The 228306-nt window shown below is 65.3% G+C and carries 212 protein-coding genes, 1 tRNA gene, 1 other RNA gene and 3 pseudogenes (2 of these 217 running past the window's edge); 116 read left to right on the top strand and 101 right to left on the bottom strand.

Annotated features, from left to right (window positions below; translation table 11 throughout):
• The 4 genes from ABGN05_RS18160 to ABGN05_RS18145 form a co-directional block, all read left to right on the top strand.
• A protein-coding gene (locus tag ABGN05_RS18160; RefSeq protein ID WP_367955452.1) for a Zn-ribbon domain-containing OB-fold protein crosses the window boundary here: on the top strand, positions 1-67 show its final stretch. It extends 323 nt beyond the left edge of the window; only the last 67 of its 390 coding nucleotides appear in the window; its start codon lies off the left edge, out of view; its stop codon occupies positions 65-67.
• A gap of 105 nt (positions 68-172) precedes the next feature.
• The gene (locus ABGN05_RS18155; protein WP_367955451.1) at positions 173-1909 is read left to right on the top strand and encodes a thiamine pyrophosphate-requiring protein; all 1737 of its coding nucleotides are present in this window, start codon (positions 173-175) and stop codon (positions 1907-1909) included.
• A gap of 94 nt (positions 1910-2003) precedes the next feature.
• Positions 2004-2351 carry an aldehyde dehydrogenase family protein gene (locus ABGN05_RS18150; protein ID WP_367955450.1) on the top strand — a complete coding sequence of 116 codons (348 nt, stop codon included), beginning with the start codon at positions 2004-2006 and terminating at the stop codon, positions 2349-2351.
• A 209-nt stretch (positions 2352-2560) separates the two neighbouring features.
• Positions 2561-2770: an aldehyde dehydrogenase family protein gene (locus tag ABGN05_RS18145; RefSeq protein WP_367955881.1), complete on the top strand. Its 210-nt coding sequence runs from the start codon at positions 2561-2563 to the stop codon at positions 2768-2770.
• Positions 2771-3187: 417 nt separating this feature from the next.
• On the opposite strand, the gene ABGN05_RS18140 is transcribed toward ABGN05_RS18145, so the two are convergent.
• From ABGN05_RS18140 to ABGN05_RS18125, 4 genes are all read right to left on the bottom strand, one after another.
• Positions 3188-3264 (bottom strand) — tRNA-Arg (locus ABGN05_RS18140).
• Positions 3265-3772: 508 nt separating this feature from the next.
• A complete protein-coding gene (locus ABGN05_RS18135; protein WP_367955449.1) occupies positions 3773-5278 on the bottom strand; it encodes a sensor histidine kinase in 1506 nt (501 codons plus the stop codon).
• Positions 5279-5334: 56 nt separating this feature from the next.
• Positions 5335-6765: a dihydrolipoyl dehydrogenase family protein gene (locus tag ABGN05_RS18130; RefSeq protein WP_367955448.1), complete on the bottom strand. Its 1431-nt coding sequence runs from the start codon at positions 6763-6765 to the stop codon at positions 5335-5337.
• 45 nt (positions 6766-6810) lie between these two features.
• Complete coding sequence (locus ABGN05_RS18125) at positions 6811-7563, bottom strand: TVP38/TMEM64 family protein (protein ID WP_367955447.1); 753 nt, start codon at positions 7561-7563, stop codon at positions 6811-6813.
• A gap of 407 nt (positions 7564-7970) precedes the next feature.
• Here ABGN05_RS18125 and rpmH point away from each other — a divergent pair, with 407 nt between their 5' ends.
• The 5 genes and pseudogenes from rpmH to yihA all read left to right on the top strand — a co-directional run bounded on the left by rpmH (position 7971) and on the right by yihA (position 11777).
• A complete protein-coding gene (gene rpmH / locus ABGN05_RS18120) occupies positions 7971-8105 on the top strand; it encodes a 50S ribosomal protein L34 (protein ID WP_072602205.1) in 135 nt (44 codons plus the stop codon).
• Between the two features lie 17 nt (positions 8106-8122).
• Positions 8123-8485: a ribonuclease P protein component gene (gene rnpA / locus ABGN05_RS18115; RefSeq protein ID WP_367955446.1), complete on the top strand. Its 363-nt coding sequence runs from the start codon at positions 8123-8125 to the stop codon at positions 8483-8485.
• Positions 8475-10283, top strand: a complete 1809-nt coding sequence (yidC, locus tag ABGN05_RS18110) for a membrane protein insertase YidC (protein ID WP_367955445.1) — start codon at positions 8475-8477, stop codon at positions 10281-10283. Before rnpA ends, yidC begins: the two co-directional genes overlap by 11 nt.
• Positions 10284-10489: 206 nt before the next feature.
• Positions 10490-11127: pseudogene (locus ABGN05_RS18105) on the top strand (CatB-related O-acetyltransferase).
• Entirely contained in the window at positions 11124-11777 is a 654-nt protein-coding gene (gene yihA, locus ABGN05_RS18100; protein WP_367955444.1) for a ribosome biogenesis GTP-binding protein YihA/YsxC, read from the top strand. The pseudogene ABGN05_RS18105 and the gene yihA overlap by 4 nt, the downstream one beginning before the upstream one ends.
• 18 nt (positions 11778-11795) lie before the next feature.
• Here yihA and msrB read toward each other — a convergent pair whose 3' ends face one another.
• From msrB to ABGN05_RS18080, 4 genes are all read right to left on the bottom strand, one after another.
• Entirely contained in the window at positions 11796-12308 is a 513-nt protein-coding gene (gene msrB / locus ABGN05_RS18095) for a peptide-methionine (R)-S-oxide reductase MsrB (protein ID WP_367955443.1), read from the bottom strand.
• Between the two features lie 232 nt (positions 12309-12540).
• Positions 12541-13098 (bottom strand): fasciclin domain-containing protein, encoded by a 558-nt coding sequence (locus ABGN05_RS18090; RefSeq protein WP_367955442.1) that lies wholly within the window; start codon positions 13096-13098, stop codon positions 12541-12543.
• A gap of 125 nt (positions 13099-13223) precedes the next feature.
• The gene (locus ABGN05_RS18085; RefSeq protein WP_367955441.1) at positions 13224-13952 is read right to left on the bottom strand and encodes an anti-sigma factor; all 729 of its coding nucleotides are present in this window, start codon (positions 13950-13952) and stop codon (positions 13224-13226) included.
• Positions 13949-14488, bottom strand: coding sequence for a sigma-70 family RNA polymerase sigma factor (locus tag ABGN05_RS18080; RefSeq protein ID WP_367955440.1), 540 nt, complete (start codon positions 14486-14488; stop codon positions 13949-13951). Before ABGN05_RS18080 ends, ABGN05_RS18085 begins: the two co-directional genes overlap by 4 nt.
• Positions 14489-14589: 101 nt before the next feature.
• Here ABGN05_RS18080 and ABGN05_RS18075 point away from each other — a divergent pair, with 101 nt between their 5' ends.
• The 6 genes from ABGN05_RS18075 (at position 14590) to ABGN05_RS18050 (ending at position 20723) form a co-directional block, all read left to right on the top strand.
• Positions 14590-15333, top strand: coding sequence for a ZIP family metal transporter (locus ABGN05_RS18075; protein ID WP_367955439.1), 744 nt, complete (start codon positions 14590-14592; stop codon positions 15331-15333).
• Positions 15334-15390: 57 nt separating this feature from the next.
• On the top strand, positions 15391-16908 hold the full coding sequence (locus ABGN05_RS18070) for an amidase (RefSeq protein WP_367955438.1): 1518 nt from the start codon (positions 15391-15393) through the stop codon (positions 16906-16908).
• Between the two features lie 314 nt (positions 16909-17222).
• An RNA gene (gene ffs, locus ABGN05_RS18065) (signal recognition particle sRNA small type) lies at positions 17223-17320 on the top strand.
• Between the two features lie 121 nt (positions 17321-17441).
• On the top strand, positions 17442-19274 hold the full coding sequence (locus ABGN05_RS18060) for a DNA polymerase III subunit gamma/tau (RefSeq protein WP_367955437.1): 1833 nt from the start codon (positions 17442-17444) through the stop codon (positions 19272-19274).
• A gap of 15 nt (positions 19275-19289) precedes the next feature.
• The gene (locus ABGN05_RS18055) at positions 19290-19613 is read left to right on the top strand and encodes a YbaB/EbfC family nucleoid-associated protein (RefSeq protein WP_367955436.1); all 324 of its coding nucleotides are present in this window, start codon (positions 19290-19292) and stop codon (positions 19611-19613) included.
• Positions 19614-19721: 108 nt separating this feature from the next.
• Positions 19722-20723: an LLM class flavin-dependent oxidoreductase gene (locus ABGN05_RS18050; RefSeq protein ID WP_367955435.1), complete on the top strand. Its 1002-nt coding sequence runs from the start codon at positions 19722-19724 to the stop codon at positions 20721-20723.
• A gap of 22 nt (positions 20724-20745) precedes the next feature.
• Here the strand turns inward: ABGN05_RS18050 and ABGN05_RS18045 are convergent, their stop codons facing one another.
• The gene (locus ABGN05_RS18045; protein WP_367955434.1) at positions 20746-21231 is read right to left on the bottom strand and encodes a Kazal-type serine protease inhibitor family protein; all 486 of its coding nucleotides are present in this window, start codon (positions 21229-21231) and stop codon (positions 20746-20748) included.
• Positions 21232-21410: 179 nt separating this feature from the next.
• On the opposite strand from ABGN05_RS18045, the gene ABGN05_RS18040 reads away from it, so the two are divergent.
• The 4 genes from ABGN05_RS18040 to fahA all read left to right on the top strand — a co-directional run bounded on the left by ABGN05_RS18040 (position 21411) and on the right by fahA (position 25038).
• Entirely contained in the window at positions 21411-22523 is a 1113-nt protein-coding gene (locus ABGN05_RS18040; protein ID WP_367955433.1) for an AI-2E family transporter, read from the top strand.
• A 92-nt stretch (positions 22524-22615) separates the two neighbouring features.
• A complete protein-coding gene (locus ABGN05_RS18035) occupies positions 22616-23455 on the top strand; it encodes an arylamine N-acetyltransferase family protein (protein WP_367955432.1) in 840 nt (279 codons plus the stop codon).
• Entirely contained in the window at positions 23412-23735 is a 324-nt protein-coding gene (locus ABGN05_RS18030; RefSeq protein ID WP_367955431.1) for a hypothetical protein, read from the top strand. Before ABGN05_RS18035 ends, ABGN05_RS18030 begins: the two co-directional genes overlap by 44 nt.
• Positions 23707-25038, top strand: coding sequence for a fumarylacetoacetase (fahA, locus tag ABGN05_RS18025; protein WP_367955430.1), 1332 nt, complete (start codon positions 23707-23709; stop codon positions 25036-25038). The genes ABGN05_RS18030 and fahA overlap by 29 nt, the downstream gene beginning before the upstream one ends.
• Before the next feature lie 159 nt (positions 25039-25197).
• On the opposite strand, the gene ABGN05_RS18020 is transcribed toward fahA, so the two are convergent.
• Positions 25198-27594 carry a thiamine pyrophosphate-binding protein gene (locus ABGN05_RS18020; RefSeq protein WP_367955429.1) on the bottom strand — a complete coding sequence of 799 codons (2397 nt, stop codon included), beginning with the start codon at positions 27592-27594 and terminating at the stop codon, positions 25198-25200.
• 127 nt (positions 27595-27721) lie between these two features.
• On the opposite strand from ABGN05_RS18020, the gene ABGN05_RS18015 reads away from it, so the two are divergent.
• Positions 27722-28192, top strand: a complete 471-nt coding sequence (locus ABGN05_RS18015) for an Lrp/AsnC family transcriptional regulator (protein ID WP_367955428.1) — start codon at positions 27722-27724, stop codon at positions 28190-28192.
• 94 nt (positions 28193-28286) lie between these two features.
• Here ABGN05_RS18015 and ABGN05_RS18010 read toward each other — a convergent pair whose 3' ends face one another.
• The 15 genes from ABGN05_RS18010 to ABGN05_RS17940 all read right to left on the bottom strand — a co-directional run bounded on the left by ABGN05_RS18010 (position 28287) and on the right by ABGN05_RS17940 (position 46307).
• The gene (locus ABGN05_RS18010) at positions 28287-29792 is read right to left on the bottom strand and encodes a sugar ABC transporter ATP-binding protein (protein ID WP_367955427.1); all 1506 of its coding nucleotides are present in this window, start codon (positions 29790-29792) and stop codon (positions 28287-28289) included.
• Positions 29789-30790: an SMP-30/gluconolactonase/LRE family protein gene (locus ABGN05_RS18005; RefSeq protein ID WP_367955426.1), complete on the bottom strand. Its 1002-nt coding sequence runs from the start codon at positions 30788-30790 to the stop codon at positions 29789-29791. Before ABGN05_RS18005 ends, ABGN05_RS18010 begins: the two co-directional genes overlap by 4 nt.
• A 38-nt stretch (positions 30791-30828) precedes the next feature.
• A complete protein-coding gene (locus ABGN05_RS18000; protein ID WP_367955425.1) occupies positions 30829-32961 on the bottom strand; it encodes an ABC transporter permease in 2133 nt (710 codons plus the stop codon).
• Between the two features lie 101 nt (positions 32962-33062).
• Complete coding sequence (locus ABGN05_RS17995) at positions 33063-34031, bottom strand: sugar ABC transporter substrate-binding protein (protein ID WP_367955424.1); 969 nt, start codon at positions 34029-34031, stop codon at positions 33063-33065.
• A gap of 48 nt (positions 34032-34079) precedes the next feature.
• Positions 34080-35111, bottom strand: a complete 1032-nt coding sequence (locus tag ABGN05_RS17990; RefSeq protein WP_367955423.1) for an ABC transporter permease — start codon at positions 35109-35111, stop codon at positions 34080-34082.
• Positions 35108-35803: an ABC transporter ATP-binding protein gene (locus tag ABGN05_RS17985; protein WP_367955422.1), complete on the bottom strand. Its 696-nt coding sequence runs from the start codon at positions 35801-35803 to the stop codon at positions 35108-35110. The genes ABGN05_RS17990 and ABGN05_RS17985 overlap by 4 nt, the downstream gene beginning before the upstream one ends.
• Positions 35803-36555: an ABC transporter ATP-binding protein gene (locus ABGN05_RS17980; RefSeq protein ID WP_367955421.1), complete on the bottom strand. Its 753-nt coding sequence runs from the start codon at positions 36553-36555 to the stop codon at positions 35803-35805. The genes ABGN05_RS17985 and ABGN05_RS17980 overlap by 1 nt, the downstream gene beginning before the upstream one ends.
• Positions 36552-37847, bottom strand: a complete 1296-nt coding sequence (locus ABGN05_RS17975; RefSeq protein WP_367955420.1) for a branched-chain amino acid ABC transporter permease — start codon at positions 37845-37847, stop codon at positions 36552-36554. The genes ABGN05_RS17980 and ABGN05_RS17975 overlap by 4 nt, the downstream gene beginning before the upstream one ends.
• Complete coding sequence (locus ABGN05_RS17970) at positions 37844-38794, bottom strand: branched-chain amino acid ABC transporter permease (protein ID WP_367955419.1); 951 nt, start codon at positions 38792-38794, stop codon at positions 37844-37846. Before ABGN05_RS17970 ends, ABGN05_RS17975 begins: the two co-directional genes overlap by 4 nt.
• Before the next feature lie 100 nt (positions 38795-38894).
• A complete protein-coding gene (locus tag ABGN05_RS17965; RefSeq protein WP_367955418.1) occupies positions 38895-40142 on the bottom strand; it encodes a branched-chain amino acid ABC transporter substrate-binding protein in 1248 nt (415 codons plus the stop codon).
• A gap of 168 nt (positions 40143-40310) precedes the next feature.
• Positions 40311-41216 carry an SDR family NAD(P)-dependent oxidoreductase gene (locus ABGN05_RS17960; protein WP_367955417.1) on the bottom strand — a complete coding sequence of 302 codons (906 nt, stop codon included), beginning with the start codon at positions 41214-41216 and terminating at the stop codon, positions 40311-40313.
• A gap of 105 nt (positions 41217-41321) precedes the next feature.
• Positions 41322-42011 (bottom strand): TetR/AcrR family transcriptional regulator, encoded by a 690-nt coding sequence (locus ABGN05_RS17955; RefSeq protein WP_367955416.1) that lies wholly within the window; start codon positions 42009-42011, stop codon positions 41322-41324.
• Between the two features lie 56 nt (positions 42012-42067).
• Positions 42068-43648, bottom strand: a complete 1581-nt coding sequence (locus ABGN05_RS17950) for an AMP-binding protein (protein WP_367955415.1) — start codon at positions 43646-43648, stop codon at positions 42068-42070.
• A 5-nt stretch (positions 43649-43653) separates the two neighbouring features.
• Complete coding sequence (locus ABGN05_RS17945; protein ID WP_367955880.1) at positions 43654-45255, bottom strand: carboxylesterase/lipase family protein; 1602 nt, start codon at positions 45253-45255, stop codon at positions 43654-43656.
• A 263-nt stretch (positions 45256-45518) separates the two neighbouring features.
• The gene (locus ABGN05_RS17940) at positions 45519-46307 is read right to left on the bottom strand and encodes a GntR family transcriptional regulator (protein ID WP_367955414.1); all 789 of its coding nucleotides are present in this window, start codon (positions 46305-46307) and stop codon (positions 45519-45521) included.
• Positions 46308-46532: 225 nt separating this feature from the next.
• On the opposite strand from ABGN05_RS17940, the gene ABGN05_RS17935 reads away from it, so the two are divergent.
• The 9 genes and pseudogenes from ABGN05_RS17935 to ABGN05_RS17895 all read left to right on the top strand — a co-directional run bounded on the left by ABGN05_RS17935 (position 46533) and on the right by ABGN05_RS17895 (position 56620).
• Complete coding sequence (locus ABGN05_RS17935; RefSeq protein WP_367955413.1) at positions 46533-48050, top strand: ABC transporter substrate-binding protein; 1518 nt, start codon at positions 46533-46535, stop codon at positions 48048-48050.
• Positions 48051-48062: 12 nt separating this feature from the next.
• A complete protein-coding gene (locus ABGN05_RS17930) occupies positions 48063-49007 on the top strand; it encodes an ABC transporter permease (protein ID WP_367955412.1) in 945 nt (314 codons plus the stop codon).
• Positions 49004-50935, top strand: a complete 1932-nt coding sequence (locus ABGN05_RS17925; RefSeq protein ID WP_367955411.1) for a dipeptide/oligopeptide/nickel ABC transporter permease/ATP-binding protein — start codon at positions 49004-49006, stop codon at positions 50933-50935. The genes ABGN05_RS17930 and ABGN05_RS17925 overlap by 4 nt, the downstream gene beginning before the upstream one ends.
• The gene (locus tag ABGN05_RS17920) at positions 50932-51957 is read left to right on the top strand and encodes an ABC transporter ATP-binding protein (protein ID WP_367955410.1); all 1026 of its coding nucleotides are present in this window, start codon (positions 50932-50934) and stop codon (positions 51955-51957) included. The genes ABGN05_RS17925 and ABGN05_RS17920 overlap by 4 nt, the downstream gene beginning before the upstream one ends.
• Entirely contained in the window at positions 51954-52907 is a 954-nt protein-coding gene (locus ABGN05_RS17915) for an alpha/beta hydrolase family protein (protein WP_367955409.1), read from the top strand. The genes ABGN05_RS17920 and ABGN05_RS17915 overlap by 4 nt, the downstream gene beginning before the upstream one ends.
• A 34-nt stretch (positions 52908-52941) precedes the next feature.
• The gene (locus tag ABGN05_RS17910; protein WP_367955408.1) at positions 52942-54144 is read left to right on the top strand and encodes a CaiB/BaiF CoA transferase family protein; all 1203 of its coding nucleotides are present in this window, start codon (positions 52942-52944) and stop codon (positions 54142-54144) included.
• Between the two features lie 132 nt (positions 54145-54276).
• Positions 54277-55335, top strand: coding sequence for a proline racemase family protein (locus ABGN05_RS17905; RefSeq protein ID WP_367955407.1), 1059 nt, complete (start codon positions 54277-54279; stop codon positions 55333-55335).
• Between the two features lie 596 nt (positions 55336-55931).
• Positions 55932-56036 (top strand): annotated as a pseudogene (locus tag ABGN05_RS17900) (BA14K family protein); the annotation flags it as partial.
• An 83-nt stretch (positions 56037-56119) separates the two neighbouring features.
• Positions 56120-56620, top strand: a complete 501-nt coding sequence (locus ABGN05_RS17895) for a YciE/YciF ferroxidase family protein (RefSeq protein WP_367955406.1) — start codon at positions 56120-56122, stop codon at positions 56618-56620.
• A gap of 109 nt (positions 56621-56729) precedes the next feature.
• On the opposite strand, the gene ABGN05_RS17890 is transcribed toward ABGN05_RS17895, so the two are convergent.
• Positions 56730-56969, bottom strand: a complete 240-nt coding sequence (locus ABGN05_RS17890; RefSeq protein ID WP_367955405.1) for a DUF982 domain-containing protein — start codon at positions 56967-56969, stop codon at positions 56730-56732.
• 443 nt (positions 56970-57412) lie between these two features.
• Here ABGN05_RS17890 and ABGN05_RS17885 point away from each other — a divergent pair, with 443 nt between their 5' ends.
• Positions 57413-57931, top strand: coding sequence for a superoxide dismutase family protein (locus tag ABGN05_RS17885; protein WP_367955404.1), 519 nt, complete (start codon positions 57413-57415; stop codon positions 57929-57931).
• A 173-nt stretch (positions 57932-58104) separates the two neighbouring features.
• Positions 58105-59655 carry a phospholipase D-like domain-containing protein gene (locus tag ABGN05_RS17880; protein WP_367955403.1) on the top strand — a complete coding sequence of 517 codons (1551 nt, stop codon included), beginning with the start codon at positions 58105-58107 and terminating at the stop codon, positions 59653-59655.
• Here ABGN05_RS17880 and ABGN05_RS17875 read toward each other — a convergent pair.
• The 5 genes from ABGN05_RS17875 to ABGN05_RS17855 form a co-directional block, all read right to left on the bottom strand.
• A complete protein-coding gene (locus ABGN05_RS17875) occupies positions 59644-60666 on the bottom strand; it encodes a lysylphosphatidylglycerol synthase domain-containing protein (RefSeq protein ID WP_367955402.1) in 1023 nt (340 codons plus the stop codon). The two genes, ABGN05_RS17880 and ABGN05_RS17875, sit on opposite strands and share 12 nt — an antisense overlap.
• Before the next feature lie 102 nt (positions 60667-60768).
• The gene (locus tag ABGN05_RS17870; RefSeq protein WP_367955401.1) at positions 60769-61539 is read right to left on the bottom strand and encodes an endonuclease/exonuclease/phosphatase family protein; all 771 of its coding nucleotides are present in this window, start codon (positions 61537-61539) and stop codon (positions 60769-60771) included.
• Between the two features lie 19 nt (positions 61540-61558).
• Positions 61559-61888 carry a hypothetical protein gene (locus ABGN05_RS17865; RefSeq protein ID WP_367955400.1) on the bottom strand — a complete coding sequence of 110 codons (330 nt, stop codon included), beginning with the start codon at positions 61886-61888 and terminating at the stop codon, positions 61559-61561.
• 311 nt (positions 61889-62199) lie between these two features.
• A complete protein-coding gene (locus tag ABGN05_RS17860) occupies positions 62200-63624 on the bottom strand; it encodes a PAS domain-containing HWE histidine kinase family protein (RefSeq protein WP_367955399.1) in 1425 nt (474 codons plus the stop codon).
• Positions 63621-63800: a hypothetical protein gene (locus ABGN05_RS17855; protein ID WP_367955398.1), complete on the bottom strand. Its 180-nt coding sequence runs from the start codon at positions 63798-63800 to the stop codon at positions 63621-63623. Before ABGN05_RS17855 ends, ABGN05_RS17860 begins: the two co-directional genes overlap by 4 nt.
• Positions 63801-64016: 216 nt before the next feature.
• On the opposite strand from ABGN05_RS17855, the gene ABGN05_RS17850 reads away from it, so the two are divergent.
• From ABGN05_RS17850 to ABGN05_RS17835, 4 genes are all read left to right on the top strand, one after another.
• A complete protein-coding gene (locus ABGN05_RS17850; protein WP_367955397.1) occupies positions 64017-64529 on the top strand; it encodes a hypothetical protein in 513 nt (170 codons plus the stop codon).
• A gap of 9 nt (positions 64530-64538) precedes the next feature.
• Entirely contained in the window at positions 64539-64988 is a 450-nt protein-coding gene (locus tag ABGN05_RS17845; protein WP_367955396.1) for a DUF421 domain-containing protein, read from the top strand.
• Positions 64989-65137: 149 nt separating this feature from the next.
• Positions 65138-65506, top strand: a complete 369-nt coding sequence (locus ABGN05_RS17840) for a hypothetical protein (RefSeq protein WP_367955395.1) — start codon at positions 65138-65140, stop codon at positions 65504-65506.
• Between the two features lie 34 nt (positions 65507-65540).
• A complete protein-coding gene (locus ABGN05_RS17835; protein WP_367955394.1) occupies positions 65541-65891 on the top strand; it encodes a hypothetical protein in 351 nt (116 codons plus the stop codon).
• Positions 65892-65924: 33 nt separating this feature from the next.
• Here the strand turns inward: ABGN05_RS17835 and ABGN05_RS17830 are convergent, their stop codons facing one another.
• On the bottom strand, positions 65925-66596 hold the full coding sequence (locus tag ABGN05_RS17830) for a phosphatase PAP2 family protein (protein ID WP_367955879.1): 672 nt from the start codon (positions 66594-66596) through the stop codon (positions 65925-65927).
• Positions 66597-66757: 161 nt separating this feature from the next.
• On the opposite strand from ABGN05_RS17830, the gene ABGN05_RS17825 reads away from it, so the two are divergent.
• The 18 genes from ABGN05_RS17825 (at position 66758) to ABGN05_RS17740 (ending at position 85118) form a co-directional block, all read left to right on the top strand.
• Positions 66758-68014 carry a PRC-barrel domain-containing protein gene (locus ABGN05_RS17825; RefSeq protein ID WP_367955393.1) on the top strand — a complete coding sequence of 419 codons (1257 nt, stop codon included), beginning with the start codon at positions 66758-66760 and terminating at the stop codon, positions 68012-68014.
• 231 nt (positions 68015-68245) lie between these two features.
• The gene (locus ABGN05_RS17820) at positions 68246-69097 is read left to right on the top strand and encodes an AI-2E family transporter (RefSeq protein ID WP_367955392.1); all 852 of its coding nucleotides are present in this window, start codon (positions 68246-68248) and stop codon (positions 69095-69097) included.
• A gap of 197 nt (positions 69098-69294) precedes the next feature.
• Positions 69295-69738, top strand: a complete 444-nt coding sequence (locus tag ABGN05_RS17815) for a DMT family transporter (protein WP_367955391.1) — start codon at positions 69295-69297, stop codon at positions 69736-69738.
• Between the two features lie 73 nt (positions 69739-69811).
• Positions 69812-70849 (top strand): BMP family protein, encoded by a 1038-nt coding sequence (locus ABGN05_RS17810; RefSeq protein ID WP_367955390.1) that lies wholly within the window; start codon positions 69812-69814, stop codon positions 70847-70849.
• Between the two features lie 86 nt (positions 70850-70935).
• Complete coding sequence (locus ABGN05_RS17805) at positions 70936-71082, top strand: hypothetical protein (RefSeq protein WP_367955389.1); 147 nt, start codon at positions 70936-70938, stop codon at positions 71080-71082.
• 18 nt (positions 71083-71100) lie between these two features.
• Positions 71101-72642: an ABC transporter ATP-binding protein gene (locus tag ABGN05_RS17800; RefSeq protein WP_367955388.1), complete on the top strand. Its 1542-nt coding sequence runs from the start codon at positions 71101-71103 to the stop codon at positions 72640-72642.
• Positions 72632-73681, top strand: a complete 1050-nt coding sequence (locus tag ABGN05_RS17795) for an ABC transporter permease (RefSeq protein WP_367955387.1) — start codon at positions 72632-72634, stop codon at positions 73679-73681. Before ABGN05_RS17800 ends, ABGN05_RS17795 begins: the two co-directional genes overlap by 11 nt.
• Positions 73682-73684: 3 nt before the next feature.
• A complete protein-coding gene (locus ABGN05_RS17790) occupies positions 73685-74626 on the top strand; it encodes an ABC transporter permease (protein WP_367955386.1) in 942 nt (313 codons plus the stop codon).
• Between the two features lie 125 nt (positions 74627-74751).
• Positions 74752-75801: a dihydroorotase gene (gene pyrC, locus ABGN05_RS17785; RefSeq protein WP_367955385.1), complete on the top strand. Its 1050-nt coding sequence runs from the start codon at positions 74752-74754 to the stop codon at positions 75799-75801.
• 51 nt (positions 75802-75852) lie between these two features.
• The gene (locus tag ABGN05_RS17780) at positions 75853-76548 is read left to right on the top strand and encodes an orotate phosphoribosyltransferase (RefSeq protein WP_367955384.1); all 696 of its coding nucleotides are present in this window, start codon (positions 75853-75855) and stop codon (positions 76546-76548) included.
• A gap of 206 nt (positions 76549-76754) precedes the next feature.
• A complete protein-coding gene (locus ABGN05_RS17775; protein ID WP_367955383.1) occupies positions 76755-77789 on the top strand; it encodes an ABC transporter substrate-binding protein in 1035 nt (344 codons plus the stop codon).
• 4 nt (positions 77790-77793) lie between these two features.
• The gene (locus ABGN05_RS17770; protein WP_367955382.1) at positions 77794-78609 is read left to right on the top strand and encodes an ABC transporter ATP-binding protein; all 816 of its coding nucleotides are present in this window, start codon (positions 77794-77796) and stop codon (positions 78607-78609) included.
• Positions 78609-79424 carry an ABC transporter permease gene (locus tag ABGN05_RS17765; RefSeq protein ID WP_367955381.1) on the top strand — a complete coding sequence of 272 codons (816 nt, stop codon included), beginning with the start codon at positions 78609-78611 and terminating at the stop codon, positions 79422-79424. The genes ABGN05_RS17770 and ABGN05_RS17765 overlap by 1 nt, the downstream gene beginning before the upstream one ends.
• A 40-nt stretch (positions 79425-79464) precedes the next feature.
• On the top strand, positions 79465-80826 hold the full coding sequence (locus tag ABGN05_RS17760; RefSeq protein WP_367955380.1) for an FAD-dependent oxidoreductase: 1362 nt from the start codon (positions 79465-79467) through the stop codon (positions 80824-80826).
• Complete coding sequence (locus ABGN05_RS17755) at positions 80823-81983, top strand: CaiB/BaiF CoA transferase family protein (protein ID WP_367955379.1); 1161 nt, start codon at positions 80823-80825, stop codon at positions 81981-81983. Before ABGN05_RS17760 ends, ABGN05_RS17755 begins: the two co-directional genes overlap by 4 nt.
• Complete coding sequence (locus tag ABGN05_RS17750; RefSeq protein ID WP_367955378.1) at positions 81980-82753, top strand: enoyl-CoA hydratase-related protein; 774 nt, start codon at positions 81980-81982, stop codon at positions 82751-82753. Before ABGN05_RS17755 ends, ABGN05_RS17750 begins: the two co-directional genes overlap by 4 nt.
• Before the next feature lie 38 nt (positions 82754-82791).
• Positions 82792-83715, top strand: coding sequence for a LysR family transcriptional regulator (locus ABGN05_RS17745; protein WP_367955377.1), 924 nt, complete (start codon positions 82792-82794; stop codon positions 83713-83715).
• The gene (locus ABGN05_RS17740; RefSeq protein WP_367955376.1) at positions 83712-85118 is read left to right on the top strand and encodes an amidohydrolase family protein; all 1407 of its coding nucleotides are present in this window, start codon (positions 83712-83714) and stop codon (positions 85116-85118) included. The genes ABGN05_RS17745 and ABGN05_RS17740 overlap by 4 nt, the downstream gene beginning before the upstream one ends.
• A 35-nt stretch (positions 85119-85153) precedes the next feature.
• On the opposite strand, the gene fdxA is transcribed toward ABGN05_RS17740, so the two are convergent.
• From fdxA to ABGN05_RS17725, 3 genes are all read right to left on the bottom strand, one after another.
• Complete coding sequence (fdxA, locus tag ABGN05_RS17735; protein WP_367955375.1) at positions 85154-85498, bottom strand: ferredoxin; 345 nt, start codon at positions 85496-85498, stop codon at positions 85154-85156.
• 317 nt (positions 85499-85815) lie between these two features.
• On the bottom strand, positions 85816-86799 hold the full coding sequence (locus tag ABGN05_RS17730) for an alpha/beta fold hydrolase (RefSeq protein ID WP_367955374.1): 984 nt from the start codon (positions 86797-86799) through the stop codon (positions 85816-85818).
• Positions 86800-86923: 124 nt separating this feature from the next.
• Positions 86924-87958 carry a TRAP transporter substrate-binding protein gene (locus tag ABGN05_RS17725; RefSeq protein ID WP_367955373.1) on the bottom strand — a complete coding sequence of 345 codons (1035 nt, stop codon included), beginning with the start codon at positions 87956-87958 and terminating at the stop codon, positions 86924-86926.
• Between the two features lie 317 nt (positions 87959-88275).
• Here ABGN05_RS17725 and ABGN05_RS17720 point away from each other — a divergent pair, with 317 nt between their 5' ends.
• From ABGN05_RS17720 to ABGN05_RS17705, 4 genes are all read left to right on the top strand, one after another.
• On the top strand, positions 88276-89013 hold the full coding sequence (locus ABGN05_RS17720; RefSeq protein WP_367955372.1) for an SDR family NAD(P)-dependent oxidoreductase: 738 nt from the start codon (positions 88276-88278) through the stop codon (positions 89011-89013).
• 148 nt (positions 89014-89161) lie between these two features.
• Positions 89162-90379, top strand: a complete 1218-nt coding sequence (locus tag ABGN05_RS17715; protein ID WP_367955371.1) for a cytochrome P450 — start codon at positions 89162-89164, stop codon at positions 90377-90379.
• A 64-nt stretch (positions 90380-90443) separates the two neighbouring features.
• The gene (locus ABGN05_RS17710; RefSeq protein WP_367955370.1) at positions 90444-91247 is read left to right on the top strand and encodes an SDR family NAD(P)-dependent oxidoreductase; all 804 of its coding nucleotides are present in this window, start codon (positions 90444-90446) and stop codon (positions 91245-91247) included.
• A 103-nt stretch (positions 91248-91350) separates the two neighbouring features.
• Positions 91351-91722: an EthD domain-containing protein gene (locus ABGN05_RS17705; RefSeq protein ID WP_367955369.1), complete on the top strand. Its 372-nt coding sequence runs from the start codon at positions 91351-91353 to the stop codon at positions 91720-91722.
• A gap of 128 nt (positions 91723-91850) precedes the next feature.
• Here ABGN05_RS17705 and ABGN05_RS17700 read toward each other — a convergent pair whose 3' ends face one another.
• Both ABGN05_RS17700 and ABGN05_RS17695 read right to left on the bottom strand, forming a co-directional pair.
• On the bottom strand, positions 91851-92858 hold the full coding sequence (locus ABGN05_RS17700) for a quinone oxidoreductase family protein (RefSeq protein WP_367955368.1): 1008 nt from the start codon (positions 92856-92858) through the stop codon (positions 91851-91853).
• A gap of 56 nt (positions 92859-92914) precedes the next feature.
• A complete protein-coding gene (locus ABGN05_RS17695) occupies positions 92915-93766 on the bottom strand; it encodes an SDR family NAD(P)-dependent oxidoreductase (protein ID WP_367955367.1) in 852 nt (283 codons plus the stop codon).
• 252 nt (positions 93767-94018) lie between these two features.
• Between ABGN05_RS17695 and ABGN05_RS17690 the strand changes: the two genes are divergently transcribed.
• The gene (locus ABGN05_RS17690) at positions 94019-94870 is read left to right on the top strand and encodes an alpha/beta fold hydrolase (RefSeq protein WP_367955366.1); all 852 of its coding nucleotides are present in this window, start codon (positions 94019-94021) and stop codon (positions 94868-94870) included.
• 58 nt (positions 94871-94928) lie between these two features.
• Here ABGN05_RS17690 and ABGN05_RS17685 read toward each other — a convergent pair whose 3' ends face one another.
• Positions 94929-96110, bottom strand: a complete 1182-nt coding sequence (locus ABGN05_RS17685) for a mandelate racemase/muconate lactonizing enzyme family protein (protein WP_367955365.1) — start codon at positions 96108-96110, stop codon at positions 94929-94931.
• A 126-nt stretch (positions 96111-96236) separates the two neighbouring features.
• Between ABGN05_RS17685 and ABGN05_RS17680 the strand changes: the two genes are divergently transcribed.
• Complete coding sequence (locus ABGN05_RS17680) at positions 96237-97067, top strand: SDR family oxidoreductase (protein ID WP_367955364.1); 831 nt, start codon at positions 96237-96239, stop codon at positions 97065-97067.
• On the opposite strand, the gene ABGN05_RS17675 is transcribed toward ABGN05_RS17680, so the two are convergent.
• From ABGN05_RS17675 to ABGN05_RS17650, 6 genes are all read right to left on the bottom strand, one after another.
• Positions 97052-98113 carry an alpha/beta fold hydrolase gene (locus ABGN05_RS17675; RefSeq protein ID WP_367955363.1) on the bottom strand — a complete coding sequence of 354 codons (1062 nt, stop codon included), beginning with the start codon at positions 98111-98113 and terminating at the stop codon, positions 97052-97054. The genes ABGN05_RS17680 and ABGN05_RS17675 overlap by 16 nt on opposite strands.
• Before the next feature lie 7 nt (positions 98114-98120).
• The gene (locus ABGN05_RS17670) at positions 98121-99236 is read right to left on the bottom strand and encodes a Gfo/Idh/MocA family protein (RefSeq protein ID WP_367955362.1); all 1116 of its coding nucleotides are present in this window, start codon (positions 99234-99236) and stop codon (positions 98121-98123) included.
• 69 nt (positions 99237-99305) lie between these two features.
• A complete protein-coding gene (locus ABGN05_RS17665) occupies positions 99306-99689 on the bottom strand; it encodes a nuclear transport factor 2 family protein (RefSeq protein ID WP_367955361.1) in 384 nt (127 codons plus the stop codon).
• A 79-nt stretch (positions 99690-99768) separates the two neighbouring features.
• Complete coding sequence (locus ABGN05_RS17660; protein ID WP_367955360.1) at positions 99769-100281, bottom strand: nuclear transport factor 2 family protein; 513 nt, start codon at positions 100279-100281, stop codon at positions 99769-99771.
• A 360-nt stretch (positions 100282-100641) separates the two neighbouring features.
• A complete protein-coding gene (locus tag ABGN05_RS17655) occupies positions 100642-101268 on the bottom strand; it encodes a VOC family protein (protein WP_367955359.1) in 627 nt (208 codons plus the stop codon).
• 200 nt (positions 101269-101468) lie between these two features.
• The gene (locus ABGN05_RS17650) at positions 101469-102086 is read right to left on the bottom strand and encodes a MarR family winged helix-turn-helix transcriptional regulator (RefSeq protein ID WP_367955358.1); all 618 of its coding nucleotides are present in this window, start codon (positions 102084-102086) and stop codon (positions 101469-101471) included.
• 289 nt (positions 102087-102375) lie between these two features.
• Here ABGN05_RS17650 and ABGN05_RS17645 point away from each other — a divergent pair, with 289 nt between their 5' ends.
• The 9 genes from ABGN05_RS17645 (at position 102376) to ABGN05_RS17605 (ending at position 111910) form a co-directional block, all read left to right on the top strand.
• Complete coding sequence (locus ABGN05_RS17645; RefSeq protein WP_367955357.1) at positions 102376-103548, top strand: alpha/beta hydrolase; 1173 nt, start codon at positions 102376-102378, stop codon at positions 103546-103548.
• 25 nt (positions 103549-103573) lie between these two features.
• A complete protein-coding gene (locus ABGN05_RS17640; protein ID WP_367955356.1) occupies positions 103574-105382 on the top strand; it encodes an FAD-dependent monooxygenase in 1809 nt (602 codons plus the stop codon).
• A gap of 74 nt (positions 105383-105456) precedes the next feature.
• The gene (locus ABGN05_RS17635; protein WP_367955355.1) at positions 105457-106977 is read left to right on the top strand and encodes an AMP-binding protein; all 1521 of its coding nucleotides are present in this window, start codon (positions 105457-105459) and stop codon (positions 106975-106977) included.
• 69 nt (positions 106978-107046) lie between these two features.
• Entirely contained in the window at positions 107047-107790 is a 744-nt protein-coding gene (locus ABGN05_RS17630) for an SDR family NAD(P)-dependent oxidoreductase (protein ID WP_367955354.1), read from the top strand.
• Between the two features lie 120 nt (positions 107791-107910).
• Positions 107911-108315: an EthD domain-containing protein gene (locus ABGN05_RS17625; protein ID WP_367955353.1), complete on the top strand. Its 405-nt coding sequence runs from the start codon at positions 107911-107913 to the stop codon at positions 108313-108315.
• A 5-nt stretch (positions 108316-108320) separates the two neighbouring features.
• Complete coding sequence (locus ABGN05_RS17620; protein ID WP_367955352.1) at positions 108321-109109, top strand: SDR family NAD(P)-dependent oxidoreductase; 789 nt, start codon at positions 108321-108323, stop codon at positions 109107-109109.
• Between the two features lie 37 nt (positions 109110-109146).
• Positions 109147-109899, top strand: coding sequence for an SDR family NAD(P)-dependent oxidoreductase (locus ABGN05_RS17615; protein ID WP_367955351.1), 753 nt, complete (start codon positions 109147-109149; stop codon positions 109897-109899).
• Between the two features lie 25 nt (positions 109900-109924).
• Positions 109925-110896: a zinc-binding dehydrogenase gene (locus ABGN05_RS17610; RefSeq protein WP_373695956.1), complete on the top strand. Its 972-nt coding sequence runs from the start codon at positions 109925-109927 to the stop codon at positions 110894-110896.
• A 9-nt stretch (positions 110897-110905) separates the two neighbouring features.
• Complete coding sequence (locus ABGN05_RS17605; RefSeq protein WP_367955878.1) at positions 110906-111910, top strand: zinc-dependent alcohol dehydrogenase family protein; 1005 nt, start codon at positions 110906-110908, stop codon at positions 111908-111910.
• 25 nt (positions 111911-111935) lie between these two features.
• Here ABGN05_RS17605 and ABGN05_RS17600 read toward each other — a convergent pair whose 3' ends face one another.
• From ABGN05_RS17600 to wrbA, 4 genes are all read right to left on the bottom strand, one after another.
• The gene (locus ABGN05_RS17600; protein ID WP_367955349.1) at positions 111936-112853 is read right to left on the bottom strand and encodes a hydroxymethylglutaryl-CoA lyase; all 918 of its coding nucleotides are present in this window, start codon (positions 112851-112853) and stop codon (positions 111936-111938) included.
• A complete protein-coding gene (locus tag ABGN05_RS17595; RefSeq protein ID WP_367955348.1) occupies positions 112853-114076 on the bottom strand; it encodes a CaiB/BaiF CoA transferase family protein in 1224 nt (407 codons plus the stop codon). The genes ABGN05_RS17600 and ABGN05_RS17595 overlap by 1 nt, the downstream gene beginning before the upstream one ends.
• Before the next feature lie 225 nt (positions 114077-114301).
• Positions 114302-115558 (bottom strand): MFS transporter, encoded by a 1257-nt coding sequence (locus ABGN05_RS17590; RefSeq protein ID WP_367955347.1) that lies wholly within the window; start codon positions 115556-115558, stop codon positions 114302-114304.
• Positions 115559-115668: 110 nt separating this feature from the next.
• On the bottom strand, positions 115669-116286 hold the full coding sequence (wrbA, locus tag ABGN05_RS17585; RefSeq protein WP_367955346.1) for an NAD(P)H:quinone oxidoreductase: 618 nt from the start codon (positions 116284-116286) through the stop codon (positions 115669-115671).
• A gap of 209 nt (positions 116287-116495) precedes the next feature.
• Here wrbA and ABGN05_RS17580 point away from each other — a divergent pair, with 209 nt between their 5' ends.
• The 10 genes from ABGN05_RS17580 (at position 116496) to ABGN05_RS17535 (ending at position 125911) form a co-directional block, all read left to right on the top strand.
• Positions 116496-117038, top strand: a complete 543-nt coding sequence (locus ABGN05_RS17580; protein ID WP_367955345.1) for a nuclear transport factor 2 family protein — start codon at positions 116496-116498, stop codon at positions 117036-117038.
• Between the two features lie 81 nt (positions 117039-117119).
• Entirely contained in the window at positions 117120-117902 is a 783-nt protein-coding gene (locus tag ABGN05_RS17575) for an SDR family NAD(P)-dependent oxidoreductase (protein ID WP_367955344.1), read from the top strand.
• Between the two features lie 121 nt (positions 117903-118023).
• Positions 118024-119061, top strand: coding sequence for a TRAP transporter substrate-binding protein (locus ABGN05_RS17570; protein ID WP_367955343.1), 1038 nt, complete (start codon positions 118024-118026; stop codon positions 119059-119061).
• 86 nt (positions 119062-119147) lie between these two features.
• Entirely contained in the window at positions 119148-120362 is a 1215-nt protein-coding gene (locus ABGN05_RS17565) for a cytochrome P450 (protein WP_367955342.1), read from the top strand.
• A 281-nt stretch (positions 120363-120643) separates the two neighbouring features.
• Positions 120644-121204, top strand: coding sequence for a TRAP transporter small permease (locus tag ABGN05_RS17560; protein WP_367955341.1), 561 nt, complete (start codon positions 120644-120646; stop codon positions 121202-121204).
• A 3-nt stretch (positions 121205-121207) separates the two neighbouring features.
• Positions 121208-122503: a TRAP transporter large permease gene (locus tag ABGN05_RS17555; protein WP_367955340.1), complete on the top strand. Its 1296-nt coding sequence runs from the start codon at positions 121208-121210 to the stop codon at positions 122501-122503.
• 169 nt (positions 122504-122672) lie between these two features.
• Positions 122673-123896: an NAD(P)/FAD-dependent oxidoreductase gene (locus tag ABGN05_RS17550; RefSeq protein ID WP_367955339.1), complete on the top strand. Its 1224-nt coding sequence runs from the start codon at positions 122673-122675 to the stop codon at positions 123894-123896.
• 27 nt (positions 123897-123923) lie between these two features.
• Entirely contained in the window at positions 123924-124385 is a 462-nt protein-coding gene (locus ABGN05_RS17545; protein WP_367955338.1) for a nuclear transport factor 2 family protein, read from the top strand.
• A gap of 27 nt (positions 124386-124412) precedes the next feature.
• Positions 124413-125165 carry an NIPSNAP family protein gene (locus tag ABGN05_RS17540; RefSeq protein WP_367955337.1) on the top strand — a complete coding sequence of 251 codons (753 nt, stop codon included), beginning with the start codon at positions 124413-124415 and terminating at the stop codon, positions 125163-125165.
• Entirely contained in the window at positions 125162-125911 is a 750-nt protein-coding gene (locus ABGN05_RS17535; protein WP_367955336.1) for an NIPSNAP family protein, read from the top strand. The genes ABGN05_RS17540 and ABGN05_RS17535 overlap by 4 nt, the downstream gene beginning before the upstream one ends.
• A 26-nt stretch (positions 125912-125937) precedes the next feature.
• Here the strand turns inward: ABGN05_RS17535 and ABGN05_RS17530 are convergent, their stop codons facing one another.
• Positions 125938-126390, bottom strand: coding sequence for a nuclear transport factor 2 family protein (locus ABGN05_RS17530; protein ID WP_367955335.1), 453 nt, complete (start codon positions 126388-126390; stop codon positions 125938-125940).
• 10 nt (positions 126391-126400) lie between these two features.
• Positions 126401-127228, bottom strand: coding sequence for an SDR family NAD(P)-dependent oxidoreductase (locus tag ABGN05_RS17525; protein ID WP_367955334.1), 828 nt, complete (start codon positions 127226-127228; stop codon positions 126401-126403).
• 245 nt (positions 127229-127473) lie between these two features.
• Between ABGN05_RS17525 and ABGN05_RS17520 the strand changes: the two genes are divergently transcribed.
• Complete coding sequence (locus ABGN05_RS17520) at positions 127474-127938, top strand: DUF3237 domain-containing protein (RefSeq protein WP_367955333.1); 465 nt, start codon at positions 127474-127476, stop codon at positions 127936-127938.
• Between the two features lie 36 nt (positions 127939-127974).
• Here ABGN05_RS17520 and ABGN05_RS17515 read toward each other — a convergent pair whose 3' ends face one another.
• The 9 genes from ABGN05_RS17515 to ABGN05_RS17475 all read right to left on the bottom strand — a co-directional run bounded on the left by ABGN05_RS17515 (position 127975) and on the right by ABGN05_RS17475 (position 136244).
• Positions 127975-129114: an iron-containing alcohol dehydrogenase gene (locus ABGN05_RS17515; protein WP_367955332.1), complete on the bottom strand. Its 1140-nt coding sequence runs from the start codon at positions 129112-129114 to the stop codon at positions 127975-127977.
• Positions 129115-129189: 75 nt separating this feature from the next.
• A complete protein-coding gene (locus tag ABGN05_RS17510; protein WP_367955331.1) occupies positions 129190-130458 on the bottom strand; it encodes a cytochrome P450 in 1269 nt (422 codons plus the stop codon).
• 110 nt (positions 130459-130568) lie between these two features.
• Positions 130569-131057, bottom strand: a complete 489-nt coding sequence (locus tag ABGN05_RS17505; RefSeq protein WP_367955330.1) for a DUF1330 domain-containing protein — start codon at positions 131055-131057, stop codon at positions 130569-130571.
• Positions 131057-132346, bottom strand: coding sequence for a cytochrome P450 (locus tag ABGN05_RS17500; protein ID WP_367955329.1), 1290 nt, complete (start codon positions 132344-132346; stop codon positions 131057-131059). The genes ABGN05_RS17505 and ABGN05_RS17500 overlap by 1 nt, the downstream gene beginning before the upstream one ends.
• Before the next feature lie 41 nt (positions 132347-132387).
• Entirely contained in the window at positions 132388-133158 is a 771-nt protein-coding gene (locus ABGN05_RS17495) for an SDR family NAD(P)-dependent oxidoreductase (RefSeq protein WP_367955328.1), read from the bottom strand.
• A 28-nt stretch (positions 133159-133186) separates the two neighbouring features.
• Entirely contained in the window at positions 133187-133957 is a 771-nt protein-coding gene (locus tag ABGN05_RS17490) for an SDR family NAD(P)-dependent oxidoreductase (RefSeq protein WP_367955327.1), read from the bottom strand.
• A 127-nt stretch (positions 133958-134084) separates the two neighbouring features.
• Positions 134085-134270, bottom strand: coding sequence for a DUF1289 domain-containing protein (locus ABGN05_RS17485; protein WP_367955326.1), 186 nt, complete (start codon positions 134268-134270; stop codon positions 134085-134087).
• A gap of 16 nt (positions 134271-134286) precedes the next feature.
• A complete protein-coding gene (locus tag ABGN05_RS17480) occupies positions 134287-134991 on the bottom strand; it encodes an EthD domain-containing protein (RefSeq protein WP_367955325.1) in 705 nt (234 codons plus the stop codon).
• A 41-nt stretch (positions 134992-135032) separates the two neighbouring features.
• The gene (locus ABGN05_RS17475; RefSeq protein WP_367955324.1) at positions 135033-136244 is read right to left on the bottom strand and encodes a cytochrome P450; all 1212 of its coding nucleotides are present in this window, start codon (positions 136242-136244) and stop codon (positions 135033-135035) included.
• 180 nt (positions 136245-136424) lie between these two features.
• On the opposite strand from ABGN05_RS17475, the gene ABGN05_RS17470 reads away from it, so the two are divergent.
• Positions 136425-137462 carry a TRAP transporter substrate-binding protein gene (locus tag ABGN05_RS17470; RefSeq protein ID WP_367955323.1) on the top strand — a complete coding sequence of 346 codons (1038 nt, stop codon included), beginning with the start codon at positions 136425-136427 and terminating at the stop codon, positions 137460-137462.
• Between the two features lie 163 nt (positions 137463-137625).
• Here the strand turns inward: ABGN05_RS17470 and ABGN05_RS17465 are convergent, their stop codons facing one another.
• Together ABGN05_RS17465 and ABGN05_RS17460 are read right to left on the bottom strand one after the other, a co-directional pair.
• Entirely contained in the window at positions 137626-138525 is a 900-nt protein-coding gene (locus tag ABGN05_RS17465) for a DMT family transporter (RefSeq protein WP_367955322.1), read from the bottom strand.
• A gap of 115 nt (positions 138526-138640) precedes the next feature.
• Positions 138641-139468, bottom strand: coding sequence for an SDR family NAD(P)-dependent oxidoreductase (locus ABGN05_RS17460; RefSeq protein ID WP_367955321.1), 828 nt, complete (start codon positions 139466-139468; stop codon positions 138641-138643).
• 192 nt (positions 139469-139660) lie between these two features.
• On the opposite strand from ABGN05_RS17460, the gene ABGN05_RS17455 reads away from it, so the two are divergent.
• Positions 139661-140128, top strand: coding sequence for a nuclear transport factor 2 family protein (locus ABGN05_RS17455; protein ID WP_367955320.1), 468 nt, complete (start codon positions 139661-139663; stop codon positions 140126-140128).
• 15 nt (positions 140129-140143) lie between these two features.
• Here the strand turns inward: ABGN05_RS17455 and ABGN05_RS17450 are convergent, their stop codons facing one another.
• A complete protein-coding gene (locus ABGN05_RS17450) occupies positions 140144-141829 on the bottom strand; it encodes an FAD-dependent oxidoreductase (protein WP_367955319.1) in 1686 nt (561 codons plus the stop codon).
• Positions 141830-142017: 188 nt separating this feature from the next.
• Here ABGN05_RS17450 and ABGN05_RS17445 point away from each other — a divergent pair, with 188 nt between their 5' ends.
• The gene (locus ABGN05_RS17445; protein ID WP_367955318.1) at positions 142018-143253 is read left to right on the top strand and encodes a cytochrome P450; all 1236 of its coding nucleotides are present in this window, start codon (positions 142018-142020) and stop codon (positions 143251-143253) included.
• A 19-nt stretch (positions 143254-143272) separates the two neighbouring features.
• Here ABGN05_RS17445 and ABGN05_RS17440 read toward each other — a convergent pair whose 3' ends face one another.
• The gene (locus tag ABGN05_RS17440) at positions 143273-143977 is read right to left on the bottom strand and encodes an NIPSNAP family protein (RefSeq protein ID WP_367955317.1); all 705 of its coding nucleotides are present in this window, start codon (positions 143975-143977) and stop codon (positions 143273-143275) included.
• 214 nt (positions 143978-144191) lie between these two features.
• On the opposite strand from ABGN05_RS17440, the gene ABGN05_RS17435 reads away from it, so the two are divergent.
• From ABGN05_RS17435 to ABGN05_RS17415, 5 genes are all read left to right on the top strand, one after another.
• Positions 144192-145442 carry an MFS transporter gene (locus ABGN05_RS17435; protein ID WP_367955877.1) on the top strand — a complete coding sequence of 417 codons (1251 nt, stop codon included), beginning with the start codon at positions 144192-144194 and terminating at the stop codon, positions 145440-145442.
• Between the two features lie 78 nt (positions 145443-145520).
• Positions 145521-146111, top strand: a complete 591-nt coding sequence (locus ABGN05_RS17430; protein WP_367955316.1) for an NADPH-dependent FMN reductase — start codon at positions 145521-145523, stop codon at positions 146109-146111.
• A 19-nt stretch (positions 146112-146130) separates the two neighbouring features.
• The gene (locus ABGN05_RS17425) at positions 146131-146658 is read left to right on the top strand and encodes a carboxymuconolactone decarboxylase family protein (protein ID WP_367955315.1); all 528 of its coding nucleotides are present in this window, start codon (positions 146131-146133) and stop codon (positions 146656-146658) included.
• A gap of 33 nt (positions 146659-146691) precedes the next feature.
• Positions 146692-147534 carry a fumarylacetoacetate hydrolase family protein gene (locus ABGN05_RS17420; protein WP_367955314.1) on the top strand — a complete coding sequence of 281 codons (843 nt, stop codon included), beginning with the start codon at positions 146692-146694 and terminating at the stop codon, positions 147532-147534.
• A gap of 38 nt (positions 147535-147572) precedes the next feature.
• Positions 147573-148430, top strand: a complete 858-nt coding sequence (locus tag ABGN05_RS17415; RefSeq protein WP_367955313.1) for a sugar phosphate isomerase/epimerase family protein — start codon at positions 147573-147575, stop codon at positions 148428-148430.
• A 76-nt stretch (positions 148431-148506) separates the two neighbouring features.
• Here ABGN05_RS17415 and ABGN05_RS17410 read toward each other — a convergent pair whose 3' ends face one another.
• The 6 genes from ABGN05_RS17410 to ABGN05_RS17385 all read right to left on the bottom strand — a co-directional run bounded on the left by ABGN05_RS17410 (position 148507) and on the right by ABGN05_RS17385 (position 154106).
• Complete coding sequence (locus ABGN05_RS17410; protein ID WP_367955312.1) at positions 148507-148917, bottom strand: hypothetical protein; 411 nt, start codon at positions 148915-148917, stop codon at positions 148507-148509.
• Positions 148918-149443: 526 nt separating this feature from the next.
• Positions 149444-150583: an ABC transporter substrate-binding protein gene (locus ABGN05_RS17405; RefSeq protein ID WP_367955311.1), complete on the bottom strand. Its 1140-nt coding sequence runs from the start codon at positions 150581-150583 to the stop codon at positions 149444-149446.
• 277 nt (positions 150584-150860) lie between these two features.
• Positions 150861-151580, bottom strand: coding sequence for an ABC transporter ATP-binding protein (locus ABGN05_RS17400; RefSeq protein ID WP_367955310.1), 720 nt, complete (start codon positions 151578-151580; stop codon positions 150861-150863).
• Between the two features lie 2 nt (positions 151581-151582).
• Positions 151583-152338: an ABC transporter ATP-binding protein gene (locus ABGN05_RS17395; protein WP_367955309.1), complete on the bottom strand. Its 756-nt coding sequence runs from the start codon at positions 152336-152338 to the stop codon at positions 151583-151585.
• Positions 152335-153216 carry a branched-chain amino acid ABC transporter permease gene (locus ABGN05_RS17390; RefSeq protein ID WP_367955308.1) on the bottom strand — a complete coding sequence of 294 codons (882 nt, stop codon included), beginning with the start codon at positions 153214-153216 and terminating at the stop codon, positions 152335-152337. Before ABGN05_RS17390 ends, ABGN05_RS17395 begins: the two co-directional genes overlap by 4 nt.
• Positions 153213-154106 carry a branched-chain amino acid ABC transporter permease gene (locus tag ABGN05_RS17385; RefSeq protein ID WP_367955307.1) on the bottom strand — a complete coding sequence of 298 codons (894 nt, stop codon included), beginning with the start codon at positions 154104-154106 and terminating at the stop codon, positions 153213-153215. The genes ABGN05_RS17390 and ABGN05_RS17385 overlap by 4 nt, the downstream gene beginning before the upstream one ends.
• A 569-nt stretch (positions 154107-154675) precedes the next feature.
• Here ABGN05_RS17385 and ABGN05_RS17380 point away from each other — a divergent pair.
• The 8 genes from ABGN05_RS17380 (at position 154676) to ABGN05_RS17345 (ending at position 161856) form a co-directional block, all read left to right on the top strand.
• Positions 154676-155491 carry a response regulator transcription factor gene (locus ABGN05_RS17380; protein ID WP_367955306.1) on the top strand — a complete coding sequence of 272 codons (816 nt, stop codon included), beginning with the start codon at positions 154676-154678 and terminating at the stop codon, positions 155489-155491.
• A 209-nt stretch (positions 155492-155700) separates the two neighbouring features.
• On the top strand, positions 155701-156915 hold the full coding sequence (locus tag ABGN05_RS17375; protein WP_367955305.1) for a cytochrome P450: 1215 nt from the start codon (positions 155701-155703) through the stop codon (positions 156913-156915).
• Between the two features lie 105 nt (positions 156916-157020).
• Positions 157021-158232 (top strand): cytochrome P450, encoded by a 1212-nt coding sequence (locus tag ABGN05_RS17370; protein ID WP_367955304.1) that lies wholly within the window; start codon positions 157021-157023, stop codon positions 158230-158232.
• Positions 158233-158255: 23 nt separating this feature from the next.
• Positions 158256-159467 carry a cytochrome P450 gene (locus ABGN05_RS17365; protein WP_367955303.1) on the top strand — a complete coding sequence of 404 codons (1212 nt, stop codon included), beginning with the start codon at positions 158256-158258 and terminating at the stop codon, positions 159465-159467.
• Positions 159468-159487: 20 nt separating this feature from the next.
• A complete protein-coding gene (locus tag ABGN05_RS17360; protein ID WP_367955302.1) occupies positions 159488-159811 on the top strand; it encodes a 2Fe-2S iron-sulfur cluster-binding protein in 324 nt (107 codons plus the stop codon).
• 191 nt (positions 159812-160002) lie between these two features.
• Complete coding sequence (locus ABGN05_RS17355; RefSeq protein ID WP_367955301.1) at positions 160003-160614, top strand: VOC family protein; 612 nt, start codon at positions 160003-160005, stop codon at positions 160612-160614.
• Between the two features lie 31 nt (positions 160615-160645).
• The gene (locus tag ABGN05_RS17350; protein ID WP_367955300.1) at positions 160646-161074 is read left to right on the top strand and encodes a nuclear transport factor 2 family protein; all 429 of its coding nucleotides are present in this window, start codon (positions 160646-160648) and stop codon (positions 161072-161074) included.
• A gap of 50 nt (positions 161075-161124) precedes the next feature.
• Positions 161125-161856, top strand: a complete 732-nt coding sequence (locus tag ABGN05_RS17345) for an NIPSNAP family protein (protein WP_367955299.1) — start codon at positions 161125-161127, stop codon at positions 161854-161856.
• A 7-nt stretch (positions 161857-161863) separates the two neighbouring features.
• On the opposite strand, the gene ABGN05_RS17340 is transcribed toward ABGN05_RS17345, so the two are convergent.
• The 5 genes from ABGN05_RS17340 to ABGN05_RS17320 form a co-directional block, all read right to left on the bottom strand.
• The gene (locus tag ABGN05_RS17340) at positions 161864-163072 is read right to left on the bottom strand and encodes a cytochrome P450 (RefSeq protein ID WP_367955298.1); all 1209 of its coding nucleotides are present in this window, start codon (positions 163070-163072) and stop codon (positions 161864-161866) included.
• 108 nt (positions 163073-163180) lie between these two features.
• Positions 163181-164449 (bottom strand): cytochrome P450, encoded by a 1269-nt coding sequence (locus ABGN05_RS17335; RefSeq protein ID WP_367955297.1) that lies wholly within the window; start codon positions 164447-164449, stop codon positions 163181-163183.
• 66 nt (positions 164450-164515) lie between these two features.
• Positions 164516-165052, bottom strand: a complete 537-nt coding sequence (locus ABGN05_RS17330; protein ID WP_367955296.1) for a VOC family protein — start codon at positions 165050-165052, stop codon at positions 164516-164518.
• Positions 165049-165477, bottom strand: a complete 429-nt coding sequence (locus tag ABGN05_RS17325; protein WP_367955295.1) for a nuclear transport factor 2 family protein — start codon at positions 165475-165477, stop codon at positions 165049-165051. The genes ABGN05_RS17330 and ABGN05_RS17325 overlap by 4 nt, the downstream gene beginning before the upstream one ends.
• A 42-nt stretch (positions 165478-165519) precedes the next feature.
• Positions 165520-166311, bottom strand: coding sequence for a sugar phosphate isomerase/epimerase family protein (locus tag ABGN05_RS17320; RefSeq protein WP_367955294.1), 792 nt, complete (start codon positions 166309-166311; stop codon positions 165520-165522).
• 223 nt (positions 166312-166534) lie between these two features.
• On the opposite strand from ABGN05_RS17320, the gene ABGN05_RS17315 reads away from it, so the two are divergent.
• The 4 genes from ABGN05_RS17315 to ABGN05_RS17300 all read left to right on the top strand — a co-directional run bounded on the left by ABGN05_RS17315 (position 166535) and on the right by ABGN05_RS17300 (position 172814).
• A complete protein-coding gene (locus ABGN05_RS17315; RefSeq protein ID WP_367955876.1) occupies positions 166535-167467 on the top strand; it encodes a LysR substrate-binding domain-containing protein in 933 nt (310 codons plus the stop codon).
• Positions 167468-167594: 127 nt separating this feature from the next.
• Positions 167595-169274, top strand: a complete 1680-nt coding sequence (locus ABGN05_RS17310; RefSeq protein ID WP_367955293.1) for a sulfatase-like hydrolase/transferase — start codon at positions 167595-167597, stop codon at positions 169272-169274.
• Positions 169275-169332: 58 nt separating this feature from the next.
• A complete protein-coding gene (locus ABGN05_RS17305; protein ID WP_367955292.1) occupies positions 169333-170397 on the top strand; it encodes a TAXI family TRAP transporter solute-binding subunit in 1065 nt (354 codons plus the stop codon).
• A gap of 68 nt (positions 170398-170465) precedes the next feature.
• A complete protein-coding gene (locus ABGN05_RS17300) occupies positions 170466-172814 on the top strand; it encodes a TRAP transporter permease (RefSeq protein WP_367955291.1) in 2349 nt (782 codons plus the stop codon).
• A 31-nt stretch (positions 172815-172845) separates the two neighbouring features.
• Here the strand turns inward: ABGN05_RS17300 and ABGN05_RS17295 are convergent, their stop codons facing one another.
• From ABGN05_RS17295 to ABGN05_RS17280, 4 genes are read right to left on the bottom strand one after another with little or no spacing between them, the layout of a single operon-like run.
• The gene (locus ABGN05_RS17295) at positions 172846-173859 is read right to left on the bottom strand and encodes an amidohydrolase family protein (protein ID WP_367955290.1); all 1014 of its coding nucleotides are present in this window, start codon (positions 173857-173859) and stop codon (positions 172846-172848) included.
• 30 nt (positions 173860-173889) lie between these two features.
• On the bottom strand, positions 173890-174663 hold the full coding sequence (locus tag ABGN05_RS17290) for an IclR family transcriptional regulator (protein WP_367955289.1): 774 nt from the start codon (positions 174661-174663) through the stop codon (positions 173890-173892).
• Positions 174660-176579 (bottom strand): TRAP transporter permease, encoded by a 1920-nt coding sequence (locus ABGN05_RS17285; RefSeq protein WP_367955288.1) that lies wholly within the window; start codon positions 176577-176579, stop codon positions 174660-174662. Before ABGN05_RS17285 ends, ABGN05_RS17290 begins: the two co-directional genes overlap by 4 nt.
• Before the next feature lie 27 nt (positions 176580-176606).
• Positions 176607-177566: a TAXI family TRAP transporter solute-binding subunit gene (locus tag ABGN05_RS17280; RefSeq protein WP_367955287.1), complete on the bottom strand. Its 960-nt coding sequence runs from the start codon at positions 177564-177566 to the stop codon at positions 176607-176609.
• 159 nt (positions 177567-177725) lie between these two features.
• On the opposite strand from ABGN05_RS17280, the gene ABGN05_RS17275 reads away from it, so the two are divergent.
• From ABGN05_RS17275 to ABGN05_RS17250, 6 genes are all read left to right on the top strand, one after another.
• Positions 177726-179423, top strand: coding sequence for a thiamine pyrophosphate-requiring protein (locus tag ABGN05_RS17275; RefSeq protein WP_367955286.1), 1698 nt, complete (start codon positions 177726-177728; stop codon positions 179421-179423).
• Positions 179423-181021, top strand: a complete 1599-nt coding sequence (locus ABGN05_RS17270) for an FAD-dependent monooxygenase (protein WP_367955285.1) — start codon at positions 179423-179425, stop codon at positions 181019-181021. The genes ABGN05_RS17275 and ABGN05_RS17270 overlap by 1 nt, the downstream gene beginning before the upstream one ends.
• A 69-nt stretch (positions 181022-181090) precedes the next feature.
• Positions 181091-182116, top strand: coding sequence for a Gfo/Idh/MocA family protein (locus ABGN05_RS17265; protein WP_367955284.1), 1026 nt, complete (start codon positions 181091-181093; stop codon positions 182114-182116).
• Positions 182117-182337: 221 nt separating this feature from the next.
• Positions 182338-183741, top strand: coding sequence for an MmgE/PrpD family protein (locus tag ABGN05_RS17260; RefSeq protein WP_367955283.1), 1404 nt, complete (start codon positions 182338-182340; stop codon positions 183739-183741).
• Between the two features lie 22 nt (positions 183742-183763).
• Positions 183764-184936, top strand: coding sequence for an acyl-CoA dehydrogenase family protein (locus tag ABGN05_RS17255; protein ID WP_367955282.1), 1173 nt, complete (start codon positions 183764-183766; stop codon positions 184934-184936).
• 10 nt (positions 184937-184946) lie between these two features.
• Positions 184947-186065, top strand: a complete 1119-nt coding sequence (locus tag ABGN05_RS17250) for a CaiB/BaiF CoA transferase family protein (RefSeq protein ID WP_367955281.1) — start codon at positions 184947-184949, stop codon at positions 186063-186065.
• A 127-nt stretch (positions 186066-186192) separates the two neighbouring features.
• Here ABGN05_RS17250 and ppsA read toward each other — a convergent pair whose 3' ends face one another.
• From ppsA to ABGN05_RS17195, 11 genes are all read right to left on the bottom strand, one after another.
• On the bottom strand, positions 186193-188592 hold the full coding sequence (gene ppsA / locus ABGN05_RS17245) for a phosphoenolpyruvate synthase (protein WP_367955280.1): 2400 nt from the start codon (positions 188590-188592) through the stop codon (positions 186193-186195).
• Positions 188593-189110: 518 nt separating this feature from the next.
• Positions 189111-189995, bottom strand: coding sequence for a GNAT family N-acetyltransferase (locus ABGN05_RS17240; protein ID WP_367955279.1), 885 nt, complete (start codon positions 189993-189995; stop codon positions 189111-189113).
• A gap of 300 nt (positions 189996-190295) precedes the next feature.
• Positions 190296-191384 carry an ABC transporter ATP-binding protein gene (locus tag ABGN05_RS17235; RefSeq protein ID WP_367955278.1) on the bottom strand — a complete coding sequence of 363 codons (1089 nt, stop codon included), beginning with the start codon at positions 191382-191384 and terminating at the stop codon, positions 190296-190298.
• Between the two features lie 14 nt (positions 191385-191398).
• Positions 191399-192187, bottom strand: coding sequence for an ABC transporter permease (locus ABGN05_RS17230; protein ID WP_367955277.1), 789 nt, complete (start codon positions 192185-192187; stop codon positions 191399-191401).
• A 10-nt stretch (positions 192188-192197) separates the two neighbouring features.
• Positions 192198-193073, bottom strand: a complete 876-nt coding sequence (locus tag ABGN05_RS17225) for an ABC transporter permease (RefSeq protein ID WP_367955276.1) — start codon at positions 193071-193073, stop codon at positions 192198-192200.
• A 129-nt stretch (positions 193074-193202) separates the two neighbouring features.
• The gene (locus ABGN05_RS17220; protein ID WP_367955275.1) at positions 193203-193415 is read right to left on the bottom strand and encodes a hypothetical protein; all 213 of its coding nucleotides are present in this window, start codon (positions 193413-193415) and stop codon (positions 193203-193205) included.
• Positions 193416-193576: 161 nt separating this feature from the next.
• Positions 193577-193789: a hypothetical protein gene (locus ABGN05_RS17215; RefSeq protein ID WP_367955274.1), complete on the bottom strand. Its 213-nt coding sequence runs from the start codon at positions 193787-193789 to the stop codon at positions 193577-193579.
• 250 nt (positions 193790-194039) lie between these two features.
• On the bottom strand, positions 194040-195422 hold the full coding sequence (locus ABGN05_RS17210; protein WP_367955273.1) for an FAD/NAD(P)-dependent oxidoreductase: 1383 nt from the start codon (positions 195420-195422) through the stop codon (positions 194040-194042).
• Positions 195419-195730 carry a (2Fe-2S)-binding protein gene (locus ABGN05_RS17205; RefSeq protein WP_367955272.1) on the bottom strand — a complete coding sequence of 104 codons (312 nt, stop codon included), beginning with the start codon at positions 195728-195730 and terminating at the stop codon, positions 195419-195421. The genes ABGN05_RS17210 and ABGN05_RS17205 overlap by 4 nt, the downstream gene beginning before the upstream one ends.
• Complete coding sequence (locus ABGN05_RS17200) at positions 195730-197715, bottom strand: hydantoinase B/oxoprolinase family protein (protein ID WP_367955271.1); 1986 nt, start codon at positions 197713-197715, stop codon at positions 195730-195732. Before ABGN05_RS17200 ends, ABGN05_RS17205 begins: the two co-directional genes overlap by 1 nt.
• Before the next feature lie 5 nt (positions 197716-197720).
• Entirely contained in the window at positions 197721-199784 is a 2064-nt protein-coding gene (locus ABGN05_RS17195) for a hydantoinase/oxoprolinase family protein (RefSeq protein ID WP_367955270.1), read from the bottom strand.
• A gap of 217 nt (positions 199785-200001) precedes the next feature.
• Here ABGN05_RS17195 and ABGN05_RS17190 point away from each other — a divergent pair, with 217 nt between their 5' ends.
• Positions 200002-201129, top strand: a complete 1128-nt coding sequence (locus ABGN05_RS17190) for an NAD(P)/FAD-dependent oxidoreductase (RefSeq protein WP_367955269.1) — start codon at positions 200002-200004, stop codon at positions 201127-201129.
• Positions 201130-201349: 220 nt separating this feature from the next.
• Here the strand turns inward: ABGN05_RS17190 and ABGN05_RS17185 are convergent, their stop codons facing one another.
• The 3 genes from ABGN05_RS17185 to ABGN05_RS17175 form a co-directional block, all read right to left on the bottom strand.
• Positions 201350-202723, bottom strand: a complete 1374-nt coding sequence (locus ABGN05_RS17185) for an aspartate aminotransferase family protein (RefSeq protein ID WP_367955268.1) — start codon at positions 202721-202723, stop codon at positions 201350-201352.
• A 15-nt stretch (positions 202724-202738) separates the two neighbouring features.
• Positions 202739-203575, bottom strand: coding sequence for a GNAT family N-acetyltransferase (locus ABGN05_RS17180; protein ID WP_367955267.1), 837 nt, complete (start codon positions 203573-203575; stop codon positions 202739-202741).
• 176 nt (positions 203576-203751) lie between these two features.
• Positions 203752-204789 (bottom strand): tartrate dehydrogenase, encoded by a 1038-nt coding sequence (locus ABGN05_RS17175; protein WP_367955266.1) that lies wholly within the window; start codon positions 204787-204789, stop codon positions 203752-203754.
• A gap of 522 nt (positions 204790-205311) precedes the next feature.
• Between ABGN05_RS17175 and argE the strand changes: the two genes are divergently transcribed.
• Positions 205312-206448, top strand: coding sequence for an acetylornithine deacetylase (argE, locus tag ABGN05_RS17170; RefSeq protein ID WP_367955265.1), 1137 nt, complete (start codon positions 205312-205314; stop codon positions 206446-206448).
• Positions 206449-206470: 22 nt separating this feature from the next.
• On the opposite strand, the gene ABGN05_RS17165 is transcribed toward argE, so the two are convergent.
• Positions 206471-206962, bottom strand: coding sequence for an Lrp/AsnC family transcriptional regulator (locus tag ABGN05_RS17165; RefSeq protein ID WP_367955875.1), 492 nt, complete (start codon positions 206960-206962; stop codon positions 206471-206473).
• Between the two features lie 893 nt (positions 206963-207855).
• On the opposite strand from ABGN05_RS17165, the gene ABGN05_RS17160 reads away from it, so the two are divergent.
• From ABGN05_RS17160 to ABGN05_RS17150, 3 genes are all read left to right on the top strand, one after another.
• Positions 207856-208209 (top strand): cupin domain-containing protein, encoded by a 354-nt coding sequence (locus ABGN05_RS17160; RefSeq protein ID WP_367955264.1) that lies wholly within the window; start codon positions 207856-207858, stop codon positions 208207-208209.
• A 171-nt stretch (positions 208210-208380) separates the two neighbouring features.
• Positions 208381-209517 (top strand): alanine racemase, encoded by a 1137-nt coding sequence (locus ABGN05_RS17155; protein ID WP_367955263.1) that lies wholly within the window; start codon positions 208381-208383, stop codon positions 209515-209517.
• Positions 209518-209528: 11 nt separating this feature from the next.
• Entirely contained in the window at positions 209529-210449 is a 921-nt protein-coding gene (locus ABGN05_RS17150; RefSeq protein WP_367955262.1) for an ornithine cyclodeaminase family protein, read from the top strand.
• 213 nt (positions 210450-210662) lie between these two features.
• On the opposite strand, the gene ABGN05_RS17145 is transcribed toward ABGN05_RS17150, so the two are convergent.
• Positions 210663-211691 (bottom strand): ABC transporter substrate-binding protein, encoded by a 1029-nt coding sequence (locus ABGN05_RS17145; protein ID WP_367955261.1) that lies wholly within the window; start codon positions 211689-211691, stop codon positions 210663-210665.
• Between the two features lie 315 nt (positions 211692-212006).
• Here ABGN05_RS17145 and ABGN05_RS17140 point away from each other — a divergent pair, with 315 nt between their 5' ends.
• On the top strand, positions 212007-213398 hold the full coding sequence (locus tag ABGN05_RS17140) for an MmgE/PrpD family protein (protein ID WP_367955260.1): 1392 nt from the start codon (positions 212007-212009) through the stop codon (positions 213396-213398).
• A gap of 21 nt (positions 213399-213419) precedes the next feature.
• Here ABGN05_RS17140 and ABGN05_RS17135 read toward each other — a convergent pair whose 3' ends face one another.
• Positions 213420-214739 carry an NAD(P)/FAD-dependent oxidoreductase gene (locus ABGN05_RS17135; protein WP_367955259.1) on the bottom strand — a complete coding sequence of 440 codons (1320 nt, stop codon included), beginning with the start codon at positions 214737-214739 and terminating at the stop codon, positions 213420-213422.
• A gap of 343 nt (positions 214740-215082) precedes the next feature.
• On the opposite strand from ABGN05_RS17135, the gene ABGN05_RS17130 reads away from it, so the two are divergent.
• The 3 genes from ABGN05_RS17130 (at position 215083) to ABGN05_RS17120 (ending at position 218328) form a co-directional block, all read left to right on the top strand.
• Positions 215083-215751 (top strand): haloacid dehalogenase type II, encoded by a 669-nt coding sequence (locus ABGN05_RS17130; RefSeq protein WP_367955258.1) that lies wholly within the window; start codon positions 215083-215085, stop codon positions 215749-215751.
• 54 nt (positions 215752-215805) lie between these two features.
• Positions 215806-217263, top strand: coding sequence for an aldehyde dehydrogenase family protein (locus ABGN05_RS17125; RefSeq protein WP_373695955.1), 1458 nt, complete (start codon positions 215806-215808; stop codon positions 217261-217263).
• Positions 217264-217416: 153 nt separating this feature from the next.
• Positions 217417-218328, top strand: coding sequence for a LysR family transcriptional regulator (locus ABGN05_RS17120; protein WP_367955256.1), 912 nt, complete (start codon positions 217417-217419; stop codon positions 218326-218328).
• 23 nt (positions 218329-218351) lie between these two features.
• Here the strand turns inward: ABGN05_RS17120 and ABGN05_RS17115 are convergent, their stop codons facing one another.
• The 6 genes and pseudogenes from ABGN05_RS17115 to ABGN05_RS17090 form a co-directional block, all read right to left on the bottom strand.
• Positions 218352-220316 carry a hydantoinase B/oxoprolinase family protein gene (locus ABGN05_RS17115; RefSeq protein WP_367955255.1) on the bottom strand — a complete coding sequence of 655 codons (1965 nt, stop codon included), beginning with the start codon at positions 220314-220316 and terminating at the stop codon, positions 218352-218354.
• Entirely contained in the window at positions 220313-222361 is a 2049-nt protein-coding gene (locus tag ABGN05_RS17110; RefSeq protein WP_367955254.1) for a hydantoinase/oxoprolinase family protein, read from the bottom strand. The genes ABGN05_RS17115 and ABGN05_RS17110 overlap by 4 nt, the downstream gene beginning before the upstream one ends.
• Before the next feature lie 102 nt (positions 222362-222463).
• Entirely contained in the window at positions 222464-222934 is a 471-nt protein-coding gene (locus ABGN05_RS17105; protein WP_367955253.1) for a GNAT family N-acetyltransferase, read from the bottom strand.
• Positions 222935-223410: 476 nt separating this feature from the next.
• Positions 223411-223899: an Lrp/AsnC family transcriptional regulator gene (locus tag ABGN05_RS17100; protein ID WP_367955252.1), complete on the bottom strand. Its 489-nt coding sequence runs from the start codon at positions 223897-223899 to the stop codon at positions 223411-223413.
• Between the two features lie 17 nt (positions 223900-223916).
• A pseudogene (locus tag ABGN05_RS17095) lies at positions 223917-224896 on the bottom strand (cyclodeaminase).
• Between the two features lie 728 nt (positions 224897-225624).
• The gene (locus ABGN05_RS17090) at positions 225625-226134 is read right to left on the bottom strand and encodes a hypothetical protein (protein WP_367955251.1); all 510 of its coding nucleotides are present in this window, start codon (positions 226132-226134) and stop codon (positions 225625-225627) included.
• A gap of 62 nt (positions 226135-226196) precedes the next feature.
• On the opposite strand from ABGN05_RS17090, the gene ABGN05_RS17085 reads away from it, so the two are divergent.
• On the top strand, positions 226197-226610 hold the full coding sequence (locus ABGN05_RS17085; RefSeq protein ID WP_367955250.1) for a hypothetical protein: 414 nt from the start codon (positions 226197-226199) through the stop codon (positions 226608-226610).
• Between the two features lie 728 nt (positions 226611-227338).
• Positions 227339-228306: the 5' portion of a TAXI family TRAP transporter solute-binding subunit gene (locus ABGN05_RS17080; RefSeq protein WP_367955249.1), read on the top strand. 52 nt of this gene lie beyond the right edge of the window; only the first 968 of its 1020 coding nucleotides appear in the window; the start codon lies at positions 227339-227341; its stop codon lies off the right edge, out of view.

Raw genomic sequence — 228306 nt, 5'->3', positions numbered from 1 at the left:
GGCAGTCCATGCCGTCTACGTGCCGTCGCAGTCTGGCCAGAAGCTGGTGATGTTCACACCCTCCTGATTTCGCCACCCGAGTCAGCTCGGCCGCCGGCCGCCCCGGAGCCCGTATTGACCGATGCCAGTGAAACGTTTCATACTTCCATGACCTAAGAAGGAACCTTGAGACATGGCTACACCGAGCACCGCCCTGCAAGGCTCCGCGAGTGGAGTGGCCGCCGAGGCGCCTGCCCCTGCGTCGGTGGGCGAGGCCTGGATGCGCCTTCTGAAGAGACGTGGCGTGGACTTCCTCTTCGCCAATTCCGGCACCGACTTCCCGTCGATCGTCGAGGGCATCGCGCGCTCCGAGCAGCTGGGCATGGCGATCCCGCGCCCCGTGGTATGCCCGCATGAAAACGCCGCCATCTCAATGGCGCACGGGCATGCCATGGTCTCAGGGAGGGCCCAGGCGGCGATGGTCCACGTCAATGTCGGCACCGCCAACGCCCTGAACGGACTGATCAATGCCGACCGTGAATACGTGCCCCTTCTGCTGGCCGCAGGGCGAACGCCGATCCTCGAGGAGGGTGAGAACGGCTCGCGATCGCTGAACATCCACTGGGCGCAGGAGATGTTCGACCAAGCTGGTATGGTGCGCGAAAGCGTTCGCTGGGATTACGAGCTTCGCGACCCGCGCCAGTTGACGCTGGCAACCGACCGTGCCCTCGCGATAGCCCATTCGGACCCGGCTGGCCCCGTCTATTTGACCTTGCCGCGCGAAATCCTCGCCATGGAGCCGGCAGGCACCGTGGACGACGAGCCGTTGATGCTGCCGGCCCGGATCGCCGGACCCGAGCAGGAGGATGTCAGGAAGGCGGCGGAACTCTTCGCCCGCGCCAGGTCGCCGCTCATCATAACATCGCGTGCCGGCGTAGACCGGCAGGTGCCGGAGCTTCTCTCGCGTTTTGCCGCGCGCGCGGGCGCTGCCGTGGTGGAGTACCGGCGGCGTCACCTCAGCCTTTCGAGCGAGGACGCCTTTCACGGCGGCCATGAGTCTGCGCCTTGGATTGGGGATTCCGACCTCGTGCTGGTGATCGAGTGCGATGTTCCCTGGATTCCGGGCAATGGCGACACGCCGCCGGGCGCCAAGATCATTCAGGTCGGAACCGATCCACTGCAGGCGCGATATCCGATGCGCGGTTTCCGCTCCAATCTGACCATCCGCGCTTCGGCGCGCCACTTCCTGCAAGCCATGCTGGACGAGATGGATGGGGCGCAGGCCCGCTTCGAAGCGCGGGCGGCAACGGCCAGGTCGAAATGCGCGGCCATTCGCGAGAAAGGACTGGCGGCGGTTGCCCGGGTACCCCAGCAGATGACGATGGCTTGGGCTTCCGCCTGTCTGGACAGGGCTCGGGCGCCGGATTCCATTTTCGTCAACGAGTATCCCTTGGTGCTTTCTGCGGTGAGGACGACGGAACCAGGCAGCTTCTTCGGCAGTTCGCCCGCAGGCGGACTTGGCTGGGGACTGCCCGCAGCGCTCGGCGCCAAGCTGGCTGCGCCGCAACGCGAAGTCATCGCCACTGTTGGCGACGGAAGCTACCTCTTCGCGAATCCGATCGTGTGCCAGCAGATCGCCGCTGCCGAGAAGATTCCGATCCTGATCGTGATCTTCAACAACGCTGCATGGGGCGCCGTCGTACGTGCCACGCGCGCCATGTATCCCGATGGCCATGCCGTGCGCGCCAACCGGATGCCTCTGACGAGTCTGGAACCAACGCCGGATTTCGCCATGATCGCGCGGGCCTGCGGCTGCTGGGGCGAGGTGGTGTCGGACCCGGCCGCCCTGCCCGCTGCCGTCGACCGAGCCTTTGCGGAAATACGAAGCAATGGAAAATGTGCGGTGCTCGACATTCGCTGCGAGTCCTAAGCGCGGCTTCGCATTCCGGCGTGCGCGGAGCCAACTGGGAGCTCCAGTCCGGGGTAAGTGCTTGCCGTCGACCTGAGCCCCGCGCCGCGTCCCCGTGGACGTCGACCTTTCGAAGGAACGTGCGCCGATCGGCGGCCGGTGGCTGGACGACAACGATTGGCTGCAGGTCGACAATTCCGCCACCAGCGAAATCCTCGGCGTGGTGCCAAGCCTTGGACGGGCGGAACCGGCAGCGGTGTTCGACGCCGCGCCAACGGCATTTCCGCCCTGGCGTCGAGTGCCTGCGGCGGAGCGGGCGGCCCTGTTGCGATGGTTCGCGCTGATCGTGGAGGCGACAGCGGATCTCGCCAGGCTGCTTACGCTCGAGCATTGTAAGCCGCGCGTCGACGCGCGCAACGAGGTCGCTTGTGGCGCCACATTCATGAGATGGCTCGCCGGGTAGGTCCGCCGGATCGACGGCTCGGTCCTACCGGCACCGCCGGCCCGGCGCATCCTTACCCTCTGCGAGCCAGTCCCTGCCGGAATAGAAGGTTGCCGCTGCGCTCGCGGCAGGCTGCATCGTCTTCGTCAAGCCGTCGGAACTGGCTCCCTATTCGGCACGGGTGCAGGCGCCCTCGCTGAGAGAGCCGGGCTACCGGCGAGCGTCGCCACATCGCGACAGGGCTGCCTCAGGAGATCGGCGCAGAACTCTGCGCCAATCCCACCCTTTGCAAGCTCTCGTTCACGGGGACTACGCGGGTAGGCTCCCTGTTGATGGCGCAGTGCGCGCCGACAGTGAAGCGGCTCTCTCTCGAACTGGGAGCAATGCGCCATTCATCGTTTTGGACGATGCGGATCTCGTCGCCGCCGCCTGCGGACTGACGCGATCCAAGTTCTGCAAAGTTGCATCGCCGCCAACGGCGTGCAGGTGCACCCATCGGTCCATGATGGGTTCGTGGAGCGCCTCGCCGCCAAGGTACTCCTGCACGACCTGACGCTTGAACGAGATGCTGTGTGTGCGATGTCGAACCATGGACTTCCATCCTTCGAAAGCCCGGCCAACCGGTCAATGCCATTCCATCAATCTGTCCACCGAAGGGCACACTCCATGCGTGGTGCGCAAATGATCGAACATTGCCGGTTCTCTGCGACAAGCTGCCCCCCCCAGAGACGGACGCCTTCCTTCGGAACTACCTCAGACCTGGCTATCGCATCGTGCGGACGCGGATCAGGGCAAGCCTAACAAGCAGACATCCCAACTACCACCCGCAAAAAAACGAAGAAATTCCGTAGGTTGAATGGCGCGCCCGAAAGGATTCGAACCTCTGACCCCCAGATTCGTAGTCTGGTGCTCTATCCAGCTGAGCTACGGGCGCGCAGGCCGCCTAAAGACGGCACTTTCGCGGCCGGCACGTGCCGGCCCGAACGGAACTGGTACCTAATGAAGCCGGCGGCCAAAAGCAAGCCGCGCGAACCAGAAAACTTCCGGTCGTCGGAATGAAGGATCGACCGACGCCAGAACACGACTGGCACCAAAGCCCGTGGACCGAAGACCAGCCGGTCGACCGGCTTCAGGCCTTTGCACCGGCGTAAAGCCCGTCGGCTGGTACCGTGCCCTGTAGAACAAAGGCAAGCTCGATGGACCGCCCTCGCCCGGCTGACCGGCGCTAGAGCGATAGAGCGATAGAGCGATAGACAAATGCCAGGTCAGGGATCGACGCGAGCCGGCGAACGCCAGGCCTTGTGGACCGACGCCTGGCCGATCGACCGGCGTGGCCAGATGGCCGACGGGCTGGCCGCGGATATCGTTCCGCATGGCAGCGCCGGTGCCGCGGCGTGCGGCCATGGGCGCGCGGAGCGTTGGGGGCGCCGGTGGGTTCGGGATCAGCCGGCGGAGGCAGGCCGGCGCAGTGCGGTGCGCGCCTGTTCGATCTGCACTGGCTGGTCCGGGATGGTGATCGCGAACGCGGTATGCCCTCCGATGCTCTCAAGCAGCTCGATCGTGCCGCCATGCGCCCGCACGAGCTCGTTCGCGATGGCGAGCCCCAGCCCGGTTCCGCCGCTGCGCGCCGCGCCCCGAAACGCCGCGAAGAGATTTTCCCTCGCCTTCGCGGGCAGCCCGGGTCCGGTATCCTCCACGAGGATGCGGCTGACGCTGCCGGCACGCCGCCCCGATACCGTCAGCCGGCGGACCACCGTTTCGTCCTCCTCGCCCGCCATCGCCTGTACCGCGTTCCGGCACAGGTTGATCAGCACCCGGAAGAGCTGCTCGGCATCGGCGTCCACCTCCATCTCCGCGTCGACCGCGTTGACGAATTCGATGCCGCTGTCGGGCGGAATGCCGAGCATACCGTGCACTTCGTCGACGAGCATGGCGAGCCGGACGATCCGCCGCGCCGGCGGCGGCTCGTGCGCGCGGCCGTAGGCCAGCACGTTCTCTGTGTAGCCGACGGCGCGGTCGATGGCGCGCACCAGCTTCGGCGCGAACATCTGGACGGCGGGATCCTTCACCGTCCGCAGCCGGTCCGACATCAGCTGTGCCGAAGCGAGGATGTTGCGCATGTCGTGATTGATCTTGGAGACGGCGAGGCCGAGATCGGCAAGATGCTTCTGTTCGCCGAGCGTGTGCTGTAACTGCCGCTGCATGTCGGCGAGGCCCTGCTCGGCGACGCCCAGTTCGTCGCGGCGGCCCGACGGCCGCAATATCCCCGACGGATCGTCGGGCGCCTCGGCGAAGGCCACCATGGACCGGCGCAGGTCCCGGATCGGCCGGATCAGCATGGCGTGGATGGCGAAGAAGACGAGGCCCGCGGTAATCAGCGAGATCAGCAGTGACAGGATCGCCACGTTGCGCGCATAGGTCAGCATGGCGCTGCGCAGCCGCGTATCGGCTATGATGAGTTCGAACTCCATGTCGCTGTCGCCAACGGCGCCGAACACCCGCAAGATGCGGTTTCCGCCGGAGACCAGCGTATCCAGCGCGCCCGCGACGGCCTCCAGCGGGCCCGTCTGGCCGGGTGCGATATGCTCGTCCACTTCCGGGGGCATGTCGGACACCACCAGGAGCCGCGAGATGCCGCCGTCGCGCACCGCGATCGCCTTGGCGCCCAGCGCCATCAGGACGTCGTTGCGCACGTCCGGCGAAAGGTCGTCGTTCTCGCTCTCGACGAGAACGATACTGGCGGCGGCCGCCGTCGCCAGCCTTTCCTCCAGCCAGCGGAGGCGGAAATTGGCGATCGAGGGGATGAAGATCAGGATCTCGGCGATCAGCACGAAGACGATGGTGAGGGCGAGAAGCTTGGTGGAGAGCTTGCGCGGCCATGCGACGGCGCCGAAATCCGCCGTCGCGGGGCTCCGCCGGCCCGTCTCTTCACCTGGTTCGCCGATCATCCGAAACTGTCTCCGCGCCGCGACACCGATCCGTGGGGGAGCGCTGCGCCCCGGTCTCATCCGAAGAAGCGCAGGAACCTGACCACTCGCCGCACCGACGGTTTGCGGGTCGCGTCGGAAAAATAGGCGATTGCGGCGCGTTTGCCAATTTCGCTCGTGGTGGGATAGGGCGACACGTAGCCGGCGACATCCCGCATGGTGAGCTTCTTCGCGATCGCCAGCGCCCACATGTTGATCATCTCGCCGGCGTTCGCTCCGACAATGGTCGCTCCCAAAAGCCTGCCGCGCCGGTCGGTCACGAGCTTTATGAACCCGGTGGTTTCACGTTCGGCCTGTGCGCGGTCGTTTTCGGCGTAGGGCCAGCGCAGCACCCGGATCCTGCCCTTGTACTGCTTCATGGCGTCGGCTTCGTTCAAGCCGACATGGGCAAGCTCGGGATCGGTGAAGGTGATCCACGGGATGATCGCAGGGTCTTCCCGCGCGGGCAGGCGGAACAGAAGGGCACGGATCACCAGTCCCGCATGATAGTTGGCGACGTGCGTGAACTGCAGCCCCCCCGCGACGTCGCCAATGGCATAGACGCGGCGATTGGTGGTGCGCAGCTTGTCCGAGACCTTGATCCCCTTCCGGTCGAAGGCGATCCCCGCCTTGCCGAGATCAAGCGTCTCGACGTTGGCGGCGCGCCCCGCCGCCACGAGGAGATGCGTGCCGTCGATGGTTTCCGAACCACTTTGCGTCTCCACATGGACCCGCACGATCGTCTTGCCGCGCCGCTCGACGCGGACGACCTTCGTCTTTTCGCGGATGGTGATGCCCTCGTCGCGCAGCCTTGCGAGAACGATGGCGGCGAGTTCGGGATCGTCCTTGCCGAGCGCGGAAGAGGCTTCCACCACGGTGACCTCGCAGCCGAGACGGCGATGCGCCTGGGCGAGTTCGATGCCGATCGGACCGCCGCCAATGATGACGAGATGGCCGGCGCGGCGCGTGCGTTCGAAGATCGTCTCGTTGGTGAGGTAGTCGACTTCGTCCAGGCCCGGGATCGGCGGGACTAGAGGCGACGAGCCGGTCGCCACGACGAAGCGCCGAGCGCGTATCTCGGCGTCTCCCGCAATCACGGTCCGCCGATCCTTGAACCGCGCTTCCTCCCTGATGACGCGAACCCCGAGCGCGGTGAACCGTTCGACCGAATCGTTCGGTGCTATCGCGGAAATGACCGAGTGGATGTGCGCGTTTACTTTCCGGAAATCGATATCGGGCTCGACGCTGGCGATCCCGAACGGGTCAGCGTTCCGCATCTGGTGCGCCCGCCTGCCCGCCGCGATCATCGCCTTGGACGGGACGCAGCCATAGTTCAGGCAGTCCCCGCCCATCTTGCCTTTCTCGATCAGGACGACCGGCACGCCGAAAGCGGCGGCTGCGGCGGCGACCGACAGGCCGCCCGAGCCGGCGCCGATCACGCAGATATCTGGTTTGAGAATTGTCGCCATCGGTCGGCCCGTCCTTATCGCGTTTTCCGCCGCGCCCGGAACAGGTCAGTCGGCCTTGCGGTTCCTGAACTTCTTTACGACGGTGGGGATCGCCGCAACAAGGGCGAGCGCCACGAAGGCGATGGTGATCTCCGGGGTAATCAGATCGCGCAGCGAGATGTCCCGGCCGGACTGTTCGGCGGCCATGAGCACGCTTTCGAGGCCCTGGCCGAGATAGGCATAGGCGAAGGTGCCCGGCAGAATGCCGACGAACGTCGCCAGGATGTAGATACGCAGCGGCACGTGGAAGAACGCCGGGGCGATGTTGATCACCCAGAACGGAAAGATCGGCGCGAGCCGCAGTACCAGGAGATATCCGAAGGCGTCTTCCTCGAATCCAGCTGCCAGGCGCGTTGCCCTCTCCCCCAGTCGTTCGCGCAAGAGGCTCCCGAAGGCGCTGCGCGCGGCGAGGAAAAGCACGGTCGCTCCAAGCGTTGCCGCCACCGCCACGACCGCCCCGCCGAGGAGCCATCCGAAGAGCAGGCCGGCAAAGACCGTCAGGATCGAAGCGGCGGGAAACGCGAGAGCCACCGCCAGCGCATAGACAAGGAGAAATCCGATCAGCGACGACAGGGGATTGTCGGCCACGAACGCATGAAGCTGCTCGCGCCGTTCGGAGAGATAGTCGAGCGACAGGACCTCATGCAGACCCATCGCGTAGGCGACCGCAAGGCCAGCGACGACCACGGCGATCGGCGCGAAACGTAACAGGCGGCTGCGGTCGCTTCTCGTCGAGATCTTGTCGGAGGCTGCGGACAAGGCTTCGCTTTCTGTTTGCGCGAACGTGACTACTGTCTTCCGCGCGACCGGGTATCGCAAGGTCCGATGCGTCGGCCCTCTCATACCCATCATGCCCACTTGGGCCACGCGAAGAGAGCCTGCAAGGGTTTCACCGGAGGTCTCACCGTCTGTTGAGGGACATGCGGGGGCCATTCACGCCCGGGTGAACCGGCGCTGTGCCCGCGAGTTGCGCCTTCCGCCCCGCACACGCAGGCAAGATGACTTTGCGGGACCGGCGAATTGACTCCGCCCGGGTCGATCCGTATAAGCCGCCGCACGTTCGGGTCCACGGTCCGGCGCGACGTTTGTCGTGACCGCCCCCGCCCGACAGCTCCTGCTCTCGAGAGACAGAACCAAGAAGGGCCGCACTCCGCGGTATCAAAGAAATGAAGCGCACGTACCAACCTTCCAAGCTCGTTCGCAAGCGCCGCCACGGCTTCCGTGCGCGCATGGCAACCAAGGGCGGCCGCGACGTCATCGCCGCACGCCGCAACCGCGGCCGCAAGCGTCTTTCGGCCTGACCGGAAAGCCGCACTCCTTGCCGGAGGCGCGCGACGCGCAACGCTCCCCGCAGCGTCTCAAGAAGCGGGCCGACTTCCTGGCGACGCGACGCGGCGAGAAGCGGCGCGGGCGCTTGTTCCTGCTTGAGGTGCTCGACCGGCAGGACGGCGGCGAACCGCGGTTCGGACTGACCGTCACGAAGAAGACCGGCAACGCCGTCGTCCGCAACAGAATCCGGCGGCGTCTGAAAGAAGCAGTGCGCGTTCACGCCGCTGGTGACATGGCGGCAGGCAACGACTATGTGATTGTCGGGCGCCGCGAGATACTCGCCGCGCCGTTCGATGCCTTGAAGGCCGAGCTTTCCCGACGAATTCGCGGAACCACTCCCGATGGAAAATAATCGCAATTTCTTCATCACGATCGCGCTGTCGATCCTGATTCTGACGGTGTGGCAGGTGTTCTACATGAACCCGCGCATCGAGCGGCAGCGGGAGGTCGCGCGAATCGAGCAGGAACGGACCGCGCAGCAGGACCAGAGCGTCGCGAGCCCGGGCGGGACTACGCCCGCCATCCCGACGGCACCGGGAACCGGTGTGCCCGGCGCCTCGGCCGTGACACAGGCGACGGACCGCGCCGGCGCGCTCGCCTCCAGCGGCAGGGTGAAGATCGAGACTCCGAGCCTGTCGGGGTCCATCAATCTCACCGGCGCCCGCATCGACGACCTTTTGCTCAAGGACTATCACGTCACCGTCGACAAGAACTCAGCCAACATCGATCTCCTCAATCCGGCTTCGCTTCCGCACGGCTATTATGCCGAGGTGGGGTTCACCGGTGGCACGCAGGCGGGAAACTTTCCGGGGCCGGACACGGTCTGGAGCGTCGAAGGCCAGCCGGTGCTGACGCCGGATACGCCGGTGCAACTGACCTATACGAACGACACCGGTCTGACCTTCACGCGCACGATCTCCATCGACGACGACTACATGTTCACCATCTCCGATGCGGTGAGCAATGCAGGGAGCGAACCGGTGGCGTTGAACAGCTACGGCCGCGTCACCCGCTTCTTCAAGCCGCAGACGGCGAGCGTCTACGTCCTCCATGAGGGCCTGATCGGAGTGACGGGCGAGGACGGGCTGAAGGAGGTCGACTATTCCGACGTCGAAGAAGACAAGCTGATCATCCCTTCGAAATCCTCCGACGGCTGGCTGGGCATCACCGACAAGTATTGGGCGGTGGCTCTGGTGCCTCGCGGGGAGAGTTTTCAGCCGCGATACGCCTATTTCGACGACGGCCGCCCGCGCTACCAGTCCGACTTCCTCTCCGATCCCGTCACGATCGCGCCCGGGCAAACGCAGACGGTCGAGACGCTCCTCTTCGCCGGCGCCAAGGAAGTGGCGCAGATCACCAACTACGAGGAGAACCTGCAGATCCGCCAGTTCGATCTCCTGATCGACTGGGGCTGGTTCTATTTCATCACCAAGCCGATGTTCTGGCTCATCGACCATCTCTACAAGCTGCTCGGCAACTTCGGCCTCGCCATCCTGGCCACGACCGTCATCGTCAAGGCCATCTTCTTCCCGCTCGCCAACAAGTCCTACAAGTCGATGGCGAACATGAAGAAGATGCAGCCCGCCATGCTGGAGATTCGCGAGAAATACGGCGACGACCGCATGAAGCAGCAGCAGGCGATGATGGAGCTCTACAAGAAGGAAAAGATCAATCCGATCGCCGGCTGCTGGCCGATCCTGATCCAGATTCCCGTCTTCTTCGCGCTCTACAAGGTTCTCTACATCACGATCGAGATGCGACACGCGCCGTTCTTCGGCTGGATCCACGATCTCGCCGCGCCGGATCCGACGTCGCTCTTCAACCTGTTCGGACTGCTTCCCTACGACGTGCCGGCCTTCCTGATGATCGGCGTCTGGCCGCTGATCATGGGCGTCACGATGTTCCTGCAGATGCGCATGAACCCGACGCCGCCGGACCCGACGCAGGCGATGATCTTCACCTGGATGCCGGTCGTGTTCACCTTCATGCTGGCGACCTTCCCGGCCGGGCTGGTGATCTACTGGGCCTGGAACAACACGCTCTCGATCATCCAGCAGGGCATCATAATGAAGCGGCAGGGCGCCAAGATCGAACTCTGGGACAACCTCGTCGGGCTGTTCAAGAAGAAGGACAAGCAGCCGGCGGAATAGCCGCCGGTTGTGATGACGCGGGCTGCCCGCTCGCGTCGAAATGGTCTGTGCTCGCCGGATTGAACGGGCAAGTGGACAGGTTGCGGCGTTTCGGAAGCGAGGAACTCCGCCAGTGAACAGGTAAGCGGATCTGCGGACGTCAGGCATCATCACGCCCGGCCGGACCATGCCGCTCGAGACCGTCCCTGTCTAAACTGGAGTTCCCAATGCGCGTGCCCGATCCCTACGACACGAATCCCCTGCCGTTCCATCCGCGAACGGCCTTTCTCAAGCCGCTGGTCACCCGATCGACCATCAGCGTCGGCGACTATACCTACTATGACGATCCGCTTGGCCCGAGCGCTTCGAGGAGCACTGCGTGCTCTACCACTACGACTTCATCGGCGACCGGCTGGAAATCGGCCGCTATTGCGCCATCGCGGCGAACACCCGCTTCATCATGAACGGCGCCAACCATGTCATGGACGGGTTCTCTACTTTTCCGTTCGCCATATTCGGCGGCGCATGGCGTGACAACTACGATCTTGCGAAGCTCGGTGGCGCGAACCGCGGCGACACGCTGGTCGGAAACGACGTATGGTTCGGCATGGAGGCAATGGTCATGCCGGGGGTGAAGATCGGCGACGGGGCGGTGATCGGCGCTGGCGCGGTCGTCGGTAGCGACGTTCCATCCTTTGCGGTCGCCGTCGGGAATCCGGCACGGATCGCCCGTATGCGGTTCGACGTCGCGACGATCACGCGACTGTTGCGCATTGCCTGGTGGAACTGGCCGGTTGACAAGGTGACTCGCAACATCGATGCCATAACCGGAAACGACCTGGCACGACTGGAGAAGGCCGAGTGAGCGACGTTCCCGCCCCGGAGGCGACGGCCTTCCCGCGTCCGTGGATCTTCATCCGCGGCGTTCCCGCCATGAAGTTCCTGCCGCCCGAGGGACCGCCGGAAATCGCGTTTGCCGGCCGGTCCAACGTCGGCAAGTCCTCGCTCATCAACGCGCTGGTCGGCCAGAAGGCGCTTGCCCGGACGTCCAACACGCCGGGACGGACGCAGGAACTGAATTACTTCGTGCCGGATGGCTATTCGGGCGACGCGGGCGACCTGCCGCCGGTGGCCCTGGTGGACATGCCGGGATACGGGTACGCCCAGGCACCGAAGGACCTCGTCGACAACTGGACGAAGCTCGTCTTCGACTATCTGCGCGGGCGGGTGACGCTGAAGCGCGTCTATCTGCTCATCGATGCGCGACACGGCATCAAGACGATCGACGGGGAAGTGATGGACCTTCTCGACAAGGCCGCTGTCTCCTACCAGCTCGTGCTGACCAAGACGGACAAGATCAAGCCGCCTGCAGTGACGAAGCTGCTGGCGGAGACGCTCGAAAAGATAAGGAAGAGGCCCGCCGCCTTCCCCGCGGTCATTGCGACCTCGTCGGAGAAAGGCGCGGGCCTGGACGACCTTCGCGCGGCGATCATGACCGCCGCCGCGGACAAGTAGGTAAGGCGCGCCCCGCGATCAGGCGGCTCCGGCGGGCCGGAACGTCAAGGCCAGGCCGTTGAGGCAATGGCGCTTGCCGGTCGGCGGCGGGCCGTCATCGAAGATGTGTCCGAAATGTCCGCCGCAGCGGCGGCAATGCACTTCGGTGCGAGTCATGAAAAGCGTATTGTCCGACTTCGTGCCGATGGCATTGGGCAGCGACTCCCAGAAGCTCGGCCAGCCGGTACCTGAATCGTACTTCGCTTCGGAGGAATAGGCGGCGAGATCACAGCCCGCGCAATGGAAGACGCCCTTGCGCTTCTCGTGGTTAAGGGGGCTGGTGCCCGCGCGCTCGGTCGCTTCCTCGCGCAGGACGGCATATTGTTCGGGGGAAAGCTGTGCCTTCCATTCGGCCTCGGTCTTCGTGATCTCGAATGTCTCGTCGGTCTTGGCCATGGCATCGGGTCCCATGCTGCGGACACGCAACAAGGATGCGCCCGCCAGAAGAGCGGCGGCACCGGCGCCCGCGTAGAGGAAAGTACGGCGTTTCATGGTTTTGCTCCTTTGCTCGCATGTAGCGCAGAGAGGAGGTCACGGCGAAATCAACTCGCCTTGAAAGCGGAAAGTCCACTTTCCGAAAGATGGGAACTCCCGTTCCGGCACTTAGCAACTGACGATGCCCCGCGTCACGGATCGCGCGTTTGCGATCCCGCGACGCGAGGCACGCCGCCCGCACGCATCTTGGGTAGAACCGGAGGGACGTTCGCGCGCGGACGAGACTGGATCAGGCTGCCGGAAGCAGGACCTTGTCGATGACGTGGATGACGCCGTTCGACTGGTCGACGTCGGCGATCGTGACGGTGGCGACTCCGCCGGTCTCGTCGGTGAGCGTGATCTTGTCGCCGTCCATCTTGGCCTGCAGGGTGCAGCCGCCGACGGTCGGGACCGGGTGCGTGCCGCCGTCGTCGGCGATCATCTTGCCGATCGCATCCGACATGGCATCGGCCGACACGACGTGGCAGGTCAGCACCTTGGTGAGTTGATCCTTGTTCTCGGGCTTCAGCAGCGTGTCGACGGTGCCGGCCGGCAGCGCCTCGAAGGCTTCGTCAGTCGGTGCGAAGACGGTGAACGGGCCGGGACCCGAGAGCGTCTCGACGAGGCCGGCTGCCTTCACGGCGGCGACCAGGGTCTCGTGGTCGGCGGAGTTCACGGCGTTTTCGACGATGTTCTTGTCCGGATACATCGCCGCGCCGCCCACCATCGGGTTTTCGGCGTGGGCGAAGGTGGCGAGCGCCGAAAGCGCGACAGCTCCGGCGAGGATCTTTGCGGTGAGATTGCGCATAGGATGAGGTCTCCCTGTTTTCCTGCCTCTCTCGACTGGAGGCAGGTGGAGACACGGGTTGCGTGAGGATTAAGTTTCGACGGGCCGATCACGAAAACGTCAGGCTCGCGTGAGGCGAAACCGGCTCAGATCTCGCGCAGGTCGCCCGCGGCCACGACAGGCCCGGTCGGCTGTCCGGTGGGGGAACCGCCCCTCGGCTCAAGGCTGATGGCAAAGACCGCGCCCTGCTCGATCTTCCGGCTCAGGGCCTGGTCGACCGCAAGGTGGACGCTGGTGCCGGCCGGCACGACGCCAAGCGAGGCGGGAGGCTGGTCGCCTTCGATGACCCACAATTCGAAGTCCTGGTCGGCGCCGCGTTCGCCGGTCACGTGCGAGAGGCCGATGTCGTTCTCGCGGGCATCGTAGACGACGAAGTAATGCACGTCGCTCTGCTGCGGTGCCAGTGACGCCACGAGCCGCCCGGCCCCTTGTTCAGGCTGCCCGGGCTGTCCGAGGTAAGGCTGGACTGCCAACAGCGCGACCGCCACGACCGCCGCCGCGGTCAGCCCGCGCCACAAGGCCAGGCTGCTCCACAGGCCGGCGGGTCCGGATGAGCGGGAGCCCGCTTCCGCTGGCCCGTTCGCGAACAGCCGCTCATCGAGCTTCCGTTTGGCCGATGCGGGCGGTTCTGCGGGGACGAACTCGTCCATGGGAGAAAGGTGCGCCTCCCACTGGTCGACCAGCCGGGCGAACGCGGGATCGGACTCGATCCGCGCGGACACCGCGCGGCGCTCGTCGGCCGAAAGCACGCCCACGACGTATTCGGCGGCGAGCGTGTCGTCGTCCCGGGGATCGTTGTCGTGCGCCGGGTTCATCGCTCCAGGCATTCCCTCAGTTTCATCAGGCTGCGCCGCAGCCAGGTTCGCATCGTATTGAGCGGAACGCCGAAGCGTTCGGCAAGCTCGGCATAGGAGAATCCGCTCAGATAAGCAGCCTTGACCGCCGCCGCGCGGTCGTTCTCCAGTTCGTCGAGGCAACTGAAAACGCGCGCCCGTTCACCCGCCGCCATGGTCAGCGCCTCGGGGCCTGGCGTGGGATCGACGATGCCGGTTGCCTCGTCCAGTTCGACCGTTGCCCGCCGTCGCGCCCTGATCCGGTCGATCGAGTGGTTGCGCGCGATCGCCACGAGCCAGGAGATCGGGCTGAGCTCGGAGACGGCGAACCGGTCCGCCTTGGCCCAGATCTTGATATAGACGTCCTGCAGCGCCTCTTCCGCTTCCGCCCTGTCCCTCAAAATACGCAGGCAGACACCAAAGAGTTTCGCGCTGGTGTGGCGATAGAGCAGGTCGAAAGCCGCGCGGTCCTTCATGGAGGTGCGGACGATCAGCTTGGTGATGTCTGGCGCCGTCATGTATCCCGGTTTCTCGTGGCCGCGCTTCGCAGACAGGCTTGCACGCTCGCGGCCTTCGCAGTCAACTGACCGGCCTGTAAAACATATGCGAGCACCGTCACATGGATCTGCTGATCGCACTGTCCTGGGGTCTCTTCGCGGGCAGCTCACTGCTGATCGGCGCGGGTGTCGGCTGGTTCGCCAAACCGTCGCCGCGCCTGATCGCCGCGGTCATGGCCTTCGGATCGGGCGTGCTCGTCTCCGCCATCGCCTTCGACCTGATGGACGAGGCCCAGGCGACCGGCGGACTGGCGGCGTCCTCCGCCGGCTTCGTGGCGGGCGCGGTGGGGTTCACGGCCGGCGCGCTGCTTCTGGCGCGCGCGGGGGCTCATGGCCGCAAGCGCTCCTCGCGCGCGGATGCATCGGCCGCCACGGCGGCGGCTGCGATCGCGCTCGGCTCAGTGTTCGACGGTATCCCGGAATCGATCGTGATCGGGCTAAGCCTGCTCGAGGGCGAAGGCGTGTCGCTGCCCATCGTCGCGGCAATCTTCCTCTCGAACTTCCCGGAAGGGATGTCGAGTTCCGCGGGAATGAAATCCTCCGGCCTCCCGGCGCGCTACGTCTTCGGCCTGTGGGCGGGCATCGCGGCGCTGTGCGGCCTCGGATCCGTGATCGGCTACCACTTCTTCGCGGGCGTGCCGCAGGAATACATCGCGGTCGCGCAAGGGGTCGCGGCCGGCGCCATGCTGGCCATGATCGCCGACACGATGATTCCGGAGGCCTTCGACGAGGCGCATGACGCAGCCGGGCTGATCACCGCCGGCGGGTTCCTGGCGGCATTCCTGCTGTCCCACATGTTCTCATAGTGCGCCGGCGTTGCGCCGAACGCGCGGCACCGCTAGCCTCGGGAAGGGGGAGACGCCATGAACGACATCGAGACGCTGCTTTGGGAAACCGACGCCACGGGACTGGCGGAACGTGTAAACGGGGGCGACGTCGCGCCGCTGGAACTCGTCGATGCGGCGATCGCTCGCGCCGAGGCGACCGGCCACGATATCAACGCCATCGCCGAGAAGCTCTACGACAGCGCACGCGAACAGGCGAAGGCGGTCGATCGCGCACTCCCTTTTGCCGGCGTTCCGTTCGCCATCAAGGACCTGGCGATCGCGATCGAAGGCGTCCCAATGCATTCAGGGAGCACGGCGCCCCCGCTGGTCCCCGATTTCAGCTCCGTCATGGTGGACCGCTATCGCGCGGCCGGGCTTATCCCGATCGCCACCTCGACGTCGCCCGAATACGGCTTGCGGCTGGTCACCGAATCGAAGCGCTTCGGGATCACCCGCAACCCGTGGAACCGCAATCACGTGACCGGTGGCTCATCCGGCGGCGCCGCGGCGCTCGTTGCGGCGGGCGTGGTCCCAGCCGCCCACGCCTCCGACGGCGGCGGCTCGATCCGCGTGCCAGCGGCGTGCTGCGGGCTGGTAGGCCTCAAGACGTCGCGCGGGCGTATCCCGCTGACGCCACTCTCCTCGGAGAGCTGGTATGGGTTCGTCGTCGATCACGTCGTCACCCGCTCGGTACGCGACAGCGCCCGTCTCCTCGACCTCACGCACGGACCGGACCTGCTGGCGCCCTACCAGGCACGGGAACCGTCGGAGCCCTTCGCTCAGGCCGCCGCGCGCGATCCCGGCAAGCTGACGATCGGTGTCTACAGGAAATCGCCGCTCGGCCTGGAGATTTCCTCTGATACGATGATCGCGCTGGAGAAGGCCGTGTCGCTTGCCCGGGACGGTGGCCATTCGGTCGAGGAGATCGACCTGCCGATGATCGACCGCGCCTTCATGGCTGATTTTGCGCGGGCCGTCGCCTCGGCGACTGCGGGCTTCGTGCGGGCGGAGAGCATCCGCAACGGCCGCTCCATCGGCCCGGAGCTCGAACGCGCCACACGCGTCCTGGCACGCTTCGGCGAGGTCTTCTCGGCGGGCGAGCTCTACGCGGCCCTGGAGCGCTTAGCCGCCGCCTCGCGGGACCTGATCGCGCGGACGGCCAAATACGACGCGGTCCTGATGCCGGTCATTGCCCATCCGCCACTCAAGGTCGGCGCTATGAACCCGACCGGGGCAGACGAATTCCTGGAGAACACGCTCGACAGGCTGCGCCTGACGCGGCTGCTCAGGATAGACCAGTTCCTGGGTCAGCTGATGGACAAGAGCCTGTGGTTCACCCACTGGCCGGCGATCCAGAACGTCACCGGGCAGCCTTCGATCTCGATGCCCGTCCATGTCACCGATGCGGGCCTGCCGATCGGCATCCAGGCGGCGGGACGCCCGGGCGATGAGACGACGCTGCTCTCCTTCGCAGCCCAGATGGAGAAGCTGTCGGGCTGGCTCGACCGCCGGGCTCCGCTCCGCAGGCCAGAAGCGATCCCGGCAGCGGCTTGATTTTGCGACCGGCGTCGATCGCTTGGTAAAAGGCTTCGCCCGGCCGGCCAAAATCCTTTGGTGGGGCATTCCGGCGGCGAAGCAAACGTTGCGAATGAAGGGCGCCGTCAGCGACGGTCTTGTCTCCTCGTTGCGCGTGATCGTTCATTCATGCAAATTTCTGGTTGCATATGGTATCGAGAGCGGCCGGGGTGTCGCATGATGCATTTGCACTATGCAGCGAACGATCGTGGCGACCGAGCCGGATTCAGAGCCGTGGCATAAAGCACGGACCTCCCTTGCATTCGGCATCACAATCCCCGATATGGAAGCCGGGAGGTTGGTGGTGGACGAGCCACTCGCCAACCGGGTCAGGTCCGGAAGGAAGCAGCCCTAACGAGCCAAGGCACGGGTCACCGTGCCAGCCTCCCACCTTTCCACCCGCTCGCGGCGGTCCGGATGCAGCCGGATGAGGCATTGACGCGTCAGTGTCGGCACGCGACATTTGGCTTTCGACCCATGCCGACGACAGCCACATGGAGGCACTCCGACCGATGAGCGAGGCCGGCAAAGCCGACAACGCGGATGGCAAGGCCTATCGCGTCCTGGCCCGGAAGTACCGTCCGGCCAGCTTTTCCGACCTGATCGGCCAGGAGCCCTTGGTGCGCACGCTGACCAACGCGTTCGCCGCCAACCGTATCGCCCAGGCCTGGATGCTGACCGGCGTGCGCGGCGTGGGCAAGACCACCACAGCCCGTATCCTCGCCCGCGCGCTGAACTACAAAACCCCCGACATCGACCGTCCCAGCATCGATCTCGCCGAGCCCGGCGAGCACTGCAAGGCGATCATGGAAGGCCGCCATGTCGACGTCATCGAGATGGATGCCGCCTCCCACACCGGCATCGACGACATCCGCGAGATCATCGAGCAGGTGCGCTATGCACCCGTTGCGGCGCGCTACAAGGTCTACATCATCGACGAGGTGCACATGCTTTCCACGCAGGCCTTCAACGGCCTGCTGAAGACGCTGGAAGAGCCGCCGCCGCACGTGAAGTTCATCTTCGCCACTACCGAGATCCGCAAGGTTCCGATCACGGTGCTGTCGCGCTGCCAGCGCTTCGACCTGAGGCGTGTCGATGCCGGCCTACTGGTGGAGCACCTGCGAAGGATCGCAAGCAAGGAGGACGTCGCCGTCGAGGACGAGGCGCTGGCCATGGTAGCGCGCGCGGCCGAAGGGTCGGTGCGCGACGCGCTGTCGATCTTCGACCAGGCCATCGCCCATGGTGCCGGAAAGGTAACGGGCGAAGCCGTGCGCGCAATGCTCGGCCTCGCCGACCGGGCGCGCGTCATCGACCTTTTCGAAAGCCTCATGCGCGGCGACGTCGCCGCGGCGATCACGGAGTATCGCGCGCAGTATGACGGTGGTGCCGATCCGGCCGTGATCCTCACAGACCTTGCGGAGTTCAACCATCTGGTGACGCGCCTGCGCTTCGTGCCGGAGGCGGCGCAGGACGCGTCGCTGACGGAGGACGAGAGAACGCGCGGCGTCGACTTTTCGAAGCGCCTGTCGGTGCGGGTTCTGTCGCGCACCTGGCAGATGCTCCTCAAGGGCATTTCCGAGGTACAGGGCTCGAACCGGCCCGTCAGTGCCGGCGAAATGGTGCTGATCAGGATTGCGCATGCCGCGAGCCTGCCTACCCTCGACGAGGCCTTGAAGTCGCTGGAAGACGGCGCGCCCGCCCTGTCGGGTCCCGGCTCCGCGCCGCGTATCGGCAATGGCGGCGCCGCGCAGCCCGCGCCCGCGATGTCCACAGCTTCAGGCGCGCTCGTTTCCCAACACCGCATGCCGTCTTCCGGCGGAGGGCAGGCGATGCGTCTTGTGGAGACATCTCCCGCGCCGGCGCCGGAGAGCCTGCCGCAGCCGGCGGAGCCTGAACCCGAGTCTCAGATCGTGCCGGTCAGGTCGCTGGAGGAGTTCGCGACCCTCGCCGACGCCAACCGCGACCTCGCCTTCAAGGTGCAGCTGAAGCGTTGCGTGCGTCTGGTGCGCATCGAGCCGGGCAAGCTGGAGGTGAGCCTCACCGACGACGCGCCCAAGACGCTGCTCAACGACATGACCACGCGGCTCAAGGCCTGGACTGGCCGCAACTGGTTCGTTTCGCTGTCGCGCGACGCGGGCGGTCGGACCATGGCGGAAGTCGAGGTCGACAAGCGAGAGACCGCGCTGCTCGACGCCAGGTCAGATCCGGCGGTCGCGGCGATCCTCGCCCGCTTTCCGGGCTCGAAAATCATAGACGTACGCATTCCCGACGCGGCGGTCGCGGGCGCGATGGACGATCCCTCGCTGCCGGTGGAGCCCGCCGTCGAAGACGACGACGAAATCTGACGAAAGGACGACACGATGAAGGATCTGATGGGCCTCATGGGCAAGGCCAAGGAGATGCAGGCGAAATTTCAGGCCATGCAGGAGGAGATTGCCCAGATCGAAGCCGCGGGCCAGGCCGGCGGCGGCCTGGTAACCGTTACACTTTCCGGCAAGGGCGAGATGAAGTCGCTGAAGATCGACCCGTCGCTCTTCAAGGAGGACGATGTCGAGGTCCTCGAGGACCTGATCCTCGCCGCCCATAACGACGCCAAGGCCAAGCTCGAGGCGACGATGCAGAAGAAGACGCAGGAACTAACCGCCGGCCTGCCGATCCCGCCCGGCTTCAAGATGCCTTTCTGACAGCGCCTTCCCGGCCTCGCTGAGGCGCGAGCACATGGTTCGGGGCGAGCCGGACTTTCCTGCCGCTTCCTCCTTGGACGACGGGGAGCAACTCCCCATATCCGGCCCATGATCCCGATCTCAGTCCTCGACCTCTCCCCCGTTCCCGAAGGTTCCGATGCGGCGCAGTCGCTGCGGAACTCGCTCGATCTCGCCCGGCATGCCGAGCGATGGGGCTACCGGCGCTATTGGCTCGCCGAACATCACAACATGCCCGGCATCGCCAGCGCGGCGACGGCGGTCACGATTGCCCATGTCGCGGCGGGGACGTCGACGATCCGCGTCGGTGCCGGTGGCATCATGCTGCCGAACCACGCGCCGCTCATGGTCGCGGAAGCTTTCGGCACGCTGGCGGCACTCCATCCCGGCCGCATCGATCTCGGCATCGGTCGCGCTCCGGGAACGGACATGGCGACGGCCCGGGCGCTGCGCCGCAACCTGAACGCCGACATCAGCGCATTTCCGCAGGACGTGATCGAGCTCCTCGGCTATTTCAAACCTCTCCAGGAGGGGCAGCGGGTCCAGGCGGTGCCGGGCGCGGGCCTCGACGTGCCGGTCTGGATACTCGGCTCCAGCCTCTACGGGGCGCAGCTTGCGGCGGCGCTGGGCCTGCCCTACGCCTTCGCCTCGCATTTCGCGCCGGCGGAGCTGGAGAGCGCGATGGCGATCTACCGTCAGCGCTTCGAGCCGTCGCAATATCTGGACAGGCCCTACGTGATGCTTGGCATGAGCGTCTTCGCGGCCGAGACCGACGCGGAGGCACGGCTTCTGTTCTCGTCCCAGCAGCAGGCCTTTGTGAACTTGCGCACCGGCCGACCCGGCAAGCTGCCTCCGCCGGTAGAGAACTTCTACGAGAGCCTCGACCCGATGGCGCGCATGATGCTGGACCAGGCCCTGTCCTGCGCCGTCGTCGGCTCGCCGGAGACGGTCAGACGCGGCGTAGAGGAGTTCGCCCGCCGGACCGGAGCGGACGAACTGATGGTGACCGGGCAGATCTTCGACCACACGGCGCGCCTGCGCTCCTACGAAATCCTCGCAGACGCGCACCGGGCGCTGTCGGAAGCCGCCTGAGCGGCGTTCCGGCGGCGTTGCCTCAACACGGCCCCTGACGGATGATGGTGTAGTTCGCGACACCGGCCTCGCAGCCGTTTCCGAACGTCCGCACATGCGATCCGCGGCGCGCACAGACGGGCTCGTACACCTGCGTGCAAGAGAGCCCGCCCGGCTGTGGGCCCGGAGGATTGATCGGACCGGGACCCGGGCCTGGGCCAGGAGGCGGTCCGGGAGGCGGCGGTGGTCCCGGAGGCGGTGGCGTGACGGGACCGCCCGAGCGGCGGCACTGTCCCGGATAGATGACCCGGTAGCGTTCCTTGCGCGCCTCGCAGGCATTGGCGAACGTCGCGCGGTCGCGGCCCCGTTCCGCACAGACCGGGTCGTAGATGCGAGGACAGAACTGCGGGCCCGGACCCGGGCCGGGATTGTAGGGCGGCGGTCCGCTTTCGACCACACAGGAAGAAAGCGCCACGAAGGCCATCAGCCCGGCAGCGCGCGTGATGTGTCCGAAGCTCGGTGAAGACATTCGATTCTCCCGCAACGAATGCGCACATTGCACCAACAGTCGTGCTGGAGACAATGGCTGAATGATATCACAGATGGAGCCGGCGTGCCGCGTCGAGGCATTTGCGCGGCTGGCGGAACGGAACCGCCTCTGGCACATTCTCCATCTTCCGCGCCAGCAAGCGGCGGATCGGGAGGACCATGGCGGACATCGAAAAGAACGAGGACGACACGTCGTCCGTCGACCTGGTCCTGCGAAGGCGCATCTTTCGCCTCCTTCTCGGCATCTTCCTTATCCTGTTCGTCTATGCGCTCTATTTCGCCAAGGATTTCTTCCTCCCGGTGGTGCTCGCATTCATGTTGGCGCTTACACTCTCGCCTATCGTGCGCGTGCTTTCATGGCGGGGCATTCCTGCCCCTCTTTCCGCGACGCTCCTCGTGCTGGTCTCGTTCAGCGGTCTCGGCATCATGGGTTTCCTGCTGAGCGGGCCGGTCATCGACCTCGTCAACGACGCACCGAAGATCGGGTGGGAGTTGCGCGAGCGGCTGTCGGAAATCCGCGGACCGCTCACCCGCTTCATGAAGGCGTCCGAGGAGATCGAGAACGTCACCGAGGGCAACAACGAGCCGGACGTGCAGAAGGTCGTGATCGCTCAGCCGGGCATCGTCTCGCGTGCGGCGGGCAATCTCCTTTCGATCGGCACAACGGTCGCCGTAACGCTGGTGCTTTCCCTGTTCCTGCTCGCCTCCGGCAGCTTCTTCTACGAGAAGATCGTGCAGTCATTCGACCTGATGAGCGACAAGAAGCGGGCGCTGAGGATCGTATACGACGTCGAGCGGGAGATTTCGCGCTACCTCCTGACGGTCGCGATCATCAACAGCGGCCTGGGCGTGGCCGTCGGGCTCTGCTGCTGGGCGGTCGGCCTGCCGACGCCCTTCGTCTGGGGCGTGGCCGCGGCACTCCTGAACTTTCTCCCCTATGTGGGAAGCCTGATCGGAATCGTGCTCGTAGGCATCATCTCCCTGGTAACCTTCGACACCCTGGCAATGTCAATGGTCGCGCCGCTGCTCTACTTTACGTGTACCGCTATTGAAGGCCAGTTCGTAACGCCTCTGGTGGTCGGCCGCCGGCTCGAGATCAACGCGGTGGCGATCTTCATCGCGATCGCCTTCTGGTCCTGGTTGTGGGGCTTCGCCGGTGCGCTCCTCGCCGTTCCCATCCTGGTCATCGTCAAGGTCTTCTGCGATCACTTCGAAGCGTTGCGCAATGTTGGCAATTTTCTCGGCGCGCAGCACAACCACGAAGCCGAGTGACCGTCCGGCATCCCCCAGGTTTATCCGCATCGCGTCGGCTTGCCTTCCTCCGCATGCCCCACTAGAGGCATTGTCGGGACGCGGGAGGCGCAATGGCCGGTACGGCTTCAGAAATCGATCTCGACGCCTACTGCGAGCGGATCGGCTATCGCGGCCCGCGCGTGGCGACCCTGCCCGTGCTGCGCGAGCTTCAGCGCCTGCATCCGCAGGCGATCGCCTTCGAGAACGTTGATCCGTTCCTCGGCCGCCCCGTCCGGCTCGACCTCCCGTCGCTGGAGGACAAGCTGGTGCGGTCGCGCCGCGGCGGCTACTGCTTCGAGCAGAACATGCTCTTCTGGAAAGTGCTTTCCGGGCTCGGCTTCCAGGTATCGGGGCTCGCGGCACGGGTGCTGTGGAATTATCCCGAGGGCGCCGTCAACCCGCGCAGCCACATGCTCCTGCGCGTCGAACTCGAAGGCGCGACCTGGCTGGCGGATGTCGGCTTCGGCGGCCTGACCCAGACCGCACCCTTGCGGCTCGGGACCGGTGCGGCGCAGGAAACCCCGCACGAGGCCTATCGAATCGTCGAAGAGGGAGATCATTGGCGCCTCCAGGCCGAGATCGGCGGCGAATGGCGGTCCATCTTCCGGTTCGACATGGTCGAACATCTCGAGGTCGACTATGCCGCCACGAACTACTTCCTCTCCGCCAATCCTGCCTCGCACTTCGTCACGGGGCTCCTCGCCGCGCGGGCGCTGCCCGGCCGCCGGCTGAGCATGCGAAACGATCGCCTCACGATCCACGAGGCCGGCAAACTGAGCCGGCAGAAGCATTTCGACTCCGGCGGGCAGTTGCGTGCAAGTCTCGCGGCCGAGTTCGGCATCGACGTGCCGGAGCCGGAACGTTTCGATGAGCGGTTCCGCGCGCTGGGCTTCGGCGAGAGCCGCGGTTGACCTCGGCGCAGGCTATCGCGACCGGTTCGGCGGTCTTGGCGGGCCCGGGCGGGAGTTGGTCAGCCAGATCACGCTTTCCGACCAGATCATCTACACGCCGATCAACCAGATGATCATGCCATCGCTATCAGTATCTCAATCAGCCGATCAGAGGGTCATCATGATCATCGGATCATCCATTCCACGCAGTGATGCGACCGGCGGTACGGCAGGTGCGAGCTCGCCTGCGGGAGCATCCGAGGGAGACGAGAATGACGAACGAACTAGACAGGACGCATGATGCCGCGGCGCGATGCTGGGTCACCGCGGCAAATGCGCAGACAACCCCGTTTCCGATACAGAACCTCCCGTTCGGCCGCATCGAGCATCCCAGACTTGGCAGGGGAGCGCGGGTCGTGGTCGCGATAGGCGACCGGGCGCTCGACGTCGCGGCGGCGGCGCAGGCCTGCGGATTCACGGGCCTGGCCGGGGAAGCGGCCGCGGCATGTTCCGACGGCGATCTCAACGCCCTGATAGCGCTTTCGCCTGCCCATGCGACCGTGTTGCGCCATGCGCTCTTCGACTCGCTGCACGAATCGACCCCCGCAGACGACCGCGCGCCAGAATCCGCACTGGTTCCCATATCTGAGGCGCAGCTCCTCCTGCCGATGGCGATCGGCGACTACACGGACTTTTTCTGTTCGATGCACCACGCGATGAACGCGAGCCGCATCTTCAAGGGGCCGGAGACCTTGCGCCCGAACTTCCACTACCTTCCCATCGGCTATCACGGGCGGGCGTCCTCCGTCGTCGTTTCGGGAACGGACATACGCCGGCCCATGGGAGAGTTGCCGCCCCTTGGCGACGCACCGCCACCATACGCGCCGTGCGCCATGCTCGATTATGAGGTCGAACTGGGCATCGTCGTTCGGGGCGGTAACACGCTGGGCGAGACCATCCCAATCGACCGGGCCGAGGATGCGATCTTCGGCGCCTGCCTGCAGAACGACTGGTCAGCGCGCGACATCCAGCGCTGGGAGAGCATGCCGCTCGGACCGTTCCTTTCCAAAAGTTTCGCCACCTCGATCTCGCCCTGGATCGTCACGGTCGATGCCCTGCGTCCCTTCCGTGTGCGCCAGAAACCCCGAGGCGAGGACATCCCGCAGCCTCCACTCCACCTGAGGCTCGAGGACGACACGACCTGGTCGATTGACATCGACTGCGCCATCGAGACCGCAACAATGCGCGCTGCAGGGAGTATTCCGCAGCGGATCAGCACGTCCCGCCTCGTCGACATGCACTGGTCGCCAAAGCAGATGGTCACTCACCATGCGAGCAATGGATGCAACCTGCGACCGGGCGACCTGATGGGCAGCGGCACGATCTCCGGCATCGAAAAGGACAGCTGGGGCTGCCTCCTCGAAAGGACGCATGACGGGCATGAGCCGATCGCAGTCGGCTCCGAGCAGCGCGGCTACCTGGCGGACGGCGACCGCGTCGTCATGTCGGGACGATGCAATGTGCCCGGGGCGCGGGCGATCGGCTTCGGCTCCTGCGAGGGAACGATCCTGCCAGCAACCGGCCAAGCGCCGCGACTGCAGTAAAAGCCCACGCATCCTTCCCGGCGGCGCGGGAGAGAACGTCGCCGGTCTGGAACGACGATGGAAGGTACTTCCCGTCTCCGGACGGCCCGATGACGCGGGGCATCCGGTTGCCGGGCTGCGTCTTCCTACAAGTTCTCGGGCCGGGGCGACGCTCGCGCTTCAGGCCATCCGCAACTGTCTGATGGGTTTTCCCGGCGACATCGCCTGCGCCGCCCGGGCGATGGCGTCGGCATCGATGCCATGATGGGCATAGAGGTCGGAGATCGTTCCGGTCTGGCCGAAATGCTCCACCCCCAACGATCGCGTGCGATGGCCGTGAACCGAGCCGAGCCAGCCGAGCGCCAGCGGGTGGGCGTCGGTAACGGTGATCAACGCACAATGCGAGGGAAGCGGCGCGAGCAGGCGCTCGATGTGGCTTCGCGCATGCACGAGCCCACGTTCGCGGGCGCGTTGAGCCGCGTTCCAGCCGGCGTTGAGCCGGTCCGCCGACGTGATCGCCAGCAGGCCGATGTCGCGACGGAACTCTCCCACCATGCCGACGGCCTGGATGGCTTCCGGCGCGACCGCGCCGGTGTAGGCGACGACGATCTGCGCGTTCGGCCCGGGTTCGCGCATCCAGTACGCCCCGTCGATGATCGAGCGTTCCAGATCGGCATCGATCTCGCGGTTCGGCTGCTCCAGCGGCCGTGTCGACAGCCGCAGATAGAGCGAGCCGCCGATCTCGTCGCGCATCCAGTTGCGCTCGTCCGGCGCGCCTTCGCCACTGCGCTGCATATAGTCGAAGCCGAAACGCATGATTGTCGCGAGTTCGTCGACGAAGGCCGGTTCAAACGCCGCCAGCCCGTCCTGCGCGATTCCGACCAGGGGTGTGCCGATCGACTGGTGCGCGCCACCCTCCGGGGCAAGCGTCACGCCCGAAGGCGTGGCGACGAGCATGAACCGGGCATCCTGGTAGCACGCGTAGTTGAGTTGGTCGGCGCCGCGGTAGATGAAGGGGTCATAGACCGTGCCGATCGGCAACAGTCGCTCCCCATTGATGCAGTGGGACAGGCCCAGCGCCGACAGGTTGAGGAACAGGTTCGATTCGGCGATCCCCAGTTCGATGTGCTGTCCCTTGGGCGAATACTCCCATTGATAGGTGGACGGGATACGCTCGGCCCTGAAGGTGTCGGCCAGTTCTTCCCGTGCAAAAAGGCCCTTGCGATTGACCCAGGGGCCGAGATTGGTCGAGACGGTGACGTCCGGGGCAGTCGTGACGATGCGGCGGGAGAGTTCCGTCTCCGTCCGCGCGATCTCGTTCAGGATCTGGCCGAACCCCATCTGGGTGGAGAGAGACTTTCCCTTCGATGCGGGAAACTCCAGCCTGTCTGGAACGCCGACAACAGGCGCGGACAGACGACGGGTGCCGGCGGCAAAGAAGGGGGCTTGCGCAATGGCTTCGCGCAACTCTTTGACCGGGAGCCTCGCCCCTTCCCACGGTTCCCATTCATGGCCCTCGCGCACGCCCATCGCGTCGCGGAACGTCGTCATCTGGGCGGGCGTCAGGAGACCGGCGTGATTGTCCTTGTGGCCGGCGAGCGGCAGGCCGTGGCCCTTGATCGTATAGCAGATGAACAGGGTGGGGCGATCATGGCTCTTCGCCCCTTCGAAGGCTTCGAGCAGCGCATCGATGTCGTGGCCGCCGAGGTTGCCCATCAGCTCGGCGAGTTCCTCGTCGCTGCGGCCGTCGATCAGTCTCGTGACGTCACCCTGATCGCCGATCTCGTCGGTCAGGCGCTTGCGCCATGCGGCGCCGCCCTGGAAGGTGAGCGCCGAATAGAGCTGGTTCGGGCAGGTGTCGATCCACTGCTTGAGCCGGTCGCCGCCGGGTTCGGCGAAGGCCGCCTCCTGCAGGCGACCATGCTTGACGATGACGACGTCCCAGCCGAAATCCAAAAATATTTGCTCGAATTTCTCCCACAGCCCCTCGCGAACGACGGCGTCGAGGGACTGGCGATTGTAGTCGACGATCCACCAGCAGTTCCTGAGACCGTGCTTCCACCCTTCGATCAACGCCTCGTAGATGTTTCCCTCGTCCATCTCGGCGTCGCCGATCAGCGCGACCATGCGCCCGTCCGGCCGGTCCGGCATCCAGCCATGCGCCTTGACGTAGTCCTGCACCAGCGAGGAAAACAGCGTCTGCGCCACGCCGAGACCGACGGAACCGGTGGAGAAATCCACATCGTCGGTGTCTTTGGTGCGCGAGGGATAGCTCTGCGCACCCTTGAAACCACGGAAGTTCCTCAGGTTTTCGAGGCTCTGGTTGCCGGCGAGATACTGAATGGCATGAAACATCGGCGAGGCGTGCGGCTTGACCGCCACGCGGTCCTCCGGTCTGAGGACGTGGAAGTAGAGCGCCGCCATGACGGCAGCCAGGGAGGCAGAGGACGCCTGGTGGCCGCCGACCTTCACCTCGTCGCTCGCTCGGATGTGGTTAGCGTGGTGGATCGTCCAGGTCGCCAGCCAAAGGGCCCTGCGCTCCAACTCCTTCAGCCGGTCCGTTGCGGCGGTATTCATGTCGTTGCTCCGATGCCTCCCCGCGCGTTGTCGGCAACACAATATCGATGGTTCCCGGCCGTTTCCTTGCAAATTGAAACCCGTTTCCGGTAATCTTTGGCCGAATCGGGCACAGGGGGCGAATTTCTTGGCTGAAGCCGTCAAGCATGACGAGATCGATCGCGCCATCCTGCGGGAACTTCAGGCGGATGGGCGCATCTCCGTACAGGAACTGAGCCAGCGGGTTGGCCTCAGTCCGTCTCCGTGCGCGCGACGCATCCGCATGCTTGAAGAAGACGGCATCATTACCGGCTATCACGCCCTGATCGACGAGGCGAAGGCCGGCTTTGCGTTTTCCGTCTTCGTTTCGGTCAAGCTCGACCGCCAGGTGGACGACACGCTGCAGGAATTCGAAACCGCCGTCCGCGCCTATCCGGAAGTGGTCGACTGCTGGCTGATGACGGGCAACCGGGACTACCTGTTGCGCGTGGCGGTCCGCGACATCGCCGAGTTCGAGCGTTTCCTCACCGGCAAGCTCACCCGCGTTCCCGCCGTCGCTTCCATCGAGTCCTCCATCCCCCTCAGGCGTGTGAAGTCGGGAATCTCCCGGTCCCGCTAGATTGTGCAGGCGTCTCGAACCTTCCGAGGTCGACAGGCGTCCAACACGCGCGCCGAAAAATCGGCCACGAACAGGACGTGCTGAAGCGCGCCCCTCAGTGGACCGCCGCGTGGAGGATGCGTTCGGCGGTGGCTTCCGAGCGTGAGAACTCGGCGGCGATGGTGCCGGACTTCGCCACGAGGATACGGTCCGACAGGTCGAGGATCTCCGGAAGGTAGGACGAGATCAGAATGACGCCTGCCCCGGTGTCGGCGATATCGCGGATGATCTTCCTTATCTCGGAGATCGCGCCGACATCGACGCCGCGCGTCGGCTCGTCGAAGATGACCAGCCTCGGCTGCTGCGCCAGCGACTTGGCGATGACCACCTTTTGCTGGTTGCCGCCCGACAGATGCAGGACCGGCTGCCCAGCGCCGATCCCCCGGATAGACAGCCGCTCCTCCCACTCGCGCGCGATCTGCCGCATGCGGGCGAATGGAGCGAGGACGGTGTGCCGGCCGAATTTTGCCAGCCAGCCGAGCCCGATATTGTCGGTCACGCTCAGCGTCTCGAAGAAGCCATCGAGCTTGCGGTCCTCGCTGACATAGGCGATGCCGTCCGCCACCGCATGGGCGGGGATCGAGTAGCGCACCTCCTTGCCGTCGAGCCAGATGCGGCCGCCGCCGAAATTGCGCTTGGTGTGACCCATGATGACCTTGGCGACGTCGCTGCGCCCGGAACCGATCAGGCCGGCGATGCCGGTGATCTCGCCGGGGAAGATCGAGAACGACATGTTGTTGACCATGGAGCCCATGCGGATGTTCTCGACCCGCAGCACGGGCAGCGCCGACCGCGCGGAGCGCGCCGTCGCCTGCGTCCCGTCCTGCTCCTGCAACTCCTCGCCGATCATGTGGCGGATCAGGCGGCCACGGTCGAAGTCGGACGCCGGTCCGGTGACCATCATGCGGCCATTGCGCAGCACGGAAATGCGGTCGGCGTGGGTCAGCGCCTCTTCCAGGGCATGCGAGATGAAGACGATGGCAACGCCGCTGCGCTGGAGGGATTTCATGAGATCGAAGAGGTGATCCGTCTCCTCCGGCGTCAGCGCGGCCGTCGGCTCGTCGAGCATGATGACGCGGGCCTCGTTCAGCACCGCGCGGGCGATCTCCACCATCTGCCGCTTGGCGGCCGAGAGCGAACCGGCCAGTTGCGAGGGATCGACTTTGAAGTTCAGCCGCTGGAGCACCTGCCGGGCGGCGTTGCGCACCTTGCGCACGGAGTTGAACACCTGTTCGCGGCCGAGCACGATGTTCTGGGCAACGGTCAATTGCGGGACCAGACTGGTCTCCTGGTAGACCATCGAGATGCCACGCGCGCTGGCGTCCTTGGGGGCGGAGAAGGCGACGGGTTCGCCGTCGACCCGCAGCACGCCCTCCGTCGGCGTCACGACGCCGGCAATCAGCTTGCAGAGCGTCGATTTGCCCGCACCGTTCTCGCCCACCAGGGCATGAATCTCGCCAGCGTAGAGCTCGAAATCGGCCTCGGCGAGGGCGGCGATACCACCATAGGTCTTGGTGGCCTTCTCGAGACTGACGACTGGGCGGCGTGGCTCGGTGTTCATGCCCGGCTCCCCAGATAGAGAATCTCACCGCTGCCCTTGCTGGCCGCGACCAGGTGGCCGTTCCAGACCGCCACGTCGCAAATGCCGTGGCGATGGCCGTTGGCGCGCGATTGCATGGATCCGACCGGCATCAGGCTCTCGTCCATCTCGATGACCAGTCCGTAGGAAAAGGAAGGCGCCCAGGGCTTCACCTCGCCGAAAAGCCGCGTCGCACCGAGTTCGATCGGAAAGTCGTGGCTGAATTCCGGCTTGATGCGCGGGCCGATCCAGTGGCGCGGTTCGACGTTTGCCTTCATCTTTTCCACGAAGGCCTGTTCGGTCTTGAGGAACTCGATCAGCGGATCGCGCCGCGACCAGCAGGCCAAGGCATAGCCGGTCGCAGTCCGCCGCAGGCGTCCGAGATAACCGGGGTAGCCAGCCTGCCGCACCTTTCCCGAAGCGTCGATGATCATCGCCTTTTCGAGCAGCGAAACCAGCGGTGCACCGTCCGGATCGAGGCAGACCCCCATCGGGCAATGCAGACCGGATGTCACGACACGCAACTCGCCGGAGCGGCTCAGCGAGAGCAGGCGGCCCCTCGCCTGCTCGTCCCAGGCCGCCAGTGCCAGAAGGTTTTCGCTCGACCGGTAGCCGCAATCGACCAGCAGCAGTTCGCCGGCCGGCGTGAATGCGCAATCGACGACGGAGGCCACCTGGCCCGCCGGCAGCGGCCAGCCCTCGACCGGAAGGCCATATCCGTCTAGGACCCACACCGCTCCGTCGGCAAGACCGACGGCAACGAAACCGCCGAAGCCTTGGCAAAGCGCGGTGACGGGAGCGTCAAAGCTCGCAAAGTGTTCGGGTTCGTCACCCCATGCCGCCAACGCCATCACGCGTTGGCCATCGCTGACGAGCAGCCGGCCATCCGCCGCGACGCACAGCGCGTCGGGCGCATCGACCTTCATGCCCCTCGCCTCGTCGAGCCTGCCGTTGGGGCCAAGCATCCCCTCCAGCGTCATCGACGGCGGCTCCTGGCGCCGGGAGCGGAAGAACGACATCATCCCGCAGCCCCCCAGTAGCTTTCCGGTCCCCGCCACGTCTCGTCCGCGCCTTCGAGCTTCAGGCGGCCGATCTTGTCGTTGGTGACGCCGCCGAGATAGAGCGATCCCTCGTGCTCGCGCATCGACGTGATCATGTAGAGCGGCCCGTCCGGCGCATCCCACAGTGCGTCGACGATCTTGCCCTTGCCGTCGATCTTCAGCACGCCGCCGATGTTGAGGTTGCCGAACAGCCAGTTGGTCGGCGGCACGCGTTTGGTCATACGGCGGCGCAGGCCGGGATGGCGCATGACCTCGTCGAAGACAGGATTGCGCATGCCCGCCAGCGCCACCCAGTATCCGCCGTCGGAGGCACGGTTGACGTTGTCGGGATAGCCGGGAAGGCCGCTCGCAAAGACGCGGGGTCCGTCAGACAGCCGCGCCAGATCGAAGATCAGGATCGAGCATTCCCAGGTGCTCGCCACCAGAAGGTGGCGGCCGTCGTGGGTGAGGCAGACGCCGTTGGGAAAACGGAGATTGTCGCAGACGGTGCGCGTCCGGCGTGTGGCCGGATCATAGGAGAGCAGGCGGCCGTTGGGCCTGCCTTCGAGAAGGTCGAGGCCCCAGTTCTCGATGTCGTAGCGCTTGGTCGCGTCGGTAAAGTAGATCGTGCCGTCGGGGGCGATGTCGAGGTCGTCGGCCATGCGGATGGTGGTGTCGTCCTGGACGCTGAACAGGCTGCGCTCGGTCTGGTCGGTCAGAAGCTCGATCTTGCCGTCCATGGTGACGCGCACCAGCCCCATGCCGGCGACGCACACGACGATGCGTCCCTCCCGATCGAAGGCGAGGCCGAGCGGACGCCCGCCGATCTTGGCGAGCACCTCGGCTTTCGCATGGTCGGGTGCCGCGATCCTGAAGAGGTAGCCGTCGCGGCTGCCGCAATAGATGTTGCCGGCGGCATCGAGGAGCACGTCCTCCGGTCCGTCGACCTGGCCCGCGACGAGGATTTGCGCCTGCTTCAGCTTCGGTGCGATCTCGTCGGGCATCAGCCCCTGCATGCCCTTCACCGCGCCGGTTTCGAATGCCGTCGGATCGAGGTAGGTAGAGGCCAGCAGGCGATGCCGGTTCTTGCGGAATTTCACGTCGATGGCGAGGATGACGAGGATGATCGCGCCCATCGAAAGCTGCACGAAATCGCCGCGGAAGCCGGCGTTCACCATCGCGTTGTTCAATATGTAGATCGTGGCGAAGCCGATGAGCACCGACACCACGGCGCCGCGGCCCGGGACGAAGCCTCCGAGGCCGACCACCAGAGCGGTCAGCGCGAAGAATTCCAGGCCGATGCCGGTGTCGGAGCCGACGCTGTTCTGCCGTGCGGCATAGAGGAACCCCGCCAGGCCCACGATGAGGCCGGCAAGGACATAGGCGAAGAAGATCGTCGACCTGACGCGGATGCCGCCGTGACGCGCCGCCTTGCGGTTACCGCCGACTGCAAGGACATGCCAACCGAAACGGGTCTGGCGAAAGACCACGAAGACGACCGCTGCGACTGCTACCAGCACCCAGAAGCCGACCGGGAAGGTCAGGACCTTTTCGAAGCCGACCCAGTCCCACAGGTCGTCCATCCGGGCGGAGGTGGAGATCTCGACCAGTTGCGCCTGCGAAGCGAGCGTGTAGAGCCCGCGCGTGGTGATCATCGTGCCCAGGGTGGTCAGAAGCGCGCCGCATCCGAGCAGGCCGGCAATGGTCCCGTTGACCACCCCGACGAGTGCGCCGGTGGCGAGCGTGGCCGCCAGCGCCGCTGGCACCGGGAGTTCGAGAATGTGGAAACAGAACAGCGCGACGAACGCCGACATGGCGAAGTTGGACCCCACCGACAGGTCGATGCCGCCGACCGCCACCACGATCAGCAATGCCAGAACGACCAGGCCGCCATCGGCCGCGTATTGAGCCAGGTTGCGGATGTTCGTGGACGAAAAGTAGTCTTCGGTCGTCGCCAGGATGCCGATCACCGCAAGAAGGAGCGCGACGAACGGGATGAGGCTCTCGACCCAGCCTTTCGACAGCACGTCGGAGACGATGCGGCGCGGCGAAAGGACCACGCGGGGCACATGCTGTCTAGGCAGGCTCGAAAAGTCGATGTCGGCGGCCATTGCGGGTTTCCGGGCGAGCCAGAGAAGCGGAACGGGCAAGGAAGCGGGGCTCCGGAGAGCCCCGCGACCAGGCCGCTATCGCGGTGGTGGGGTTGCGATCGTCACATCTTCCAGCAGAGAGACGAATCGTAATTCTCGCCGGCCTTGATGATCTTCAATGGCGATTCGGCGATCAGCATCGATCCGTCGGCCGCGGTGGCACCCTGAAGCAGGAGATCGATCATGGTGCCCGCGTCGCGGCCCTGGCCGTCCGCGTCGTAGCTCCAGATGCGGTCCTGGACTCCATCCTCGACCGCCTTGCAGGCGACGTCGTCGCCGCCGCCGGTCGAATAGACCAGCACGTCGTCGGCCTTGCCGGCGTCCTTGACCGCGTTGCCGGCGCCCATCGTGTGGACGTCCCAGTGACCGAAGATGGCGCAGAGGTCCGGATGCTGCTGCAGGACGGTCGCCGTGATCTGGCGCGCCTTCTCGGGCTCCCAGTCGGACGCCTGGTTGGACACGACCTGGATCTCCTTGTGCCCCTCGAACACCTTGAAGGCGGCCTCGTTCATGATGACGCTGTCGGCTGCGGTGAGCTGGCCGGGAACGATCGCGACCTTGCCCGATTTGCCGGAGCCTTCACCACATTCCTTGACGATGTCCTCGGCGATCTCGCGGCCGATCCGCTCCCAGTTCGCACCGACGAAGGCTGTGGACGGCTGGTTGGACTGCAGGTTGATCTGCAAGACCTTGATGCCTTCCGACTCGGCCTGCTTGATCTGGCGCGCCAGCAGCTGGACCGTGGGATTGTGCACCACCAGCACGTCGGGCTTGTCGCTGATGGCCTTGGCGACGAGTTCCGCCATGACGCTCGTGTTGAAGGCGGCATCCCTCACGTCGATCGAATAGCCGTGGATGTCCGCGTGCTCCCGCATGCGGCGAGCCCATCCTTCGGTGAGGGAAATGCCCATCGCGATCGGCACGAAGATCACCTTCTTGCCGGCCATGTCGCTTTCGGCCGCCATGGCGGAGTTCGTGGCGACGATGGCGCAGGAACCGACGAGAGCCCCCGCCACGGCTGTACGAAACATTCTTCCTAGACTGTCAAACATGCTTTCCTCCCTGGTTGCATGGCATCGTCAGAGATCGCCCACCGTGTCGGTCTCGGCATCTCTGGGATTCAGGTAATTGTCGGTGACGATCGCGGTGAGCAGGACCAGCCCCTTGAGCATGTCCTGCGTCTGCGTCGTGACGTTCATCAGCGTCATGCCGTTGCGCATGATCGCGATCAGCGCGACGCCGACTAAAATGTTGCGCACGCTGCCGCGCCCGCCGCGAAGCGGAATGCCGCCGAGGACCACCACGAGGATGACGTCGAAGAGCAGCGTCCCGTTGGTGACCGTGCGGAAATCGACCGCGCCGCTGGCCGCCGCCATGATCAGGCCGGCGACGAGCGCAGTCAGTCCGGCAAAGACGTAGACGACGACGAGGGTCGTGCGCACCGGCAGTCCGGCGAGGCGCGCCGCCTGGAAATTGTCGCCCATCGCATAGATGATCTTGCCGGCTGTGGAGCGGGCGAGCAGGAACCAGCTCGCGGCGAGCGTCGCGATCATCAGGACGACGGGCACGGACAGGCCGGGCAGGATGTCTCCCGCGAGGAATGCCACCGTCGGGTCCGATTTGGGCAACAGCAGAAGAAACTCGCCGCGCAAGATTGCGAAACGCAGCAGGCCGACCAGCAGCATGGCGGATGCCAGGGTCGCCAGCATTGCCGGTATCTCGACATAAGCGATCAGCCAGGCATTGAGGATGCCGATGACGATCATGGCGACGATGGCGACGAACAGGGCGGCGGGCGCCGGAACGCCGTTGGTGATCAGGATGCCGAAGATGGTGGCGCCGGCAATCATCTGGGCGATCAGCGACAGGTCGAGGCCGCGCGAGATGATGACCACCGCCATGCCGCAGCTGAGCACCGCCAGCGACGCGGAATTGGACAGGATGACGCGGAAGTTTCCCAAAGTCGCGAACCCGTCGATGGTCATCGCGAAGACGATGGCGAGCGCGAGCGTCACGATGGCGACGACGCGCTCGAGCATGTTCTTCCTGCCGGTGCCCTTTCCCAGACCCGGCATCGCGGTTCCCGTCCTGGCCATCACCCCGGCCTTCATACTTCGAGCCACTCCCGGCGGACGTCGCCCGCAGCCAGGAGATCGGCAGGCGTCCCCTCGAAGACGATGCGGCCGTGCCCCATGACATAGACCCTGTGCGAGATGCGCATCGCGATCACCAGACGCTGCTCGACCAGCAGGATAGAGATGCCGCGCCGGGCGATTTCCTGCAAGAGTTCGCCGACGCGCTCGACCATCTGCGGCGCCAGCCCTTCGGTCGGCTCGTCCACCATGATCAGGTCGGGATCTCCCATCAGGGTACGGCAGATGGTGAGCATCTGCTGCTCTCCACCCGAGAGCGCACCGCCCGGCGCATTGGCGCGTTCCTTCAACTGGGGGAACAGCCGCCAGGTCTCCTCGATGCTCCAGCGCCCGCCACTGCGCCCGCTCTTGATGCCGAGCAGCAGGTTCTGCTCGACCGTCAGGGCCGGGAAAATGGCGCGCTCCTCCGGCACGAAGCCGATGCCGAGATGCGCAATCTCGTGCGGCTTGCGACCGGCAACCGCCTTCCCCTTGAAGACGATCTCACCGCGCGGCTCGGGATTGCCCATGATCGCCTTGAGCGTGGTCGACCGCCCGACGCCGTTGCGCCCCAGGATCGAGACGATCTCGTTCTCGCCGACATCGAGGTCGACGCCTTGCAGGATATGGCTCTTGCCGTAGTAGGCATGGAGGTCGCGGACTTCGAGCATCACGCGACCTCCGTCCCGAGATAGGCCTGCTGCACCGCCTTGTTGGCCTTGATCCGTTCCGGCGTGTCGGAGGCGATCACCTCGCCATAGACAAGCACGGAGATGCGGTCGGCGAGATCGAAGACGACGCTCATGTCGTGCTCGATCATGACGAGCGTCCGGTTTTCGCTCACCTTGCGGATGAGGGAGACGACGCGCTCGGTCTCGACATGGCTCATCCCCGCCGTCGGTTCGTCAAGCAACAGGATGTCGGCATCGCCGGCGATCGTCAGGCCGATCTCCAGCGCGCGCTGTTCGGCGTATGTCAGCACACCGGCCGGCATGTTCCAGCGGTCCAGGAGGTTGATCTCCGTCAGGATCTCCTCCGTGCGCCGCGAGGCGTCCTCGAGCTTCTCGACGTTGCGCCAGAAGCAGTACTTGTAGCCCATCGCCCAAAGCGTCGCGCAGCGCACGTTTTCCCAAACGCTGAGCTGCGGAAAGACGTTGGTGACCTGGAAGCTGCGCGACAGGCCGCGGCGGTTGATCAGGTGCGGCGGCTGGCCGCCGATCTCTTCGCCGCGCAGCCGGATGCTGCCGGCACTCGGATGGTAGTGCCCGCTGACGAGATGGAAAAGCGTCGACTTGCCGGCGCCGTTTGGTCCGATGATGGCGTGGCGCTCGCCGGTCGGCACCGCGAGATCGACGCCCCGGATGATCTCGATCGAGCCGAAGCTCTTGCGCAGGCCGGAAAGTTCGAGCGCGGGCGTGGTCATCGGCCGTTCCCCCGCGCGGCTTCGACGGCGTCGCCATAGGCTTCCAGGGCCAGCCGGCCCGCTTTGAGGAACAGCCAGAGCCCCACGGCGAGCATCGCTACGGCAACCAGCCAAGGCAGTGGCGAACTGGCATCGAAGGGGACATAGAGAAAGCTCATCGCCGGGCCTTCCGGCGCATTGACGGTGAGCTGGTATGTCATCTCGATCAGCATCGACAGGCCGGTCAGGGCAAGCAGGCCCGGCAGCAGCGCCATGAGGTAGTGGGGCAGGACATTGTGCAGCCGGCCCGACACCAGCACGGGCCGTTGCCGCGCCACGAGGCCCGCGATCCCATCGGGCACGAACATGACGATGCCGATGAACAGGAGGCCGAAATAGAGCTGCCAGGCGCCGGTGACGTCGCTCAGCATCACCTGCAGATAGGTCACCAGGATGGCGCCGATGATCGGGCCGGCGAAATTGCCGACGCCGCCGATATAGGCCATGAGCACCACGGTGCCCGACTGGGCCGCGCCCATCGCCGAGGACGTCACGATCTCGAAATTCAGGGCCGCCAGCCCTCCGGCAACGCCGGCGAACAGGCCCGCCATCGAGAAAGAGAGGAAGCGCACGGTGGTGGTGTTGTAGCCGATGAAGGAGGCGCGGACGGGATTGTCGCGCACGGCGTTGCAGATGCGCCCGAACGGCGTGCGGGTCAGCGCGTACATCGCCGCCACCGACAGGAAAAGCCACGCGGCAATGAGGAAGTAGACCTGGATCTGCGGACCGAAAGAAATGCCGAACATCTGCAGGACCCGCGTGCGATCGACCGAGATGCCCTCCTCGCCGCCGAAGGCGGAGCGCAGGATGAGCGAACTCGAAGCCACCAGTTCGCCGATGCCGAGCGTGATCATGGCGAAGGCGGTGCCGGCCCGGCGCGTCGCCACGGCGCCGAAGATGACGCCGAAGAGAAGGCCTGTGAGACCGCCGATGATCGGGAAGACCTCGAGCGGAAGCGGCGCGCCGGTGACACGCACGATGTTCATGGCATGCGCGGTCAGAAAGCCGCCGAGACCGAAGAAGACGGCGTGGCCGAAGGAAAGCAGCCCCGTCTGGCCGAGCAGCATGTTGTACGAGAGGGAGAAGATGATCATGATGCCCATCAGGCACATGGTGCTGATCGCGAGCCCTGAGTTCAGGACATAGGGAAGGGCGACCAGGACGACGGCGAGTGCTATCCATACTCCATAGGTCGCGAGGAAGCTCCTGCGACGGGCGGACGGCAGCTCACTCGTTGTGTCGGAGGCAATCACGATTCGCGGTTCCCCATCAGTCCGCGCGGCCTGAAGATCAGGATCAGGACCAGCAGCAGGTAAGGCAGGATGGGCGCGATCTGCGCCACGGTGACCGACCAGATGTCGCTCAACCAGACAGACAGCGCGTCCGCCATCTGCGTGTCCCCGAGAATGTCGGCCAGCGACACGTTGACGGCGACCGCGAAGGTCTGGATCAGCCCGATCAGGAGGGATGCGACGAAAGCGCCCGACAGCGAGCCAAGCCCGCCCACGACGACGATGACGAAGAGGATGGGGCCCAGAGCCGCCGCCATGTTCGCCTGCGTGACCAGTGCGGGGCCCGCGATCACGCCGGCCACCGCCGCCAGCCCGGCGCCCACGCCGAAGACCAGCATGAAGACGCGTCCGACATTGTGGCCGAGCATGCCCACCATGTCGGGATGGCTGAGCGCCGCCTGCACGACGAGGCCGACGCGGGTTCGCTTCACGATCAGCAGCAGCACGGCGAAGATCGCGATCGAGATCGCCAGCATGAAGATCTTGAAGGCGGGATACTCCGTGGCAAACAGGGTGAAGGCCGGGAAATCGAGCGCTGGCGGGACCTTGTAGTCGACGGCCAGCTTGCCCCATACCATCTGCACCACCTCCTGTATGATGAAGGTCAGGCCGAAGGTGAACAGCAGCTCCGCCACATGGCCGTGCCGGTGTACCTGGCGAAGACCGTAGCGTTCGACCGCCATTCCGATGAGGCCGACGAGGACGGGCGCGATGACGAGGCCGGGAAAGAAGCCCACGTGGCGACTGATCTCGAAGCCGAAGAACGCACCGAGCATGTAGAAGCTGGCATGCGCGAAGTTCAGCACGCCCATCATCGAGAAGATGACGGTCAGGCCGCTTGCCATGAGAAAAAGGAGCATCCCGTAGAGGACGCCGTTCAACGTCGAAATGAAGACGATCTCGAGCATAAAGCTTCCCCCAGCCGACGCCGCTCGCCCCGGATGGGGCGAAGGGCGGAACTCAGGTGACGCCGGGGTTGCGCCCGGCGTCACCGTGGCCGTCTTCGGGCTATGGGCGTTCCATCTGGCAGGTGGTGGAAACGATGGTATCGTCCACCGGGATCGTCGCCGCCACTTTCCAGCCCCAGCCGGTCTTCTCTTCCTCGAACGGCTGGTTGGGGCCGAGCGAGCCGAGACCGGAGATGTACATCGTCTGGAAATACTGGTGGTCGTCGGCGCGCATGAAGCCTTCCTTGCCGTCGATGAAGTCGACGTACTTCATGCCCTCGAGCTTCGGCACGAACTTGACCGGATCGTCGGAGCCGGCTTCCTCGATGGCCTTGAACACCATGCCCATGGCATTGAACAGGCGCGGATAGTAGATCGGCGCGTCGGGATATTTCGCCATGTAGGCCTTCACCTCTTCCTGCATGGGCATGTAGTCGAGGTTGTTCACACCTTCGGTGATCTGGAAGACCTTGTCCTCGAGACCTGCCTGCTTGATGGCGGTCGGCGTGCCTGCGAGACCGGCGTAGAACGTATACCAGTTGATGTCGAGGCCAGCGTCACCGGCCGCCTTGATCAGCAGCTGCAGGTCGTTGCCCCAGTTGGCGGTGAACACGGAATCCGCGCCCGATGCCCTGATCTTTGCGATGTAGGGCGAGAAGTCGGTCACTTTCTGAAGCGGCACGAACTCCTTGCCCACGACCTCGATGCTGGACCCTTCGGCGCCGAGCTTGGCGGCTGCGGCCTCGGCCACCGAATGGCCGAACGAATAGTCCTGATTGATCAGGTAGACCTTCTTGATGGCCTCGTTGGCCTTCATGAAGTTGGTCATGGCCTCGACCTTGATGTTCACATTCGCGTCGAAGGCGAAGTGCCAATAGCTGCACTTGTCGTTGGTCAGCGACGGGTCGATGGCGGCATGGTTGATGTGGACCACTTCCTTGCCGGGATTGCGCGAGTTGAACTTGGTCACGAAATCCGACACCGCGGCGGCGACGGACGAGCCGTTACCCTGGATCACGATCCGCACGCCCTGGTCGACCGCCTTCTGGATCTGTACCAGGCTGACCTGCGGATCGAGCTTGTTGTCGTAAGGGATGATCTCGACCTGCTTGCCCATTACGCCGCCCTTGGCGTTCACCGCCTCGGCGATGTAATTGAGCTGGTTCATGCCGATCTGGCCGGCGGCCGCGCCCCCGCCCGAAAGCGGGTCGACGTAGCCGATCTTGAGCGTATCCTGAGCCATCGCCGACAGGGCGGTGGAAGCCAGGACGACGAGCGCGAACGCGCCCGATCCTACGAATTTCCTCATGATGTCTCCTCCGTTGCAACAGAACCGGGACATCCGGTTCCTCGACTGCGACCCGACCCGCAATTGCCGCGGTTCGCGCCGCCTCCTCCTGTACCGACCGCAGAGGCCGGCTTACCTGTTCCTCAAGTCCGGCAGCTTCCTCCGAATCTGCCGGGCCTCCTTCCCCGCCTAGCCGCCGACGGCCTTGACCCGCGGCGCGGCCGGCCCGCTGGCCAGTTCGCGTTCCATCTGGGCAAAGCCGTAGTCCGGCACGATCTCGCCCGTCCGGTCGCTGATCCGGCCCCAGTTCGCGACGACGCGTTCCGCCGTGCCATTCCCGGTGCCGACATGCATGCCTTGCGTCAGCGTCACGTTGGACCGGGCGAAGTGGCCCGCACCAGCACAAACGATCGCCCGCGTCGGCGCATCATCGCCGACGAGTGCCAACAGAGCGGGGCTGACGAATTCCGGCGAGAGCCGCTCGAGCGCGTCCGGCGTCAGCAGCCCGTCGGTCATCGCGGTTGCAGCCGTCGGGGCAAGGCAGTTGACCTTGATGCCGTATTTCTCGCCTTCGAGAGCCAGCGTCTGCATCAGGCCGACCAGCGCCATCTTGGCTGCTGCGTAGTTGGCCTGGCCGAAATTGCCGAACAGGCCGGAGGAGGACGTCGTCATCACGACGCGCCCGTGGCGCTGCTCGCGCATGATGTCCCAGACGGCCTTGGTGCAGATGACGGATCCCATCAGGTGCACGTCGACAACGTCGCGGAACTCGGCGACCGTCATCTTCGCGAAGCTCCTGTCGCGCAGGATACCGGCATTGTTGACGAGGATGTCGATGCGGCCCCAGACTTCCGTCGCGCGGGCGGCAATTTCGCCGATCCGCTCTTCGTCCGTCACCGACGCGGCAAAGCCGATCGCCTCGCCTCCGGCTGCGCCGATCTCGGCCGCGGCGGCGTTCATGTCGTTGACGACGACCCTGGCGCCGAGCCCTGCGAGCATGAGAGCGTGGGAACGCCCAAGCCCACCGCCCGCTCCGGTCACGATCGCGACGCGGCCCTGCAGCTTCCTACCGATATGGTCGACTTCGTTTTCCATCCTATTCACTCACTAGATAATTAATCTATTTTTCGCAAGCGATTCTTCTCGCCCAGGTGGTGCCCGCCGAGGCCTACGGCGCGGCCGGACCGCGCAAAAACTGCTTCAGGCCGTAAGCTCCTTCCGGCAGATGGCGAGGAACCCCGCCGCCATGAAAGTCGACATGCGCTGCTTCACCGCCGCGAAATCTTCGGAATGACACAAGCCGCCGGAAAGCTTGTCGATGCGCCCGGTGCGCGCCAGAGTCAGCATCAGCGCGCCGGAGACGAAATGATAGCCCCAGAAAATGTCCTCCTCGGCGCTGTCGGGCAGGGCCTGCTTCAGGAGGCCGATCAGCCGTAGCACGACCGGATCGAAATGCTCGTCCATCATGGCAGCGCCCCATTCGGGCGTGTTGGCCACCTGCGAGGCGAGGGCGCCGTAATTCTTCCAGCTCTCGCCGCCTTCGATGTAGAGGTCGAGATCAGTGTCGAGGAAGGCTCGCAACGCGCCTTCGACCGTTGGCCGGCCGGCGGACGCCTTTTCGTACTCCTCCAGCATGCGCATGCGGCGCTCGCTGGTGACGACGGCGCGGCGGGCGAACACCTCGTTGAACAGGGCCTTCTTGTCGTCGAAATAGTAGTTGATCAGCGTGTGATGGACGCCGACCTGCTTGGCGACGTCCTTCAGGGTGACGCCATAAAGCCCGTGCCGGGAAAAAAGCAGTTCGGCGGCGTCCAGAATCTGTTCGATCATTTCGGCGCGCTGTTCGGCCTTGGTGGAAGCCTTGCGGCGGGATGCCTTTAGTACGGTCAATTCTGGGCCCTTCCGAATTCCACCGCCTTTTGCCGGCGCGATGGTGCTGCCTGTGGTCACGCCTGTCCGTATTGCGAGCGCAGATGCAGTTTGTCCACCTTGCCGGTCGCGGCGAGCGGCATTTTGGCAAGCCGCACGACCTCTTCCGGGATCCACCAGGAGGCGACGCGCCCGCGCAACGGCTCCAGCAGTTCGTCGTCGGTGATGTCCTCGCCATGGCGCAGTTCGACCAGAAGGATGGGACGCTCCCCCCATCTGGCATCGGCGCGCCCGACCACCGCCGCGAGCGAGACCTGCGGCAGCGCCGCGACGATCGCCTCGATCTCGGCGGGATTGATCCACTCGCCGCCTGACTTGATGAGGTCCTTCGACCGCCCGGTTATGACGAGGTTTCCCTTCGCGTCGATACGGGCGAGATCGCCCGTGTCGAACCAGCCTTCGGTGTCCGTCGCCTTTTCGGCCTGTCCGAGATAGCGTTCAACCACAGACGCTCCGCGCACGCGCAGATGGCCTTCGACGCCGCGCTGCTGCGCGTGGGGACGGCCTTCGGCGTCGGTCAGGAGCAGGTCGATGCCGAGCGCCGGCCGCCCAGAGACACGCGCGTCGCGATCGGCGAGACCCGGCGGCGCGATGGTGCCCAACGGCGACAGTTCGGTCATGCCCCAACTCGTCTGCACGGTGACGCCGAGCCGCCGCTCGATGCGCTCCATCAGGGCGGGCGGCATCGGCGACCCGCCGACGACGATCCGCTTCAGTGAGGGAACCTCGCCGCCCGCGGCTTCGAGGTGTTCGACGAGACCGAGCCACACCGTCGGGACCGCCGAAGCCACCGTAACGCCTTCCGCCACGATCAGCCGCGCCAGGCTTGCACCATCGAGATGGCGGCCCGGCAGCACCAGCCGCGCGCCGACGGCCGGGGCAGCGAAAGGCATGCCCCAGGCGCTCGCGTGAAACATGGGCACCACCGGAAGGGCGGTGTCTCCCGCCGTCATCGCCATCACATCGGCCTGCAAGAGCCGCAGCGTATGGAGGTAGGTGGAACGATGCGTGTAGGTCACGCCCTTCGGCTGGCCGGTCGTGCCCGAGGTGAAGCAGAGCCCACACTCGGTGTTCTCGTCGAAGCCTCCCCAGGCAGCATCCGCCTTGCCATCCGCGATGAGAGGTTCGAGCGGCTGCGCTCCCTCCTCCCGGCGGCAGCCCTCTCCCTCCTCGTCGATCGTCAGGATGGTCTGCAAGGAAGCCCTGGCGGCGATCTCCCGCGCCAGCGGCAGGAGGTCGGCACTGACGATGAGGACCCGCGCGCCCGACTGCCGGAACATCGACGCCGTTACGTCGGCCGTGAGGCGCGGATTGAGCGTATGGCATGACGCCCCCATGCCCATGATGGCGTACCAGGCCTCGAGATGAGCCTGGCTGTTCCAGGCAAGAGTCGCGACGCGTTGGCCGGGGGCGACCCCGAGCCCGGCCAGCACGGCGGAGCCCCGCATAGCCCGGTCACGCAGCGCGGCATATCCTATCCGCGTGTTCACTCCGTCGGCGTGCGCCGTAACCACCTCCGCATCGGAGTGCCATTTCGCGGCATGATCGAGAAACTTGTCGACCGTCAGCGCAAAGGGCTGCATCGCACCGTCGTTCATCGCCGCTACGCTCCCGGCGGCGGGAGCGGCGCCGCCACGCCCACGTTCCAGTTCCAGGGAACGTTGCCGGCATGGCGCCGGCGCCGCACGACCTCGTTGACGAGGTCGAACATGCCGGGCGCAAGGTTTGACTCCAGCCTGGGATGCCCCGCGAACCGGATGTACGTCCCGTCCCTGGCGAATTCCTGCCAGTCGGGCGCGTTCCGGGCGCGCGGCGAACCGCTGCGTGCGAAGGAGACCCAGTAGTCGCCGATGGTGCGCGACAGCTGCGCCTCGGGCTCCGTCGCGGGGATCGGAGGCCAGAGCGGCGGCGTGCGGTCGGCGGTGCCGAAAAGGTACGGAAGTTCGCAGGCATGGAAGCCATCTAGTCCGGCGTCTTTGGCAGCAGGATAGGTATGATCGAAATAGTAGATGAAGGCGGGAAAGCCCACCGCTCTCTGCGCCTCGGCAAGCTTCAATACGGTCCATCCGTAGAGAGCGTCCCGAACCGAGGCGAGCGTGCTTTCGACGATGTTCGCGGACGGGTACAGCGACAGGAACGGCTTGGCTAGGCTCCCGTAGCGCGCCCTGATCTCGGCCTCATAGGCGGTGGCGGTCTCCGGCAGCGGCGGAACCAGGAACGGCAGGGAACGGATCTCGCCGCTGTTGTAGCCGGCAAGCAGGGGCACCTTGGCCTGTTCGCCGCGCTCGAAGACGTCGACGAGCTGGTCCGGCAGGACATGACCGTCGACCGTGCCCAGCGGCGCGAAACCCGCGCGCAGGGCAGCCTTCGCGAGGTCACGCGCATCCATCGCCCGTAGACCGTCGATGCCGCTTGCGCCAAGCATCTCACGCAGGCGTTCGCCCGCGGTCTCGGCGGGTTCGTGGCCATGGCGCGTCACCTTCAGGGAAGGCATTGAGATCATGTAGGCGCTCTGCGCGACCGCCTTCGCGAACAGTCCTCGCGCCGCCGGAGCGGCCATCAGGTAGAGCACGCTCAGGGCACCGGCGGACTCGCCCGCGATCGTCACGTTGTCCGGATCACCGCCAACCGCTTCGATGTTGCGCTTGACCCATTCCAGCGCGGCGATCTGGTCGAGCAAGCCGTAGTTGCCGGATACGCCGTCGGGCGATTCCGCGCTCAGTTGCGGGTGCGCGAGATGGCCGAAGACGCCGAGACGGTAGTTTATCGTAACGACCACCGCGCCACGCCGCGCCAGGTCGGCACCATCGTAGAGCGGCTCGCTGCCCGCCCCCCAGATGAACGAACCGCCGTGGATCCAGACGAAGACCGGCAAGCCGCGCGCGTCGTCCGGCGCCCATATGTCGAGATAGAGGCAATCCTCGTCGGTCGCGGGCAACTCGCTTGCATAGATGCTGCCGCCGCGGCGCGGCAGCTGCGCGCAGGCCGGTCGTGGAGCGATGGCTTCGCGAACACCTTCCCAGCGACTGGCTGCGACAGGCGGCCGCCAACGCAGCGTTCCGACGGGCGGCTCTGCATAGGGAATTCCGCGATAAATGCAGAGGCCCTGCCTCCGCACCCCCCGCGCATCGCCAGCCGGGAAATGCGCGACGGCAGCCTTCTCCGCGCGCGATCCGGTCGCCAATTCCGTCGCGTAGAGCTTCAGCGCCGCTCTCCTGCAAAAGCAGGGCGCAGATCAGCCGGACACGCCATGATCCTGGTCCTCCCTGGACACGCCGCCTCCCAACGGCACGAGGAGCATCAATGGTCCCCCGGTCAGGAGAAGTCAATACTCACTATCCAGTGTGTTAATGAACTACGGTTGCCCGTCGCAACGGACCGGAACCACGCGAGCGACGTACGACGAGGGATGTTGTGTGACGAGACGCATCCGCACCCCGACGTGCGTAGCGTGATGGAAATCCATCCTCAGGATTCCGGAAAGCCACCCAGCTCCAGCAGGCGGTTGCGGTCGTCTAGGTCGATGTTGATGTCGAAGACCACGCCGTCGGTGCGATAGACGAGTTGTGCCAGGCAAAGCACTTCCTTGCGGGCGTTCTGGAAGATGCGGCGCACCCGCACGACCGGATCGTGGACGCGTATGTCGAGTTCGTCCGCCTCCGTCGGCATGGACGACACCACCCGGAAGGTCTGGCGCACGTTGCTCAAACCGACGTCCTTCGTGTCGTAGAGGAGCGTGCTGACGAGTTCGGTCTTCCAGAGCTTTTCGGGGATCATCCGGTGGATCACATCCGCGACCAGATACTGGCCAACGATGAACGGATGGTCGTTGCGCGAGAAGATGCGCTTCATGTGCCGATAATCCCCGAGCGAAATCCCGTCCTCGGGTGAGAGGCGAAGTTCCGCCTCGGAATCACTCGAAGGGACGACGCGGAAGCTCAGGTCCTTGCCGCGGTATGCGGGCGAGCCGGTCAGCAGGTAGGGCACCGACTCCGGCATGCGCGGCTTGCCGGTGACGAAGGTGCCGCGCCCGCGCTCGGCGCTGATCAGTCCCTCGCTTTCGAGGCCGGCCAGAGCGTGGCGTACCGTCATCGGCGAGACGCCGAACGTTGCCACGAGCTGCTTGAGCGTCGGCAGCCTGTCGCCGATGTTCCACGTCTCGTCCACGATCTGCCTGCGGATGATCGCGGCGAGCTGCACGTAATAGGGGGTCCCGTCCTCCCTCAGCGTCTGTCTCTGCTCAGAAGCGCTCGACAATGGCGCGAATCCTTTCGTGCGTCTTCCCGGTTTCCGATATTGCACAACTCGCGGCGGAGGCAATGGGAGAGCCGTTCGCGTCGGAGCCAAGAAAGCGGTTGCACCATAGCACGATAGTGGTAAAGTACTATAGTTTAATCACAATCGAGTTGCCTCGATTGGGAGGTTCTGGCGCCCGTGAGATTCGCGGATGGCGCCTCGGATTTTAAGGCTGGGAGGGCCGTGATGAAGAAGTGGATCACAACATCAGGAGTCATTGCCGCGCTCGCGCTCGGGCTCGCCGGTAGTCCGGCGTCGGCGCAGGGAAGCGGCACGTTCAAATACGCGGAACAGGTGAAGCTCATCACGATGGATCCGCAGAAGCAGAGCGGAAGCGGCGTCCCCTTCCTGCGGCCTGCCTACGAATCACTCTTCGAGAAAGGCCCTGACGGCGAAAACGTGCCACTGCTCGCGACCGAATACACGGTCGACGGGCTCGACGTGACGATCAAGCTGCGCGAAGGGGTCAGCTTCTCCAACGGCGAACCGTTCAATGCCGAAGCGGCGGCCGCGAACATCAATCGTGGCGTCGAGATCGGCATCGTGGAGGGCCTCAAGACCGTCGAGAGCGCCAAGGCGATCGACGAATACACGCTCGGAATCAAGCTCAAGGAGATCGATCCGGCGATCATAACCACCCTTTGCTACACCGGCGGCATGATGATCGCGCCTTCGGCGATGGCCGATCCGGCGCTTGACCGCAATCCGGTTGGCACGGGTCCCTATGTCCACAGCAAGGACGAATCGCGCGAGGGCGAAGTGCAGGTCTACGTGCCAAACCCGACCTACTGGGACAAGGACATGATCGGTCTTGCCCGCTACGAGGTGTGGGAGATTCCGGACGACACTGCCCGGCTGAACGCGCTGAAGACCGGCCAGATCGATGCCGGTAACTGGCTGTCCAACCCGCAGGCGGCGATCATCGACAAGTCGCCCGACCTGAAGCTGATCCGCAACAATGGCGGCCTCAACTACCACGTCATCATCTCCGACCGCGAAGGTACCGTCGTTCCCGCCTTCGCCGATCCGATGGTGCGCAAGGCGATGGCGCTCGCAATCGACCGAGACGCATTCAACCAGGCGATCCAGTTCGGTCTGGCGGTGAAGTCCTTCCAGCCCTACGGCAAGGGCGACTGGGCCTATGATCCGGCGCTCGAGGGCGTCTACGAATACAATGTCGAAAAGGCGCGCGAACTGATGGCGCAGTCGAAGTTCCCCGACGGGTTCACCTTCGACATGCCGTCGATCCCGATCTACCAGCCGCGTCTCGAGGCGCTTGCCGGCTTCTTCAACGAAATCGGCATCACCATGAACATCGTGCCCGTGGAGCCCGGCACGCTGGCACGCCGCAGCCGCACTACGGACTTCCCGGCGACCAACCTCGTCTGGAACACGGTCACGGATCCGAAATTCCTGGCGCTGCGCTACATCTACGAAGACGCCGCATACAATCCCTTCAAGGCCAAGCCGAGCGAAGCGCTCCTGGCGCTCGCCCAGGAGGGGCTCACCTCGGTCGAGACCGACGTGCGGGCGCCGATCTATCACAAGATGGCGGCGCAACTGGCGGACGAAGCCTTCCTGATCTTCGTCACCAATGCGCCAATCTTGATCGGCGTGAGCGACGACACCGCCGAGAACCCCACGGTCCGGTACCGCTACGGAGAAGACTCCATCAATCTCCGCGGCCTCAAGGCCAACGACTAAGCACGGGTCTTCATGTTCAGGCTCGTCGCCCAGCGGCTTCTGGCACTGGTGCCTTTGCTGTTCATCGTGTCGGTACTGGCGTTCTCGTTCACGTCGCTGCTGCCCAGCGATCCCGTGGACCTCATCCTGGGGGACACGGGAACGCAGGAACAGCACGAGATGCTGCGCGAGAGGATGGGCCTGAACGAGCCACTGGTCGTCCGCTACTTCCAGTGGCTCGGCAAGGCGGTGCAGGGTGATCTCGGCACCTCCTTCTTCAACAGCGTCAGCGTCACCGACGCCGTGCTCTTGAGGCTCCCGGTCACGCTTTCCCTGACGGCGATCTCGGCATTGATCGCGATCGTCGTCGGCATCGCCGCCGGAGTCGCGGCGGCCCTTCACCCCCGCTCCTGGATCGATCGCCTCGCCACTGTCGGCGCGACCTTCGGTCAGGCGGTCCCGAACTTCTGGTTCGGCCTCATCCTGGTCGCCGTTTTCGCGGTCAATCTGCGCTGGTTCCCCGCGACCGGCTTCACGCCGATCTCGGTATCTCCATGGGACTGGCTTCGAAGCGTCACCCTGCCGTCCCTCGCGCTCGGCCTTTCGTCGAGTGCCGCGATAGCCCGGCAGGTGCGCTCGGCCATGGTGGGGGTGCTCCAGCAGGACTACATCCGCGCCGCCCGCGCCCAGGGGCTGTCGTCGCGGCGGGTGATCCTGCGGCACGCGCTGACCAACGCCATGGTGCCGGTCGTGGCGGTTCTGTCGTTCCAGATCACTGTGCTGCTCGGCGGCGCGCTGATCGTGGAGCAGGTCTTCGCCATCAACGGGCTCGGCACGCTGGCCATCGCGGCGGTGCGCCAGCAGGATATCCCCATGCTGCAAGGGCTGGTCCTGGTGATGGTCGGCCTCGTCGTCCTCGTCCAACTCGCCACCGACCTCCTCTACGGTCTGCTCAATCCCAAAGCGCGCCCAACGTGACCACGACCAGCCAGAACGAGCCTAACACCGGGCCGCGCCGCATCAACTTCCGACCGAGTGCCTCGACCGCCATTGTCGCCGCGGCAGGCTCGGTGCTGGTGCTGCTCGTCTTCCTCGCGATCTTCGCCGACTGGATCGCACCCTACGATCCGCTGCGCCAGAACCTGATCAAGGCGATGCAAGGTCCCTCCGCGGCCCACTGGCTCGGCACCGACGATCTCGGGCGCGACGTGCTTTCGCGCCTGATCTTCGGCTGCCGCATCGCCGTCCTCGCGGCAGCCGAAGCCACCTCGATCGCGGTGCTCCTGGGAGTGCCGCTCGGGCTTTTCATCGGCTATCGCGGCGGCTGGTGGGACTGGGTCGTGATGCGCGTGGTCGAAGCGGTCGTGTCGATCCCTGGCATCATGGTCGCGATCGTCATCATCGCCATTCTGGGGGCCGGCCTGCACCGGGCGATGATCGCGCTCGGCATCCTGTTCTCGACTTCCTTCCTGCGGCTGGCGCGTGGCGTCGTGCTGGCGGAGCGTGAGGAGGTCTATGTGAGATCGGCCCGCGTCATCGGCGCGTCGGACCGGCGCATCCTGCTCAGGCATATCTTCCCCAACATCGCGCCGCCGCTGGTCGTGCAGGTAACGCTCACGGTGGGCGCGGTGCTTCTGGCCGAAGCCGGGTTGAGCTTCATCGGCCTTGGCGTTCAGCCGCCGGACGCAAGCTGGGGCACGATGCTCAACTCCGCCGCGGCCTACATGGACCTCAACTGGTTCCTGGCCGTGCCGCCAGGGATCGCCATCATCCTCACCGTCCTTTCGGTGAACCTGCTCGGCGACGTCATCCGCGACTCGATCGGCCGTGGCGTGGCCGTCGGAGTGGATCCCGGCAAGCCGGCGGAGCGCTTCGTGCCTGCGATCGCCGCCACAGGGGCGGAAAGCCCCGCGCCACCGCCGCTCGCCGACGAGGTCCTGCGCGTCGAGGGCCTTCAGGTCCTCGTTTCGGGCCGCGACGGACACGAAGTGCCCGTCATCACAGATCTCTCCTTCGGCATTTCGCGCGGCGAGACGCTCGGCCTGGTAGGCGAATCGGGCAGCGGCAAGACGATCACCGGGCTGTCGATCCTCGGCCTGATCGGCGCCGGCGGTCGAACGACCCACGGCTCGATCGTTCTGAACGGCAGGGACCTTCGAAGGCTGACCCCGAAGCAGTTGGAGGAGGTGCGCGGCAACGAGGTCGCGATGGTCTTCCAGGACCCGACGACGAGCCTCAATCCCGCCTTCACCGTCGGCAGCCAGATCGCGGAAGTCCTGCGCACCAAGCAGGGGCTGTCCGGCAAGCAGGCCTGGAGCCGCGTCGTCGAATTGATCGACCGCGTCGGCATCCCGCGGCCGGAGGAGCGGGCGAGGGCCTATCCGCACGAGCTTTCGGGCGGCATGGCGCAGCGCATCGCCATCGCGCGCGCGCTGAGCTGCAATCCCTCGCTGCTCATCGCCGACGAACCGACCACGGCGCTCGACGTCACGGTCCAGCAAGAGATCCTCGACCTCTTCCGCGACCTGCAGGGCGAATTCGGGATGGCCATCCTCTTCGTCACGCACGATCTGGCGGTCGCGGCCGACATCAGCGACCGCATCAGCGTCATGTATGCCGGCGAGATGGTCGAGATGGCCGAAGTGGACGCGCTCTTCGCCCGGCCGCGCCATCCCTACACGCGCGGTCTCCTGTCGGCGATGCCACACGCCTCCTCGCGCAACCCGCCGCTGCCGACCATCCGCGGCAACGTCCCGCGACCCGGCTCCTGGCCATCGGGCTGCCGCTTCTCCAACCGCTGCGATTTCGCCACCGCCGCCTGCGAGCGCCCGATCCCGCTCGTCGGCACCGACCGGCTTGTCCGCTGCATCCGCGCGCCCGAACTCGAACTGAAGGCCGCGTCATGAGCTCCGAAGTCCTTCTCGAGGTCGAGGACCTTTGGGTCACCTACTGGAGCCGTTCGCTGCTCGCGCTGGACCGGAAGCCGTTCCACGCCGTGAAAGGCGCCAATCTCTCCATCCGCCGGGGCGAGACGCTGGGGCTGGTCGGAGAATCGGGGTCGGGCAAGTCGTCTATCGCCAACGCGGTCCTCGGCCTGGTGCCGGCCGGCTCCGGCGCCATCCGTTTCGGCGACGCCGACCTCACCTCGATGGGAAGGCGCTATCCCCCGCACATCCGCAGCCAGATCCAGGCCGTCTTCCAGGACCCGTATTCCTCGCTCAATCCGTCGATGACGGTCGAGGACCTCGTCACGGAGCCGCTGAGGGTCCATACCGCCATGGACCGGAGCGAGCGCCGTGCCCGCGCGGTCGAACTCCTGAAGCTGGTCTCGCTGTCGGAAGAACATCTTGGCCGGCACCCGCATCAGTTCTCCGGTGGCCAACGCCAGCGCATCGCGATCGCCTCGGCTCTCGCGCTGGAACCGAAGCTCATCGTCCTCGACGAGCCGGTGAGTGCGCTCGACGTATCGACCCAGAACCAGATCATCAACCTCCTCTATGAGCGCCGGGATGCCATGGGGGTCGCCTACCTGCTGATCGCCCATGACCTGGCGCTAGTCCATCACATTTCCGACCGCATCGCGGTCATGTATCTCGGCCATGTCGTCGAGGAGGGACCGTCGGACCGCGTCTACCGGTCCCCTGCGCATCCCTACACGAAGGCGCTGCTCGACGCCGTGCCGCTGCTGGATCCGGAGGCGCAACGCCGGCGCCGTGCCGCACGCAAGGCCGCGCCCGCCCACGATATGCCGCGGGTGTCCACCACCGCCTGCCCCTACAAGAACCGTTGTCCCCACGCGATGCCGCGGTGTCACGCTGAAATGCCGCCCTCCTATCCGGTCGAAGGAGGCGGAACTGCGGCGTGCTTCCTCCTGGACGAGGCCACATCCTCCGCGCGGAACCCCGCGCTCGAAGGAGCTGCACGATGACGGCGGCCGAATATCGCTCGGATCTTGCGGTCGGATTCCACGAGGCGCACGATGTCCTGGCGGACCCCGGTGACCGCGCCGGCGAAGCTCCGCTTGTCTGCCGCTGGCCACGCGACCGCGCTCCGCAAGGTTTCGTGGTGTTCTGCCACGGGCTTGGCTCGAACGGCGGCGCCTATGCCGCCCTTTCCCGCTACTGGGCCGCGCATGGTTATCTGGTGATCCACCCGACCTTCGCCGACGACATCCGCATCGTTGCGCGAAACGAGCCGGAGCTCGGTCTCGATCCCGACAGCGACCTAGCGGAATGGATGACGGTGCCGCATGCGAGGGCCCGCATGCACGCGATTCTGCACAGCCCCGAACGATGGACGGGACGCCTGGCGGTCGTCGGCGCGTTGATGGTCCGGCTGCCACTGATACTGGAAGCGACATGTGGCGGGGGGAACCGCCCGCTGCCTGGCGCGATCGCGGGGCATTCCTTCGGCGCCTACACCGCGCAACTGCTCGCGGGTGCGGCAATCGACATGCCCGGCGATCCGGGCCGCAGCTTCGCCGATCCCCGGTTTGCCGCGACACTCCTGCTCAGCGCCCAGGGCCGCGACCAGCAGGGACTGCGCGACGGATCATGGGATCTGATGCATGGTCCGGTGCTCAACGTCACCGGGACTCTCGACCAGGGGGCCAAGGGCGGGGACTGGCACTGGAAGTCCGAGCCCTTCGAGCTTTCCCCCGCCGGCGGAAAGTATCTCGCCGTCCTCGAAGGCGGCGACCACTATCTCGGCGGTTTCGCGGAGCGGCAGCGGCAGGTGCCGGCCCAGCGGGAAGCGGTGGAGCAGATCACGCTCGCGTTCCTCGACGCCCATCTCCGCCATCTCCAAGCCGCGCGCGACTGGCTCGGTTCGATCGACGACCGGGTCGGCGAATGCCGGCTCCTGTTCAAGGCCAAGTGAACGTCATGCCAGTTTCATTCCGAGGTAACACCTGATGTTCCAGCCTCTCGCCGGCATTCGCGTCATCGACGTCACACAGGTCCTCGCCGGCCCCTACGCCGCCTATCAGCTCGGCCTGATGGGCGCCGAGGTGCTGAAGATCGAGGAGCCGGGTACTGGCGACTGGGCACGCGACAAGGGCCACGTGCCCGGTCTCAACGCCGAGCGCATGGGTCTCGCCTACCTGACGCAGAACGCCAACAAGAAGTCGGTCTCGCTGAACCTCAAGACGCCTGAGGGGCTCGACGTCATGAAGCGCCTAATCGAAACAGCCGACGTCTTCATCGAGAACTTCCGGCCGGGCACGATCGCGCGGCTCGGCCTGCCGTTCGACGTGGTGCGGGAGATCAATCCCAAAATCGTCTACTGCTCGATCTCGGCCTTCGGGCAGGACGGCGAGATGAGCCGCCGCCCCGCCTACGACCACGTCATCCAGGGCATGTGCGGCATCATGAAGACCACCGGCACGGCCGAGACCGGGCCGCAGAAGGTCGGTGCCCCCTACATCGACTACGCGACGGGGCTGAACGCGGCCTTCGCCATCGTCTCGGCGCTGCACGAGACCGGACGCACCGGCAAGGCCGTCCACCTGGACGTCGCGATGCTCGACACATCGATGCTTCTCATGGCCTCGCTGATCACCAGCCATCTCACCGGCGGATGGACGCCCCGGCCTTCGGGCAACGAGGCGTGGAGCCAGAGCCCGTCTTCGGGAGCGTTCGAGACGCAGGATGGCCTTCTGATGGTGGCGGCCAACAACGACAAGCAGTTCAGGGCACTCTGCGCCGGCCTGGGCCGGCCCGACATTCTCGAGGATGCGCGCTGGAAGGAAGCGCCGTGCCGGGCAAAAAATGCCCCCGAACTGCGCGCCGAACTCGTCCGGATCTTCCTCTCGCGGCCGGCGCTGGAGTGGGAACGCGTGCTGGACGAAGCCGGAGTGCCCGCGGCCAAGGTGCGTTCCCTCGACGAGACGCTCGCCGAACCGCATGCAGCGACCCGCGCCTTCACACACACGATGCACTGGGACCGCCAGCCGCACGATTTCCACGTGCCTACTCTCGGCTTCAAGGTCGACGGCGAGGTGATTGCGCCGACCACGCCGCCGCCGGAACTCGGCGGCGACACTCGGGACGTGCTCACGGCGCTCGGTATGAGCGAGGCGGAGATTAGCCGGCTTTCCGCTACGGCGGCGATCTGACGCCGCACATCCAAAGCTTCGCCGCTGTCGGCGAAATTCGCCTATCCACCCCCATCTTTCCCCCGGGATTGCGCGCGAAGGCGGCCGTCGGCAATGATGCTCTCCCGTCAATGCCATTGGAGCGCGGAAGCAGTGCAGCCCGAACGGCGAGATTCCGCCCCCGACCCCGACCTGCCGGAGGGGAAGATCACCACGGTCGAGATGCATACCGGTGGTGAACCGGTGCGCATCGTCACCGCGGGCTATCCGCCGGTCCTCGGCGATACCATCCTCGACAAGCGCCGCTACGCCCGCGAACGGCTCGACCATCTGCGCAGGATGCTCATCTTCGAGCCGCGCGGTCACCACGACATGTATGGCGTCATTCCGGTCGAACCCGATCACCCGGAGGCCGATATCGCGGTGCTTTTCATGCACAACGAAGGCTACTCGACCATGTGCGGCCACGCGGTGATCGCGCTCGGACGTTATGCCGTGGACACCGGCATCGTCACCCCGACGGTTCCGCTGACGGCCGTCAACATCCAGTGCCCTTGCGGTCTCGTGCGGGCGATGGTCGAGGTCGTGCTGACGCCGACCGGTTTTCGGACAGGCTCGGTCAGCTTCGAGAGCGTCCCTTCCTTCGCCTTCGCACTGGACGCCGAAGCGCATGTACCCGGAATCGGCACCTTGCGGTTCGACATCGGCTATGGCGGCGCCTTCTACGCGATCGTGTCCGCCGGGTCCGTCGGACTGGATCTCTCGACCAGTCCCTTTCGCGATGTCGTCGAAGCAGCCGACCGGATTACGAAGACCGTCCAGGCCACGGTCGCCCTGGACCATCCCGACGACCAGGACCTGGCGTTTCTCTACGGCACGATCGTCACCGATGGCGGCACCGGGAAGGACGAGCCGAGCACCAACGTCTGCGTCTTCGCCGAAAGGGAAGTCGACCGTAGCCCGACGGGCAGCGGGGTATCTGCGCGGATGGCCGTACAGCTGGCGCGGGGGGACATCTCGATCGGCGAGCAATGCCAGTTCCGCAGCATAACCGGATCGGTGTTCGGCGGCCGCATACTGCGTTCAGAAAGGACCGGTCGCTTCGACGCCGCGCGAGTGGAGGTCGCGGGACGTGCATTCTACAGCGGCACGTCCAGCTTCACGATCGAAGAGGATGACAGCATCGGGCGCGGTTTCGTGCTGCGGCCATAGCGAGGCCGGCGGCGTCAGGACCGGGATCCGGCCGAAAAAAACCGGTACAAACGCAAGGAATCGCCGACCTGCGGGCAGTGCTCCACGACCCGGTGCCGGGTCTCGGGAGCCGCTGGAACGACGAGCCGGCGGCCATGCGCGGGCGAAAGCGGACACCGCCGGCTCTGCGTCACCAGGCAATAGTGACGGGGGCAGATTGGTGTCTTCAGCCCGCGCTGTTTTTCACCTTTGTTTGTCACACTCGAAGAATCGCGCGACCTGCGAGAGACAGATGACGCCTCGACCGACAGTGTCGGATGGTCGCGGGAACATCGAAGCGCCTCTTCCGTTTGCCGGCTATGTCCAGACAGAAGCGCATCCATGTCGAGTCTCCACGAACCGACGGCGGAAGCGTCTTCGGCTTCATCGCTGTCCTCCTTGTCTTTCTCGGCGCCCTGACCCTACAGGCGGGCGACAGGGAACCGCGGATGGCGCGGGGAGTGTTTGTCGAACAGCAGACGGACAAGAAGCCCAACACTTCGGGGCAACAGCAAGTTGGCGCGGAACCACGACAGACCGGCCAAATCCTGGTCGGTTCCGCGCAGTCGGAAGACATTCCGGTCTGCAATGTGGACGCCTGCTCGGACGCGTATCGCTCTTTCCGGCCCCTTGATTGCACTTTCCAGCCTTACGACGGAGAGCGGCGGCTCTGTACCCGGTGAGGCGGTGGAACGAACTCGTCCGGTCCATGTTTAGGGCGAGCCGCGCATATGCGCAGACGCTCAAATTCCAGAGGAATACAAAGATGGCAAAAGAAAAGACGCTAGAAGACCTTTTCCACGACACGCTCAAGGACATTTATTACGCCGAGCGGAAGATCCTGAAGGCGCTCCCCAAGATGGCGCGCGCCGCCAGCAGCGACCAGCTCAAGCAGGCCTTCCAGAAGCACAAGGACGAGACCGAAGGCCAGATCGAGCGCCTGCAGCAGGTGTTCGAGATTCTCGGCAAGCGCCCGCAGGGCAAGACCTGCGACGCGATCGAGGGCATCATCTCCGAAGGCGAGGAGATCATGGACGAGTACAAGGGGACAGCCGCTCTCGATGCTGGCCTTGTATCCGCCGCGCAGGCGGTCGAGCACTATGAGATCACCCGCTATGGCACGCTCAAGCGCTGGGCGGAGACCCTCGGCATGACCGATGCCGTGAAGCTGCTCGACGAGACGCTGCAGCAGGAATCGAAGACTGACTCGGATCTGACCAACCTTGCCGACAAGATCGCCAACCCGAAGGCGAAGAAGGCGGCCTGACCGCGTCCGGCGGCTTTCCTACGAGACAAGGCCTCCCGGCTCGATGGCGCGGGAGGCCTTTTTTCTCGACGTTGCTTTTAGGATAGCGGCCACGGCCTCTCGGGCTGGATCACCGCTCGACCAGATTGCCCGCTTCTTTCGCCGCACGCACGAACGTGTCGTAGGCGTCCACGGTCGAGCGATGACCGTCCATCACCTTGAGAGCGGTCTCCACAGCCTCACCGTGGGCAGGCCCCCGTTTGGGCCAGTCCGGATCGGATAGTACCTCGTAGGCCTCTTGCGCACTGGCCACCTCGATAGTGCCGGACGGTGCAGTAATCTTGACCGTGTCGGAGAATTCCCTGGCCATCACGCGGGCTCCTTTCTCTTGCGGAGCATGTGGGTTGCCTTGAACGCCCCCACGAAAGTCCGGACCTTGGCGGGCGCGGGTCTTGTGCGGCAGCGCGAAGCCTTCATCACACGCAGCGCCCGGCGCCCCGCGTCGGCACCGGGGAAGGACCGGGTTGCGGAACCGGATCGGGAGGCAGCGGGCCCGGCGGAGGCGTCGGCCCCGGCATCGGGATTGGCTCGGTGCCGCGGTTGCCCCGGTGCGCATGAAGTGGCCGGGCGAAATATCGCGGTGTTGCCATCGGGATTCATTCCTCTTGCCGAACTTTCAGACGTTGATACTAACCTTAGGCAAGTCCGAAGGTTCCGCTACCGTGGCTTTCGAGACGGCCGTTTTGCGCACCGAGGCAACCATCCGCATCCCACGCGGTTGCTTTCCGGAGGAACCAAGAGAGAGATGTCGGAATGAGACTAGCAGCAGCAGCCGTCGCGACGGTAACCTTGGCATTCAGCGGCCAGGCCTCCGCTCAATCGATCTCCGCGTCGGCCAACATGATCAGCCGGGATGAGGTCGAGGTCGGCACAGTCACTTTCAACACAACGCGGTCCGGAATGTTGCAGGTGATCGTGGAATTGACCGACCTCCCCCCGGGCCCGCACGGCTTCCATGTGCACGAAACCGGAGAATGCAAGCTGGATGGTGGCTTCGCGTCCGCCGGCGGTCACTACGCGGGCGGCCATTCCCACGGCGTGGAGAGCGAGGATGGCCCTCATTCGGGCGATTTTCCCAACGTGCACGCGGCGGAGAACGGCGTCGTCAAGCTGGAATTCTTCACCGATCGGCTCTCGCTGGACGGCGGCGACAATCCACTGATGGACGAGGACGGCTCGGCCGTAATCGTCCATTTAGACGCTGACGATTATACGACCACGCCCTCCGGGAATGCTGGCGACCGCATCGCCTGTGGCGTCATCCGCCAGTAGTCGGCCCGCCGCAGGGGAAATGTAGCAACAAGAGGACGACCGTAGCGGCGATGAAGCAAGCCGAGCCGACGGTCTGTTGGGCGAGCGCGGGTGGCACCATAGAGGGGAGATTCTCCGAATAAGGAACCGCTTGACTGGAAAGGAGTTTCCCTCCGTTCAATGGAGTTTCGCCCATGTCGGCTGCATTCGAAGCGGTTTTGCGTACCGAGACCAGACCACTGGACCAAACTGCCCGTCCGGAAACGCTTCGCCAATCCGATAGCCTTCTTGCGCGCAAAAGCCGCAACCCTGTGGTCCGCGAGGGAGAGAATTGCTGGAAGGTCGCCCGCGCAGGGCGGGCGTCGGTACTGGTGGATGGCGCCGGCTATTTCACGGCTCTCGAATCATCACTTCGGCTCGCCCGTGAATCGATCCTGATCCTCGGCTGGGACTTCGATGGCCGGATTCGGCTGCGCCCCGATGCCGAAACACGAGAATCGCCTCCACTCGGTGAACTCCTGCGGACACTGGTCGAGGATAACGACGGGCTCGAAGTCAGGATCCTCATGTGGAGCGAATCCGTGGTGCATGCTCCGGGCTCCACGTCCGAGATGCTGTTCGGCGCACCGTGGCAAGATCACCCGCGCATCCACGTGAAGCTCGACACCTATCATCCGATCTACGCCGCCCACCACCAGAAGATCGTCACCATCGATGACCGCACGGCCTACTGCGGCGGCATGGACCTGACCGTCGGACGGTGGGACCGCCCCTCCCATGCCATCGAGGATTCGCTGCGGACGAATCCGGACGGAAAAACCTACCCGCCAGTGCACGACGTTCAGATGGTGCTGGACGGCGACGCGGCCTTGGCACTGTCACATCTCGCCAAGGAACGCTGGCGCATGGCGATCAGGCGCGACCTGCCGCCCGACTGCGACGGTTCCGGCGACGCATGGCCGCCGGCTCTGCAGGGAGATTTCGCCGATGTGGACATTGCGATCGCGAGAACCAGGCCTGAATTCCTCGACAATCAGCCTGTGCGGGAAGCGATGGATCTGACGATCGATGCGCTGGAGGGCGCAAGGAAATCCATCTACATCGAGGCCCAGTACATGACCTCCACGGTCATCGGCGACATACTGGAACGCCATCTGCGCAATCCCGTCGGCCCGGAGATCGTGGTGGTCATGGCGCACGAATGCCACGGCATCATCGAGCGCTGGGTCATGGGAACGAACCGCGACCGGTTGATCCGCCGGCTGCGAAAGGCGGACAGGTACGGGCGGATGCGCGTCCTCTACCCCTGCATCCGAAATGACGCCGAGACGTCGCAGGTCTTCGTGCATTCGAAGGTCGTGGCCATCGACGACGAATTCCTCCGCATCGGCTCGTCCAACCTCAACAACCGGTCGATAGGCCTCGACACCGAATGCGACCTTGCGATTGAAGGCGCGGACGAGGAACATCGCCGGGCGATCGCGTCCATCCGGGACAGTCTGCTTGCCGAGCATGTCGGCTCCGATCCGTTGGCTTTCGGCCGCGCGGTGGAGGAAAACGGCACTCTCATCGCGGCCATCGAAAGCCTGAACGTCGGCGAGCGCTGCCTCTTGCCCTTCGAGGCCATGCATGACGACGGTCCGGATAATCCGGTGTGGGGGACGAAGCTGCTCGACCCGAGCCGCCCCTTCCGCATCCTTCGCCTCTGGGACCGATACTGGCGCAAGCGCAAGCTAGGCCGCTAACGCGGCCGGCTTTCGCCTGAAAACGAGTTCGGAAATGCCGAACGCAGCCGCGCCAACCATCAGCGGCATGAGGAAATAGGTGAACCGGAACACCAGTACGGCCGCGATCATCCCCTTCTCTGAAATCAGGTGTACCACCACGGTCTCGATCACACCCAGCCCCCCGGGTACGTGCGCGAGCAGCGCCGCGGTATTGGCGATGATGAAGGCCGCCGCGACGGTCACGTAAGGAACCTCGGCGAAGGCGCTCACGGTCTGGTGCAGGCAGGCCGCGACGCAGGCGAAGTTCGCCACTCCGATGCCGACCTGCGCCAGGGCGAGCCGCAGGGACGGCATCTCGATCTCCCATTTGCGGAACCTGAAAGGCTCCCGGATTCTGGCCGCGAGGACGAGATAGATCGCCAGCATCCCCACGCAGGCCATACCGAGAGCGACCACCCCCGCGCGGCTGAAGCCGGTCAATTCGGTCGCGGCGTCGCTCTCCAGCAGCAGGGCGATTCCGCCGAGGGCGATCATCCCGAGTGCCACCGTCGTGCCGCAGAAGAAGACGAGTTTCGCGACATCGCCGACGGAAAGGCCCCACCGCGAATAGTACCGATATCGTATGGCGCCGCTGCTGAGACCGGAAAAGCCGATGCTGTGGCCCAGGGAGAGTGCCGAGAACGAGGCAATGGCCGCCTTTGGATAAGGCAGCGGATGTTTCACGTAACGCAGCGCAAGGTAGTCGAAGAAGGTCAGGCAGACATAACTCGCGGCGGCAAAGCCCAGTGCCGCGCCCAGCCGCCAGCCGGGGATCGTCCCGATCGAAGCGGCGACTTCCTGAAGGCTGTAGCCGCTCAGGGTGCGATAGAGCAGGAATGCGGCAAGCAGGACCGCCGCAATACCGAACCATGTCGACCAGTCCAGACCGAGCGGTGGCCGCAGGTTGCGGATACGGCCTGTCCAGCCCTTGCTCTTGTGCTGCCCGTCGGTTGCCTCGGGAAAGCTTATGTCTTCGGAGATGTCAGTCAAACGATCGATCCCATTGCAAAGCAGCAAAACGTCCGAACCCCAGGAGCGATCCCGCGCCATTTTTGCAAACTGACGGAGAGCGCGATGCGGTCGTCGACGGTACTAAGCGACGCCGGAGGTCTGATCGCTCCCGGGCAGCCGCAGATCCGCGACGAGTGGAAGATGATCCGACGCAAGCGCGCTCGTGCCGCTACGGTGGGTTCCGGCGAAAACCACCTCCACATCGTCGCTGACGAACACATGGTCGATCCTGAAGACCGGCCATTGCGTGGGAAAGGTGGCGCTCGGACGTGTCATCGTCGAGCCAATCAGATGAGCGTCCCGCAGCCTGCGTGAAAGCAGTCCATAGACGCGGCCTTGCGGGAAGGAATTGAAATCGCCCGTCAGGACGAGCGGCGCCTGACAGGCCTCGCTGCCCAGCCACTCGTCGCCCAGCAGCATTTCCGCCTGCATCCACCGCTCTCGCCGCCGCAGTCCCAGATGGGTATTGATAACGTTGACCTCCGTTCCACCGACCTGGACCGCGGCCCACAGGGCACCGCGCGGTTCCAGCCGTGGTCGACCCGGAAGCCCCGGCAAGGCCCCCGCCTTGATTACGCGCGATGGGCGGGCGGTGAGGATTGCATCCCCGTACTCTTCCTCCATGACGCGCAAGGCGGGGTGGAAGTGAACGAAGGAGATTCCAAGTTCGCGCGCGATCTCCTCGGCCTGATCGACGCCGCCGCTTCGGAGGCGTCTTACGTCGAGTTCCTGAAGCGCGATGATGTCCGGCTGGGCTTCCGCGATCACAGCGGCGATGCGGGCAGGCGACATGATACCGTCGACGCCCAGGCATCGCCGCACATTGTAGGTGAGGACGCGAAGCCGCGACATGCCAGGCCGGCCGCCGCGCTCAGTCGCCGTTCTCTTCAGGCGGCTGTTCATCCGGCAGGGCACTGGGGGGAATGATCGGCGTGGTGCCTACGCTGGGAGCCGGTTCGATGAGTTCCTTATCCCCAACCGCCGGAGGTTCGAGCACGCTGCCGCAACGGTCGAGCTTCTCGGTGAGCGATTGGGCGTCGGCAGTCGTGTTGTCATGACCTTCGCCGCCTTTGTCGTCCTGCCCGGCCACGCACGGATCGCCCGCTACGTCGGAGGCATCGTCATCCTGGGAAGCGACCGGGGTAAGCGCCGCAGCGCTCACCAGTGCCGCGGCCGCCAGCGTCTGTAGGATTCTGTCCATCGTAGAGCTCCACCTGAGCCGCAACGTCCGCCCTGCGGGAATGCTGCGCCATTCGAACGACAAACGGTGGATTCACTCCCATGGTTCCGGGGGTGGAAAAGCAGAAGGCGGTGATCGGGCGGATTAGGGGTTCACCTAACCGCGCCCTGCCGCGTGCCTCGGCGGATTGTCGTCCTCGTACCGGTTCGGGCGGGATTTTCGTCCGGGAGCCGCTCCGGCTCTTGCACAGGCGGGGTATAGGGAACGGCGGTGGCCTGCGTCAGGACTCACCTTCAGCGTCCGTTCGCGCACGTGAAGATGCCTGTCCCGGGCTAGAACTCCCGCGTCGGCCTGTCGTCTTCCGGGTCGGCCACGATCTCGTCCAGAGGCGCGTCGAGCTGCCAGACCACGCCCTCGGTCCCGAATTCGAACGAGCCGACCCCGCCCAGCGCCTCTGGCACGACGCGCCGGAGCACGACGGTTCCAAAACCCTTCTCGCCAGCGGTCACGGGAGCCGGCGCGCCGGATTCGGTCCAGGTCAATTGGAACCGTTCCGCGCCGTCCGATGCCCTCATCGACTTCCACTCGACCTTCACGTCGCCCGTCGGCTGAGACAGGATGCCGAACATCGCGGAATTGGCGGCAAGCTCGTGGAACGCGATTCCCAGATGCTGGACCACGTTGGGCTTCACGCGGATCGGCGGTCCCGAGATGACGACCCGCTCTTCTGGAGCAAAGGGACGAAGCTGCGCGATCAACAGTTCGAAGATAGTCGTGCCCTTCCAGTCGTCGGATACCAGCAGGTCGTGGGAGGCCGAAAGCGCCATGATGCGGTCCCGGACCAGCCGCTCAAATTCTTCCGGATCGCGCGAGCGCTTCCTGGTCTCCCGGATCATCGACAGGATGACCGCGTACTGGTTCTTCACACGATGGTTGAGCTCGCGCAGCAGAAGCCGCATTCGGCGGTCGCTCTCGACCCGCTGGCTGATATCGCGCACGATCTTCGAGGCCCCGATGACCCGCCCGCCTGCATCGCGAACGGGGGAGACGGTGAGCGACACGGGAACGAATCTGTGATCCTTCCGCTGGCGGATCGTCTCGTAGGTCTTGATGCTCTCGCCACGCCGAATCTTGCCGATGATCTCGGTTTCCTCGTCCAAGCGGTCGGAGGGAATGAGCATGGTGACATTCTTGCCGATCGCTTCCTCGGCCGTGTATCCGAACAGCGACTGCGCTGCCCGATTCCAGCTGGTCAGGACACCGTCGAGGTTCTTGCTGATGATAGCGTCGCTCGACGACTCCACGATGGCGGCGAGGCGAATTCCCATCGCGCCCGCCCGCTCCTGGTCCGTAAGGTCGATGAGCGTGTTGACCGCGCCGTAGATCGCACCGCTCGGGCGGCGCAGCAGGGTGGGGTAAGCCGCAAAAGGTACTCTCGAGCCGTTCGGACGCTCGATGACGGCCTTCTCCCACCGCCCGTCGCCGCGACCGCTGAGCGCCAGCGCAAGGGCGCACTGGTCGTGGGCCAGGGGCTGGCCGTCGGACGTCCACATCCGCCACGAGCCGCACCAGCGGCCCTCCCCGGGCCCCGGGCGTACGCCCCACAGATCGGCGGCAGCTTCATTGTAGAAGACGATCGTTCCGGAAGCATTGGTCGTGTAGACGGCAACCGGCAGACCCTGCAGGAACTCGGCGAACTTCCACACCTCGCCTGCGTCGTCCGTCGGGCCGGACGTGAAGGCGCCTTGCCCGTTCACGTCACAACCGAGCCGCAAGGCTTGTCGGAACTGATCCGCGAGGCGGCAAGCGTGTTACGCATGACCAAACTGGTTCTTCTTTGATTGTTATTTTCCGCCCCAACGTTCCCAACGTCTTTTCCCGCAAAAGGTTTCAAGGTTTTTTCCAGAGCACGGCCCTGAGCGGCGCCACTCATGCGCGCTCTTCCCCGGCGGCGGAACGGTTCGGGAGATCGGCAGCACATGCCTCCGCCCTCTCAGAAGTCCTCTGGCCCCTTCGTCCGTCACCCGCAGTGTCCGCGTGGCACAACAACCACTGGTAATCGCCGAGTGCCGCAAGGGCAAGCGTGGAGCATTTCCAGGAACGAAGCGGCAGTTCGACGCGTTCTTGTGCGCACTCGGAGATGCACACTATGTCTTCCAACGACCTGCAGGTACCGCCGATACGCGAGGACGGGCTGCAGATCGAGGAGCGCCGCGATTTCCAGCGTCGATTCTGGACCGCCGAGCGCGCCGCCTGGATCGTCTTCGGCGCCATCATCCTGCTTGCAATTGCCGGATTGACCGGCAGCGGCGGCTTCCTCGACCACGGGAGCAACAAGCTGCAGACCGGCGATATCGATTTCCCGCAAATCTCGCGCTGGCAAACGGCCGACGACTTCACCATCGTCTTCGACAGGGAAGGCGAGACGCACATACTTACGCTCGGCCGGAGCTTCCTAGACCGCTTCAGCATCCAGAACGTCAGTCCGACCCCTTTCCGCAGCGCGATGGCGCAGGACGGGATGCGGATGCAGTTTGACGCGCTCGGGGGCGGACCGCACGATGTGAGGCTCGACGTGACCCCGACCCGTCCCGGCATCGCCCGCTATCGCATCGACCTCGACGGGGCGACGGCGGAGCTTTCCACCATCGTCCTTCCCTAGGAGGAGCGAATGGAAACCGTGTTTCGCGGACTGGCAGTCTACCTCGTACTCCTGATCGTGACACGCTTTTCGGGTCGCCGCTCGATGGCGCAGGTGACACCCTTCGACTTCGTCCTTCTCCTCATCATCGCGGAGACCACGCAGCAGGCGCTTCTGGGGGACGATTTCTCAGTGACGAATGCCTTCGTCCTCATCGTCACGCTCTTCACGGCCGACATCCTGTTGTCCTATGTGAAGCAGTGGTCGAGTAGCGCCGCACTGCTCATCGACGGCAGCCCGACCGTCCTGGTCAGCCGCGGCCGTCCTGATCCGGAGGCGCTGCGCCGCTCGCGCGTCAACATCGCCGACATACTGGAAGCAGCCCGCCAGCAGCATGGGCTGATGCGCCTGGATCAGATCGAATTCGCGGTCCTCGAAGTCGGCGGAAACCTGAGCATCATTCCGCGCGACGGATCGTGACAGGTCCGTCCGCACCGGAACAATGCATCCGGCAGGAGGTTATCGCGGCAGGAAACGATCAGCAAAGCGAGAGGCGCGGCCGTGATGCGGGAAACTTCCGCCAAGGTCGCGATTAACCAGCAATGGGAAGAACCATCAGAGTAGTTGCATTGGCCGGTGTGATCGCGAGTGCGGGCGGCACAGGCGCATTGCAGGCGCAGACCCTTCCTGTGGCGCGCGACATCATCGTCGACCTGCGCGAGAACAGTCTCAGCGCCGAGGAAATCCGCGGGTCGCAGCCCTTCCGGACCATGGAGATCGTGAGCCTCGCCGACTTCGAGGGGCGCGAGTTGCAGGTGCTTCAGGACATCCTGAGGAACACCGAAGACGGCTTCGCGGAAGTACGCACCGCGATGGAAGCGAACGAGATGTTCGAGGCGGCACTTCGCGAAAGGAACGTCCCGATCTCCGACGTGACCGCCGCCACCTACTCCGCAGACGGCATCGTGACCGTCTACACGAACGTCCCGTCGCCATGAGCGGCGGCGAACATTCAATTCGACAGGAAGAACGATGACGACGCTTTGCAGCACACTCAAAGTCTCCGCCCTAGCGCTTGCGCTGGCCCTCCCGCTGACCGCATGCGGGGAGGACGACACCGAGGCCGTTGGCGACACCTTTCTGCCCGAGAGATCCGAGGATCACCTGATCGACAGCGTCCAGCCGGCTGAACAGACGACGACCCAGCGCGATCTCACGCCGCAGGCCACCACCGGCGGCGAGATTCCCGGCTATTCCCCGGTCGACAAGAACGAGGGTGTGGCGATCGAAGGCGTGCCGGAAGGCGAAGCGGTCGGTGCGACGCCTCCGCCGCGTCGCGTGCCGGCCGAGCCGGCGATCGAACCGCTGCCCGCAGACGAGTAAGTTCTTCGCGGTATCATTGGGCGGGATGCCGTATCATCGGACCGGTGGCACCGAGTTTTGCGGCATGTTCGCCTCCGGTTCGACCGCTCCGCGGCGCTGCAACCACAGCGTAACCAACCAGCAACCGATCGCCCAGCCGGCCCCGACGCTCCAGCCCGCGAGTACGTCGGTGGGCCAGTGCACGCCGAGATAGACGCGACTGAAGCCGACCAGAAGGACGACGAACACCGCCGAGCAGAGGATGAGCAGACGCGTACGCCAAAGAGGCTGCACCCGCACCAGCATCGCAGCCAAGGTGAGATAAACGGTCGCGGCCATCATGGAATGACCGCTCGGGAAGCTCGCGGTCGTTACATACGAACCATGCGACACCAGATCGGGACGCGGCCTGTCGACGAATTCCTTGACCAGCGTGCTGATGAGGATGCCGCCGCCGACGGCCAGGAGGACCGCGAGCGCGGCATGTTTCTTGCCGATCGTTAAGAGATAGCCGGCCGCCGCGAAGGTGATGAGCGTCAGGACGCCGACCCCGCCAAGGGCGGTAAAGTCCCGCATCATCTCTTCCAGCCAGTCCGGGCCGAGCGGGTCGCCGAGATCCGATGCGCTTCTGAACGCCAGCAGTATCCTCTCATCCATGGCCGCGGTGCTGCCTTCGAGCACCTCGCCGGCGAGTTCGATCATGCCCCATGCAGCCGCGGCCGGCACCAGCAAGGCAAGGATGATCTCCCATTCGACGCTCTTGAGGTGTCTTGCGACGCGTATGCGCACCATCCTGATTTTCTCCTTCCGATTCGGCTTTTTCTCGGAACATGCGACCGGGACAGGGGTTCCGCTAATGTAACAATCAGAAACGAAGGGAGAGCGACATGAGAATCGCCAATACTTCTACGGCACTTGCACTGCTGATGACGCTAGGCGCGGGATCCGCATTCGCCGCCGCGGAATGGACATTCAGCGATATCGACCAGGACGGCAACCTCGAGCTGTCGGACCGCGAGTTCGAACAGGTGAGTCAGGGCGCCTTCCAGTCCTGGGACGCCAACAAGGATCAGCGGCTGACCGAGGACGAGCTCTATCGGGGTCTTTACGTATCCTGGGATCGTGATCGTGACGACATGCTTTCGGAGAACGAGTTCGGCGAAGGCTGGCTCGGCTGGTTCGGCGACGACGATGAGGTGGCATATGCCGACCTCGATCGGAACGGCGATGCCTTCCTCGACGAGGACGAATTCACGGCTGGTCTCCAGCAGTCCGCCGCGCTCGACGACTGGAATGTCGGGGACGAAGGGGTCGACTGGCAGACCTTCCACACCGCGCTCTACGGGGTCTACGACACCGACAGGAACGCGATGGTCAATCAGGACGAATATGGCGCCTATTCCGACACCTACATGATGGGCGACATGGCGCAGGCCGGAATCGGTGACGAAGAGACCTCCGCCGTCGGTCAGACCATCACGCCGCAGGAGGTGATCTCCATGGCGGACTGGCGCGCCGAGGATCTCTATCTCGGTGGCGTGAGCGTCGACGAGATGATGGACGAGATGGAGGTCTACGGGCCGACCGGCGAGGAAATCGGCAGCGTAGAGAACGTCGTATTCACGAATGACGGCCGTGTTGTCTCGCTGGTGGCCGAGGTCGGCGGCTTCTGGGACATGTTCGACACCCACATCAACGTCCCGTGGGATCAGGTCAACTACAGCGTAGAAGGCCAGATCATCATTCCGGTCACGGAAGAAAACGTCGAGGACTACAGCACCTGGAAGACCGGGTACCTGACTCCCACCGATGCGCAGGGTGTGGAAGTGGTCGATGACGACCTCGAAACCTCGCCCGGCCTCTTCCGGGCAACCGACCTCATGGGCGACTATGCCCGCGTGCGTGACGGCGAAGCCGACGGCTACTCGAATTACGGCTACGTCAACGACCTGATCATCCGTGATGGTCAGCTCCAGGCGGTGGTCGTTAGTCCCGATGCCGGTTACGGCGTCAGCGGTCCCTATGCCTACCCTTACTACGGTCGGGGCTGGTCTGCGGGTCGTCCGTACTACGACATGCCTTACGACCGGGCGGACGTGGTCGACAACGAACCCCTCGATTACGACCGCTTCGGCGTGCAGTGATTGCCGGCCGGAGGGCGTTTGCGGATCCGCCCTTCAATAGTTGGCATGGGGAGGTCTCCAGGCATCGCGCCGGAGGCCTCCTTTTCATGTGTACCGCAGTAAGGAATTCAAATGCGGGATGAATCCGGCGGCGTCGGCCATGAGGAACAGATGGGCGATTTCGCGCGCAAATGCGTCATCGCCGTTCTCGTCGCTTCGTTCGCATTTCTCTTCTGGTAGCTCCGACATACCGTGGTTATCGGTTTCGCGGCGATCGTCGTGGCGGCGCTCCTGGTGGCAGCGGGCGAACTCGTTCGCCGCCTAGTGCCGGTCAGCCACCGCATGGCGGTCTCGATCGCCGTGGTGGTCATCCTCCTCCTGCTCGGAGGGTTGGGATGGTTCGCCTGGCCGCAGATCCGGACGCAGTCATCCGAACTCCCGCAAAGGGTGCCGGAAGCGATCCGGATGCTCGAAGACCGCTACGGCATTTCCCTGCCCGATTCGCTCGGCGAACTGAACGACATCCAGAGCACGATCTTCGGCCGCATATGGCGCGACGTCCTTTCCATGGCGGGCACCGTCGCGTTAGTACTCACCGGGTTGGTCCTGATCGTGGTCGCGGGGGTTTTCGTTGCCAACAAGCCTTCGCTCTACAGCGAGGGTGTTGTGCTTCTGGTACCTCCGGCCCAGCATCGCCGCGCGCGCATCGCGCTCAAGCGGACGGGGCACGGATTGAAGCTCTGGCTTATTGCCCAGCTCCTGTCGATGTCGATCGTGGGCGGGCTGGTGGGCCTCGGCGCATGGTGGCTCGGCCTGCCCGCGCCTCTGGCGCTCGCCCTTATCGCGTTCCTGACGGAATTCGTGCCGCTGGCAGGTCCCGTCGTCGGCGCGATTCCGGGGCTTCTCGTCGCCTCCGCGCAAGGTGTCGATACGCTGTTCTGGTCCGTGCTGCTCTACGTCGCCGTCCAGCAGGTCGAATCGAACCTGATCACGCCGCTCGTCCAGCGCGGGGTCGTTTCCGTTCCGCCGGCGCTGTTCATGTTGTCCGTGGTGGCCATGGGAGCACTGTCGGTGTCGTGGGCGTCCTTCTCGCCGGCCCGCTGACGGTCGCCGCCTACGCGCTGGTGCGCGCCCTCTACGTGGAGGGTGTCCTCGACGAGGAAATCGACAGCTCGCACGGTGTCTGACCTAATGCAGCGCAGCGGGATTGTGCGCCCATCGGTCGGACGTGTATTCGGCGATGGTGTAGTTGATCGAGCGGGCGAGAGTTATGAACGCAACAGTCGCGGAAGTCGGGTAGGATGGGCCCATTCTGGTTGGCCCTGGCGGTGGCTTTCGCCGGCGGCGTGGCGCTCGCCGTCCAGTCGCCCATCAACTCCGCCCTCGGACGGGCGCTGAACGACACCGTCCTCGCAACGATGATATCGTTCGGCGGCGGACTGGTCGTCCTGGCGCTGGTTATGTTCGCACGCGGATCGCTGCCCAATGCAGCGATGTTCCGCTCCGTCCAGCCCTGGATGATCACCGGAGGCGCGCTTGGAGCCTTCTATGTCTGGTCGGCGCTCTGGAGCGTTCCCCGGCTCGGCGTCCTGACGATGATCGCGGCCCTTATCCTGGGACAACTCCTCGCCTCCCTCATGGTCGACCAATTCGGCCTGTTCGGAATCCCGGTGCGCGAGATCGCCTGGCAGCGGGTCGTCGCGGTCCTCCTCGTCGGCGCCGGCGTGGTGTTGTCGCGGTTCTGAGTTCCGTAGCGGCAGACTCTCTTGTCAGTGTCCGAAACTCTCTTTACCGTCTGGTCAAACAGGAGCGCGAACGATGTCTGAGATACCTTTCGAAACGAGCCTTGCCGCCATTTCCCGCCGTCGTCTGATCCAGTCCTCGGTGCTGGGCGCGGCGCTTCTCGCCACGACCGGCCTGTACGGCCCGGCGCAAGCCCAGGACAAGCTGAAGGTCGCCGCGATCTACACCGTGCCGGTCGAGCAGCAGTGGGTCAGCCGCATCCACAAGGCGGCCAACGCAGCGGCCGAACGCGGCGACATCGAATACGTCTTCTCCGAGAACGTCTCCAACAGCGACTACGAGCGCGTCATGCGCGAGTACTCGGAGGCGGGCAACGACCTGATCATCGGCGAGGTCTTCGGCGTCGAGGACGCCGCCCGGCAGGTGGCGCGCGACTATCCCGAGACCGCCTACCTGATGGGATCGAGCTTCAAGCCGCAGGACGACACGCCGAATTTCTCCGTGTTCGACAACTACATCCAGGACGCCTCCTACCTGACCGGCATCATCGCCGGGGCGATGAGCGAATCCAAGAACATCGGCATGGTCGGCGGATTCCCGATCCCCGAGGTCAACCGGCTGATGAACGCCTTCATGGCCGGCGTGCGCGAGATGGCACCCGACGCGAAGTTCCAGGTCGCCTTCATCGGCTCCTGGTTCGATCCGCCGAAGGCCAAGGAGACCGCGTTCGCGCAGATCGACGCCGGGGCCGACGTCCTCTACGCCGAGCGCTTCGGCGTGTCGGACGCCGCCAAGGAGCGCGACATCCTGGCCATCGGCAACGTGATCGACACCCAGGCCGACTATCCCGAGACCGTCGTGGCATCGGCCCTGTGGCACTTCGAGCCGACGCTCGACGCCGCTATCGAGAAGGTCAAGGCCGGCACGTTCAAGGCGGAAGACTATGGCGTCTACTCCTTCATGAAGGAAGGCGGCTCCTCGCTCGCGCCGCTGGGCACCTTCGAGGGCAAGGTGCCTTCGGATGCGATGAAGCTCGTCGAAGAGCGCGAAGCCGCGATCAAGGCCGGCGACTACACGGTCGAGATCGACGACAGCGAACCGAAATCCAACTGAGCGGTCGGTGGAAGCACCCCCCTCACCGTCGGCCGTCGAGCACCACCATGCCCGGACTTGCCGTTGAAACCCGAGGAGGTTGGTGGATGGACTGGCAGGGTTGGCTTCGTGTCGCTGCTTTGCTGCTCGTTTTTCTGGCGGCGGTACTGTATTTCCTGCGTCCGAAGCGTTTCCGAACCAAACCAATCCAGCAGCCGGACAATTGGCAGGGTCCCTCGGCGGGGCCGGATTGACATTGATTGGGGCTCGTCGTGAACAGAGCTGAACCCGTTCTGCGCCTCGCCGGTATCACCAAGCGCTTCGGGCCGCTCACCGCCAATGACTGTATCGGGTTCGACTTGGCGCGCGGCGAGGTCGTCGCGCTGCTCGGTGAGAACGGCGCGGGAAAGACGACGCTGATGAACATCCTCTTCGGCCACTACGTGGCGGACGAAGGGGATATCGAGGTCTTCGGGAGAAAGCTTCCGCCGGGCGACCCGCGCGCGGCACTCGCCGCCGGTATAGGAATGGTCCACCAGCACTTCACGCTGGCGGACCAGATGACGGTCGTGGAAAACATCGCGCTCGGAACCCAGAGCCTCTGGGCGCTACGGTTCGATCGGCGGGGCGCGGTCCAGCGCGTCCGTGAGATGTCGCGCGCGTTCGGCCTCGACGTCGATCCGGAGGCGATCGTCTCCGATCTGTCTGTGGGCGAGCGCCAGCGCGTCGAGATCTTGAAGGCGCTTTATCGCGAGGCCCGCATTCTCATCCTCGACGAACCGACGGCGGTCCTGACGCCGCTGGAGACCGAGGCGCTGTTCGCCACGCTGAAGAAACTCGTGGCTACCGGGCTCTCGATCATCTTCATCTCGCACAAGCTTCAGGAAGTCATGGCGGTCAGCGACCGCGTTCTGGTGCTCCGCTCGGGCGCGCTTGCCGGCGAACGACGGACGTCGCAGACCAATCGCGCCGAACTGGCGGCGATGATGGTCGGCGAGGAAGTCACCATGCCGGCCGTCGTGCCGCATTCGCCGGGCGCCGCGGTCATTGAACTCGCAGGCGTCGCAACACGCGGCCGCTCGGGTGGTGCGCCACTCGACGGCATATCGCTCGCCTTGCGGGAGGGCGAGATCACCGGTATCGCCGGCGTATCGGGCAACGGCCAGGCGGCGCTGGCAGCGCTGCTCGCCGGAACCGCGCAGCCGGAGCGCGGCTCGATCCTCTTCGGAGGCGAGCCGGCAAGGCGCTGGTCTCCCGGCGCCGCGCTGGCGCAAGGAATAGGCCGCATCCCGGAAGACCGCCATGCGACCGGCATGATCGGCGACATGAGCGTCACCGAAAACGTCATCTCCGAACGCTACCGGTCCCGCCGCTTCAGCCGCATGGGCTTCATCGACTGGAGGGCCGCCCAGGGATTCGCGCAGGCGATCATCGCGGATTACGACGTCAAGTGCCCCTCCCCCGATGCGCGCGTGAGGCTGCTTTCGGGCGGCAACATGCAGAAGCTCATCCTCGGGCGGGCGTTCGACGGCGATCCCAAAATCATCCTCGCCAGCCAGCCGACGCGCGGGCTCGACATCGGCGCGGTCGCTTACGTCCACTCGAAGCTGCTCGAGGCGCGGGGTCGCGGCGCGGCGATCCTGCTGATCTCGGAAGACCTGGACGAGGTTCTGGCGCTCTCGGACCGCATCATCGTCATGTCGAAGGGGCGCCTTTCGCGGCCGTCCGCCCGGGGCGAGCTTTCCGTACGCGCGATCGGCGAATTGATGGCCGGCCATGGCGACTTCGGGGAGCCGGCGGCCCATGCGGCTTGAGCCCAAGCCCGCCACTACTTCGGCCGGTCTGTTCCTCTATCCGGCGGGCGCGATCGGCGCGACGTTGGTTTTCGCATCCCTCCTCGTCCTCGTCGCGGGCGCCTCACCCTTCAACGTGTTCTGGCTGGTGCTGAAGGGCGCCGCTGGTTCGCAGTTCGCCATCGTCGAGACGCTGACGCGTGCGACGCCGCTGATCTTTACCGGCCTCGCGGTCGCGGTCGCTTTCCGCGCCAAGCTCTGGAACATCGGCGCTGAGGCGCAACTCTACATCGGCGCCGTCGTCACGGTCGTGCTCGGAACGGGCGCGGTCGCCTTGCCTTCGTTCGCGCTCATCCCGCTGATCATGGTCTGCGCCATGCTGGCCGGCGCGCTACTGCTTCTCGGGCCCGCCGTCCTCAAGACGCGTTTCGGGGTCGACGAGGTGGTGACTACGCTGCTCCTGAACTTCGTCATCCTCCTCTTCGTCTCCTACCTGCTCGAGGGGCCGCTGAAGGACCCCATGGGCCTCGGCTGGCCGCAGTCGAAGCGGGTGATCGCCGATGCTCAACTGCCGCGGCTGATCCAGGGCAAGCGCCTGCATTTCGGCTTCGCCATGGCACTCGTGAGCGCCGCGATCGTGTGGGTGATCATGAAGAAGTCCGTGCTCGGCTACGAGATGCGCGCGGTCGGGCACAATCCCGAAGCGGCGCGCTTTTCCGGTATCTCCGTCAACCTCGTCCTGGTGAAGACCGCGCTTCTTTCGGGCGGTCTCGCCGCGCTCGCGGGCTTTTCGGAGGTGGCGGGCCTCAAGGGAAATCTCACGCTCGATCTGTCCCCCGGATATGGCTACACGGGCATAGTCGTGGCCATGCTCGCGGTGCTCAACCCGCTCGGCGTTGTCGCCTCAGCGATCTTCGTCGCGGGGATCTTCGTCGGTGCCGATTCGATGAGCCGGACGGCCGGCGTGCCGAGCTACATTGCAGAGGTGATGGTCGCGACCGCGCTCCTGACCATGGTGGTCGCGATCATGCTGACCCGCTACCGCATCCGGTGGAGGTGAGCCGTGGAAGCCTTCGAAATCCTGCTGACGGCGAGCTTCTGGGTGGCGGCGATCCGCATTGCCTCGCCGCTTATCTTCGCCACCATGGGTGAACTGATCTGCGAACGCGCCGGGGTGCTCAACCTCGGCATCGAGGGGATCATGACGGCGGGCGCCTTCGCCGGCTGGCTCACGGTCTACTGGGGCGGAGATCTGTGGTTCGGCGTCGTCGTGGCCGCCCTGAGCGGCATGGCCTTCGGCCTGCTGCACGGCGTCCTCACCGTCCCGCTGGGACTGTCGCAGCATGTTACCGGCATCGGCATCACCTTGCTTGCGACGAGCCTGACCTATTTCACCTACCGCGTCGCGCTACCGGAGGTCAGTTCGCCGCCGAAGATCGAGCCGTTCCAGCCGCTCGCCATCCCTGGCCTCTCGGATATACCGGTGATCGGTCCGGCGCTCTTCAACCAGACGCCGCTGACGTACCTCGCCTATGTGGCGGTGGCCGCGGTGGCATGGCTGCTCTACCGGACGCCGGCCGGCATGGCCATCCGCGCGGTGGGCGAAAACCCGGCGGCTGTCGAAGCGCAGGGCATCTCCGTCACGGCGTTGCGCATCGCGGCGGTCATGATCGGATCGGCGCTGATGGCCGTCGGCGGCGCCTTCCTGACCATGAGCGCGTTCAACTCGTTCTTCTTCGAGATGATCAACGGACGCGGCTGGATCTGCATCGCGCTGGTGGTCTTCGGATCCTGGAAGCCGGGCAAGGCGCTGCTGGGGGCCATCCTCTTCGGCGCGTTCGACGCCTACCAGATCCGCCTGCAGCAGGTGATGGGGGGTGTCATCCCCTACCAGTTCTTCCTGATGCTCCCCTACGTGCTCTCGATCGCGGCCCTGATCGCGGTCTCCCGCCGCGCGACTTATCCGAAGGCGCTGATGACCCCTTATCTGAAGGGTGAGCGATAGCCGGCGGACAACATCGCCTTGCGACGTCAACGACGGGGGATTTTCGCGGCCGGTCTTCCCCCGGCCATGCCGTTCGTGCAAGACCGAGACAAACCACCAACCACATTCCCCATGAGGGAGACGACGTGAAGACGCTGACCATCCGCCGCCCCGACGACTGGCATGTCCATCTGCGCGACGGCGCCGTTCTGAAGGCGGTGCTGGCCCATACCTCGCGTAATTTCGCCCGCGCGATCATCATGCCGAACCTCGTCCCGCCGGTGGTCACCAAAGCCGACGCGCAGGCCTACCGCGACCGTATCCTGGCGGCGCTCCCGCGGGACCACGTCTTCGAGCCCCTGATGACCCTTTACGTTACGGAAACGACGGATCCGGACGATCTGGAGGCCGCCTTCCGCGATCGCGTGGTCACCGCCGCGAAACTCTATCCGGCAGGCGCCACGACCAACTCGCAAAGCGGGGTGCGCGACTTCGGAAACGCCATGCCGGTCTTCGAGCGCATGGCCACAATCGGCATGCCGCTCTGTGTGCATGGCGAGGTTACAGATCCCGCGGTCGACATCTTCGACCGCGAGGCGGTCTTCATCGACCGCGTGCTCGACCCCTTGCGCAGGCGCCTGCCGGAACTGCGCATCGTCATGGAACACCTGACGACCAGCGACGGCGTCGACTACGTCTCCGGCCAGTCCGAAAATCTCGGCGCGACCATCACCACCCACCACCTCATCATCAACCGCAACGCGATCCTGGCGGGAGCCATCCGCCCGCACTACTACTGCCTGCCGGTCGCCAAGCGCGAGGAACACCGCCTCGCGCTGCGCAAGGCGGCAACCTCGGGCGATCCCCGCTTCTTTCTCGGTACGGATTCGGCGCCGCATCTCGACCCGCTGAAGGAATGCGCCTGCGGCTGCGCCGGCATCTTTTCCGCCACCAACACGCTCTCCTGCCTCGCACACGTGTTCGAGGATGAAGACGCGCTCGACAGGCTTGAGGCCTTCACCTCGCTGAACGGGCCGAAGTTCTATGGCCTTCCGGCGAACGAGGAGCGCATCACGCTGCGCCGCGAGGATGCGCTGGTGGCGTTTCCGGCCAAGATCGACACGGCCGACGGACCCATCACGCTGTTCGATCCGATGTTCCCGATCCACTGGAATGTGGTGCGGCAGACTGGCTAGCCGGGTCCTTTGTTGCTAGCGAAAGATCATCGCAACGACGAGGGCTGAACCATGTTCTCCAACACGTTTCCCGACCGGACGGTCATTTCCGAGACGGTGGCGAAGATGCTGCTGGAGATCGACGCGGTCCACTTCAACGCCGAAAAACCCTTCACCTTCACGTCGGGGCTGGCGAGTCCTGTCTACATCGACTGCCGCAAGCTGATCTCCTATCCGCGCATCCGTTCAGCGATCATGGACTTCGCCGCCTCGGTCATCTTCCGCTCCGTCGGATTCGAGCAGTTCGACGCGGTGGCCGGCGGCGAGACCGCGGGCATTCCCTTCGCCGCCTGGCTGTCGGACAAGATGGGCCTGCCGATGCTCTACGTGCGCAAGAAGCCGAAGGGGTTCGGCCGCGACGCGCAGATCGAGGGCGCGCTGGCCGGAGGCGCGCGCGTGCTGCTGGTCGAGGATTTGACCACCGACGGCGGCAGCAAGATCAAATTCGCCGAGGCGATCCGCAAGGCGGGGGCCGAGGTCACCGACACATTCGCGGTATTCTACTACGACATCTTCCCCGATGCGCCGCAGCGGCTGCTCGATGCCGGCATGCGGCTGCATTACCTTGCCACATGGTGGGACATCCTGAAGGTCTGCAAGGCGGAGGGTCGCATCGACGCGGGGACGCTGCGTGAGGTGGAGAGCTTCCTGAGCGCGCCCCTGCCCTGGTCGGCTGCTCACGGCGGCATCGCCGAACTGCCGCGGTAGCGATCGGCGGCCGGTCAACCGGCCAGATCCCCACAAGAGCGGCAACCGCGAACGGGGGACGCCTCCTGCGTTGCCGAAACGGCAACGAAGAAGCCGAAACTTTCTACTTTATTCGAACGACGCTTACGCTCATCATCCGGACAGGCCTGAGACGACAACAGGCGCAGGGGAACGCGCCGAGGCCCACCCAACGGGAGAACCGGACAATGTTTCGCAGCCTTTCCACGCGTCGAGAATTCCTTCGTACCGCCGCCGCCATTGGCGGCGTGGCCGCCACCCACAGCCTGATCGGCGTGACACGCGCGACGGCGCAATCGCCGGCCAAGATCAATATGCAGCTCGGCTGGCTCGCCTCCAATGGCATCCTCGGCGAGGTCGTCGCCATCAAGAAGGGCTTCTACACCGAGCAGGGCGTGGAACTCGAGATCACGCCCGGCGGACCCAACGTCGACGGCGTGGCGAGCGTCGCTTCCGGCCAGGCCATGATCGGCCAGACATCGTCGAGCCCCTCGGTCATGCTCGCCCGCTCCGCCGGTATCCCCATCAAGGCGATCGCAGCCGGCTACCAGAAGCACCCCTTCACCTATTTTTCGCTGGAGAGCGCCGCGATCCGCGAGCCGAAGGACATGATCGGCAAGACCATCGCGACCCAGCCGACCGCCTACATCCTGGCGCGCGCGCTGCTGGCCAAGAATGGCATCGCCGAGGATCAGGTGACGCTGGTCAACATGGGCGCCGACATGAACCAGCTGATCACCGGCCAGGCGCAGGCGGTCACCGGCTGGCTGACCAACACCAACGCGCTGAAGATCCTCGGCGACGACCGCGTCGACATGATGCTGTGGGACACCGGCATCCAGCTCTACGCCAACGTCTACTTCGCCACCGACAAGTCGATCACCGAGACGCCGGACCTCCTGGCCAAGTTCATCGCAGGCTCCGCGATGGGTTGGGGCTATGCCAAGGACAATCCCGAGGAAGCAGTCGAAATCCTAGTGGAGGCCTACCCGAACCTCGACAAGGCGAGCGAACTGGAGGCCGTCAAGCCGGTGCTGGAATTCAGCTTCGGCGAGACCACCAAGGCGGAAGGCTGGGGCGCGATGAACCGGGCCAACTGGGAGGCCCAGTTGAAGACCTACGCCGATCTCGACCAGTTCAAGGGCACGGTCCCGACGGTCGACGACATCATGACCCTGTCGATCCTCGAAGCCACCACCGACATCCGCAAGAAGGTCGGCTGAGGCCATGAACGCGAGCGCGCTGGCCCGGTCGGCCGCCCCGCCCGCGGCATCCGAGGACAAGGCGGCCGTCGCCGTTTCGGTACGAGACGTCGACGTCGTCTTCGGCGAAAGGGAAAATGCCGTGACGGCGCTGTCGGGGGTGTCGGTCGACATCCCCGCCGGGTCCCTGGTTACCATGCTCGGACCCTCGGGCTGCGGAAAATCCACCCTGCTGCGGGCCATCGCCGATCTCGTGCCGGTGAGCGCCGGCGAGATCACGGTGCTGGGGCGCACGCCGGAGCAGGCGAGGCGCGAACGCAACTTCTCCTTCGTCTTCCAGGACGCGACGCTGCTGCCCTGGCGCAGCGCCATCGACAATGTGCGCCTGCCGCTCGAGGTCGGCGGCGGCGGGTCGACCCATGCCGAGCCCGCCGAACTGCTCGAACTGGTCGGCCTCAAGGGGCGCGAGAACGCGCTACCGACCGAACTCTCCGGCGGCATGCGCCAGCGCGTTGCGATCGCCCGGGCGCTGGTGTCCCGGCCGAAGATACTGCTCATGGACGAACCCTTCGGCGCGCTGGACGAGATCACGCGCGACAAGCTCAACGAGGAGCTGCTGCGCATCTGGCAGGAGACCGGCACGACGATCATGTTCGTCACGCATTCGATTCCCGAGGCCGCCTTCCTCGGCCAGCACGTGCTGGTGCTCGCTTCCCATCCCGGCCGCGTCAAGGAGTTCATGACGGTCGACCTGCCCGCGCAGCGGCGGCTGGCCATGCGCGACACGCTCGAGTTCGTGCAGATCACGGCGCATCTTCGCCGGCTTCTGGAGGAATGCTGATGGCCGACATCGCGCATCGCGCCGCTGCCGAACCGCAGCATGGCCTGTTCGGCTTCGCCGACCGGTTCCGCGACAAGCTGCCGGCCACGCTCGCGGTGGTGGGGCTGATCGCGGCCTGGCAGTTCGTCGTCTGGGCTTTTTCCGTCCCGACCTACATGGCTCCCGGCCCGCTCGACGTGCTCGGATCCTTCCGCGACGACGGCTGGACGCTGTGGAGCAACTTCTGGCCGACGCTGTTCGAAGCCGCGCTGGGCTTCATCTTCGGCAACCTCATCGCCATCCTTCTGGCAATCTGGTTCGTCCACTCGCGAACGGCGGAGAAGGCCTTCTACCCGATCGCCGTCTTCATCAACACGATCCCGATCATCGCTGTGGCGCCGATCCTGGTGCTGATCTTCGGCAGCGGCTACCTGCCCAAGGTGATCATCGCGGCGCTGATCTGTTTCTTTCCGACGCTGGTGAACATGGTACGGGGACTGAAGGCCGTGCCGCCGGCGACGCTGGATCTGATGCGGGTGCTCTCGGCCTCGCGGTCGGAAGTCTTCTGGAAGGTCCGCATCCAGAGTTCGCTGCCGTTCCTGTTCGCCGCACTCAAGATCGCCAGCACGACCTGCGTCATCGGCGCGATCGTGGCTGAATGGATCGGCTCGAATTTCGGCCTCGGCGCCCTGATCATCGAGGCCACCTACAATTTCCGCTCGCCGCTGCTCTACGCGACGGTGTTCACCGCGGCGCTGCTGGCGGTGACGCTGTTCTCACTCGTCTCGTTCGCCGAGGCGCGCCTGATCAAGTGGAAGGCAGCCGACGTCCACTGACGCCGGCGCGCATCCGAAAGAAAGATATCCGGAGGAAGTCATGGCCGTACTGACCGTCAGAGAAGCCGCGCGCGACACGCAGGTCGCCGACAGGTCCGACGTGGTCGTCGTCGGCGGAGGGCCGGCCGGCATCTCCGCCGCCGTCTCCGCCGCCCGCAACGGCGCCAGCGTCACGCTGCTCGAACGCTATCCCTATCTGGGTGGCCTCGCGTCGGGCGGCATGGTGCTGGTGCTCGACGATATGCACAACGACACCGAGATCACCGTGCAGGGCATCTGCATGGAGATGATCGAGCGCATGAGCGCCTGGGGCCTGTGCGTGACGCCGCCGGACGCAGACCGCGCGCCCGGCATGCGCGAGACGGACGCCATGTGGCGCAAATGGGCACGGTGGGGACTGTTCGACTTCCACACCCATTCCATGCCGCACCCTATCTGCTTTTCCGCCGCCTTCGATCCGGACGCGTTCAAGCGCGCCTCTTATGCGATGATCGGCGAATCCGGCGTCAAGCTCAGGGCGCACAGCTGGTTCTCCTCGGCCATCGTCGAGGATGGCGCCATCAGAGGCGTGATCTGCGAGACCAAGGAAGGCCGCCAGGCAATCATGGGCGACGTGGTCATCGACGCCACGGGCGACCTCGACGTTGCCACCAGCGCCGGGGCGAAATCGCAGGAAAGCTCCTTCATCCTCACGCCCGTGTCGCGCTGGGGCGGCGTCGACACCGACCGCGCCGAGGCCTTCCAGTTCGACCACCCGGAGGAGTTCGCCAAGCTCGACCACGAGGCCAAGCGCATCATCGGCGGCTGCTGGAACTTCTGGTGGCTGAAGACGCCGCTGCCGGGCGTGATCTGGCTGAACTGCCCGCACATACCCAAGCTGCACGGCCTCAAGGTTGCCGACCTGACCGCGGTGGAGATCGAGGGCAGGAAGCGCATGGAACAACTGATGACCTTTGCCCGCACGAATTTCCCCGGCTTCGAGAACGCCTATGTCGTCGACTACGCGCCGCAGACCGGGGTGCGCCAGACGCGCATGCTTGAGGGCGAGTACGTGGTGACCAAGGACGACGTGATGACGCGCCGGCATTTCCACGACACGGTGTGCCGGGGCCGTGACTACTACACCCCCTACCGCGCCATGCTGCCGCGCGAAGTCGACCAACTCATCGTCGCCGGGCGGCACTACTCGGTAACGCCGCAGGCGCAGAAGTCGAGCCGCGAGATCCCGCCCTGCATGGCCATGGGCGAGGCGGCGGGCGTCGCCGCCACCGTGGCGCTGAACGCGGGCGTGGCGGTGCGAAGGGCCGACGTGAAGGCAATCCAGAAGCAGCTGCGCGCCCAGGGCGCCGATCCGGGCGACACGCCCTCGGGCAACGCAACCTTCCTGGAGGCCGCAGAATGACCCCGCTTCCCCTCGACAGCGTCCGGGTGATCGATTTCACCCAGGTGATGCTCGGTCCCTGCTGCACGCAGGTACTCGCAGACTACGGCGCCGAAGTGATCAAGATCGAGAAGGAGAAGATCGGCGACCTCTCGCGCTGGTCGCTCGGCTCCGATCCCGACGGCCTCAACAACCCGGTCTTCTGTTCCCTGAACCGCAACAAGAAGAGCGTCGCGCTCGACCTGAAGTCGCAGGAGGCGCGCGACCAGGTCCTCGACCTCATCGACGGCGCCGACGTGGTCGTCAGCAATTTTCGCCCCGGCGTGATGGAGCGCATGGGCTTCGGCTACGACGACCTCAAGGCCCGCAACCCCGGCATCATCTTCGCCGTCGGCACGGGATTCGGGCTCGAAGGCCCCAACCGCCACAAGGGCGGCCAGGACATCCTCGCCCAGGCGCTGACCGGCCTCATGATGCGCAAACCGGATCCCGCATTGCCGACGTCGATCTATTCGACGCCGCTCTGCGACTATTCCGCCGGCATGCACCTGGTGCAGGGAATCCTGCTCGCTCTGCTGCAGCGTCACAAGACGGGCGAAGGCCAGGTGGTGGCGGTCAGCCTCTACAATTCGATGCTCGCCCTGCAGATGCAGGAAGGCGCCACGCAGATGATGCGCGGCAAGGACCTGAACTGGGGCGCGTTTCCCTTGACGGGCGTATTCGAGACCACGGACCGCGCAATCGTCATGGTCGGTGCGTTCAAGCAGAACCCGCTGCGCGACATCTGCGAAGCGTTGGAAATCGACGACCTCTCGAAGCAGGAACGGTTCGCCGATTTCGACAGGCAGATGGAAAACCGCGCCGAGTTGCAGGCGATCTTCCGCGAGAACTTCGCCAGGAACTCCTCCGCGTACTGGTTGAAGCGGCTGGAGGACGTCGACATTCTGTGCGCCCCGGTCAAGACGCTCGCTGAGGCGCTGGGGGACGAGCAGACGCTGGTCAACCGGATGATCCTGGAGGCGGGACGCACCTCCGCCGGTCCAGTCCGCCTGATCGGCAGCCCGATCGACATGTCGGCAGCGCCCGTGACCGTCCGCCAGGCGCCGCCGCGGCTCGGCGAACACAATGACGAGGTTCTGGGGCCGGTGGTCGAACCGCGCCGCGCGGGGGTCGCGTGAGCGTTCGCCTCGACATAGCGGAACGCGTCGCCCGGGTCGTCATAGACCGTCCGGACAGGATGAACGCGATCGATGCGGCCACCGAGGCCGAGCTCGAGGCCGTCTGGCAGGAACTCGAGCATCGCGACGACGTCAGCTGCATCGTTCTGACCGGTGCCGGCGACAAGTCCTTCTCCGTCGGCGCCGACATGAAGAACGTGGGAAAATCCGGCCTCGAATACTGGGCCGAGGCGCGGCCGCACGGCTTCGGTGGCATCGCCTACCGGCGTACGCTCGACATACCGCTGATCGCTCGCGTCAATGGCTACGCGCTCGGCGGCGGCTTCGAGATGGTCCTTGGCTGCGACATCGTGATCGCCTCGGACAAGGCGCAGTTCGGCCTTCCGGAAGGTCGCGTCGGACGCATGCCGCTCGACGGCGGCATGGTACTCCTGCAGCGCAAGATACCGCACAACCTCGCCATGGGCGTGATGCTATCCGGGCGCCGCTTCTCCGCCACCGAGATGGCCGGCTTCGGCATCGTCAACGAAGTAGCTTCTCTGGACAAGCTGGATGAGGCGGTCGAGCGCTGGGTGGCGGACATCGTCGCCTGCGCGCCTCTCTCCCTGCGGGCGATCAAGCAGACGGTGAACCGGACCGGCCATCTTTCGCCCGCCGAGGCACAGGCCTTGCGGACACCCGCCCTCGTCGCCGCGCTTGCCAGCGAGGACGGGCAGGAAGGCGTACGCGCCTTCAACGAAAAACGTGCGCCCGTATGGAAGGGCAGGTAGGATCGTCTCCGGACATCACGGAGAGACGGTCTAGATCCATGCATGCAGCGGTCCTCCGCTACTTCGTCGCCGTCGCCCGGGCGGGTTCCATCCGTAAGGCATCCGACGAGCTGCACGTGGCGAGTTCCGCGGTCAGCCGCCAGATCCAGAAGATCGAGGACGAACTCGGTACGCCGCTGTTCGAGCGGCTGCCGAGCGGCCTGCGCCTGACGCGGGCGGGCGAAATCGTGATGCGGCACGCACGCGACACGCTGCACGAGTTCGAAATCATGCGCGGCGAGCTCGGCGACCTGAAGGGCAAGAAGACGGGCCGCGTGCACATTGCCTGTCTCGATAGCCTGGCTGTGCAGTTCCTTCCCGAGCGGGTCATGGCGTTGCACGGCCTTCATCCTGCGATCGACTTCCGCATCCGCAACGACAATTACAGCCAGATCTTCGGTTTCGTGGCCGATGGCGACGTGGACGTGGGCATCACCTTCGATCTCGCCCGGCCCGAAGACATACGCTGCGTGGCGAGCGTCGCGATGCCGCTCATGGCGATGGTATCGCGCAACCATCCGCTGGCGCGGTCGAAGTCCGTGTCGCTGCAGGAATGCGCGCAGTTCAACCTGCTGCTGCAACTCGACAACGAAGTGATGAGTTCGCGCATCGCCATCGAGCTTTCGGCACTCGACCGGACGGGCCGGACCCTGGTGGCCACCAACAACCAGATGATGCTGAAGCCGCTGATCCTCGCGGGCACAGGAGTCGCGTTCTTCACGCCGCTCGGGCTGCTGGAGGAACTGCGAGACGGCAGCGTGGTCGCCCTGCCGATCGCTGGCTCCCGGCTCCAGGAACTGGAGATCGGCGTCATGGTGCCGAGAAAACGGCCCCTGACGGGTGCCACCCAGGCCGTGGTCGACTACATCGCGGTCGAACTGCAAAAATTCAGCGACGAGATCCACGCGGTGCTGTCGCGATGAAGGCGCCGGTCGCTATCGGGCGCTATCTGCCTCGTCCCGGCGCGGAGCCGAGCCGGCGGCACGTGCTGCTCGACGTCGGCGAAGAAGAGATCCGCATCGCCGGCTCGAGCATCGACGGGCGCGGATTGCTGGCTATGCCGGCGCCGGTGAACGCGCACGACCACGGCTACGGCATCCGCACCTTGGACTTCGGCTGCATGGACGATGCCCTCGAGACGTGGGTGCCCTGGATGCGGTTGAGACCGCCGACCGACCCCTATCTCGAAGCGCTTGTGGCGTTCGGAAGGGTTGCGAAGTCGGGATGCGGCGCGACGATGCACTGCCACAACTCGCTCAACGCGGCCAGCCTCGTGGAGGAAGCCGCGGACGTCGTCCGCGCCGCGCGGGATTGCGGGATACGGCTCGCCCTCTCCTGTCCGCTGCTCGACGAGTCTCCCTTCGTCTACGGAGGTTTGGCCGAACTGCTGCCCGACCTCGACGAGGCCGACCGAGCACGTATCGGGCAGCTCGCCCCGAAATATCATCCGATCCCCGAACAACTGGCGGCAGTCGAGGAGGTCGCGCGGAACCACGCGGGCGGTATGGTCGACGTCCAGTACGGGCCGATCGGTCCGCAATGGGCGAGCAATGCGCTGCTGGAAGCGATCGCCGAGGCCTCCGCCCTGACCGGCCGCCGGGTCCATATGCACCTCCTCGAAAGTCCGAGACAGCGGACCTGGCTCGACCGCCGGTTTCCGCAGGGGATCGTTCGCTATCTCGACGAAATCGGCTTCCTGTCGCCGCGCCTCGCAGTCGCACACGGCGTCCAGTTGCGGGCGGACGAGTGTGAGCTCCTGGCCGAACGCGGCGTGATCCTCGTCAGCAATCCGTCGGCCAATTTGCGGCTCCGCTCGGGCATCGCGCCGCTCGGAGACGTCAGGCGCGCGGAATTGAAGTACGCTCTTGGACTCGACGGGACCGGCTTCGACGACGACCAGGACATCTGGCGCGAACTGCGGCTGTTTTCGCTGCTGCATGGCGGCCGTGGGCTCGACCCGGACATTCCGGCGGAAGAGGTGTTCGCGGCGATGCATGAAGGAGGATGCGCCGTGGTGAACCATCCCGCCCGACGGGACGTCGTCGTGGTCGACTATGCCGCGCTGACGGCCGACGCGATTTTCGACGATGAAGACGAGGCAGCCGTGCTGCTCGGACGGATGACGGCGCGGCATGTCAAGGAACTCCATGTCGCCGGACAACAGATCGTCGGAGACGGGAAGCTGATGACCGTCGATTACGATGCCGCGCTCCGGGAACTGGTGAATCAGGCGCGATCGGTCAGGCCGATGCTGGAAGCCAGGCGTAGCGATGCGGAGTTCCTATCGCAGATCGTTCGGCGCCATTATGCCACGCGATATTCGTGACTGGCGGGCGGGTCGGCGGCCATGCAGACCAACCGCTATGCCGTCCGCGACGTCTCGCGGATCGGCCGCGCAGCAACCAAGGGGTGGTCGAGATCGGTCGTATGCGCGGCGTCCCAGCCGCCCGGCGAATCCCAGCCGGTGACGCCTTTACCGAAGAATTCGCGGTTGGCGGCCTCGAACGGCTTCTGCTCCGGTTTCAGCTCGCCGTCCCAGACGATCGCATCGACCGGACAAATCGAAAGGCAGAGCCCGCAATTGATGCATTCGTCGGGATGGATGTAAAACATCCGCCCGCCCTCGTAGATGCAATCGACCGGACAGGCGGCCGTGCAGTCTCCGTCCTTCACGTCGATGCAGGGCTCCGTGATAATATAGGCCATCGCTCTCGCGCATCCGATGTCGGGGAGCAGTGTCGCATGCGGGAGCGTTCGAAAGAAGTATCGATTCCTGTTGGGGATGTTGCCGAAACGGCAACGAAGGGGGAGGCCGAGCCGTCTCCCGTTCCGCTGTCCTGTCAGGTCTTTTCTCCCCCGAGTCGTGCCGGCGATGACGGTCGTGCTGGGGATTGCGAGCCGCCTGACTCCCCGGAAATGCGCTGCCGTGGCGGCAACTGTGCCCTGAATGAATGCAGGCGCAACGGGACTGACCATCGATCCCGCGGCGGGGACAGGAGCGATGTGAGTAGTTGCCCCTCCTGTCAGGAATCGAGTTCCTTCAGGAAATCCACGATACGCGCATTCAGCTCATCCGTCGCTTCGCGCTGCAGCCAGTGCCCTGCGCCTTCGATGAGGTAGACGCCCCGGCAGTCGGCATAGCGCCGGACCGGATCGGCGTAGCGATCGAAACCCTGCATGTGGCGGGACGGTTCACGCGTACCGCCGACGAAGAACGCCGGCTGCTCGATTTTCCTGTCCTTGTAGACCTGCATCTCGTCGAAATCGATGTCCTGTGCCCGGTATCGGTTCAAGGGGCCGCGCAATCCGTGGGAGCGAAAATGGTCCGCATATTCGGCGATTTCCTCACGCGTCAGCCAGGCGGGGAACGGATCGGGTTCGGGCAGGCCGTCCAGCAGCGTCGTCGATCCAGCAGGCCTGACCAGCGCTTCGACCGGATCGGCAAGCGTCGTGTCGCCGGACAGATTGAAATGCATCACGCGGATGAATCTTTCGAGGTCGGCCTCGAACTCGGCCTCCGCCACGCCTTCCTCGCGCGTGAAATAGGCCTGGTAGAAGAGCTTGTCGGGATAGAGTTCGGCATAGGCTTCCGAAGGCTTCTTCGCCGGAGCCGGCGCGGGCGGCGAAGAGAGGCCGATGACCGCCCGAACCACGTGGGGGCGCATGTAGGCGGTGGCGTAGACGATCGGCGCGCCCCAGTCGTGCCCGACGAGCACCGCCTTCCCGTCGGTGCCGAGGGCGCGGATGATCGCCTCGTTGTCGCGGGTCAGCCTCTCCATCGTGTAGGCGCTGATCTCGTGTGGAGCGTCGGATCCGCCGTATCCGCGCACGTCGAGCGCCGCCGCCCTGTAACCCGCCGCCGCGACGGCCCGCATCTGCGGACGCCACGAGATCCATGCGTCGGGCCAGCCATGCACCATGAGCACGAGCGGACCTTCGCCGAGCGTGGCGACGTGTAGGCGGTTTGCGTCGGGACCTTCGACGAATTCGTGCCTGAATTCTTCCATCGTTCCGTTCCCGCGATCCGGTCGAGACACACTTGAGGAGGTCGGCCGCGTGTCGAAACCGCGATCGAAGATGTCTTCATGACGAGCAAGCGTCCGGCGGGTGCTGGACGCCTGCTCAATCCCGTTACTGGCTAGCCTTCTCGCCCTCTGCGATCGCCGCGCGTAGGGCGGCAAGCTGGCCGGCGGGATCCTTGACGCCCTTCTCCTCGGCGCGCTTGATCCAGGCTTCCTCGACAGGCTTGAGCTTTTCGGCGAGGTCGGCGCGAAGCTTCTCGTCGCCCTCGATGACCTCGTAGCCGTTGTCCCTAAATATCTTCAGGGCTTCTTCGTCGGCCTTCATGTAAGCGACACCGATGTCACGCGCGAGCTTCTCACCCGCGACCTCCTCGATGGCCTTGCGATCCTCCTCGGAGATTTCCGCCCATTTGTCCTGATTGATGAACATGAGGTTGACCGCATTCGACATCCCGCCAGGGATGATGGTAACGGCGTCGAGCAGATCGAGTTGGTTGAAGCCCGGGATCGTGTTCGGAATCGTGATCTGTCCGTCGATCGCGCCGGTCGCCAGCATCTCGAAAGCTTCGGTCGAAGACTTGAGGATCGGCACGCCGCCGAGCAGTTCCAGCGCCATGACCGTGTTGGGATTGGGGGTGCGCAGCTTGAGACCCTTGAAGTCGTCGACCGAATTGATCGGCCGTCCCTCGGTGTGCGGCTGAAGCGGCGAGATCATCCAGATCGACAAAACCTTGATGCCGTCGTACTCGCCAGCCGGTTCGATGTATTCCTTGAAATGGCGGTAGTAGGCTGGGCCCATGACGGCTGCATCGTTTCCGAGCAGGGGAAGTTCTCCGACTTCGGAAGCGACATAGCGTCCCGGCGTGTACGACGCGACCGTGAAGCTCATATCGGCGAGGCCGTCGCGCACGACTTCGATCTGGCTCGCCGCGGTACCGACCACCTTGGGCAGCACTTCCACCTTCACCCGGCCTTCGGTGACCTTCTCGATCTCCTCGAAGAACGGAACGTAGACATCGGTCCACAGGAAGTGCGCAGGTGGAAGCCACGAGGAATACTTGATTGTGGTGTCGGCCCAGACGGCCGTGGAGCCGAGCATGACGAATGCGGCAGTGCCGAGAGCGGCAAGTCTTCTGGCTAGCATTTGATCCTCCCAATCGTGCGCACGATCAGTTTCGCGCAGTCTGAGCGTCGCGGAATCCAGCCAGCTACGAAGTCCCCCGCGTTAGGGACCAGTCGGCGGCGGCAATCCTGCCCTCGGTCCATCCGGCGGATTCGCCTGCCGCCGTACCGGTTGCGTACGGACGGACCGGCTTCCACGGTGCGGGTGGAAATATCCGTTGCCCCCGTTGCGGGGGACTGTTCTTCGGTTGCCGGCGATCATTCTGAACGAGTTCCGGCGATCCGGCCGCGGGATGCCCGCACCGGCGGGGCGGCTTCAACGACCGGGAGGGAATGGGAATGCGTCTGGCAGGCAAGATTGCGTTGGTCACCGGTGCCGCCTCGGGGTTGGGAGCAGCCACGGCCAGGCGCTTCGTGGAGGAAGGCGCGAAGGTATGCGTCGGGGACATTCTCGAACCGGAGGCAAGCGCGGTCGTTGAGGGCCTCGGCGGAAATGCCTTCTTCCAGCGGCTTGACGTGACAGACGAGGGTTCCTGGAAGGCAGCGGTCGAGGCAATCCTCGGCAGGCACGGCCGTCTCGACATCCTGGTCAACAACGCCGGAACGGGGCCGGGAACGACCGATCTCTTCGAGGACAGCGCCTGGGAACGGCAGATCGCCATCAACACGAAAGGCCCGTTCCTCGGCATCAAGGCGGTCGTCCCCACCATGCAGTCGCAAGGCGGCGGCGCGATCGTCAACATCTCATCCATTTCCGCCAAGGTCGGCATGGGGCTGCATCTCGGATACGGCGGATCGAAGGGCGCGGTGCTAGGCATGTCGAAATCGGCGGCGGTGCAGTTCGCCCGCGACGGGATCAGGGTAAACGCCGTGATGCCCGGCGTCATGCCGCCGATGCGCAATTCGACCGTAAAGGCGGACCCCGCCACCCGCCAGCGCATGCTCGATGCCGTGCCGCTGGGTCGCATGGGCGAAGTCGAGGACATCGCCAACGCGGTGCTCTTCCTCGTTTCCGACGAGGCCAAGTACATCACCGGTGCCGAACTGCCGGTCGACGGCGGCTATCTCGCGCGCTGAGGAAAGCAGTCACGCGCCCGCCTGCCGCGGTCCCAGCCGGCGGGGACGCTGTTCGGGACCGAATTGCAACAGCATCGGGTCCACGGGCGCGCGGTTTGCGGAACGTCGGATCTCGAACCAGCCGGATGTCCGGACAGCGGAGGACGCCATGTCTCAGGCAGCCGAGACGGGAATGCCCAGGAAACCCCCGATCCTAGAGTGGGACCCCTATGCGATGGAGGTGCTCTCCGACCCCTACCCCTTCTACAAGGCGCTGAGAGAGGCTGCTCCCGTCGTGGAACTGGCCGGGCATGGCGTATACGCGGTGGGCGGCTACAAGGAGGTCCGCGAGGTCGTCACCGATCATACGCGGTTCAGTGCCGCGGGCAGCGTCGGCATCTACGATCCCCGCAAGCCGGGGTTCGAGGGTCGTCCGCCCAATCCGCTCGAAACCGACCCTCCAGAGCATGATCACGTGCGGGCGGTGGCGAACCGCATCATGTCGCCCCTGGTGATCCGAAAGTGGCGGCACGTGTTCGAGGAAAAGGCGGCCGACGCTATCGACCGAATACTCGCGGACGGCGGCGAGTTCGACGGCGTCGGCGACCTCGTGGAGCCGATCGTCTTCGGCGGCTTTCCGACTGCGATGGGGATCCGCTTCGACGCCGACGCCATCCGCGCGATCGGCTACATGTCCTTCAACATGAGCGGGCCGAAGAACGAACTCTACCGGAAGGGAGCGGCGGCCGGCGAACCCTACATGGAATGGTTCCTGGCCGCTTGCCAGTCCGACAGCGTCGCGCCCGGTTCCATCGCCGATCAGTTCTTCCAGGCCGAAGCCGCCGGCGACCTGCCGAAAGGCTTCGCGCCCAGCGTAACGCGGGCGCTGGTTCGCGGCGGGATGGACACGACCATGAGCGGCATGACCGGCGCGCTGCGCCTGCTCGCGCAGCATCCGGACCAGTGGCAGGTGGTGGAGGACAACCCCGCGCGCATCCGTTTCGTCTTCGACGAAGCGCTGCGATACGAGGCGCCGACCCACATCGTCTACCGCACCACGATCGACGATTGCGAACTGTCCGGCTACGCGTTGAAGGGCGATACGAAGATCGCCTATTTGCCCGGAGCGGCCAACCGCGACCCCCGCAAGTGGGACGATCCGGACAGGTTCGACGTCATGCGCGATACGGCGAACGTCCACATGTCGTTCGGCGCGGATCGCCACAACTGCATCGGCCAGAACGTCGCGCGGATGGAGGCCGAGGTGATGCTGCGGGAACTCTTCAAGCGCGTGAAGCGGCTTGAGCCAGCCGGCGATCCGCACTACCTGATTCACAACCAGCTCATCACCATCGACCGCCTGCCATTGCGTGCAATGCCGCGCTGATCCCGCCCGCCAGCGTTCGTCCTTACGTACGGATCGTGCCGGGCGACATTCGAGGAGGCATCGAATGCCGCAGCGTTTCGAAGGACGTTCCGTCATCGTCACAGGGGCGGGCTCCGGCATTGGCAAGGCCATCACGGAACGACTGCTCACTGAGGGCGCCGCCGTGCTCGCGGTCGACAAGGTGCCGGACGGCCTCCGCACCCTGCCCACGAGCGACAGGCTGGTCACCCACAATCAGGACGTAACGGAGGAAGATGCCCCGCGCATGATCGTCGATCTCTGCCTGCGGCACTTCGGAAAGATCCATGTCCTCGTGAACAATGCCGGCGTTGGGGCGGCGCCTCGCCTGCACGACACGAGCGACGCCGACTTCGACCGCTATATCGACATCAATCTGCGCAGCATGTTCCGCCTCTCCCGCGAGGCGTTGCCGCATCTCAAGCGCACCCGGGGTAACGTCCTCAACATCGCGTCGGTGATGGGAACCCACGGGATGGCGACACAGGCCCCCTACGCGGCGGCGAAGGGAGGCGTGGTGGCCTTCACGCGCCAGTTCGCAGCGGAGTACGGGCCGGAGGGAGTCAGAGCCAACGCGATCGCGCCGGGCATGATCCTGACGCCAGGCACGGCGGGACGGTTCGCGACGGGCGCCTATCAGGCGCGGCTGATCGGCGTGACGCCGCTCCAGCGATATGGGTCTGCTGAAGAACTTGCTTCGGCGGCAGTGTTCTTCTGCAGCGACGACGCGAGCTACGTGACGGGCCAGATCCTGGCCGTGGACGGCGGCGCGTCCTCGAGCATCTTCATCAGCGACCCGATCGCGGACCTGTGGGCCGAAAAATACGACGCCGAACATTCTTCCGCATAAAAGCCAACGCCTGCGCGGAGACCGCCCATGTCCCCAGCTGCGGGACCGACATGGCGATATCCGGGGATTACACCGACCTTCATCCACATTCAAAGAGGAAGCCATGCTGATCACACTCGGATTCTACAAGCGCAAGCCGGGCCTGAGCGTCGAGGAGTTCCGGCACATCTGGTCGGTCGAATACGGCACTCTCTACCGGACCCGCCCCGAGATCACGAAGTACCTCAGACGCTACGTCCAGCACCGCCTGTCGCCGCAGACGGACTGGCCATCGCAGTTCGTCGGCTTCGACGGATTTTCCGAAGCCTGGTTCGACAGTGCCGAGGACCGCAAGGCCATGCAGGCGCTGCCCTTCTACAAGGAGGTGCTGGCGCCGAAGATGGCCGAGTTCCTCGACCTCGAGAACTCGAAATTCGCCGCCTATGACGATCAGGTCTATCAGGTGGGCGGCGAGCCGCCGCTTCATTCCGACTGAGCGCGTGTGGCCGGTGCCGGCTTCCGCGCGGAAAGGTGCCGGCCGCCGGATAGTCGTGACTTCATGCAGACGGCGCGGCGGCAGCCCTGGACCAGGTGCCCGCGCCGCCGTGCAGTTGGACGTTCGCCTCAGCCGGCTGCGGGGTCGAGGATGATCGATCCGGAGAAGCTGCCGGCCTCGACGGCCTCGTGCGCGCTCGCAGCATCGGAGAGCGGGTAGCTCTTGTGGATGTTCACCCTGATCGCGTCGCCGCGGACCAGTTCGAACAGCCGCGAGGCGACGTTCCGGAAAGACGCAGTGTCCTGGATGTGACCGGTCACGCCCACCCGGCAGATGGACAGCGACCTGATCGCCAGCATCATCACGTCGATCGGCGGGACGCTGCCGGAGGCATTGCCGTAGTTCACGGCTTTGCCGAGCTGCTTCAGGCAGCGCAGCGAAGGAACGAACGTGTCCTTCCCGACCCCGTCGAAGACGGCGGACACGCCTCCGGGTGCGATCCGCCGCACCTCTTCCACGAAATCCGTCTCGCGGTAGAGGATCGTGTGATCGCAGCCGAGTTCCGACGCGATCGTCGCCTTCTCGCGCGACCCGACGGTGCCGATGACGGTCGCGCCGAGGTGCTTGGACCACTGGCACAGGATCGAACCGACACCCGCGGCCGCGGTGTGGATCAGGATCGTGTCGCCGGGAGCCGGCGTGAAGACGCTGTTGATGATCAGCGATGCGGTGCACCCCTTGAGCAGGACGGCCGCGGCCTGCTGGTCCGATACTCCGTCGGGTATCGCCACCAGCCGCGACGCGGGAACGTTGCGCCGCTGCGCATAGGCGCCGGTGTCCTCGTAGAACTGCCCCAGCATTCCCGCATAGGCGACGCGGTCGCCCGGCTTGAAGTCCGAGACGCCTTCGCCAAGGCTTTCGACCACGCCCGCAGCCTCGTTGCCCAGTCCCAGCGGGAAGGGCGGATTGTGATTGGGATAGAAGCCGCCGCGCCGAACGTTGATGTCGGAGAAATTCACGCCGATTGCGGTGTGGCGCACCGTGACATGTCCGGGCGCCGGATCCGAGATCGGCGCGTCCTCCCATTTCATCTCCTCGATGCCGCCATGCGCATGGATGCGGATCGCCTTGTTCATCCCGTTCGTTTCCTCTCGGATATCTCGTCCCGGATGCACGGCGGCCGGCGCCGCCGTCAGCTCGCCGCCTTGAAGGTCGCCACGGCATCCGAGACGGTGCCGAGCTGCCCGCTGGCCGAGCCTTGGCTGTTGCGGTGCAGTGTGAGGCCGCCATCCACTGGAAGTGCCACACCGGTGACGAAGGTCGCCTCTTCCGAGGCGAGGAAGAGCGCCGCATCGGCGATGTTGCGGGGATCGCCGACCTGAGGCAGAGCCTGCATGCCGGCGAAGCGCTGGAGATCGAGGCCCATGCGGTCGCCCATCTCGGCGTCGCCGCCCACATGACCGCTCCAGATCGAAGTCGGGAAAGCGCCCGGGACGATGATGTTGACCCGGATCCGGTCGGGTCCGAGCGCGAGCGCCGCATAGCGCCCGGCGGAGATCACGCCGGCCTTGGCCACCGTGTAGGCATAGGGCCCGGAACCGCCGAGCGATACGGCGGCCGCCGACGAGGTGAGAATGATCGAACCCTTGCCGCGCTTCCTCATCGGCTCGATCGAATGCTTGATCGTCAGCATCGTGCTGCGCAGGAGGAGGTTGAACGTGTCGTCCCACCCCTCGGTGGTGATGGAGGCGAGGTCGGAATTGTCTCCGACGGCTCCAGCGTTGTGATACATCACGTCGAGCCCGCCGAAGGTCTCGACCGCGGCGGAGACAGCCGCGACGATGTCGGCCTCATCACGGACATCGCAAGCGACGAAGCGCAGTCGGCCCGGATACTGCTTTTCCAGTTCCCTGCCCTTCCCGGCCTGGATGTCGGCGACGACGACGCTGGCGCCTTCCTCGATGAAGCGATGCGTCGATGCCAGACCCATCCCCGAAACGCCACCCGTGATGATGGCGACCTTGTCCTGCAGCCTGCCCGGCATCGAATGCTCTCCCCTGCGAAAACCCTTGAGATCAGCGGGCGCCGAACGCGCCCGCAACTGCATCTCACACTAAGCACGCTTGCGGCCGGTCGTGTCCCATCGGCTGGGGGCACCGCCCGGCGGATCCGAAGACCGCCCGCGTCACTGGCCCGGGTGACCCCACGGCACCGGATCACGGCCCATTGTAGATATCCCGAGGCAGGCGTCGCAGATGCTGTCGCGCGGGTTCGCCGCCATGAGAGGGAGGTCTGGATGCGTCATGGTTTCGTGGACAGCGGTGCTGGGCAACTGCATTACGTCGAGGCCGGCAAGGGGCCGCCGCTGCTGCTCATTCCTCACGCCGGACGGTCGTCGCGCATGTACCGCGATCTGATCGGGGAACTTTCCTCCGATTTCCGAGTCGTCTCGATCGATGTGCCCGGAACCGGCGCATCGGCGCCGCTTCCCGCCGGAGAGCACGGTATCGCCGAAATCGCCGACTGGCTGGTCGAGGGGCTCGACGCCCTCGGCCTCCAGTCCCTGGACATCTTCGGGCTGCACGGCGGCAACAAGCTCGGCGGTTCGATCGCCGGGCGCCATCCGTCGCGCGTCCACAAATTCGTCTACGCCGGTCAATCGCACAGCATCATCCCGGACAAGGCGCGGCGCGACGAAATCTTCCGCAAGACCCCATCGATCCGCTCGGTCATCGAAAGGGCCGACCGGCCGCTCCCCTTCTGGGCGGGACAGTTCCGCGAGATGGCCGACATCTGGTGGGACGAGGCGACGCTCGCGGATCTCGACGATCCGGCGGCGCGCCGTGTGGCGGTGGAGCGGGTTCTCGACGGACTGCAGGCCTTCATGGACCGGCCGCAATTCTATCGCGCCGCCTTCGCCTACGACATGAAAGGAGACCTTGCCCTGATCAGGGCGCCGACGCTCATCCTCGAACTGACGACGCCAAAGGAGGATCGGGAAGTCGGGCGGCAGGGCGATGCGTTGCTCGGCATCATCCCGAACGCCACGCTCGAGACCCTGGAAAGCCCCGACGTCTACGCGGTCACGCTGGAGGACCGCGCGGCGGAGGTCGCCGGTATCCTTCGACGGTTCCTGCTCGGGGAGTGACACCGGAACGTGCACGCTCCGCACAAATCTAGCGACAATCGCCGAAGGGCGAAGGATTCTAGCTGACGGTGATCGTCGGGAGCACCGTGCTGGCGTAACGCGACACCATGTCGTCGTCGAGTTCGACGCCGAGCCCCGGCCCCTTGGGCGAATGCAGCGTGCCGTTCTCGATCACGAAGCCGGGGTCCTTCACGATGTCGTCGCTGATGGATTTCGTATCGGTTGTATCGTGCAGATAGAGGAACAGGCCGAGTTCGTCGTTGAAGCGCGGCGATTTCCTGCGCGAGACCGCGAAATGCGCGCCGACGGCCGCCGCGATCGTGTTGCCCTGGTTGCAGATCTGGTAGTCGGAATGGGAGACGTCCATCAGGTCCGCCCACTTCGCCGCGCGGTGCATGCCTCCAACCCGGCAGATCAGACAATGGGCGCCGTCATAGGCGCCGGCCACGATACTGGAATAGGCTTCCGCGACCGACATCGCGCCATGGTCGGCGAAAATCGGCACATCGCATTTGGCGCGCAGCTGGACATGTCCCTTTACGTCGTAGGCCGTCAGCGGCTGCTCGACGAAATTGAGGTCGTACTCGTCCAGCATTCTGATCGTCTTGAGCGCCCCCGTGAGATTGTAGGCCATGCCCATGTCGACGCCGATGGGCACGTCCGGTCCGAGCACGTCGCGCGCTGCGCTGAAGCGGGCGATCGCATTCTTCGGATCGGCGTTGACGTGCAGCTTGATCGATTTGAAGCCGGCGTCGATGTAGCGCCTGGCCTCCTCGGCAGCCTCTTCCGGTGTCGGCAGGAAACTCTGGATATGCTCGAGCGGAATCCGTTCGCGCTGCATGCCCCCGAGGAACTCGTACACCGGCACGCCGAGGATCTTGCCCTTGAGATCGTAGAGCGCGCAGTCAAAGGTGCCCAGCACGTACCAGTTCTCACTGTACCAGCCGCTGATGCTCTGCTCCAGCCGGTTCAGGAGATGGTGCGTCCGGCGGGGGTCCTCGCCGATCAGTATCTTCGCCATGTCCTTCATGAGAACCATCGCGCCCTCGCGGGACACTCCCGACTTGAGAAGGGGCGAATCCGGATAGCTGTAGGAGCTTCCAAGACCGACGTGTCCCTCGTCGGTGTGGATCTTCATCAGGATGAAGTTGTTGGTCGCGGGCGTGGGGCCGGTGGCGAAGATCAGCCGGCCCTTGTGAGGCTGATCCAACGCGATGATCTCGACGCTCGTGATCTTCATTCGAAAGCTCCTCCTGCCCTGAACCGGATAGACCACGGGGCCAATGCAGCACGCCCCTTGCCTTGGGGACATGCCGAACCTCCCAAAGGAGCATTCTTCGGTCGAAGAAATCGGCGGAGGAGAATCATGAAGGAACTGGCAGGCAAGGTGGCCGTCGTGACGGGCGCGGGCAGTGGTATCGGCCGCTCGATCGCCCACGCGCTGGCAAAGGCGAAGGTGAATGTCGTCGTCGCGGACATCCGCTCCGATGCGGCACGGGAGGTCTGCGCCGAAGTCGAGGCGCTCGGTGCAGAGGCAATCGCGGTCGAGGTGAACGTGGCGGATCACGGCTCCGTCCAAGCCATGGCGGATAGCGCCTATTCCCGCTTCCGACACGTCGACATTCTGGTGAACAATGCGGGGGTGAGTTGGCGGCCGTTGCGCCCGGTCTCCGATGCGACGCTGTCGGACTGGAAGTTCATGATCGACGTCAATCTTTGGGGGGTCATCAACGGGCTCGATGTCTTCCTGCCGCGCATGTCGAAGCAGCAGGGCGAGAAACACGTCGTGAACACCTCGTCCCTGGCCGGTCTATGGCCGGTCAAGGGACATACTCCGTACAGCGCAACGAAGGCCGCTGTTACGGCGATCTCGGAAGGACTGGCCTCGGATCTCGCCGAGGAAGGTTTCGGCGTGACGATCCTGCACCCCGCCATGGTCCGCACCAACGTCGTCGCCAACAGCGAGGCGATGAGAAGCGACGTGGACAAGGGCGAGGGCAGGACGTTCCGGTCGATGGTGGACGAACGCATGGAAAAGCTGGCGGCCGCCTACATCGACGCGGAGGCGGTGGGCGAGATGGTCCGCGACGCCATCGAACGCAACCAGCTCTACCTCCACACCCACCCGATCGAGGCGCAAGACATCAGAAGCCGGACAGAACTCATCTATGGTGCGGATACCTATGGGCGGGCCTGATTCATTTCTCTCGGCCAGGCGGAAGGAACCTTGTCGGCCAGCCATTTCGTCAGGATCGCATTGACGCGATCCGGTTTCTCCTGGGCCATCCAGTGGCCGGATTCGACGGTCTCGAAGGTCAGGTCCTCGCAGCTTTCCCGCATCGGATCGGCAAGGCGCGATTCCACCGATTCGCAGGTAATGTCGTAGCGGCCCGCGATGAACAGCACCGGCATGGTGAGCCGTCCGCCATCCGCGCTTTCGTCGGAGTAGGCAAGATTGTCGGCGTCGTTCATGTAGTAGGAATTGAGACCGTAGAAGCCGTTTCGGCCGAGACTCTCGGCATAGGCGCACAGATCCTGTTCCGAGACGACTGCCGGATCGCGATCCACGTCAGGGGCGATGTCGCCCCCGCCGAACCAGCCATTGTTGGCAAAGATCTGCACATGCGGGCTCGGCTTGCCGAGCGCGTCTGGCTTGCCTCGCCGGAACAGCGCCTTGATCGTGCGGCGCGGATCGGCATCATGGACGGCAGTCGCCCGCTGAAACCGCTCGTGATAGAAACGCATGTAGGCCCACTGGCCGGACGGAGCGTCGGCTTCCGGATAGATTTCCCGATCGACGAGGCTGACCAGATGGTCGGTCCCGCGCTCGATCGTCCGGTAGGGAACGCACAGGCTCGCCACGGCGAAGCAGCGCTCCGGATGGTGGCTTGCGATGCTCCATGCGGTGGCGCTGCCCCAGTCGTGCCCCACCCACACCGCCTTCTCCCCGTCAAGGGCGTCGAGCAGCGCGATCATGTCTGCGGCCACATGGCGCTGCGCATAGGCGTCGTGGCGGTCGTATACCGTCGAGCGGCCGTAGCCCCTCATGTCCGGCGCAATCGCGCGGAAGCCGAGGCCGCCGAAGCGCGGAAGCACGTGGCGCCAGCTCAGCGCGAGTTCCGGCCAGCCGTGGATGAAGATGATGAGAGGTCCGTCGCGAGGTCCCGCCGCGAGATAAAAGGTGACGTGATCGCCGGACCGGATCGAATGTTCGGTGACGGTGGAGTTCCTCATCTCGGGCATTGCGGCGTCATCTCCATGTCTGCCGCATCCCTGTATCGGACGCGGTCTGAACGAGGTCGAGCAGTTCTTGATGCCGGACGGCATAGTCGAAATCGACAACCACCGGCTCGTCATTCCGGATTGCACTGGCAAGGCGCAGATAGTTGTGGGCGAGATAGCGCGGAGGTCCGTCCGCGAGACCGGCCGGCTGCAGCGCGTAGCGTTCGGGCAAGGGTATCTCGTGAAACTCGACGTCTCCCCTGCGAGCACCCGCCAGGCGAAGCGGCGTCCGGTGGACGTTGGCCGAACCGGGCGACGTCAGCACGAGGTCGCCGTCGGTGCCGTTGATCTCGAGCCGCACGCCCGCCGCCGCCGGGCTCACCCCGCCACGGATGTGAACGAAAGCGTCGGCACTGTTCGCCAGCCTGCCGGCGATCATCACGAGATCCGGCGACGACTTGTCGATGACGCGGCCCGAACCGACGATGCTCGCGGTGTCGTACTGGCGCGAGACGACGACGGTGAGTTCGTCAAACTCGCCGACGGCGAAGCAGAAAGCTTCGAGTGCCTGGCCGGTCGCGATGCGCAGGATGTCGGCGCCGTTGCGGATGTCTGCGGTATAGGCGTTCCCGGCAGTTTCCAGATGCCCGAAATTCTCCTGCGTCACCTTTAGGGACGCAGAGATCATTCGGCCGACGAAACCTTCGGCGACGAGGTCGCGCGCATGAGCGATCGTCTCGTTGCTGCGCCCCTGCAGGCCGATCATCGTCACGACCCCTGCACGCCTTGCCTGCGCCAGCGTCTCGCGGGCTTCGGCGGTGGTGCTGCCAAGCGGCCATTCGCAATAGACGTGCTTCCCCGCGTCCAGGGCAGATCTCACCATCCGCCCGTGGAGCGGCGTCCTGACGGACACGGCGACGACGTCGACCTGCGGATGCGCGGCCATCTCGTCGGGGTCGCAGAATGCCAGCGGGACACCGAAATGTCTTGCCGCCGCTTCGGCGGTGTCGGGGCGCGAAGTGCAGATCGCGGTCAGGTCGAACTGCGGAAGGTGGCGGATCGCTGGGATATGCGCCCGCGTTCCCCAGCTCAGCGACGGATCGACGCTGGCGCCGATGAGGCCTACGCGCAGGGGCTTGGTCATTTCAGGGTCACTCCTAGCTGCGGAAGGCGATGGGACGCTTGGGAGAGGAAAACGTCCCCGCAATGATCTTCAAGCAGGCAGCGACGTGGACTGCCACGAAATCATTCGCCATTCGCGGCCGCCCGCATTCGTCCAGACTTCGATGAAGGCGACGTGGAGAGCCTTGGGGCTGCCCCGCACGACCACCGCGATACGGACCGAACCCGTCCTGAGGACGGTGCTCCCGTCTACCCCGACAAAGCGGACATTCGAGGGGCTGAAGGCCTCGTACACGACGGTCTTCTCGGCGACGCTGGCGATATGGCTTTGCTTGCCGTCGATGTTGCCCGACGAATGGATGTAGATGAGGTCGTCGTGAAGCAGGGCATCGAGCCCGGCGGCATCGGCCTCCAGCATGGCCTGGAGGCGTCGCTCCGCCCGTGCGGCAAGTTCCGAGAATTGCCTGTCCCCCATCCGCGCAGCCCCATTGTTCTCGGCTCGGAACCCCCACGGCTCGCGCGGGCAGCCTAGACGATAGCCCCGCCCGGGCTCTCTACTCCGCCGCCTCGGAAACGCGAGGCGCGGGCCCCTCCATGACGCGCGCCAGAAGCTCGCGCGCCCGCGGATTCTCCTGCATCAGCTCGTTGGTCCGGCGGACGACCACCCATCCGCTCTCGCGCCGCTCCAGTTCCCAACGCGAGGCGATGAGGCGGATGACCGGGAAGTTTCCATCGATCTGTTTGAAGAGCGTGCCGTGGTGCGTGGCGGACGCACGGTCGCCATCGATGACGACATGGGGCATCGAGGAGACGTGGCCGGAACCGGTCCGCATCAGATCCTGATGGAACTCACCGTAGAAGGCCTTGTGCAGACCGTCATGGCCTTCGTAGTTGCCGAGGCCGCCGATCTCATAGACACAGTCCTCCGCCCATATCTGCTTGATCAGTTCCCAATGGGTCGCGTCGGCTGCCGGACCGTAGGCGCAGATCAGTTGCATGATCTCGATGTAGTCTTCGATTCGGTCGAGGCGTTCCTCGACGGACTTGGTCGATCTGGGGCGTGGCATCGGTTCCTCCTGCCTTGTTGCGTAGGTGCGCGAATGGCGTGGCGCCTCGGCTCAATCCTTGCTCGGCTGATCGAAACCCGGACGCGGTACCGTGGCGAGAAGCGCAGCCGCCCCCGGCACCCGTGACGACCGCCACGCGTCCCGAAATGCCAAGCCAATCCGCTGCCAATTTCTATCCCTCTGCATGCGAACGAACACGCCTCACCCAACCGCCACGGACTCGCCCCGCGGCAGATGGAAAAAGCGAGGCTAATTCGACTGTATCCGGCAGGCGCGCCGGGGCGCGGAGAGGCCAACCGGCTTACCCGATCGCCCGCGGAAAGCCGACAGCCGATGTACAGCCCGGTGCCGCTGCGGCGATCAGGCGGGCACGAAGCGATGGACGCGTGTCTTTGCCTTCTTGGCGAGTTCGGTCATTGCCTCGGTGAGGTCCCGGCCTTCCTGCTTGGCCTTTTCCTTGGCCGAGACCCACAGTTCGAAGTCTTCCTTCGCGTTCTCGGTGTGGTTGTTCCAGTCCTTGTCGAGCGGCGTCGTGATCTCCAGGCGGACGCCGTTGGGGTCGTGGAAGTAGATGGAATAGATGAGCCCGTGATCGGTCGGACCGACGATATCGATATCGTTTTCGGTTAGCCATTCGTACCACTTCATGACGTCCTCGCGGGACGACACCTCGAGCGCAATGTGGTTGAAGATGTCGTATGCCGGATGGGTCGATTTTGCGGGAGAGGGCAAGCCGGGCGCCTCGAAGAAGGCGAATGTCGAGCCGTCCTTCATCTTGAAGAAGATGTGGAAGTAGGGAAACGCGTCGCCGGTCGACGGCACGCTGTCGTCGATCACAGTGCTCGCGATCTCCATTCCCATGATGCGGGTGTAGAAATCATGCGTGGCCGCCACGTCGTGCGTCACCCACGCCGCGTGGTTCAGCATCATTGGCGTCAGGCCGGGATTGCGCGGCACCGCTGCGGGCGCGTCGGGCTTTTCGGTCATCTAGGTCAGTCTCCTCGCGGGTTTGCTTGCCGGTTATGAACAACGTGCGGCGCCTGCATCCAATCAGCCGCGTTGCCAACCAACGGTTTAGCGAGAAGATAGCGAGCCATGTCGGGGCCGATGTCCCCCACGCTTGGGACGACCGGTCAGCATTTAGTCCAACCCCGTCGGGACGAGGGTCTTGCCGAGGCCGCCGATGCTCATTCGGGAGGCAGTTCGCCGCCGTGGCCGTATCTTTCGACCAGGGCGCGCCAATCCGCCTCTTCAGCCATGTGCCGAGCGGACCTTTCCATCAACTGCGTCATGTAGCGGCGGATCGTGGCCACCTCCTCCTCCGTGAAGCCGTCTATCAGAGCCCTCTCGGCGGCGTAGAGCACCGGCACGATCTGCCTGAACACGGTCTGGCCCTTCCGGTTCAGCCTCAGGACAACGCGGCGCCGGTCGGAAGGGTCGACGCGGCGCGAAAGCAGCTTCTTGTTGGAGAGCTGTTCGAGGGCCCGGCTGGTGCTGACCTGGTCCATCGCGGTCATTTCGGCAAGTGCCTTGGCCGACAGCGGAGAGTGCGTTCCCAGGATGGCCATGATGCGCCAGCCGGCGACGGTCAGCCCGAACTTCTCGCTGTACATGGTCTGTAGGGTCTGGCTGACTCGGTTCGAGATGACCGTGAAGGCGTGCGGCAGGGACTTCTCCGGCAGGAAGTAACCTTCCGGCAGTTCGTGGCGGGCCAGATCGATTTCGGCGGCGACACGCTGGGGCGCCAACTGCTCCGCCGCTTCGCTGCCCCCACCGCCCTCCGGCCCCTCGGAATTCTTTCGCATCAGCTATCGTCCCCTCGCTGGCCTTCCCTCGATGGACGCGCACGATGACACTTCACCCGTGGACAGCGCCTCTTGTCGGCCGATTCCCGCCAGCTCCGGATTCTCTTCAAGCCGTGCCACCTTGCTGTAACAGCAGGAGGGGACAGCCTGCCACGATCGCTCCCCATATCCCTCGACTAGAATTCGGCAGGGGATTTCCCCTGCGGGCCTGCGACTACAGGACGTGTCATCGGTCCATTCCCACCCTTAATACTAGAATTCCGCAATACTGACAGGTCGTCCGCCCCGCATGACTCACGAAATCGAATTCACCTGGCTTCACCTCCAATATGAGGAGAAATCCTCATTCGTCGAGACTTACGGATTCGCGGGCAATCAGGGTGCCGTGAATCTCGAAGGCATACTGATGCGGCCCAAGGGTGTCCCGTCCTCGACGTTGCTGATCTTCATGCATCCCACGTCGACCCTGCAATTGCTGCCGGTCCCCCGGGCAGCGGCGGGACATGGCGCGCATGTGCTGTGCGCCGCCAGCCGGTATGCCAAGAACGACGCTGCCCTCATCATGGAAAAGGTGCTCCTGGACCTCGGTGCCTACGTGCGCCACGCAAGGGAGGTTCTCGGCTACGAAAAAGTCGTCATCGTGGGATGGAGCGGTGGCGGATCGCTGGCGCTGTTCTATCAGTCGCAGGCCGAAAATCCCACGATCGTCGATACGCCCGCGGGCGATCCGGTCAACGTCAAGGGAGCGGGCCTCATCCCCGCCGATGCGCTGATCTTCCAAGCCGCGCACATCTCGCGTGCGCAGCTTCTCGTCGACAGCATCGATCCCTCGGTGAGGAACGAGCACGATCCGGACGACCGCTTCCTGGAACTCGATCTCTACGATCCGCGTAATCCCCACCAGCCGCCCTACTCGGCCGACTTCATTGCGGAATACCGCAATGCCCAACGGGCCAGGGTCGACAGGATCCGCGCCTGGGTCTGGGAAACGCTCGAGATGCTGAGGAAGCGCGACACGCCGGAGATCGAGCGGGGTTTCGTCACGCACCGGACGTTCGCCGATCCGCGTTTTCTCGACCCGACTGTCGACCCCAACGACCGGAAGCCACGCTGGTCCTATCTGGGCAATCCCGAGACCGTCAACACCGGACCCGTGGCGCTCGGCCGCTTCTCGACGCTGAGGTCTTGGCTGTCGCAGTGGTCGATCGAGGATTCGCGCGCCAACGGGGTGGAATGCGCCCGCCACATCAACGTGCCCTTCCTGGCGATCGAAAACAGCGCAGACGATGCCGCCCCGCAACCGCACACCGGAATGATCTTCCGCGCGGCGGCGAGCAGGGACAAGACCTTCGAAGTCATCCAGGGCGCAACCCACTACTATGCCGGCCAGCCAGACCATCTCGCGCGGGTGATCGAACTCCAGCGCGAATGGCTCGGCGCCCGAGGTCTGCTGGGCTCCTGAAGGCAATAGCGAACGAGGAACGCAGATGACGGATATCCGGGTGCCGGTACTCATCGTCGGAGGCGGCGGCTGCGGCCTGTCGTCATCCATCGCGCTTTCGGAACACGGCACCCAGTCGCTGCTGATCGAGCGTCATGCCACGCCGGGTCGGCTTCCCAAGGCTCGCTACATCAACCAGCGCACCATGGAGATCTTCCGGCAATTCGATATCGCCGACGCGGTCTACGCCAAGTCCATGCCATTGAAATATATCTCGCGCATACGCTGGTGCACGAGCCTGGCGGGCGACGGGCCGCTGGACCGCAAGACATTCCATGCGATCGATTCGTTTGGCGGCGGCTCTTTGCGGCACTATGCCGAGGACAGCCCCTGCGAGAGCACGCTCTATCCGCAGGTGCGCCTCGAACCGCTGCTTCGTGCCGAAGCCGAGCGCCGCAATCCAGGCAAACTGCTCTACAACCACGAACTCGTCTCGATCTCGCAGGACGCCCGCGCGGCGACCTGCGTGGTTCGCGACCGTGACAGCGGACGTGAATTCACGGTGGTCGCCGACTACGTGATCGCGGCCGACGGCGGACGGACCATCGGTCCGATCGTGGGCAGCAGGCTTACCGGCGCGACAGAACTCGCCGACATGGTCACTGTCTACTTCAAGGCCGATCTGTCGGAGTGGTGGGACGACGACCACGCGATGACGACATGGTTCGTCAATCCGGACGGAGGGTCGTGGAGCAGCGGCGTCCTGGGCAAGCTCGGACCGACGCGGTTCGACCGGCATTCCGAGGAATGGATGTTCCACTTCAGCTTCCGTCCCGACGATCCGGCGCGCTTCGACGAGACGAAACTGCTCCCGCGCATGCGAGAACTGCTGAAGCTGCCCGACCTCGATCCGGAGATCATCGGCATCGGGCACTGGGTCGTGGAAGGCGTGATCGCCGACCGGTACCGCTTCGGGCGGGTATTCCTGACGGGTGACGCGGCGCATCGCCATCCCCCGACCACGGGGCTCGGGCTCAACTCGGCCATCCAGGACGCGCACAACCTCGCCTGGAAGCTGGATCTGGTGCTGAAGGGCAAGGCGTCCGACGGCCTCCTCGACACCTACGAGACCGAGCGGCGACCCGTCGCGGAGCGCAACGTCTCCTGGGCGCTGCTCACCTTCCAGAACCATCCGCTCACCGACGCGGGCATCGGACTGGTGCGCGGCAATGCCGAGGTCAGCCGGAAGAACTTCGCCGCGTTCTTCGCGGACGACGACGAGGGGCGCTCCCGCCGCGCGCGGCTCGACCAGGTCATCGGCGTGCAGCGTATGGAGTGGCAGGCGCACGATCTGGAGCTCGGCTTCCACTACGAACATGGCGCCGTCGTGCGCGACGAGACGTTCGCGCCGCCGCGCGATCCCATGGGAGGCAGGTACGTTCCGGTGACGCGCCCCGGCCACAGGCTGCCGCATGCGCGGATCGCCAAGGACGGGAGAGAACTGTCGACGCTCGATCTCGCCGAAAAGGGGAACTTCGTCCTGATCACGGGCTGCCGCGCCGAAGCATGGCGTCAGGCGGCGATCCAGATTGCCGGAAGCGAAGGGATCCGCCTTGTGACGGTGAGAATCGGCGACGAAGGCGACTATCGCGATCCGCATCGCGACTGGCTGTCGCTGCGCGACATCGGCGAGGACGGCGCGATCCTGGTGCGGCCCGACAACCATGTCGCATGGCGCTCCCGCACAGGCCATCCGGATGCAGTCGGCGTGCTCAGCGACGCATTCGCGACCATACTGAAGCTTGACGTGGATGCGGTCGGACAGGCAAGGCCGACGGCGCGGGTGGTTGCCTGAATGAAGCGCATGCCAGGCCATGCCCTCCCCCGGTTCGCCGGCGATGGGGAGCTCGCCGACCGGAGTGTACGCAGTTGAACATATTCCATCTCCTAGACCAGACCGCCCGGCGGTTTCCGGACCTTGGCGCCGTGTATACCGGGTCGATGGAAGTGGCGACCTTCGCGGCGCTGCGATCACGGGCGTTGCGCATCGCGGCTTTCCTGCGCGACCGCTTCGCGCCGGGAGAGCGCATCGTGATCGTCACCGAGAATTGCCCGGAATATGTCGAGCTCTTTTTCGGCATATGGGCGGCCGAGATGGCGGTGACGCCGGTGAATGCGAAGCTGCATCCAAAGGAAATGGTGCAGATTCTGGGAGATTCAGGCGCCGCCGCGGCCTTCGTCTCGCCGAAAATCATCGACCGGCTGCGCAGCGAGGCGGCTGCTTCCCAGGCAGCGGACTGTCTTCTCCAGGTGATCGGCGGCGACGGCTACGAAACTCTGCTCGGGGAAGAATGGGACGGTGAAGTCGGCTCGGACCCCAACGCGCTCGCGTGGCTCTTCTACACGAGCGGCACGACCGGCCGTTCCAAGGGGGCCATGCTTTCCCACCGCAACATCATGGCCATGACGATCGCCCACCTTGCCGACATGGAGGTGGTCGACGAGAACGCGAGCCTGGTCCACGCCGCGCCGATGTCACATGGATCGGGCCTCTATCTGCCCGCCTATGTGGCGCGCGGCGCGCGACAGGTGGTGCCCGCGAGCGGCGGTTTCGATCCGGCAGAATTCACCGATCTCTGCTCGGCCCATCCGGGCGTCGGCGCGTTCTTCGCCCCCACCATGGTTCAGCGGCTGCGCCTGGAGGCGCAGCGGTCGGGGCGGACACCGCAGAACCTTCGCACCATCGTCTATGGCGGCGGGCCGATGTATCTGGAGGAGATACGCAAATCGCTCGACGTCTTCGGGCAGGTCTTCATGCAGATCTACGGCCAGGGCGAATCGCCGATGACCATCACGGGACTGCGGCGCACGGATCACCTGACCGGCGACGACGCGACGCTGGCCTCGGTCGGATATGCGCGAAGCGGGCTCGAGGTGCGGGTGGTGGATCAGGACATGAAGCCGGTCCCACCAGGCGAGATCGGCGAGGTGATCTGCCGGGGCGACGTCGTGATGTCGGGCTACTGGAACAACCCGGACGCCACGGCGGCGGCGCTGCGCGACGGCTGGCTCTACACTGGCGACATGGGATCGTTCGACGAACGCGGCTACCTGACGCTTCGCGACAGGTCGAAGGACGTCATCATCAGCGGCGGAACCAACATATACCCGCGCGAGGTCGAGGAGGCGCTGCTCAGGCATCCCGCGGTGAGCGAGGTCTGCGTGGTCGGCCAGGAACATCCCGAATGGGGCGAGATCGTCGTCGCGGTGATCGTGCCCGCCGACGGCCAGACCGCGGAAGAACGCGAACTGGATGCGCATTGCGTCGAGCACATCGCGCGCTTCAAGCGTCCCAAGCGCTACCTCTTCGTCGAAAGCCTGCCGAAGAGCAATTACGGCAAGGTGCTGAAGCGCGAGCTTCGACTGCAACTGCCGCCGCTCGACGACTGACGCCGACCATTTTCACGCTCGCCGGGCTTCAGGTGAAGCGGAGGGCCGTTTCCGGCAGGAGGAGACAACATGCAGAACGCCTTCAACCTTTCAGGGCAGCGCATCCTGATCACCGGTGCCGGCGGCACGCTCGGCGGCGCCACCGTCAGAGCCTGCGCGATGCTAGGCGCGGAAGTGGTGCTCGCCGACCTCGATGCTCCGGAGAAGATCGCATCCGAACTTTCGGCGCAGGGCCGAAGCGTAAGTTTTCACGCACTTGACAATACGTCCCGCTCGCAGGTGGACGCTTTCGTCGCGTCCCTCGGGACCATCGATGCCTTCGCGGACTGCAGCGGCATCTATTCGAAGGGTGACTGGCTGGCCGACGAAACCTGGGATGCGCTCTACGAGCGCACCATCGACGTCAATGTACGAGGCCCGATCAACCTGATGCGCGCCGTGATGCCGGCCATGATGAAGCGCGGACACGGCCGGATCGCGCTAACGACTTCGCTCGCCGCGCGCAGCGCCGGCACGACGCTCTCCGTCGAGCCCGCATACGTGGCGTCGAAGGGCGCACTCCAGGGCCTGGTTCACTATTTCGCCCGCCAGGCGGCGAGCAGCGGGGTCGTGGTCAACGCCGTCGCGCCGGGGCCGATCGAGACTCCGATGACGCTCGCTTCCGGCCAACCCTTCGATTTCGCGAAACTCCCGACCGGCCGCTTCGGCAAGCCCGCCGAGATCGGCTGGCCGATGGCTTTCCTGTGCTCGCCCGGATGCACCTACATGACCGGCGTCGTCATCGACATCAACGGCGGCCTGCATTTCTCCTGAACCCGGGGCAGGTGTCCCCAGCGGCGGGGATATGAAGCAGCCGCGCCTGCCGTCAAGCTGCACGATACCGGGAACCGCATCGCCGGGTGCCGGGGAATCCAAGTCACATAGGACGAACGCATGCTGATCACGCTCGGCTTCTACAGACGAAAGCCGGGACTTACATGGGACGAGTTCGCCACGCACTGGCGCGACGTCCACGGGCCGCTGCTGGCGGACAATCCCGAACTGTCCAGGTTCATGATCCGTTACGTCCAGCATCACATCAGTCCAAGCAGCGGCTGGGGGAGCCTCGGCGCGGTCGGCGGCGTGGGCGCGCTCGACTATGACGGTTTCTCCGAGTCCTGGTTCGAGAGCCTGGAGGCGCGAAAGGCCTTGCACTCGCTGCCCTACTTCCAGGAGACGATGATCGAGGACGAGCGCAAGTTCCTCGACATGGACGCGACGCGGATCCTGATGTTCGACAAGCAGGTCGTGCAGATCGGCAAGGACTACGCCGCCGAATTCCTCGCAGGGAGAGCTTGATCGACATGCAGCGTTTCGAAGGCCGCGCGGCAATCGTCACCGGTGCGGGACAGGGTATTGGCCGCGCGATCGCGGAGCGACTCCACGCGGAGGGAGCATCGGTCCTGTTCGTGGACAAGAACCCGGATCTGCTGACCAGCCTCCCCGACGATCCGCGCATGTCAGCGCTGACCTGCGACGTGACGACCGGCGACGCTCCGCGGGCCGTGCTCTCCGCCTGCCTGGATGCCTTCGGCCTCGTATCCATCCTCGTGAACAATGTCGGCGTGGGCAACGCTCCGCCGCTGCACGAGACGACCGATGAGATCTACGACTTTCATCTCGGCGTGAACCTGCGGCCGACCTTTCGTCTCTCGCGCGACATCCTCCCCGAACTGCGCAAGTCGCGCGGCACGATCGTCAACATCGCCTCCAGCATCGGCCTCGCCGGCTACCGGCGCTGGGCCGCGTATTCGGCCGCGAAGGCCGGCGTCGTCGGGCTGACCCGCCACATGGCGGCGGAATACGGGCCCGATGGCATCCGGGTGAACGCCGTCGCTCCCGGCATCATCGCGACGCCGCAGACCGCGGGCCGCCGCGACGCTCCCCGCTTCCGCGCTACGATCGTCGAGACGATGCCGCTCGGACATGTCGGCGAGCCGGAGGACGTGGCGGCAACCGTCGCGTTCCTCGCGAGCGACGATGCCAGGTTCGTCACCGGGCAGGTGATCGCCGTCGACGGCGGCCAGACGTCGTCCGTGTTCATAAGCGAGGCCATGATCGAGGCTTGGGAAAAGGCAAATCCGGCGCCCTGACGGGACGACCGCCATCCATTCGAGGGAGAAGAATCCGATGCGTATCGCACTCATCACCGGCGGGGCCGGGGGGCTCGGTCTTGCGACGGCGAAGCGTTTCGCCAGGGACGGCATGACCGTAGCGGTCGCCGACATCGATGGCGCCGCCGCCGAGAAGGCAGCCACCGGACTGGACGGCGAGGGCCATCGCGGCATCGCGCTCGACGTGTCGAAGGAAGACGCGGTGATCGCTGCGTTCGACAAGGTGGAGCGGGAGATGGGGCCGGTATCGGTGCTGGCGCATTTCGCCGGAACGATCGGCGCCGGCGGCTTCGCGGTCGGCATCACGCTCGCGGATTCAACGGTCGAGGACTGGGACAAGGTCATGGCGATCAATGCGCGCGGCACGTTTCTGTGCGTGCGGGAAATGTCCCGGCGCCGCCGCAAGGTTCCGGTCGAGCACGGCCGCGTCATCACTGTGTCCTCGCTCGCGGGAGAGGCTGGGGGGCTGCAGTCGGGCACGGCCTATTCCGCCTCGAAGGCGGCCGTGCTGGGCCTGACGCGTACGGCAGCCCGCGACCTGGGGCCATTCGGCGTCACCGTGAATGCCATCGCGCCCGGCCCGATCGACACGCCGATGCTGGCGCAGTCCTCCACCAGCGGGTCCTACACGATGCTCGATGCGGTCCCGCTGCGGCGCATCGGCACCCCCGACGAGATCGCCGAAGCCGCTTCGTTCCTCGCGTCCGTCGGCGCCGGTTTCGTCACCGGCGCAACGATAGACGTCAACGGCGGCCTGTTGATGCACTGATGGGACGCCGGTCATGACCGAGATGATGAGAGCGGGTTTCGCTTCCCCGACCGGCCTCGCCGTCGGCGAGGCGCGACGCCCAAGCCCATCCGCGGAGCAGGTCCTCGTGCGCGTGGCGGCAGCCGGCATGAACCGCGCCGACCTGAATGCCGCGAAGGGCGCCGGCGTCGCGACGGCCGGTTCGTTCGGCAAGCCGATCGGGATGGAGTGGGCCGGCGAGATCGTCGAGACCGGAAGCGCGGTCGAAGGCTTTCGGCCGGGCGACAAGGTCATGTGTTCGGGAACCGGCGGCTATGCGGAGTATGCCGTTGCCGATGCGGGGCGGACGCTGAAGCTCGATGGCACGGCGCTCTCGATGGACCAGGCGGCCGTCCTGCCGCTCGTCCTCATGACCGCGCACGACGCCGTGGTCACGCACGGACGGCTCGAAAATGGCGGGGCGCTTCTGGTCCAGGGCGCCAGTTCAGCGGTCGGCCTGATGGCCATGCAGATCGCACGATTGCGTGGCGCACGTCTCGTCGCCGGCACCTCCGGGAACGCGCAGCGGCGCTCGTCCCTCGCCCGTTTCGGAGCCACGCACGTTTTCGATCCGGCGCAACCCGGCTGGGTGGACGACCTCGTCGCGGCAACGGGCGGCACGGGCGTCGATGCCGTGGTCGACATGGTGTCCGGGCCGGGCATCAATGACAGCCTGAAGGCCACCACGGTGCTCGGGAGGATCGTCAACGTCGGCCGACTCGGCGGTGCATCGGCGGAGTTCGACTTCGACCTGCACGCGGCAAGGCGCATCGACTACGTCGGCGTCACCTTCCGGACGCGCTCGGCCGCCGAAGTGCGCGAGATCGTACGCCGGATGCGCGAAGACCTCTGGGACGAGGTCTCCGCGGGGCGGATCGGTCTTCCCATCGACCGCAGCTTCTCACTCGACGACGCGGTCGCCGCGCACGAACACATGCGCGCCAACGCCCATTTCGGCAAGATCGTCCTGAAACCCTAGGTGCGTGACATGAAAGCCTGCCAGATCAGCCCCCGGGCAGCGGACGGCGCCCTCCACTTCGTGGAGTTCCCTCGCCCCGAGCCGGGGGCCGGAGAGGTTGTCGTGCGAATGCGGGCAGCCTCGCTGAACTACCGCGACCTTCTGGTGCTGGACAACATGTATGGCGCGACGACGGAACGGCTGATCCCGCTTTCGGACGGAGCAGGCGAAATCGCGGCCATCGGTGAAGGCGTCAAGGGTCTGCGCATCGGCGACCGGGTGGCAGGCGCGTTCTATCCGGACTGGATATCCGGCCCGATCTCGGCGCAGGCGCGGGCGCGCGGGCTCGGTGGGTCAGTCGACGGCGTCCTCGCCGAGCATGTCGTGCTGCCCGCCCATGCCGCGATCCCCTTCCCCGCGTATCTCACGTTCGAGGAAGCGGCGACCCTGCCCTGCGCCGCGCTGACCGCCTGGAACGCCATGACCGCCGCGCATCCGCTTCGCGCGGGCGAAACGGTGGTGCTCCAGGGGAGCGGCGGGGTTTCGGTGATGGCGCTGCAATTCGCCAGGCTCATGGGTGCGCGTGTCATCCATCTCTCCAGCAGCCCTGCCAAGTGCCGCCGGCTGGCCGACATGGGCGCCGACGAGACGATCGACTACACAGCCGAGCTCGACTGGGACCGCCGGGTCGGCGAACTGACGAATGGCAACGGCGCCGATCTCGTCGTCGAGGTGGGCGGCCCCGGTACGCTCGAGCGGTCGTTCCGCGCCGTTCGTGTCGGGGGCAGCATCGTCTCGATCGGCTTCGTCGGCGGCGGCGACGGCATCAATCCGCGCGGCGTGATCGCGCGCGCGATCCGGCTCATCGGCATCAGCGTGGGAAGCTGTGCCATGTTCCACGAGATGAACCGGGCGATCGGCCTGCACCGGCTGCGACCGGTCGTCGACGAGGTGTTTCCCTTCGAACGCGCTGCGGACGCCTATGCGAAGTTGCGCTCCGGCGGCCATTTCGGCAAGCTCGTCATTTCCATCTAGGTGAACTCTGAGCGTGGGGTCCCGGTCAGGTGGTTCGCGCCGCGGAGAGCGCGTGCCGGACGCGCCCGCCGGGAAGTCCGCCGGGGATTTCGGCGCCGTCGCACGCCACCGGGACCAGCGCATCGAGATCGATGCCGGTTTCCACGCCCATGCGGCGGAACATCCAGACCAGATCCTCGGTCGCCACGTTGCCCGTCGCGCCGGGTGCGAAGGGACAGCCGCCGAGGCCGGCGAACGAGGCATCGAAGACCGGTACGCCCCGGTTCCACGCCGCATAGACGTTCGCGAGCCCGAGCCCGTAGGTGTCGTGGGCGTGCAGCGCCCAGCGGGAAACTTCGGGAAATCGGTCCATCGCGCGCGCGAAGAGGCGGTCGACATGATCGGGCGCTGCGCGCCCCGTCGTATCGCAAAGACAGATTTCGGCATCCGGACGGATCGGCACGAGGTCGTCCAGCAGCGCGATCACCTCATCCTCCGCGACGCGGCCGTCGAACGGGCAGTCGAAGGATGTCGCGAGGTTGAGGCGCACGTCCACGCCGTCGGGCAACGCGGCGATCAGACGGCGGTACTCCTCGACCGATTCCCGCGGATGCCTGCGCACGTTGTTGCGGTTGTGGGCTTCCGAGACCGAAAGTACGAAGGCGACGAATTTCGAGCCTGCATTCACCGCCGCGCGGCCATATTTCTCGTTCGGGGTGAGCACCTGCGGGACGATGCCCTCGATATCGCGGCATGCCGCGAGAACCTCGGCCGTGTCGCGCAGCTGCGGAATGGCACGCTCGCTGACGAAGGATCCGATCTCGACCCGCCGCAGCCCGGTTCCGACGAGCCGCCGCAGGAACGAGATCTTTCTCGCGGTGGGGATGAACGGCACGATGCTCTGGTAGCCGTCACGAGGACCGACTTCCACGATTTCGACGCGCGATGGCCGGACAGTCCGCATCAGATCACCCCTTCGCGCCGCATGGCCGCGATCTCGGCCGGCTGCATGCCGAGGATGTCGCTCAGTACCTCGTCCGTATGCTCGCCGACGGCCGGTCCGGCCCAGCGTATCTTTCCGGGATCGTCGGGAACATGCGGCACGATGCCGAGATGCAGGACCTTTCCGAAGAGTCGGTCGTCGACCTCCCGCACCATGCCGCGGTGGCGGAACTGCGGATCGGCGGCGCATTCGGCGGCGGAATAGACGCGCGTGGAGGGAATGTCGGCGTCGTTGAGTTTCCTCTCGATCTGGTCGACGGGCAGGCTCCGTGTCCATGATCCGATCAGTTCGTCGAGTTCCACCACGTTCGCCACGCGCATCCGGTTGTTCGCGAAGCGCTGCTCCTGCGGCAGTTCGGGGCGCCCGATCAATCTGGACAGGCGGGCAAACAGCGGTTCGGAATTCGCGGCGATGAGTATCCATTTGCCGTCGGAGCACGGATAGGCGCTGGACGGTGCCGCGGTGGGGATACGCGAGCCCGTCGGCTGGCGCACCTTTCCGAGCGCGGCATACTCGGGAAGCATGCCCTCGGTCATGCTGAGCACCGCCTCGCTCAGCGCCACGTCCATGGTGCGGCCCTTGCCATCGCCGGCCGCGCGGTCACGCTGCCAGACGGCGGACACGATGCCGAAGGCCGCATAGAGGCCGGCAAGCGAATCGCCGATGCTCACGCCGACACGGACGGGTGGCAGATCCGTGGTGCCCGGCTCGTGGTCGGTGAGATAGCGGAGCCCGCCGATGGCTTCGCCGATGACGCCGAAGGCGGCCCGGTCGCGATACGGTCCGTCTTGGCCGTAACCCGAGATATGCGCGATCACGAGATCCGGTCTGGCGGAACGCATGATCGCGTCGCCCAATCCCAGACGCTCGAGCTGGCCAGGACGGAAATTCTCCACGACGGCATCGCAGCGGGCCGCCAGCGCCAGTACGAGGTCCGAGGCGCCTGGTGCTTTCAGGTTGACCGTGACCGAGCGCTTGTTGCGGCCGTGGATCGACCACCAGAGCGAATTGCCGTCGATCTGGGCGCCCCACTGCCTGACCGGATCGCCGGCCGGCGGTTCGATCTTGATGATGTCCGCTCCCAGATCGCCGAGAACGCGGGTGCAGAACGGCGCGGCGACGAAATGGCCGATCTCCAGCACGCGCAATCCGGTCAACGGTCCGTGGCTTGCGGTCTCGGTCATGCGTTTCCTTGATGTCTCTTTCTCGGAAAGGGGAGGTTTCGAAGGCCATCCGGCCCCGTTTGAAGCCTGCTTGATCGATAGCGCGCGGGAGGTTGGGGTATGTCCTCCATGCCGGGGACATCAGGCGGGGGCGCATCGGCGGGGAGACGGAAAACGCCGGTACCCCAAGGGTGTCCTATGCTCCCTGGACTGCACTGCGCGTCAGGTTTGTCGGTACGGGAATGCTCAAGCCGCGGGCGGGGCGAAACCTGCCCGGTTGATGCGGACGTTCGTGATGATGAGGTAGATGGCGAGCCCGACGAAGAGCGCCGACAGAAGCAGCAATGCCGGGAACAGCCCGATCGCGTCCGCCGCCGCCCCCGTCGCTATGACGGGTATGGAGGAACCGAAGTAGCCGCAGATGTAGAGCGCCGAGACGACCGAGGCGCGGTAGCGGGACGGCGCTATGTGGTTGATCAGTTGCGAGCATCCCATCCAGCTCAGCCCTTGCGAAGCACCTGCCAACGCGACGCCCACCGCCAGTCCGATCGCCGAGTGCCAGACGAGCATGACGTTCACGAGCACGATGCTGGGAATGACGAGCGCGAGGCCGAGCGTGATGGCGCGCGGAAACTCCATGCCGCGGGTGAAGAGCTGCACGACACCCGCGGTGGTGAGGAACGCCACGACCATCAGGCCGCCCAGCAGCCTGTTGTGGGAGCCGAGCACTTCATAGACGAGCGACGGGCCGAGCGAGAGCCACAAGCCGGTGTTGGCCCAGGCGAGCACTCCGATGAGCGCGGCGAACAGGAACCCGGACCTGATCCCGGCCGGTATGTGCAGCCCCTGGGGGGCGAAGGACGCATCGCGCCACCGGACCTTGTTCTCGGGAAGAATGGTCTCGCGGACCGTCGTCAGCAGCATGATGCCGACCATGATGCCGGCGATCTGCAGGATGAAAGGAAAGGTCACGGCCATGTCCGTCGAATGGGCGAAATAGACGATCATCGTGGCGGCGAGCAGCCCGACCGCGGGGGAGGCAAGCGTCGCCAGCGCGCCGATCCTCGACCCTTCCGAGCGGTTCTGTTGGGGGTGGAGTTCGACGATGAGCGCGACGGCGGGACCGCTGAGCAGGCCGATCGCCACACCGTTCAGCAACCGCGCCGCCACAAGCGCCGGCATGCCGGTCGCAACGAGGTAGATGGCGGCCGATCCGATCATCAGGAGAAGTCCAGAGAGGATCAGCGGCTTTCGGCCGACCTGATCGCCCAATCTCCCCCCAAACAGGAGGCCGCCGGTGACGCCTATGGGATAGCAAGCGTAGATCAGTGTGATGGCACCGGTCGACAGTCCGAACTCGGCCTGCCAGATCGGGTAGAGCGGCGTCGCGAGATGGCTTCCGAACAGGCCCAGCAGTAAAACGAACGCCGATGCGACGAACTGAAAACCGGGCGAGCGGCGGTTTCCGCCGGACGCGGCCGCATCCGTATCGATCGAGATCATGATCCGCTCCTCATTCGATGCAAGCCGCGCCGGATACCGGCATCGGGAGCGTTTCCGGATACACCGGCAGCGATGGCGTTCGGCGTCATCGGCTCGTGGTTCTGCCCGACCTACTTGCCGATCAGTTTCGCGCGGCCGACCGACAACACCTCGGCGTAGCGGGCTATGCGCTTGCCGGCGTAGCGGGCGGCCGCCAGTGCCTCGGGCGACACGCCCTCCTTCGAAGCGGTGAAACTCACGCCGTACGGATTTCCGCCGGCCGCATAGATCGAGGGATCGGTGTAACCGGACGGCACGATCACGGCGCCCCAGTGGCAAAAGACGTTGTTGAGAGCCACGAGGGTGGATTCCTGTCCGCCATGGACGTTGCCGGCGCCCCCAAAGACGCTCACCGGTTTGTCGCGCAGCTTACCCTGTGACCAGAGGCTTCCAGTCTGGTCGAGGAACTGCTTGAGCTGCGCCGCCGGCAGGCCGAAACGGGTCGGGGTGCCGAAGACGTAGCCGTCCGCCCATTCGAGATCCGCCAGTTCGGCTTCGGGCACGTCCTTTGTCGCTTCGAGGTGCTCCCGCCATCCGGGGCGCGCGTCGATCGCCGCATCGGGAGCCAGTTCGCGTGCCTTGCGGACCCGCGTTTCCGCACCTTCGGAAGCCGCACCCTCCTCGACCGCCCTTGCGACCGCGTAATTATGTCCGGTGCTGCTGTAGTAGATGATCGCGACTTTCGCCAAGGAATAGTCTCCAAATTTCTCGACGCGGCACCGGCAGGAGCGCCGGCCGCACGGTCTTTTACGCACCCTATGCCGAGGAAACCCCGCCAATGCACCCTTCGGCGGGGACAGACCATTTCCGTCCCCGATGATGTTCTGCGCCTCCAAGGGCGATGCCGCGGCTATCCATTCCGCCGCGCGCCGTCGAACGTCCGGGGAGGTTTTGTCCGATGAGTTTGGATCTCGAGGCACGGATGGAGGTGCTTCTCGTGAAGGAGCGTCTGCACGAGCTGGAGATGGCGTATTGCCGGGGCATCGACCGGCGCGATCCGGATCTCATCCGCTCGATCTACTTCGAGGACGCGATCGAGGATCACGGCGAAGCCTGGCAGGGGACCGGCTACGAGTGGGTCGACTACATCTTCAAGGACTACCTGCACCAGTTCGAGGTCACCGCTCACTACGTGATGAACGAATGGTACAAGGTGGACGGCGACCGGGCGGAGGGAGAGACCCACCGCGCCTCCTATCACCGCCGCCCGAACGGCGAGGAAGTGACCGCCGGATCGCGAACCTTCAACCGCTACGAGAAGCGCGACGGCGTGTGGCGGATCTCCTATCGCGGCGTCACCCGAGACTGGATGAAGGAAACCAGGGCCGCGCCGCCGGACCCGGCCCAGCCCAAGCACATGATCCTGCGGCCGAGCCTGCCCGGTCCGCAGGATGTTTCCTACGGCGTGCTTCCCATGTTCACCCGCGGTGCGATCGACTGACACGGCGCGGGACTGTCCCACCGCCGGGGACAGACGGTCGCTTCACCATCCGGAAAATCCCCCGAAACTTAGGAGTTCCGAATGACCCCCGCCGAGACGCGAGACCGGAAAAGCCTTCCGCTGCCGGATCGGCTGTCGATGGTCGGCCGCCGGGTGCTCGTTACCGGCGCGGCCAGCGGAATGGGACAGTCGACTGCGCTCATCATGGCCGAACTCGGCGCGGAGCTGGTGCTCGCCGACATCCAGGCCATGGCCGACACCGGCTCGATGCTGGACCAGCGGGGTGCCTCCTACGAATGCATGCAGGGCGATCTTGCCGACGATCGCTTCGTCGATGCCCTCATCATGAAAGGTCCCTTCTTCTCGCTCGCGCATTGCGCGGCCATCTTCCGGCCGTCGCAGGACATGTCTCCGGTCGACGGCTTCGATCACCTCATGCACGTGAACGTGCGCGCGCCGTTCCGACTTGCCCAGGGCTGCATCGACGGGATGGCGAAGCAGGGCGAGGGCTATGTCGTGCTGGTCGGTTCCGCTGCCGGCCAGAACGGCGGCATCATGACCGACAACTCGGAGCGGTACTACGCCGAGTACGCGGCGTCGAAGGGCGCGCTTCACACATTGGTGAAATGGCTGGCGCGGCGCGCGGTGAAGTCGAACGTGATCGTCAACGGCATAGCGCCGGGGCTCGTCGTGACGCCGCTCAACAAGGGCATCGATTTCGATCCGAAGGTGATGTTCATGCCGCTCGGCCGGGCAGGCCGCGCCGACGAGCTCGGATGGCCCATCGCCGTGATGTGCACGCCCGCCGCTTCCTTCATCGCCGGCGTCGTCCTCGACGTCAACGGAGGCTCCTACGTGCCGTGACGGCTGCCGTTGGGAAAAACCGAGCGCTTGCGTCGTCCGATGTCGCAACGACCGATCGCGGATCGGTAGGAACGGACCGAAACCACAGCAAGAGAACTGCAACGAACAGGGAGGAACTGACATGAAGATCAACACCACGACACTCATCGGCGCAGCCATCGCGTTCGCCGTCTCGACGGGCGCATCGGTGGCGCAGGAAGTCACGCTGAAATATTCCTCGTGGCTCCCGGTCACCCACTGGCTGAACGAACAACAGTTCCAGCCCTGGTTCAAGAAGATCGAGGAAGTCACCGAAGGTCGGGTCAAGGTCGAGACGCTGCCGAAAACCGTCGGCACCGCCAACAGCCAGTTCGATGTCATCAGCGACGGACTTGCCGACATCTCCTTCATCGTCACCAGCTATTCGCCCGGACGCTTCCCGCTGGCAGGGATGGGCGAATTGCCGCTGCTCGGCAGCAAGCCGTCGGAATCGGCGCTGATCTTCGAGACGATCTACCGCGAGAATTTCATGCAGGCGAACGAGTTCAAGGGCGTCGAGCTCCTGTCCATCTGGAACATCACGCCGAACCAGATCTGGAACAGCCGCCAGCCCGTGACCAAGCTCGAGGACCTGGCGGGCATGAAGTTGCGCGCGCCGAACGACAACGTGACCCAGCTGCTCAAGTCGCTCGGGGGCGTCCCCATCAACAAGCCGTCGTCGGAAGCCTACGAACTGCTATCGACGGGCGCGATCGACGGACAGATCACGCAGGCCGACACCATCGTCGCGCAGAACATGGTGCCGCTCACCAAGTATGGCACCATCGTTCCGGGCGGCCTCACCAACGCGACGCTGGCGATCATCGCCAATCCGGATGCCTGGAACAGCATCTCGGAAAAGGATCGCAAGGCGATCGAGGAAATCACCACCTACAAGCTGAGCGACGACGTCGGCACGGCTTATGAAGAACGTGAAACGTCGGGAACCAAGGTCCTGAAAGACGCCGGCTACGAGATCATCACGGCCGACGAGGAATTCGTGAACAACGTACGCGAAGCGGCGAAGCCGATCGAGGAGGCGTGGATCGCCGCTGCCAAGGAAAAGGGCATCGAGGATCCGGCGGCCGTCCTGGCGGAGTTCCGCACCCGGGTCCAGGAAGCGGAAAAGGCCAGCAACTGATCCCTTCGGGATCGGCAAGGACACGCCGGACGACGCGCGGATTCCGATCCGCGCGTTCGACTTGCCCACGATGAGAAAGGGAACACATGTCTGCCTCTTCGGAAGCCGCAGCGACGCTCGATCCCCCCGTCTTCGACTGGGATCCCTGGACGATCGAGAACCTCACGGACCCGTACCCGATGCATCATGCGATGCGGGAAACCGGTCCGATCGTGTGGCTGAGCAAGTACGACATGTATGCCGTGGCTCGCCACGAAGAATGTTCGACCGTCCTGTCGGACAATTCGCGCTTCATGACTGGCGCCGGGACGAGCATGCAGGACATTCGAAAGCCCGGAAAGTTCCGCATCCCGAGCCGGCTGCAGGAGGTCGATCCTCCCAAGCACACCGAGATAAGAGCGGTGGTGAACCGGGTCATGTCGCCGCTCGTGATCCGCAAGATGCGGGATTTCTTCGAAATCCAGGCGGCCAGTATGGCCGAGGAAGTTCTCGAGCGCGGCGAGATGGAGGCCGTCGAGGACCTCATTGAACCCTACGTCATCTCCGCGTTTCCCGCCGCGGTCGGGGTCAAGCTGGAGAGAAAGGCGGCACTTACGATTGCGGAGATGCGCTTCAACCAGAGCTGTCCGCACAACGAACTCTACCACAAGGCCATGGCAAAGGCCGAACCCTACCTCGAATGGTACGACCGGGCCTGCGAACGCGACGCCGTCGTTCCCGACTCGATCGCACATCTGCTGTTCCAGGCGGAGGACGCCGGAGAGCTCGAGGAAGGGGTGGCGTCGAACATCACGCGCAGCTTTGTTGGAGGTGGAGTCGATTCAACGATCAGCGCCATCGGTCACACGCTGCATCACCTAGCGCGCAATCCCGATCAGTACGCACTGGTGAAGAGCGACCTGAAAAAGGTCCGGCCCGCGTTCGAGGAAGGCATCCGCATGGACATGCCTTTCCAGTACACGTGGCGCACTACGATCCGGGACACGAACTTCGGCGATTACCGTCTGGCGGGCGACACGAAGGTGACCGTCCTGCTCGGATCTGCCAATCGCGATCCGCGCCGGTGGGACGATCCGGACCGGTACGACATTTCTCGTCAGACCGTCGGAAACTACCTCGGATTCGGTGTCGGCGATCATAAGTGCGTCGGACAGATGATCGCGCGCCTCGAAGCCGACGCGATCCTCACCGCCCTCATCTCACGCGCGGCGTCGATGGAACTGGCCGAGGAGCCGGTCTACCGGCCGGTGAACCAGATGCGGATGCTGGGTCGGCTGCCGCTGCGCTTTACGCGCGGATGAAGCGCACCGGTCGTACGGCAGTCGCATGGAGCCCGTCCATTGCGACGGGGGAATTGAACCGTTCGCCGCGCGGCTTACCGGGCGGTTCATGCAGCGCTCGACAACCTGTCCCCGGCACTGGTGACATTCCCCGGTTCGTTGCTCGCTAAGCTAGATAGGTGGGCAACCAACCAAGGCCGGCACGGCACGTTAGAACCGGCCGATCCAATCAGAGCCGACCGACCCGTCGTCCCCGCTCGACGTGCCCCAAGAAGGCCGCGTTCAATTTTGGAGGAGCGATCATGTTCAACAGGATAGAAAAAGTGGTCGGCGTCATGGCGGCGGTCTTCCTGTTCGCGCTGATGATGGTCACCTTCATCGACGTGATCGGCCGCAACGTCTTCGACAGGCCTCTGGTCGGCGCATCCGAAGTCACCGAGATCCTGCTCGTCTGCGTCGTCTTCCTGACGCTGCCGAGCGTCGCGTTCCGCCAAGCCCACATCGTCGTCGATCTCGCCGACGCGGTCAGCGGCCCCATTCTTCGCTCCGTCCAGAAGGTGCTGAGCGCGCTGTTGGGCGCCGCCTTCTTCGGCGGCATGAGCTGGCGTCTCTGGATCCTCGGCGAGAAGGTCGCCGGATACGCGGACACGACACCGTCCCTCGGAATCCCGCTGGCGCCATTCATCTTCGGCATGTCGATCCTTTCCGGGATAACGGGACTGATCTGCCTCACCTTCCTGTGGCGCCAGGACGCCACGACGGAGTCCCACGAACTTGCGGCCGCGAAACGGCTCGCCGGCGAGGAAGAGGCCCGCCATCGATCGACCAGCGGCGCGCGCGCCTCGGCAACCATCGGAGACTAATCGATGTTGATCGCGTCCCTCGGTTTCCTGCTCGCCTTCATCCTGATCTTCATGCGGGTACCCATCGCCATAGCGATGGGTGTTACCGGCTTCCTCGGCTTCGGCTACCTCGTCGGCTGGCACCAGTCGGCCACCATGCTGGCACTCACGACACGCGACAGCACCATGTCCTACGCCATGGTGGTCATTCCGCTCTTCGTACTGATGGGAAATCTGGTGGCAGGCACCGGTGTTTCACGGGAACTTTTCCGATCGGCCCAGGCGTTTTTCGGCGCCCGGCGCGGCGGTCTCGCCGTTGCCACCGTCATGGCAAGCGGCGGATTTGCCTCCATCTGCGGATCGAGCGTGGCCACCGTCGTGACGATGGGCAAGGTCGCAATGCCTTCCATGCGCCAGTTCGGCTATGCGGACAGCCTCAGCACCGCCTCCATAGCAGCCGGAGCAACTCTTGGCATACTGATCCCCCCAAGCGTGCTTCTGGTCGTGTATGGGATCATCACAGAAACCCATATCGGCAAGCTCTATGCCGCGGGACTCATACCGGGACTGATCGGTGTCCTCGGCTATGTGGCGGCGGTCAGATGGACTGTCGTGCGGAACCCGGAGTCCGCTCCCGCGGCGGACGGGTTCTCCTGGCGCGAGCGCTTCGAATCGCTGCTCGGAATATGGGCGGCATTGGCTCTCTTCGTGATGGTGATCGGTGGCATCTATTCCGGCGTGTTCACGGCAACGGAGGCATCCGGCTTCGGCGCTTTTGGGGCGTTCGTGATCGCCCTTACGCGGCGGCGTCTGACGCTGGCGCAGCTCTACGACATACTTTTCGATACAGCGCAGACAACCGCGGTCCTGTTTGCCCTGATCATCGGCGCGGGGTTGTTCACGGAATTCCTCAACTACAGCGGCGCGCACAACGCGCTGCTGGACTTCGTCAACAATTCCGGGTTCTCGCCGTTCACGGTCGTGCTGGTGATCTGCTTCATCTACATCATCCTCGGCATGCTGATGGAATCCATGTCGATGATCCTGCTCACCGTCCCGCTGTTCTTCCCGGTCGTCATCGGCCTGGGCTTCGATCCGGTATGGTTCGGCATCCTCATTGTGGTGCTGTGCGAACTGGGGCTGATCACGCCGCCGATCGGCATTAACCTGTTCGTCATGCGCTCGGTCGCGCCGGATGTCTCGATCTCGACAATCATCCGCGGCGTCATTCCCTTCATCGGAGTCGATCTACTGCGGGTGCTATTGATCGCCGCGGTCCCGACGATCTCGCTGTTTCTGCCGCAACTGCTGTTCGACTGATCCGCTTGCCGCATCGCCGGCAAAAGGGGCCGTCCGAGATCGCGCACCCTGCGAGTGGCCGGGTGTCCCGTGCAACGGTCCCCGGAGAAGGGGATGCGTGCGAGGCAAGTCATGCGGTAGAGACCATCGAAAGTGGTGCAAGCCGCAAAAAGAGGAGCAGGCGGGCAACATGTTGAAATCGGTGGTCATCGTCGGTGGAGGACAGGCCGGCTTCCAGACGGCGGCGTCGCTGCGGCAGGACGGCTATGACGGCGCCATCACGCTCATCGGCGACGAGACGAGCCTGCCCTACCAGCGGCCTCCGCTCTCCAAGGCCTACCTCCTCGGCAAGACAGACGCCGCGGGTCTCCTGTTCAGGCCGCACGATTTCTACTCCAGCCATCGCATCGAGTTCGTCAACGAGCGGGCGATCGCGATCGACCGGACGAACCGGCGTGTCGAACTCGCTGGCGGCAGAGCCGTCGGCTACGACCATCTGGTCATGGCGACCGGCGCGCACAACCGCGCCCTGCCGGTACCGGGCGCGGAACTCGATGGCGTTTTCGGGCTGAAGACGCTCGCGGATGCGGACGCCATCGCCGAGCGGCTGGAATCAGCCGAAAACGTGGTGGTGGTCGGCGCGGGTTTCATCGGGCTGGAGTTCGCCGCGGTCGCGCGGGCGAAGGGCAAGTCGGTGCATGTCGTGGAACTATCCAACCGTCCCATGGCGCGGGCCGTGTCGCACGAGATGTCGGAGTTCTTCGCCGCCGCCCACTCCGGATGGGGCATCAACATGGATTTCGGGCAGGGACTCGCCCGCGTCACCGGAGACGGCAAGGTGGAGGCCGTCGAACTGACCAATGGCCGTATCCTGCCCGCCGACATCGTCGTTGTAGGCATCGGCGTTCTGCCCAATGTGGGGCTGGCGGCGGAGGCCGGCCTCGACATCGAGAACGGGATAAAGGTCGATTCCTATCTCCTGACCGCCGACCGGTCGATCTCGGCGATCGGCGACTGCGCGATGTTCCCGAGCCAGCATGCCGGCGGGTCGGCGCGCCTCGAATCCGTGCAGAACGCAGCCGACCACGGACGCGCCGTCGCGGCCCGCCTCGTCGGCAAGGGCGCTCCCTATGCGGCCGTCCCCTGGTTCTGGAGCGACCAGGGAGATCTGAAGCTGCAGATGGTGGGGCTCTCCGCCGGTGCCGAAGTAACCGTCAGGGTCGGAGATCCCGATGCCCGGAGCTTCTCCATCCTCCTCTTTCGGCGCGGACAGCTCATCGCGGTCGAATCCGTCAACCGTCCGGCCGATTTCATGACCGCTCGAAAGGTGCTGGCAAGCCGCGCCTCCCTCGGCCCGGAAACAGCATCGGCCAAGGGGTTCGACCTGCGATCTTGGGCGTTGGCAGCAGCTTGACGCCGTCAACAGCAAAGGACGATATCCATGCCCCGTGCAGACGAGATGAGCCCCGCCGATCCGGTGGAAGCAAGGGTGATCAGCTTCTATACGCTGTTGATGAAGAAGGACTTCGCAGCCTGGAGCGATCTCTTCGCCGATGACGCGAAGCAGGAAAACCCGTTCATGCCCTCCCTCGACGGGCTGGATTCCGGCTTCGACGGGCGCGACCGGATCGTCTTCCACTACAAGACCGTACTGGAGAACCGGCGTGGGCTGGTCTTCACGATCGACGCCATCCACCAGACGGAGGGGGGAGAGTGCGCGATCGTGGAAGTCGGGGGTCGCAGCGAAGTGCCCGAGACGGGGCGCATCTACGACCAGCGCTACGTCTGGATATTCCGCTTCCGGGACGGGAAGATCGTCGGCATGCGCGAGTACTTCAATCCGCTCGCCTTCGAGAAGGCCTTCAAGGGCTTCCTCGTCGGCGAAGGCGCCGTCGCGAACTGACCACGTAGCCGAGGGACAGGAGATCGAGTGCTCGAATATCGCTTCTACGCCGTCGCCGACGGCCGCATGGCTTCGGAACTGGCGCTCGTCCACTCGATGGCGATCGCCGGTGCTCCGGCGGTCGAGGGCGGGCCTCCGGCGCACGAGGAAACGCTTTGGGAGCGCTATGGCGTGCCGAAGCCGCTGGGTTCGTGGATGGTGGTCGCCGGCAGGCAGGCCCCCGGCTTTCTCTACATCATCAAATGGGCGTCGCTCGCGCAGCGCGACGAACGCTTTCCCCGCTTCTGGGCCGATCCGTTCTGGCGCGCGCAGCGCGCGGAACTGACCGACGGCATGACGCTGGTCAATTCGATCGAGAACTGGCTGCTCGACGCCTCTCCCGCATGGGCGGCTGTGCGAGAAGATGACGGCGGTGGTCCGGTCTCGGGCATCCATGAACTCAGGGTCCAGAACGTCCTCAACGGATCTCAGACGGAAGCCGCGGATGTCCTCGCGAAGGTCGACCTTCCGGTGGCACGAAGACATGGCGCCAGGGTGCTGGGCGTGATGGAGGTGGTCATCGGACCGGAGCGACCGCGCTTCGTGACGCTGCTCGCCTGGCCAGACCTCGAGACCCAGCAGAAGGCGGCCTTCGCCATCGACCGCGATCCCGAGATCGTCGCGCAGCGCGCCAGGGAGCGGACCAGCGCCGGCGGGCGGCTGTTCTTGACGCTCGACCAGTATCTGCTGGAACCGTTGCCGTGGAACACCCCCGAACCAAATCTGGGCATCAAGCCATGAAGGACGTTCCGCTCGCTCCCCCGGTCAGGATCGAGGAGTACTACGAACTGCGGCTCTATCAGATGCATCAGGCCCGCATGCCGGACTTCCACCACCTGATGGGGACCGACGTTCCGCCGATCTTCGAACGCTGCGGGATTTCAGCACCGCTTGCCCTTTGGGAAGGGCATGGCGGACCGCTATCACCATTGTACGCCTATATCCTTCCATGGAGAAATCTCGATCGGCGCATGGAAGCCTGGAAGCGTTTCTATGCCGACCCCGAGTGGCTCGCCAAGCTTGCCGTAAACTACGGCGGCGAACAGCGTGTCGACCGTTCGCACGTCTTCGTCCTGCGTCCCTCGCCCGTGTGGAGCCGCTTCCGCTCCGAACCGGATGCCGGTCCCGTCGGCAGCGTGCACGAATTGCGGCTCATCGACGTCGACAACTTCGATCCGATGCTCAGCCATACCGCACTGGCCGAGACCGATCTGCCCTTCATGACGCGGAAGGGCGCCACGGTGCTCGGGGTTTTCATGACCTGGTTCGGGACGCGGATGAACCAGGCCGTCACGATCACGGCTTGGCCTGACGCCGAGGCGCTGCGCAGCGCCGCCATTGCCTACCAGACCGACGATGGGATCCGCGCCGCCCGCGACGAGGAACGCAGGCGCCACGGACAGCCGCTCGTGCGCGGCAGCGACGTCCACGTGCTGCGGCCGACGCGCTACGGCGCCCCTCTGCCCAACCTCGCTCCGCGCGGGTAAGCCGACGTGCCGCCCGGCGGCGAGACCTATTCGGGAAGGACGTGGACGCTCACCGAGAGGAACCGCCACCCGTCCCCGGTGCGCACGAAGCGGCTCCTGTAGCGGGCGCACATGGCGATCTTGCCCGCCCCGCCGCGCCAGTCGGTGATCAGGGCGCGGCACAGTCCGTCGGCCTCTTCGGGCGTGTTTCCCGGTTCAATCAGGACGTCGGTCATCTGGTGGCGGAACTTGCGATCGAAGCGCGCGATGATCGATTCCTCGATCATCTTCTTCAGGCCGTCCCTCCCCCTCACCGTCTCCGCCGGAAGGCCCGATCCGCCCTGGCTGGCGGGCGGCGTGTTCTCGCGCGTCCAGCTGCCGTCCTCGGTGAAGAGCGAGGCGAACGCATCGAGTTCACCGGCGTCGGCGAAATGCACGTAGCGGGCGAGGAGGTTGCGGATCGCGAGTTCGTCGGCGGCCGGAAGTGCGCGGTCGTTCATGTTCGCCTGCCTATTCGCTGTAGATTCCGGCTTCGAGGAGCTTCTTCGAGGAATAGTCGCCTCCCCGCCTGGCCGTGAAGTATCCGGCGGTCAATCCGCCGTCGATGGGAACCACAGCGCCCGTGACATAGGTAGCCGCGTCGGAGAGAAGCATGAGCGCGATGCTGGCGATCTCTTCGGGCGCGGCCATGCGGCCGAGCGGCATCCGGTCCTCGACCACGCCGGTGATGAACTTGGCGGGCATGCTCGCCCTCAGCAGCGGCGTATCGACGAAGCCCGGGGCGATCGCATTCACGCGCACGCCGTGCCGCCCCCATTCAAGTGCGAGGTTCTTGGCGAGCCCGTTTACCGCGTGCTTGGAGGAGACGTAGGAGATGCGGCCGGGATGGCCGCCGAGCCCGTCGACCGAGCTGATCACGACGATCGATCCCCGCCCGCGCTCTATCATTCGCCGGCCGAATTCCCGGCAGCTCAGGAACGCGCCCTTGAGGTTGATGTCGATCACGTCCTCGAAGGCGGCTTCCTCCATCGTCTCGGCGGGCGCGGTGTTCGAAATCCCGGCGCAGGCGAAAAGTCCGTCCACGGCGCCGAGTTCCTGTTCGAACCTTTCCGCGGCCTGACGGATCTGGCCGGCGTCACGAACGTCCGCGACGAAGCCGGAGGCCTTCACTCCATGCTCCCGTATTTCGGCGAGCACCTTGTCGATGTTCCCGCCGTTGACGTCGATGATGCCGACATTCGAACCGTCACGCGCGAGCATGAGTGCGGCCGCGCGGCCGATGCCGGAGGCGCCGCCGGTGATTGCGATGGTTCGGTCCTTCAAACCGTAGCTGATCATGCGGGTCGTCTTCCTGGATGTCCCATCGGGAATTTCTTTGCGGTAGCACCGCCGACACGCGCCGGCGGTGCTTCCGGGAGGATGCCGCCGGATCCCACGCCACGGCGGGGGATGCATTCGCATCTGGTCTACGATACCGCCGCGGGCTCGCGCGACATGTCCCCGATGCCGGGGACCGTCCGCCGGCACGCGGTCTGGTCTGCTGATCTCCAGGGAAACCACAGCCGTCCGGAGGAATGCGCGCGATGGTCGAGGTGCAACTGAAGCCGCTCTTCGAGATGAGGGCGCATACCGCCAACGGCGCCACCGACATTGGCGAGGTTCCGGTCGGCTACAAGAGACGCGTCGTGTTCGTGACGGGCGGAACGTTCTCCGGCGACCGGCTGAAGGGCAAGGTCCTGCCGGGCGGCGGCGACTTCCTGATGATGCGGCCGGACGGTGGCATGCATCTCGATGTCCGGCTGGTGCTGGAGACCGACGAGGGCGAGCGCATCTACATGACCTATGTCGGGCGCCGCCACGGTCCGCCGGAGGTCATGGAGCGGTACAGGAACTCCGAGCCGGTCGCCTACGGCGAAGACTATTTCCGCACCATCATCCAGTTCGAGACGGCCGCGCCGCGCCTGACGTGGCTGAACGGCATACTCGGCATCGGCGCCGGCTACCGCACGGCGGAAGGCGCCGTCTACGAAGTCTTCGAAATACTTTGAGCAGGTCGGCGCCGGGGCCAATCGCTCGCGGCGAAGTCAGTACGCTGCCCCGAGCAGCTGCATCATGCCGTTTTCGTCAAACGGCCGGATGTTGGTGGCGACCCTCGGGTTCCTCATTGCCGCGTCCGCGACTGTCGCGAGTTGCTCCTCGCGCACGCCGGCGTCGCGCAGACGCGTGGGCATGCCGAGATCGCGCACGAGATCGCTCACGAAATCCGCCAGTAGCCGGCCCCCGCTTCCCATCGCCTCGGCCAGGACCGCCTGGCGTTGGGCATCGACCGCCGCGTTGTAGCGCAGCACGTGCGGCAGCATGATGCAGGAGGTGACGCCGTGCGTCATGCCGGTGACCGCGCTCAGGCCGTGGCCGATGCCATGGCTGGCACCGTGCGAGACGCCGACCGTCGCACCCTGGATCGACATCCAGGCGCCGATCTGGCAGTCGAGGCGAGCCTCGCGGTCTTCGGGATCGCTCTTCGTGCGCGGCAGCGCGCGGGCGAGCTTGCGGGCGGCGTAGAGCGCCGTCGCGTCGGAGAAGGGCGTCGGGCTTTTCGCGCACCAGGTCTCGATCGCATGGTCGAGCGCGCGCATTCCGGTCGACAGCCACAAGTCGGGTGGGGTCGCAATCGTGACCTCCGGGTCGAGGATCACGGCGTCCGGCGCAAGGTCGGGATGATGGAAGGCGTCCTTCACCCCGCTCCGCTCGTCGGTGATGCCCGCGAACTGCGTGAATTCCGCCGCAGAAAGTGTCGTCGGCAGGGAGATGAGGTATGGCCTGGGCGTCGCCGCCGTGGTGGTTCGTTTCAGCCGGTCCATGTCGGCGGCGTCGCGCACGTTGTTGGTGACGCTGATGCGCGCCGCCTTCACCGCTTCCACGACCGAGCCCCCGCCCAACGCGACGACCGCTTCCACGCCCTTGCTGCGTAGCGCCTCCGCGATGCGGATGACGTCCTCGCGCGGCGAATTCGCGCGCACGCCCGACACGACGTTCGTGCAGGCGTCGCCCATCGCCGCGACGATCTCGTCAGCGAGGCCGCCGGGGCGGGACAGCGACGTGTTGGTGACGAGCACGGCCGTCGTCACCCAGAATTCCTTCATGGCTTCGCGAAGCGCCTCCGCGGCCGGCTTGCCGTAGAAGACGGCCTGTCGCGAAGGCGGCTGAAACCGGCCTGTCAGCATGGGTAATTCCTTCCAAGTGTTGTCGGGGACCCGAGGTCCCGTTCGGTGATGCCGCGGCGATCCCGTGCGTCGCCGTCAGGCGTCGAGGTCGACCCACAAGGCCTTCGGGACCCGGAAGGCGAAAGCCGGCTGGTAGTCGACGGTCTGGCCCGGCGCGAGGCGCATCCGGGGATAGCGTTTCACCATCTCCTCCAGCATGATCTTCATCTCCAGCCGGGCGAGCGGCGCCCCCAGGCACACGTGAATGCCGTTGCCGAAGGTCAGATGCCTGCGGCTGTTCGGCCGATCGAGCCGGAAGCGGTCGGCGTCCTCGAACTGCGACTCGTCCCGGTTGGCGGAGGTGAAGGAGATGAGCAGGTTGGAGCCCGCGGGAATTTTCACACCCGCGATCTCGACGTCGCATTTGGTCCGGCGGCGCCAGTTGACCACGGCCCCGTACAGGCGCAGCGATTCCTCCACGGCATTCGGGATGAGCGACGGATCGCGGCAGATCGCCTCCCAGTTCTCGCGATCGCCGAGCAGGGCGTTAAGCGCGTTGGTCGTCTGGCTCGTGGTCGTCTCGTGCCCGGCGAAGAGGAGGCCGAACGCGGCCGAGTTGATCTCGTTGATGGTCAGGACGCCGTCGTCGCCACCCCTGAGGCGCAGGAGATCGCTGGAGAAATCGTCGCCCGGCTCCGCGATCCGCTTGGCCACCAGCTCGACGCAGTAGTGCCAGAACTTGAGGAGGTTGCGCGCCGCGTCGATCTGCGCCTCACGCGTCGGGCGGGAGAAGCTCAGGAGGAGCCGGTTGGTGGACCATTCCTTGATCCTGGCCGCGTCCTCGTCGGGGATCCCGAGCAGGAGAAAGATCACCTTCGCGGGAAGCGCGTAGGTGAACTCGTGCAGGATATCGATCCGCCCTTTGCCCCGAAGCCGTTCGAGGTCGGCCGCGACGAGTTCGCGGATCTCGTCGGCCATGCCGACGAAGCGCTTCATGCTCATTGCCTGGCTGGCGGCGGCGCGGATGCGGGTGTGGCGCGGCGGATCGCAATTGACCTGGATACCCTCCAGCGCGTAGCCGCCCTCTTCGAGGATCTGCAGCGCTTCGCGGGGAACCGGCGAGATCGGGGTGTTGGCGTTGGCGGCGGAAAAGCGGTCAGGATCGCGCAGGATATCGATCACGTCCCGATAGCGGGTCACCACCCAGTAGTCGATCTCGGCGCTGTAGAAGACCGGTTCGGCAGAACGCGCGCGGGCCAGCGTCTCATGCATCTTGTGGTGATCGAAGGGGTCGTAGCTCGCGCCGATGCTCCCGACGGGGCATCTCACCGGCGGCGTTTCCCAGACTTTGGCCAAGTCGCTCATGATCGTCCTGTCCTGCCGAACTCAACGGTTGGATTTCGAGCATAGCGCGGAAGGAACGCCCGCCCTGTCACCTTGCGGGGGACTGCCGCGGGCTCGGCCTCGGGCGTGCCTCAGTGCCGCGGCAATCCGCTCTCGACCCAGCGCGCGAGCCCATCCTCGACATCGCTCCGGTCCGCAGCATCCGGCAGCTGTGGGTTAAGCCGCAGCAGGTGATAGGCGGCAAGCGCCACCGTTCGGTGATGGGCGACAGCCGCGTAGGCGGCCGACTGCGACATTTCCAGCAGCGCCTCCAGCGACGGGTAAGACATGACGAAGACCTCGTCCCAGCGCTGGTCCTCGGGCCCGTTCACCATGCATTCGAATTCGCCGGTCCAGACCACCCGGGCCCCGGCGCCCAGAAGCAGCGGCCTCACGCCTTCCTTGTAGGTGCGATAGGCGTCGGCGCCGCTCGTCTCCGTCCCGTCGGCATAGCGGGCCACGGGGCGGTAGCGCACGAGATTGAGCATGTCGACCCGGCCCGGCCTGCGCAGCGACCGGAACGCATCGACTTGGGCGCGTGACCGGAAGAGCGGATGATCCGTTGGCAGCGCTTCGTCCATCAGGACGCGCCGGTATGGCGGGGTTTCCCGAGCACGACGGGAAGCGATCTGGGCGCGCGGAAGACGTAGGTGTAGGCGTGGTCGATCCGGGCGCCTTCGGCGAGCCGCGCGTCGGGGAACCGCGCCGTGAATTCCTCCAGAATGATCTTCATCTCGAGGCGGGCGAGCGGCGCGCCGAGGCAGACATGCTTGCCGTTGCCCATGGTCAGGTGCTTGCGTGAATTCTTGCGCCGGACGTCGAAGGTCTCCGGGTCCTCGAATTGCGCGTCGTCGCGATTGGCCGAACCGAAGGAGAGGATGATGTCCTGGCCAGCGGGAATATGGACGCCGCCCACCTCGATGTCGGCGAGCGTGCGCCGCCGCCAGCCGATCACGGCGCCGCTGTAGCGGAATGCTTCCTCCACCGCCAACGGGATCAGCGACCGGTCCGCGCAGATGGCGTCCCAGTTGTGACGGTAGGTCAGGAGCATGCGGAAGGCATTGGTGAGCTGGCTCGTCGTGGTTTCGTGGCCGGCGAAGAGAACGCCGTATACCACCGTGGTCAGTTCGTTCAGCGTCAGCACGCTGTCGTCGCCGTTGCGATAGGCCAGCAAGGCGCTGGCAAGATCGTCCTTCGGATTTTCCATCCGGTCGCGCACGAGGTCGACGCAGTAGTGCCAGAAGTCGACCATGTCCTTGGCGCCGCTGACCTGCTGGTCATAGGTGGACGGACTGAAATTCAGGATGGTGCGGGTGCCCGACCATGCCTTGACCTTCTCCATGTCCTCCTGCGGAACGCCGAGGATCATGAAGAGAACCTGGACGGGCAGTTCGTAGGTGAAGTCCGCCAGCAGGTCGACGGTGCCGCGACCCTCGATCCGGTCGAGCGCCTTGCGGACGATCTGCCGGATCTGCGGCTCCATCTTCGAAAAGGTTCTGATGTTGAGGAACGACGCGGACGCCATGCGCACGCGTGTGTGGCGTTCGCCGTCGCAGTTGGACTGGACCTTCTCGGCGGCGAATCCGCCCTTCTTCATGATCGCGAGTGCGTCCTCGTGGACGGGCGTGGCCGAGTCGCTGGTGTTGATCGCCGAGATCCTGTCATGGTCCTGGAGGATCGCCATGACGTCGTCATATCGCGTCACGATCCAGTAGCCGGTCTCCTCATCGTAGAAGACCGGCCGTTCGCGCCGCGCGTCGGCCATCTCCTCGTAGATGCTCTCGTGGTAGTAGGGGCTGAACCCCGCCTCGGCGCCGGAAAACGGGCACCCGGAAGTGGCGGTCGTGTCATGCGTTTCGGCGTTCGCCATCTTGCTTCTCCCTTTGGCGCGATGCGGTTTCCGCGATGCCCTCAGCCGGGTGAAAATCCCGAATAGAGCGCCATCTGGCCGCCATCATTGTTCATGACGAGCCCGGTCACGTAGGACGCCTCGTCGGACGCGAGGTAGAGCATGGCGTTCGCCTGCTCCTCCGGCCTGCCAATGCGGCCGAGCGGAATGCGCCGGCGTCGCTCGACGAAGCGGTTGGCGTCGAGCGCCTCCATGTCGCGGATCATGTTGGTCTCGGTAAGACCCGGGCAGAGGCAGTTCACGCGAATGCCGTGGCTCGCCCACTCGACGGCCAGCGCCTTGGTCAGACCGGCCGCGCCATGCTTGGAGGCGATGTAGCCCACGTCTCCGGGAAAGCCCGCGAAGGCGGCGTTTGAAGAGACGATGACGATCGCGCCGCTGCGGTTCGGGATCATGCTCTGGATGGCCGCGGCCCGCGACCAGTAGAAGGGTGCGTCGAGATTGACGCCCATCGTCCGGCGCCAGGCGTCGTACTCGACCGCCGGCTTGATCGTGGAGATGCCCGCGCAATTGACGAGCACGTCGACGCGGCCCTGGCGCGAGACGACCTCGCGGACGCGTTCCCGCGCGACTTCTTCGTCCGAGACGTCGCCCGGGATCGCAAACGCACGGCCGCCCGCCTCTTCGACCTGACCGACCGCCTCGGCGACCCTGTCGGGCACGAGATCGTTGATCGCGACGATCGCGCCCTCCGCGGCGAACATCCGCGCGGCGGCGAGGCCCATGCCGGAACCTCCCCCGGTGATGACGACGACCCTGTTCTCGAAACGCATTGGCCCTCCTCCCAGCGGCGCGGCGTCTTCAGGCGGGCGACCACCCGGAGGAGAGCGCGATCTGTCCCCCGTCGACGTTGAGAATGGCGCCGGTGATGTAGGACGCATCGTCGGAGGCCAGGAACGCCACGGCCTTGGCGATCTCCTCAGGACGCGCGGCGCGGCCCATCGGCACGCGGCGGCGCCTCTCGACGAAGCGATCGGGATCGATGGCTTCCATGTCCTTGATGATCTGCGTGTCGGTGAAGCCGGGGCAGATGCAGTTGACCCTGATGCCGTGCTTGGCCCATTCGATGGCGAGCGAGCGCGTCAGCCCCAGGACGCCGGCCTTCGCGGCGATGTAGCCCACGTCGCCCGGATAGGCCACGTGGCCCGCCAGCGAGGAGATGTTGACGATGGCGCCACCCTTGCCCGGGATCATCGTGAGCGCGCCCGCCGCCTGGGACCAGTAGAACGGCGCGTCCAGATCGACACCGGTGATCCGCTCCCACTCGGAATACTCCTCCGCTGGCTGGATCGTCGCGATGCCCGCATTGTTGATGAGGATGTCGATGCGCCCGCAGCGCGCGATGACCTCCTTCACGCTCTTCTGGGCCACGTCCCGGCTGGAGACGTCGCCCGGGATCGCGAAGGCCTTCCCGCCCGCGGCCTCGATCTCGCTCACTGCCTTGGCCGCCGTTTCCGCCTTGATGTCGTTGACGGCGACGGTTGCGCCTTCCGAGGCGAAGAGCTTCGACGTCGCGAGCCCCATACCGGAACCGCCTCCGGTGATGACGACGACGCGGTCCTTGAAACGCATGGGGTACCTCCGGTTGGCTCTGTCTTGCGATTTTCTATTCTTGCGGGGTACGCCGTCTGTACCTTGCCGGGGGACATTCCCGGTCGCGTCGCCACCCGGCAGCGATCATGCACGACCAATGCCGAGGCTATCGGCCTTCCGTTTCCAGCGACTTCAACCGCAGCGGCAACTCGGCTCCGATCCGCTCGCGTTCCTCGTCCGGCAAGTCGATCCAGGAGAAGACCTCGCGGACAGTCCTTCCGCATCCGATACAGAAGCCGGCCTTGCGGTCCTGCTTGCAGATGCGGCGGCAGGGGGTTTCGACCGGTGTCATGCCGCGAGCGGTCCGGTCAACCGAGCGGGATCTCGAGCGGATCGACGAGCAGCCGGTGGGATGGCGGGCTGCCCACGAAATTCTTCTCGTCGGCCCGCAGCTCGGCCATGTAGGACGGAGCGGACCATGCCTTGCGGGCGTGCTCCAGACTGTCGAACCAGAACTCCGAAATGCCGTCGTAGGGGACGAAATCCTCCGATGTCTTGACCGTCTCCGGCAACACGTGGTGTTGCACATAGCGGTTGCAGAATTCGGCGAAGGCGGCGTTGCGGGAAACCAGCGTCCCGTGGACCTCCTTGTAATGCTTGCTGAACTCGGCGGGACTGGAGCCGGCCCGCCGGCGCGGCAGGCTCAGGATTTTCACGCCCCGTGCGGGGCCGTCGAACACGACGTTCTCGCGGGCGAAGAACTGCACCATCCGGGAAGGATCGGCGAAGTCGTCCTGATGGGGACCGACGGTCTTGTTCAGCGGGTTGTCCCGGATGGTTTCCGGAGCGGTGAACTCCGGGCCGACGTCGATCTCGACGAGGCCATCCCAGAGGGGCTCGGGGATCAGGTCGTCCACGGCCGGTTGCGCGCGGTTCTGGACATAGCGCCCAGCCATCGCGCGAAAGGCGCCGTCGCCCGCCAGCGCCTGCGCATGCCGACCCTTCCAGCGCTCCGCGAAGTCGTCGGCCGCGAGGCCGGACTTTCGCTTCAGGAAAATGAACTTCCGGATCATGTCTCGTCCCGCTCCCGGGTATCGTTCATGCCGCCAGGCGATCAGGCCGAGGCGATCCGCAGCGGCAGCCTCTCCAGGATCCGCAACTGATTGTGGATCAGGTATCGAGGCTCGCCCGCGGGTTCGATGGCTTCGACCCGCGCGACCAGTTCCTTCAGCATGCACTCGGCTTCCATGCGCGCGACGTTCTGGCCGATGCAGTTGTGGTCGGCGGCACCGAACGACATGTGGATATTGGCCGTGTCGCGCATCACGTCGAACTTGTCGGGATTTTCCCATTTGCGCGGATCGCGGTTCGCCGCGGTCGGGAACGTGGCGATCTTGGTGTCGCCCTCGAGGAAGAAACCGCCGAGCTCGGTGTCGCAGGCGGTCGCCCGGTACACGAGATGGTTCGGCGCAACCATGCGGACGGCCTCGTCCATCACGGCGCGGATGCGATCCGGATGCCGCTTGAGCAGCGCCCACTGATCGGGATTTTCGGCCAGAAGCCGCAGGGCCGTGCTCATGCCGCTGATGGTGGTGTCCATCCCGCCCCGTACCAGCGAACGGGTGATGTTGAACGCGATGCCCGGCTGCAGTTCACCCGCCGCCTCCGCCTCGAAGAACGAGCCGGCGATCGAGCCCGGCTCGACGGCGTCGCCCTCGCAGGCGGCCATGAACCATTCCATGTACGGCTCGCCGACCTCCATCCCCTTGAAGTAGAGTTCGTTTTCGGGACCGGTCTGGTTGAAGGACATATAGCCGATCGCGCGGATGGCGGCCTCGTCGAAACGGATCCCCATGGCTTTGGGAAAGCCGCCGAAGACGACGGGCTCCACGAGATCGCGGACACCGTCGAACGCCCCCATCTTCACGATGCGGTCGACCGCCTCCTTGGCCTTCTCCTCGAATAGGCTTCGCCATTTCCGGATCACCAGCGGAGACATGATGCGGTTGGCGACGCGCCGCGTCTCGGTGTGCTGGGGCGGATCGACCTCCACCAGCGCGCTCGGCGGGCGACCGCGAAACTCGGGCCTGCGCGCGTCGGTGATGCCGACGCCGCTCGATGCGGTGAAGCGCGAATAGTCGGTGACGACCTCGCGCAGTTCGGCATAGCGGCCGACGCCGTAGACGCCGTACTTCTCGAAATAGACCACCGGACCGGCATCGAGCAGTTCCCGATAGAACGGAATTGGGTCCTCCAGCACGTCCATCGCGTAGGGATCGAGCGATACGACAGGCGCCTCGCGCACGCCCGTGGCTGTGTCGGTCATTGGCAGTCTCTCCGGACGACTTGGTCTCTCTGCGTGCCCGTGAACGTAGGCGACAACATTCCGCGCCAGAGTCCCCCGTGGCTGGGACGGCGCGGGCACAGAGGTCACCAAGCGGGGGACATTGCCGCGCGGGGCCGCGTGCTAGCGGAAAGTCGGGAAAAACCGACCATGGAGGAAAACATGCTGCTCAAGAAACTGGCCACGGCGGTGGCGGCCGTCGGCCTCGCCGCGCTTTCGGCCACGCACGCCTTTGCCGACACTGTGACGATCCGGTACTCGAACTGGCTTCCGCCGAGCTTCTTCCTCTGGGACGACGTCATCGAGCCATGGCTCGCCGACATCGAGAAGGTCACGGAAGGCCGGGTGAAGGTCGAAGTGGCGCCGAAGGTGGTGGGCACAGTCCCCGCCCAGTACGACGTGGTGCACGATGGCTTGGCCGACATGTCCTGGATGGTCGCCGGTTACACGCCGGGGCGCTTTCCCCAGATCGAATTCGGGGATCTGCCGCTGATCGGAACGAAGACCGCCGCGCGCGGACCGGTGATCGACAGGATGTACCGAAAGCACCTCGCAGACAACGGTGTCTTCGAGGGTGTCTATCCGGTTTCGCTGCTGTCGGTATCGCCACTGCAGATGGTGACGAAGGGCGCCAAGGTGGAATCGGTGGAGCAGCTGAAGGGAATGAAGTTCCGCAGCAGTTCGCCGACCCTGACCGAGGTCCTGAACCTGCTCGGCGCCGTGCCGATCCTGAAATCGGCCGCGGAGGCCTACGAGATGCTCGCGACCGGCACGATCGACGGCCAGATCACCAACCTGAACACGATCCCCGGCTTCAACCAGCTCGACCTGATGGACGGCGTCTATGTCGTGCCGGGCGGGCTCGCCAATGCCGTCATCATCATGGGCCTCAATGCCGACAAGTGGGCGCAGATCTCCCCCGAGGACCAGAAGGCGATCATGGAGATTTCGGGCGAAGCCTTCGCGCGCAAGGTCGGCCAGGCTTACGACGACGCCGATGCCAAGGCGCTGGAGAGCATGAAGACGGCCGGCTACCACATGGGCGAGGCCACCCCCGAGGCGATCGAAAAGATCAAGACCACGCTCAAGCCGATCGAGGACGCATGGCTCAAGAAGGCCGAGGAGGCCGGACTGTCGAACGCCCCGGAAATCCTTTCGGAGTTCAAGGCAGAGGTCGCAGCCGAGGAAGGCACGAACTGATCGGATAGGTTCACCAGCAGCCATAGGCCGACCCGTTCGGCCGGGCTGTCTCGCTTGCATAGGAATGCATGGCCGGTCCCGGACCTGTTTCGGGACCGGCCTTTTCATGTTGGAAATCCGTGCCGAGGCCTTGCCGCGTTCGAACCCGCCGTCGGCACACGCGTTATCGGAGCGCCTTCGCGCGCCCCTTTCGTTCCGATGCCACCAGCAACAGGCCGCTGGCGACGATGGTGAGCGTGCCGGCAATCGTCCAGGCGTCTGGCAGGCTGTCGAAGATGATGTAGCCGAAGATGACCGTCCAGATCATGTGCACGTAGATGAACGGCGCGAGGAAGGACGCCGGCGCGATGCGGTAGGCGTGGATCAGAAGCCAGTGCCCGATCGCGCCGAATGCGCCGAGAGACAGGAGGATCGAAAGGTAAAAGCCGTCCGGCGGCAGCGAGCCCACGAAGGGCAGCGCCGGAAGGCCGAGGACGATGGCGACCAGCGGAGGCATGACGAACAGGCTCTCATGGCTCTCCGTGGCGGTCAGAAGGCGCGTCGCGATGATGAAGACGCCATAGGCCAGCGTCGCGGCGAATGCCATGACATGCCCGATGCCGAGCACGCCCATGCCGGGCCGGGATATGATGATCACGCCGCCGAACCCGATGACCACCGCGACGATGCGCATCCAGTCGAGGGATTCCTTGAGAACAAGGCGGGCCAGCAATGTGACCCAGATCGGCGCGGCGAAGAAGATCGCGACGAATTCCACGAGTTGCAGCGTCAGGAGCGAGGAGAAACTCAGGATACCCGAGACGAACAGCACCACGCCGCGAAAGAGCTGGAGGCGCATGTTGCCGACGCGGAAGCGATCGCTGTTCACCCATGGGCGCAGGATGACCACGGCCAGCACGCCATGGGTGAAGAACCGCATCCAGTTGACGAACACCGGATGCACGTCCGCGAGCACCAGATATTTGGCGCCCGCATCGTTGAAGGCGAACATGAAGAAGGCGCAGACGAGGAGAAGCATCCCCTTCAGCGGATTGGAAACCGCAGCCTCGGATCGGATCACCATGCGCCTCCAGCAACGGACGTCGTCCCCGGCGAGATAGCCCCATGACGATGCGGCCCCTCGTCCGGCGCAAGCTCCTCCTCCGGATCTCTGGCGGTGAAGGTTCGCTAGCGTCCGGTTATTTGTTGGCGAAGAACTTCTGCGCCATCAGGCTCTGGGACAGCCCGCCGTCGCAATTCAGTTCCTGTGCGGTTACGAAAGATGCCGCCGGCGAAGCCAGGAAGACGACGGTATCCGCCAGTTCTGTCGCGACGCCCAGCCGGCCGAGGGGGATCTTGGCCTCGCGCTCGGCGATGATCTCGGGTCGCATGTTGGCGCGCGTCAGCGGCGTGTCGATCGTTCCGGGACTGACGACGTTGACGCGTATTCCGTCGGCCGCCCATTCCAGCGCCATCTGGCGGGTCAGAGAAATCAGCGCCGCCTTGCTCGGCCCGTAGGCGCCACCGTTGGGATAGCCCCTGCCACCGGCCAGGGAGGAGATGTTGACGATCGACGCGGACTTGCTCTTGCGCAGATGCGGCAGGCAGGCGCGTCCGAGAAGCAGCGCCCCTTCGACGTTGACGAGGAACGAGGTGCGCCAGTCGTCCAGGGAGCAGTCCTCGAGCGACCCGGGGAAGATCACGCCGGCCGAATTCACGACGATGTCGAGCTGGCCGAACTTTGCGATCAGTTCCGAAACCCCCGCGCCGATCTCGGACGCGACGGCGACGTCCATGGCGAGGCTCAAGGCCTCGCCGCCGTCGGCCTCGATCTTCTTCGCGACACCGTCCGCCGCTTCCTTGCGGCGGTCGGCGACCGCCACCCGGGCACCGTTTGCGGCAAGCGTGATCGCGGTCGCCTCGCCGATACCGCTGCCGCCGCCCACCACGAGCGCGACGAGGCCATCGAGCAGGGAATTCGACATCCAGTCGCGCGGGCGCGCCGGAAGCTCAGCCTTTGTTGCCATTTCTTCGTCTCCGTTGAAGCGATTGTCCGTCGGTCGGTCCCCGTCTTCGTCACGGCCGGTTGGCGGCGAGGCACGGAGGCATTCGTCGATGCCTATCCACCGGTCGACAACCCATCTGTACCCGTGACGTGGGACTCCCTGACCGGCGGGAATTCCCACTATGTCTCACGGACCGTCAGGAATGGGAACGTCATGACCATGGAACCGACCCGTGCGGACGACTTGTCGCCGCAAGACCAAAGGGAAGCCGCGGTGCTGGGCTACTTCACCCTGCTCATGAAGCGGGACCTGGACAGCTTCGAAGCGCTCTGGCAGCCCGATGCGGTTCAGGAGATCCCGTTCGTCCCCGAGGGGTTCGGAAAATTCGTGACCTCGAAGTTCGACGGCCGCGACGAGATCATGGCGCATTACCGCGCCGCCTTCGCCAACCGACGTGACCATGTCTTTGTCATCGACGCCATCCACCGCACGGACGATCCGGATTGCATCATCGTGGAGGCGCATGCCCGCAGTCTCGTCGGCGAGACCGGCCGGGTCTACGAGAACAGCTATGTCTGTCTCTTCCGGCTGCGCGACGGCAAGCTCGCGCTGCTGCGCGAATACGTCAATCCGCTTCAGTTCATGAAGGCCTTCGGCGGCGGTTTCGACGAACTCCGATAGGAGCGTCTCGGCTGTTCAGGCGTGCTCGGCTTCGGAAGCCGAGGCCTTGATGCCGGCAATGTCCCGGGCAGCGATGTAGCCGAACGTCATTGCGGGTCCGAGGCTCGAACCGCCGGCGGGATAGAGACCACGCGTCATCGAGTTCATGTCGAGACCGACCGCATACAATCCCGCGATCGCCCTGCCGTCGCCGTCGAGGACGCGGGCACTTGCGTCGGTCCGCAATCCCGCGACGGTGCTGAGGTCGCCCGGAATGAGCGCGATGGCATAGAATGGCGGTTTCAGGATGGGCGCGAGGCTGGGATTCGGCTTGTTCTCCTGGTCGCCGCGGAAGCGCGAATGGGCGTCGTCCCCGCGCGCGAAATCCGGATCGCGGCCCTCCCTTGCATGTTTGTTGAACCGTTCGACGGTCTGCTCGAGCGTGGCGGCATCCACCCCTATCCTTCGCGCCAGTTCCGCCAGCGTCGGGGCCTCGATCAGATAGCCGTTCTCCACCCAGCGGCGGACCGGATAGGGGAACGGGCGCGCCAGCCCCATGCCGTACGTGCGCAGGAACCGGCGGTCGGCAATCATGTGAACCTTCGAAATACCCAGTTGCTGCATGGTCATCACGAAGTGCTGATAGGAATCGGCTTCGTTGACGAAGCGCCTGCCGGTGGGGTCGACCCCGATCGATCCGGGCATGTAACGATCGATCATGATGTGCGGGAACCGCTTCACGGTTCCGTCCTTGTCCCGAACCTTGGAAACCGGGATGTAGATGCCGTTCGAAGGATTGTCCTCGACGAGTTCCCCGCCCGCGCGCACGCCCATCAGGACGCCGTCGCCGACATTCGCTTCGGGCTGGATCGACACGTGATCCCGCGCCATCGGGATGAACTTCTCGCGCATCTCCCTGTTGGCGCCGAAGCCGCCGCTCGCGAGCACCACGGCCGTCGCGGCAAGTTTCGTCTCCCGGCCATCCCTTTCCACGACCAAACCGGTCACGCGGCCATCTTCCGTCAGGACCTCCTTCGCCGCCGTTTCGGACCACAAGGTCACGCCGGCATCGATGGCCGACTTCAGAAGCCGTCCGGCGAGCGCATTGCCGCTCACCAGCCGGGTGCTGCGGCCGTGGCGCAGCCTGTCCGCCATGTAGTTGGCGACCATCCGGGTGGTATGGATGAAGCCCGACCATGTCCTGAACGCCTTGCGCAGCGGGACGATGTCGGCACCCGCGACCTGCATGCTGTCGAACACGGTGAATTCCGGCAGCGGCCGGCGGAGCTTCTTGAAATAGGGGCCGAGCTTCGAGCCGTCGTACTCCCTGGCGAGGACGCCGCGGTAGCGGGAAGCGCCCGGCTTCGTGGGAAGATAGTCGGGCGTTGGCGTCGGCACGAACTCCAGTTCCGTGTCGGCCTCGACGTACTCGAGCATTCGTGGACCGTTGTCCACGAAGGCCTCGATCTTGGTTGCCTCGTAGTAGTTGCCAAGGCATGCCTTCAGATACTCGAGCACCTTGTCGCGGCTGTCGTCGACGCCGACCGACTTCATGTGATGATGGTTGGGGATCCAGGCCACACCTCCGGAATAGGCCGTGGTGCCGCCGAACACATCCGCCTTCTCGACCACGAGGACCTTCAGTCCGTGCTTGGCGCAGACCACGGCCGTGGTCATGCCGCCCGCTCCCGAGCCCACCACCACCACGTCGAATTCCGCCATTCCCGATGCTCCCGACAATCGAAGACGCCGCGCCGCCCTGCCCCGGGGCTAGTTGGCGCGGCAGCATAGACTAGAAGCTTGCGGGACACCGCCTGCCCCCGCGCCGGGGGACTACCCCAGGCCTCGTCCGATCGTAGCTTCCTGGGATCAGCCGTCGCCTCGTGATGCGGCGCAAGGGAGGTTAGCCCATGAGCATGACCACGCAACCGACCGCCGGTGAAGGTTCCCACGGCGCGCTGCTCGAGCCGCCGGTGCTGGACGTCGACCCGTACTCGGTCGAGAACATCCAAAATCCGTATCTCTTCTTCGAAGAGCTGAGGGAGACGGCCGCGGTCGTGCGGCTGAAGCCATACGGGGTGTACGTCACCGGACGCTACGAGGAGACGAAGGTCGTCCTTAACGATCACGACCGGTTCATGGCCAGCGCCGGCATCGGCATCGCCGACATCCGCAAGCCGGGCAAGTTCCGTATCCCGAACCGGCTTCTGGAGAACGACCCTCCGGGACACACCGAAATACGCAAGACTTTGAACAAGATCCTGTCGCCGCTCGCGGTCAGGCGGTGGCGCGACCATTTCGAGACGGAAGCGGCGATCTTCGCCGATAAAGTCGTCGAGATGGGAGAGTTCGACGGAGTCGAGGACCTCGCCGAGGCATACATCCTGCACGTCTTCCCCGAGGCGGTAGGCGTCAACCTGCCGCGGACGGAAGCGCTGGCGATCGGCGAGATGAGCTTCAATCAGGCAGGGCCATACAACGACCTCTTCCGCGCGGCGGAAAAGAAGGCAGAGCCCTATCTCGAATGGTATGAAAAGAGCGTCCGGCGCGAAGCGATGCGTCCGGGATCGATCGGCGAGATGCTCTTCGACGCGGAGGAGCGCGGAGAGTTCGAAAAGGGCGTGGCCTCCAACATCTGCCGCGCCTTCGTGCGTGGCGGGACCGACACCACCATCGCCGGTCTCGGATTTGCCCTCAACCAGCTCGCCCGCAATCCCGACCAATGGGCGATCCTCAAGTCGAACCCGTCCAAGTTTGCGCGCAACGCCTTCGAGGAGGCGATCCGCCACGAATCGCCTTCCTACGTGAACTACCGGACCACCCGTCGGGAGACCGAACTGAGTGGCTACAGGCTCGGAGCCGACACCAAGATCGGCATCTTCTCGGGCTGCGCCAATCGCGATCCGCGGTTCTGGGAAAACCCGGAGAAATACGACATCACCCGCGACATCGCGGGGATCCATGTCGCCTTCGGTCACGGAACCCACACCTGCATCGGCCAGATGATCGCTCGGCTCGAGGCGGACTGTATCCTCAGGGCATTCGCCGAGAGGGCCGTCACGCTGGAGCCGGCGGGAGAGCCGCGCTACCGAATCATCAACCAGTTGCACACGCTGGACTATTTGCCGCTGAAGGTGACGGCCTGACGCCGGCTCGCGCACCCGCTCAGCGGGGGGTGGTCCTCAGGGCGAGCGGAAGCGCGTACTTCGCCGGTTCGAGCAGGTAGACGTCGGCGCTGCCCAGGAGCGTCGTGCCGGCGGCCTGCCGCTGCGCGCGGTAGGCGGCGATCATCTCCTGGTCGTCTTCGAAGGCGGCCCATCCCTTGCGCCAGACGGTCTCGTCAGGCCAGGCAAAGAGCATGGCGACGGCGGGCATGACCGGCCCACTGACGATGTCGCACACCCCTAGAACCTCGGCGCCCGCCGCCTTCAGGCGCGGCAGGTAGGTCGATCCCAGGAACCCAGCAACGGCGGGGTTTCGGCCGATCGCGGTCTTCTGGATGACCAGCTGATGGAGCCCGGTAATCCTTCGGTCGCGGTCCGCGTCGTTTTCCACGAAGACAGGATTTGGCCGCATGAAGAAGAGGCTGCTTTCCTCGACGAGTTCGGAGCCCGCGTTCGTGTCCGCGCGAACCTGCGCCCATTCCGGATCTGCGTAGAAATTCGCCCATGCGGCTTCGCGCTCGGCGAAATCCTTCCACTCCATGATGTAGCAGTACATGGGCAGCCGGACCCCCGCGACGGCGGCCCAGCGGGCGACGACCCGTACCCCATGCCGCGCGAGCAGAGGCGGGGTCCGGTGCGCCATGCGGTCATGATTGTCGTTCATGCGCCCGCGCTCGATCAGATAGTGCCGCATCTCGTAGATCATGGTTCGTCGCATCCTTCCGAGGTTCGCGCGGAGCGTCGGCAATGCCGGCGGGACCGTATGTCCCTTTCGACAGGGTAGGCCGGCATGCACCTCTCTGCACGATGGCGGCAGTCGTGTCACCAATACGGGTGACAGGTGCAACCTCGCCGGATACTAGCTTCCGTCGCGACCTGCCGGGCCGCGGTGTCGAAGGCCATTCCCACAGGAGAGGGTCATTCTCTCGGAAAGCGCACCTCCCCTCGAACACGACGCCGGCGACCAAAGCGAAGCGCGAACGTCTTCCGGCCATTCGCGCGCGATCTTCTTTCTTGCCGTCGCCTCGTTCGCCGCCGCTGCGACGACGCGCGTCATGGATTCCGTGCTCCCGCAGATCGCTCTCGAGTTCGACGTGTCGATCGGATCGGTGGCATTCGTCGCCACCGCCTATGCCTTCGCCTACGGCGCGTTCCAGATCGTGTTCGGACCGCTCGGGGACCGCTACGGCAAGTACCGGGTCATCCTCATCGCCTGCGTCGGCTCGATGCTGGCCACGCTCGCGTGCGGACTGGCGTCCTCGCTGACCGGCATCGCGGCGGCGCGGCTGTGTTCCGGCATGGTCGCCGCGGCGATCGTTCCGCTCGCCATCGCCTGGGTGGGAGACGTCGTGGCCGATAACGAGCGCCAGGCGGTGCTTGCAAAGTTCATGTCGGGCCAGATACTCGGACTGCTCGCGGGCCAGATCGGCGGAGGTATCTTCGGCGAATATTTCGGCTGGCGCTCGGCCTTCCTCGTCATCGCCGCCATCTACCTCGCGGCGGTCGCGGGCCTTCTCTTCGTTCTCGCCCGCGATCGCGAAGCGACGGCCGCGCATATCCGGGGGAACGGCAGCATCTGGCAGACGCTGGACGTGTTCATGCGCCTGCTGACGCGGCCGGTGGTCCGCTTTGTGCTGTTCCTAGTGACCATCGAGGCATTCGCGATGTTCGGCGCCTTCACCTATGTCGGGGCGAGCCTCAATCTCCGTTACGGCTTCGACTTCGCCACCATCGGGCTCTACCTGGCGACCTACTGCATCGGCGGACTTGCCTATGTCGTCCAGTCGAGGCGGCTTATCCGGATCTTCGGGCCGGGCAGGCTGTCATTTCTCGGCACCGTACTCGTCGCGATCACCTATGCGGCGATCGCCTTCGCGCCGTCGCACCATGTCTATCTCGCGGCCATCCCGCTGATGGGCTTCGGATTCTACATGCTGCACAACACCTTGCAGACCTGCGCGACCCAGATGGCGCCCGATGCGCGCGGTTCCTCGGTCGCCATCTTCGCCACCTTCTACTTTCTGTCGCAGGCGGTCGGCGTCTTTCTGGCGGGACAGGTCATCGACGGTTTTGGGTTCGCGCCGGTCTTCCTGACCGCCGCGGTGCTGCTGTTGTTCCTCGGCATCGTCATGCTGACGAGACTGCCGCCGGAACTGTCGCGCCGCTTCTGACCGCCGGTCCCATCGTTGGGTACAGAGGCGGATCCATCCTCGGTGTAGCGTCTTCCATGGCAACATGGGAACCAGACATTGAATCTGCTTCACGTCGTCATCTGTTCGACCCGACCCGGACGTATCGGTCCGGCCGTGGCGCGCTGGTTCGGGCAGTTCGCGACGGAGAACTCCACCTTCGACGTGCGGCTGGCAGACCTGGCGGACTTCGCGCTGCCGGTCTTCGACGAGCCGAACCATCCCAAGCTCGGCGCCTATGTCCATGATCATACGAAGGCCTGGAGCGCGAGCGTCGCGGCGGCCGACGCCTTCGTCTTCGTCATGCCCGAATACAATGCGGGTCCGTCGCCGGCGTTCGTCAACGCGCTGTGCTATCTCCACAAGGAGTGGCACCACAAGCCCTGCGGCTTCGTCAGCTATGGCGGCGTGTCCGGCGGGCTTCGTGCCGTCCAGCTCTGCAAGCAGATCGTGACCACCCTCAAGCTGGTTCCGCTCATCGAGGGCGTGCCGATACCGACGGTCGCCGAGAGGCTGGACGCGGAGGGCCGTTTCGTGTCGAACCCGCTGATCGACGCGTCGGCGCGCGCGATGCTGCCCGAACTCGAGCGCTGGTCACAAGCGCTGAAACCGATGCGCGCGAGCGGGTCGGAGGGGCAGGCGACCAGGTAGGAGTGGGAGGAGAGGCACCATGCCGAGGATAAAGGCGGTTTCTGAGGCATCCGACGAGGCCCTGGAGAAACTCATCGACGAAATCCGCAGCGAACGCGGCGGAAAACTGCTGCTGCTTTACCAGGTGCTCCTGAACAGCCCGCCTGTGGCACGGGGCTGGCTCAAGCTCCTGACCGCCATCCGACAGCAAACGTCGCTCCCCGGCGCGTTGCGCGAACTGGTCATCCTGCGCATCGCGATCCTCAACGGGGCTTCGTACGAATTCGAGGCGCATGCGCCGATCGCGATCGCGGAAGGTCTGGACAAGGGATGGATCGGGGAACTGTCGCGAGGCGGGACGCCCGATGGCATGCCCGAACGCGAGAAGGCCGTGCTTGCCTATACGGATGCGATGACGCGCGACATCACCGTCCCGGAGCAGACCTACCGGGCGATGGCCGCGCATTTCGACGAGAGACAGATCCTGGAACTCACCGCGACGATCGCCGCCTACAACATGGTGTCGCGCCTGCTCGTCGCGCTCGAGGTCCATGCCGAGCACACATAGACGCATCGGGTCATCGGGTGAGGAGAGGCAAACATGAAGTTTGCGAGCTACGTCCATCGCGGCAAGGCTTCGTTCGGGGCGGTCATGGGCGACGGCGTAATCGATGTGTCCGGGCGTCTTCCGGGTATCAAGACGCTCGCGGACGCGCTCGCCGCCGGCGCTCTGCCGAGGCTGGCCGATCTGGCGTCGGGCATGACCGCCCATGCGGCCCTGGACGAACTGGAACTGCTGCCGCCTATCCCGCAGCCACGCACCATCGCCTGCGTCGGTCTGAACTACGCCGCCCACGCCGCCGAGGCGGGCCGGCAGGCGGACAAGGAGGCACCGGTGGTTTTCTTCCGGCTTCCCGCGTCCATCGTCGGTCACGGTGCGCCGATCCGGAAGCCGAAGGCCTCGCACCAGTATGATTTCGAGGGGGAACTCGCCGTCGTCATCGGCCGAGGAGGCCGGCACATCGCGGCGGCGGACGCCATGGGCCACATTGCCGGCTACACCTGCTTCATGGACGGCAGCGTCCGGGACTTCCAGAAGCGCAGCCTGCCGGCGGGCAAGAACTTCGAGGGGTCCGGCGCCTGCGGTCCATACCTCGTCACGGCCGACGCGGTGCCGAACGTCTCCGCACTCGAACTGAGCACCCATCTCAACGGCGACCGCATGCAGCACGCGCCGCTCTCGGACCTCATCCATTCGATCCCCGACCTGATCGCCTTCATCTCCGCGATCGTTTCGCTTTCCCCCGGCGACATCATCGCGACCGGCACTCCGGCCGGCGTCGGCGTGGCGCGGCAGCCGCAGCTGTGGCTGAAGCCCGACGACGTGGTGACGGTGGACATTCCGGGCGTGGGAACGCTGACCAATCGCGTCGTGGCAGAGTAGTGGTCCCGCGCGCAACCGGGGCCGGAAGGAGCAATCGAATGACACAGAACGACGGCAAGGGCGGACGCCGCCAGATCGCCATGGCACATCTGACGCTGCTCCACCTCGATCCGCCGGATCTGGTTTCGGCAGCCGCGGCCGGCGGCTTCGACGGCGTCACGATCCGGCTGGTTCCGGCACATCCCCAGGCGGGCGAGAAACAGTTTCCGATGCTCGGCCACAGCCCGATGATGGAGGAGACGCTGCACCGGCTGGACGACACGGGCCTCCACGTCCACGACATCGAGGTCATCCGGCTGAAGCCGGAGACGCAGGTCAGCGATTTCCTTCCGATGATGGAAGCCGGCGCCCGCCTCCGAGCCCGGTACGTGATCGCCATCGCGGACGACACCGACGAGAGCCGGGTCGCCGACAATCTTGCGCATGTGGCGGACCAGGCGTCCGGCTTCGGGCTCGGAACCGCGTTCGAGTTCATGTTCTTCACCGGCGTCAAGACGATCCAGCAGGCGGACCGGGTGATCGACAGGACCGGGCGCGGCGACATCACGCTGCTCGTCGATCCCATCCATCTCAGCCGTTCCGGCGGCACGGTCGAGGACGTCGCCAGGATCGATCCGGCGCGCCTGTCCTACATGCAGTTTTGCGATGCATCCGCGACGGTGAGGCCCCAGGAACTGGGCGGGATCGCGATCGAGGCCCGCCGCCACCGCATGGTGCCTGGAACGGGCGCCCTTCCCCTGGAAGAACTCCTGGCGACCATCCCGGCGGGCGCCCCCCTGACGCTCGAATGCCCGGTCGACGAGTTGCTTGCCACAAAAAGCGACCACGAGGTCGCGCGCGTCATCGCGCGCGCGACCCGCGCGATGATCGAACGCGTGGATTCCCACCGGAACTGATCCCCGGAGCGCTTCGCAGGCAGTTTTCTTGTTCCATCGGCGGTCATGATCGACCGTCCGCGCCGCGCGACTTGCCTTATGAAGTGTCGTTCAGCTTCAATGTATAGCCGCCCATCAAGCGGTCGTAGCCCTGTGGGACGGGAACAAATACCAAACCGCGCCGGGCAGACCGCCAGTCGAACCCACCGAGGGGCAACAGGGCGCAGAGCGCGGTGGCCAGCGCGTAGAAGCGGGCGGCGAGCCGGAGCGCGTCGTCGGGATCGTTGCCGGCCGACGCGATCCCTTCAAGGGACGGCTGCGGCACGCCCGCTGCATCGAAGACGAACTCCTCCGCCACCGCCTCCGCCCGCCGCAATATCCAGAGGACGAAGCAGCGGACCGGTGCGGATCGGCCGGCGGCCCGTTCGGCCAGGGCGGCGAAGGAGACGAGCAGCGCGATGACGCGCCGCAGCATCCTTCCGTCGTCCATTGCCGCATGCACGTGCATTTCGCATCCTTCGCTCACCGGCGGGCAGTGTGCGGCCTGTCGCGGGGTGCGTGGATGAAGTCACCCGAGAAATCGTGGAAGACATTGATGCGGCTGGGTGCGGTGTCGGATTCTATCCACCCGGACAGGCGGTTGCGACTATCGAGGCCGCGTTCATGGCGGCATTCCGATCGGGTGCCAGTGAAACGGTCAATGGCCAGTGACGCGGGTGCCATACCACCGGTCTTTTCGGTCGACCACTGGCGCCGCCCCTCATCCGCCCTTCGGGCACCTTCTCCCCGTGAACGGGGAGAAGGGGAGTGTCGCGTACGTGTCGAAGATAATCGGGGATGCCGAGCTCCGGGAGCGCGCGGTCTGAGCGATGGTGCCCCGTTCACGGGGAGAAGGTGCCCCGAAGGGGCGGATGAGGGGCAGCGAGAGGGTCAAAGCTTGGAGCCGAGGGTATTCCATATCCGATATCCGATCGGTAAAGAGCCCCGGCGGACGTACCGCCGGGGCTCTCAGTGCTTCCTTGGAGAAAGCGGAGCTATTGCGGCGCGAGTTCGAAGGCGCCGTCCTTGACCAGCAGGATTGCCGCGCCGTAGTGCGGGTTGCGGCCTTCGTCCATCGACCAGGTGTGATTGCCGATGATCGTCGGCTCGTCCTTCAGGTTGGAGAGGGCGTCCTTGACCTTCTCGCGGTCAGGGTTTGGACCCGCGTCCTTGATGGCCTCGACCGCCAGGCTGGCGAGGGCATATCCCATGGCCGCCCAGTTGTCGGGCTGGGATCCGTACTTGTCCTGATAGGCCTTGACGAACGCCTGGTTGGCTTCGTCCGGTGATCCCATGAAGTAGTCGGCGAGCACGATCGAGCCTTCCGCGGCGCCCTGCGCGGTGTCGACGAAGGCGGGTGTCGCGAAGGTGGACGGCCCGACGAAGCGGATGTCCATGGGAACGCCGGCCTGCCGCGTCTGCAGGAGGAAGTTGGCGCCGACTTCCGCCGGGGCCGCAACGAAGAAGGCATCGATCTCCTGAGAGGCGAGCTTGGTCGCAAGCGCGAGGAAGTCGGTGTCCGTGGCGAGGATGCCCTCTTCGGAAACGATTTCGACGCCGGCTTCCTCGATCTTCTTCTTGAAAGCATCTTTCTGGCCGACGAAGCCGTCATTGCCACGGTCGAACACGATGCTGATCTTCTTGGCACCCATGTTGTTGGCGACGTAGTCGCTCAGCGCGCCCATGATGTCGGAACCGACCGCCTGGACCTTGAACGAGTACGGGCCAGCGTCGAGGATGCCAGTCGACGATCCGATGGCCATGATCGGAACCTTCAGTTCGTTGGCGACCGGCGCGCCGGCGGTCCCCTCGATGCTCGTGGTCGGGCCGATGATCATCAGAGCGTTGTCGCTCTGGGCGAACTTGCTGACCAGCGTGATGGTCTGCCCCTTGTCGCCGGCCGTATCGCCCTCGACGACCTCCAGCTTGAGATCACCCAACGCGCCACTGGCGTTGGCCTGCTCGATGGCAAGCTTCATTGCGTTCTGGATCGGCACGCCGCCGAACGCATAGGGCCCGGTCATCGCGTTCATGACACCGATGGTGGCCGTCTCGGCGAAGCTCGCCGCCGTGAATGCGGTGCTTGCCGAAAATGCGATGGCACCTGCCAATAAAATCCTGCGCGTGAGTTTCATGCATATCCTCCCTGACTGCCGATGACTGGACCAACCTCTGGCACGGATGCCGATCGCGCTGCCAAGCATAGCGCTTGTCGATCGATCGATACGGCCTTCGACGATTGCTTTCCGACCTTGCCGCAAGATCGCGGTACCGCCCATCCATGAAGCAAATGCCGGCGGGGTCTGTCCCCGCGCATGGGGGCTATTCAGGCGTTCCCGCATGGGCGCCAAGGTAGACCGCAAGCATTTCTCAGGCGCCTTGCTATGGCCTCCGTACACCTTTTCCGTCGTATCACGCCATCACTTCCGCGCGGCCGAAATAATGATCCGCCACGACCGGATCGTCGATGAGATCCGAGGCGGCGCCCTGGTGCACGATGCGTCCCTGCTCGATGACCGCCGCGTTGTGGGCGGTCTGGAGCGCGAGCTTGGCGTTCTGCTCGACCAGCAGAATGGTGAGGCCGCCGCGGTTCAGCCTTATGAGCGCGTCGAAGACCTCGCGCACGATGACGGGCGCCAGACCGAGGCTCGGCTCATCGAGAAGCAGGATGCGCGGCTTGCCCATGAGGGCGCGGCCGATCGCCAGCATCTGCTGCTGCCCGCCGGAGAGCTGGCCGGACAACTGGTTGCGACGCTCCGCCAGGATGGGGAAAAGCTCGTAGACCTCGTCGATGTCGGACGCCTCCGACCCCCTCCGTCCCGCCGCTTCGCGGCCAAGCGCGAGATTTTCCGCCACGGTGAGGGGACTGATGACGCGGCGGCCTTCCGGCACCTGGATCAGCCCGGCCCGTGCGATGAGGTGAGCGGCTCGGCCCTGGATCGGCTCGCCGTCGAACAGGATGCGGCCCGACATGGCCGGGACGATCCCGCTGGCAGCATTCAGCATGGTGGACTTGCCCGCGCCGTTCGGACCAATGAGGGTGAAGATCTCGCCCTTTGCGACGGAAAGGGATACGCCGCGCAACGCCATGATGCCCTTGTAGGCGACCGCAAGGTTCTCGATCGTCAGCATGGCTATGCTCCGAGATAGGCTTCGATGACGCGGGGATCGCGGCCGACAGCGTCGGGCGTGCCCTCGGCGATCAGACGCCCGGAGGCGAGCACATAGATATGATCGCAGAGCGACATGACGAAGCGCATGTTGTGCTCGATGAGCAGGATGGCGACCCCTCGGCGGGCGACGTTCCGGAAAATGTCGGCAAGGCTGTGGGCCTCGGAATCGTTCATGCCGGCGACCGGTTCGTCGAGCAGCAGGAGCGCCGGGTCCATCGCCAGCGCGCGCATCATCTCGATGCGCCGCTGGTGGCCGTAGGAGAGACCGCCCGCCGGGTGCCTGGCCAGACCCGTCATGCCGAATTGTTCGAGCAGGATCATGGCCTTGTCCTCCAGCGCGCGACGTTCGCGCTGCGCGGAGGGGAGCCCGAACAGATTGGCGAAGGTGCCGGTGGTTTCATGGCGATGGAAGCCGGCCACGACGTTCTCGAGAACGGTGGCGTCCGAAATCAGCCGGATGTTCTGAAACGTGCGGGCGATGCCGATGCGGGCGAGTTGGGTGGCGTCGGCCTCGGTGACGTCGTCGTCGCCGAATTTGATGCGCCCGCGCGTGACCTTCAGCAACCCGGTGATCATGTTGACGACGGTCGTCTTGCCGGCGCCGTTCGGTCCGATGAGGCCGGTTATGCGCCCGGCGGGCGCTTCGAGCCGTATGCCGTCGACGGCGGGCAAGCCGCCGAAATTGCGGGCGAGATCCTCGAGAACCAGCGCTTTCATGCCGTCACCGTCTCCCTCATCCGCGAGGTTTCCTCCGCGATCCGGCGGCGCCGGTAGGCTCCGATCAGAGTGTCGGCGACGCCGCGGGGCAGGTAGATGATAGAGGCCATCAGCAGTGCGCCCTGCACGACCGTGCGGTATTCCTGAAAGCCGCGCAGCAGTTCGGGCAGCACCGTCAGGATAACCGCGCCGACGATCGGACCCCAGATCGAGACCCGCCCTCCCAGCACGACCATGGCCAGGACGATGACGAGCATGTTGAAGCCGTACTCGTTGGGCGTGATCGAATAGCTGTTGTACGAGTGCAGGGCTCCGGCGAGCCCGGCGATCGCCCCCGACAGGACGAAGGCGATGAAGTGGTGCTTGACGACCGAGATGCCGAGCGACACCGCCACGGTCTCGTCCTCGCGGATGACGTCAAACGCACGTCCGATGCTCGAGGAGCCGATCGCCGCCATGAAGTAGGTTACGATCGCTACCGCGATCAGAAGCCCGACAAGGCCGACCGTCTTCGGGATGCTGTTTATTCCCAGCGCGCCGTTCGTCACGTCGACCCAGTTGAGGGTGATGGACAGGACGATCTGCACCAGTGCCAGCGTCGCCAGTGCCTGAAAGACGCCGCGCAGCCGGGCAAGCGGGATCGCCACGAGCGCGCCGACCATCGCGCCGATCGCAATCGCGAGCACGATGCCGATCCAGAATGGGAGGCCGTAGGTCGTCACCACGATCGCCGCCACATAGGCGCCGATGGCCGCGAACGCCGCAGTTCCCAGCGAAAAGACGCCGGCCCGCAGGACGACGTACTGGCTGAACGCCAAGAGCGTGTTGAAGAGGGCCAGTTCGAACAGCGGCGTATAGGAGTGGAAGAAGCTCATCATATGCGGGTCACCCGAGCGACGGCGCCGCTGTTGCCGAGAAGTCCGGTGGGACGAACCAGAAGGACGAGGAAGAGCAGGGAGAACACCAGCGCATCCGCCATGCCCGCCGAAATGTAGGCGACCGTCAGCGTCTGGATGATGCCGATCAGGAGCCCCGCAATCAGCGCCCCGGGGATGCTTCCCAGCCCACCAAGGATGATCACTACGAAGGCACGCAGGAGAAGCGGCTCGCCCATCATGAAATGCACGGAGTTGAAGACGATCCCGATCAGCACGCCCGCTATCCCGGCGAGCGCGCCCGAGAGGAAGAAGAGCTGGAAGTTGACCGCGAACGGATTGATGCCGAGGAGTTTCGACGTCTGCTCCGAGAAGGCAACCGACCGTATGTGCCGTCCGTACTTGGTTCGGTAGAGATAGTAGAGGAGGCCGATCACCATCAGGAAGACGATGCCGACAATGATCAGCTGGAGGAGCTGGATGCGCAGCCCCATGAAGTTGAAGACCACGATCGGGAAGATGTCGAAGGGAAACCGCATGACGCGCGTCGCCGTCAGCTGCTGGGCGAGCGACAGCATGATCAGGCTCGCGCCGATGGAGGACACGATCGACGAGAATTCGGGCGCGCCGCGCTTGCGCAACGGGCGGAAGGCCACCCAGTCCAACACGACGCTCACCATTCCGCCGCCGACCGCGCCGATCAGGAGAGCGATCGGGAACGGCACGTCGAACAGGATGACCGCATAGAGGCCGGCGAACGCGCCCCACATGAAGACGGCGCCATGCGCCATGTTCATGATGTGGTTCACGCCGAAGATCAGCGTGAATCCGAGCGCGAACAGGCCATAGACGCTGCCGACCACGACGCCGTTGAGCAGTTGCTGCATCAACATGCGCGGTCTTCTCCCGCGGACATCATCGAGATGCAGTGAGGCGCGCCGTCGCGCGGTCCCGCCCGATCGCCGTGTCCGCGTACGCCGTCCGTCGCGCACGTGAAACCAGTCCGCATAATACCTCCCACTCCCTCGTGGCGGGAGCTTCAACAGAACCTTTGTCAAAAGCAATACCAATTCCCGAACACCGGATTGTCACTGCGGCGGGGGACCGACGGGAGACCGCCGCATCCGGGGGCCCCGCCCCAATGCAGGTCCACCTTCGCTCCGTCCCGGCGACTTCGGCATGAATGCGGTGGGGACGCCGGATCACGTCCAATGCCGGCCCATCCGAACGTCACAAGGGGTGCGGGCAAAGGCAGCCGGGGCCGGAACGAGCCTTCGCCGGGGTATACGGAACTTCGCGTGCAGTGCACATTCAGAAAATATGAGCATGTTTTTCATATTTCTCCTTTGACGATTTCGTTAGTTAAAACAATAAGATACCCGTATCGCACCGCAACATCGATTTCAGATTGAAAAAGTTACATAATGAAATTAAAACTATGGTCGTAGCCAGGGAGGAAATCATGACGACAGTTTTCGGGGCGATTGCCCGAGAAGACACCCAGCCGATCGAAATCGACCACCTCTTCGGACTGTCCGACATCGTCGAATGCATCGGACAGAGCCAGTTCGCCGATCGCCTGCTGTCCTACTTCGACGGGCACATCGGCGCCGACCATTGCTCGATCTTCCAGCTCAAGGACTACGAACTGACCGAGGTCTCGTCCGCTTGCCGGGCCGATGCCGAGCCGGTCATCCAGTCCGACCTCACCTCCTACGAAGTGAAGCGCCAGCTTTCCGTCACCAGCGAAAGCAGCGTGCGCGTGGACTTCATCAACGTGCCCTTCTCCGGGGACTGCAACAGGTACCTGCAGAAGCGCCAGCGCGTGCTGCTGAGCGTGCGCAAGGACGGCACGGCCTACTGCGTCCGCATCCTGCGCCCGCACGACGGCGGCGGCGCGGTGGATGCGCTCCTGGAGACGGCGAACTGCATCGCGGGAACAGCCATGTCGATCGTCGCCAAGCACGTCGACCTCACAACGCGCCGTCCGAACCTGACGCCCGCGCTGTGCTCGCTGCCCGAAATCGAAGGCTGCATCCTCGCTTCCACGAACCTCTCCAAGCGCGAAGGCGAGGTGTGCGCGCGCATCCTCTACGGTCTCTCCTCGTGCGGTATCGCGCTCGATCTCGGCATCGGCAAGGAAAGCGTGATGACCTACCGCAAGCGCGCCTATCAGCGCCTCGGGATCGGCAGCCAGCGCGAACTCCTCATGTGGTACCTGACGCTGTGGAGCGACTATCGCGAGACGCCCGAACTCGCGCGGACCGAGTTGAACTAGGTGAAGCGATAGCCGGGAATGTGGGCCGCTAATCCGGCGTTCCCCTCCACGGGGGACAGCTTTTCCGACCGCCGGCCGCATAGAGAATGGACGCGCCGGCGGATCGGGGACGGTCCCGCCCGCGCATGTCGCCCGGGTCGGCGTGACGATGGGAAGAGCGACATCCGATCCGACCGGCCAGGGCCAGAAGACGAAAGTTGGAGCTGCGCATGAGCGACGTCGCGGAAATCGAGCGATCGGCCGAGGCACCCGTCCTCGACATCGACCCCTATGCGATCGATGTCCTGCGGGATCCCTATCCGTTCCATCGCGAACTGCGCGAGGCAGGGCCGATCGCGCTGATCAAGCCCTATAGCGTCTATGCCGTCGGCCGGCACGTCGAATGCGCGGAAGTGCTGACCGACCATACCCGGTTCACCGCCAGCGCCGGCATCGGGATCCAGGACATCCGCAAGCCCGGCGCGTTCCGAATTCCCAACCGCCTTCTGGAGAACGATCCGCCCGGACATACAGCCATCCGCGGAACGCTGACCAAGTACCTCTCACCCATCGTCATCCGCCGCTGGCGCGAGCATTTCGAGACCGAGGCGGCACGCCTTGCCGAGCGGCTCGTGGACATGGGCGAGTTCGACGGGGTGACGGATCTCGCCGAAACCTTCGTATTGAAGGTCTTCCCGGAGGCGGTGGGCGTCGATCTGCCGCGCGAGAACATCCTGGCTATCGGCGAGATGCGCTTCAACCAGAGCGGTCCGCCCAACGAACTCTACCATCGCGCCATGAAACGGGCGCAGCCCTATCTCGAATGGTTCGAGAACAGCGTCCAGCGCAAGGGCGTCATCAAGGGTTCGATCGCCGAGATGCTCTTCGATGCGGAGGATCGCGGCGAATTCGACGAAGGCATCGCCTCGAACATGGTGCGCTCGTTCGTCGGCGGCGGGACCGATTCGACGATCACGGGGATCGGACACACCCTGCATCTTCTGGCCCGGAATCCCGATCAATGGGCGATCCTCCGAAGCGATCAGACGAAGGTGAAGTCGGCCTTCGAGGAGGCTCTCCGGCTGGAGACGCCGTTCCAGGTCACCTACCGGACCACCGTCGGCGAGGTCTCGCTCTCGGGAGTGCGCCTCACGCCCGATACGAAGGTCGGCGTGTTCCTCGGAGCAGCCAACCGCGACCCGAGGAAATGGGCGGACCCCGACAGGTTCGACGTCACGCGCGACACGACCGGCGTTCATCTCGGCTTCGGAAGCGGGCCGCACATCTGCATCGGACAGATGATCGCGCGGCTGGAGTCTGAAGCGATCCTGAAAGCGCTGGTGAAGGTCGCCGACCGGCTCGAACTGGCCGGCGAGGCCCGGTTCCGGCCCATCAACCAGATGCGCCAACTCGACAGTCTGCCGCTGCGGGTAAAGAAATCCTGAGCCAGGCACATTGCACCGACGTTCGAATCCGATAGCAACATCAACGAATCAACATGCGGTGGGGCACACCGGCAGGGAACGGGAAGAGGCCGGAGAACGACGAGGATGACCGAAGCCATAGCGGAGGCACGTTTGGAGGCACCGGTCCTCGACATCGATCCGTTCACGGAGGAAATCCTGCCGGATCCGTATGCTTTTCACGAGACGCTTCGGGAAAAGGCGGCTGTGGTGGTGCTTGCTCCGTACGGTATCTACGCGACGGGACGCTACGAGGAAGTCAAGGCGGTCATGTCCGACCACGAGCGCTTCATGGCAGGCGCCGGCACCGGCATGTACGACCTTCGCAAGCCCGGCGCATGGCGCCCGCGAAGCCCGCTCCTCGAGGTCGACCCTCCCGAACACACCTCCTTGCGGACGGTGCTCACGCGCATCATCTCGCCGATCGTGGTGCGCAAATGGCGGGCGGACTTCGAGAAGGAGGCCGAGCGAATCGCCGACAAAGTGGTCGATATGGGCGAGTTCGACGCCGTGCGAGACATTGCCGAAGCATTCGTGCTCACAGTATTTCCGAGCGCGCTCGGAGTGGACATCCCGCACGAGAACGCGGTCGCCATCGGCGACATGAACTTCAACGCGATCGGCCCGAACAACGACATCTTCCAGCGGTCGCTCAAGAAGGTCGAGCCGATCCTGGAGTGGTACCAGAAGAGCTTCCAGCGCGAGAGCATGATCCCGGGCGGATTCGGCGAGCAGATATACCTGGCCGAGGAGGCGGGCGAACTTCCACCCGGCAGCGCGCCCGGCATCGTACGCTCCTTCATCCGCGGGGGCATGGACACGACGAACGCAGGCATCGGGTTCACGCTCAACCAGCTGGCCCGCGATCCGGCGCAGTGGGCCCGGGTCCGGGCCGACCCTTCGCTGGTGCGGGGTGCGTTCGAGGAAGCCATACGCCATGAATCGCCCTCGCAGACACAGTTCCGCACCACCACACGCGAAACCGTGCTCGGCGGCGTGAAGCTCGCCGCGGACCGGAAGATCGCCGTCTTCATCGGCGCTGCCAACCGCGATCCGCGCCAGTGGAACCGGGCCGGCGATTTCCTGATCGACCGCCAGACGGCCGGCATCCACCTCGCGTTCGGTGCCGGCGCGCATAACTGCATCGGGCAGATGATCGCGCGACTGGAAGCCGACATCATTCTCGCCGCCATCGCGCGGCGGGTGGCGGCGATCGAACTGGCCGGTCCGCCTTCCTATCGCATCATCAACACGCTGCGCACTCTCGAGAAGCTGCCGCTTCGCGTCACGAGAGCCTGACGAGATCACGAGGAAGGCCACCTATGAGCACCGCGAGCATGACGACCGCGAAGGCGCCACCCGTCCTCGACGTGGATCCGTTCTCCGATGAGAACATCGCCGACCCCACTGCCTTCCACACTGCATTGCGCGAGACGGGTCCGGTCGTCTTCATCGAGAAGTACGACATGTATGCGGTCGGCCGCTACGACGAGGTCAAGACGGTGATGAGCGACTACCAGCGCTTCACCTCGACCGGCGGCATCGGGATGTCCGACATCCGCAAGCCAGGAGCGTGGCGCACGCCCAGCCCCATCACCGAAATCGATCCGCCGCGCCACACGGGCGTCAGGGGCGCGATGACGAAGATCCTGTCGCCGATCGTGATCCGCAAGTGGCGCGAACATTTCTCGGAGGAAGCCGAGGTGGTCGCGGACCGCGTGGTCGCGAAGGGCGAGATCGAGGCGGTGACCGAACTGGTCGAAGCCTATGTGCTGAAAGTGTTTCCGGACGTTCTCGGCGTCGACATGCCGCGCAAGGATTTCATCGCCATCGGCGAGATGAACTTCAACCAGATCGGCCCGAACAACGAAAACCTGCAGAAGTCGCTGAAGCGGGTCGAACCGATCCTCGACGCCTACCAGAAGAGCTTCCAGCGCGAGAGCATGATCCCCGGCGGATTCGGAGAGAAGATCTTTCTGGCCGAGGACGCCGGCGAATTCGAGAAGGGGACCGCAGGCGTGCAGGTGCGGTCGTTCCTGCGCGCGGGCGTGGATACCACGATCGCCGGCATCGGCCACACGCTCAACCTCCTGGCGCAGAACCCGGGAGAGTGGGCGAAGGTCAAGGCGGCCCCTGCCAAGATCCGCACCGCCTTCGAGGAGGCGCTGCGCCTGCATTCGCCCTCGCAGGTGATGTTCCGCACGACCTCGGCGCCACTGGAATTCGCGGGGCTTTCGCTGGCCGGCGACGTGAAGATCGGCAACTTCATGGGCGCGGCGAACCGCGATCCGCGGAAGTTCGAGGACCCCGACCGGTTCGACGTCGACCGGGACGTGACCGGCGTCCATCTGGCGTTCGGCACCGGACCCCACGTCTGCATCGGCCAGATGATCGCGCGGCTGGAAGCCGAATGCATCCTTGGCGCCATCGTGCGCCGCGTGAAAGCCATCGAACCCGCCGGAGACCCGGAATACCGGATCGTGAACACCCTTCGGACGCTGGAGCGCCTCCCGCTCCGGCTGGTCCCAGCTTGAACAGAGAGGTCTTCCAGAAAATGCCCAAGGTCACATTCATCAATCCGGACGAGTCGCGCGTCGAGCTGGACGTTCCCGTTGGAACGAGCCTGATGAGGGCCGCGACCGCGCATGGCATAGAGGGCATCGTCGGCGACTGCGGCGGCGGACTCACCTGTGCGACCTGCCATGTGCTGGTCGAGGAGACGTTCCTTCCCGATACGCCTCCGATCACGCCGAACGAAGAACAGATGCTCGACTTCACCGCCATGGGCCGGCAGCCGAACAGCCGTCTGAGCTGTCAGCTCGTCATGACCGAGGCACTGGACGGCCTTGTCGTGCGGATCGCTGACCCGCAGCTCTGACCCTGCCTCCGAAAGGTACCGGTCGCGCCCCGTTTCCGACGAGCGGGCGCCGTTGCCGGATGCCGGGAGGTCGCCGCGATTCCTTGCGTCCCAGATACGGGGGACCGCCTCACTTTCCCGGCGGGATAGGCTCATCGCAGACGGCTGAACGGCGGCGCGAACGAACGCCTCGGCGCGCGAAGGAGATCGCAATGTCCCACAACACGCAGAAGCGAAGCAGCGCGCGGCAGGGGGAGCCTATACCGCCCGAGCTGTTCGCGCACATGGTCCTCAAGACCAAGCAGATCGACAGGATCATCGCATGGTACGAGGCCGTGCTCGGCGCGCGGGTCGTCTTCCGCAACGAGATGATCTGCTTCATGACCTACGATCACGAGCATCACCGCATCGCGTTCATCCAGGTTCCGGACACCGTCGACCTTCCGAAGGGAAGCGGAAGCGTCGACCATTTCGCCTACAGCTATCGCGATCTGGGCGAGCTTCTCTCGACCTACTACCGCCTGAAGGACAAGGGGATTCTGCCGGTCCGCATGATCAACCACGGGCCGACGATTTCCTTCTACTATCGCGACCCGGACAACGTGATGCTCGAACTGCAGGTCGACAATTTCGACACGCTGGAAAGCACCCACGCCTTCTTCCACAGCAAGGAATTCGCAGAGAATCCGATCGGCGTCTTCGTCGATCCCGACAAGCTGCGCGCCGACTGGGAAGCCGGCGTTCCGTGGGAGGAAATCCGCAAGCGCCCCCCCATGCCGGAGGGAAAGACGATGGCGGACATGCGGATCGAACGAAAACAATAGACGAACCGATCGAAGCGGGAGGGAAAAGCCGATGAGACGCGCGGACGAGATCGTTCCCAGGAACGACAACGAAAGGACAGTCCTCGGCTTCTACACGACGCTGATGGCGAAGGACCTCGACGCGTTCGCCGACCTGTGGGCCGGCGACGCCGTTCAGGAAATCCCCTTCGCGCCGGAACTCGATGGCTTCGAGCCCGTCTGGCGCGGCAAGGAACGGATCCTCTCCTATTACAACAAGGCCATGCCGGGGCGGCGGGATCACGTCTTCTGGATCCACGACGTCCATCAGACGACGGATCCCGACTGCATCATCGTCGAGGCGAGCGCGCACAGCATCGTCATCGCCAACGGCCGCTCCTACGACCAGCGCTACGTGTTCATCTTCAAGCTGCGCGACGGCAAGATCGTGCTCAACCGCGAGCACGTCAACCCGATCGCCTTCATGCGCGCCTTCGGCTGAACGGCGCACTGCCCGCGCCTGCAGTTGCGCACGGGCCAGGAGAGACCAGGATGATCCTTGAACGCCGCGCCTATACGCTGCGACCGGGCCTGGCCGCGGAGTTCTGGGCGCTCCAGCATTCGTGGAACACCATGGACGCGATCCCGGACTACCTGGAACGCAACATCGGCTACTTCGACGTGGCGGGCGGGACGGCGGAGCAGATCGTGCATCTGCAGCGCTACGACGACTTCGCGGACTGGCGCGATCGCGTGGCATCGAACCAGCGGCAGCCGGGCCGTCAGGACTACTACACCACCGCCCGAAAGCTGCTGACCGCGCAGGAGAACGGCTTTTTTTCACCGAGCCCCGTCGCCCGGCTATCCCCCTTGTGGAACGCGGAGCGGGACTGGCTCTGCGACCAGCCCGTCTTCCCCGACGCGGGAGACGTCGAGGGGCTGATCGTCACTGAGACGTCGGTCGACCTCCTGCCGGGAACGGCACCATCCTACTGGCGGGAAATGGAAATCTTCTCCGAGACGGATGGGTTCGAGGAGCAGAGCCTCGTCGGCATGTTCGTCTCGCTGGTCGGCCAGTTGCATCGGGTGCTGGAGTATCGATGGTTCACGTCCCTCGACGAGTTCCATCGTCACAGGTCTCGGCTCGAGCGGAACAAAGCCTGGCGCGAGGCGCGGGAAGCGCTCAACGCCAACGTCGCGGCCAGCCGCATCACGGTTCTGCGTCCGTCTCCGGTCCCATGGATGCGGGCACTGTTCACGCCCCGCGGCGTACATTCCGGCTGACGGATGCCTAGCGGCCGAGCCTCAGGGGAAGCCGCTCCAGCGTGCGCAGCGTGTTGACGAGACGATAGCGGGGCTCGCCGGCGAGTTCGAGCGTCGCGGCACGGCGCACGATCGCACCCAGGATGCACTCCGCCTCGAGACGCGCGATGTTCTGGCCGATGCAGATGTGGTCGCCGTGGCCCAGCGCGAGGTGGATGCCGGCCGACTCCCGCGCGATGTCGAAGCGATCCGCATCCTCGAACTTGCGCGGGTCGCGGTTCGCCGCCCCCATGAACATGGCGACCTTCGTGTCGCCCCGCATGAAGACGCCGCTGAGTTCGGTATCCGCAGCGGTGGTGCGGAAGAGGTTCGCGGCCGGGGATTCCAGCCGGATCGCCTCCTCGAAAGCTGCCTTCGTGCGTGCCGGGTTGCGGCGCAGCGCGTCCCACTGGCCGGGATCGCGGGCGAGGAAGTTGAGCGTGTGGCCGATCCCCGCGATCGTGGTGTCGACGCCGGCCCGCAGGAAGGAGCGCACCTGAAGCGGTCCCGTGCCCGGCGCGAACTCGCCGGCGTCCTCGGCCTGCAGGATCTTCTCCGCGAAGCCGCCTGGCAGGATGTTCTCGCGCTGGATCGCCGCCTGGTAGCGGTCCATGATCCCCGCGGCAGCTTCCTCCGAACGGCGGAACAGTTCGTTCTTCGGTCCCTGCTGGTTGAAATTCATGTCGCCGATGATGAGGAACTCCTCCTTGGAGAAATCGACGCCGAGGACGCCGAGGAAGGCATCGAGCACGAAGGCCTCCGCGATGTCCTTGACGCCGTCCACCTCGCCGCGCTCGACGACGATCTCGGCGAGCGCCTCGGCCTTGCGCTCGAAGACCTCGCGCCATTGCCGGATGACGAGCGGGGAAAGGATCTTCATCATCGACCCGCGCACCGCGGTGTGCCTGGGCGGATCGATCTCGGTGATGGGGCTCGGGCTGCGCCACGCGCCGGGCTTGCGGATGTCGGACATGCCGATGCCGCCCGTGGTCGTGAAGCGACGGTAATCCGACATCACCTGGCGCAACTCCTCGTGACGGCCGACGGCGTACATCTTGTACTTCTCGATCCACACCACGGGTCCGGTGTCCCGCAGGGCCGTCTGGAAGGGGCGCGGGTTTTCGAGGTTCTCTTCGGAGTACGGGTCCATGTCGAGGACCGGCGCTTCGATCAGGGCGGGGTTCGCGGCATGTGACATCGCTTGTCTCCGAATGTTGACTGGCTTCGTCCAAGCTGGGCCGGACATGCGGGGAGCACCGGCTTGTTCTTCATCCGCGCCGACGGACGGTACGGGTGCGCGGCGGACCTAGTTCGGCAGGCGCGGCTTTCCGAGATCGACCCACAGCGAGGTCGGCGCCCGGAAGACGTAGGTGTGCAGGTGCTCGACGGGCGCGCCGGGCGCCAGATGCATGTCGGGATAGCGCCTGGTCATCTCCTCGAACACGATCTTCATCTCCAGACGCGCCAGTTGCGCGCCGGCGCAGACGTGGATGCCGCTGCCGAGCGACAGGTGCCTGCGCGCGTTCGCCCGGCCGACGTCGGCCCGGTCCGGTTCGGGAAACACGGAGCCGTCGCGGTTGGCGCCGGCGAAGGACAGCATGATGTTGGCGCCGGCGGGAAGCCGGATGCCGGCAAGCTCGACCTCCCTGCGGGTGCGGCGTCGCCAGTGGATGACCGAACCGACGAGGCGGAACATCTCCTCCACCGCGTTGGGGACCAGCGACGGATCGGCGCAGATCGCATCCCACGCCTGGCGCTGGATCATCAGCTCCCTGAAGGCGTTGGTGAGCTGGTTCGTCGTGGTCTCGTGTCCGGCGAACATGAGCGAATAGGTGAGCGTGGCGATCTCGTTCAGTGTCAGGATCGCGTCGTCGCCATTGCGCCAGTCGAGGAGCCGGCTGGTGAAATCGCCGCGCCGGTTCTCCATCCGGTCCTGGACCATCGACTTGCAGTACTTCCAGTACTGGACCAGGCCTTTCGCGCCTTCGATCTGCTGCTCGTAGGTCGAAGGGCTGAAGTCGATCAGCGTGCGGTTGCCCGCCCAGCGCTTGACGTTCTGGGTATCCTGCGAGGGAATGCCGAGGACGAGAAATATCACCTGCGCGGGAAGTTCGTAGGTGAAGTCGGCGAGGAGATCGACGCGGCTGTGGCCTTCGAGGCGGTCGAGTGCCTCGATGGTCAGGCGCCGGATGTCGGCCTCCAGCACCGCGAAGGTCTTGATGTTGAGGATCGCGTTGGTGGCGGCGCGGATGCGGGTGTGGTGCGGCGGGGCGATGCTCGCCTGGCTCGGCGAGGGCGAGAAGCCGCCCTCCTCCAGTATCCGCATCGCGTCGGGATGCATGGGGATCGGACGCTGGGTGACGTTCTCGGCGGTGTAGTTCTCCTGGTCGTTCAGGATGGCGATCACGTCGGCGTATCGCGTTACGATCCAGTAATCCAGTTCAGGATCGTAGTAGACGGGGTTTTCGAGCCGCGCCCTAGAAAGCAGCCCGTAGAGTTCGTCGCGGTAGTAGGGCGCGGGGCCGCGCGCCCCCGCGGAGCCATCCGTCGCGCGCGTTTCGATGGTCGAGTTCATCGATCTTCCTCCCGATGTTTTTCCACGTCCCCGGGTCTCGCCCCGCGCATGCGAAGCTGGCCGCCCTCATCCCATGACTTCGGCGAAATCCCGTATCGGCCGGTCACCACTCCATCCGTCGGCCGCCTGCCGGATGCGGTCGAAAACGCGGCCCTTGCCTCCGCTGAGTTCGATGATCTCCGCCGCGACCCCATCTGTCCCGGACGGCTCGTAGAACAGGATGCAGTCGGGACTGTCTCCGACGCGGCACCGCATCACGGGCCGCATGCCGAGCGAATCGTAGCGCGCCTTGTCCGCGTCGAATGTCCGGGTCAGGAAGCCGAGATGGTGAATGCCCTCGCGGCCGGAACGCAGGAAGTCGTTGTAGATCGAGCGGGCATCGTTGCGCGGCTGTATCAGCTCGAACTGCATGGCGCCGCTGTTGGCGAGCGCGACCGAGACCTCGACGTCGCAGGCCTGATCCCGGTAGGTGAAATCGCGAAAATCGATCCTGTCACGGTAGAACCAGGGGCCGACCCCGAGCGCGATCCAGTGCTTCAGCGCGGAATCGATGTCGCGAACGATCAGCCCGGTCTGCCCGGCCGCTCCGAAAACGTGGCTCAATTCGACTTCTCCAACGGGACGCTGCCGCCCTCAGACGGCGGCACGATGCGCGGCGTCGCCTGCCAAGCGATCATCCGCCATTTGCCGTCATCAGACCGGATCCATGTTTCCAGGAACGCGGTCTCGAGAAGCTTCTCTTCGCCGTTGACGATGACCGTCGTGCTCAGGTTTCCGGTGCGCAAGGTGGTCAGCGCGTTGGCTTCGACGATGCGCACGTCGGATGCCTCGATCCTGCGGTAGACGATCTTTGCCTGCACCACGCTGTCGACGAGTTTCTGCCTCGTGTCGAAACGGCCGGAGGCGTGGATGTGGACGAGGTCCTCGTGGAGGACGTCCAGCAGACCGCCCTCGTCGGCCGCCTTCAACGCGTCGACCCGCCGCTGTGCCTGGACGGCGACGCGGGCCGCGGCATCACCGGAGGCCATGTGCTGGTCCATCCCGGCGAGACAAGACGAAGGAGCGGGTGGTCACGTGGCCGCCCTCCTGTCCGCCATTCCCCGCGTCTGCCTGACGGAGCGGCCGACGCGCTCTTCGAGAGACATCGCCGTGTTCGGTATCTCGACGCCTATCACCCTGTCGTCGGGAAGCGCGTCGAGGAACTCCTGCAGCGGGAACACGCCGTCGCCCGGCGGAAGGCGCCTGGTGCGGGCCTCTTCGAGTTGCTTGTCCACCGGCACGCCGTCCGCGCCGTCGCAGATCTGCACGCGCGCGATCCAGTCCATATGCTGCTTCATCTGCGCGATCGTGCCGTCGTTGCGGAAGAAGTGCATGGAATCGACCGTGATCCGGGCATCCGGATCGCCGAGTTTTTCCAGGAATGCCACCGTGTTCGGCAGCGTGTCGTGAGCAAAGCGGCGGCTGATCTCGGTCGAGACCTTGATGCCGTACTCCCGCGCGATCTCGCAGGTGCCCCCGAAGCTGTCGAGGAGACGCGACTGGTCGGGGTCGCGCGCAAGCACATTGATCCAGTTCGCGCCGAGATAGGCGCTGGACTCGATCGCCAGACGGAAGGATTCGGGATCGGTCTCTGGCTGGAGGTTGAAGGCGTCGACAACGTCGACAGTTATGCCGAGATCGACGCAGCGGCGGCGCACCATCCGCCGTTGCGGCGTGTCCCCCAGGAGGTTGAAGAAGGGGAACGGCCGCATCGGCTGGATCAGCAGACCGACGAAGGCGCACCCGTATTCAGCCGCGAGTTCGATATGCCTCGGCGTATCGACTTCCGGGACGGTGAGGAATTCGAGGCTGAGCTGACGCATGGGCCCTTCCGGTTCTGTCCGGAAAAGTCTCCACCTGGCCGGCGGTGCCGTATGCCCCCGCAGCAGGTGACAATGGGTTGCCGGTATCGGCTGCCGCCATGACCGGATTTTCCGCAGCTTCGAGTATAATCCCGTCAGGCAAAGGAAGAGGTATCCTCACGCGCCGCCGCTTGCGTGGATTGTCCGACTTTGCCAAGTGGATCCGATCACTCGCAACGGGGGCATGCTACCCGCGATGACCGGAGCTTTCGCGCGACTGCGCATGCGGCACCTGCGCTGTTTTCAGGCCCTTGCCAGGCACAGTTCCGTCAGTGCCGCGGCGGAGCACATGAACAGCTCGCAGCCTGCGCTCTCCCGCGCGCTGGCGGAACTCGAAGGCATCATCGGACAGCCGCTCTTCCTTCGCACCGGCCGCGGCCTTTCGCTCACGGAAGCGGGCGAATCGCTCCGGCGGCACGTCGACGCCGCGCTGTCGCAACTCGAGGCAGGCACCCGGAGCGCGGCGGGACTTTCGCCGGTGCCGGTCGTCGCGGTCGGCATGCTGCCCAACGTCGCCCGCACGCTCGCTGTGGCAGCGGCGAGCCGGTTCAAGGCCGCCGCGCCGCAGGCCGACCTGCGGCTCTACTGGGCCGGCGTGCCCGAACTGGTGGCGCGGCTGCACCGGTCGGAGATCGACTTCCTGCTCGGCCGCCTGCTGGCGCTCGACTACATGCCGGGCGTGCGCTTCGAGCACCTCTACTTCGAGCCGCTGATCTTCGTCGTGGGACGCGATCATCCCTTCGCCGCGCAGCCGGACGCCGTGACACTCGACGACATCCGGGCCGAACTCGTCGTGGTTCCGATGCCCGACACGATCATCCGCCGCGAACTGGACAAGTTCACCACCGCCCGCGGGCTCGGCGCCTTTCCCAACAAGATCGAGACGGTGTCTTTCGAATTCACGCGCAGCTTTCTCGCCGGAAACCGCGCCGTCGCCTGCGTTCCGCTCGGCGCGGTTCGGCAGGAGATCGCCGACGGCCGCGTCGTGCGACTGAGCCTGACCGGCGACGAACTGATGGGTTCGGTCGGCATCACCCACGCGACGGACCGCAAGCTGTCGCCAGAGGCACAGCTGCTGGTCGAGCACGTGCGGGAGGCGGCGCAAGCCTACGCCTGATATATCCGTTTCGTTATATCTGCTCGGAAGTTGTTATTTCCCCGATCGCGCGGGCGCGGCTACAGTCGGCCTCGCAAGACAGACCGCGCGATACGCGGCGACGCTCCAGGGAGGAGACATCGCAGGCATGGCCGAGCCGAAGAACATCCTTTTCATCATGTTCGACCAGCTTCGATGGGATTATCTGAGCTGCTATGGCCATCCGTACCTGAAGACGCCGAACATCGACCGGCTCGCCGGCAAGGGCGTGCGCTTCACGCGGGCCTACGTGCAGTCGCCGCTGTGCGGTCCCTCGCGCATGTCGACCTATACCGGCCGCTACGTGCACAGCCACGGCGCGTCGTGGAACAACGTGCCGCTGAAGGTCGGCGAACGCACGATGGGCGACCATCTGCGCGACGTCGGAATGGGCTGCTGGCTCGTCGGCAAGACGCACATGGCGGCGGATGCCGAAGGAATGCGGCGGCTCGGCCTCGAACCCGACAGCGTCATCGGCGCCCGGGTGAGCGAATGTGGCTTCGACGTCTTCGAGCGCGACGACGGGATGCGGCCGGAGGGACCGGACGGCCTCTACGATCCGGGCGGCGCGCTGAAATACAACGAATACCTGCGCGGGAAGGGCTACGACGGCGACAATCCCTGGCACGATTATGCCAACTCCGCCGTCGACGAGACGGGCAATGTGCTTTCGGGCTGGTTCCTGAAGAATTCCGACCTTCCCGCCAATATCCGCGAGGAGGACAGCGAGACGCCCTATCTCACGCGTCGCGGGATGGAGTTCATCGAAGGCCAGCGCCACGCGCGGTGGCTCTGCCACCTGAGCTACATCAAGCCGCACTGGCCCTACATCGTGCCAGAACCCTACGCCTCGATGTACGGACGGCAGGATTTCCTGCCGCCCGTCCGTTCGCAGGCCGAGCGGGACACGGACCATCCGGTTTTCCGGGGATTCCAGAACGCGCCGGTCGGCCGTGCGCTGTCGCGCGACGACGTGCGCGACAAGGTGCTGCGGGCGTACATGGGCTTGATCAAGCAATGCGACGACCAGATGGGCGTGCTGCTCGGCTGGCTCGAAGAGACAGGCCGGATGGACGACACGATGATCGTCGTCACCTCCGACCATGGCGACTTCATGGGCGATCACTGGATGGGGGAGAAGACCTTCTTCCACGATGCCAGCATCAGGGTTCCGCTGATCATCTACGATCCGTCGAACAAGGCCGACGCCACGCGCGGCTCGGTCTGCGACGCACTTGTGGAATGCCTCGATCTCCTGCCGACCTTCGTGGAGGCGGCGGGAAGCGATCCTTCGCGGCTCGACCACATCCTGGAGGGAAAGTCGCTGCTGCCTCTGCTGCGCGGCGGCGCGGCGCCTCAGCGCGAGGCGGTCTTCTGCGAATATGACTATTCGGCCAGCCCTCTCGCCGGCAAGCTCGGCCTGCATCCGGCCGACGCGCGCATGTTCATGGTGTTCGACGGCCGCTGGAAGATGATCCACTTCGAGGGTGGCTTCCGGCCCATGCTCTTCGACCTCGACGCCGATCCCGACGAACTGGAGGACCTGGGCGCCTCGCCGGCGCAGGAAGACATTCGCGCGGCGCTCTACGACAGGCTGTTCGCCTGGGCGCGGCGCCCGGCGGCGCGGACCACGATCTCCAACGACGCCTTGCGGGCTGCCCGCAGCAAGTCAGGCCGCAAGGGCGTGCTGATCGGCGTGGTCGGCGAGGAGGACGCCGACCCGGAGATCGTAGCGAAATATGTCGGGCGCAAGGCGCGCGACATGCGCGCGAGAAAAGCCGCGGAATAGGGAGGTGCCGGGGCGAAGAACGCACCGGAATGTTCATCAACAGGGAGGAAAACAAGAAATGTCGTCAAGAGTCACTCGAAAGATCGCAATCCTCGGCTGCGCGGCGGCGCTCTGCCTGGCGGGGCAAGCCGCATTGGCGCAGGTCAACCTCACCGGCGAGACCTCGAGCCCCGGAAACTCGCCCCATGTGAACATGGTCCATCTGGCCGACGTGCTGGCGCGCGAGGGGATCGCCAACATACAGGTCTCGGAAGGCCAGACCGCCACCAACTCCATCGTCAACGTGGCCGAAGGCAAGACCGACATCGCGACGGCGCCGACCGTCCTGCACTTCCTTCTCGAAAACGGCCGCGGCCCCTTCAGCAGCCAGGGTGAGAACGGAAAGGCGCTGGCCGAAAAGGTCCGCGCCATGTGGCCTTACAACGCCGGCGCCTACGGGCTGTTCGCGCCCGTCGCATCCGGAATCCGCAGTTACGAGGACATCAAGGGCCGCACGGTCTGGAACGGCCCGCCGAGCGGGGCGGCGCTGACGCTCGGACGCCAGACGCTGCAGCTCGGCACAGGCGGCTTCAAGGACGGCGAGGACTACAAGGGCCTCCAGACCAACTGGGGCCAGTTGCCGACCGTCCTGGTGGACGGTTCGGCCGAAGCCTTCATGGTTCCCGTGACCTTCCCGTCGGACCGCGTCGTGACGGCGCTTGCCGCGGGCAACGTCAACCTCATCTCCTTTCCCAAGGAAATCTGGGAAAGCGAGGGCATGAAGAAGTTCCTGCGCGCGCCAGGCAATTCGCCCGTCGTGATCAAGGGCGAGGACATGGGCTACGGCCCCGACCAGGGCGTGACGCTGATCTCGGAGGACGGCTACTTCCGTTCGCCCGGCGTGCCCTTCGCCACCCTCGTGCGCGCCGACATGCCCGACGATCTCGTGAAGAAGATCACGGCCGCCTACATCGCGTCGATACCGGAACTCAAGAAGCGCGCGCCCTATGCCGCCAACGTCAATTTCGACGTCGTGGACGAGGAGACGACCGGCTTCTGCGGGGCGCTCACGCTGAAGTACCACCCCGGCGCCGTCGCGGCGTGGGAGGAGGCGGGCTACGCGATCCCGGACTGCGCCGAGTGACCTGATCGCCTGGCAGGCGGGCTTGAGCGGCTCGCCTGCCGTTCTTCGTCAATACCTCCTGGAGAGTCATGGAACCAACCGCGACCGTCACGCCGTTGAAGCGCGCCGCGCGCCTGCTCGGGCTCGTGCTGGTGGCGATCGGGCTCCTGAACACGATCCCCTCCATCCCCGGGCTCGATGCGTTCGTCCAGGACATGGTCGGGAACCCCGATTTCCCGATCCGCAAGTTTCCCTATCAGTGGCTCTATCCGATTGCCTTCGTCCTGATGATGGCGATCGTGGCGCTCAACCATTCCTTCCGGGCGCAGTATGCCGACCTGAACCGGGGCGCCATCTGGCGCGGGTTCGGTCTGTTCATGGATATCGCCCTCGTCGTGATGTCGGTGCTCGTCGCGCTGGCCTATCTCGTCGAGATCGACTCGGTCTGCCTGATCGACCGCGTCACCGGCGAGAGGGCGGAGCTGATCTCCCGAGCATTGGCCGAGGAGCGCGAATTCGCGGAACTCTATGGCCTGCCCGCCCCCACATCGGTGGACGACCCCGCCTGTATCAACACTCTCGGCGGCTGGATCTTCGTCGTCGTCGGCGCGGGGATCGCGGTGTTCCTGGGCTACAACGTCCGGGTCTGGGGCCTTGCGCTGGTGTCGGTCGCCATCCTCATCGCCGCCTACACGCTGGCGACGGTGCTGGCCTGGTATGTCTTCGGCGCCGAGGACATGAACAAGTACCTCATCACCAAGCTCGGTGGCGAGCCGCGGATGCTGATGGACGGGCGTCCCAACGTCGAGGACATCCTGGTCAACAACGCGCAGGGCATCCTCGGCCGCTTCATGGGCATTCTCCTGTCCACGGTCTTTCCCTACATCGTGCTCGGCTCGCTGTTCGGTATCTCCGGCGGCGGGCGGTCGCTTATCAAGCTCGCCTTCCTCTGGACGCGGCGCCTGCGCGGCGGTCCGGCCCATGCGGCCATCGTCTCCTCCGCGCTGTTCGGAACCATTTCCGGCGGGCCGGTGGTGAACGTGCTGTCGACCGGCGTGCTCACGATCCCGATGATGCTCAGGCGCGGCTTCACAAAGAACTTCGCCGGCGGCATCGAGGCGGCGGCATCGTCGGGTGGGCAGATCATGCCGCCGGTGATGGGGGTCGCGGCATTCGTGCTGGCCGCAATGACCGTCACGCCCTATCGCGAAGTCATCATCGCCGCCTCGCTGCCGGCGCTCGCCTATTTCGGATGCCTGTTCCTGACGGTCGTCTTCCAGGCTCGCAAGCAGGGCATCGTGGCAGTCGGCGAGAAGACGCCCGAGATGGCGCTGACGGGCCAGGACCGGCTGAACCTGTTGATGATCCTGGCACCGATCCTCTTGATCATGTTCCTGCTTCTGACCCCCAAGGAGGCAGTGGGCTGCGGCCCGATTGCCGGGCTCATCGGCATCGAGCGCATCGTCGAGGACGGATCCTGCCGGACGGAGAACCTGCCCTGGCTCTTCCAGCTCGTCCAGAACTCGGCAGGCGACGCCGGATCCGCGGGCTGGTGGGCGGTGGCGCTGCTGGCCGTGCTTTTCCTGCTCGACCCGGAGTTCCGGCGCCGGCCGGCGCAGCTGATCGAAGCACTGGCGGATGCGGGCGTGCTGATCGCGACGCTCTACCTGATGTTCCTCTCGGTTTCCGTCATCGACTTCTGCCTCAACTTCACCGGGCTTTCGGGCTTCATCGCGCGCGACGTCCTGTCGATGCTGCGCCTCTTCGCGCCCGAGCTTCAGTCGGGCGGCGTCTTCCTCCTCGCGGCGCTCTTCGTCACGATGCTGATGGCGATCCTGCTCGGCATGGGCATGCCGACGGTGCCGGCCTATGTCAACGTCGCGCTTCTGATGGGACCGCTGGTGATCGGGCTCGGAATAGCGCCCTTCACGGCGCACATGTTCATCTTCTTCTTCGCGGTCGCCTCCGCGATCACGCCGCCCGTGGCGGTCGCCGCCTTCGCGGCAGCCTCGATCACCAAGGCGGATCCCATGGCGACCGGTTTCGCCGCCGTGCGGGCCGGCATCGTCATGTTCGTGCTGCCCTTCGTCTTCGCCTTCTATCCCGAACTGCTGCTGATCGATGCGGCCAAGCTCGATCCGGCCATGGCGACGCCCAGCGCCATCGAGTTCCTCCCCGGCTACGGGCCGGGCATCGACTGGGCTTCACTTGCGCTGGTCCTCGCGCGGCTATCGTTGTGCCTCTATCTTCTTGCCGGCGCCCTCGCCCGGTTCGACGTTCGGCGCATGGGCGGGCCTGAGACGCTGCTCCGCATCGCGCTCGCCGGCGCGGTGATGATGCGCGAACCAGGCATCTGGCTGCCGGCGACCGGCATCGCACTCGCCTACCTCGCCTGGCATGCCATGGCTGCCAGTCGGATCAGGTCGCACACTGCCTGACGGGCGAGCGCGCGTTCGCCGGTCCTTCCTCTCAGACCGAGAGGCCGAGCAGCGCGACGGCGTTGTCCTGGTAGATCCTGCGCTTCAACGCCTCGTCTTCCAGCCCGTCGAGGATCCGGATCGTCTCGCGGATGTACATCGGCCCGCCTTCCGGATCGAAGGGGGCGTCGGAGGCAAAGAGCACACGCTCCTCGCCGAAGAACTCCACCGCATGCTCGATCGCCTTCTTCGAGCCGAAGGAGGCGGTGTCGGCGTAGAATTCCTTGAAGTAGTCGAGATGCGGGCGCTTCAACGTCTTCAGTACCGCGCCGAGGTCGCGGTCGGTCGTGCGCTTGCCCATCTGGTCCCAGCCCGGGCCTACACGGCCCTCGAAGAAGGGCACCATTCCGCCGGAATGGTGGGTGATCACCTTCAGGCCGGGGAAGCGGTCGAAGAAACGCGAAAAGACCATGCGCGCCATCGCGGCCGAGGTCTCGTACGGCCAGCCGAAGGTCCACCAGATCTCGTATTCGGAGCGGTCCTCGGTCAGGTAGTCGGGGAAGTCCTGCGTACGCGCGGGATGCATCCAGACCGGCTTGCCGGCCCTGGCCATGTAGGCGAAGAAGGGTGCGAATTCATCCAGGTCGAGCGGCTGGCCCTTGACGTTGGTGTAGATCTGCATCCCGACGGCGCCCTTCTCCTCGATCGCCCGGCGGCATTCGTCGACGCAGGCGGCGGAATTGGAGAGCGGCGCGGTGCCGATGAAGCCGGGGAAGCGGCGCGGGTATTTCGCGCAGAGCTCGGCCATGGAATCGGTGCCGATGCGGGAGAGTTCCAGCGCCTGGTCGGGCGTGCATATGGCTTCGAGCGGCGGGGCCGCCAGGGACAAGATCTGGCAGTAGTCGTCCCCGAACATGTCCATGACCTCGAAGCGGCGGTCGAGGTTCGTCATCATCGGCACGCGGCCGGAGCGCGCCGTGATTGCATGCATCTCGCCGACGATGCCGATCAAGGCCTTGAAGTAGGCCTCCGGCCAGATGTGGGTGAAGACGTCGATCTTTTTCATGTCCAGTCCTGCCTGTCGTGTCGGGATTGTCTATTCGGCCGCGTCGAGGAGCCGCCGCGAGGAGAGCCGCTCGCTGATGCGGGCGGCGGTTTCGGCCACTTCGCGTCCCAGTTTGGCGAGGCCGATCGCATCCGCGTGGCGCTCGGCCATCGTCAGGCACAGGCTCGCGACGGGCGCGGCGGAGGAATCGAAGACCGGAGCGCCGGTGCCGACCACGCCGGGCGTCACCTCGCCGCGCGCCGTCACGTAGCCGTCGCGGCGGATCGCCCGGAATCGCGCCATGACCGCGTCGCGGTCCGCGCCGAAACCGATTTCGCGAAAGGTATCCATGCGGCTGTCGATGAGGGGGATCATCTGGCGGCGCGGCAGGAAGGCGAGGATGCCGTGCGACGTGGCACCGCGCCCGACAGGCATCGGCCTGCCGCGCGGGTAGCTCGAAACGGCCTCGTCGGACGTGCGCACTGACACGACGCACAGGACCCGGTCGCGGTACCAGCGCGACAGGAATGCCGTGCCCGGGTGACGGCCGGCCAAGTCCTCCAGGAAGGGCTGTCCCTCCACGACCAGCGGGTCCGCCTTGCGCAGGAGAAAGTCCATCTCGACCACCTTCGGGCCGAGCGTGTAGGCCGCCTCACGCACGCTGACGATGAGACCCGTTTCCTTCAGCGTCTTCAGGTATCGATAGAGGGTCGGACGGCTGTAACCGAGGCGCTCCTGCAACTCCTCGGGCGTCCACTCTGGATGCGCCTCGTCGAAGACGTTGAGGACGCCCAGCATCCGCTCCAGGCTGTTGTTCTCGCTCACCGCACCACCTGCGAGCCCGGCGCGGAACGGGCGGAGAACCAGGACGAAGCCATGAGGAATATGCCCAGCGCGGCGCCTACGACGTCGGTGTAGATGGCGCCGGGAAAGGCGCCCGCCGGAACAAGGGCGGCGATCCCGGCGACACAGAAGAGCCCGCGCTGCGCCATCGACATCCGAGCCGCGAAATAGCCCGCCAGACCCGCCGAGACGAGCCAGACGCCGAGGGATGCGGTGACGATGGCCAGAACGATCTCGCCGGGCTCGCCGACCAGGATCAGCGTCGGCGAGAAGGCGAACAGGAACGGGATCACGAAGGCGAGCCAGCCGAACTTGACCGAGGCCCAGCCCGTCTGCATCGGGTCGGCGCGCGCGATGCTGGCGGCCGCGAAGGCGGCCAGCGCGATCGGGGGCGTGATCATGGACATCATGCCGAAGTACAGCACGAAGAGGTGCGCCGCCATCGGTTCCAGCCCCACCTCCACCAGCGCCGGCGCCACCAGCGAGGCAAGCAGGACGTAGACCGCGAGCGTCGGCAGTCCCATGCCGAGCACGATGCAGACGCCCGCCGACAGGACAAGCAGCACGATGGTGCTGCCGCCGCCGAGCAGCACCAGCGCATAGGTCAGGTTGAAGCTGAGCCCGGTGATGTTGAGGACACCGATGACGAGGCCTGCCGCGGCGGAGATGACGATGATCTCCACCACCTGCTCGCCCGTCGCGACGATCGTCCTCAAGAGCGTGAGCACCGAGGCGCGGACGCCGTCGTAGCCGAAGACCAGCGCCGTGACGACGACGGTCGCGCAGGCGAGCAGCGCCGCGCGCTCGGGCTGCCAGTTCAAACTGAACAGCGCGTAGATCAGCAGCGCGAAGGCGAGCAGGAAATGCAGACCACCGATGATGGTGCGGCGCGACGGCATCTCGCTCGCAGGCGCGGCCGAAATGCCGAGGCGCGCCGCTTCCAGATCGGCCTGGATGAAGAGTGCGCCATAGTAGAGCAGCGCCGGCACGAGCGCGGCGAGCGCCACTTCCGCGTAGGTCACCTGCAGGAATTCGGCCATCAGGAAGGCCGCTGCCCCCATGACCGGCGGCATGAGCTGGCCGCCCGTCGAGGCGACCGCTTCGATGGCACCCGCCTTGTGCGCCGGATAATTGTCGCGCTTGATCATCGGGATGGTGACCACGCCGGTCGCGACGACGTTTGCCACCGCCGAGCCAGAGATCGAGCCGAACAGCGCCGAGGCCGCCACCGCGATCTTCATCGAGCCGCCGCGGAAGCGCCCCATGGTGACGAGCGCCGCATCGGTGAAGAACTTCGAACCGCCGGTGGCGGTCAAGAGGGCGCCGAAGAAGATGAAGGCAATCACGATCGTGGAGGCGACCGCCATCGGCAGGCCGAAGATGCCATTGACGTCGTAGGCCATGTAGCCGGCGAGCTTCTGCCAGTCCTGCGGACGGCCCGCGAGCCTGCCGGGAACGAGGTCGCCGAACATAGCATAGAGGAGGAAGGCGCCGATGATGGCGACCAGCGCCCAGCCGGTGGACCTGCGCAGCGCCTCGAACAGGAGCAGGACGAGGATGACGCCCGGAACATAGGCGGAGACGGGCCTGAGGAACACCTGGTTGACGACGGTCGCGTAGTGGATCGCGACGTAGCCCGCGGCGAGCATGCCGACGAGCGCGGCGGCCATGTCATACCAGGCGACCGGTCCGTCGCGCCGCGTGCCGCGCGGCGTGAGCAGCAGGAACGCCAGCGGCAGCACCAGCGCGAGAACGACCGCCAGAAACTGCTGCGGATAGTAGGAAACGCCCAGCATGCGCGGGACGCCGAGCGACCAGGCCGCCGCAACGATGGTGATCGCGGCGGCCAGCACCGCCGCGACCGGCCGCCAGATCGTCGGCGACGCCGCACCGCCCATGACAGGTTCTTCCTCAGGCCGCCGCGGCTACTCCTTCCAGAGGCCGGCTTCCTTGTAGAAGCGGATGGCGCCCGGATGGTATTCGCCCGGCGCCGTCTCGCCGACCATTGCCTTCGGGTCGAAGGCCGCGAAGGGCGGGAATGCGGCCTTCATCGCCTCCTTGCCGTCGTGGAGCACCTTGGTCATGGCGTAGACCACGTCGTCGCTGACGTCGGCATTGGTGAAGACGAGCTGCGGATAGGCGATGAAGGTACCGGGCTCCAGCACGCCGGGCGCGGCCGGTCCGGGCTCCATCCTGACGACGTAACCGGTCTTCCAATGCTGCTTGATGGCGGCGACCGCTTCCGGCGTGTCCGGCACGCCGAGCGCCCGGATGCCGCCGACCGCCGCATCCGCCTCGCGAACCTTGCCCGCGCCGTGGGCGAAGATGAAGCCGACGGCATCGCCGGCGATGAAGGCGTCGGCACCGGCCACCACGCTCGGCACCTGCACCGGCTGCATGTCGGAGCGCGCCAGTCCGGCTGTGGCGTAGATGGCGTCGAGCTGCGGCAGGATGGTCTGCTGCGCCGTGTAGCCGTCGACCATCGGTTTGCCCTTCAGATCGGCGACCGACATGATGTCACTGTCGGCGCGAACGAAGATCGCTTCCCTGATCGGCATGATCAGACCGACGACGCGCAACTTGTCGCTGGCGCCGGTGTCGGAGAACCATGCTTCCCCGGTGAGAGCGTTGTTGAACTCCTCGAGATTTCCGACGCCGAACTCCACTTCGTTGGCGTTGACCAGGGGCATGTACTGGTTGGGGCTGGTCGCCGGCTGGATCGTCGCGTTCAGGCCGGCATCATTGGCGGCCTTGGCGACGGCGGTTCCGATGTTGTGGAAGAGCGAGCCCGGGTTCGACGTTGCGATGCCGACGGTCTGCGCGGCCGCCGTTCCGAGAAGCGCAAGCGACGCTGCGAGCGCCAAAGGCGCGATATATCTGTTCATTTCATCCTCCCTGATGCTCCGGATGACCCGGCTGCTTGGCAACTTGCGTTGCAAAATCTCACAGAATGAGATTTCTATCATTGTATTGCATTGCCGCCATGGCTCAAGAGAGAAAATGACGTCGCGTCCCTTAGGGGTGCGTTGGGGAGGACAGGGCCGATGGATGCTGGAGGAGATGAGGGCAGTGGCCCGCGCACGGGCGCGGAGGCGGTTCTCCTGACGCTGAAGGCGAGCGGCATCGACTACCTCTTCGCCAATGCGGGGACCGACTTTCCATCGATCATCGAGGCATTCGCCGCCCGCGCCTCGGGGGAACAGGTCCCGCTGCCTCTCACCATCCCGCACGAGACGGCCGCGGTGGCGATGGCGCACGGCTATTATCTCGTTTCCGGCAGGCCGCAGGCGGTCATGGTCCACGTCAATGTCGGCCTCGCCAACGCCGCGATGGGCGTCATCAACGCGGCAAGCGACAACATCCCCATGATCGTCATGTCTGGACGCACGCCCATCACCGAGCACGGCCGCACCGGGGCGCGGGTGACGCCGATCCAGTACGGGCAGGAAATGTTCGACCAGACGTCGATCGTGCGCGACGCGACCAAGTACAATTACGAGATGCGCTATGCCGAGCAGGGCGGCTCGATGGTGGAAAGGGCGATGGCGATCGCATTGAGCGAGCCGCGCGGCCCGGTCTATCTCTCGCTTCCGCGCGAACCGCTGGCCGAGGCTTTTCCGGAAGACCACCTATTCCCGCCCGCGCCCCAGGCCCCGTCGGCGCCGCAGCGGCCCGATCCGGCCGCGGTCGCCCGGGCGGCCGGGCTGCTCGCGTCGGCGAAGTCGCCACTCATCCTGTGCCAGCGTTCCGACCCGTCCGGCGCCACCGCCGACGCCCTGTCGCGACTGGCGCAGGCCTTCTCGATCCCGGTCGTCGAACCGTTCACCGTGCGCAACGTGCTGCCTTCCTCCCATCCGATGCTGGCCGGCTACGACGTCAGGGACGCGCTCGCCGCCGCCGACGTGGTGCTGGTGGTGGATTCGGGCGTTCCCTGGATCGAGAAGTTGCACAGGCCGAAAAACGCCACCGTGATTTCCCTGGGGCCCGATCCGCTGTTCGCCCGCATGCCGGTCAGGAGCTACCGGAGCGACCTGTCGCTGGCCGGCGATCCGGCGGCCGGACTGGCGATGCTGCACGACGCTCTGGAGGACGCCGGCGCGCGCAGGGGCGCTGTCGGCACCGTGTCGCCGAGATCCGGCGGCGACGTTACCAAGACGGTCGGGGCGGACGGCGCAATGACGGCGGAATGGATGAGCCGGTGCCTCTCGGACGTCCTCGGCGAGGACGGCGTGGTCTTTTCCGAACTCGGCGTCGTGCCTTCGGCCATGGACCTCAAAGGCCCCAACCGTCTGTTCACCGCGCCGCATTCCGGCGGGCTCGGCTGGGCGATGCCGGCGGCGCTCGGCGCGCAACTCCACGACCGGACGCGGCTCTGCGTGGCCTGCGTCGGCGACGGCTCCTACATGTTCGCCAATCCGGTGGCCTGCCACCAGATCTCCGAGGCGATGGACCTGCCGATCCTCACCATCATCAAGAACAACGGCATATGGAACGCGGTGCGGCGGTCCGTGGTGAATTCCTATCCCGGCGGCAAGGCGGCGAGCGCCAATCGCATGCCCCTCGTCTCCCTGGAACCCTCCCCGGACTTCCAGATGATCGCCCGGGCCAGTCGCGCCCATGCAGAGCGGGTGGAGGAAGCGGACGACCTGCCCGCAGCGCTCGAGCGGGCGCTTCGGGTGATCCGCGAGGAGCGGCGCTCGGCCCTGCTCGACGTCAGAGTGGCACAATCGGACAGGCACTGATGAACGAAACACGCGAAATTTCCGCCGACGTGGCGATCGTCGGCGGCGGCCCCGTCGGCATGGGGCTCGCCATCGAACTCGGACAGCGAGGGGTTCGCACGGTCGTCATCGAGCGATTTGCGCAACCGCAGCGCGTCCCCAAAGGCCAGAACCTGACGCAGCGGACGATGGAGCATTTCCACTTCTGGGGTGCCGAAGAGGCGCTGAGGGCCGCGCGGACCATTCCGAAGGATTACGGGATCGGCGGCCTGACCGCTTATGGCACGCTGCTCGGCGGCTATCACTACGACTGGCTGCAGCGCGCTCTCGTGCGGCCCTACTACTTCACCGACAACGAAAGACTTCCCCAGTACGCGACCGAAGAAGTCCTGCGCGCGCGCGCTGCCGACCTGGAAACCGTGGAACTGCTCTACGGTGTTGCCGCGACGGAGGTGCGGCAGGAGGCGGACCGCGCGAGCGTTGCGGCCTCGGGCACGGACGGACATCTGAACATCGACGCCCGCTATGTGGTCGGCTGCGACGGGAGCCGTTCGCTGGTGCGCGAGAGCGCCGGCATCACCCAGACCCTGTCCGACCACGACCGGCTCATGGTGCTGCTCGTCTTCCGGTCGAAGGGCCTGCACGAACTCCTGAAACGCTTTCCGGGGAAATCCTACTACAACGTGCTGCATCCGGACCTGGAGGGCTACTGGCAGTTCTTCGGCCGCGTCGATCTCGGCGAGACATGGTTCTTCCACGCTCCGGTGCCGCGCGGCACGACGAAGGACAATTTCGATTTCGCCGCTTACCTGCACCGTGCCGCCGGCGCGGAATTCGAGGTCGATTTCGAGCACATCGGCTTCTGGGACCTGCGCTTCGCCATCGCCGACAGCTACCGCGACGGACGCGTCTTCCTTGCCGGCGACGCCGCGCACAGCCATCCGCCGTATGGCGGCTACGGTATCAACACGGGCTTCGAGGACGCCCGCAATCTCGGCTGGAAGCTGGCGGCCGTCCTTCAGGGCTGGGGCGGAACGCACCTTCTCGACAGCTACGATGCCGAGCGGCGCCCGGTCTTCGCCTCCACCGCGCGCGATTTCATCGGGAAGGCGATCGAGAACGACCGGGCATTCCTCGAAGCCTTCGCGCCCGACCGCGACAAGGCGGCGTTCGAGGCCGAGTGGCAGGCACGCGGCTCAGGCGCAAGCGGCGAGGTCGACGCCTTCGAACCGAACTACGAGGGCTCGCCGATCGTACTCGGCGCCGGTGGAGATACGAGTGCGGTCGGGAGCCACGCCTTCAAGGCCCGAGCCGGACATCACCTGGCGCCCGCCATTCTGTCCTGCGGGCGAAACGTCTATGAGGAACTCGGAGCCGGCTTTACGCTACTGGCGCTGGACGGGGATGCACGTGCGGTGGCGGACCTGCGCAAGGCAGCGCACGCCGCAGCCGTGCCGTTGACGGTCGTCGAAGACGACCGGCAGGGCGGGCGAGAGCGGTACGATGCGCGCCACATCCTCCTTCGCCCGGACCAGTTCGTCGCCTGGATCTCGGACGCTGTGCCGGCGGACGCCGACGCTATCCTGCGGCAAGCCATCGGGAAACCGCCGCAGCGTTGACGGGGCGAGCCGGTACCGGCGACACCGCAGGATCAACTGGTCCTACACCCGAACGGAATCGGAGCAGGAATGAAGACACGTATCGCCATCGTCGGCCTCGGCATGGCCGTCACGCCCCATGCCAAGGGCCTCCTTGACCTAGCCGACGAGGTCGAGGTGGCGCATGCCTTCAGCCCGAGCTCGGAGCGCCGCAGAGCCTTCGGCGAGCGTTTCCCCTTCCCGCTCTGCGACAGCCTGGAGACCGTCCTGGCGGACGACACCGTCGACGCAGTCGCGGTTTTCACGCCTGCGAACACCCATCGGGACATCGCCCTGCGATGTGCCGCCGCGGGCAAGCACGTGCTGATGGAAAAGCCGCTCGACATCACCACGCAGCGCGCGGTCGAACTGGTCGAAGGGTGCCGGGCCGCCGGCGTGACGCTCGGCGTGGTCCTGCAGCACCGCTTCCGGCCCGCCGGCCAAAAGCTGGCGGAGATTCTTGCCCAGGGCGATCTCGGTCGCATGGTCGGCTGCTCGACGTCGATCCGCCTGTGGCGGCCGCAGAGCTACTACGACGAGGCCGGCCGGGGTTCCTTCGCGCGCGACGGCGGCGGGGTGCTGATCTCGCAGGGCATCCACACGCTGGACCTCATGCTGAGCCTGGCCGGCCCCGTCACCGAGGTCGCCGGCTATGCGACCACGACGCCCGTGCACCGCATGGAGACCGAGGACATGGTCTGCGCGGCGGTGAAGTTCGAGAACGGCGCCTTCGGCACCATCGACGCAACGACGGCCGCCTATCCGGGCTTTCCCGAACGCATCGAGATCACCTGCGAGAAGGGCACCGCGGATCTGGCCGGCACGTCCCTCATCGTCCATTACCAGGACGGCAGGCGCGTCACGATCGAGCCGGACGAAAGCGCCGGCGGTACCGGTGCCGACCCGATGGCCTTCCCGCACGACTACCACCGCTCGGTGATGGCGGACTTCGTCGACGCGATCCGCACCGGCCGCGAGCCGAAAGTCACCGGCGAGGAAGCGCTGAAGGTTCACCGCCTGATCGACGCACTGATCGCCACCGGATCGAGCGGTAAACCCGTGCGGGTCGAACGATGACCGAGCCGCTCCGCTCCGCCGCCATCGGGCGCGAGCGGCCCGGGATCGCCATCCGGGCGATGCGGTCATAGGTATCGCCGGGTTGCGGCCCCGTTCAATTCGACTGAAAACAGCTTTCCCGAATGACGAATTGCGGTCGGCCGTATCGCGTGCTGGAAGCCACGTCCGGGCCGGCTGGCGGCGCGAGCGAATGCCGTCTATCACCAAGCGGAGGAAAAATCATGCGCGATGAGAAGATCGGACACCCCGGCGCGGAACTTGCCGCATTCGCCGCCGGGCTGCGCTTCGAGGACATTCCGGCGGATGTCGTAGCCCGCGCGGTGGATCTCTTCGTCGACTGGACCGGCTCAGCGCTTGCGGGCAAGGGAGTCCGTCCGGTCGAGATCATGGCCGGCTTCGCAAGGTCGATGGGTCCCGGGGGCGGGGCCTGCGAGATCCTCATCGACCGCTCGACCTCGTCTCCGCTCTTCGCGGCACTGGTGAACGGGGCTTCCTCGCACGTGGCGGAACAGGACGACGTCCACAACGGCTCGGTGTTTCATCCAGCCGCGGTGGTCTTCCCGGCCGCACTGGCGCTCGCGCAAGCGCACCGCGCGTCGGGCCGCGAGTTCATCACGGCGGCGGTGGCCGGCTACGAGGTGGGCATCCGCGTCGGCGAGTTCCTCGGCCGCTCGCACTACAAGATCTTTCACACCACCGGCACCGCCGGGACCATCGCCGCCGCCGCAGCAGCGGGGCGGCTGCTCGGCCTTTCGGCGGAGGCCATGCTCGACGCCTTCGGCTCGGCGGGAACGCAGGCCGCGGGGCTTTGGGAATTCCTGCGCGACGGCGCCGATTCCAAGCCACTCCACACAGGCAAGGCGGCCGCCAACGGGCTGACGGCCGCATGCCTGGCGAAAGACGGGTTCACCGGCGCGAAGCAGATTCTGGAAGGACTTCAGGGGATGGCGGCCGGCATGTCGAGCGATGCCGATCCCGCCAGGCTGACGGACCGCCTCGGTGCCCGCTGGGCCCTGGCCGAAACCTCGTTCAAGTTCCACGCCTCGTGCCGACACACCCATCCCGCGGCGGATGCGCTCTTGAAGGCGAGGCAGGAGAACGGACTGGCGATGGCCGACATCGCCAGCGTGACGGCGCGCGTGCACCAGGGCGCGATCGACGTGCTCGGTCCGGTGGTCGCGCCCTCGAGCGTCCACCAGGCGAAATTCTCCATGGGTACGACGCTCGGCCTGATCGCCGCCTTCGGCCGCGCCGGCATGAACGAGTTCGATCAGGCCTATGCCCGGCAGGACATCGCGGCCTTCCGCGACTGCGTCCGCATGGAACTGGACGAGGAAGTGGACAAAGCCTATCCGGCCCGCTGGATCGGCAAGGTAGCGGTAGAGACGGTGGACGGACGGCACGTCGAGGCGCGCGTGGACGAGCCGAAGGGCGATCCCGGCAACACGCTGAGCCGCGAAGAGATCGAAGCAAAGGTGCGCGGGCTGGCCGCGTTCTCGGGTGCGGCGGCCCCGGCCGAACTGGACAAACTCCTGCCGCGGCTGTGGGCGATCGGCGAGAGCGAAGCGATCGGCACGCTGATGCCGGCTGGCGAAGAGGCACGCGCCGGCATGGCCGCGGAATGATGACGGGGACGAACGGGCAGGCATGACGATCAAGGATCTTCCACAGGGCGACGAGATCGCCCAGATCAGGCAAAGCGTTCGCAAGCTGTGCGACAGCTTCGCGCCCGACTACTGGCGAAAGCTCGACCGCGAAAACGCCTATCCGAGCGAGTTCGTGAGCGCGCTGTCGGAGGCCGGATATCTTTCGGTGCTCATTCCCGAGGAGTATGGCGGCTCCGGCCTGCCGCTGTCGGCCGCCGCGGCGATCCTGGAGGAAGTCCAGCGCGCCGGCGCCAACGGCGCGGCCTGCCATGCGCAGATGTACATCATGGGCGCATTGCTGCGGCACGGCAGCGAAGCGCAGAAGCAGGAATACCTGCCGCGCATCGCATCCGGCGAACTGCGCCTCCAGGCCTTCGGGGTGACCGAGCCGACCAGCGGGACCGACACCACCTCGATCAAGACCTTCGCCAGGCGCGAGGGCGACACCTATGTGGTCAACGGCCAGAAGGTCTGGACCTCGCGCGCGGAGCATTCGGACTTGATGCTGCTCCTGGCTCGCACGACACCCAAGGAGGAGGCGGCAAAGCGCACCGACGGCATGTCGGTCTTCATCGTCGACATGCGCGAGGCGCTGAAGTCGGGCATGACGATCAAGCCGATCCGCACCATGATGAACCACTCCACCACCGAGGTCTTTTTCGACAACGTGCGCGTGCCGGCCGAGAACCTGATCGGCGAGGAAGGCAAGGGTTTCCGCTACATCCTGTCGGGCATGAACGCCGAGCGCATCCTCATTGCGGCCGAATGCATCGGCGACGCCAAGTGGTTCATCGAGAAGGCCTCGGCTTATGCGAGCGAACGCTCGGTGTTCGGCCGTCCGATCGGGCAGAACCAGGGCGTGCAGTTCCCCATCGCGCGGGCCTATGCGCAAATGCGCGCGGCGGAACTGATGGTGCAGCAGGCCGCAGGCCTGTTCGAGAGCGGGCAGGATTGCGGCGAGCAGGCCAACATGGCCAAGATGCTGGCGGCCGAGGCTTCGTGGGCGGCGGCGGAGGCCTGCGTGCAGACGCATGGCGGCTTCGGTTTCGCGGAGGAATACGACATCGAACGCAAATTCCGCGAGACGCGTCTCTACCAAGTGGCGCCGATCTCGACCAACCTGATCCTCAGCTACCTTTCCGAGCACGTGCTCGGAATGCCGCGCTCCTACTGAGGCCGGCGCAATGCTTCCGCTTGAGGGACTGCTGGTCGTCGCCATCGAACAGGCGGTCGCGGCGCCCACCTGCACGCTGCGGCTCGCAGACGCCGGGGCCCGCGTCATCAAGATCGAGAAGGCCGAGGGGGAGACGGCCAGGCACTACGACAAGGCCGTGCACGGCACGAGCGCCTATTTCGCCTGGCTCAACCGCGGCAAGGAGAGCGCCGTCCTCGACATCAAGGACGAGGCCGACCGCGCCCTGGTCGAGCGGATGGTCGCCAGGGCCGACGTCTTCATCCAGAACCTGGCGCCCGGCGCCGCGCGGCGGCTCGGGCTCGGCGCGGCCGACGTCGTCTCGCGCCATCCGCGGCTGATCGCGGTCGACATCGTCGGCTACCGCCAGGACAGTCCCGCGCGGGCTATGCGTGCCTACGACATGCTGATCCAGGCCGAGAGCGGCGTGTGCTCCGTTACCGGCACGCCCGACACGCCGGTGAAGGTCGGCGTCTCCATCGCCGACGTCATGACCGGCATGAACGCGCATGCCGCCATCCTCGAAGCGCTGGTCGAGCGATCGGTCACCGGCAAGGGCAAGGCGATCGAGATCGCCATGTTCGATACCATGGCCGACATGATGAGCGTGCCGCTGCTGCACCACGACTACGGCGGAAAGGCCACGCCCCGCTCGGGCCTGGAGCATGCCGCGATCTATCCCTATTGCGCCGTGACGTGCGCCGACGGCGAGATCGTCATCGTGGTGCAGAATCCCGGCGAGTGGCGCCGCCTGTGCACGGGCGTTCTGCAACGGCCGGACCTGATCGACGACCCGCTCTACCGCGACAATCCGAGCCGCGTGGAGAACCGGCGGGCACTCGGCGCGATCATGGCAGGCGTCTTCGGCGGCATGACGCGCGCCCAGGCCATCGAAAAGCTCGAGGCCAACAAGCTCGCATGGTCGAACGTCTCGACGGTCGCGGACCTGTCCTCGCATGCCGCCTTGCGGCGCATCGCGGTGGAAACCCCCGGCGGTCTCTTCGAGGGCGTCGCATCGCCCGTCCGGCGCGAGATCAAGGGCGGACCGGTCCCGGCCCTCGGCGCCCAGACGGAAGCCCTGCGGCGAGAGTTCGGGGAGGCGGGACAATGAGCGCTGCCGAATTCGTCGACAAGATCGACGCGGACTGACCGTCGGCATCAGGTCAATTTGGACTACAACAGCATCGTCAGGCGAAGCGCCGTGCCGGCCGAACTCGATACCGATGCCATTGAGCCAGTCAGCCGCCGGATTCGGCGGCCGCGACGATGCGCTTGACGGCGATGAAGCTGTCGGGACTGACCGAAATCGAGCTGATTCCGCACTCGACAAGGAAGCGCGCGAACTCCGGATGATCGCTGGGCGCCTGGCCGCACAGGCCGATCTTGCTGCCGGCCTTTCGCGCTTCGGAGATGACGTTCGAGATCATCCACTTCACGGCCGGGTCCTGCTCATCGAAGAGTTCCGCCAGCTCGGCGGAGTCGCGGTCGACGCCCAGGGTCAACTGGGTCAGGTCGTTCGATCCGATCGAGAAACCGTCGAAACGCTTGGCGAACTCCGACGCGAGAACCACGTTCGACGGTATCTCGCACATGACGTAGACTTCCAGGCCGTTCTCGCCGCGCTTCAAGCCGTTCGCGGCCATGACATCGAGAACGCGGTCGGCCTCGAGGATCGAGCGGCAGAACGGGATCATGACGACGACGTTGGCAAAGCCCATCTCATCGCGCAATCGTCTGATCGCCTGGCATTCGAGCGCAAAGCCCTCGCGGTACCGCGGCGAGTAGTATCGGGCGGCACCGCGGAAGCCAATCATCGGGTTTTCCTCCTCCGGCTCGAACTGCGCTCCGCCGAGGAGACCGGCATATTCGTTGGTCTTGAAATCGCTCATGCGAACGATGACCGGTTTGGGGTAGACGGCGGCGGCAATCCGCGCGAGGCCGCGTGACAACCGGTCGACGAAGTAGTCGGTCTTTTCGGCGTAGCCGCGCGTCAGTTCCTCGATCTCGGCCCGGACCTTCTCGTCGCGCAGTTCGTCGAAGCGCACCAGCGCCATCGGGTGGACACGGATGTGGTTGCCCACCACGAACTCCATCCGCGCGAGGCCGACTCCATCGGACGGCAATCGCCACCAGCGGAAGGCCGCCGCCGGATTGGCGAGGTTCAGCATCACCTGCGTCCTCGTCTCCGGAATGTCGTCGACCCGCACCTTTTCGATCCCGATCTCGGCGGTTCCCGAATAGACGAACCCCTCGTCGCCTTCTGCGCACGAGACCGTCACGTCCTGCTCGTCGTGCAGCACATGCGTTGCATTGCCGGTGCCCACGATCGCCGGCAGACCGAGCTCCCGGCTGACGATCGCGGCATGCGAGGTGCGCCCGCCATGGTCGGTCACGATCGCGGCGGCCCGCTTCATGATCGGCACCCAGTCCGGATCCGTCGTTCCGGTGACGAGCACCGATCCGTCGACGAAGCGATCGATGTCGCGCGCGTTTTCGATGATGGAGACGCGGCCGCAGACGGCCGCCGAGCCGATCGCCAGTCCCTTCGCAAGCGTCTTTCCCTGGCCGGAGACGGAATAGGACTTCAACGCCGCGGCATCGGCCCGCGACTGCACCGTCTCGGGCCGTGCCTGGACGATGAACATCTCGCCTGTCTCGCCGTCCTTGGCCCATTCCATGTCCATCGCGCAGCCATAGTGGTCCTCTATGGCGACCGCCCAGTTCGCGAGGCGCAGGATCTCGGCGTCCTCCAGGACGTAGCTCGTGCGCTCCACCCTGGACGTCGGAACGTTCCTCGTCGGGCGGTCGCCGGAGCCGTAGATCATCTTCTGCTTCTTCTCGCCGAGGCTCTTGTGGATGATCGGCGTCAGGCCCGGTCGAGCCAGCAGCGGCTTGAAGATCTGGTACTCGTCCGGATCGACGGCGCCCTGCACGACGTTCTCGCCCAGGCCCCAGGCCGCGTCGATCACGACCACGTCCGGGAACCCGGTCTCGGTATCGAGCGAGAACATGACGCCCGAACCGCCGACGTCGGAACGCACCATGCGCTGTACGCCAACCGACAGCGCCACCGCCATGTGATCGAAACCCTTTGCCGTGCGGTAGCTGATCGCGCGGTCGGTGAAGAGCGAGGCGTAGCAGCGCCGGCAGGCATCCATGAGCGCTTTCTTGCCGCGAATGTTGAGGAAGGTCTCCTGCTGCCCGGCGAAGCTCGCGTCCGGCAGGTCCTCGGCCGTTGCGCTGGAACGCACCGCGACGTCCAGCTCCTTTTTCCCCGACCTGCTGCAAAGCTCGGCATAGGCTGCCTCGATGGCCTTCGCCGTCTCCTTCGGCCACTCTCCTTCGAGGATCATCGCCCGGATCGCTGCGCCTGTTTCGCCGAGCGACGCCTTGCCCGCTTCCAGATCCCGGAGGCGACACCGGATCTTCTCCTCCAGTCCGTTGGCGCGGATGAAATCGCGGTAGGCGGCGGCCGTCGTGGCGAAACCAGCCGGGACCGGAATCCTCCTGGACCCAAGCGACGAGATCATCTCGCCAAGCGACGCGTTCTTCCCGCCGACGCTGCCGACGTCCCTTCGGCCCACGTCGTCGAACAAGACGACGAGCGCCTCGTTTCCGATCGCCGCTGTTTCACGCATGACCAGCTCCCTTCGTGCCTAGAGGCAGCAAAGACCTTTCCGGGCCATGGGGGCATTGACGGGGATCAAGTTCGAAGGGACGAAGAGTCCCGGCCGCGTGAGGCGCATCCGGTGGGGTGGTTGATGGCGACGAGGAGCCACTGACAGGTTGCGAGGCGCTTCGCGGCTGGTCTGACGGGGTCGCGCGGCGTGCCTTTGGTGCCGTTGAGTTGATCTTCACCGAACACCACGGCACTTTGAGGGCGCCTGCGCCGCCGGTTCACGTGTCCTGTGCTGGTCTGCAAAAGGCACGCGGTCGCACGTCAGGTTTTCGGTCGCTTGCGAAGCAGTGCCAGGAACCGCCTGGCAAGCAGTATCTCCTGAGTAGCGAAGCAGCCATTGTCGGCGAGAATGTGCAAATCCACACGTCCCAAGGCTGCTTCGGCGTGCTTTCCCGTCCCGGTCAACCGATCCCGGTCATGCCCTAAGCCGGCTGCGGCATACTATGGCTGGTTCCATTGATCGATGACCTGATGAAATCAGCCGAAGGCTTGACCGACCATGGCGTAGCTGCGCGTGGTGCCCGATGCCGCGGCTTTCGGGTTCAGCCGCATTTGGGTGATCGTTGTCGATATCGCGAGGCCGCAGTTTTCGACGAAGTCCGTGAACTTCCCCGGACGGACGAGCGTGTCGAGCCGCATATAGCTGCCGACGTGGCGCAACAGAAAATGGCTTGCCAAGGCAATCGCCTCATCATCATTGCGTGCGACTACAGGGCCCAACAACTCGCCGCGCCCGAAAGGCCGCGAGAAGGCATAACCAACCGGCGCCCCGCCTTTATCAAGCAGCAGCACAGCGTCGGCCGGTTCCAACATGCAAAGCAATACGGCAGTGCGGTCATGGCCCGTCGCTTCGCGATCAAGCACCTGAAGTGCAGGCAGGTCCGCGCCGGAGAGCGGGCGAAGCGTCAGCCCCGCAGGCACGGCCGGAGGGGTATCGGGCGCCTTGGTGTGGCCTTGCATCTGCTGCCCCAGACCGTATTTGCCGAAGCCGAGCTGTTCGTAAAGTCTGACGGCCTGCGGGGTCGCATTCACGATGATCTCGCGCTTGCCGATGTCGCGCAGCACCCGCTGCATGAGCCAGCGCCCGGCACCCCGCGACTGCATCCTTGGCGGAGTGATGACCATGCCGATGCAAGCGGTATCCTCGCCTAACGGAAACCAAAGGGCCGAGCCGCCGACCCGGCCGATTTCGTCACAGGCTACATAGCCCTTCGCCAAGGAGATAATTTGGCGGAGGTCTTCGGGGCGATGCGGCCAGCCCACGCCAACCGCCAACTCGTGCAGCCGGGCCACATCCTCCGTGGCCACCGGTCGCGCGGTGACGGAGTAGTGCTCAAGATCAATCCGATCCTGTTGCGACATGTGCTGATCCCATGTTGACCAGCCGAGTCTGCCATGTGGTCCACGCGGAAGCCAGACCGGAGCGGCAGAACGCGCCGCAGGTTCTGGCGTTTTGGGGTGACAAGGCCAAAGTTTCTGCGTCGCGGGTTGCAAAGGAACCCGCGACGGCCTGACCAGAGGCCGGTGGCCGCATGATAGTGACTGATCGCCGCGACAGCGGGATCGATGGGGCGGTCGTGGCCTGGGCCGCGCGGCTGGCCCGACATTCGCATCAAGAAAACGGCCGGGTCACCCGCCAGCGACAAAAGGCCCGGTGCAGGGTCATGCCGCGTTCGAGGAAGGCACGATGACGGTATCCTCCACATGCAGCTTCAGCCGTACATTCTGACCGGCCTGCGGGAGCGCGATGTTGTTGGAATGATGGCTGGGGACGCGGAAGCTGATTTCCGTGCCGTCCGCCAGAACCACTTTGACCTTCAGACTCTCGCCCTGAAACACCACGTCACGAACCTGCCCCGAAAGATAGTTGCAGTCGCTTTCGGTTTCGTCGGCCGCGCAGGGCAGCAGCGCCTCGGCTTGAAGCGCGATGTAGAGTTCACCGTCTGCCGGTAGCGGGCGGGCACTGCGCAGCACCGTGTCCCCCAGGCGCGCGGAATTCGTCCCGGTGCGCGCCACCGGGAGCAGGGAGGATTCCCCCACGAACCCGGCAACAAAGGCATCGGCAGGGGCCGAATAGAGCGTGCGCGGCGTGTCGACCTGCAATATCCTTCCGGCATTCATCACCGCCACCCGATCCGACAGGGTCAGCGCCTCGCGCTGGTCATGGGTCACATAGACGACGGTCGCGCCGAGCTTCGCATGCAGGCTGCGCAACTCGAGTTGCATCGTCTCGCGCAGGTTCTTGTCGAGCGCGGAGAGCGGCTCGTCCATCAGGATCAGGCGCGGCTCGAAGACGATGGCGCGCGCAAGCGCCACGCGTTGACGCTGGCCGCCCGAGAGCTTGGCGATGGGCCGCTCGCCATAACCTGGAAGCTCGACGGTGGCGAGGGCCTTTTCAACCTGTGCGGCGATCTGGCTGCTCGGCACTTTGCGCGCGCGGAGCGGAAAGGCGATGTTCTCGGCCACTGAAAGGTGCGGGAAGAGCGCGTAGTTCTGGAACACCACGCCAATGTCGCGCCTCTGCGGCGGCAGCAGCGTGACATCGCTGTCGCCGAACCAGACTCGACCGCTTGTAGGGCGTGAAAAGCCGCCGATCAGTTGCAGCATCGTGGTCTTCCCGGACCCCGATGGGCCGAGGATCGAGACAAACTCGCCCGCACGGATGTCGATCGATACCTCTTTCAGTACCGTGAAGATGCCATAGTTCTTGACGATCTTCTCCAGACGGACGGGTACGAAATTGGAGCTCATGGGAGGAAATCCTTTCAGGCGTGCCCGACCCGGGCCTTGCGGCCACGCAGACTGGAGATAATGACAAGGGCGAAGGAGACCGAGATCAGAACCGAACTGATTGCAGCAATGGTAGGGTCGATCTCGTTGCGCAGGCTCATGAACATACGCCGCGGCAGGGTCTGGTTCTCTCCTCCGGCGATGAAGATGGAGACCACGGTTTCATCCAGAGCCCCGATAAAGGCAAAGAGCGCGCCGGTAATAACCGAGGCTTTGATCTGCGGCAGCGTCACCTTCATGAAGGCCGTGAAGCGATTGACGCCCAAGCTGCGCGCTACGTCTTCCTGGCTCATGTCGAAAGAGCGCAGCCCTGCCAGTACCGAGATGAAGACATAGGGCAGGTTCATCATGGCAAAGGCGAACACGAGCCCGACCTTAGTCGCCACCAGACCGACCTGAGCATAGACCATGTAAAGCCCTGCGGCGAGGATGATGACAGGTACCATGACCGGGGTCAGCAGCAGGATCTGCAGCCGCCGCACAAGGCTTGATTGCGAGACGTTCGCGGCATAGGCCGCCGCCGTGCCAACCGGCACCACGATCAGGGTCGTCAGCGTGGCCAGAAGGAAGCTGTTCCAAGTCGCGTCCATCCAATCGCGATCGCCGAAATACTCCTCGTACCAACGCAGGCTGAAGGCCTTCGGCGGGAATGTCAGGAAGCGTGAGTCCGAAAAGGACATCACGAACACGATGACGATGGGCATCACCATGAAGAACAGGACAAGAGCAGTAATGGCCCAGAGGCCAAGGCGGGAAATGGTCATGGCCGTCTCCTCAGCGCATACCGACGATCTTTTCGACAGGCAGCGCGCGATCGACCGCCCAGAAGATGGTGCAGACCATCGCCAGCAGCACCATGGCTACCGCGCTCGCTGCGCCGAACTGCAGGTAGAGCTCGACATTTCGTTGGACGAGCGACGAAACCATGATCGTCTTGCCGCCGCCCAGAAGCTCGGGCGTCAGGTAGAAGCCGAGGCAGAGGATGAACACCAGAACCGAGCCGGCGGCCACGCCCGGCGCGGCCAGCGGAAGGATGATACGGCGGAAAACGTAGAAGGTGCTGCCCCCCAGCGAATGGCCGGCCTGCGTGAGTTCGGTCGGGATTTTTGACAACGCTGCATAGAGCGGGAAGACCATGAAGGGGATCATCACATGCAACATCCCGATCAATACGGCAGTGAAATTGTGCGACAGCGACAGCGGTTTTTCGATGATGCCCAGATCTATCAGCGTGGTGTTGATGATCCCGCGGCGCTGCAGCACCACCAGCCAGGCATAGGTGCGCACTAGCACCGAGGTCCAGAACGGCAGCATCACCAGCGCGAGGATCAGCGTCGACCATCCGCGTGAGGCAACGGCGGCGGCATAAGCGAGCGGGAAGCCGAACACGATTGACAGGACGGTCACCAGCAAGCTGATCTGCAGCGTATCGGCATAGGTGCGCCAGTAGATCTCTTCCTGCCAGATGCGTGCGTAGTGGACGAACGAGAAGCTGTCACCCTCGCGCAGTGACTGGAAGAACAAGAGCCCGAGCGGCCCGCCTAGGAATAATCCCACCAGTAGGAGTGCTGGCGCAAACAGGAGCAGATAGCTGCCCTGCTCGGCTCGTTCCGCCCGGGCGATTAGCGCGGCGTTTGATGAATCGGTCATGGCATTCCCCTGCGGTCATATTGTTATGCGCGCACGGGCAGCGAGGCCTGTGCGCAATCGTGGGGAGACATCGAGCTTTTCTGGAAAGCCGCGACGTCCCGGGCGGCGCTAATGCGGCATGAACTCCAGTCAACGCCGCTCGGCCGCCTCACCCCGACCGGAGGCCCACCATGCGGCATTGGCAGGCATTTGGATCGCCATGTCTGCGGGCGCGGCGGTGAGTGCGGCCAGGCGCTCGGGGTCCATGACCTCGCCATCGGTGACGTTCAGCGGCGCGGTGATGTATTCAGTGGTCCGCTCGGTCTCGCCCTTCGGTTCCAGAAGTTCGTTGATGAGCCTCATGGCATTTCCCTTGTTGGCCGTGTCCCTTTGCACGGCACGGCAATTGTATTCCATGATCGCCCGATGGCGGTGAACGCCGCCGGCGTGCTTTCGGCCTCGGCGGTGGCGCTGTAACCCGCGGATGCGTTGAACAGAACCCGGATCGGCTCGCCGGACATCACCTACGTCTTGCCCTCCGGATGGCGGCTGGTACTGGCATCGGCGACAACCCGGATACCCAGCTTTTGCTCGGCAGGACGGATCAGCGCTTCGGTCATTGTGTCGGGAACCAGCTCGCCAGCGGTCGTATCCGCCACCGTCTGCGCAGACAGCGGGAGCGAGGATGTGGCCGCCAGTGCGCCCACGGACAGAAAGGCGGAGCACAGTCTTTTCATCGCCCTGCGTTCGTATTTCGTTCAATTCACTTTGTTCAGTCTGACCACTTGCCGACAAGCCAACCAATCACAACATCTCGACAGGGCATAACCCCGGCTTATGGACCTCCCGTATTCGGGCACCTGGGCACGCAATATGCCCTGCACATCGGTGGGCTCTGATCCAGTCCGCGCGCTTCACCCCTGCACAAAAGCAAAGGCCCGAGGCGCATCGTCTTGGGCTTTTGCACCCGCCGGGAGGCCGCGACCGTCACGCGGGGTCGGGGCCGTCCGTCGGCCGCGTCTGCATCAGCCCGCCGATCAGTGCCGGGCGCACCGGTGGCTGATCGCGCAGTCGGCCGACATCGCAGGGCCTTGCGCCGCTCCGCCCCGCGATCAGCTCTGCGGCGGCAAGCTGGCAATAGCGCCCCTGACAGCGCCCCATGCCCACCCGGCTCAACGACTTGACGCGGTTTGCCTCGGCGCCGCCGTGATCGACCATTGCGTGCAGGGTGGAGACGGTAACGCCCTCGCAACGGCAGACCACCGCCGTATCGGGTAGCGCCCGCACCATGGCCGCGGGCCAGGGGAAAGCGCGCGCGATGCCGCCGGCAAAGCGTTCAAGCTGGTCGAGCCGGGCAAGATCGCCGCGGGTGTCGGGGGCCGTGCGGCCCATATCAGTCAGGCAGGCGGCGCCGGCAAGGCGGCCCGCAACCTCTGCGCCGTCGGCCCCGAGGATGCGCAGCCCGTCGCCCGCCAGATAGACACCGTCGCGCGCACGGCCGTGGCGGTCGACCCGCGGAAGCCATTGCGCCCACATCTCGCTCCAGTCGAATTCGGCGCCCGCAAGACCCGCAAGCTGCGTCTCGGCCCGCAGGTGCCAGCCCATGCCGACCATGTCGCAGGGACTGCGGTGCCGCTTGCCGCCCGCATCCGCCCAGTGCACCGCCGTCACGCCCGTCGCATGGCCTTCGATCTCGTGGAGACTGACGCCGGCTTGGTAGCGCCGCCCGAGCCGCGCCCGCATTGTCATGCCGCGCCACGCAAACACTGGCCGCGCCAGCAATCCCGGCAGCGCCGCAACCTGCGTGGTCAGAGGCGCGGTATCCAGCACCGCCTCGATCCTGGCGCCGGCCTTCAGAAGCTGATAGGCGACAAGCGTCAGCAAAGGCCCCGAGCCCGCCAGCACGATCTGCCGGCCAAGCGCCACGCCCTGTGCCTTCAGCGCGATCTGTGTGGCACCCAGACTGTAGACTCCCGGCGCCTGCCAGCCCGGCACTGGCGCCAGCCGGTCCGTGGCCCCGGTGGCGATGATCAGTCGATCATAGGGCAGGACGCGCTGCCCCGCAGGCGTCGCCGCATGCGCCCCCGCGGCGGAAAAGCCCAGAACCGAGCTCTGCGCCAGATGTTCGACGCGGCCTGCCTGGACCAGCTCGTCAAAGGTCCCGTGCAGCGCGTGGGCCTTGTCGGCCTCAGTGCCATAGAGCGCTTCCGGTGGGCGGATGAAGCCGGGCGGCGGGCGGCGGTAGATCTGCCCCCCTGCCCTTAGGCCCTCGTCCACCACCAGCGGGCGCAGCCCGGCAACGGCCAGCGTTTCGGCCGCGCGGATGCCGGCAGGCCCCGCGCCAACGATCATTATACGCGGATCGGTCATGGCCACGCCTTCGGTGCCTCGGTCAGCAGGCACATCCCCGGCGCGATCAATGTCGAGCAGCCGCGCAGGCGCGTGCCCTCTTCCGTCCAGATCCAGCAGTCCTGACAGGCGCCCATCAGGCAGAAGCCAGCGCGCCCCTCCGGTCCGAATTCCGACCAGCGCAGCACCGGCCCGACGCTCAGCACCGCCGTAAGCACGCTGTCTCCCGCAAGCGCAATGCAGTCCACGCCATCCAGCGTGAACTGCACTTGCTTGCGGCCTGTTTCCGCCAGCCGGACGATGCGGCCGAGCTGTGGCGTTGCTGCCATCACTCCGCGGCCTCTTGCAGGAACCCGGCGGGCAGCGGCATGCCGGGGAAACGGATGCGCACCTCCTCGAAGGTCCGGCGCACGCCATCGACGCCCGAGCGGCCCTTCATGCGGCGGAAGATTTCCGTCTTGGTGAAGAAGCGCCAGTGGATCGGCAAACCCGTCAGAATGTCGGTCAGCAGGTCATAGGCCTCGGGGGTCCACTGCGCCTCATAGCCCTCGCGCTCCGGCCCGTAGTGGAAGAAGGCGGACGATGCCGCCATGCTGGCGCGCAGCTTCGCGGTTTCTTCGGCATCGAGCGCGCCGTCCACTACCACGACGCCATAGTCGCGCGCCGCTGCCTCGACCGAGACATAGCCACCCACCACATCCTGCACCACCCGAGCCGGTTCGCGCTCCAGCGGGCTGCCGCGGCCGCCGCCGCCAGCGGAGCGGATTTCCAGCACGTCGCCGGGTTGCAGCACGGCGGTGTCGATATTGCCCAGCCGCTTCGCCGCCGGGGTGCCCGGGTTCACCCACATGTCCGACAGCCCGCCCGCCCGTCCACCAAGCGCGCCCCAGGGGCGAAAGAACGACCGATCACGGTTGCGCACGGTGACACGGCTGTCGGGCGCAAAGACCTTGAACGCCATTTCGGTCGCAAGCCCGCCGCGCCAGCGGCCTGGGCCGCCGGTATCCCGCGCCAGGCCATAACGGACGAATTCGACCGGCACCTCGGTTTCGGTGATCTCGATCGGCGTGTTCTTCAGATAGGCCGCATCGGCGCCCGAACCGTTGGTGCCGTCGCGATGCGGCATGCCGCCGCCGCCGCCCACGACCGGGTTGACTGCCGCGATCATCGTGCGGCCCCGGTCGTCCGTGGTCATCACGTTGACAATGCAGTTGTTGCCCGCAGGTGCCGCCGGCAGACGGTCCGGCACCGCCTGCAAGAAACCGCCGAAGATCACCGAGCGGAGCCGCGCGCAGGTCAGCGACCGCATCCCCACAGCCGCGGGACTAACCGGGTTCAGCACTGATCCTTCTGGCGCGATGCAGGTGAAGGGCCTCGTCAGCCCCGTGTTGAGCATGATCTTCGGGTTAAGCGTGTAGAGGATGTAGTAAATCCCCACCAGCAGCACCGAATGACGCGGGTCGCCCCCTGTCGGGACGTTGAGTGACGAACCGAGCTGCGGGTCCGAGCCGGTGAAATCCAGGATCGCCTCGTCGCCCTTGATCGTCAGCTTCAGCTTCAGGCGGCAGGGATTGGCCTCGACCGAATCCTCGTCGGCAAAGTCGGTGAAATCCCATGTGCCATCGGGGACTGAGCGCAGTACGTCGCGCGCCTGCGCCTCGGCATGATCAAGCAGCTGGTCAACGCCGGCGAGGAAGGCCTCCTTGCCGAATTTTTCAACCATAGCGAGGATCTTGCGCTCGCCTGTGGTCAGCGCGCCGACCATGGCCTTGATGTCACCCATGTTCAGGTCGGGCTTGCGCACGTTGGTCGACATGATGCGCAGGATCTGCTCGTCATAGACGCCTTCGTTGACTATCTTCATCGGCGGAAAGCGGATGCCTTCCTGATGGATCTCAGTCAGAGCGCGCGAGAGCGAGGCAGGCACCGCGCCACCCATGTCGGTGTTGTGGATATGGCCGCCGGTGAAGGCGATCAGCTCGCCCTCGTAGAAGACGGGTTTCCACAGCACGGTGTCGGGCGTGTGGGTGGCCACGAAGCTGGAGTAGGCATCATTGGTAAAAGCCACGTCGCCGGGCTTGTAGTCGGCGACCTGGTTTATCGCCCGCCCGAAGGTCAGGCCTACATACCAGGTGGCGCCCAGATCCATCGGCACGGCGATGGTCTCACCCCGGCGGTTCAGCAGCATCACCGTGAAATCCTCGGTTTCCTTGACGAAGGCCGAATGTGCGGTGCGCTGCAGCGTGTAGGCCATGTTCTCAGCGGCGGCACGGGCATGGTTTGCCAGCACCTGTAGGTTCATCCGGTCGAACACTTGGCTTACTCTCCGAAGGTGAGATGAAGGTTCAGGAACCGGTCGACATGCGCGCGCGCGCCGGCCGGGATAGCGAAGGTGGTATCTTCCTGCGCCACCACCGCCGGGCCGACGAATTCCGCCCCTGGTCGCAGGTCCTCACGGGCATAGAGTGGGATGGGCCGCAGCTTGCCGCCGGTATAGACCGGAACGTCGCGTTCGGCCTTGGCCTCAGAAAGAACTTCCTCGGCTTCGGGGAAGTGCAGTTCGGGACCCGCGCCGATTGCCGACAGGCGCAGGTTGACCACCTCGATCTCGCCCTTGGCGTCGAAATAATCGTAAAGTCGGGCGTGCATGTCGTGGAACGCGGCGGCGACTGCCTTCAGATTGCCGCCGGCGATCCATTCGGTACGCAGCGGCACCTCGATCTCGAAGCTCTGCCCGGCATAACGCATGTCGGCCATCAGCCGCATTTCGGCGCTGCCCTTGTGGTTCTGGGCGGCGAGCCAGTCGCGCCCCTCGGTCATCAGACCGTCGAGCGCGCTGCGCATCCGCGGCAGCGAGGAGGGCGCGAGTGCTGCAAACACCGTGCGGATGAAGTCGCCGCGCAGGTCGGCCACCAGTCCGCCGAGCGCAGACACGACGCCAGGACGGCGCGGCGCCATCACGCGACGCATCTGCATCTCGAGCGCGAGGAAGGCACCAAGCATCGGCCCGCCGCCACCGAAGGGCATCAGCGTGAAGTCACGAAGATCGACACCCGACCGCGAGGCGAGCTTTTCCACCTCGACGAACATCTCGGACACCGCAATGTCGAGAATGGCCTGCGCGGTTTGCTGCGTCGAACGATCAAGCATTGCTGCCAGCTCGCCCACGGCCTGCTCGGCTAGTGCCACATCCATCTTCAACTGGCCGTAGGCCATCTGGCTGTGGCCCAGCCAGCCGCAGACCACCATTGCATCGGTCACGGTCGCGCGGTTGCCACCACGGCCATAGCAGGCGGGTCCGGGGGTGGATCCGGCGGATTCGGGCCCGACGCGCAGTACGCCGCGATCATCGACCTGCGCGATCGAGCCGCCGCCGATCCCGATCGAGCTGACCGAAACAGAAGGAATGTAGAGCGGGAACTCCCCGATCAGCTCCCCAGTGCCGAACTGCGCCTCGCCATCGATGATCAGCGCGAAGTCGGCCGAGGTCCCGCCGATGTCGAGCGTCAGGACGCGCTTCTCGCCCGCCTGCCGCGCCAGCCACGCCGCGCCGATCACGCCGGAGGCGGTGCCCGACAGCAGCATGTTCACGCAGGACTGCTTGCCTTCGTCGGCATTCATCAGCCCGCCGTTCGATTTGGTCAGCATCGGCCGCGCGGGCACGCCGCGCCCGGCCAGACGTTCCTGCAGCGCGATCAGGTAGCCAGCGACGCGCGGATGGACATAGCCGTTCAGGATGGCGGTGGTGGTGCGTTCGTATTCGCGGATTACCGGCCAGACCTCGGACGAGGTGAAGACGAAAAGATCGGGCGCAAGGCGCTGGATCTCGGCCTTGACGGCGGCCTCCTGCTCGCTGTTGCGCCAGGCGTGCAGGAAGGACACGATGAAGCCCTTCGCGCCGCGCTCGCGCGCGGTGGAAACCGCCTCGGCCAGCGCCGCCATGTCGGGCGCCACGCTCTGGCGGCCATCGGCCAGCATCCGTGCGGCAATGCCGAATACCCGGTCGCGCGTCACCAGTTGTTCCGGTCGCGAGCAGAACAGCGAATAGACATCCGGCATGCGCAGGCGCGCAAGTTCGATCACGTCTTCAAAGCCCGCATTGGTGATCAGCGCCAGGTCCGCGCCGCGCCGCTGGATGATCGTGTTGATGCCCACGGTCGTGCCATGGACGAAGCGGCTCACGGTCGTGGGATCAAGTCCTTCGCGCTCGGCCAGCAGGGTCAGGCCGGTCAGAAGCTCCGCCCCCGGATCGTCCGGCGTCGTCAGCACCTTAAGCGAGGCCACGCGCCCGGAACGGGCTTCCAATGCGCAGAAATCTATAAACGTGCCGCCAATGTCGACACCGATCTTCCAATCGGTCTCGCTGGTGATCGCACCATCCATAATGGGCCCTTTCCTCTTTGTTGCCCGAATGCTGCGCAAGGGTCAGTCAGAAGTCCACGTCGCAAATGACATCACGGCATAAGCGCTGCTCATGCATTCCCGCGTCGTGGGACATTTTGTATAGCCTGGACTTATGGCCCTGTGTCTTTCCCGTCCTTGACCTGTCGGCGGCGGGCGCGTCACGCTCGCTCCATCTGCGGCGGCTCGGACGGACAGTATGGACGTGATCGTAATCGGCGGCGGCCTCATGGGAAGCGCTGCGGCCTTTTTCCTGGCGCAGCGGGGCATCAAGGTCACCTTGCTGGAACGCCATCGGGTCGGAACCGGGGCCACCATCGCCTCTTTCGGCAACATTCGCCGCACCGGGCGCCATCTGTCACAAATGCCGCTGGCCCATCATTCCCGCAGACTCTGGGGCGAGGCAGAAACCCTTCTGGGCCGCGATGTGGAGTTTCGCGCTCACGGCCATTTGAGGCTCATCTTCGGCCCTAGAGGGCTGGCCGACATGCGCCGCTACAGCGAAGCGGCGCGTCCCTGGGGCCTCGATCTGCAGGAACTCGAACCTGCCGAAATCCGGCGCCGGTTTCCCGGTCTCGGTCCGGCGGCGATCGGCGCGTCCTTCTCGCCGCAGGATGGCAGCGGCAACCCCCGATTGATCGCTCCCGCCTTTGCGGAGGCCGCGGTCCGAAAAGGTGCAAGCGTGGTGGAGGCGGCCGAGGTTCTGAAGGTCACTGCGGGTGCGAGCGGGTTCACGGTCGAAACCAGTCAGGGCACGTTCCACTCCGATCAGTTGCTGAACGCCGCCGGGGCATGGGGTACCCGCATCTCGCGCCAGTTCGGCGAGGATGTGCCGATGACCGCCTATGGCCCCCAGATGGGCGTGACGGAGCCCTTGCCATGGCTGGTAAAGCCGGTGGTCGGCGAGTGGTCGGAAACCGGCCATGGCGGCTATCTGCGTCAGGTGGAACGCGGCAATATTATCTTCGGCGGAGTGGTGGCACGTACCCTGGTCGACATGACGACCGGATATGCGCAGTACGATTTCTCGCTGCTGTCGCGGCAGCTTGCCCGCATAGTCCCGCTGCTGCCGGGGCTGGCCGGAGTGTCGGTGATCCGCACATGGTCGGGCTGCGAGGGCTATGTCGCGGATGAACTACCGGTGATGGGGGCCTCCGAAACCACGCCAGGACTGTTTCATGCCTTTGGGTTTTGCGGGCACGGCTTTCAACTCGGGCCGGGGGTCGGCGATGTGATGGCTGAACTGATAGCGACCGGCCGACAGCTCGTGCCATTGGACGATTTCAGGATCGGCCGGTTTGCCACAACGGCAGCAGGCGCGGCCTGAGGGCCGGTCGGACGCTTCCCGCCCGTCGGGAACACCCGCTCAACACCCGCGGATGCGACTGACGAGCCCGCGCGGTGCCAGCCCGGCGAGATCGATAGGGATGGCGTCGATGATTTGGGCGGCACCTGTCGGATGTGGAAGGCCACATCCGGCAACGCTTGGAGAAGGCGTCGCGGAACACCCCCCAAGCAATCCGGCGGCGGCATGCGCAGGACTGCCATCAGACCATTGCCGCGCGCACGTCCGGGTCGGCAAGAGTCTGGTCGAGCGTCAAACGCGTGCGCTCAACGATCTGGTCGATCTCATCCTCGGTGCAGCAGAGCGGTGGCGCATAGCCAAGCACACCCTGCGCGAAGGCGCGGATGATGAGCCGGTTGCGCCATGCCCGATCGAAGATACGCGTCGCCGGGAACGCTGCCGCTGGCAATGGCGTCTTCTTCCCCTTGTCGGTGACGAGCTCGACCGCCGCCAGCATGCCACGGCCGCGCACATCGCCGACCAGCGGGTGATCCGCAAGGTCCCGCAGTCCCGCCAGCAGCCGCGCTCCCATCTTCACGCCGTTGTCGAGCAAGCCGTTCTCGTAGAGATCGAGTGCGGCAAGCCCCACCGCCGCGCTGACCGGATGGGCGGAATAGGTCTGGCCGTGACCCACCGTCGCCGCCCCCGCTCCATCGGCAATGATCTGAAAGACATGATCCGACAGGAATATCGCACCCATGGGCACATACCCCGAGGTCAGTCCCTTGGCGGTGGTCATCATGTCGGGCACAATGCCTTCCTCACTGCAGGCAAACATCGGGCCTGTGCGGCCGAATCCGGTGATGACCTCGTCGGCGACGAAAAGGATCTCCAGTTCCTTGCAGACCGAATGCATGGCCGCGACCCAGCCCTTGGGCGGGACCAGGACGCCGCCCGACCCTTGGATCGGCTCCAGGTAGAAGGCCGCCACGCGCTCGGCGCCGATCTCGGCGACCTTGGCGCGCAGTTCCGCGACCGAGGCCGCGATGATCGCTTGATCATCCTGACCGACCGGGTTGCGATAGGCGTAATGCGACGAAATCTTGTGCTGCCAGTCCAGCGGCACGCCAAAGCCCGCATGGAAGGCCGGCAGCGCGGTCAGTCCGGCGCCAACGGTCGAAGAGCCGTGATAACCGTGCATCACCGAAATGAACTGGTCACGTTGCGGCTGGCCCTTGGAATGCCAGTAGTGGCGGGCAAACCGGACCGTGCCGTCCACCGCATCCGAACCACCCAGCGAGAAGTACACATGGTTCAGATCGCCCGGCGCGTGATCCGCCAGCCGCGCCGCCAGCCGTGCTGCAGGCTCCGACCCGAGGCCGAAATAACCCGTGGCATAGGGCAGCTCGCGCAACTGTCTGGTTGCCGCCTCGATGATGTGGTCCTGGCCGTAGCCCGCATTCACGCACCACAGCCCGGCAAAGCCGTCAAGCAGCGCGCGCCCCTCGGAATCGGTTACAGTCGCGCCCTTGGCCGAAACCAGCAGGCGCGCGCCCGCCTTTTCGTGCCCGCGCCACGAGGCGACGGGATGCACCAGATGCGCCCGGTCGAGTTCGACGATGGAATTGCTGAGCATGATTTCCCTTTCTTGTCAGCCAAGGGCCTGCGTTACGAGGCCGAAACGCCGGAAGCCACCCTGAGGCGCCGTGGGCGTGCCGCGCCGCATCGCAATGCCGGTATCGACATGCGGCAGACCGATTTCGATGAGCCAGTCCGACAGGCCCGAATCCTCGCCTGCGTCCTGCGCAGCATCGACCCGCACGAAGCGGCCGGCCTGTCCGGCCAGAAGGAAGGTCAGCAGATCCTGCGCTACTGCCTGATCCTGCGCGACGACCGGTCCCACCATCCCGCCGCGACCGAACTCGTGCAATACGGCAAAGCCATGCCCCTCGGCGAAGGCGACACGGCCGTTGGCGCAGAGCCGCGCCAGCAGCGCGGCGCGGTCTGCGCCTGTGGCGGCGAGGTCCATTGCCGCGATGGCGGGAAGATTGGCGGCGGTGGCAAGGCGCACACCTGCGGGCGCCGTCAGCACCGTCAGCGTGGGCAAGACGGCCTGATGCTGATGCACCGTGCCCCAGGATTCAAACCCCAGTTTCCGGTAAAGTGGCAGCCCCAGTTCCGTGGCTGTCAGTCGCCATTCTTGCGGCGCAAGCAGCTCCAGCGAGCGCTCCATGATCTGGCGCCCCAGCCCGCGACCGCGCATCGTCGCATCCACAATGATCATGTTGGCCATAGCCAGATCGCCCATAGGGGTGGCAAGTGCGGTGGCCACCACGGTGTCGCGGTGCAGCGCCACGTGTCCCCGACCCAGGCTGACCAGCAGGGCCCAGTCCTCGTGCCGGTGCGGCCAGCCCGCGGCCAGCGACAAGCGCACGGCGGCATCGATATGGTCCGGGCCAAAGCGGCGAAAGGCCAGGGTCTGTGTCATGCGGAAGCCTCGCAGATCGTCTGCTGCGTAGCATGGCCCGTTCTCGGCCCACATGTAGCGGCTTGCAGCTCCGCGACAGCAATGTTCGGCCGTTGAGGGGGCGGCGGACGGCATGAAAAACTGCGGATGGCGAGTCAGGCCGCGCCTGGCCCAGGGCCGCAGGCCGGCCCGCGCCGCTATTCGCCTTCCAGCTCGTCGAGGATGGCGGCGGTGATGGCATCCGTCCTGTCCTGCCCCGGCACGGTGCCGATTCCCCGAGCGGTCACGGCCTCGATCGCGCGCATGATCCGCGCTGCGGCGGCGGCCTCGCCCAGGTGGTCGAGCATCATGCGCAGCGACCAGATCGCGGCGATCGGATTGGCGATGCCCAGATGAGCGATGTCGGGGGCGGAGCCATGCACCGGCTCGAACATCGAGGGGTTCTGGCGCGTCGGGTCGATATTGGCCGAGGCTGCAAAGCCCAATCCCCCCTGGATCGCCGCGCCCAGGTCGCTCAGGATGTCGCCGAACAGGTTCGAGGCAACGATGACGTCAAGGCTTTCGGGCGCCATGACCATGCGGGCGGCGATGGCATCGACGTGGTAATGGGTCACCTCCACTTCGGGGAACTCGGCGGCCAGCTGGTCGGTCACCTCGTCCCAGAACACCATCGTGTATTTCTGCGCATTCGACTTGGTGACCGAGGCAAGCCGCTTGGATCGCGCCATCGCTTGTTCGAAGCCGAAGCGCAGGATGCGTTCAACGCCCGCGCGTGTGAAGATCGCGGTTTCCACCGCGACCTCGCTCGAGGTACCCTGATGCACGCGGCCACCGGCGCCGGAATATTCGCCCTCGGTGTTTTCGCGGATGCACAGGATGTCGAACCTTTCTTTGCGCAGCGGCCCTTGCACGCCCGGCAGCAGCCGGTGCGGACGAATGTTGGCGTATTGCACGAAGGCCTTGCGGATCGGCAACAGCAGCCCGTGTAGCGAGACGGAATCCGGAACCTTGGCGGGCCAGCCAACTGCGCCGAGGAAGATGGCATCGTAGCCGCGCAGGATTTCGATGCCGTCCTGGGGCATCATGCGCCCGGTTTTCAGCCATGTGTCGCAGGACCAGTCGAAGCTGGTCGGGACGAGGAGGCCGGGGGCGGCCTTTTCGGCCACCCGTATGGCGGCCTCGATGACGGTGGTGCCAATCCCGTCACCGGGGATCAGGGCGATCTTGTGGGACATTTGGGCCTCGAAGGTCGATCAGGACTACTTTGCAGCTTCTCGCGAGATGGGCCGGGCCTGATGCTCGTGCGCAAGGCCTTGTAGCCCCCTGTCAGCACGACGCGATGATGCGCGACAGGTCGCGGGTATCGAACGACGCAAGCCAGGAGGTCGGATGGTCGATGGGGGCCAGCGCTTCGGCCTCCTCCTCACCGCGGGGCTGTCTCGCCCGGGATTGAGCGGCATCCGCGACCCAAATCGCGGTCAGGGATGGCCGACCGACGGCGGGGTCAGGCTGACGGGATCGAAGGACCGGCTCATCTCTCGCACTCCTCTTGATGAGCGCAGGTTAGTGGGTCAGGCTGGCTGGAACTGTTGCAGACCGCGAGCGGGCGGGCGTTCTTGCCGTTCTGGCCGGGGCGCGCCGCATCTTGTGCTGCGCGCCGGAGCGTCCTGCCCAACAGGCGATTCCGCCCCGGGCATCATCTTCGGCAGAATCTGGCGTGCGGGTTGGCGCAGGATGACCGCAAGCGGAGAAACCGAATGATCCCCGAAGTCATCCTTGCCGATCTTGTCGCCTGCCCCGACCTGCCGGGCAGCAGCAATGCCCGCATAGCCGATTGCGTCCTGGGCCACCTGCGCCGCGCGGGCCTCGATCCCGTGGTGCTGCCGGGACCCGAGTGCGACCGGGTGAACATCTGGGCCAGTATCGGCCCGCGCGACGTGCCGGGCATGATCCTGTCGGGCCACATGGACGTGGTTCCGGTCGAGGGGCAGGCCTGGACCAGCGACCCGTTTCGGCTGACCGCGCGGGAGGGTCGACTGTTCGGGCGCGGCACGTCGGACATGAAGGGCTTCCTTGCCTGCATGTTGGCGGCCATTCCCGATTTCCGCGCAGCGCGGCTGACGCGTCCGCTGCATCTTGCCTTTTCCTATGACGAGGAGATCGGCTGCCGCGGTGTCGGCCACATGATAGCTGCACTGCCCGATCTGGCTGCGGCGCCCTCCGGCTGCGTCGTAGGCGAGCCTACCGAAATGCGGCCGGTCCTGTCGCACAAGGGCAAGCAGTCCACCCGCCTGGTGATGACCGGGCGCGCCGCCCACAGCGCGCGCCCGGACGATGGGGTGAATGCCAATTACGCGGGCGCCGAGATCCTGCTGGCGATTCGCGAACTGAACGCGGCGCTTGCAGCAGGAGGGCCGTTCGATCCGCGATTCGACCCGCCACATTCCACGGCGGTTGCGGGGGTGGTGCGCGGCGGCACCGCCGTCAACATCATCCCCGACCGTTGCGAAATCCAGATGGAGGTGCGCAGCATCCCCGGCCAATCCGCCGCCGATGTCACGGCGCAGGTGTTGCAGCGGCTGGCGGCGCTGGTGCCCGCGGGCGCCGCGCTATCCGTCTCGAATGAGGAGCTTAGCAGCTATCCCGCCCTGCCACCGGCCGAGGGTTCGGCGCTGGCGGGGCTGCTGCAACGCCTGACCGGGCAGGTCCCACTGCGTTCGGTCAGCTTTGGCACCGAGGCCGGGCTGTTCCATGCGGCGGGCATTCCGGCGATCATCTGCGGGCCCGGCAGCATCGACAGGGCGCATCGCCCTGACGAATACATCCTGCCCGAAGAGCTGGCCGCGTGCATGGCGATGCTGCGCGGGCTGGCCGGCGAGCTGGCCGCGGCATGAGCCGCCGCGCGGCGAGGATCGCCTAATCGTCGTCCCGTTCGAAGATCTTGCTCAGCGGCACCGGCTGGCGCCGGATCGGCGTTTTGATGACGACATAGCTGAAGTACTGCGCGATCCCGCTGTTCTGGTCGGCCAAGGCTTCGATGATCGACTGGAAGTGCAGCAAATCGCGCACAATGAAGGTTACCAGATAGTCGAAGCCGCCGCTGATCAGATGGCATTCGGTCACCTCGCGGAACTTGCGCAGCCGCGTCTCGAAGCGCTGAAAGCTCTCCGCCTGATGCTTCTCCAGCGTGACCTCGACCAGAATCGTCAGGCACTCGCCCAGCTTGCGCAGATCAAGCTCTGCCGAAAAGCCGGTGATGAAGCCTTCGGTCCTGAGCCGCTTCACGCGGATCAGGCAGGGCGAGGGCGACAGCCCGACCGCTTCGGCCAGCTCGGAATTGGTGATCCGGCCGTTTTGCTGCAACTGGCTCAGGATGTTGATGTCGATGCGATCAAGTCGGGCAGCCAAGGCGCATTCCTTCACGGCGGAGCGGTGCAGCCGGACAATATCGCCAACTGCTTGCGATGGTCCATCGAGGACCGGCGCGGGAGCCTGAACTCCGTCTGAATCGCGGGCAGTTTTCCAAACCAACCTGCGCGCAGCCCACGGTTCGAACGGAATCTGCATGGCCGCGCCGTGGCAGGCTGACGCGACGTCCGTCCGGAGGACAACAAGGCCCCCGTTCTCGCCCAGATACATAACCTTCGACCGCCACGGAATCCTCACCAGTTTCCACCTGGCGGGGGCCGCACGCAGCGCCGACGGCGAGCCGCTCCTCGACATTGGCGGTCGGCCGGGCCTTGTCGGTCCGTGACGGTTGGGGCTTCTGCAAGTCGTATTGCGCCTGCGGATATTCGGGGCGGATCATCCGATTGCCGGGATTTTCATCATTCCGGCGACGACGGGCATCGGCGGGGGTGAAGTCATGGTCTCGCTTCCTTACTCAAGAACAGCGGAACATGGTGCGATCCCGCCGTCCTTCCGCCTGACAGGACGGTCCCTGATGCGGGACTACATGCACACCACCCGCGCCGCACTCAGGCGGCGGGCGCGTCCGGGCTGAGGGACGGGCGGCGTCGCCCCGGGCACGCGGCGCTCGGCTGAGCACCTGCATCGGGCAAAGGTTGGCACATACATCAATGATCCCGACCGGGGGCGGCCTCCAGGCGCGGCATCCGCACGGCACCAGCATCGCTGAAACGCCGTGAGCCGCGGCAGCGAATTTTCCGCAGGCGGCGCATCAAATTCTGTATGGTGCGGGCAAAACAGCATAGGTTGCGGAGTGGCCGCGAAATTCGTCGCGCCCGGGCGGCATCCCCCCGCTAGACTGAAGGCCTCCCCTTCTTAACGAGGCCAGCACCATGAACCTTATCGTCCCCGTCGATACCGCCCCGGCATTCGAGCCCCGCCCCGTCCAGGTCGCGCCCGACCGCCTGCTCGCGGGGACACCGGTCTGCAAGGCCTGGGATCTGGACAATGCGAAAGACGGCAAGGTGCGCACAGGGATCTTCTCGGGGACCGAGGGTACCAACAAGTCGATCAAGGGCGAAATCTTCGAATTCTGCCACATCCTCGAAGGCGTGGTCGAAATCACCGAGGATGGCGGCACTCCGAAGTTGTTTCGGGCGGGCGACAGCTTCGTGATGAAGCCAGGCTTTGTTGGTCAGTGGCGGACGATCGAGCCGTTCAGGAAGATCTTCGTCGTCGTCGAGTGAGGCCTCCGCGCGCCGCGCCTTGTTGCGCCCGGCTCTCGCCGGCGGGCACCCAACGGCGGGCGGTCGCACGCTGAGCGGGCGAAGGATTCTTCGCCCTCGCGCCCCTGCCCTCGACCGAGCGGGCAGTTGCGCTGACTAAAGCATTACAGGGAGTACGCGATGCAACATCCGATGCCCAACCTCGAACAGCTGACCACGCCCTGCCTGATCCTCGACGAGGCGCGGATGACGCGCAACATCCGGCGGCTGGCGGACAAGGCTGCGGCGCTTGGCGTAACGTTGCGGCCCCATCTCAAGACCGCGAAATCCACCGAAGTGGCGCGCCGCGTGCTGACCGACGGGGTCGGTCCCGCGACAGTGTCCACCCTTGCCGAGGCCGAGGTCTTCGCCGATGCGGGCGTTCATGACATCCTCTATGCCGTGGGCATCACGCCGCAGAAGCTGCCGCGGGTGCTGGCGCTGCGCGACCGGGGCTGCGATCTTGTCATCCTCATCGACAGCATCGCGCAGGCGCGTTCGGTTGCGGCGGCGGCACGGGCTGCGGGGAAGCCGATCCCCGCGCTGATCGAGATCGACAGCGATGGCCACCGCGGCGGCCTGCGTGCGGGCGATACCGACCTGATCGAGATCGGCCAACTGCTGCACGGCAGTGGCGCGGGGTTGCGCGGCGTGATGACCCATGCCGGCGAAAGCTACGGGGTGAGCGGGTGGGCTGCCCATGCCGAATTCGCGGCGAAGGAGCGTGACGCGACGGTGGCCGCCGCGCAGGCGCTGCGTGCCGCGGGCCTGCCCTGCCCGGTCGTGAGCGTCGGATCGACGCCGACGGCACATGCGGCCGAGGATCTGGCTGGCGTGACCGAGCTACGCGCCGGCGTGTATATGTTCTTCGATCTCGTGATGGCCGGGATCGGAGTTTGTGACACCGATGACATCGCGCTTTCGGTGCTGACGACCGTGATAGGGCATCAGCATGACCGTGGCTGGGTGCTTGTCGATGCAGGCTGGATGGCCATGTCGCGCGATCGCGGCACCTCGGCGCAGGCCGTGGATCAGGGCTACGGCATCGCCTGCGACATCGAGGGCAAGATCTATCCCGACCTGATCGTCCGGCAAGCCAATCAGGAACACGGCATCATCGCCTTGCGCCCCGGCTCGTCGGCAACGCTGCCGGATCTGCCTGTCGGCGCTCGGTTGCGCATCCTGCCGAACCATGCCTGCGCCACGGCGGCCCAACACGGCAGCTATCACGTGATCCCGGCAGACGGGTCGGCGCAGCTGCGGCAATGGCACCGCTTCGGCGGCTGGTAGGAGTTCTCGCGATGATCTTCATCGACGAAACGCGTTCGGCCGCTCTGGCCACGCACGAGATGGCGTATGATGCGATCCGCGAGGCGCTGATCGCCACAGTCCGCGAGGATGCGATCAGCTTCCCGGTTGTTATCGGACATGGCAGCGATGCGCAGAACCGCTTCACGATCAAATCCGCCTGCAACCGCGACATGGCCGGGCTCAAAGTGGGATCGTATTTCCTGTCCAATGATCGTGCGGGGCTGCCCAGGCACGGGTCGATGATCCTGCTGTTCGACCAGTCGATCGGGCGGATCGGCGCCATTGTCGAGGCGGGCAAGTTGAATGCCTATCGCACGGCGGCTGCGGATGCGGTGGCGGCAGAGGCGTTGTCCCGACCCGATGCGCGGGTGCTGACGCTGTTTGGAACCGGCCATCAGGCGGCCTATGAGGCAGCGGCTATCGCCCGGGTCCGCCCCATCGAACGGCTGGTCGTGGCGGGCCGGTCGGACGAGAAGACCGGCGCTTTGGTCGGGCGGCTGAAGGCGCTCGGCCTGCCTGCCGAGGCCGCGCGCAGCGCCGAGGAGGCCTGCCGCACCGCCGACATCATCGTCACCGTCACCAGCGCCCGCGCGGCGCTGTTCGACGCCGACTGGGTCGCACCTGGCACCCACATTGCCAGCATGGGATCGGACGGCAAGGGCAAGCAGGAGCTGCCGGTGGGCCTTTATCAGCGGGCGAAGCTATTTTGCGACCTGCCCGAACAGTCCCGTGTGGTCGGAGAGTTCCAGCACGCCCCGGCCGATGCCAGGCTGACGGCAATCGGGCAGGTCCTGACCGGGTCCGCTCCGGGGCGGACCGATCCGTCCGACATCACGGTTTTCGACAGTTCGGGCGTGTCGCTGCAGGATCTATTCATCGCCGAGGCCATCCTGCGCGCCCATTCCGCCTGAGGCGAGTTTACCGCACTGGCCCGATACCGCAGCAGCAAAGGCCGTGCCATGGCGGGAGCGTTCCCGCCATGGCACGGCCACGTTCTGCCTTGCCGGTCTGCCCCCTGACAGAAGAACGCCCGGCCAAGCCGTTCATGGCCTCGCCGGGGGCTTTCGGTCCTGCCTGCCTATTGGGCCCTGCCAAACGCGTTGTCCGGCGGGCTATGGCGCGGCTCAACCCTTCTGCATGAATCCCAGCCAGCGGGCCTCGGCAGCCTCGCCTTCCGGCGATGCCCACCAGTCGGGGCTCAACGGCACCGAAATCTTGACGTTGTCGGGCGCGGTGGTCAGGATTTTCAGCCGCTCGGGGTCGATGTGCTCGGCAAAGCCGGGGTTCAGCGGGCCGGTTGTCCAGCCTTCGCCCAGCCGCGCCTGACCGACCGGGTCCAGCAGGCCATCAATTAGCTTCATGGCGGCATCCTTGTGCGCCGTGCCCTTCAGGACGGCGATGCAGCTGAACTCCATGATCGCTTGATTGCGGGTGAAAACCGCGTCACCGCCTTGGTCGACAACCGTCGTCGCGCGGCCGTCCCAGAGCGGCATCATGTCAACTTCGCCATCCATCAGCAACTGGGTGGTTTCGGCGCCCGAAGTCCACCAGATGTCGATATGCGGCTTGATCTCGGCCAGTTTCGCATAGGCCCGGTCGACGTCCAACGGATAGAGGTCCTTGGGGGCTACGCCATCGGCCAGCAGCGCAATTTCAAGCATCGGACGGGCGTAGTTGCGCAGAGCGCGCCGGCCCGGGAACTTTTCGACATCCCAGAAGTCGGCCCAGGACTGCGGGCCCTTCTCGCCGAAGGTGTCGGTATTGTAAGCCAGAACGGTGGCATAGGCGGTGGTACCAATCCAGTGCTCGTGCTTGAACGCGTCGGGGATCGCCGCCGCATTTGGGATCAGCGCATAGTCCAGCGGCTCGAACAGGCCCTCGGCGGTACCGCGAGCGCAATAGCCGGCGGAGGCGTCGAACACGTCCCAGATCGGCTTGCCCGAGGCGACCTGCGCCTTGACCACCGGATAGCGGTCGGCGTTCGCGTCGATGATGACGCGGAAGCCGTACTTTTCTTCCGCCGGCTTGATCTGTGCCTCCATGACCACGTCGAGCAGCCCGCCACCGTCGGTACCGTAGGTCACCGTTTCCTGCGCGGCGGACTGAGAAGCGGCAGCGAAGATCGCCAGCCCGGAAAAAGCGGCGATCGTCAATCCCTTGTGGATGTCCTTCAGAGTGTAGTGTCGAGTCATCTCGTTCCCTGTTTGCTGGAGGATTCTTATACTTTTTGAGCGACCAACCGTAACAACCGGTTCCGACGTGGGCCAATAACTACAAGAGACCCCCACATAACCGGCGGTAGCGCGCCCCGCCGGGCGGCATGTCATGACCGACGATTATGCTCGCACAACGGAATCGCGGTAGTCGGCCATGGGCGGTTTTGCATGATGACAGGACGGACACATCGGTCGGGCAGGTAGTTGCCGGACGGGGTATCCGCATCGCGCTCAAACCGGAGAGGACGCGCCATGTCCGAAAGTCCCGCCGTCGACCATGCACCGATGCTTGCGGACTGGATCGCCGGCTTCGATCTGTCGAAGGTTCCCGCGGCTGCCGTCGATGCGGCGAAGAACTGTCTGATCGATGCTGTCGCCTGCATGGTGGGAGGCATTGCCCTGAAGTCGTCGCAGGTGGTGCTGGAAGTGGTGACCGCCGCTGGAACCTCAGGCCTCGTGACGGTGCCTGGCGAAGCCGCGCGGGTCGGGCTGCTGGACGCAGCATGGCTGGGCGGGCATACCGTCAATGCGCTCGACTTCGATGATTGCTTCCGCGACGGCGCGCCCTCGCATCCCGGCGCCACGATCATACCGCCTGCCCTTGCCGTAGCCGAGGCGCGCGGTGCGACCGGCGCCGAGTTGCTTGGCGCGATCATTGCCGCATACGAGGTATCGCTGCGCATCGGCCGCGCCGTCGACGCCAGCCCGGAACGCAAGGAGGTGGTCATGGGCTACAGCACGTGGCAGACCTTCGGCGCCACGGTGGCCGCGTCGCGGCTCTTGGCGCTCAACTCCACCGCCATCCGCTCGGCCTTCGGCATCACCGCCATGCAGGCGCCGGTGCCCGGTGTGCGCAAAGAGGTGGAGGGCCTGCGCCCCTATGGCTGGATCAAGAATGCCTACGGCGCCTGCTGCTACGTCGGCGTACTGTCCTCGCTGCTGGCGGAGAAGGGATTCCACGGCCATCAAAGCGTCTTTGACGGACCCTTCGGCTTCTGGATCATGTCCGGCTCGGACCGCCATCTGACCGAGGGTTATGCAGGGCTAGGCGAGGACTGGCTTGTTACGCGGGTCGAATTCAAGCCCTATGCGTGCTGTCGCTGGTCCCATACCATGATCGAGGCTTTGACCCGGCTGGGCGACGGGCTGGCGCCCGAGGATATCGCCGCCGTCGACGTGCATGGGTTCCTGGAGTTCTATCGCGGTCTGGGCGGCGACATGCCCGACAACATCGTCGATGCCCAGTTCAACGCCCGCTACCTTGCGGCTCTGCAGCTTCTGGGCCGCTCGCCCGAATTCGGCATGTCGGAAGCCGATCTGACCGATCCGGCCGTGGCAGAGATGGCCGGACGGGTGCGCCTGCATCACGATCCGCTGTATGACGCCGCGCACAATGCCACGATGGCAACGCCGGTGCGGGTGGAGATCGCTACGACAGGCGGCGAGGCGCGCAGCCTGTTCATCGAAGAGCCGCCCACCTCGGTGCGGCGCGGCGGGTTCAACCGGGATCAGATCTGCACGAAGTTCCGGCGGGTCTGCGACCCCGTTCTAGGAGCCGACCGGTCGGAACGGGCGCTTTCCATGCTGCTGAATGTCGAAAATGCCGATGTCGCGGCGCTCATGCGACTGCTTGCCGCCGCCTGAACCGAAGGCGGGCTCGCGCGTTCAGATGCCGCGCCGGTCCCATTTGTCCAGCATCCCGTAGTACATCACCGCCAGGGGATAGAACCAAGCGCGGCCATGGAAGTACGGCCGGGTTTCGAACTTCAGGTCCGAATAGACCGTGTTGCCCTCCGCGTTGCCCATCATGGCGTGAGCGACGCGGCTGCCAAGCCAGCTGGCCCGCGCCACACCCGTTCCGTTGTACCCCCCCGCAAAGTAGAGGCCGTCGAATTGCTCGACATGCGGAAAACCATCGAAGGTGAAGCCCAACTGCCCGTGCCAGTAGTGAGTGATCCTGGTCTGCGAGAGTTCGGGGAAGATCTCGACCAGCAGGCTGCGAATATAGCGGGCATTCGCGACATTGTTCTTGCGGCGGCCGCTCATGTTCAGCACCCGCCCGCCGAGAATCATCCGGGTTCCGTCGGGCGAAGGCCGATAGTAGGTCACGACGCGCTGGCTGCCGGCCAGGAGCTGCTGCTTGGGCATCAGCCGCGCCATCAGATCGGGTGGCAGCGGTTCGGTGGCGACGAGGCCGCTGCCGACCGGGATGATCCGCCGCTTCAGATAGCGCGATACCGTGGCGCTGTAGCCGTTGGTGGCAAGCAGCACCTGCCTTGCGGTCACGTCGCGCCCCGCCACGCGGAAGCGCAGGCCGCCGTTCTCGGGCCGAATCTCCGACACCTTGGCACCGCTGTGAATACGCACGCCGTGCCGGGTGGCGGCACGCGCCAGCTCGCGGGCATATTTCGCAGGATGGATGCCGGCATAGCCCGGCATCGAAATGCCGCCGTGGTATAGATCCGTCTTAACCTCGGCGTGTTGGGAAGAGCGGGGCACCATATAGGCATCGCAAGGCATGACCTTGTTGATGCGGTCGATCATCCGGCCCAACTTGTCATAAATCCGCGGCGCCATTGCGCCTTTGAAGTAGCCCACGACCTTCAGGTCGCAATCCAGCGCCTCGGTGGCGACGACATCCTTCACATATTGCAGCGAGTGAAAGCTCTCCTCGACAACGCGACGCGCGACATCCGGCCCATAGGCCATGGCCGTATCGAAGAACGCCCAACCCGGCCCGAGAAAGCCACCATTGCGGGACGAGGCACCCCAGCCCGGCGACTCTGCGTCGTAGATCGTCACCTGCTTGCCCGCGCGCGCAAGCACCAGCGCCGCGTTCAGGCCGGTAAAACCGCCGCCGACGATCGCAACCTCGGTCGTTGCCTCAATGTCATCGGAGGTGGCTGCTGCCGGTCGGGCAGCATCCCACCAGTAGGGGGTATCGACGGCATCTTCGGTGCAGAATTCGGCTTGGAGACGAGGCATGATGCGTTTTCCCGGGGATGCGCGGCCCGGCTGCGCGGGCATGTAGAGGCCGAAGGTCAGGCAGGCCCGCCCTTTGCTTCAAGACAATACATCTGGAACCGGACTGAACTGCCAGAACCTTCCATGCGTCATCCATAATTCCGCGTTATGGCGCGCTCGGCCGCACCGGACGTAGAGAAGAGGCCGCGACGTCGGAAACCAGCGGCATTCCCGCCGGGGCGGCGCCCCTTTCCTGCCACGCGGAGGGGAAATTCCATTCATTTATGCTGCGGGCATGAAGCCCTTCCGCAATTTCCCCTGCTTCAACCCTCTAGTCTCGGATGACGGCAAATGAGGAACCGAGATGGCGCGCTTCACACCGAAATTCATCACGTTTGATTGCTACGGCACCCTGACCAACTACGACATGGCGGGTGCCGCGACGCAGATCTACGCCAGCCAGATGACCAAGGCGAAACTGGACGCCTTTCTCTTCAGCTTCCGTGGTTATCGTCTGGACGAGACGATGAGCGCATGGAGACCCAAGAAGGAGGTCGTCTGCAACGCACTCGAGCGGACCTGCAAAAAGCACAAGATCGAATATCGCCGCGAAGACGGCGAGGCGATCTACAATGCCATTCCCACCTGGGGGCCGCACCCGGACGTGACCGAGGGCCTTTCGAAGATCGCGGACAAGATCCCCCTGGTGATCCTGTCGAATGCCGCCCCAGACCAGATCATCCAGAGCGCCGCGCTGCATCAGGTGGCCTATCACAAGCTGCTGACCGCCGAGGATGCGCAGGCCTACAAGCCGCGCCAGCGCGCATTCGAATACATGCTGGACGTTCTGGACTGCGATCCTGCCGACATCCTGCACGTGTCCTCGTCGTTCCGCTACGATCTTATGACGTGCTACGACATGGGGATCCGGAACAAGGTCTGGGTCAACCGCGGCCACGAGCCGGCGAATCCCTTCTACGAATATGCCGAAATCGCCGACACGCGGGGTCTGCCCGCACTCGTCGGCATGTAATGTCCCCGCCACCCCCGGCCGGCCGGAGGTGGCAGCATGTCGAAGGAGTTTCCAATGGCCACTACTGCCGATGCCCGGTCTGCCACGGCACGTATCCATCAGTTCTATATCAACGGGGCGTGGGTCGATTCATCGGGTGGTGACCGTCTTGATATCATCAACCCGGCGACCGAGCAGGTCGTCGGCCAGGTGGCGCTTGGATCCATCGCAGAGACCGACACAGCCGTAGCGGCGGCGCGCGCGGCATTTCCGGGCTGGGCCGCGACGCGACCCGACGACCGCGCCGATGTGATCGACCGGCTGCGGGCGCTGATCCTCGAAAATCAGGAAACGCTTGCCCGCGCCATCACCACCGAAATGGGCGCTGCGATCAGCTATGCGCAGGCCGCACAGGTGCCGCTGGCCGCAGAGCATCTGCGCGTCGCGAACGAGGTGCTGCGCAGTTATCCCTTCCTGACACGCCGGGGTCAGACCGCCGTTGTGCGCGAACCCATCGGCGTTTGCGGCCTCATCACCCCCTGGAACTGGCCTCTGTTCCAGATCACGGCCAAGGCGGGGTCCGCTTTGGCGGCGGGCTGCACAGTGGTACTGAAACCAAGCGAACTTTCTCCACTCAGCTCGGCCCTCTTTGCCGAGCTGATCGACCGGGCCGGGTTCCCTGCCGGCGTGTTCAACCTTGTCAACGGGACGGGTCCAGTGGTTGGGACCCGGCTGGCCGAACATCCTGATGTCGACATGGTATCGATCACCGGTTCGACCCGTGCCGGCGTCCAGGTCGCGCTTGCTGCCGCCCCCACGGTCAAGCGGGTCGCTCAGGAACTGGGTGGGAAGTCCCCCAACCTGATCCTCCCCGACGCGGACCTGTCTCGGGCCATTCCGCCCGGCGTTGCCTCGGCGATGCGCAATGTCGGCCAGTCCTGCAGCGCGCCGACCCGAATGATCGTGCCCCGCACCCGCCTTGCGGAGGTCGAAGCGCTGGCAATCGCAGCGGTGGCGGATATCAGGGTCGGCGACCCGACCGACCCTGCGACGACGCATGGTCCTTCATCAAACCGGGCACAGTATCACCGCGTTCAAACCATGATCCAGACCGGCATCGACGAGGGCGCGAAGCTCCTGATTGGCGGTCCGGGACGTCCCGAAGGCCTTGCTCGCGGCTTTTTCTCGAAGCCCACGATCTTTTCCGAGGTTTCCACGGACATGACCGTTGCGCAGGAGGAGATCTTCGGACCGGTTCTGGTCATCCTGCCCTATGACGATGTGGAGGAAGGGATCGCCATTGCCAATGACACGGTCTACGGCCTTGGTGCGCAGGTCCAAGGCACTGACCGGGAGCTGACCCGGCGTACCGCGGCGCGCATCCGTGCCGGGCAGGTGCATCTGAACTACCCGGCCTGGGATCCGTATGCGCCCTTCGGCGGCTACAAGCAGTCCGGCAATGGTCGCGAATACGGGATCGAAGGGTTGGAGGAATACCTCGAGACCAAGTCGATCCTCGGCTACTTCGACTGAGGGTGCATGTCATCGTCTTCACACCGGCGCGAACTCAGCTACTATCCCATCCGGTATCATTGCGGCATGTTCGCGCCGATGTGGACTGGCCTGACCATGATCCCAGCGCGGACGACCGGAAGGTTCGGCGCAACACACTGAGAGCGGAGCTCAATGAACGCCCGTCAGATCGAGATCTTCCGCACCATCATGCGCAAGGGATCGCTGACCGCCGCTGCCAACGCTTTGGCCGTGTCCCAACCCGCCATCAGCAAGTCGCTACGCCATTTCGAAAGCCATCTGGGCTACATGCTGTTCGACAGGATCGGCGGCCGTCTCGTGCCCACGGCCGAGGCGGAGATGTTATTTGCCGATGCAGACCGCATCTTCCGCGAGATCGAGTTGCTGGACGAACTGGCGCTGAACATCCGCGAACGGCGGGTCGGGCTACTGCGTATCGGGGTCAGCCTGTCGATGATACCGACGATCCTGCCGACGGCGCTCGTGGCCTTCAAGGCCAATCATCCGACAGTCAAGATCCAGGTCCACACCCAGCCAAAGGCCGAAACGTCGGAACAACTGCAGATCGGTGGCATCGACATGGGCCTGACCGTCTCGACGATTCAGGCGCCCACCATCCGCAACGAAATCCTCGCAGCCACCCCGGTGGTGGCGGTGCTGCAGGCAGATGATCCGCTTGCGGCGCTGCCCGTGCTTACGGTTGAGGAGCTGAAGGACCGGCCGCTGATCTCCTACGGCTCGCAGGTCGAGATCGGCGCGATGCTGGATGACGCGTTCGAGCAGATCGGCGTGACCCGGCCGCAGGCGATTCAGGTGTCATCCTCGCTGGTGGCTGCGCCGCTGGTGCAGGCGGGTCTTGGAATCGCGCTGATCGACGGCTTCATGCCATGGGACAAGTATCCTGGCCTCGTGACACGCCCTTTCAAGCCGCAGCTCATGATGAACCTTGCGATTTCGACAAATTCCGAAAAGCCGGCCTCGCGCCTGCTGTCGGCGTTCCGCCTGAACCTGCGCGACGCGATCCGGCAGTATCAGACGGATCACGGCACCGACGCCCAGCTCTGAGCAGCCCAGGCAGGATTCCGCCCTTAGAACCGATAGGCCCCGCGCAGATCCGTGAAGATCGCCTCCATCCTTCGCGGCACCTCTGCCCCGTCGCACTGGGCCGCAACGGCGGAGAAAACCTTGTGCTTCAGGAAATAGCGCCATTCGACCGGAACTTCGGACAGGAAAGCCGTAAGGCAGGCGTAACGTTCCGCCGTCCAGAGCGTCTCGAAGGCCTTCCGCGCAGCGCCGTGCACGATGATCGGGCCTGGCTCTTCCCCTGCCCCGCGGCGCAGCCGGTCCGTCGCAGCCTCGTCGATCACGCCGTCGACGATCAGTACGCCGTAGTCGGCCTCGGCCGCAGCGGGACTGATCGCGCCGCGTTCGAGATCCTGCAGCACCGCCGCGACCGGTCGGGTCCGCGGAGCTCCATAGCCACCCGCCCCCGGCCCGATGACACGGATCACATCGCCCGGATCGCAATGCACCACATCGGTGTTGCCCAGAAACTCGGCATTCGGCTGGTCGGGGTTGCGGTGGAACTGCGACAAGCACCCTTCCCGGCCGCCATTGACCCCCCAGCTCGACATGATCGACCGGTTGCGGTTGCGCGCGGTGACGACCGTGCTGGGTGTCGTCACCTCGAACTCCATTACCGTGGACAGCCCGCCGCGATACCGCCCCGCTCCCCCGGTGTCGCGCGCCAGACCATAGCGGCGGAACAGGATCGGCACGTCGGCTTCGCTGATCTCCAGCGGGGTGTTGCGCAGGAACCCGTGCAGCCCGCCCGCGCCGTCGCTGCCGTCGTTGAACGGCGTGCCGCCGCCGCCGCCGCCGACCGGCCCGATGGAGGCCATGACCGTGCGCCCGTTGCGACCGGTCGTCTTGACATTCAGGATGGCATTGCCGCCGGGGGAGGTGGCGGGCATCAAATCCGGCAAGGCCTGCACGAACGCACCGAGGGTCACGATCTGTGTCATCAGGCAGGTCATCGACCGCATGCCTACCGCCGCAGGTCTGGTGCAGTTGACGATCGTGCCTTCGGGTAGAATGGCGCGGGCGGCACGGAGCGTCCCGGCATTCAGCATCAGCGTGTTGTCGAGCGTGTAGAGCACGTAGGTCAGCCCTACCAGCACCAAGGGATGACGCTCGCGCCCGCCGGTCGGCATGTTCATCGAGGATTTCAGCTGCGGATCGGAACCCGAAAAGTCCAGCACCGCCTCGTCACCCGCGATCCGCACCGTCAGCGCGACCCGGCAGGGTGGGCCGCCTACGGAATCCTCGTCGATGTAGTCGGAGAAAGAATACTCGCCGTCCGGAATGCCGGAGAGAATCTGCCGCGCCTGCGCCTCGGCATAGTCGAGGATCTGGTCGACTCCGCTCAGGAAGACATCGCGCCCAAACCGTTCGACGATCTCGCGCATCTTCGCATCGCCGATGTTGACCGCCGCGACCTGCGCATGCAGGTCGCCGATGTTCTGTTCCGGCATCCTGACATTCGTCTGGATCACCTCCAGCACGAAGTCGTTCAGTACGCCCCGATCATAGAGCTTGACCGGCGGAAGGCGCAGGCCCTCCTGTTCAATCTCGGTCAAGCTGCGCGAGAGCGACGCGGGCACGGCGCCCCCCACGTCAGTGTTATGGATGTGCCCCACCACGAAACATACGAGTTCCTCCTTGTGGAACACCGGCTTCCAGATGTGGATGTCGGGCGAATGGCTTGCGACATATCCGCTGTAGGGATCATTGGTGATGCAGATATCGCCTTCGGCATAGTGGTCGAACATGGCAAGCAGCGGTGCATAGTCGATCCCGCCATACCACGGCGCGCCGAACTGGCTCGAATTGGCAAAGGCCATACCCTCGCGGCTGATGACCTGACAGGTGAAATCCTCGGTCTCTTTCACGAAGGCCGAATGCGCGGTGCGCATCAGCGTGAAGGACATGGCATCCGCGGCGGCGGCGCAGAAATTCGCGAGAACCATGAGGTTGCGACGGTCGATGCTCATGTGGTGCTTTCCTCGCGCGCGATGACGAGATTTCCGAACCGGTCGATCTGCACGTGAAAGCCCGGAGGTATCACCGTCGTCGTGTCCTCCTGCGCGATGATGGCCGGCCCGGAGAAGTGGTGCCCGGCGGCCAGATCGGTGCGCTGATAGAGATCCGTGACATGAGAGCGCCCGGCGAACCAGCTGCGCACCTGCCGTAGCGGGACGGCGGGCCCCGTCGCCGCGGCAATCTCGCGGACCGGGGGCTTGGGCGTCGGCCCGGTGACCACAAGCCGCAGCGAGATCAGCTCGACCCCCGCGCTGCGGTCGGCATGACCGTAAAGCCGGGCATGTTCGGAATGGAAGGCGGCGGTGACCGCGGCGGCATCGCCCGCACGGACTTGCCGCGGATCGAGCGGCGTTTCGATCTCGAACGACTGGCCGGGATAGCGCATGTCCGCCGACAGCCTCAGGACGTGTTCGCCCGAATGACCCTGCGCCTGCAACCAATCGCGCGCCGCGGCCTCCAGCGTGTCGAGCACCGGACCCAGCGAGGCAAGCGTTTCCGGCGCCACATCGGCATAGACCGTATGGATGAAATCGTTCCGGAGATCCGCGATCAACGCACCCAGGGCGGACACGACGCCGGGGGAAGGTGGCACCACGACGCCCTTCATGTCGAGATTCTGTGCCAGAAAGCAGGCGAGCATCGCCCCTGCGCCACCGAAGGCGAAGAGGTGGAAGTTTCGCGGGTCGATGGCGAAACGCGCGATCAGGGCGCTGATCTCGGCATACATGCCGGATACCGATATCCCGATGATGTCGCCCGCCAGTTCCTCCGCCCCGATGCCAAGCCGGTCGGCGAGCCGGGCAAGTGCGCGGCGGGCGGCCTCCTGATCCACCGACACTGCGCCATAACCAAGCGGCAGCAGGCCGATGAGATTGGATGCCGCCATCGCGTCGGTGATGGTGGGCTTAGTGCCGCCGCGCCCGTAGCAGGCAGGGCCCGGGCTGGACCCTGCGCTTTCCGGCCCGACGCGCAGATGGCCCAATGTGTCGAGCCACGCGACAGAGCCCCCGCCCTGTCCCACGGAACTGACCGAAACCGACGGGATATGGATATGGAAATCGCCGATCAGCTCGCCAGTGCCATATTGCGCAACGCCGTCGACGATGACGGCGACATCGGCGCTGGTGCCGCCGATGTCGAGACTTATGATCCGGTCGAACCCGCTGGCCATGGCCAGATGCCCTGCCCCGATCACTCCTGATGCGGTCCCCGACATGATCATCTGCACGCATTCGCGCCGCGCCTGATCGATATCCATCACCCCGCCATTGGTCTTGGTGATCAGCAGCGGACACTGCACGCCCCGCTGGCGCAAGGTCTCCTCGAAGCCGTCCAGGTAATGTGCGACGCGTGGCTGCACATAGCCGCTGATGACCGCGGTGATGGTCCGTTCGTACTCGCGGATGATCGGCCAAGTTTCAGATGAGGTGACCACGGTCATGCCGGGGTCTGCGGCAAATATCATGTCGCGGACCTGCCGTTCGTTCTCCGCGTTGCGGTAGGCGTGAAGGAAGGCCACGATGATGCCGCTGCATCCGGCCTCTCTTGCCCTACGGACAGCCTTTGCCAAATCCTCGGGGTCAGGCGGCAGCACGACCTCGCCCTGGGCATTGGTGCGTTCGGCAATGCCGAACACATGGTCGCGCGGGATCAGCGGACGCGGCCGCCTGGAATAGAGGTTGTGCATCTGCGGGATCTTCAGACGCGCGATTTCCAGAACGTCCTCGAAATTGACAGTGGTAAACAGCGCAAGATCCGGTCCGTTGCGCTGAATCACCGTGTTTATGCCCACCGTGGTACCGTGGGCAAAATGGATGATCGCGGTCGCGTCCAACCCGTCACGCTTCGCCAACGTTTCCAAGGCCCACAGCACCTCCGACCCCGGCGAGTCCGGCCGCGAGAAGACTTTGAGTGTCCGCAATTCGCCGGTGATTTCGTTGAGGACCGCGAAATCCGTGAAGGACCCGCCAACATCGACTCCAACGCGATAGCTCATTCCGGCAGTCCCCGGTCGAGGTCATTGTTCTGGCGGGAAAAACTCACAAGGAGTATCCTCTTGGCTCTCGGTTCATAACCGCAGGCTGGGGCGGCGCAGGTATCAGCGCCACGCGACCGGGGCGGTCTGTCGGCGCATGTAGCCCTCACTCATCTCGACCGGCCCAAAGCCTAGCCGCGCATAGAGCGCTTGTGCATCCTTGGTGCGCAGCAGCCAGTTGTTGATCCGCGCCAGATCGGGGTGCTCCAGCGCGCGGCGGCAGAGCGCGAGACCGAGACCCTTGCCGCGGTGTTCGGGCAGGATCAGCACGTCGCGCAGATAGGCGAACATCGCGCCATCGGTCACGACCCGGCAGAAGCCCGCGACCGCGCCCCCGGCCGTATAGGCCCCCATCGGCAGCGAGCTTTCGACCGCGCATAGAAATCGACCCGGCTCAAGGGAGCCGCCCCAGTAGGCTTCCGCGCGATAGAAATCCACCAGTGCGGCAGGGTCTATGCGGTGACGTTCGGTGCTGATGACGTAGTCTCCCTCCGGCCAAGAAAACTCACCCGTCTCGTAACATTGAAGCTTCATGCCTGCTCCCCCCCGTCAGCCGCCGATATTGAACCACTGGGAATGAGGGTCCGCGGACGCGCCTTGGTCCCGTCGTCGGCCTGTTCCTGTGCCCCGCCTTGCATCACTTATATATCCACCGGTTGTGGTGCCTGCTTCGGCTCGACTGTCGCCCGAGGGATCGCCGCAAACCAATCGCACTGCCTATCAGATACCTAACCAGCGGTTATGGGCGGCCCGAGCCGACCGCATCGCCGCGGTCCGCGCCGCGAAGCCGATGACGAGCCGGCCGTCCAGGCGCCGCCGACATGGCGAGGTCGCGGACCAGCCGCGGGTGGGCCAGCGACGAGACGCGGGTCTTCGGAAGAAGTGCGAGCGAAGTCGCGGCCGAGCATCCTCCGGATGGCTCGGACCATTCAGCCTCGCTCGGACGCCGCGATTGATCGGGAAACCGGCGGAGCAGCCGAAGCCTCTTCCGAATGGAACAGGGGAAGCCGTTATTCCTTTGCCGGCATGGCGAGCAGCCGCTCCAGGGGCAGCGGACCCTGCTTCACCGGCTTGGTGACGACATATGTGAAGTAGCGCGAAAGGCCGGCCTTCGCCTGCAACAGTTGGTCGACGAGGCGCTGGTAGTTGTCGATGTCGCGCGTGACGACCTGCAGGATATAGTCGAAGCCACCGCCCACCGCCCAGCAGGCGACGACCTCGTCGAGCGGCGCAATGGCGCGTTCGAAGGCTTGGAAATCCTGGGCGCGGTGGCTTTCGAGTTCCGCCGCCAGGAAGACGACGAGGTGCGGTCCGACTTTCTTCAGCGCCACCGAGGCGTGGTAGCCGGTGATCATGCCGGCTGCCTCCAGGCGCTTCATCCGCTCCCATGCCGGGGCGGCGGAGAGGTTCAAGCGCTTGGCAAGCTCTGCCTTGGAGATACGTCCCTCACGGGCGAGGATCGACAGGATCTTCACGGCGCGGTCGTCGAGCTTCAGCATGCCGGTCAGGGTCCGTCCTAGGTCGAGATCACCGACCCGACGCCCGCCCGGCGCGCGGCCTCGACGGCGAATGTGGCGATCGCGGTGTCCTGCGCACCCGTGCCGGTCAGGTCGCAGATGGTGACCTGGTCGTCGGAGACGCGGCCCTGTCTGGCGCCGGTGACGACTTGGCCCAGCTCGGGCGGCTCCCGTGCGTCCAGACACCCGCGGCGATGGCGCTGCGCAGTTCGCCGAGCTTCTCGCACTGGCTGACCCGGTCGCAGACATAGAGATCCGCCGCGGCGAGTGCCGTCGCCTCGACCTCGTTCTTGCCGGCCTGGTCGGAGCCCATGGCGGTGACGTGGAGGCCGGGATGCAACCACTCCGCCCTCAGCACCGGATGTTCCGCAGGCGTGGTCGTGACGACGAGCTGGCTGCGTGCGACGAGGCGCGCGGGGTCGGCCTCGCTGCGCGCGGGAATGCCGAGCATGCGGGATATGTCGGCCGCGCAGGCCTCGGCCTTTGCGCGGTCGCGGCCCCAGACCAGCACCTGGCTGAACGGCCGTACGAGGTGTGCCGCCTGAATCTGCAGCCGCGCCTGCACGCCCGTGCCGATGACCCCCGCCGTCTCAACCCGCGACGGCGCCAGATGCCTGGCAGCCACCGCTCCCGCCGCGGCGGTGCGCACGTCCGTCAGGTAGCCATTGTCGAGCAGCAGCGCCTCGACCAGCCCGGTCTTCGCCGAGAACAGGATCATCAGTCCGTTGAGGCTCGGCAGGCCGATCCGTGGATTGTCGAAGAAGCCAGGACTCACCTTGATGGCGAAGCCCTCGAAGCCGGGGATCCACGCGGTCTTGACGTCGACCTCGCCATTGGCCTCGGGAATCACCATCGACAGGATCGGCGGCATCACCACCTTGCCGGAGGCGAGCGCCGCGAAGGCGCGCTCGACCACGCCGATCGCGGACAGGTCGATGGTCACGAGCCAGCAGACCTTGCCGAACGCGCACTCGCCCATACTGTGAAGAATGCCGTCGAAGCCGCCTATCATCGCACCGACCTGCTCGACCAGAGGCGGCCAATGATTGAAGTATGTGCGCACTGGGCGTGCGCAACCGAGAGCAGTGCCAAATCTGTTTGAAGGAGCTTCGGTCATTGCGGCGGAAACATCGGCGCCATGATTGCGAGTCCACCCCTTCGGCGCATAGACATCAGATTCTCCTGTCGCCGGAGAACAGCGCCGTGATTCTTCAACCCGGCCATTCCGGAGGTTCTGGCTTGTTGTTGTCGCGCCGGAAGTCGCGAACCGGGCGGCACCTCTGGAACGACCTGTTTGGGGCCGTCTCCAGACTGTCTGGTTTTCGGTAACGCAGGCAGTAAGCTGCCGCTGGATCTAGGGGATCGGGCAAAGTTTAGCTCTTCAGATAGCGACCCCATCGCGTACGTTGCTGTGGGCGTGGCGGCACGACAGACCTTTATCCACGACACAGCATATGGAGACGGTCTCAGCGGCACAGTGATTCAATAACTGCCGGGTTTGGTGGGAATCGCAACAACACTGCCTCTCACGTGGTCCATGCGCCTTCGCGCGCACTTTTACTCTTCAGAGGTCGCCGTGGCAGATGGCGCTAGGGCCCCTTGTTGAAGCAGAAGCAGTTTCCGGTCTCTCCGTTCACGACACACAAGGTGTGGCTGGCCTAGGACACGGCATAGGCGCGCTTGCCATTGAGACTGAGATTGGTCCCGTCATTCAGGAGAACGGTCTTCGATCCAGACAGCCGAAAGAACTCGTACCCGCCGATCTCCTTTCCGGCACCGTTGCGCGCCGATATCGGCCCTGCTTCGCAAGGTTCCTGTTCGACCGCCCGTCGGCGCGATGACCACGGACGCTCCGCTGCCCGCAGCCTTTGACTCAATCCACCGGCTGGGCGCGGAACTGGACGGCGGCGAAAAAAGAAGCGCGGTGTCCGCTTCGACCGCGACCGCGCCATCATCGGCACCGGGTTGCGCGAGTGGCAACGCATCGAGCAGATTGTCACCGTCATCGTCAATGGTTTCGAGTGGCAATAGCCACGCTATCATGCGGAGGAACTGGAAGGTCGTGTCGGCCAGACACCAGACCCAACCTACACAAAACCTGCCGCCTACCGCGGGGGCCTCTGCTGGGGCACCCGGCAACAGCGCGGCTCCCCTGGCGATGCGCTCCGTGCCTTGAACGTCGCCAAACTGCTCACGTAATTTTGCGGGTTGGTACAATCCGTGATACGTTGATCGTTCGGCGTACTTACGCCCTTCTCGAGATGAGATTGGAATCTATTATGAATATCCCCGAATGGACGAAGCCCGCCGCGTACGGCGTAGCTGCGGGAGCCATCGCGATGGCTATCGTGGGATTTTCCTGGGGCGGCTGGGTCACGGGTAGCACAGCCGACGAGATGGCAGCGACAGCCTCCAGAGATGCGAGCGAAAGACTAGTCGCATCGATCTGCGTGGAAAGATTTCTGGCTGCGCCGAGCGCGGCAGGTCAGCTTGTGGCACTCAAAGAAGTAAAGTCGTGGGAGCAGGATAGCTTCATCGAAGACGGCGGCTGGATTCACATGCAGTTTCTCGACCAACAGGTCACCGGAGCGGCCGATTTGTGTGCCGACCAACTCGTCGCCATGGAAAGCGTTCCGGAGATTGCAACCGAGCCGGTCGCGGCTACTACGAAGCCGGTCACGACGGGTGGTTAGACTTTTCATTGCAGTCTCCCGGCATTAGAGTTGGGAGACCATAGCCGCGTTGTTGCGATCATGCTGCTGCATCTTCTTGCGCAGATAGCCGTTCGCAGCCGTCGACCGCCGAAATTCGGCGGACAAGCTTGCATGTCTCTCCGTGAAGCCGAAGGGATTTTGCAGGGCACCCTGCCGCTTGTACGAGCCGATCGGCGATCGACGCGTACGGTTACTTCGCCCCCTCACGTGCCGCAGCGTATTCTTCGGTGTGTCACTAGAGCGAGAAGGGCCACTCCTCCCATGGCGAAGTCATGCAGCGTCTTCCTCAGCTATCGCTGCGGAGAGCGGTGCAACTGCACCTGCTGGCGATCGGGCTTACCAAGATGTCATAGCCTACGGCATCTGTTCGCAGCATGAGCGCAAGCAAGGCGGTGCGTTCGGTTACGGACCGAGATCCAAGAGCGTCATTCCAAAGGCGGCGAGGGCGAGGCATTCCCACCAGGTAACCGTCCAGCGAGGTCAACGGGCCAACTGGCGACCCGGCAAGTGGACACGAACTTCCACTTCGCACCCGCCATTGGACCAGGGTTTCGATCAAACCGCAGGAAACTTCTGTGCAAGAGGGAGGCTCATGCCTGACGTCCGGTCGGCGGACCGGCAGGCGCTTCCTGGTCTGGCCGAGTTGAGGCTGCATGCGAAATGGTGTTAGCTGCACCGACCACAAGCCAACAAGGGAGAGAAATCACATGAAGTCGCTTATCTTCTCAGCACTAATGGCCATAGGCTTGGTGGCTGGATCGTCCGCTCAAGCCCAGGAGCCGCAGTTTTTCCGCATCGGCACCGGGGGCACCGCTGGCACCTACTATCCGATCGGCGGCCTGATCGCCAACGCGATCTCCAATCCCCCGGGCTCCCGGCCATGCGCGGAAGGCGGCTCGTGCGGCGTTCCGGGGCTGATCGCCACGGCTCTTTCGGCCAACGGCTCCGTCGCCAACGTCAACGCGATTGCTGGCGGCTCGCTTGAATCCGGCTTTTCGCAGTCCGACGTCGCCACCTGGGCGCAGACCGGAACCGGCATCTGGCAGGACCGTGAGGCGGTCACGAAGCTGCGCGCCATCGCCAACCTCTATCCGGAGACGATTCACCTGGTCGCGAGTGCCGACAGCGGCATCAAGAGCGTCGCCGATCTCGCCGGAAAGCGGGTATCGCTCGACGAACCGGGTTCCGGCACCCTGGTCGACGCACGCATCATCCTCGAAGCCTACGGCCTGAGCGAGGATGACATCGAAGCGGCGTTCCTGAAACCCGACCAGGCCGCGGAACGGATGCGCGACGGTGCCATGGACGCGTTCTTCTTCGTCGGCGGCTTTCCTGCCGGCGCGATCGCCGAACTGGCCAGCCAGGAGGATATCACACTGGTCCCGATCTCCGGTTCGGAAGCTGAGGGCGTGATCGGCAAGTACACGTTCTTTGCCGAAAACACTGTGCCTGGCGGCACATATGAGGGCGTCGACGAAGACACGACCACCCTGTCTGTGGGAGCGCAGTGGATCACCTCGGCCGACCAGCCGGACGACCTGATCTACAATGTCACCGCGGCGCTGTGGAACGACAACACCCGCAAACTGCTGGATTCCGGGCACCAGAAGGGCAAGCAGATCACGCTCGAGACGGCTCTCGACGGCGTGGGCATACCGCTCCATCCCGGCGCTGC

The sequence above is a fragment of the Aquibium pacificum genome, assembly GCF_040839445.1.
Classification (GTDB): domain Bacteria; phylum Pseudomonadota; class Alphaproteobacteria; order Rhizobiales; family Rhizobiaceae; genus Aquibium; species Aquibium pacificus.
The sequence above is the reverse complement of the archived record's forward strand: the minus strand, read 5'-3'. Positions and strand labels throughout refer to the sequence as shown.

Excerpts from the sequence above, each read along its gene's own strand:
- ABGN05_RS17740 (WP_367955376.1), top strand. The coding sequence starts at position 83,712 with ATGAAGGCGCCGGTCGCTATCGGGCGCTATCTGCCTCGTCCCGGCGCG.
- ABGN05_RS17465 (WP_367955322.1), bottom strand. The coding sequence starts at position 138,525 with ATGGTGATCCGATCCGAGGCTGCGGTTTCCAATCCGCTGAAGGGGATG.
- ABGN05_RS17920 (WP_367955410.1), top strand. The coding sequence starts at position 50,932 with ATGAGCTCCGAAGTCCTTCTCGAGGTCGAGGACCTTTGGGTCACCTAC.
- ABGN05_RS17850 (WP_367955397.1), top strand. The coding sequence starts at position 64,017 with ATGTCTTCCAACGACCTGCAGGTACCGCCGATACGCGAGGACGGGCTG.
- ABGN05_RS17270 (WP_367955285.1), top strand. The coding sequence starts at position 179,423 with ATGAACGAAACACGCGAAATTTCCGCCGACGTGGCGATCGTCGGCGGC.
- ABGN05_RS17990 (WP_367955423.1), bottom strand. The coding sequence starts at position 35,111 with ATGAAGGCCGGGGTGATGGCCAGGACGGGAACCGCGATGCCGGGTCTG.
- ABGN05_RS17210 (WP_367955273.1), bottom strand. The coding sequence starts at position 195,422 with ATGACCGATCCGCGTATAATGATCGTTGGCGCGGGGCCTGCCGGCATC.
- ABGN05_RS17650 (WP_367955358.1), bottom strand. The coding sequence starts at position 102,086 with ATGCGAAAGAATTCCGAGGGGCCGGAGGGCGGTGGGGGCAGCGAAGCG.
- ABGN05_RS17700 (WP_367955368.1), bottom strand. The coding sequence starts at position 92,858 with ATGAACAAGGCGATCCGCATCCATGCGCATGGCGGCATCGAGGAGATG.
- ABGN05_RS17335 (WP_367955297.1), bottom strand. The coding sequence starts at position 164,449 with ATGAACTCGACCATCGAAACGCGCGCGACGGATGGCTCCGCGGGGGCG.
- ABGN05_RS17185 (WP_367955268.1), bottom strand. The coding sequence starts at position 202,723 with ATGCTCAGCAATTCCATCGTCGAACTCGACCGGGCGCATCTGGTGCAT.
- ABGN05_RS17690 (WP_367955366.1), top strand. The coding sequence starts at position 94,019 with ATGCGTCATGGTTTCGTGGACAGCGGTGCTGGGCAACTGCATTACGTC.
- ABGN05_RS17615 (WP_367955351.1), top strand. The coding sequence starts at position 109,147 with ATGCGTATCGCACTCATCACCGGCGGGGCCGGGGGGCTCGGTCTTGCG.
- ABGN05_RS17495 (WP_367955328.1), bottom strand. The coding sequence starts at position 133,158 with ATGCGTTTCGAGAACAGGGTCGTCGTCATCACCGGGGGAGGTTCCGGC.
- ABGN05_RS17415 (WP_367955313.1), top strand. The coding sequence starts at position 147,573 with ATGACACAGAACGACGGCAAGGGCGGACGCCGCCAGATCGCCATGGCA.
- ABGN05_RS17130 (WP_367955258.1), top strand. The coding sequence starts at position 215,083 with ATGGCGCGCTTCACACCGAAATTCATCACGTTTGATTGCTACGGCACC.
- fdxA (WP_367955375.1), bottom strand. The coding sequence starts at position 85,498 with ATGGCCTATATTATCACGGAGCCCTGCATCGACGTGAAGGACGGAGAC.
- ABGN05_RS17230 (WP_367955277.1), bottom strand. The coding sequence starts at position 192,187 with ATGACCATTTCCCGCCTTGGCCTCTGGGCCATTACTGCTCTTGTCCTG.
- ABGN05_RS17865 (WP_367955400.1), bottom strand. The coding sequence starts at position 61,888 with ATGGACAGAATCCTACAGACGCTGGCGGCCGCGGCACTGGTGAGCGCT.
- ABGN05_RS17345 (WP_367955299.1), top strand. The coding sequence starts at position 161,125 with ATGATCCTTGAACGCCGCGCCTATACGCTGCGACCGGGCCTGGCCGCG.
- ABGN05_RS17445 (WP_367955318.1), top strand. The coding sequence starts at position 142,018 with ATGAGCATGACCACGCAACCGACCGCCGGTGAAGGTTCCCACGGCGCG.
- ABGN05_RS17280 (WP_367955287.1), bottom strand. The coding sequence starts at position 177,566 with ATGAACAGATATATCGCGCCTTTGGCGCTCGCAGCGTCGCTTGCGCTT.
- ABGN05_RS17995 (WP_367955424.1), bottom strand. The coding sequence starts at position 34,031 with ATGTTTCGTACAGCCGTGGCGGGGGCTCTCGTCGGTTCCTGCGCCATC.
- ABGN05_RS17520 (WP_367955333.1), top strand. The coding sequence starts at position 127,474 with ATGGTCGAGGTGCAACTGAAGCCGCTCTTCGAGATGAGGGCGCATACC.
- ABGN05_RS17560 (WP_367955341.1), top strand. The coding sequence starts at position 120,644 with ATGTTCAACAGGATAGAAAAAGTGGTCGGCGTCATGGCGGCGGTCTTC.
- ABGN05_RS17795 (WP_367955387.1), top strand. The coding sequence starts at position 72,632 with ATGCGGCTTGAGCCCAAGCCCGCCACTACTTCGGCCGGTCTGTTCCTC.
- ABGN05_RS17730 (WP_367955374.1), bottom strand. The coding sequence starts at position 86,799 with ATGGAAGAATTCAGGCACGAATTCGTCGAAGGTCCCGACGCAAACCGC.
- ABGN05_RS17545 (WP_367955338.1), top strand. The coding sequence starts at position 123,924 with ATGCCCCGTGCAGACGAGATGAGCCCCGCCGATCCGGTGGAAGCAAGG.
- ABGN05_RS18030 (WP_367955431.1), top strand. The coding sequence starts at position 23,412 with ATGAGCGGTTCCGCGCGCTGGGCTTCGGCGAGAGCCGCGGTTGACCTC.
- ABGN05_RS17260 (WP_367955283.1), top strand. The coding sequence starts at position 182,338 with ATGCGCGATGAGAAGATCGGACACCCCGGCGCGGAACTTGCCGCATTC.
- ABGN05_RS17895 (WP_367955406.1), top strand. The coding sequence starts at position 56,120 with ATGGCAAAAGAAAAGACGCTAGAAGACCTTTTCCACGACACGCTCAAG.
- ABGN05_RS18075 (WP_367955439.1), top strand. The coding sequence starts at position 14,590 with ATGGATCTGCTGATCGCACTGTCCTGGGGTCTCTTCGCGGGCAGCTCA.
- ABGN05_RS17105 (WP_367955253.1), bottom strand. The coding sequence starts at position 222,934 with ATGAAGCTTCAATGTTACGAGACGGGTGAGTTTTCTTGGCCGGAGGGA.
- ABGN05_RS17525 (WP_367955334.1), bottom strand. The coding sequence starts at position 127,228 with ATGATCAGCTACGGTTTGAAGGACCGAACCATCGCAATCACCGGCGGC.
- ABGN05_RS17935 (WP_367955413.1), top strand. The coding sequence starts at position 46,533 with ATGAAGAAGTGGATCACAACATCAGGAGTCATTGCCGCGCTCGCGCTC.
- ABGN05_RS17580 (WP_367955345.1), top strand. The coding sequence starts at position 116,496 with ATGAGTTTGGATCTCGAGGCACGGATGGAGGTGCTTCTCGTGAAGGAG.
- ABGN05_RS17500 (WP_367955329.1), bottom strand. The coding sequence starts at position 132,346 with ATGGCGAACGCCGAAACGCATGACACGACCGCCACTTCCGGGTGCCCG.
- ABGN05_RS17720 (WP_367955372.1), top strand. The coding sequence starts at position 88,276 with ATGCGTCTGGCAGGCAAGATTGCGTTGGTCACCGGTGCCGCCTCGGGG.
- ABGN05_RS17665 (WP_367955361.1), bottom strand. The coding sequence starts at position 99,689 with ATGGGGGACAGGCAATTCTCGGAACTTGCCGCACGGGCGGAGCGACGC.
- ABGN05_RS17455 (WP_367955320.1), top strand. The coding sequence starts at position 139,661 with ATGACCATGGAACCGACCCGTGCGGACGACTTGTCGCCGCAAGACCAA.
- argE (WP_367955265.1), top strand. The coding sequence starts at position 205,312 with ATGATCCCCGAAGTCATCCTTGCCGATCTTGTCGCCTGCCCCGACCTG.
- fahA (WP_367955430.1), top strand. The coding sequence starts at position 23,707 with ATGACGAACGAACTAGACAGGACGCATGATGCCGCGGCGCGATGCTGG.
- ABGN05_RS18080 (WP_367955440.1), bottom strand. The coding sequence starts at position 14,488 with ATGACGGCGCCAGACATCACCAAGCTGATCGTCCGCACCTCCATGAAG.
- ABGN05_RS17960 (WP_367955417.1), bottom strand. The coding sequence starts at position 41,216 with ATGGAAAACGAAGTCGACCATATCGGTAGGAAGCTGCAGGGCCGCGTC.
- ABGN05_RS17685 (WP_367955365.1), bottom strand. The coding sequence starts at position 96,110 with ATGAAGATCACGAGCGTCGAGATCATCGCGTTGGATCAGCCTCACAAG.
- ABGN05_RS17190 (WP_367955269.1), top strand. The coding sequence starts at position 200,002 with ATGGACGTGATCGTAATCGGCGGCGGCCTCATGGGAAGCGCTGCGGCC.
- ABGN05_RS17505 (WP_367955330.1), bottom strand. The coding sequence starts at position 131,057 with ATGGACGAAGCGCTGCCAACGGATCATCCGCTCTTCCGGTCACGCGCC.
- ABGN05_RS17255 (WP_367955282.1), top strand. The coding sequence starts at position 183,764 with ATGACGATCAAGGATCTTCCACAGGGCGACGAGATCGCCCAGATCAGG.
- ABGN05_RS17470 (WP_367955323.1), top strand. The coding sequence starts at position 136,425 with ATGCTGCTCAAGAAACTGGCCACGGCGGTGGCGGCCGTCGGCCTCGCC.
- ABGN05_RS17745 (WP_367955377.1), top strand. The coding sequence starts at position 82,792 with ATGCATGCAGCGGTCCTCCGCTACTTCGTCGCCGTCGCCCGGGCGGGT.
- ABGN05_RS17380 (WP_367955306.1), top strand. The coding sequence starts at position 154,676 with ATGACGACAGTTTTCGGGGCGATTGCCCGAGAAGACACCCAGCCGATC.
- ABGN05_RS17265 (WP_367955284.1), top strand. The coding sequence starts at position 181,091 with ATGAAGACACGTATCGCCATCGTCGGCCTCGGCATGGCCGTCACGCCC.
- ABGN05_RS17825 (WP_367955393.1), top strand. The coding sequence starts at position 66,758 with ATGAGAATCGCCAATACTTCTACGGCACTTGCACTGCTGATGACGCTA.
- ABGN05_RS17365 (WP_367955303.1), top strand. The coding sequence starts at position 158,256 with ATGAGCACCGCGAGCATGACGACCGCGAAGGCGCCACCCGTCCTCGAC.
- ABGN05_RS17630 (WP_367955354.1), top strand. The coding sequence starts at position 107,047 with ATGCAGAACGCCTTCAACCTTTCAGGGCAGCGCATCCTGATCACCGGT.
- ABGN05_RS17405 (WP_367955311.1), bottom strand. The coding sequence starts at position 150,583 with ATGAAACTCACGCGCAGGATTTTATTGGCAGGTGCCATCGCATTTTCG.
- ABGN05_RS17515 (WP_367955332.1), bottom strand. The coding sequence starts at position 129,114 with ATGCTGACAGGCCGGTTTCAGCCGCCTTCGCGACAGGCCGTCTTCTAC.
- ABGN05_RS17530 (WP_367955335.1), bottom strand. The coding sequence starts at position 126,390 with ATGAACGACCGCGCACTTCCGGCCGCCGACGAACTCGCGATCCGCAAC.
- ABGN05_RS17310 (WP_367955293.1), top strand. The coding sequence starts at position 167,595 with ATGGCCGAGCCGAAGAACATCCTTTTCATCATGTTCGACCAGCTTCGA.
- ABGN05_RS17370 (WP_367955304.1), top strand. The coding sequence starts at position 157,021 with ATGACCGAAGCCATAGCGGAGGCACGTTTGGAGGCACCGGTCCTCGAC.
- ABGN05_RS17755 (WP_367955379.1), top strand. The coding sequence starts at position 80,823 with ATGACCCCGCTTCCCCTCGACAGCGTCCGGGTGATCGATTTCACCCAG.
- ABGN05_RS18070 (WP_367955438.1), top strand. The coding sequence starts at position 15,391 with ATGAACGACATCGAGACGCTGCTTTGGGAAACCGACGCCACGGGACTG.
- ABGN05_RS17965 (WP_367955418.1), bottom strand. The coding sequence starts at position 40,142 with ATGAGGAAATTCGTAGGATCGGGCGCGTTCGCGCTCGTCGTCCTGGCT.
- ABGN05_RS17400 (WP_367955310.1), bottom strand. The coding sequence starts at position 151,580 with ATGCTGACGATCGAGAACCTTGCGGTCGCCTACAAGGGCATCATGGCG.
- ABGN05_RS17295 (WP_367955290.1), bottom strand. The coding sequence starts at position 173,859 with ATGAAAAAGATCGACGTCTTCACCCACATCTGGCCGGAGGCCTACTTC.
- ABGN05_RS17425 (WP_367955315.1), top strand. The coding sequence starts at position 146,131 with ATGCCGAGGATAAAGGCGGTTTCTGAGGCATCCGACGAGGCCCTGGAG.
- ABGN05_RS17810 (WP_367955390.1), top strand. The coding sequence starts at position 69,812 with ATGTCTGAGATACCTTTCGAAACGAGCCTTGCCGCCATTTCCCGCCGT.
- ABGN05_RS17775 (WP_367955383.1), top strand. The coding sequence starts at position 76,755 with ATGTTTCGCAGCCTTTCCACGCGTCGAGAATTCCTTCGTACCGCCGCC.
- ABGN05_RS17115 (WP_367955255.1), bottom strand. The coding sequence starts at position 220,316 with ATGAGCATCGACCGTCGCAACCTCATGGTTCTCGCGAATTTCTGCGCC.
- ABGN05_RS17340 (WP_367955298.1), bottom strand. The coding sequence starts at position 163,072 with ATGTCACATGCCGCGAACCCCGCCCTGATCGAAGCGCCGGTCCTCGAC.
- ABGN05_RS17420 (WP_367955314.1), top strand. The coding sequence starts at position 146,692 with ATGAAGTTTGCGAGCTACGTCCATCGCGGCAAGGCTTCGTTCGGGGCG.
- ABGN05_RS17485 (WP_367955326.1), bottom strand. The coding sequence starts at position 134,270 with ATGACACCGGTCGAAACCCCCTGCCGCCGCATCTGCAAGCAGGACCGC.
- ABGN05_RS17640 (WP_367955356.1), top strand. The coding sequence starts at position 103,574 with ATGACGGATATCCGGGTGCCGGTACTCATCGTCGGAGGCGGCGGCTGC.
- ABGN05_RS17675 (WP_367955363.1), bottom strand. The coding sequence starts at position 98,113 with ATGCCCGAGATGAGGAACTCCACCGTCACCGAACATTCGATCCGGTCC.
- ABGN05_RS17725 (WP_367955373.1), bottom strand. The coding sequence starts at position 87,958 with ATGCTAGCCAGAAGACTTGCCGCTCTCGGCACTGCCGCATTCGTCATG.
- ABGN05_RS17355 (WP_367955301.1), top strand. The coding sequence starts at position 160,003 with ATGTCCCACAACACGCAGAAGCGAAGCAGCGCGCGGCAGGGGGAGCCT.
- ABGN05_RS17660 (WP_367955360.1), bottom strand. The coding sequence starts at position 100,281 with ATGCCACGCCCCAGATCGACCAAGTCCGTCGAGGAACGCCTCGACCGA.
- ABGN05_RS17410 (WP_367955312.1), bottom strand. The coding sequence starts at position 148,917 with ATGCACGTGCATGCGGCAATGGACGACGGAAGGATGCTGCGGCGCGTC.
- ABGN05_RS17980 (WP_367955421.1), bottom strand. The coding sequence starts at position 36,555 with ATGACCACGCCCGCGCTCGAACTTTCCGGCCTGCGCAAGAGCTTCGGC.
- ABGN05_RS17930 (WP_367955412.1), top strand. The coding sequence starts at position 48,063 with ATGTTCAGGCTCGTCGCCCAGCGGCTTCTGGCACTGGTGCCTTTGCTG.
- ABGN05_RS17150 (WP_367955262.1), top strand. The coding sequence starts at position 209,529 with ATGATCTTCATCGACGAAACGCGTTCGGCCGCTCTGGCCACGCACGAG.
- ABGN05_RS17155 (WP_367955263.1), top strand. The coding sequence starts at position 208,381 with ATGCCCAACCTCGAACAGCTGACCACGCCCTGCCTGATCCTCGACGAG.
- ABGN05_RS17710 (WP_367955370.1), top strand. The coding sequence starts at position 90,444 with ATGCCGCAGCGTTTCGAAGGACGTTCCGTCATCGTCACAGGGGCGGGC.
- ABGN05_RS17460 (WP_367955321.1), bottom strand. The coding sequence starts at position 139,468 with ATGGCAACAAAGGCTGAGCTTCCGGCGCGCCCGCGCGACTGGATGTCG.
- ABGN05_RS17770 (WP_367955382.1), top strand. The coding sequence starts at position 77,794 with ATGAACGCGAGCGCGCTGGCCCGGTCGGCCGCCCCGCCCGCGGCATCC.
- ABGN05_RS17535 (WP_367955336.1), top strand. The coding sequence starts at position 125,162 with ATGAAGGACGTTCCGCTCGCTCCCCCGGTCAGGATCGAGGAGTACTAC.
- ABGN05_RS17780 (WP_367955384.1), top strand. The coding sequence starts at position 75,853 with ATGTTCTCCAACACGTTTCCCGACCGGACGGTCATTTCCGAGACGGTG.
- ABGN05_RS17180 (WP_367955267.1), bottom strand. The coding sequence starts at position 203,575 with ATGACACAGACCCTGGCCTTTCGCCGCTTTGGCCCGGACCATATCGAT.
- ABGN05_RS17620 (WP_367955352.1), top strand. The coding sequence starts at position 108,321 with ATGCAGCGTTTCGAAGGCCGCGCGGCAATCGTCACCGGTGCGGGACAG.
- ABGN05_RS17845 (WP_367955396.1), top strand. The coding sequence starts at position 64,539 with ATGGAAACCGTGTTTCGCGGACTGGCAGTCTACCTCGTACTCCTGATC.
- ABGN05_RS17215 (WP_367955274.1), bottom strand. The coding sequence starts at position 193,789 with ATGAAAAGACTGTGCTCCGCCTTTCTGTCCGTGGGCGCACTGGCGGCC.
- ABGN05_RS17110 (WP_367955254.1), bottom strand. The coding sequence starts at position 222,361 with ATGAGCTATCGCGTTGGAGTCGATGTTGGCGGGTCCTTCACGGATTTC.
- ppsA (WP_367955280.1), bottom strand. The coding sequence starts at position 188,592 with ATGCGTGAAACAGCGGCGATCGGAAACGAGGCGCTCGTCGTCTTGTTC.
- ABGN05_RS18135 (WP_367955449.1), bottom strand. The coding sequence starts at position 5,278 with ATGATCGGCGAACCAGGTGAAGAGACGGGCCGGCGGAGCCCCGCGACG.
- ABGN05_RS17350 (WP_367955300.1), top strand. The coding sequence starts at position 160,646 with ATGAGACGCGCGGACGAGATCGTTCCCAGGAACGACAACGAAAGGACA.
- ABGN05_RS17375 (WP_367955305.1), top strand. The coding sequence starts at position 155,701 with ATGAGCGACGTCGCGGAAATCGAGCGATCGGCCGAGGCACCCGTCCTC.
- ABGN05_RS17880 (WP_367955403.1), top strand. The coding sequence starts at position 58,105 with ATGTCGGCTGCATTCGAAGCGGTTTTGCGTACCGAGACCAGACCACTG.
- ABGN05_RS17565 (WP_367955342.1), top strand. The coding sequence starts at position 119,148 with ATGTCTGCCTCTTCGGAAGCCGCAGCGACGCTCGATCCCCCCGTCTTC.
- ABGN05_RS17440 (WP_367955317.1), bottom strand. The coding sequence starts at position 143,977 with ATGATCTACGAGATGCGGCACTATCTGATCGAGCGCGGGCGCATGAAC.
- ABGN05_RS17300 (WP_367955291.1), top strand. The coding sequence starts at position 170,466 with ATGGAACCAACCGCGACCGTCACGCCGTTGAAGCGCGCCGCGCGCCTG.
- ABGN05_RS17570 (WP_367955343.1), top strand. The coding sequence starts at position 118,024 with ATGAAGATCAACACCACGACACTCATCGGCGCAGCCATCGCGTTCGCC.
- ABGN05_RS17625 (WP_367955353.1), top strand. The coding sequence starts at position 107,911 with ATGCTGATCACGCTCGGCTTCTACAGACGAAAGCCGGGACTTACATGG.
- ABGN05_RS17950 (WP_367955415.1), bottom strand. The coding sequence starts at position 43,648 with ATGAACGACGGTGCGATGCAGCCCTTTGCGCTGACGGTCGACAAGTTT.
- ABGN05_RS17885 (WP_367955404.1), top strand. The coding sequence starts at position 57,413 with ATGAGACTAGCAGCAGCAGCCGTCGCGACGGTAACCTTGGCATTCAGC.
- ABGN05_RS17890 (WP_367955405.1), bottom strand. The coding sequence starts at position 56,969 with ATGGCCAGGGAATTCTCCGACACGGTCAAGATTACTGCACCGTCCGGC.
- ABGN05_RS17715 (WP_367955371.1), top strand. The coding sequence starts at position 89,162 with ATGTCTCAGGCAGCCGAGACGGGAATGCCCAGGAAACCCCCGATCCTA.
- ABGN05_RS17475 (WP_367955324.1), bottom strand. The coding sequence starts at position 136,244 with ATGACCGACACAGCCACGGGCGTGCGCGAGGCGCCTGTCGTATCGCTC.
- ABGN05_RS17765 (WP_367955381.1), top strand. The coding sequence starts at position 78,609 with ATGGCCGACATCGCGCATCGCGCCGCTGCCGAACCGCAGCATGGCCTG.
- ABGN05_RS17320 (WP_367955294.1), bottom strand. The coding sequence starts at position 166,311 with ATGCGTCAGCTCAGCCTCGAATTCCTCACCGTCCCGGAAGTCGATACG.
- ABGN05_RS17195 (WP_367955270.1), bottom strand. The coding sequence starts at position 199,784 with ATGGATGGTGCGATCACCAGCGAGACCGATTGGAAGATCGGTGTCGAC.
- ABGN05_RS17595 (WP_367955348.1), bottom strand. The coding sequence starts at position 114,076 with ATGACCGAGACCGCAAGCCACGGACCGTTGACCGGATTGCGCGTGCTG.
- ABGN05_RS17175 (WP_367955266.1), bottom strand. The coding sequence starts at position 204,789 with ATGTCCCACAAGATCGCCCTGATCCCCGGTGACGGGATTGGCACCACC.
- ABGN05_RS18155 (WP_367955451.1), top strand. The coding sequence starts at position 173 with ATGGCTACACCGAGCACCGCCCTGCAAGGCTCCGCGAGTGGAGTGGCC.
- ABGN05_RS17970 (WP_367955419.1), bottom strand. The coding sequence starts at position 38,794 with ATGCTCGAGATCGTCTTCATTTCGACGTTGAACGGCGTCCTCTACGGG.
- ABGN05_RS18050 (WP_367955435.1), top strand. The coding sequence starts at position 19,722 with ATGATCCCGATCTCAGTCCTCGACCTCTCCCCCGTTCCCGAAGGTTCC.
- ABGN05_RS18090 (WP_367955442.1), bottom strand. The coding sequence starts at position 13,098 with ATGCGCAATCTCACCGCAAAGATCCTCGCCGGAGCTGTCGCGCTTTCG.
- ABGN05_RS17140 (WP_367955260.1), top strand. The coding sequence starts at position 212,007 with ATGTCCGAAAGTCCCGCCGTCGACCATGCACCGATGCTTGCGGACTGG.
- ABGN05_RS18005 (WP_367955426.1), bottom strand. The coding sequence starts at position 30,790 with ATGACGCTGGAGGGGATGCTTGGCCCCAACGGCAGGCTCGACGAGGCG.
- ABGN05_RS17655 (WP_367955359.1), bottom strand. The coding sequence starts at position 101,268 with ATGACCGAAAAGCCCGACGCGCCCGCAGCGGTGCCGCGCAATCCCGGC.
- ABGN05_RS17220 (WP_367955275.1), bottom strand. The coding sequence starts at position 193,415 with ATGAGGCTCATCAACGAACTTCTGGAACCGAAGGGCGAGACCGAGCGG.
- ABGN05_RS18000 (WP_367955425.1), bottom strand. The coding sequence starts at position 32,961 with ATGGCCGCCGACATCGACTTTTCGAGCCTGCCTAGACAGCATGTGCCC.
- ABGN05_RS17605 (WP_367955878.1), top strand. The coding sequence starts at position 110,906 with ATGAAAGCCTGCCAGATCAGCCCCCGGGCAGCGGACGGCGCCCTCCAC.
- ABGN05_RS17695 (WP_367955367.1), bottom strand. The coding sequence starts at position 93,766 with ATGCCGGGCAGGCTGCAGGACAAGGTCGCCATCATCACGGGTGGCGTT.
- ABGN05_RS18040 (WP_367955433.1), top strand. The coding sequence starts at position 21,411 with ATGGCGGACATCGAAAAGAACGAGGACGACACGTCGTCCGTCGACCTG.
- ABGN05_RS17490 (WP_367955327.1), bottom strand. The coding sequence starts at position 133,957 with ATGCGTTTCAAGGACCGCGTCGTCGTCATCACCGGAGGCGGTTCCGGT.
- ABGN05_RS18060 (WP_367955437.1), top strand. The coding sequence starts at position 17,442 with ATGAGCGAGGCCGGCAAAGCCGACAACGCGGATGGCAAGGCCTATCGC.
- ABGN05_RS17325 (WP_367955295.1), bottom strand. The coding sequence starts at position 165,477 with ATGGCCTCCGGTGATGCCGCGGCCCGCGTCGCCGTCCAGGCACAGCGG.
- ABGN05_RS17645 (WP_367955357.1), top strand. The coding sequence starts at position 102,376 with ATGACTCACGAAATCGAATTCACCTGGCTTCACCTCCAATATGAGGAG.
- ABGN05_RS17285 (WP_367955288.1), bottom strand. The coding sequence starts at position 176,579 with ATGGGCGGTGCGGCGTCGCCGACGATCTGGCGGCCGGTCGCGGCGGTG.
- ABGN05_RS17305 (WP_367955292.1), top strand. The coding sequence starts at position 169,333 with ATGTCGTCAAGAGTCACTCGAAAGATCGCAATCCTCGGCTGCGCGGCG.
- ABGN05_RS17910 (WP_367955408.1), top strand. The coding sequence starts at position 52,942 with ATGTTCCAGCCTCTCGCCGGCATTCGCGTCATCGACGTCACACAGGTC.
- ABGN05_RS17805 (WP_367955389.1), top strand. The coding sequence starts at position 70,936 with ATGGACTGGCAGGGTTGGCTTCGTGTCGCTGCTTTGCTGCTCGTTTTT.
- ABGN05_RS18045 (WP_367955434.1), bottom strand. The coding sequence starts at position 21,231 with ATGTCTTCACCGAGCTTCGGACACATCACGCGCGCTGCCGGGCTGATG.
- ABGN05_RS17275 (WP_367955286.1), top strand. The coding sequence starts at position 177,726 with ATGGATGCTGGAGGAGATGAGGGCAGTGGCCCGCGCACGGGCGCGGAG.
- ABGN05_RS17705 (WP_367955369.1), top strand. The coding sequence starts at position 91,351 with ATGCTGATCACACTCGGATTCTACAAGCGCAAGCCGGGCCTGAGCGTC.
- ABGN05_RS17135 (WP_367955259.1), bottom strand. The coding sequence starts at position 214,739 with ATGCCTCGTCTCCAAGCCGAATTCTGCACCGAAGATGCCGTCGATACC.
- ABGN05_RS17575 (WP_367955344.1), top strand. The coding sequence starts at position 117,120 with ATGACCCCCGCCGAGACGCGAGACCGGAAAAGCCTTCCGCTGCCGGAT.
- ABGN05_RS17125 (WP_373695955.1), top strand. The coding sequence starts at position 215,806 with ATGGCCACTACTGCCGATGCCCGGTCTGCCACGGCACGTATCCATCAG.
- ABGN05_RS17385 (WP_367955307.1), bottom strand. The coding sequence starts at position 154,106 with ATGTTGATGCAGCAACTGCTCAACGGCGTCGTGGTCGGCAGCGTCTAT.
- ABGN05_RS17205 (WP_367955272.1), bottom strand. The coding sequence starts at position 195,730 with ATGGCAGCAACGCCACAGCTCGGCCGCATCGTCCGGCTGGCGGAAACA.
- ABGN05_RS17390 (WP_367955308.1), bottom strand. The coding sequence starts at position 153,216 with ATGATGAGCTTCTTCCACTCCTATACGCCGCTGTTCGAACTGGCCCTC.
- yidC (WP_367955445.1), top strand. The coding sequence starts at position 8,475 with ATGGAAAATAATCGCAATTTCTTCATCACGATCGCGCTGTCGATCCTG.
- rpmH (WP_072602205.1), top strand. The coding sequence starts at position 7,971 with ATGAAGCGCACGTACCAACCTTCCAAGCTCGTTCGCAAGCGCCGCCAC.
- msrB (WP_367955443.1), bottom strand. The coding sequence starts at position 12,308 with ATGAAACGCCGTACTTTCCTCTACGCGGGCGCCGGTGCCGCCGCTCTT.
- ABGN05_RS17670 (WP_367955362.1), bottom strand. The coding sequence starts at position 99,236 with ATGACCAAGCCCCTGCGCGTAGGCCTCATCGGCGCCAGCGTCGATCCG.
- ABGN05_RS17160 (WP_367955264.1), top strand. The coding sequence starts at position 207,856 with ATGAACCTTATCGTCCCCGTCGATACCGCCCCGGCATTCGAGCCCCGC.
- ABGN05_RS17760 (WP_367955380.1), top strand. The coding sequence starts at position 79,465 with ATGGCCGTACTGACCGTCAGAGAAGCCGCGCGCGACACGCAGGTCGCC.
- ABGN05_RS17225 (WP_367955276.1), bottom strand. The coding sequence starts at position 193,073 with ATGACCGATTCATCAAACGCCGCGCTAATCGCCCGGGCGGAACGAGCC.
- ABGN05_RS17985 (WP_367955422.1), bottom strand. The coding sequence starts at position 35,803 with ATGCTCGAAGTCCGCGACCTCCATGCCTACTACGGCAAGAGCCATATC.
- ABGN05_RS17395 (WP_367955309.1), bottom strand. The coding sequence starts at position 152,338 with ATGAAAGCGCTGGTTCTCGAGGATCTCGCCCGCAATTTCGGCGGCTTG.
- ABGN05_RS18055 (WP_367955436.1), top strand. The coding sequence starts at position 19,290 with ATGAAGGATCTGATGGGCCTCATGGGCAAGGCCAAGGAGATGCAGGCG.
- ABGN05_RS17855 (WP_367955398.1), bottom strand. The coding sequence starts at position 63,800 with ATGAGTGGCGCCGCTCAGGGCCGTGCTCTGGAAAAAACCTTGAAACCT.
- ABGN05_RS17915 (WP_367955409.1), top strand. The coding sequence starts at position 51,954 with ATGACGGCGGCCGAATATCGCTCGGATCTTGCGGTCGGATTCCACGAG.
- ABGN05_RS17610 (WP_373695956.1), top strand. The coding sequence starts at position 109,925 with ATGAGAGCGGGTTTCGCTTCCCCGACCGGCCTCGCCGTCGGCGAGGCG.
- ABGN05_RS18085 (WP_367955441.1), bottom strand. The coding sequence starts at position 13,952 with ATGAACCCGGCGCACGACAACGATCCCCGGGACGACGACACGCTCGCC.
- ABGN05_RS17815 (WP_367955391.1), top strand. The coding sequence starts at position 69,295 with ATGGGCCCATTCTGGTTGGCCCTGGCGGTGGCTTTCGCCGGCGGCGTG.
- ABGN05_RS18010 (WP_367955427.1), bottom strand. The coding sequence starts at position 29,792 with ATGAACACCGAGCCACGCCGCCCAGTCGTCAGTCTCGAGAAGGCCACC.
- ABGN05_RS17240 (WP_367955279.1), bottom strand. The coding sequence starts at position 189,995 with ATGTCGCAACAGGATCGGATTGATCTTGAGCACTACTCCGTCACCGCG.
- ABGN05_RS17235 (WP_367955278.1), bottom strand. The coding sequence starts at position 191,384 with ATGAGCTCCAATTTCGTACCCGTCCGTCTGGAGAAGATCGTCAAGAAC.
- ABGN05_RS18020 (WP_367955429.1), bottom strand. The coding sequence starts at position 27,594 with ATGAATACCGCCGCAACGGACCGGCTGAAGGAGTTGGAGCGCAGGGCC.
- ABGN05_RS18130 (WP_367955448.1), bottom strand. The coding sequence starts at position 6,765 with ATGGCGACAATTCTCAAACCAGATATCTGCGTGATCGGCGCCGGCTCG.
- ABGN05_RS17510 (WP_367955331.1), bottom strand. The coding sequence starts at position 130,458 with ATGAGCGACTTGGCCAAAGTCTGGGAAACGCCGCCGGTGAGATGCCCC.
- ABGN05_RS17100 (WP_367955252.1), bottom strand. The coding sequence starts at position 223,899 with ATGCTGAAGCTCGACGACCGCGCCGTGAAGATCCTGTCGATCCTCGCC.
- ABGN05_RS17450 (WP_367955319.1), bottom strand. The coding sequence starts at position 141,829 with ATGGCGGAATTCGACGTGGTGGTGGTGGGCTCGGGAGCGGGCGGCATG.
- ABGN05_RS17680 (WP_367955364.1), top strand. The coding sequence starts at position 96,237 with ATGAAGGAACTGGCAGGCAAGGTGGCCGTCGTGACGGGCGCGGGCAGT.
- ABGN05_RS17085 (WP_367955250.1), top strand. The coding sequence starts at position 226,197 with ATGAATATCCCCGAATGGACGAAGCCCGCCGCGTACGGCGTAGCTGCG.
- ABGN05_RS17870 (WP_367955401.1), bottom strand. The coding sequence starts at position 61,539 with ATGTCGCGGCTTCGCGTCCTCACCTACAATGTGCGGCGATGCCTGGGC.
- ABGN05_RS17250 (WP_367955281.1), top strand. The coding sequence starts at position 184,947 with ATGCTTCCGCTTGAGGGACTGCTGGTCGTCGCCATCGAACAGGCGGTC.
- ABGN05_RS17120 (WP_367955256.1), top strand. The coding sequence starts at position 217,417 with ATGAACGCCCGTCAGATCGAGATCTTCCGCACCATCATGCGCAAGGGA.
- ABGN05_RS18035 (WP_367955432.1), top strand. The coding sequence starts at position 22,616 with ATGGCCGGTACGGCTTCAGAAATCGATCTCGACGCCTACTGCGAGCGG.
- ABGN05_RS17480 (WP_367955325.1), bottom strand. The coding sequence starts at position 134,991 with ATGATCCGGAAGTTCATTTTCCTGAAGCGAAAGTCCGGCCTCGCGGCC.
- ABGN05_RS17550 (WP_367955339.1), top strand. The coding sequence starts at position 122,673 with ATGTTGAAATCGGTGGTCATCGTCGGTGGAGGACAGGCCGGCTTCCAG.
- ABGN05_RS17835 (WP_367955394.1), top strand. The coding sequence starts at position 65,541 with ATGACGACGCTTTGCAGCACACTCAAAGTCTCCGCCCTAGCGCTTGCG.
- ABGN05_RS17555 (WP_367955340.1), top strand. The coding sequence starts at position 121,208 with ATGTTGATCGCGTCCCTCGGTTTCCTGCTCGCCTTCATCCTGATCTTC.
- ABGN05_RS17360 (WP_367955302.1), top strand. The coding sequence starts at position 159,488 with ATGCCCAAGGTCACATTCATCAATCCGGACGAGTCGCGCGTCGAGCTG.
- ABGN05_RS17590 (WP_367955347.1), bottom strand. The coding sequence starts at position 115,558 with ATGATCTCGATCGATACGGATGCGGCCGCGTCCGGCGGAAACCGCCGC.
- ABGN05_RS17315 (WP_367955876.1), top strand. The coding sequence starts at position 166,535 with ATGCTACCCGCGATGACCGGAGCTTTCGCGCGACTGCGCATGCGGCAC.
- ABGN05_RS17600 (WP_367955349.1), bottom strand. The coding sequence starts at position 112,853 with ATGCGGACTGTCCGGCCATCGCGCGTCGAAATCGTGGAAGTCGGTCCT.